At 74.6% G+C, this 226,880-nt stretch carries 213 protein-coding genes and 2 pseudogenes (1 of these 215 running past the window's edge); 70 read left to right on the top strand and 145 right to left on the bottom strand.

Annotation, left to right across the window (positions count from 1 at the left end; translation table 11 throughout):
• The 7 genes and pseudogenes from egtC to ACR9E3_RS01045 form a co-directional block, all read right to left on the bottom strand.
• Positions 1-570: the 5' portion of an ergothioneine biosynthesis protein EgtC gene (gene egtC, locus ACR9E3_RS01075; RefSeq protein WP_460377768.1), read on the bottom strand. 231 nt of this gene lie to the left of the window's left edge; 570 of the gene's 801 nt are visible here — the first part of the coding sequence; the start codon lies at positions 568-570; its stop codon lies off the left edge, out of view.
• A 5-nt stretch (positions 571-575) separates the two neighbouring features.
• Positions 576-1,946 carry an ergothioneine biosynthesis protein EgtB gene (egtB, locus tag ACR9E3_RS01070; protein ID WP_460377767.1) on the bottom strand — a complete coding sequence of 457 codons (1,371 nt, stop codon included), beginning with the start codon at positions 1,944-1,946 and terminating at the stop codon, positions 576-578.
• Positions 1,943-3,448 (bottom strand): ergothioneine biosynthesis glutamate--cysteine ligase EgtA, encoded by a 1,506-nt coding sequence (gene egtA / locus ACR9E3_RS01065; protein WP_460377765.1) that lies wholly within the window; start codon positions 3,446-3,448, stop codon positions 1,943-1,945. The genes egtB and egtA overlap by 4 nt, the downstream gene beginning before the upstream one ends.
• Before the next feature lie 148 nt (positions 3,449-3,596).
• Positions 3,597-5,459: an ABC transporter ATP-binding protein gene (locus tag ACR9E3_RS01060; RefSeq protein ID WP_460377763.1), complete on the bottom strand. Its 1,863-nt coding sequence runs from the start codon at positions 5,457-5,459 to the stop codon at positions 3,597-3,599.
• Between the two features lie 153 nt (positions 5,460-5,612).
• Positions 5,613-5,822, bottom strand: a complete 210-nt coding sequence (locus ACR9E3_RS01055) for a helix-turn-helix domain-containing protein (protein ID WP_116707459.1) — start codon at positions 5,820-5,822, stop codon at positions 5,613-5,615.
• A 175-nt stretch (positions 5,823-5,997) separates the two neighbouring features.
• Positions 5,998-6,969: an ABC-F family ATP-binding cassette domain-containing protein gene (locus ACR9E3_RS01050; protein ID WP_460378365.1), complete on the bottom strand. Its 972-nt coding sequence runs from the start codon at positions 6,967-6,969 to the stop codon at positions 5,998-6,000.
• A gap of 78 nt (positions 6,970-7,047) precedes the next feature.
• Positions 7,048-7,593 (bottom strand): annotated as a pseudogene (locus ACR9E3_RS01045) (ATP-binding cassette domain-containing protein); the annotation flags it as partial.
• A gap of 135 nt (positions 7,594-7,728) precedes the next feature.
• Here ACR9E3_RS01045 and ACR9E3_RS01040 point away from each other — a divergent pair.
• The 5 genes from ACR9E3_RS01040 to ACR9E3_RS01020 all read left to right on the top strand — a co-directional run bounded on the left by ACR9E3_RS01040 (position 7,729) and on the right by ACR9E3_RS01020 (position 11,735).
• Positions 7,729-8,502, top strand: a complete 774-nt coding sequence (locus ACR9E3_RS01040) for an SDR family oxidoreductase (RefSeq protein WP_460377761.1) — start codon at positions 7,729-7,731, stop codon at positions 8,500-8,502.
• Positions 8,503-8,562: 60 nt separating this feature from the next.
• Positions 8,563-8,970 (top strand): hypothetical protein, encoded by a 408-nt coding sequence (locus ACR9E3_RS01035; RefSeq protein WP_460377759.1) that lies wholly within the window; start codon positions 8,563-8,565, stop codon positions 8,968-8,970.
• Entirely contained in the window at positions 8,967-10,208 is a 1,242-nt protein-coding gene (locus ACR9E3_RS01030; protein ID WP_460377757.1) for a lycopene cyclase family protein, read from the top strand. The genes ACR9E3_RS01035 and ACR9E3_RS01030 overlap by 4 nt, the downstream gene beginning before the upstream one ends.
• Positions 10,209-10,275: 67 nt before the next feature.
• Positions 10,276-10,722: a universal stress protein gene (locus ACR9E3_RS01025; RefSeq protein WP_460377755.1), complete on the top strand. Its 447-nt coding sequence runs from the start codon at positions 10,276-10,278 to the stop codon at positions 10,720-10,722.
• Positions 10,719-11,735 carry an adenylate/guanylate cyclase domain-containing protein gene (locus ACR9E3_RS01020; protein ID WP_460377753.1) on the top strand — a complete coding sequence of 339 codons (1,017 nt, stop codon included), beginning with the start codon at positions 10,719-10,721 and terminating at the stop codon, positions 11,733-11,735. Before ACR9E3_RS01025 ends, ACR9E3_RS01020 begins: the two co-directional genes overlap by 4 nt.
• A 203-nt stretch (positions 11,736-11,938) precedes the next feature.
• Here the strand turns inward: ACR9E3_RS01020 and ACR9E3_RS01015 are convergent, their stop codons facing one another.
• From ACR9E3_RS01015 to ACR9E3_RS00975, 9 genes are all read right to left on the bottom strand, one after another.
• Positions 11,939-12,973 carry a hypothetical protein gene (locus ACR9E3_RS01015; RefSeq protein WP_460377751.1) on the bottom strand — a complete coding sequence of 345 codons (1,035 nt, stop codon included), beginning with the start codon at positions 12,971-12,973 and terminating at the stop codon, positions 11,939-11,941.
• Positions 12,970-13,320 (bottom strand): PadR family transcriptional regulator, encoded by a 351-nt coding sequence (locus ACR9E3_RS01010; RefSeq protein WP_460377749.1) that lies wholly within the window; start codon positions 13,318-13,320, stop codon positions 12,970-12,972. Before ACR9E3_RS01010 ends, ACR9E3_RS01015 begins: the two co-directional genes overlap by 4 nt.
• A 108-nt stretch (positions 13,321-13,428) precedes the next feature.
• On the bottom strand, positions 13,429-13,836 hold the full coding sequence (locus ACR9E3_RS01005; RefSeq protein ID WP_460377747.1) for a metal-sulfur cluster assembly factor: 408 nt from the start codon (positions 13,834-13,836) through the stop codon (positions 13,429-13,431).
• Positions 13,833-14,297, bottom strand: coding sequence for a Fe-S cluster assembly sulfur transfer protein SufU (gene sufU / locus ACR9E3_RS01000; RefSeq protein WP_460377745.1), 465 nt, complete (start codon positions 14,295-14,297; stop codon positions 13,833-13,835). The genes ACR9E3_RS01005 and sufU overlap by 4 nt, the downstream gene beginning before the upstream one ends.
• Positions 14,294-15,607, bottom strand: coding sequence for a cysteine desulfurase (locus tag ACR9E3_RS00995; protein ID WP_460377743.1), 1,314 nt, complete (start codon positions 15,605-15,607; stop codon positions 14,294-14,296). Before ACR9E3_RS00995 ends, sufU begins: the two co-directional genes overlap by 4 nt.
• Positions 15,604-16,383 carry a Fe-S cluster assembly ATPase SufC gene (sufC, locus tag ACR9E3_RS00990; protein ID WP_460377741.1) on the bottom strand — a complete coding sequence of 260 codons (780 nt, stop codon included), beginning with the start codon at positions 16,381-16,383 and terminating at the stop codon, positions 15,604-15,606. Before sufC ends, ACR9E3_RS00995 begins: the two co-directional genes overlap by 4 nt.
• 47 nt (positions 16,384-16,430) lie before the next feature.
• Complete coding sequence (sufD, locus tag ACR9E3_RS00985) at positions 16,431-17,690, bottom strand: Fe-S cluster assembly protein SufD (protein WP_460377739.1); 1,260 nt, start codon at positions 17,688-17,690, stop codon at positions 16,431-16,433.
• Positions 17,687-19,141, bottom strand: coding sequence for a Fe-S cluster assembly protein SufB (gene sufB / locus ACR9E3_RS00980; RefSeq protein WP_285648126.1), 1,455 nt, complete (start codon positions 19,139-19,141; stop codon positions 17,687-17,689). The genes sufD and sufB overlap by 4 nt, the downstream gene beginning before the upstream one ends.
• On the bottom strand, positions 19,138-19,845 hold the full coding sequence (locus tag ACR9E3_RS00975) for a helix-turn-helix transcriptional regulator (protein WP_460377736.1): 708 nt from the start codon (positions 19,843-19,845) through the stop codon (positions 19,138-19,140). Before ACR9E3_RS00975 ends, sufB begins: the two co-directional genes overlap by 4 nt.
• Positions 19,846-20,060: 215 nt before the next feature.
• Between ACR9E3_RS00975 and mptB the strand changes: the two genes are divergently transcribed.
• The 6 genes from mptB to ACR9E3_RS00945 all read left to right on the top strand — a co-directional run bounded on the left by mptB (position 20,061) and on the right by ACR9E3_RS00945 (position 26,397).
• The gene (gene mptB, locus ACR9E3_RS00970; RefSeq protein WP_460377734.1) at positions 20,061-21,593 is read left to right on the top strand and encodes a polyprenol phosphomannose-dependent alpha 1,6 mannosyltransferase MptB; all 1,533 of its coding nucleotides are present in this window, start codon (positions 20,061-20,063) and stop codon (positions 21,591-21,593) included.
• Between the two features lie 10 nt (positions 21,594-21,603).
• The gene (locus ACR9E3_RS00965) at positions 21,604-22,533 is read left to right on the top strand and encodes an ABC transporter ATP-binding protein (RefSeq protein ID WP_460377732.1); all 930 of its coding nucleotides are present in this window, start codon (positions 21,604-21,606) and stop codon (positions 22,531-22,533) included.
• A gap of 53 nt (positions 22,534-22,586) precedes the next feature.
• Positions 22,587-23,300: an ABC transporter permease gene (locus ACR9E3_RS00960; RefSeq protein ID WP_460378363.1), complete on the top strand. Its 714-nt coding sequence runs from the start codon at positions 22,587-22,589 to the stop codon at positions 23,298-23,300.
• Between the two features lie 29 nt (positions 23,301-23,329).
• Positions 23,330-24,301 carry a COX15/CtaA family protein gene (locus ACR9E3_RS00955; protein ID WP_460377730.1) on the top strand — a complete coding sequence of 324 codons (972 nt, stop codon included), beginning with the start codon at positions 23,330-23,332 and terminating at the stop codon, positions 24,299-24,301.
• 1 nt (position 24,302) lies between these two features.
• On the top strand, positions 24,303-25,268 hold the full coding sequence (locus tag ACR9E3_RS00950) for a quinone oxidoreductase family protein (protein ID WP_460377728.1): 966 nt from the start codon (positions 24,303-24,305) through the stop codon (positions 25,266-25,268).
• 172 nt (positions 25,269-25,440) lie between these two features.
• Positions 25,441-26,397, top strand: coding sequence for a hypothetical protein (locus ACR9E3_RS00945; RefSeq protein WP_460377726.1), 957 nt, complete (start codon positions 25,441-25,443; stop codon positions 26,395-26,397).
• Here ACR9E3_RS00945 and ACR9E3_RS00940 read toward each other — a convergent pair.
• The gene (locus ACR9E3_RS00940) at positions 26,394-27,329 is read right to left on the bottom strand and encodes a heme o synthase (RefSeq protein ID WP_460377724.1); all 936 of its coding nucleotides are present in this window, start codon (positions 27,327-27,329) and stop codon (positions 26,394-26,396) included. The genes ACR9E3_RS00945 and ACR9E3_RS00940 overlap by 4 nt on opposite strands.
• A gap of 405 nt (positions 27,330-27,734) precedes the next feature.
• On the opposite strand from ACR9E3_RS00940, the gene tkt reads away from it, so the two are divergent.
• From tkt to pgl, 6 genes are read left to right on the top strand one after another with little or no spacing between them, the layout of a single operon-like run.
• Positions 27,735-29,876, top strand: coding sequence for a transketolase (tkt, locus tag ACR9E3_RS00935; RefSeq protein ID WP_460377723.1), 2,142 nt, complete (start codon positions 27,735-27,737; stop codon positions 29,874-29,876).
• Between the two features lie 18 nt (positions 29,877-29,894).
• Complete coding sequence (tal, locus tag ACR9E3_RS00930) at positions 29,895-31,019, top strand: transaldolase (RefSeq protein WP_460377721.1); 1,125 nt, start codon at positions 29,895-29,897, stop codon at positions 31,017-31,019.
• Positions 31,016-32,701 (top strand): glucose-6-phosphate isomerase, encoded by a 1,686-nt coding sequence (locus ACR9E3_RS00925; protein ID WP_460377719.1) that lies wholly within the window; start codon positions 31,016-31,018, stop codon positions 32,699-32,701. Before tal ends, ACR9E3_RS00925 begins: the two co-directional genes overlap by 4 nt.
• On the top strand, positions 32,698-34,260 hold the full coding sequence (gene zwf / locus ACR9E3_RS00920; RefSeq protein ID WP_460377717.1) for a glucose-6-phosphate dehydrogenase: 1,563 nt from the start codon (positions 32,698-32,700) through the stop codon (positions 34,258-34,260). Before ACR9E3_RS00925 ends, zwf begins: the two co-directional genes overlap by 4 nt.
• Before the next feature lie 22 nt (positions 34,261-34,282).
• The gene (locus ACR9E3_RS00915; protein ID WP_460377715.1) at positions 34,283-35,236 is read left to right on the top strand and encodes a glucose-6-phosphate dehydrogenase assembly protein OpcA; all 954 of its coding nucleotides are present in this window, start codon (positions 34,283-34,285) and stop codon (positions 35,234-35,236) included.
• Positions 35,233-36,006: a 6-phosphogluconolactonase gene (pgl, locus tag ACR9E3_RS00910; RefSeq protein WP_460377713.1), complete on the top strand. Its 774-nt coding sequence runs from the start codon at positions 35,233-35,235 to the stop codon at positions 36,004-36,006. The genes ACR9E3_RS00915 and pgl overlap by 4 nt, the downstream gene beginning before the upstream one ends.
• Here pgl and ACR9E3_RS00905 read toward each other — a convergent pair whose 3' ends face one another.
• Complete coding sequence (locus ACR9E3_RS00905; RefSeq protein ID WP_460377711.1) at positions 36,007-36,279, bottom strand: hypothetical protein; 273 nt, start codon at positions 36,277-36,279, stop codon at positions 36,007-36,009.
• Positions 36,280-36,401: 122 nt separating this feature from the next.
• Between ACR9E3_RS00905 and yczR the strand changes: the two genes are divergently transcribed.
• Positions 36,402-37,937, top strand: a complete 1,536-nt coding sequence (yczR, locus tag ACR9E3_RS00900; RefSeq protein ID WP_460377709.1) for a MocR-like transcription factor YczR — start codon at positions 36,402-36,404, stop codon at positions 37,935-37,937.
• Here the strand turns inward: yczR and ACR9E3_RS00895 are convergent.
• Positions 37,921-38,184: a hypothetical protein gene (locus tag ACR9E3_RS00895; RefSeq protein ID WP_460377707.1), complete on the bottom strand. Its 264-nt coding sequence runs from the start codon at positions 38,182-38,184 to the stop codon at positions 37,921-37,923. The two genes, yczR and ACR9E3_RS00895, sit on opposite strands and share 17 nt — an antisense overlap.
• An 85-nt stretch (positions 38,185-38,269) precedes the next feature.
• Here ACR9E3_RS00895 and ACR9E3_RS00890 point away from each other — a divergent pair, with 85 nt between their 5' ends.
• Together ACR9E3_RS00890 and ACR9E3_RS00885 are read left to right on the top strand one after the other, a co-directional pair.
• Positions 38,270-38,794, top strand: coding sequence for an Lrp/AsnC family transcriptional regulator (locus tag ACR9E3_RS00890; RefSeq protein ID WP_460377705.1), 525 nt, complete (start codon positions 38,270-38,272; stop codon positions 38,792-38,794).
• A gap of 22 nt (positions 38,795-38,816) precedes the next feature.
• A complete protein-coding gene (locus ACR9E3_RS00885) occupies positions 38,817-39,269 on the top strand; it encodes a universal stress protein (protein WP_460377704.1) in 453 nt (150 codons plus the stop codon).
• Between the two features lie 9 nt (positions 39,270-39,278).
• Here the strand turns inward: ACR9E3_RS00885 and mdlC are convergent, their stop codons facing one another.
• The 14 genes from mdlC to ACR9E3_RS00815 form a co-directional block, all read right to left on the bottom strand.
• Positions 39,279-40,847, bottom strand: coding sequence for a benzoylformate decarboxylase (mdlC, locus tag ACR9E3_RS00880; RefSeq protein WP_460377702.1), 1,569 nt, complete (start codon positions 40,845-40,847; stop codon positions 39,279-39,281).
• A gap of 60 nt (positions 40,848-40,907) precedes the next feature.
• Positions 40,908-42,188: a TrpB-like pyridoxal phosphate-dependent enzyme gene (locus tag ACR9E3_RS00875; protein WP_460377700.1), complete on the bottom strand. Its 1,281-nt coding sequence runs from the start codon at positions 42,186-42,188 to the stop codon at positions 40,908-40,910.
• Between the two features lie 39 nt (positions 42,189-42,227).
• Complete coding sequence (locus ACR9E3_RS00870) at positions 42,228-42,572, bottom strand: RNA polymerase-binding protein RbpA (RefSeq protein ID WP_285648147.1); 345 nt, start codon at positions 42,570-42,572, stop codon at positions 42,228-42,230.
• Positions 42,573-42,628: 56 nt separating this feature from the next.
• Positions 42,629-42,865, bottom strand: coding sequence for a preprotein translocase subunit SecG (secG, locus tag ACR9E3_RS00865; RefSeq protein WP_116707491.1), 237 nt, complete (start codon positions 42,863-42,865; stop codon positions 42,629-42,631).
• A gap of 155 nt (positions 42,866-43,020) precedes the next feature.
• Entirely contained in the window at positions 43,021-43,806 is a 786-nt protein-coding gene (tpiA, locus tag ACR9E3_RS00860) for a triose-phosphate isomerase (RefSeq protein WP_460377697.1), read from the bottom strand.
• Complete coding sequence (locus tag ACR9E3_RS00855; RefSeq protein WP_460377695.1) at positions 43,806-45,014, bottom strand: phosphoglycerate kinase; 1,209 nt, start codon at positions 45,012-45,014, stop codon at positions 43,806-43,808. The genes tpiA and ACR9E3_RS00855 overlap by 1 nt, the downstream gene beginning before the upstream one ends.
• The gene (gene gap / locus ACR9E3_RS00850) at positions 45,014-46,030 is read right to left on the bottom strand and encodes a type I glyceraldehyde-3-phosphate dehydrogenase (RefSeq protein WP_460377693.1); all 1,017 of its coding nucleotides are present in this window, start codon (positions 46,028-46,030) and stop codon (positions 45,014-45,016) included. Before gap ends, ACR9E3_RS00855 begins: the two co-directional genes overlap by 1 nt.
• A 149-nt stretch (positions 46,031-46,179) precedes the next feature.
• A complete protein-coding gene (gene whiA / locus ACR9E3_RS00845; RefSeq protein ID WP_285648151.1) occupies positions 46,180-47,169 on the bottom strand; it encodes a DNA-binding protein WhiA in 990 nt (329 codons plus the stop codon).
• Entirely contained in the window at positions 47,160-48,227 is a 1,068-nt protein-coding gene (locus ACR9E3_RS00840; RefSeq protein WP_460378362.1) for a gluconeogenesis factor YvcK family protein, read from the bottom strand. Before ACR9E3_RS00840 ends, whiA begins: the two co-directional genes overlap by 10 nt.
• A 17-nt stretch (positions 48,228-48,244) precedes the next feature.
• On the bottom strand, positions 48,245-49,153 hold the full coding sequence (gene rapZ, locus ACR9E3_RS00835) for an RNase adapter RapZ (RefSeq protein WP_460377691.1): 909 nt from the start codon (positions 49,151-49,153) through the stop codon (positions 48,245-48,247).
• Positions 49,150-51,198 (bottom strand): excinuclease ABC subunit UvrC, encoded by a 2,049-nt coding sequence (gene uvrC, locus ACR9E3_RS00830; protein WP_460377689.1) that lies wholly within the window; start codon positions 51,196-51,198, stop codon positions 49,150-49,152. The genes rapZ and uvrC overlap by 4 nt, the downstream gene beginning before the upstream one ends.
• Positions 51,199-51,317: 119 nt before the next feature.
• Complete coding sequence (locus ACR9E3_RS00825; protein ID WP_460377687.1) at positions 51,318-52,451, bottom strand: cobalamin-independent methionine synthase II family protein; 1,134 nt, start codon at positions 52,449-52,451, stop codon at positions 51,318-51,320.
• 18 nt (positions 52,452-52,469) lie between these two features.
• Positions 52,470-53,444 carry an MBL fold metallo-hydrolase gene (locus ACR9E3_RS00820; RefSeq protein ID WP_460377685.1) on the bottom strand — a complete coding sequence of 325 codons (975 nt, stop codon included), beginning with the start codon at positions 53,442-53,444 and terminating at the stop codon, positions 52,470-52,472.
• Positions 53,445-53,460: 16 nt separating this feature from the next.
• Positions 53,461-54,405 (bottom strand): fumarylacetoacetate hydrolase family protein, encoded by a 945-nt coding sequence (locus ACR9E3_RS00815; RefSeq protein ID WP_460377683.1) that lies wholly within the window; start codon positions 54,403-54,405, stop codon positions 53,461-53,463.
• Positions 54,406-54,539: 134 nt separating this feature from the next.
• On the opposite strand from ACR9E3_RS00815, the gene ACR9E3_RS00810 reads away from it, so the two are divergent.
• Positions 54,540-55,130 (top strand): TetR/AcrR family transcriptional regulator, encoded by a 591-nt coding sequence (locus ACR9E3_RS00810; RefSeq protein WP_460377682.1) that lies wholly within the window; start codon positions 54,540-54,542, stop codon positions 55,128-55,130.
• A gap of 3 nt (positions 55,131-55,133) precedes the next feature.
• On the opposite strand, the gene ACR9E3_RS00805 is transcribed toward ACR9E3_RS00810, so the two are convergent.
• The 29 genes from ACR9E3_RS00805 to pyrR form a co-directional block, all read right to left on the bottom strand.
• Positions 55,134-55,646, bottom strand: coding sequence for a MarR family winged helix-turn-helix transcriptional regulator (locus ACR9E3_RS00805; protein WP_460377680.1), 513 nt, complete (start codon positions 55,644-55,646; stop codon positions 55,134-55,136).
• 213 nt (positions 55,647-55,859) lie between these two features.
• Positions 55,860-56,159, bottom strand: coding sequence for a hypothetical protein (locus tag ACR9E3_RS00800; protein WP_460377678.1), 300 nt, complete (start codon positions 56,157-56,159; stop codon positions 55,860-55,862).
• 201 nt (positions 56,160-56,360) lie between these two features.
• On the bottom strand, positions 56,361-57,092 hold the full coding sequence (locus tag ACR9E3_RS00795) for a PIG-L deacetylase family protein (RefSeq protein WP_460377676.1): 732 nt from the start codon (positions 57,090-57,092) through the stop codon (positions 56,361-56,363).
• Positions 57,093-57,101: 9 nt separating this feature from the next.
• Entirely contained in the window at positions 57,102-57,944 is an 843-nt protein-coding gene (locus ACR9E3_RS00790) for an SWIM zinc finger family protein (protein WP_460377674.1), read from the bottom strand.
• Positions 57,934-60,954: a DEAD/DEAH box helicase gene (locus ACR9E3_RS00785; RefSeq protein ID WP_460377672.1), complete on the bottom strand. Its 3,021-nt coding sequence runs from the start codon at positions 60,952-60,954 to the stop codon at positions 57,934-57,936. The genes ACR9E3_RS00790 and ACR9E3_RS00785 overlap by 11 nt, the downstream gene beginning before the upstream one ends.
• A 4-nt stretch (positions 60,955-60,958) precedes the next feature.
• On the bottom strand, positions 60,959-61,399 hold the full coding sequence (locus ACR9E3_RS00780; protein ID WP_460377670.1) for a Rieske (2Fe-2S) protein: 441 nt from the start codon (positions 61,397-61,399) through the stop codon (positions 60,959-60,961).
• A gap of 124 nt (positions 61,400-61,523) precedes the next feature.
• Positions 61,524-62,216 carry an HAD-IA family hydrolase gene (locus ACR9E3_RS00775; RefSeq protein ID WP_460377668.1) on the bottom strand — a complete coding sequence of 231 codons (693 nt, stop codon included), beginning with the start codon at positions 62,214-62,216 and terminating at the stop codon, positions 61,524-61,526.
• Positions 62,217-62,252: 36 nt separating this feature from the next.
• Positions 62,253-63,251 carry a quinone-dependent dihydroorotate dehydrogenase gene (locus ACR9E3_RS00770; protein ID WP_460377666.1) on the bottom strand — a complete coding sequence of 333 codons (999 nt, stop codon included), beginning with the start codon at positions 63,249-63,251 and terminating at the stop codon, positions 62,253-62,255.
• A complete protein-coding gene (locus ACR9E3_RS00765; RefSeq protein ID WP_460377665.1) occupies positions 63,248-63,727 on the bottom strand; it encodes a PH domain-containing protein in 480 nt (159 codons plus the stop codon). The genes ACR9E3_RS00770 and ACR9E3_RS00765 overlap by 4 nt, the downstream gene beginning before the upstream one ends.
• On the bottom strand, positions 63,724-64,254 hold the full coding sequence (gene ribH, locus ACR9E3_RS00760) for a 6,7-dimethyl-8-ribityllumazine synthase (RefSeq protein ID WP_460377664.1): 531 nt from the start codon (positions 64,252-64,254) through the stop codon (positions 63,724-63,726). Before ribH ends, ACR9E3_RS00765 begins: the two co-directional genes overlap by 4 nt.
• Positions 64,251-65,549 carry a bifunctional 3,4-dihydroxy-2-butanone-4-phosphate synthase/GTP cyclohydrolase II gene (locus tag ACR9E3_RS00755; protein ID WP_460377663.1) on the bottom strand — a complete coding sequence of 433 codons (1,299 nt, stop codon included), beginning with the start codon at positions 65,547-65,549 and terminating at the stop codon, positions 64,251-64,253. Before ACR9E3_RS00755 ends, ribH begins: the two co-directional genes overlap by 4 nt.
• A 4-nt stretch (positions 65,550-65,553) precedes the next feature.
• Positions 65,554-66,165: a riboflavin synthase gene (locus tag ACR9E3_RS00750; RefSeq protein ID WP_460377662.1), complete on the bottom strand. Its 612-nt coding sequence runs from the start codon at positions 66,163-66,165 to the stop codon at positions 65,554-65,556.
• A gap of 91 nt (positions 66,166-66,256) precedes the next feature.
• A complete protein-coding gene (gene rpe / locus ACR9E3_RS00745; protein WP_460378360.1) occupies positions 66,257-66,925 on the bottom strand; it encodes a ribulose-phosphate 3-epimerase in 669 nt (222 codons plus the stop codon).
• Between the two features lie 65 nt (positions 66,926-66,990).
• Positions 66,991-68,481 (bottom strand): RsmB/NOP family class I SAM-dependent RNA methyltransferase, encoded by a 1,491-nt coding sequence (locus ACR9E3_RS00740; RefSeq protein ID WP_460377661.1) that lies wholly within the window; start codon positions 68,479-68,481, stop codon positions 66,991-66,993.
• A 16-nt stretch (positions 68,482-68,497) separates the two neighbouring features.
• Complete coding sequence (gene fmt, locus ACR9E3_RS00735) at positions 68,498-69,424, bottom strand: methionyl-tRNA formyltransferase (protein WP_460377660.1); 927 nt, start codon at positions 69,422-69,424, stop codon at positions 68,498-68,500.
• A 3-nt stretch (positions 69,425-69,427) separates the two neighbouring features.
• Positions 69,428-69,979 carry a peptide deformylase gene (gene def, locus ACR9E3_RS00730; protein WP_460377659.1) on the bottom strand — a complete coding sequence of 184 codons (552 nt, stop codon included), beginning with the start codon at positions 69,977-69,979 and terminating at the stop codon, positions 69,428-69,430.
• A gap of 91 nt (positions 69,980-70,070) precedes the next feature.
• Positions 70,071-70,634 carry a TIGR03086 family metal-binding protein gene (locus tag ACR9E3_RS00725; RefSeq protein ID WP_460377657.1) on the bottom strand — a complete coding sequence of 188 codons (564 nt, stop codon included), beginning with the start codon at positions 70,632-70,634 and terminating at the stop codon, positions 70,071-70,073.
• 49 nt (positions 70,635-70,683) lie between these two features.
• The gene (locus ACR9E3_RS00720; protein WP_460377656.1) at positions 70,684-72,795 is read right to left on the bottom strand and encodes a primosomal protein N'; all 2,112 of its coding nucleotides are present in this window, start codon (positions 72,793-72,795) and stop codon (positions 70,684-70,686) included.
• Between the two features lie 453 nt (positions 72,796-73,248).
• A complete protein-coding gene (gene metK, locus ACR9E3_RS00715) occupies positions 73,249-74,445 on the bottom strand; it encodes a methionine adenosyltransferase (RefSeq protein WP_460378359.1) in 1,197 nt (398 codons plus the stop codon).
• 134 nt (positions 74,446-74,579) lie between these two features.
• Positions 74,580-75,821, bottom strand: coding sequence for a bifunctional phosphopantothenoylcysteine decarboxylase/phosphopantothenate--cysteine ligase CoaBC (gene coaBC, locus ACR9E3_RS00710; protein ID WP_460377655.1), 1,242 nt, complete (start codon positions 75,819-75,821; stop codon positions 74,580-74,582).
• A 2-nt stretch (positions 75,822-75,823) separates the two neighbouring features.
• Positions 75,824-76,105 carry a DNA-directed RNA polymerase subunit omega gene (gene rpoZ, locus ACR9E3_RS00705; RefSeq protein WP_285648178.1) on the bottom strand — a complete coding sequence of 94 codons (282 nt, stop codon included), beginning with the start codon at positions 76,103-76,105 and terminating at the stop codon, positions 75,824-75,826.
• Complete coding sequence (gene gmk / locus ACR9E3_RS00700) at positions 76,102-76,740, bottom strand: guanylate kinase (protein WP_460378357.1); 639 nt, start codon at positions 76,738-76,740, stop codon at positions 76,102-76,104. Before gmk ends, rpoZ begins: the two co-directional genes overlap by 4 nt.
• Before the next feature lie 40 nt (positions 76,741-76,780).
• Positions 76,781-77,098, bottom strand: a complete 318-nt coding sequence (gene mihF, locus ACR9E3_RS00695) for an integration host factor, actinobacterial type (protein WP_133830239.1) — start codon at positions 77,096-77,098, stop codon at positions 76,781-76,783.
• Positions 77,099-77,297: 199 nt separating this feature from the next.
• Positions 77,298-78,242, bottom strand: a complete 945-nt coding sequence (gene pyrF, locus ACR9E3_RS00690; protein ID WP_460377654.1) for an orotidine-5'-phosphate decarboxylase — start codon at positions 78,240-78,242, stop codon at positions 77,298-77,300.
• A complete protein-coding gene (gene carB, locus ACR9E3_RS00685; RefSeq protein ID WP_460377653.1) occupies positions 78,239-81,625 on the bottom strand; it encodes a carbamoyl-phosphate synthase large subunit in 3,387 nt (1,128 codons plus the stop codon). Before carB ends, pyrF begins: the two co-directional genes overlap by 4 nt.
• A gap of 3 nt (positions 81,626-81,628) precedes the next feature.
• A complete protein-coding gene (gene carA, locus ACR9E3_RS00680; protein WP_460377651.1) occupies positions 81,629-82,741 on the bottom strand; it encodes a glutamine-hydrolyzing carbamoyl-phosphate synthase small subunit in 1,113 nt (370 codons plus the stop codon).
• Positions 82,738-84,060, bottom strand: a complete 1,323-nt coding sequence (locus tag ACR9E3_RS00675; protein ID WP_460377649.1) for a dihydroorotase — start codon at positions 84,058-84,060, stop codon at positions 82,738-82,740. Before ACR9E3_RS00675 ends, carA begins: the two co-directional genes overlap by 4 nt.
• Positions 84,061-84,092: 32 nt before the next feature.
• Positions 84,093-85,052 carry an aspartate carbamoyltransferase catalytic subunit gene (locus tag ACR9E3_RS00670; protein WP_460378355.1) on the bottom strand — a complete coding sequence of 320 codons (960 nt, stop codon included), beginning with the start codon at positions 85,050-85,052 and terminating at the stop codon, positions 84,093-84,095.
• 26 nt (positions 85,053-85,078) lie between these two features.
• Positions 85,079-85,663 (bottom strand): bifunctional pyr operon transcriptional regulator/uracil phosphoribosyltransferase PyrR, encoded by a 585-nt coding sequence (gene pyrR / locus ACR9E3_RS00665; protein WP_460377647.1) that lies wholly within the window; start codon positions 85,661-85,663, stop codon positions 85,079-85,081.
• A 315-nt stretch (positions 85,664-85,978) separates the two neighbouring features.
• Here pyrR and bldD point away from each other — a divergent pair, with 315 nt between their 5' ends.
• Complete coding sequence (gene bldD, locus ACR9E3_RS00660) at positions 85,979-86,473, top strand: transcriptional regulator BldD (RefSeq protein WP_285648184.1); 495 nt, start codon at positions 85,979-85,981, stop codon at positions 86,471-86,473.
• Positions 86,474-86,653: 180 nt separating this feature from the next.
• On the opposite strand, the pseudogene nusB reads toward bldD, so the two are convergent.
• The 3 genes and pseudogenes from nusB to ACR9E3_RS00645 form a co-directional block, all read right to left on the bottom strand.
• A pseudogene (nusB, locus tag ACR9E3_RS00655) lies at positions 86,654-87,109 on the bottom strand (transcription antitermination factor NusB); the annotation flags it as partial.
• A gap of 1 nt (position 87,110) precedes the next feature.
• Positions 87,111-87,674 carry an elongation factor P gene (gene efp, locus ACR9E3_RS00650; protein ID WP_460377644.1) on the bottom strand — a complete coding sequence of 188 codons (564 nt, stop codon included), beginning with the start codon at positions 87,672-87,674 and terminating at the stop codon, positions 87,111-87,113.
• A 25-nt stretch (positions 87,675-87,699) separates the two neighbouring features.
• The gene (locus ACR9E3_RS00645; RefSeq protein WP_460377642.1) at positions 87,700-88,830 is read right to left on the bottom strand and encodes a M24 family metallopeptidase; all 1,131 of its coding nucleotides are present in this window, start codon (positions 88,828-88,830) and stop codon (positions 87,700-87,702) included.
• A 40-nt stretch (positions 88,831-88,870) separates the two neighbouring features.
• Here ACR9E3_RS00645 and ACR9E3_RS00640 point away from each other — a divergent pair, with 40 nt between their 5' ends.
• Positions 88,871-89,857 (top strand): hypothetical protein, encoded by a 987-nt coding sequence (locus tag ACR9E3_RS00640; protein WP_460377640.1) that lies wholly within the window; start codon positions 88,871-88,873, stop codon positions 89,855-89,857.
• Between the two features lie 488 nt (positions 89,858-90,345).
• Here ACR9E3_RS00640 and aroB read toward each other — a convergent pair whose 3' ends face one another.
• The 18 genes from aroB to ACR9E3_RS00550 all read right to left on the bottom strand — a co-directional run bounded on the left by aroB (position 90,346) and on the right by ACR9E3_RS00550 (position 108,688).
• Positions 90,346-91,434: a 3-dehydroquinate synthase gene (gene aroB, locus ACR9E3_RS00635; protein WP_460377638.1), complete on the bottom strand. Its 1,089-nt coding sequence runs from the start codon at positions 91,432-91,434 to the stop codon at positions 90,346-90,348.
• Positions 91,421-91,951, bottom strand: a complete 531-nt coding sequence (locus ACR9E3_RS00630; RefSeq protein WP_460377637.1) for a shikimate kinase — start codon at positions 91,949-91,951, stop codon at positions 91,421-91,423. Before ACR9E3_RS00630 ends, aroB begins: the two co-directional genes overlap by 14 nt.
• Positions 91,948-93,144, bottom strand: coding sequence for a chorismate synthase (gene aroC, locus ACR9E3_RS00625; protein WP_460377635.1), 1,197 nt, complete (start codon positions 93,142-93,144; stop codon positions 91,948-91,950). Before aroC ends, ACR9E3_RS00630 begins: the two co-directional genes overlap by 4 nt.
• Before the next feature lie 28 nt (positions 93,145-93,172).
• Complete coding sequence (locus ACR9E3_RS00620) at positions 93,173-93,808, bottom strand: prepilin peptidase (protein WP_460377633.1); 636 nt, start codon at positions 93,806-93,808, stop codon at positions 93,173-93,175.
• 360 nt (positions 93,809-94,168) lie between these two features.
• Entirely contained in the window at positions 94,169-95,029 is an 861-nt protein-coding gene (locus ACR9E3_RS00615; RefSeq protein WP_460377631.1) for a shikimate dehydrogenase, read from the bottom strand.
• A 2-nt stretch (positions 95,030-95,031) separates the two neighbouring features.
• Positions 95,032-97,053, bottom strand: a complete 2,022-nt coding sequence (locus tag ACR9E3_RS00610) for an endolytic transglycosylase MltG (protein ID WP_460377629.1) — start codon at positions 97,051-97,053, stop codon at positions 95,032-95,034.
• A gap of 86 nt (positions 97,054-97,139) precedes the next feature.
• A complete protein-coding gene (gene ruvX, locus ACR9E3_RS00605) occupies positions 97,140-97,610 on the bottom strand; it encodes a Holliday junction resolvase RuvX (RefSeq protein ID WP_460378353.1) in 471 nt (156 codons plus the stop codon).
• Positions 97,600-100,269 (bottom strand): alanine--tRNA ligase, encoded by a 2,670-nt coding sequence (gene alaS / locus ACR9E3_RS00600; RefSeq protein ID WP_460377627.1) that lies wholly within the window; start codon positions 100,267-100,269, stop codon positions 97,600-97,602. The genes ruvX and alaS overlap by 11 nt, the downstream gene beginning before the upstream one ends.
• 54 nt (positions 100,270-100,323) lie before the next feature.
• A complete protein-coding gene (locus tag ACR9E3_RS00595; RefSeq protein WP_460377626.1) occupies positions 100,324-100,626 on the bottom strand; it encodes a hypothetical protein in 303 nt (100 codons plus the stop codon).
• Entirely contained in the window at positions 100,623-101,021 is a 399-nt protein-coding gene (locus tag ACR9E3_RS00590; protein WP_285648195.1) for a DUF948 domain-containing protein, read from the bottom strand. Before ACR9E3_RS00590 ends, ACR9E3_RS00595 begins: the two co-directional genes overlap by 4 nt.
• A 167-nt stretch (positions 101,022-101,188) precedes the next feature.
• Positions 101,189-101,947 carry a hypothetical protein gene (locus tag ACR9E3_RS00585; protein ID WP_460377624.1) on the bottom strand — a complete coding sequence of 253 codons (759 nt, stop codon included), beginning with the start codon at positions 101,945-101,947 and terminating at the stop codon, positions 101,189-101,191.
• A gap of 231 nt (positions 101,948-102,178) precedes the next feature.
• Positions 102,179-103,579, bottom strand: a complete 1,401-nt coding sequence (locus tag ACR9E3_RS00580) for a replication-associated recombination protein A (RefSeq protein WP_460377622.1) — start codon at positions 103,577-103,579, stop codon at positions 102,179-102,181.
• Positions 103,576-103,989, bottom strand: a complete 414-nt coding sequence (locus ACR9E3_RS00575) for a hypothetical protein (RefSeq protein ID WP_460377620.1) — start codon at positions 103,987-103,989, stop codon at positions 103,576-103,578. Before ACR9E3_RS00575 ends, ACR9E3_RS00580 begins: the two co-directional genes overlap by 4 nt.
• Before the next feature lie 50 nt (positions 103,990-104,039).
• The gene (locus tag ACR9E3_RS00570) at positions 104,040-104,729 is read right to left on the bottom strand and encodes an SDR family NAD(P)-dependent oxidoreductase (RefSeq protein WP_460377618.1); all 690 of its coding nucleotides are present in this window, start codon (positions 104,727-104,729) and stop codon (positions 104,040-104,042) included.
• Positions 104,726-105,517, bottom strand: a complete 792-nt coding sequence (locus tag ACR9E3_RS00565) for an SDR family NAD(P)-dependent oxidoreductase (RefSeq protein WP_460377616.1) — start codon at positions 105,515-105,517, stop codon at positions 104,726-104,728. Before ACR9E3_RS00565 ends, ACR9E3_RS00570 begins: the two co-directional genes overlap by 4 nt.
• The gene (locus ACR9E3_RS00560) at positions 105,514-106,830 is read right to left on the bottom strand and encodes an MFS transporter (protein WP_460377614.1); all 1,317 of its coding nucleotides are present in this window, start codon (positions 106,828-106,830) and stop codon (positions 105,514-105,516) included. The genes ACR9E3_RS00565 and ACR9E3_RS00560 overlap by 4 nt, the downstream gene beginning before the upstream one ends.
• A complete protein-coding gene (locus ACR9E3_RS00555) occupies positions 106,827-107,711 on the bottom strand; it encodes a polysaccharide deacetylase family protein (protein ID WP_460377612.1) in 885 nt (294 codons plus the stop codon). The genes ACR9E3_RS00560 and ACR9E3_RS00555 overlap by 4 nt, the downstream gene beginning before the upstream one ends.
• 17 nt (positions 107,712-107,728) lie before the next feature.
• Positions 107,729-108,688: an asparaginase domain-containing protein gene (locus tag ACR9E3_RS00550; RefSeq protein ID WP_460377610.1), complete on the bottom strand. Its 960-nt coding sequence runs from the start codon at positions 108,686-108,688 to the stop codon at positions 107,729-107,731.
• Between the two features lie 134 nt (positions 108,689-108,822).
• Between ACR9E3_RS00550 and ACR9E3_RS00545 the strand changes: the two genes are divergently transcribed.
• The 14 genes from ACR9E3_RS00545 to hypE all read left to right on the top strand — a co-directional run bounded on the left by ACR9E3_RS00545 (position 108,823) and on the right by hypE (position 121,236).
• Positions 108,823-109,866, top strand: coding sequence for a LacI family DNA-binding transcriptional regulator (locus tag ACR9E3_RS00545; protein ID WP_460377608.1), 1,044 nt, complete (start codon positions 108,823-108,825; stop codon positions 109,864-109,866).
• An 11-nt stretch (positions 109,867-109,877) separates the two neighbouring features.
• Positions 109,878-110,357: an Lrp/AsnC family transcriptional regulator gene (locus tag ACR9E3_RS00540; protein WP_285648206.1), complete on the top strand. Its 480-nt coding sequence runs from the start codon at positions 109,878-109,880 to the stop codon at positions 110,355-110,357.
• Complete coding sequence (locus tag ACR9E3_RS00535) at positions 110,354-111,520, top strand: aminotransferase class I/II-fold pyridoxal phosphate-dependent enzyme (protein ID WP_460377606.1); 1,167 nt, start codon at positions 110,354-110,356, stop codon at positions 111,518-111,520. The genes ACR9E3_RS00540 and ACR9E3_RS00535 overlap by 4 nt, the downstream gene beginning before the upstream one ends.
• 174 nt (positions 111,521-111,694) lie before the next feature.
• Positions 111,695-112,750, top strand: a complete 1,056-nt coding sequence (locus ACR9E3_RS00530) for an NADH-quinone oxidoreductase subunit B family protein (protein WP_460377604.1) — start codon at positions 111,695-111,697, stop codon at positions 112,748-112,750.
• Positions 112,751-112,761: 11 nt separating this feature from the next.
• The gene (locus ACR9E3_RS00525) at positions 112,762-114,564 is read left to right on the top strand and encodes a nickel-dependent hydrogenase large subunit (RefSeq protein WP_460377603.1); all 1,803 of its coding nucleotides are present in this window, start codon (positions 112,762-112,764) and stop codon (positions 114,562-114,564) included.
• A gap of 1 nt (position 114,565) precedes the next feature.
• Positions 114,566-115,102, top strand: coding sequence for a NifU family protein (locus tag ACR9E3_RS00520; RefSeq protein ID WP_460377601.1), 537 nt, complete (start codon positions 114,566-114,568; stop codon positions 115,100-115,102).
• The gene (locus tag ACR9E3_RS00515; protein ID WP_460377600.1) at positions 115,099-115,710 is read left to right on the top strand and encodes a DUF5947 family protein; all 612 of its coding nucleotides are present in this window, start codon (positions 115,099-115,101) and stop codon (positions 115,708-115,710) included. Before ACR9E3_RS00520 ends, ACR9E3_RS00515 begins: the two co-directional genes overlap by 4 nt.
• The gene (locus ACR9E3_RS00510) at positions 115,707-116,366 is read left to right on the top strand and encodes a DUF6084 family protein (protein WP_460377598.1); all 660 of its coding nucleotides are present in this window, start codon (positions 115,707-115,709) and stop codon (positions 116,364-116,366) included. The genes ACR9E3_RS00515 and ACR9E3_RS00510 overlap by 4 nt, the downstream gene beginning before the upstream one ends.
• Positions 116,363-117,754, top strand: a complete 1,392-nt coding sequence (locus tag ACR9E3_RS00505) for a hypothetical protein (protein ID WP_460377596.1) — start codon at positions 116,363-116,365, stop codon at positions 117,752-117,754. The genes ACR9E3_RS00510 and ACR9E3_RS00505 overlap by 4 nt, the downstream gene beginning before the upstream one ends.
• Positions 117,751-118,272: a hydrogenase maturation protease gene (locus ACR9E3_RS00500; RefSeq protein ID WP_460377594.1), complete on the top strand. Its 522-nt coding sequence runs from the start codon at positions 117,751-117,753 to the stop codon at positions 118,270-118,272. The genes ACR9E3_RS00505 and ACR9E3_RS00500 overlap by 4 nt, the downstream gene beginning before the upstream one ends.
• A 105-nt stretch (positions 118,273-118,377) precedes the next feature.
• Positions 118,378-118,731, top strand: a complete 354-nt coding sequence (locus ACR9E3_RS00495) for a hydrogenase maturation nickel metallochaperone HypA/HybF (protein WP_460377592.1) — start codon at positions 118,378-118,380, stop codon at positions 118,729-118,731.
• On the top strand, positions 118,731-119,018 hold the full coding sequence (locus ACR9E3_RS00490; protein WP_460377590.1) for a HypC/HybG/HupF family hydrogenase formation chaperone: 288 nt from the start codon (positions 118,731-118,733) through the stop codon (positions 119,016-119,018). The genes ACR9E3_RS00495 and ACR9E3_RS00490 overlap by 1 nt, the downstream gene beginning before the upstream one ends.
• Positions 119,015-120,154 (top strand): hydrogenase formation protein HypD, encoded by a 1,140-nt coding sequence (hypD, locus tag ACR9E3_RS00485; RefSeq protein WP_460377588.1) that lies wholly within the window; start codon positions 119,015-119,017, stop codon positions 120,152-120,154. The genes ACR9E3_RS00490 and hypD overlap by 4 nt, the downstream gene beginning before the upstream one ends.
• A complete protein-coding gene (gene hypE / locus ACR9E3_RS00480) occupies positions 120,151-121,236 on the top strand; it encodes a hydrogenase expression/formation protein HypE (RefSeq protein WP_460377586.1) in 1,086 nt (361 codons plus the stop codon). The genes hypD and hypE overlap by 4 nt, the downstream gene beginning before the upstream one ends.
• Here the strand turns inward: hypE and hypF are convergent.
• The 3 genes from hypF to ACR9E3_RS00465 are packed head-to-tail and all read right to left on the bottom strand — an operon-like array spanning position 121,233 to position 124,020.
• Complete coding sequence (gene hypF, locus ACR9E3_RS00475) at positions 121,233-123,482, bottom strand: carbamoyltransferase HypF (RefSeq protein ID WP_460377584.1); 2,250 nt, start codon at positions 123,480-123,482, stop codon at positions 121,233-121,235. The two genes, hypE and hypF, sit on opposite strands and share 4 nt — an antisense overlap.
• A complete protein-coding gene (locus ACR9E3_RS00470; protein ID WP_460377582.1) occupies positions 123,479-123,682 on the bottom strand; it encodes a HypC/HybG/HupF family hydrogenase formation chaperone in 204 nt (67 codons plus the stop codon). The genes hypF and ACR9E3_RS00470 overlap by 4 nt, the downstream gene beginning before the upstream one ends.
• Entirely contained in the window at positions 123,679-124,020 is a 342-nt protein-coding gene (locus ACR9E3_RS00465) for a helix-turn-helix transcriptional regulator (protein WP_460377580.1), read from the bottom strand. Before ACR9E3_RS00465 ends, ACR9E3_RS00470 begins: the two co-directional genes overlap by 4 nt.
• Positions 124,021-124,147: 127 nt before the next feature.
• Here ACR9E3_RS00465 and ACR9E3_RS00460 point away from each other — a divergent pair, with 127 nt between their 5' ends.
• Positions 124,148-124,831, top strand: coding sequence for a hypothetical protein (locus ACR9E3_RS00460; protein ID WP_460377578.1), 684 nt, complete (start codon positions 124,148-124,150; stop codon positions 124,829-124,831).
• An 18-nt stretch (positions 124,832-124,849) separates the two neighbouring features.
• Here ACR9E3_RS00460 and ACR9E3_RS00455 read toward each other — a convergent pair whose 3' ends face one another.
• From ACR9E3_RS00455 to ACR9E3_RS00435, 5 genes are all read right to left on the bottom strand, one after another.
• Positions 124,850-126,100, bottom strand: a complete 1,251-nt coding sequence (locus tag ACR9E3_RS00455) for a hypothetical protein (protein WP_460377576.1) — start codon at positions 126,098-126,100, stop codon at positions 124,850-124,852.
• A 13-nt stretch (positions 126,101-126,113) separates the two neighbouring features.
• Positions 126,114-127,079 carry a DUF389 domain-containing protein gene (locus tag ACR9E3_RS00450; protein WP_460377574.1) on the bottom strand — a complete coding sequence of 322 codons (966 nt, stop codon included), beginning with the start codon at positions 127,077-127,079 and terminating at the stop codon, positions 126,114-126,116.
• Between the two features lie 10 nt (positions 127,080-127,089).
• On the bottom strand, positions 127,090-128,901 hold the full coding sequence (aspS, locus tag ACR9E3_RS00445; RefSeq protein WP_460377572.1) for an aspartate--tRNA ligase: 1,812 nt from the start codon (positions 128,899-128,901) through the stop codon (positions 127,090-127,092).
• Positions 128,902-128,971: 70 nt separating this feature from the next.
• Positions 128,972-129,382, bottom strand: a complete 411-nt coding sequence (locus ACR9E3_RS00440) for a PPOX class F420-dependent oxidoreductase (RefSeq protein ID WP_460377570.1) — start codon at positions 129,380-129,382, stop codon at positions 128,972-128,974.
• A gap of 24 nt (positions 129,383-129,406) precedes the next feature.
• The gene (locus tag ACR9E3_RS00435; RefSeq protein WP_460377568.1) at positions 129,407-130,996 is read right to left on the bottom strand and encodes an Rv2578c family radical SAM protein; all 1,590 of its coding nucleotides are present in this window, start codon (positions 130,994-130,996) and stop codon (positions 129,407-129,409) included.
• A 57-nt stretch (positions 130,997-131,053) separates the two neighbouring features.
• Between ACR9E3_RS00435 and ACR9E3_RS00430 the strand changes: the two genes are divergently transcribed.
• From ACR9E3_RS00430 to ACR9E3_RS00415, 4 genes are all read left to right on the top strand, one after another.
• Positions 131,054-131,908 carry an SCO6745 family protein gene (locus tag ACR9E3_RS00430; RefSeq protein WP_460377566.1) on the top strand — a complete coding sequence of 285 codons (855 nt, stop codon included), beginning with the start codon at positions 131,054-131,056 and terminating at the stop codon, positions 131,906-131,908.
• A gap of 74 nt (positions 131,909-131,982) precedes the next feature.
• Positions 131,983-133,353, top strand: a complete 1,371-nt coding sequence (locus ACR9E3_RS00425) for an acyl-CoA dehydrogenase family protein (RefSeq protein WP_460377564.1) — start codon at positions 131,983-131,985, stop codon at positions 133,351-133,353.
• Positions 133,354-133,871: 518 nt separating this feature from the next.
• The gene (locus tag ACR9E3_RS00420) at positions 133,872-135,023 is read left to right on the top strand and encodes a YibE/F family protein (RefSeq protein WP_460377562.1); all 1,152 of its coding nucleotides are present in this window, start codon (positions 133,872-133,874) and stop codon (positions 135,021-135,023) included.
• The gene (locus ACR9E3_RS00415; protein ID WP_460377560.1) at positions 135,020-136,336 is read left to right on the top strand and encodes a hypothetical protein; all 1,317 of its coding nucleotides are present in this window, start codon (positions 135,020-135,022) and stop codon (positions 136,334-136,336) included. Before ACR9E3_RS00420 ends, ACR9E3_RS00415 begins: the two co-directional genes overlap by 4 nt.
• A 179-nt stretch (positions 136,337-136,515) precedes the next feature.
• On the opposite strand, the gene ACR9E3_RS00410 is transcribed toward ACR9E3_RS00415, so the two are convergent.
• The 5 genes from ACR9E3_RS00410 to ACR9E3_RS00390 form a co-directional block, all read right to left on the bottom strand.
• On the bottom strand, positions 136,516-137,544 hold the full coding sequence (locus ACR9E3_RS00410) for a hypothetical protein (protein ID WP_460377558.1): 1,029 nt from the start codon (positions 137,542-137,544) through the stop codon (positions 136,516-136,518).
• Between the two features lie 287 nt (positions 137,545-137,831).
• Entirely contained in the window at positions 137,832-138,557 is a 726-nt protein-coding gene (gene eutC, locus ACR9E3_RS00405; protein WP_460377556.1) for an ethanolamine ammonia-lyase subunit EutC, read from the bottom strand.
• Positions 138,554-139,927 carry an ethanolamine ammonia-lyase subunit EutB gene (locus ACR9E3_RS00400; protein ID WP_460377554.1) on the bottom strand — a complete coding sequence of 458 codons (1,374 nt, stop codon included), beginning with the start codon at positions 139,925-139,927 and terminating at the stop codon, positions 138,554-138,556. Before ACR9E3_RS00400 ends, eutC begins: the two co-directional genes overlap by 4 nt.
• Positions 139,924-141,360: an ethanolamine permease gene (gene eat / locus ACR9E3_RS00395; protein WP_460377553.1), complete on the bottom strand. Its 1,437-nt coding sequence runs from the start codon at positions 141,358-141,360 to the stop codon at positions 139,924-139,926. The genes ACR9E3_RS00400 and eat overlap by 4 nt, the downstream gene beginning before the upstream one ends.
• 143 nt (positions 141,361-141,503) lie before the next feature.
• Positions 141,504-141,929: a MarR family winged helix-turn-helix transcriptional regulator gene (locus ACR9E3_RS00390; protein WP_460377552.1), complete on the bottom strand. Its 426-nt coding sequence runs from the start codon at positions 141,927-141,929 to the stop codon at positions 141,504-141,506.
• A 75-nt stretch (positions 141,930-142,004) separates the two neighbouring features.
• On the opposite strand from ACR9E3_RS00390, the gene ACR9E3_RS00385 reads away from it, so the two are divergent.
• From ACR9E3_RS00385 to ACR9E3_RS00365, 5 genes are all read left to right on the top strand, one after another.
• Positions 142,005-142,850, top strand: a complete 846-nt coding sequence (locus ACR9E3_RS00385) for a crotonase/enoyl-CoA hydratase family protein (RefSeq protein WP_460377551.1) — start codon at positions 142,005-142,007, stop codon at positions 142,848-142,850.
• Positions 142,850-144,763: an acetoacetate--CoA ligase gene (locus tag ACR9E3_RS00380; RefSeq protein WP_460377550.1), complete on the top strand. Its 1,914-nt coding sequence runs from the start codon at positions 142,850-142,852 to the stop codon at positions 144,761-144,763. The genes ACR9E3_RS00385 and ACR9E3_RS00380 overlap by 1 nt, the downstream gene beginning before the upstream one ends.
• A complete protein-coding gene (locus ACR9E3_RS00375; RefSeq protein WP_460377549.1) occupies positions 144,760-145,602 on the top strand; it encodes a 3-hydroxyacyl-CoA dehydrogenase NAD-binding domain-containing protein in 843 nt (280 codons plus the stop codon). The genes ACR9E3_RS00380 and ACR9E3_RS00375 overlap by 4 nt, the downstream gene beginning before the upstream one ends.
• The gene (locus ACR9E3_RS00370) at positions 145,602-146,465 is read left to right on the top strand and encodes an amidohydrolase family protein (RefSeq protein ID WP_460377548.1); all 864 of its coding nucleotides are present in this window, start codon (positions 145,602-145,604) and stop codon (positions 146,463-146,465) included. The genes ACR9E3_RS00375 and ACR9E3_RS00370 overlap by 1 nt, the downstream gene beginning before the upstream one ends.
• Before the next feature lie 63 nt (positions 146,466-146,528).
• Positions 146,529-146,927, top strand: a complete 399-nt coding sequence (locus ACR9E3_RS00365; RefSeq protein ID WP_460377547.1) for a DoxX family protein — start codon at positions 146,529-146,531, stop codon at positions 146,925-146,927.
• Here the strand turns inward: ACR9E3_RS00365 and hisS are convergent.
• Both hisS and ACR9E3_RS00355 read right to left on the bottom strand, forming a co-directional pair.
• Positions 146,924-148,195, bottom strand: coding sequence for a histidine--tRNA ligase (hisS, locus tag ACR9E3_RS00360; protein WP_460377545.1), 1,272 nt, complete (start codon positions 148,193-148,195; stop codon positions 146,924-146,926). The genes ACR9E3_RS00365 and hisS overlap by 4 nt on opposite strands.
• Entirely contained in the window at positions 148,192-148,884 is a 693-nt protein-coding gene (locus ACR9E3_RS00355; protein WP_460377543.1) for an MBL fold metallo-hydrolase, read from the bottom strand. The genes hisS and ACR9E3_RS00355 overlap by 4 nt, the downstream gene beginning before the upstream one ends.
• Before the next feature lie 92 nt (positions 148,885-148,976).
• Between ACR9E3_RS00355 and ACR9E3_RS00350 the strand changes: the two genes are divergently transcribed.
• Complete coding sequence (locus ACR9E3_RS00350; protein ID WP_460377542.1) at positions 148,977-149,789, top strand: peptidylprolyl isomerase; 813 nt, start codon at positions 148,977-148,979, stop codon at positions 149,787-149,789.
• Positions 149,790-149,792: 3 nt separating this feature from the next.
• On the opposite strand, the gene ACR9E3_RS00345 is transcribed toward ACR9E3_RS00350, so the two are convergent.
• Positions 149,793-150,527 carry an SDR family oxidoreductase gene (locus ACR9E3_RS00345; RefSeq protein WP_460377541.1) on the bottom strand — a complete coding sequence of 245 codons (735 nt, stop codon included), beginning with the start codon at positions 150,525-150,527 and terminating at the stop codon, positions 149,793-149,795.
• 62 nt (positions 150,528-150,589) lie between these two features.
• On the opposite strand from ACR9E3_RS00345, the gene ACR9E3_RS00340 reads away from it, so the two are divergent.
• Positions 150,590-152,506: an alpha/beta fold hydrolase gene (locus ACR9E3_RS00340; RefSeq protein ID WP_460377540.1), complete on the top strand. Its 1,917-nt coding sequence runs from the start codon at positions 150,590-150,592 to the stop codon at positions 152,504-152,506.
• A gap of 9 nt (positions 152,507-152,515) precedes the next feature.
• The gene (locus ACR9E3_RS00335) at positions 152,516-152,887 is read left to right on the top strand and encodes a nuclear transport factor 2 family protein (protein WP_460377539.1); all 372 of its coding nucleotides are present in this window, start codon (positions 152,516-152,518) and stop codon (positions 152,885-152,887) included.
• 96 nt (positions 152,888-152,983) lie between these two features.
• Here the strand turns inward: ACR9E3_RS00335 and ACR9E3_RS00330 are convergent, their stop codons facing one another.
• The 3 genes from ACR9E3_RS00330 to lgt all read right to left on the bottom strand — a co-directional run bounded on the left by ACR9E3_RS00330 (position 152,984) and on the right by lgt (position 160,474).
• A complete protein-coding gene (locus ACR9E3_RS00330) occupies positions 152,984-154,498 on the bottom strand; it encodes a glutamate synthase subunit beta (protein ID WP_460377538.1) in 1,515 nt (504 codons plus the stop codon).
• Positions 154,491-159,074: a glutamate synthase large subunit gene (gene gltB, locus ACR9E3_RS00325; RefSeq protein ID WP_460377537.1), complete on the bottom strand. Its 4,584-nt coding sequence runs from the start codon at positions 159,072-159,074 to the stop codon at positions 154,491-154,493. Before gltB ends, ACR9E3_RS00330 begins: the two co-directional genes overlap by 8 nt.
• 281 nt (positions 159,075-159,355) lie before the next feature.
• Complete coding sequence (gene lgt, locus ACR9E3_RS00320) at positions 159,356-160,474, bottom strand: prolipoprotein diacylglyceryl transferase (protein WP_460378351.1); 1,119 nt, start codon at positions 160,472-160,474, stop codon at positions 159,356-159,358.
• A gap of 152 nt (positions 160,475-160,626) precedes the next feature.
• Here lgt and ACR9E3_RS00315 point away from each other — a divergent pair, with 152 nt between their 5' ends.
• Positions 160,627-161,745, top strand: coding sequence for a glycosyltransferase (locus ACR9E3_RS00315; protein WP_460377536.1), 1,119 nt, complete (start codon positions 160,627-160,629; stop codon positions 161,743-161,745).
• Positions 161,746-161,939: 194 nt separating this feature from the next.
• On the opposite strand, the gene trpA is transcribed toward ACR9E3_RS00315, so the two are convergent.
• The 6 genes from trpA to ACR9E3_RS00285 form a co-directional block, all read right to left on the bottom strand.
• Entirely contained in the window at positions 161,940-162,731 is a 792-nt protein-coding gene (gene trpA / locus ACR9E3_RS00310; RefSeq protein WP_460378349.1) for a tryptophan synthase subunit alpha, read from the bottom strand.
• A 17-nt stretch (positions 162,732-162,748) separates the two neighbouring features.
• Positions 162,749-164,050, bottom strand: coding sequence for a tryptophan synthase subunit beta (gene trpB / locus ACR9E3_RS00305; RefSeq protein ID WP_460377534.1), 1,302 nt, complete (start codon positions 164,048-164,050; stop codon positions 162,749-162,751).
• 68 nt (positions 164,051-164,118) lie between these two features.
• Positions 164,119-164,928, bottom strand: a complete 810-nt coding sequence (gene trpC, locus ACR9E3_RS00300; protein ID WP_460377532.1) for an indole-3-glycerol phosphate synthase TrpC — start codon at positions 164,926-164,928, stop codon at positions 164,119-164,121.
• Between the two features lie 40 nt (positions 164,929-164,968).
• Positions 164,969-165,682 (bottom strand): TIGR02234 family membrane protein, encoded by a 714-nt coding sequence (locus ACR9E3_RS00295; protein WP_460377530.1) that lies wholly within the window; start codon positions 165,680-165,682, stop codon positions 164,969-164,971.
• Positions 165,679-167,313 (bottom strand): anthranilate synthase component I, encoded by a 1,635-nt coding sequence (locus tag ACR9E3_RS00290; RefSeq protein WP_460377528.1) that lies wholly within the window; start codon positions 167,311-167,313, stop codon positions 165,679-165,681. The genes ACR9E3_RS00295 and ACR9E3_RS00290 overlap by 4 nt, the downstream gene beginning before the upstream one ends.
• A 50-nt stretch (positions 167,314-167,363) precedes the next feature.
• Positions 167,364-168,371 carry a DMT family transporter gene (locus ACR9E3_RS00285; RefSeq protein WP_460377526.1) on the bottom strand — a complete coding sequence of 336 codons (1,008 nt, stop codon included), beginning with the start codon at positions 168,369-168,371 and terminating at the stop codon, positions 167,364-167,366.
• 74 nt (positions 168,372-168,445) lie between these two features.
• On the opposite strand from ACR9E3_RS00285, the gene ACR9E3_RS00280 reads away from it, so the two are divergent.
• Complete coding sequence (locus ACR9E3_RS00280) at positions 168,446-169,420, top strand: LysR family transcriptional regulator (protein WP_460377525.1); 975 nt, start codon at positions 168,446-168,448, stop codon at positions 169,418-169,420.
• Here ACR9E3_RS00280 and hisI read toward each other — a convergent pair.
• The 10 genes from hisI to hisB form a co-directional block, all read right to left on the bottom strand.
• Positions 169,375-169,728, bottom strand: coding sequence for a phosphoribosyl-AMP cyclohydrolase (gene hisI, locus ACR9E3_RS00275; protein ID WP_460377523.1), 354 nt, complete (start codon positions 169,726-169,728; stop codon positions 169,375-169,377). The two genes, ACR9E3_RS00280 and hisI, sit on opposite strands and share 46 nt — an antisense overlap.
• Positions 169,725-170,498 (bottom strand): imidazole glycerol phosphate synthase subunit HisF, encoded by a 774-nt coding sequence (hisF, locus tag ACR9E3_RS00270; protein WP_460377521.1) that lies wholly within the window; start codon positions 170,496-170,498, stop codon positions 169,725-169,727. The genes hisI and hisF overlap by 4 nt, the downstream gene beginning before the upstream one ends.
• An 84-nt stretch (positions 170,499-170,582) precedes the next feature.
• Positions 170,583-171,317: a bifunctional 1-(5-phosphoribosyl)-5-((5-phosphoribosylamino)methylideneamino)imidazole-4-carboxamide isomerase/phosphoribosylanthranilate isomerase PriA gene (gene priA, locus ACR9E3_RS00265; RefSeq protein ID WP_460377518.1), complete on the bottom strand. Its 735-nt coding sequence runs from the start codon at positions 171,315-171,317 to the stop codon at positions 170,583-170,585.
• Entirely contained in the window at positions 171,314-172,555 is a 1,242-nt protein-coding gene (locus ACR9E3_RS00260; RefSeq protein ID WP_460378347.1) for an RNA polymerase sigma factor, read from the bottom strand. Before ACR9E3_RS00260 ends, priA begins: the two co-directional genes overlap by 4 nt.
• 35 nt (positions 172,556-172,590) lie before the next feature.
• Positions 172,591-173,016, bottom strand: a complete 426-nt coding sequence (locus ACR9E3_RS00255) for a YciI family protein (protein WP_460377516.1) — start codon at positions 173,014-173,016, stop codon at positions 172,591-172,593.
• A 32-nt stretch (positions 173,017-173,048) separates the two neighbouring features.
• Positions 173,049-173,474: a YciI family protein gene (locus ACR9E3_RS00250; RefSeq protein ID WP_460378346.1), complete on the bottom strand. Its 426-nt coding sequence runs from the start codon at positions 173,472-173,474 to the stop codon at positions 173,049-173,051.
• A 122-nt stretch (positions 173,475-173,596) separates the two neighbouring features.
• Positions 173,597-174,271, bottom strand: a complete 675-nt coding sequence (gene hisH / locus ACR9E3_RS00245) for an imidazole glycerol phosphate synthase subunit HisH (RefSeq protein WP_460377514.1) — start codon at positions 174,269-174,271, stop codon at positions 173,597-173,599.
• The gene (locus ACR9E3_RS00240; RefSeq protein WP_460377512.1) at positions 174,268-174,924 is read right to left on the bottom strand and encodes a class I SAM-dependent DNA methyltransferase; all 657 of its coding nucleotides are present in this window, start codon (positions 174,922-174,924) and stop codon (positions 174,268-174,270) included. Before ACR9E3_RS00240 ends, hisH begins: the two co-directional genes overlap by 4 nt.
• A gap of 70 nt (positions 174,925-174,994) precedes the next feature.
• The gene (locus tag ACR9E3_RS00235) at positions 174,995-175,159 is read right to left on the bottom strand and encodes a hypothetical protein (RefSeq protein WP_460377510.1); all 165 of its coding nucleotides are present in this window, start codon (positions 175,157-175,159) and stop codon (positions 174,995-174,997) included.
• Between the two features lie 34 nt (positions 175,160-175,193).
• Complete coding sequence (hisB, locus tag ACR9E3_RS00230; protein ID WP_460377508.1) at positions 175,194-175,799, bottom strand: imidazoleglycerol-phosphate dehydratase HisB; 606 nt, start codon at positions 175,797-175,799, stop codon at positions 175,194-175,196.
• Positions 175,800-176,003: 204 nt separating this feature from the next.
• Between hisB and ACR9E3_RS00225 the strand changes: the two genes are divergently transcribed.
• On the top strand, positions 176,004-176,252 hold the full coding sequence (locus tag ACR9E3_RS00225) for a hypothetical protein (RefSeq protein ID WP_460377506.1): 249 nt from the start codon (positions 176,004-176,006) through the stop codon (positions 176,250-176,252).
• A 3-nt stretch (positions 176,253-176,255) separates the two neighbouring features.
• Here the strand turns inward: ACR9E3_RS00225 and ACR9E3_RS00220 are convergent, their stop codons facing one another.
• Positions 176,256-176,879, bottom strand: coding sequence for a dihydrofolate reductase family protein (locus ACR9E3_RS00220; RefSeq protein WP_460377504.1), 624 nt, complete (start codon positions 176,877-176,879; stop codon positions 176,256-176,258).
• A gap of 100 nt (positions 176,880-176,979) precedes the next feature.
• Here ACR9E3_RS00220 and ACR9E3_RS00215 point away from each other — a divergent pair, with 100 nt between their 5' ends.
• On the top strand, positions 176,980-177,480 hold the full coding sequence (locus tag ACR9E3_RS00215; protein WP_460377502.1) for a winged helix-turn-helix transcriptional regulator: 501 nt from the start codon (positions 176,980-176,982) through the stop codon (positions 177,478-177,480).
• 13 nt (positions 177,481-177,493) lie between these two features.
• Here the strand turns inward: ACR9E3_RS00215 and ACR9E3_RS00210 are convergent, their stop codons facing one another.
• The 4 genes from ACR9E3_RS00210 to ACR9E3_RS00195 form a co-directional block, all read right to left on the bottom strand.
• Positions 177,494-178,615, bottom strand: a complete 1,122-nt coding sequence (locus ACR9E3_RS00210; protein WP_460377500.1) for a histidinol-phosphate transaminase — start codon at positions 178,613-178,615, stop codon at positions 177,494-177,496.
• Positions 178,615-179,943, bottom strand: a complete 1,329-nt coding sequence (gene hisD / locus ACR9E3_RS00205) for a histidinol dehydrogenase (protein WP_460377498.1) — start codon at positions 179,941-179,943, stop codon at positions 178,615-178,617. The genes ACR9E3_RS00210 and hisD overlap by 1 nt, the downstream gene beginning before the upstream one ends.
• 62 nt (positions 179,944-180,005) lie before the next feature.
• Positions 180,006-180,467, bottom strand: coding sequence for a GtrA family protein (locus ACR9E3_RS00200; RefSeq protein ID WP_460377496.1), 462 nt, complete (start codon positions 180,465-180,467; stop codon positions 180,006-180,008).
• Positions 180,468-180,541: 74 nt separating this feature from the next.
• Entirely contained in the window at positions 180,542-181,330 is a 789-nt protein-coding gene (locus tag ACR9E3_RS00195; RefSeq protein ID WP_460377495.1) for a GH12 family glycosyl hydrolase domain-containing protein, read from the bottom strand.
• Positions 181,331-181,513: 183 nt separating this feature from the next.
• Here ACR9E3_RS00195 and gndA point away from each other — a divergent pair, with 183 nt between their 5' ends.
• Complete coding sequence (gene gndA / locus ACR9E3_RS00190; protein ID WP_460377494.1) at positions 181,514-182,953, top strand: NADP-dependent phosphogluconate dehydrogenase; 1,440 nt, start codon at positions 181,514-181,516, stop codon at positions 182,951-182,953.
• Positions 182,954-182,963: 10 nt separating this feature from the next.
• Here the strand turns inward: gndA and ACR9E3_RS00185 are convergent, their stop codons facing one another.
• Positions 182,964-186,497 carry a hypothetical protein gene (locus tag ACR9E3_RS00185; protein WP_460377493.1) on the bottom strand — a complete coding sequence of 1,178 codons (3,534 nt, stop codon included), beginning with the start codon at positions 186,495-186,497 and terminating at the stop codon, positions 182,964-182,966.
• Between the two features lie 257 nt (positions 186,498-186,754).
• Here ACR9E3_RS00185 and ACR9E3_RS00180 point away from each other — a divergent pair, with 257 nt between their 5' ends.
• Positions 186,755-187,435, top strand: coding sequence for a DedA family protein (locus tag ACR9E3_RS00180; RefSeq protein WP_460377492.1), 681 nt, complete (start codon positions 186,755-186,757; stop codon positions 187,433-187,435).
• Here the strand turns inward: ACR9E3_RS00180 and typA are convergent, their stop codons facing one another.
• Positions 187,436-189,352 (bottom strand): translational GTPase TypA, encoded by a 1,917-nt coding sequence (gene typA / locus ACR9E3_RS00175; protein ID WP_460377491.1) that lies wholly within the window; start codon positions 189,350-189,352, stop codon positions 187,436-187,438.
• Positions 189,353-189,392: 40 nt separating this feature from the next.
• Positions 189,393-190,379 carry an FAD-dependent oxidoreductase gene (locus tag ACR9E3_RS00170; protein ID WP_460377490.1) on the bottom strand — a complete coding sequence of 329 codons (987 nt, stop codon included), beginning with the start codon at positions 190,377-190,379 and terminating at the stop codon, positions 189,393-189,395.
• Positions 190,380-190,458: 79 nt separating this feature from the next.
• Between ACR9E3_RS00170 and ACR9E3_RS00165 the strand changes: the two genes are divergently transcribed.
• Complete coding sequence (locus tag ACR9E3_RS00165; protein ID WP_460377489.1) at positions 190,459-190,665, top strand: hypothetical protein; 207 nt, start codon at positions 190,459-190,461, stop codon at positions 190,663-190,665.
• 83 nt (positions 190,666-190,748) lie between these two features.
• Here the strand turns inward: ACR9E3_RS00165 and ACR9E3_RS00160 are convergent, their stop codons facing one another.
• Positions 190,749-191,651, bottom strand: a complete 903-nt coding sequence (locus ACR9E3_RS00160; protein WP_460377488.1) for an SCO6745 family protein — start codon at positions 191,649-191,651, stop codon at positions 190,749-190,751.
• 50 nt (positions 191,652-191,701) lie between these two features.
• On the opposite strand from ACR9E3_RS00160, the gene ACR9E3_RS00155 reads away from it, so the two are divergent.
• Together ACR9E3_RS00155 and ACR9E3_RS00150 are read left to right on the top strand one after the other, a co-directional pair.
• Positions 191,702-192,532 carry an esterase/lipase family protein gene (locus ACR9E3_RS00155; protein WP_460377487.1) on the top strand — a complete coding sequence of 277 codons (831 nt, stop codon included), beginning with the start codon at positions 191,702-191,704 and terminating at the stop codon, positions 192,530-192,532.
• Positions 192,533-192,608: 76 nt separating this feature from the next.
• Positions 192,609-194,285, top strand: coding sequence for a sensor histidine kinase (locus tag ACR9E3_RS00150; RefSeq protein ID WP_460377486.1), 1,677 nt, complete (start codon positions 192,609-192,611; stop codon positions 194,283-194,285).
• Here ACR9E3_RS00150 and ACR9E3_RS00145 read toward each other — a convergent pair.
• From ACR9E3_RS00145 to ACR9E3_RS00125, 5 genes are all read right to left on the bottom strand, one after another.
• Positions 194,228-194,671 carry a response regulator gene (locus tag ACR9E3_RS00145; protein ID WP_460377485.1) on the bottom strand — a complete coding sequence of 148 codons (444 nt, stop codon included), beginning with the start codon at positions 194,669-194,671 and terminating at the stop codon, positions 194,228-194,230. The two genes, ACR9E3_RS00150 and ACR9E3_RS00145, sit on opposite strands and share 58 nt — an antisense overlap.
• A gap of 88 nt (positions 194,672-194,759) precedes the next feature.
• Positions 194,760-195,776 carry an ABC transporter permease gene (locus ACR9E3_RS00140; protein WP_460377484.1) on the bottom strand — a complete coding sequence of 339 codons (1,017 nt, stop codon included), beginning with the start codon at positions 195,774-195,776 and terminating at the stop codon, positions 194,760-194,762.
• On the bottom strand, positions 195,773-196,729 hold the full coding sequence (locus tag ACR9E3_RS00135; protein WP_460377483.1) for an ABC transporter ATP-binding protein: 957 nt from the start codon (positions 196,727-196,729) through the stop codon (positions 195,773-195,775). Before ACR9E3_RS00135 ends, ACR9E3_RS00140 begins: the two co-directional genes overlap by 4 nt.
• A complete protein-coding gene (locus ACR9E3_RS00130) occupies positions 196,726-197,805 on the bottom strand; it encodes a hypothetical protein (protein WP_460377482.1) in 1,080 nt (359 codons plus the stop codon). Before ACR9E3_RS00130 ends, ACR9E3_RS00135 begins: the two co-directional genes overlap by 4 nt.
• Before the next feature lie 160 nt (positions 197,806-197,965).
• Entirely contained in the window at positions 197,966-199,042 is a 1,077-nt protein-coding gene (locus ACR9E3_RS00125) for a TerC family protein (RefSeq protein WP_460377481.1), read from the bottom strand.
• A gap of 280 nt (positions 199,043-199,322) precedes the next feature.
• On the opposite strand from ACR9E3_RS00125, the gene ACR9E3_RS00120 reads away from it, so the two are divergent.
• From ACR9E3_RS00120 to ACR9E3_RS00110, 3 genes are all read left to right on the top strand, one after another.
• Complete coding sequence (locus ACR9E3_RS00120) at positions 199,323-202,307, top strand: alpha/beta fold hydrolase (RefSeq protein WP_460377480.1); 2,985 nt, start codon at positions 199,323-199,325, stop codon at positions 202,305-202,307.
• A complete protein-coding gene (locus ACR9E3_RS00115) occupies positions 202,304-203,143 on the top strand; it encodes an ABC transporter permease (RefSeq protein ID WP_460377479.1) in 840 nt (279 codons plus the stop codon). The genes ACR9E3_RS00120 and ACR9E3_RS00115 overlap by 4 nt, the downstream gene beginning before the upstream one ends.
• A 132-nt stretch (positions 203,144-203,275) precedes the next feature.
• Positions 203,276-203,635 carry a DUF1761 family protein gene (locus tag ACR9E3_RS00110; RefSeq protein WP_460377478.1) on the top strand — a complete coding sequence of 120 codons (360 nt, stop codon included), beginning with the start codon at positions 203,276-203,278 and terminating at the stop codon, positions 203,633-203,635.
• Here the strand turns inward: ACR9E3_RS00110 and ACR9E3_RS00105 are convergent, their stop codons facing one another.
• Positions 203,636-204,136 (bottom strand): hypothetical protein, encoded by a 501-nt coding sequence (locus tag ACR9E3_RS00105; RefSeq protein ID WP_460377477.1) that lies wholly within the window; start codon positions 204,134-204,136, stop codon positions 203,636-203,638. It lies immediately after the preceding gene.
• Positions 204,137-204,275: 139 nt separating this feature from the next.
• Here ACR9E3_RS00105 and ACR9E3_RS00100 point away from each other — a divergent pair, with 139 nt between their 5' ends.
• Both ACR9E3_RS00100 and glmS read left to right on the top strand, forming a co-directional pair.
• Complete coding sequence (locus ACR9E3_RS00100) at positions 204,276-204,533, top strand: hypothetical protein (protein WP_460377476.1); 258 nt, start codon at positions 204,276-204,278, stop codon at positions 204,531-204,533.
• Positions 204,534-204,547: 14 nt separating this feature from the next.
• On the top strand, positions 204,548-206,359 hold the full coding sequence (gene glmS, locus ACR9E3_RS00095; protein WP_460377475.1) for a glutamine--fructose-6-phosphate transaminase (isomerizing): 1,812 nt from the start codon (positions 204,548-204,550) through the stop codon (positions 206,357-206,359).
• A 41-nt stretch (positions 206,360-206,400) separates the two neighbouring features.
• On the opposite strand, the gene ACR9E3_RS00090 is transcribed toward glmS, so the two are convergent.
• On the bottom strand, positions 206,401-208,329 hold the full coding sequence (locus tag ACR9E3_RS00090; RefSeq protein WP_460377474.1) for an ATP-dependent Clp protease ATP-binding subunit: 1,929 nt from the start codon (positions 208,327-208,329) through the stop codon (positions 206,401-206,403).
• Between the two features lie 53 nt (positions 208,330-208,382).
• On the bottom strand, positions 208,383-208,670 hold the full coding sequence (locus ACR9E3_RS00085) for a hypothetical protein (protein WP_460377473.1): 288 nt from the start codon (positions 208,668-208,670) through the stop codon (positions 208,383-208,385).
• Between the two features lie 359 nt (positions 208,671-209,029).
• Between ACR9E3_RS00085 and ACR9E3_RS00080 the strand changes: the two genes are divergently transcribed.
• Positions 209,030-211,015 carry a protein kinase domain-containing protein gene (locus tag ACR9E3_RS00080; protein ID WP_460377472.1) on the top strand — a complete coding sequence of 662 codons (1,986 nt, stop codon included), beginning with the start codon at positions 209,030-209,032 and terminating at the stop codon, positions 211,013-211,015.
• Positions 211,016-211,019: 4 nt separating this feature from the next.
• On the opposite strand, the gene ACR9E3_RS00075 is transcribed toward ACR9E3_RS00080, so the two are convergent.
• From ACR9E3_RS00075 to ACR9E3_RS00055, 5 genes are all read right to left on the bottom strand, one after another.
• Positions 211,020-211,772, bottom strand: a complete 753-nt coding sequence (locus tag ACR9E3_RS00075; RefSeq protein WP_460377471.1) for an acetoin reductase — start codon at positions 211,770-211,772, stop codon at positions 211,020-211,022.
• A gap of 26 nt (positions 211,773-211,798) precedes the next feature.
• Positions 211,799-212,854: a 2,3-butanediol dehydrogenase gene (locus ACR9E3_RS00070; RefSeq protein WP_460377470.1), complete on the bottom strand. Its 1,056-nt coding sequence runs from the start codon at positions 212,852-212,854 to the stop codon at positions 211,799-211,801.
• An 85-nt stretch (positions 212,855-212,939) separates the two neighbouring features.
• The gene (locus ACR9E3_RS00065) at positions 212,940-214,205 is read right to left on the bottom strand and encodes a GAF domain-containing protein (RefSeq protein ID WP_460377469.1); all 1,266 of its coding nucleotides are present in this window, start codon (positions 214,203-214,205) and stop codon (positions 212,940-212,942) included.
• 92 nt (positions 214,206-214,297) lie between these two features.
• Positions 214,298-214,720 carry a VOC family protein gene (locus ACR9E3_RS00060; RefSeq protein WP_460377467.1) on the bottom strand — a complete coding sequence of 141 codons (423 nt, stop codon included), beginning with the start codon at positions 214,718-214,720 and terminating at the stop codon, positions 214,298-214,300.
• Between the two features lie 43 nt (positions 214,721-214,763).
• Positions 214,764-215,405, bottom strand: a complete 642-nt coding sequence (locus ACR9E3_RS00055; protein WP_460377465.1) for an NAD(P)H-binding protein — start codon at positions 215,403-215,405, stop codon at positions 214,764-214,766.
• Between the two features lie 52 nt (positions 215,406-215,457).
• Here ACR9E3_RS00055 and ACR9E3_RS00050 point away from each other — a divergent pair, with 52 nt between their 5' ends.
• Entirely contained in the window at positions 215,458-216,090 is a 633-nt protein-coding gene (locus ACR9E3_RS00050) for a UdgX family uracil-DNA binding protein (protein ID WP_460377464.1), read from the top strand.
• On the opposite strand, the gene ACR9E3_RS00045 is transcribed toward ACR9E3_RS00050, so the two are convergent.
• The 4 genes from ACR9E3_RS00045 to uvrB form a co-directional block, all read right to left on the bottom strand.
• Positions 216,079-217,308 carry an acyl-CoA dehydrogenase family protein gene (locus tag ACR9E3_RS00045; protein ID WP_460377462.1) on the bottom strand — a complete coding sequence of 410 codons (1,230 nt, stop codon included), beginning with the start codon at positions 217,306-217,308 and terminating at the stop codon, positions 216,079-216,081. The two genes, ACR9E3_RS00050 and ACR9E3_RS00045, sit on opposite strands and share 12 nt — an antisense overlap.
• Positions 217,305-218,843 carry a class I adenylate-forming enzyme family protein gene (locus ACR9E3_RS00040; RefSeq protein WP_460377461.1) on the bottom strand — a complete coding sequence of 513 codons (1,539 nt, stop codon included), beginning with the start codon at positions 218,841-218,843 and terminating at the stop codon, positions 217,305-217,307. Before ACR9E3_RS00040 ends, ACR9E3_RS00045 begins: the two co-directional genes overlap by 4 nt.
• 92 nt (positions 218,844-218,935) lie before the next feature.
• Positions 218,936-219,757 (bottom strand): helix-turn-helix transcriptional regulator, encoded by an 822-nt coding sequence (locus tag ACR9E3_RS00035; RefSeq protein WP_460377460.1) that lies wholly within the window; start codon positions 219,755-219,757, stop codon positions 218,936-218,938.
• 84 nt (positions 219,758-219,841) lie between these two features.
• Positions 219,842-222,049, bottom strand: a complete 2,208-nt coding sequence (uvrB, locus tag ACR9E3_RS00030; RefSeq protein WP_460377459.1) for an excinuclease ABC subunit UvrB — start codon at positions 222,047-222,049, stop codon at positions 219,842-219,844.
• A gap of 103 nt (positions 222,050-222,152) precedes the next feature.
• Between uvrB and ACR9E3_RS00025 the strand changes: the two genes are divergently transcribed.
• From ACR9E3_RS00025 to ACR9E3_RS00015, 3 genes are all read left to right on the top strand, one after another.
• Entirely contained in the window at positions 222,153-222,659 is a 507-nt protein-coding gene (locus tag ACR9E3_RS00025) for a ribonuclease FAU-1 family protein (protein WP_460377458.1), read from the top strand.
• Positions 222,660-222,746: 87 nt separating this feature from the next.
• Positions 222,747-223,274, top strand: a complete 528-nt coding sequence (locus ACR9E3_RS00020) for a DUF402 domain-containing protein (protein ID WP_460377457.1) — start codon at positions 222,747-222,749, stop codon at positions 223,272-223,274.
• A gap of 59 nt (positions 223,275-223,333) precedes the next feature.
• A complete protein-coding gene (locus tag ACR9E3_RS00015; RefSeq protein WP_460377456.1) occupies positions 223,334-225,025 on the top strand; it encodes a cation:proton antiporter in 1,692 nt (563 codons plus the stop codon).
• A gap of 23 nt (positions 225,026-225,048) precedes the next feature.
• Here ACR9E3_RS00015 and coaE read toward each other — a convergent pair whose 3' ends face one another.
• Complete coding sequence (gene coaE / locus ACR9E3_RS00010) at positions 225,049-226,086, bottom strand: dephospho-CoA kinase (protein ID WP_460377455.1); 1,038 nt, start codon at positions 226,084-226,086, stop codon at positions 225,049-225,051.
• A gap of 147 nt (positions 226,087-226,233) precedes the next feature.
• Here coaE and ACR9E3_RS00005 point away from each other — a divergent pair, with 147 nt between their 5' ends.
• Positions 226,234-226,428, top strand: a complete 195-nt coding sequence (locus tag ACR9E3_RS00005) for a hypothetical protein (protein ID WP_285648316.1) — start codon at positions 226,234-226,236, stop codon at positions 226,426-226,428.
• Positions 226,429-226,880 lie beyond the last annotated feature (452 nt).

The raw sequence follows: 226,880 nt of genomic DNA, 5'->3' as shown, positions 1-226,880 counted from the left end.
GGCGAGGGCGTCGGAGGCGACCCCGGCGACGGCGTCGGCGGGGTCCTTGCCGGCGGCGATCCGCGCCCGCACCAGGGCCCACAACAGCGCCGAGTCGGTGGCGGCCTCGAGGGTCAGCAGGTCGACGGGCGGGAGCGTCGCGGCGAGACCGGCCATGCTGTGCGGCCACCCGCGGACGACGCCGTTGTGGCTGAACAGCCACGTCGACCCGGCCGCCTCGCCGCGGAAGGGTGCGCACGCCGCGGTCGACACCGGCATCCCCACCGTCGCCGAGCGCACCGCGGCGACGAGCGCCGTGGTCTCGACCGCCCGTGCAACGTCCAGGAACGACGCGTCGGTCCACATCGGGTCGTCGCGGCGGTACAGCGCCGTACGTGAGCGAACTTCGGTGCTATGGCCCGGAAGTTCGCTCACGTACCAGCCCACGCCGAACCCGTCGGCGTTGACGGTGCCGCCGCCGCGCATGTCGGCGGGCGCGTAGCTCTGCACCAGCAGCGAGTGCGGCGGCTCGGTCACGACCGAGGCGAGCGTGACCGGCGTGGGGCCCAGGTGGGCCAGGTGTCGGCACACGTCGGTCAGGCGTCCCGCGCGCAGCGGAAGCCGGAGAAGATCTGACGGCGGATCGGCAGGTCCCAGTTGCGGAACGTCGTGCGGGCGTTGGGGGTCCCGACGCCGAACGACGACCCGCGCAGCATCCGGAAGTCGCCGCCGAAGAAGACCTCGGAGTACTCCTTGTACGGGAACGGCTCGAAGCCCGGGTAGCCCGCGAAGCCGGAGTCGCACCACTCCCAGACGTCGCCGATCAGCTGGTGCACGCCGAGCGGCGACGCGCCCGTGGGGTAGGCCCCGACCGGGGCCGGCTGCAGGTGGCGCTGGTCGAGGTTGGCGCGCTCGGGCGTCGGGTCCTCGTCGCCCCAGGGGAAGCGGCGGGTCGTGCCGGAGGCGTGGTCGTAGCGCGCCGCGAACTCCCACTCCACCTCGGTGGGCAGGCGCTTGCCCGCCCACGTCGCGTACGCCGCGGCCTCGTGGAAGGACACGTGCACCACGGGCTGGTCGGCGACGTCGCCGATCGCCTCGCGGACACCGAACGACGTCCGGTACCAGCGGCCGTCGACCCGCTCCCAGGTCATCGGTGCCGTCCAGCCCTCGGCCGTGATGTGCTCCCAGCCGCGGTCGGACCAGGACGAGCGGTCGGCGTAGCCGCCGGCCTCGACGAACCGGGCGAACTCGCCGTTGGTCACCGGGGCGGCGTCGAGCCGGAACGGCTCGACGCGCACGGGGTGCGCGGGCTTCTCGTTGTCCAGCGCGAACGGCTCCCGGGAGGTCCCCATGAGGAACTCCGCGCCCTCGTGGAACACCTCCGTGCCGGCGAGCCCGGGGACGACCGCGGGCGGCGGCGGGGCCGCGTGCAGCACCGGCGCACCGGAGCGCAGCTGGTGGGTGGCGAGCATCGTCTCCACGTGCTGCTGCTCGTGCTGGACGATCATCCCGAACAGGAAGCCGTCGGCGAGCGTGCGGCGCTCGTCGAGCCGGCCGGCCTCGAGGTGCGCCAGGGCCAGCTCGCGCACGCGGTCGCCGTAGACGCGCGCCTCGGCCGGGTCGAGCAAGGGCAGGTCGGGGCGCCCGGAGCGCGGGTTGGTGAACGCGTCGTAGAGGTGGTCGACGTCCTCGCGGACACCGGCGACGACGTCGGCGTCCGGCGCCGCGCGCCGCACCAGCCAGAAGTCCTCCATGTTCGCGATGTGCGCGACGTCCCAGTGCAGGGGCGACATCAGCGGGGAGTGCTGACGGGTCAGGTCGGGGTCGTCCGCGGCGAACACATCGTGGGTCAGGGCGCGCGTGCGGGCCCGGGCGTCGGCGAGCTCGGCGGCCAGGCGGCGCCGCAGGGCGGCGCGGTCCGGGCCGGTCTCGCCGGGGGCACCGGGGGCGGGGCTGGTGGTGGTCACGGTCGTTCACCTCCGAGGAGGGTTCGGCGTCCCGACGACGGGAGGTCGTCCACGTCGGGTGGGTCCGCGTCCGGGTCGGGACGCAGACGGGTCTCGGCGTCGTCGAGCGGCTCGTCGGCCGGGCAGCGACCCCGCAGGATCCGTTCGGTGACGACGCGGTCGACCACCTCGCGGACGTCGGGGTCGACGTCGTCGAAGTCCGGGCCGGCGAGGGTCCGCAGGGCCTGGGAGAAGACGTCGCCGGCGGCCCGGCGGATCACGCGGTCCGCGAGGCCGTGCCGGGCCGCGGCGGTCCAGCGGTCGGCGGCGGGCTCGGCCGCGGCCCTGGCCCGCGCGACGGTGCGCGGGTCGTGCAGGAGCGCGGCGACCACCACCAGCGGCACCACCCACTCGTCGCCGGGCTGCTCGTCGAGGTAGCGCACCTCGAGGTGGCCCTGGGGGCGCACCGGCGGGAACAGCGTCGTCAGGTGGTAGTCGAGGTCCGACCGGGTCGGCGGCGTGTCCAGGCGCCCGTCGATCCACTCGGCGAACGTGACGTCGGGGGCCGCCCACGACGTGTCGGGGTCGTCGTCGCGGCGCACGCACAGCAGGCGCGTGTCGAGCACCCGCCGCGCGTACTCCCGGGCCGGGTCGTCGCCGAGCTCCGCGGGCGGGCTGGTGCGCTGCGGGTCGAGGGCCATCCACGCCGCCCACCGCGACGACTTCCAGCCGGTGCGCCGGCCGTGCACGACCGGGGAGTTGGCGAACGCGGCGAGCAGCACCGGGCCCAGCTCGTGCAGCGCCGCCCACCGCGCGGCGACGTCCTCGCCCTCGCCGGCGTCGAGACAGACCTGCACGGCCGTCGTCGAGCACATCATCGTGCGCCCGTGCGGGCCGATGCGGTCGAACGCCGCCTCCATCGCGGCGTACCGGGGCACCTGGAGCAGACGCCGCGGGGGTCGGAGCGGGTCGCTGGCCCGCGGCACGGGCACCAGGCCCTCGTTCGCGAGCAGCGTGCGCAGGGCGGCCACGTCGGTGCGCACACCGCGGATCAGGGCGCCGACGCCGGGCAGCGGTGGGCTGGCGATCTCCACCTGCCCGCCGGGCTCGACGGTGAGGGTGCCGCCCGCCGGCAGCGCGAGGGGCGCAGTGCGGGGAAGAGGTGGGCCGGAGGCCGGATCGCGGGCCAGGGAGTTGACCGGATCGACGGCCGCTGCGGCGGAGAGCGTGAGGGTGTCGGGAGCGTGCGGGCCGAGAGCACGGGCCAGCACGGCCGGGTCGAGGGGGCGGGCGGGGTCGTCGACGTGGCGCACGAGCCACTCGAGCTCGGTGCCGAGGAGACGCGGCGGCCCGTGCTTGAAGCACACCGAGGCCACGTACGCCTCGGCCGTCGCCCGGTCGGGCAGGGGTGCGTTCGGATCGAGGGCCACCCGGCGCCGCGCGGACGGGACGGCGGGACCGGCCGGGTCGCGGGACACATCGGCGGGGTCGTCGTGGCGCGCCGACGGTGTCGGAACCGGCACGAAGCCTCCCAGGTCGACCGACTCCGGCGACCGCCGTCGGGTCTCGACGGCCGCACACGGACGCTCAGCGACGCTACACGCGCGTTCGGCGCCTCGCAGGGGTCTCGCGCCGACCGGCCCCGCCGCGAAGATCACCGTGCGTGATGGCTCACGCGGCGGAGCGGGACGTGGCGAACTGGGTGTGGTAGAGGTCCGCGTAGCGGCCGCCCCGCTCCAGCAGGGCGTCGTGGGTCCCCGACTCGACCACGCGCCCGTGCTCGACCACCGCGATGACGTCGGCCGCCCGCACGGTCGAGAGCCGGTGGGCGATCACGACCGCGGTCCGGCCGACCAGCGCCTCGCTCAGTGCCTCCTGGACCGCGTGCTCCGACTCGGAGTCCAGGTGCGCGGTGGCCTCGTCGAGGATGACCACGCGCGGCGAGGCCAGGAGCAGGCGCGCGATCGTCAGGCGCTGGCGCTCACCGCCCGAGAGCCGGTGCCCCCGCTCCCCCACCACCGTGTCGAGGCCCGCGGGCAGCTCGTCGAGCAGCTCACCGAGCCGGGCGCGGACCATCGCGTCGCGCAGCTGCTCGTCGGTCGCGTCCGGCGCGGCGTAGCGCAGGTTCTCCCGCACCGTGTCGTGGAACAGGTGCCCGTCCTGCGTGACGACGCCCACGGCGCCGCGGAGGTCGGCGAACGCCAGCGCGCGCACGTCGACGCCGCCGATCTCGATCGCGCCCGAGTCGACGTCGTAGAGCCGCGGCAGCAGCGAGGCGATCGTCGACTTCCCCGCCCCCGACGGCCCCACGAGGGCGAGCATGCGCCCGGGTCCGACCGTGAGGTCGACGCCGTGCAGGATCTCGTGCCCCGCCCGGTCGTCGAGTCGCGAGACCTCCTCGAGCGAGGCGAGGGACACCGCGGACGCCGCGGGGTAGGTGAACCGCACGTCGCGGACCGCGATCCCCACCGGGCCGGCCGGCAGCGGGGTGGGGTCCTCCGGCTCGGTGAGGGCGGGCTGCAGGTCGAGGACCTCGAAGACCCGCTCGAAGCTCACGAGGGCGCTCATCACGTCGATGCGGGCGTTCGCCAGCGAGGTCAGGGGCGAGTACAGGCGGGTGAGCAGCAGCGCCAGGCTCACGACGATGCCGGCGTCGAGCGTGCCGGTGACCGCGAGCCAGCCCCCGAGGCCGTAGACCAGCGCCTGGGCCAGCGCGGCCACGAGCGTCAGGCAGGTGAGGAAGACCCGGTTGACCATGGCCGTCCGGACCCCGACCGCGCGCACCCGGTCGGCCCGCGCACCGAACTCGTCGGCCTCCGCCCCGGGGCGGCCGAACAGCTTGACCAGCGTCGCGCCGCCCGCGGAGAACCGTTCGGTCATCTGCCCGGTCATCGCCGCGTTGAGGTCCGCGGACTCGCGCTGCAGGGCCGCGATCCGCCGTCCCATCCGCCGGGCGGGCAGCACGAAGATCGGCAACAGGATCAGCGCGAGCAGCGTGACCTGCCAGGCGAGCGCGACCATGACGACGACGGCGAGGACCAGCTGGATCACGTTGGTGACGAGGCCCGAGAGCGTCGACGTGAACGCGCGCTGGGCCCCGATCACGTCGTTGTTGAGTCGGCTGACCAGCGAGCCGGTGCGGGTGCGCGTGAAGAACGCGAGCGGCATCCGCTGGACGTGGGAGAACACGGCCAGGCGCAGGTCGTAGATCAGGCCCTCGCCGATCCGGGAGGAGAGCCACCGCTCGCCGAGGGTGAGGCCCGCGTCGAGCACGGCCAGGCCGGCGATGACCAGCGCGATGCCGACGACGACCGACCCCGGCTCGCGATCCGTGATCGCGGTGACCACGCGCCCGGCCAGCACGGGCACGGCGACGCCGACCACGGCCGACGCCGTGGCCAGCGTGAGGAACACCGCCAGGGCGCGGTGATGTCGGCGCGCGAAACGCCAGATGCGCGGCAGCGTGCCCTTCGGCACCGACCGCGGCAGGCTGTCCGCCCGGGCTGCGGACTGCATCAACGACCAGGCGTCCATGGCTGCCCGCTCCCGTCGTCCGTGAGGTTCGTGTACTCCGAGCGTGCGACCTCGACCATGGTCGAGGTCAAGCGGACGCCACGGAGCCGGCTGGTGGTGTCAACCGGGGCCTCCGGGAGCGGGGATACCCCTCGTGGGCGAGGGGCCCTCCCGCTACTTCTTCTTCGTGCGCGTGGCGCCTCCGCGCCCGCGCAGCGTGACACCGGACTCCGACAGCACGCGGTGCACGAATCCGTACGACCGGCCGGTGGACTCGGCCAGGGAACGGATGCTCGCGCCCTTCTCGTACTTCTTCTTCAGATCCGTGGCGAGCTTGTCCCGCTGGGTGCCGGTGATCCGCGCACCCTTCTTCAGATCGGCCATCTCGATCTCACCCCTCGTCCGACCGCAGGTCCGGTCGACCCATGATGATCGCCGAGTGGGGTGTGCGCCACGGCACATTTCCCGTGATCGGTAAGCGGTTGGGCCGATCGGAGTGATCGACGTCCGTTCGCAGGACAGCCTTGGTTAGCTGCGATAACGAGCCCACGGGCCGTGGTCAGGCGAGCTCGACCAGTTCCAGGTGCTCGGCCGAGAAATGGTCCTCCGTGCCGTCGGGCAGCAGGATCACGCGCTCGGGCTCGAGTGCCTCGACCGCACCCGGGTCGTGGGTGACGAGCACGACCGCGCCCTCGAAACGCCGCAGGGCGTCGAGCACCTTCTCGCGGCTGGCCGGGTCGAGGTTGTTGGTCGGCTCGTCGAGCAGCAGGACGTTGGCCGCACTCGACACGAGGCCCGCGAGCGCGAGACGGGTGCGTTCGCCGCCCGAGAGCGTCCCGGCGGGCTGCTCGAGCTGCTCGCCCGAGAACATGAACGCCCCCAGCAGCGTGCGCAGCTGCTGCTCCGGGGTGTCCGGGGCGGCGCTGCGGGCGTTCTCCCAGACGGTGCGGTCCATGTCGAGGGTGTCGTGCTCCTGGGCGAAGTAGCCGGTGCGCAGGCCGTGGCCGGCCTGCACGTCGCCCGTGTCGGGTGTCTCGGCGCCCGCGAGGATGCGCAGCAGCGTGGTCTTGCCGGCGCCGTTGAGCCCGAGGATCACGACGCGCGACCCGCGGTCGACGGCCAGGTCGACGCCGGTGAACACCTCGAGCGACCCGTAGGTCTTCGACAGGCCCTCGGCGGTCATCGGCACCCGACCGCACGGGGCCGGGGCCGGGAAGCGGATGTGCGCCACCTTGTCGTCGACGCGCTCCTCGTCGAGCCCGTCGAGCATCGCCTGCGCGCGGCGGGCCATCTGCTTCGCGGCGACGGCCTTCGTGGCCTTGGCGCCCATCTTCGCGGCCTGGGCCTGCAGCGCGCCCGCCTTCTTCTCGGCGTTCGCCCGCTCGCGGCGGCGGCGGGCCTCGTCGTCGGCGCGTGCCTGCTGGTACTTCTTCCAGCCCATGTTGTAGACGTCGAGCTCGCCGCGCGTGGCGTCGAGGAACCAGACCTTGTTGACGACGTCGCCGATGAGCTCGGTGTCGTGGCTGATCACCACCAGCCCGCCCTCGTGGGCCTGCAGGAACGAGCGCAGCCAGCCGATCGAGTCGGCGTCGAGGTGGTTGGTCGGCTCGTCGAGCAGCAGCGTCGTGCCGGCGTTGCCCCCGGTGTCGCCGCTGGCGGCGAACAGGATGCGGGCCAGCTCCACACGCCGGCGCTGGCCGCCGGAGAGCGTGCCCAGCGGCTGGGCGAGGACCCGGCCGGGCAGCCCGAGGTTCGAGCAGATCCGCCCGGCCTCGCTCTCGGCCGCGTAGCCGCCGAGGTCGGCGAAACGCTCCTCGAGGCGCCCGTAGCGGGCGATCGCGCGGTCGCGCGCCGCGTCGTCGGCCATCTCGGCCATCGCGGTCTGCGTCTTCTCCATGTCGCGCAGCAGCTCGTCGAGCCCGCGGGCCGAGAGCACGCGGTCGCGCGCCAGCACGGTGAGGTCGCCCTCGCGCGGGTCCTGCGGCAGGTAGCCGACGGGCCCGGTGGAGCGGACGGTGCCGCCGTAGGGCTCGCCGACCCCGGCGAGGGAGCGCAGCGTCGTCGTCTTGCCCGCGCCGTTGCGGCCGACCAGTCCGATCCGGTCGCCCGGTTGGACGCGCAGCGTCGCCCCGGCGAGCAGGACGCGGGAGCCGGCGCGCAGCTCGAGATCGGACGCGGTGATCACGGGGAGGGGTCTCCGAGGAGGGTCGTGGCGGGCGGACGGGGCGCCCCGCGGACCCCTCCAGTGTAGGCGACGGCCTCCGCCGACCCGCCGCTCTAGGGTGCGGCCATGACCGAGCCCACTGCCCCCGCCCCGGATCTCGCCGGACGCTCCGCGCTCGTCACCGGCGCCAGCCGGGGCATCGGCCTGGGCGTCGCCCGCCACCTGCTCGACCGCGGTGCCACCGTGACCATCACCGCCCGCAAGCAGGAGGCGCTCGACGACGCGGCCGCGTCGCTGGGGGCGCCGGACCGGGTCCTCGCCGTCGCCGGCAACTCGGGCGACGCGGGCCACCGGAGCGCCGCCGTCGACGCCGCCGTCGAGCGCTTCGGCTCGCTGGACGTGCTGGTCAACAACACCGGCATCAACCCGCAGTACGGGCCGCTGGTGCACGCCGACCTCGCCGCGGTCTCGAAGATCTTCGATGTCAACGTCGTCGCGGCGCTCGGCTTCGTGCAGGAGGCCCACCGGGCGTGGATGGGCGACCACGGGGGCGCGGTGGTGAACATGGCCTCGGTCGGCGGCCTGCGCTCGAGCGGCGTGATCGGCGCCTACGGCGCCTCGAAGGCCGCGCTGATCCGGCTCACCGAGGAGCTCGCCTGGGAACTGGGGCCCGCGATCCGCGTCAACGCCGTGGCCCCCGCTGTGGTGAAGACGCGGTTCGCCGAGGCGCTCTACGCGCACGGCGAGGAGGAGGTCGCGTCGCGGTACCCCATGAAGCGCCTCGGGACCCCCGAGGACGTCGCGGCGCTCGTCGGGTTCCTGGTCTCGGACGCCGCGTCGTGGATCACCGGGGAGACCGTGCGGGTCGACGGCGGGATGCTCGCCACCGGCCACACGTGAACACAACGGCCACCTCAACCGGACACGGGCACAATGAAGGTGATCGGGAGGTGATCTCGCATGGGGCTCTTCGACAGGTTCCGCCGCGGCGGGGGCGCGAGCGGTGTGGGCGGTGGCGGCTTCCGCCAGGTGCTCGACCGTGAGGGCGGGCCGGCCGACCTCGAGCACCTCCGGGCCTTCGCGAAGACCCGCGAGGGCGTCGCCTTCTACATCGAGCCCGAGACGACGGCCACCGACACCACGGTGGTCGCGGTCGCGTTCGACGGCGAGTGGACGCGGCGTCGGGTCGGCACGCCCCGGGCGGCGGAGAAGCTCGCGCGCTCGGTGAAGGTGGCCTGCCACGACGTCACCGTCACCGGCTACCCGCCGGAGATGCGCGCGTGGAACGCCCGGGCGAAGGCCGACCGCGCCGCGCTCGAGGAGATGGCCCGCGCGGAGTCCGATCTCCGGGACGACCGCGAGCGGTGAACCCCGCACCGGTCGCCGACGTCGTGATCGCCGGGGCCGGACCGGCCGGGCGGTCGCTCGCCCGCGCCTGCGTCGCGCTCGACCTGCGCACGCTGCTGGTCGACCCGCGCCCGCACCGCGCCTGGACGCACACCTACGGCGCGTGGGCCCACGAGCTGCCCGCCGACCTGCCCGTCGACGTCGTCGCCGCCCGCGGGCGCGGGGTCGCCATCGCCCGGCGCACCCACGAGCTCGACGACGAGTACGCCGTGCTCGACACCGCCGCGCTCCAGGAGCACCTCACCGACCCGGCCGTGGCGGTGCGGCGGGGCCGCGCCGTCGCGGCCGTCCCCGTCGGGCCCGGGCGCCACCCGGCGGTCCTGCTCGACGACGGGACCGTGGCGGCCGGCCGGGTGGTGGTCGACGCGACCGGCGCGCGCCAGGCCCTGGCCCGCCGCGGCGCGGCGCGCGGGCTCGACGGCGGCCGGCCGCGCGCCGAGCAGACGGCCTACGGCGTGGTGGTGCCGCGCGCGGTCGCCGCCCGGGTCAGCGGCGACCGCCTGCTGTTCATGGACTGGCGCCCGGCGCACGGCCGTCCGGGCTGGCCGACGTTCCTCTACGCCGTCCCGCTGGACGCCGAGCGGGTGCTGCTCGAGGAGACCTCGCTCGCCCGCCGTCCCGGGCTCGCGATGCCGGAGCTGCGCGACCGGCTGCGGGCCCGGCTCCGCGCCGCGGGCCTGGCCGACGCCGAGATCCCCGAGGGTCCCGCCGACGTCGAGAAGGTCCGCTTCCCCGTGGACTCGCCGCGGCACCGCTCGCCGGCGGGGGTGGTCGCGATCGGGGCGGCCGACCCCGTCGTGCACCCGGCCTCGGGCTTCAGCCTCGCGACCTCGTTGCGGATGGCGCCGCGCCTGGCCGCGGTGCTCGGCGACGCGCTGCGCGGCGGCCACGACCCGGCCGACGTCGCCCGCGCGGCCCGCACGGTCGTCCGCTCCCCCGCTGCCCGCACCGTCCACGCGCTGCGCCTGCGCGGGCTGGAGACGTTGCTCGCCCTGCCGCCCGGCGAGGTGCCGGCGTTCTTCGACCGCTTCTTCGCGCTGCCGCCCGTCCACCGCCGGGCGTATCTCGACGCCCGCGAGGACGTCGCCGCATCGTTGGCGGCGATGACCTCGTTGTTCGGTCGACTGTCGCCCCGCCTCCGGCTCCACCTGATCAGGGGAACCGTGCTCGGGGCCCGGAGCGTCCGAACGGAGCAGTAGCGGTACGCTCGTGAACCGAAATCGTGACGGGTTCGTGACCCGCCACCGACGGAGGGAGTACTCCGCGATGGGTGCCTACCAGATCGTGGCCGTCGGCACGGACGGCTCCGAGTCGTCGTTCCGCGCGGTCGACCGCGCCGCCGGGATCGCGGCGGACAGCAAGGCGACGCTGCTCATCATCTGCGCCTACAAGCCGAGCAGGGACACCGGCGGCGCCGAGCAGGCGCTCGGCGAGGACGCCGCGTTCCACGTCGTCGGCTCCACGCCGGCCGAGGAGACGCTGCGCGACGCCCGCGAGCGGGCCGCGGCCAAGGGCTCGGTCGACATCGACACCGTCGCGGTCGAGGGCGACCCGATCGAGCGCGTGATCGAGGTCGTCACCGACCGCAAGGCCGACGTCGTCGTCGTCGGCAACCGCGGTCTGAACAGCCTGGCCGGGCGCCTGCTCGGCTCCGTGCCCCAGGGCATCTCGCGGCGCGCCGGCAGCGACGTCCTCATCGTCCACACCACGTGACGGGCGGCCCGGATCCGGACCGGGCCGACCCGGAGCGGTGGGGCCGGGCCCGGGAGCAGATCGAGGAGCTGCTCCTGGGCGGGCCGCGGAGCATGACGCGCGGCGAGGTCCACGAGCGCACCGGGCTCTCGCCGGAGCACACCTCGCGGCTGTGGAGCGCGCTCGGCTTCCCGAGCACGCCCGACGACGTCCGCGCGTTCGCCGAGGCCGACCTGGACGCCCTCGCGCTGTCCGGCCGCCTCCTCGACGAGGACACGTTCGACGAGGCCGAGGAGCTCGCCGTCGCCCGCGCCCTCGGGCAGGGCCTCGGCCGGCTCGCGGAGTGGCAGGCGACCCTCGTGCGCCGCACGATCGCCGACACCGGCCACGCCGACGACCCGGACGCCGTCGTCGCCGCCGTCGAACGGCTCGTGCCCTCGCTGGAGCGGCTGCAGACCTACGTCTGGCGCCGCCACCTCGCCGTCACCGCCGGCCGCATGATGTCGAGCCTCGCCCGGCCCGAGGACGAGGACTACTCCGAGAACCGCGTCGTCGTGGGCTTCGCCGACATCGTCGGCTTCACCAGCCTGAGCCGGAAGATCGACGAGGTCGAGCTGCGCGCCCTGCTCGAACGCTTCGAGACCGTGTGCACCGAGGTCGTCGCCCGCCGCCGCGGGCGGATCGTCAAGACCCTCGGCGACGAGATCCTCTTCGTCTGCGAGCGCGTCGAGGACGCCGTCGACATCGCCTTCCGCCTCCACGAGGACGTGCCCGGCGACGACGAGCGCCTCTCCCTGCGCGTGGGCCTCGCGCTCGGCGACGTCCTCCCCCGCTACGGCGACGTCTACGGCCCCGTCGTGAACATCGCCAGCCGCCTGACCTCCGAGGCCCGCCCCGGCACGGTCCTCGTGGACGAGGACCTCACCGACGCCCTGCGGAGGACGGACCTCGACCTCGACATCCGCGCGGTCCCCCAGCTCTCCGTGCGCGGCTACCGCCACCTGCGCCCCCACGTCGTCCGCGAGAAGACGTAGCAGCGTGCCTCCCGGTTCGCAGCGAACGCCCTATCGGCGTGCTCAACCGGGACGTTCGCTGCTTCTGGGCGAGCAAAGTCCCCGTTGATCACCAGCCTCGACGGCGAGGCGAGCCGGCGTCGACGGCGAGATCAGGAGCGCGTCACGTACCCGACGTGACGTGCCGACGTGGAGGGAGCGCCCCTGATCTCGCCGAGGGCGGGTCAGGTGGTGACGACCTCGCGGAACCGCGCGCCCGCCAGGTGCTCGGGCACGTAGCGGTCGGCGGCGAGGAACCAGGCGACGGCGGCCAGCGCGACGGCGATGCCCGCCGCGATCATCCCCACGACGATCGAGGCCCCGTCGCGCTCGGGCGTGACGGACGGTCCGTCGGGCAACGGCCCCGCCACGACCGCGACGATCGCCAGAGTCATGACCGCCGCGGGCCAGGCCGGATCCAGTCGCCGGCACGCGACGAGCACCGCCACCGCCACGACCGCCAGACCGGCGGTGATCGGCGACCAGTAGGTCAGGTCGCCCCAGGACCCGACCAGCCCCGGCGCGTACAGCACGACCCCCATGAGCACCGCGAGCGCGGCGGCGACGGACCCCGCGGCCACGAGGCGCGACCACACCCTCGGGACCGGCCCGGCCGATCCCTGCGCCAGCATCAGCGCGGCGACCACGACGACGGGGAGCACCGCGGTGCGGGCGTCGACGAGGTCGAACGGCATCGGCAGGTAGCGCGCGTCGCGGCCGACGAGCGGGCCGAGCCCGGCGCTCACGTCGAGGATCCCGATCGGGACCGCGAGGCTCAGCGCCACACGCCGCCACCCGGCGAGGAGCAGGACGAGCGCCCCGAGCCACAGCAGCTCGTGGAACCCGAAGGGGAGGATGTCGTCCGAACCCCAGGTCGGCGAGCTGTCGACCAGGTGCCCGCTCGCGTCCAGGTCCCACCTCGGCTCGGCCGCGAGCCGGACCTCGATGGCGGACCCCGCCCTCCACACGGCCTTCGAGGCGAGCACCGTCAACCCGGCGATCGCGACGAGCCACAGGGTCGCCGCCGACGGACGTCCCGCGGCGCCGAGGCGGGTGACGACGGCCAGGCGCACGGTGGCGGCGACCTCGCCCGCACCGGGGCGGACGTCGGATCCGGACCGGCCGGCGAGGTACACCTCGACCATCTCGTCCCCGTAGCGCTCCCGGTACCAGGCCGGGAGCAGACGCAGCAGCCGCCGGTAGCGGTCCTCGGTGCTCATGCGCTCGCCTCCCCCGCGAGACCGGCGGCGGGCACGTGCCCGCGCTCCAGGGCGACCTGCGCCATGCGCGCGCGTCGGCCGGCGTCGCGGACCAGCGACGCCATCCCGGCGTCGGTGATCCGGTAGTAGCGCCGCGCACGACCCTGGTGGATCTCCTCGCGGTCCGGCTCGACGAGGCCGTCCGCGCAGAGCCTGTCCAATGCCCCGTAGAGGGTGCCGACCTTGAGCGTCACCTCGCCGTCGGAGAGCCGGCTCGCGGCCTGGACGATGCCGTAGCCGTGCATCGGCTCCTGCGCGAGCGCGGTGAGGACGAGGAACGTCTGTTCCGAGAGTGATCGCCGTGCCATGGGCGAATATATATCGCAGTGCGAACCATCGAAGCAAGCGCTGGTAGTCCGGAAAGACGACAGCGCCCCCACCGCTGGGAGGCGGCGGGGGCGCTGTCCGGGCGAACGTCAGACGGTGAAGCCGAGCGCGCGGAGCTGCTCGCGCCCGTCGTCAGTGATCTTGTCCGGGCCCCACGGGGGCATCCAGACCCAGTTGATGCGGACGTCCTTGGCCAGACCCCCGCCCGGACCCTGGGTCAGCGCCGCACGGGCCTGGTCCTCGATGACGTCGGTCAGCGGGCAGGCCGCGGACGTCAGCGTCATGTCGAGGGTGACGACCGGGCCGGCCTGGCCGTCGGAGCCGTCGTGGACGTCGATGCCGTAGAGCAGGCCGAGGTCGACGACGTTGATCCCCAGCTCGGGGTCGACGACGTCGCGCATGGCCTCCTCGAGGTCGTCGATCGAGGGCAGGTCGTCGGTGGTGGCGGGGGCCTCGGGCATCCCGGCCGCACCGCGCTGCACGGTCTCTTCGGTCATGAGCTACCTCCAGAGGCTTGAGCCTGGGCGACCGCGTCCTTGAACGCCAGCCAGCCCAGCAGCGCGCACTTCACGCGCGCCGGGTAGGCGGCCACGCCGGCGAAGGCGACCGCGTCGTCGAGCACGTCCTCGTCGGGCTCCACCTTGCCGCGCCCCTGCACCATCGCCTGGTAGGCGTCGAGCGTGTCGAAGGCCTCGCCGACGGTGTGCCCGACCAGCAGGTCGTGGGCCACCGAGGTCGCCGCCTGGCTGATCGAGCAGCCCAGCGCGTCGTAGGAGAGGTCCTCGACCTTCGCGTCGCGACCCTCCCCGCCGGAGAGGTGCACGCGCACGGTCACCTCGTCGCCGCAGGTCGGGTTCACGTGGTGGACCTCGGCCTCGAACGGGTCGCGCAGCCCGCGGCCGTGCGGGTTGCGGTAGTGGTCCAGGATGATCTCCTGGTACATCGAGTCGAGCTTCACGCCTGCACCGTCCCGAAGAACTCTTGCGCCCGGCGGACACCCGCCACGAGCGCGTCGACCTCGTCGAGCGTGTTGTACACGTGGAAGCTCGCGCGGATCGACGACTGGACGCCGAAGGCGCGGTGCAGCGGCCACGCGCAGTGGTGCCCGACGCGCACGGCGATGCCGGAGTCGTCGAGCACCTGCGAGGCGTCGTGCGGGTGGATGCCCTCGATCTCGAAGGCGACCGCTCCCCCGCGGGCCTCGGTGGTGCGCGGGCCGATGATCGTGACGCCGGGCAGGTCCTGGAGCTTGAGCAGCGCGGCGCCGGTCAGCTCGTTCTCGTGGGCCTTCACCGCGTCCATGCCGATCGCCGAGAGGTAGTCGACGGCCGCGCCGAGGCCGATGGCCTGCGACGTCATCGGCACGCCGGCCTCGAAGCGGGCCGGCGGCGGAGCGTAGGTCGAGCCCTCCATGCGGACCAGCTCGATCATCGAGCCGCCGGTGAGGAAGGGCGGGAGCGCCTCGAGCAGCTCGGCGCGCCCGTAGAGCACGCCGATGCCCGACGGACCGAGCATCTTGTGCCCGGAGAAGGACGCGAAGTCGACGCCGAGCGCGTGGAGGTCGACCGGCGCGTGCGGCACCGACTGGCAGGCGTCGAGCACCGTGTAGGCACCGACCTCGCGGGCCCGGCGGACGAGCTCCTCGACCGGCGGCACGGTGCCGAGCACGTTCGACTGGTGCGTGAACGCGACGACCTTCGTCCGCTCGTTGATCACCGTCCGCGCCTCGTCGGAGTCGAGGTCGAGACGCCCGTCGCGCGTGACGGAGAACCAGCGCAGCGTCGCCCCCGTGCGCCGGCAGAGCTCCTGCCACGGCACGAGGTTGGCGTGGTGCTCCATCTCGGTGGTGACGATCTCGTCGCCCGGGCCGAGCCGGAAGCGCTCCGCCGCCGGGTCGACGCGCTCGCCGACCGAGGCGTTGCCCATCGCGTACGCCACGAGGTTGATGCCCTCGGTGGCGTTCTTGGTGAGCACGATCTCGCCGACGTCCGCGCCGACGAACGCCGCGATCCGCTCGCGCGCGGACTCGTAGGCGTCGGTGGCCTCCTCCGCCAGGGCGTGCGCCCCGCGGTGCACGGCGGCGTTGGACGTCTCGAGGAAGTGCCGCTCCGCGTCGAGTACCTGGCGCGGGCGCTGCGACGTGGCGCCGGAGTCGAGGTAGACCAGCGGCTTCCCGTCGCGGACGGTGCGGCTCAGGATGGGGAAGTCCGCGCGGAGCTTCTCGACATCGAGGGTCGCACCCGTGGCGGAGGGTGCGAGAGCTGTCATGCCGGCTGCTCCTCCTTGTCGGCCGCAGCGCCCGTGAACCGCACGTAGCCGTTCTCCTCGAGCTCCTCGGCGAGCTCGGGGCCGCCGGACTCGGCGACCCGGCCGTTCACGAACACGTGGACCTTGTCCGGCGCGATGTAGCGCAGGATGCGGGTGTAGTGGGTGATCAACAGGATCCCCACGTCCGAGTCCGCCTTGTAGTCGTTGACGCCCTTGCTCACGACGCGCAGCGCGTCGACGTCGAGGCCCGAGTCGGTCTCGTCGAGGATCGCGATCCTCGGCTTGAGCAGCGCCATCTGCAGGACCTCGTGGCGCTTCTTCTCGCCGCCGGAGAAGCCCTCGTTGACGCTGCGCTCGGCGAACGCCGGGTCGATCTCGAGGTCGGACATCGCGCCCTTGACCTCCTTGACCCAGTGCCGCACCTTCGGCGCCTCGCCACGCGTGGCGGTGGCGGCCGAGCGCAGGAAGTTCGACATCGAGACGCCGGGCACCTCGACGGGGTACTGCATCGCGAGGAACAGCCCGGCGCGGGCGCGCTCGTCGACGGCCATCTCCAGGACGTCCTCGCCGTCGAGGAGGACCTGGCCCTTCGTGACCGTGTACTTCGGGTGGCCCGCGATGGAGTAGGCCAGCGTGGACTTGCCGGAGCCGTTGGGACCCATGATCGCGTGGGTCTCGTTCGAGCTCACGGTCAGGTCGACGCCGCGCAGGATCTCCTTGGGACCGGACTCGGTCTCGACCTCGACGTGCAGGTCGCGGATCTCGAGGGTGGACATCAAGCCTCTTTCACTACGTGGTGGAAGTGTTCTAGTTGCCAGCCAGATCAGGAGCCGATGGCCTCGAGCTCGGCCTCGATGGCCGCCTCGAGCCGGTCGCGCAGCGCGGGGACGCGGATCTTCTGGATGACCTCGCCGAAGAAGCCGCGGACCACCAGCCGGCGCGCCGCGGCCTCGGGGATGCCGCGCGCCATCAGGTAGAACAGCTGCTCGTCGTCGAACCTTCCGGTCGCGCTCGCGTGGCCGGCGCCGACGATCTCGCCCGTCTCGATCTCGAGGTTCGGCACCGAGTCGGCGCGGGCGTTGTCGGTGAGCAGCAGGTTGCGGTTGAGCTCGTAGGTGTCGGTGCCCTCCGCCGCCTTGCGGATCAGGACGTCGCCGATCCAGACGGTGTGGGCGGCCGTGCCACCCTCGGCGCCCTGCAGCGCGCCCTTGTACATGACGCGCGAGCGGCAGTGGGCCACCGAGTGGTCGGCGAGCAGGCGCTGCTCGAAGTGCTGCCCGCCGTCGGCGAAGTACAGCCCGTCGAGCTCGACGTCGCCGCCGGGCGCCCGGTAGTTGATGACCGGCGAGAGGCGCACGAGGTCGCCGCCGAGGGTCACCGAGGTGTGCCGGATCGTCGCGTCGCGACCGACCGAGAGGTGCTGGGCGCCGACGTACACGGCGTCGTCGGCCCAGTCGTGCACCTCGACGACCTCGAGCTTCGCGCCGTCGGCGACGACGAGCTCGGTGTTCGCCGCCACGGTGCCCGACCCGCGGTGGTCGAGGACCACCACGGCCTCGGCGTGGTGCTCGAGACGCAACTGCAGGTGGGTGTACGCCACCTGGCCCTCACCGGGCCCGGTGATCGTGACCGTGAGCGGCGCGTCGTCGGAGCGGGCCTCGTTCACCGAGACCACGTGGGCCTCGGTGAACGCCGACCACGCCTGCGCCGCGACACGGTCGGCGGGGATGCCGCCGTCGCCGAGACGGGCGTCGTCGCGGCCGACGACCTCGTGGCGGGTGCCGGACCCGGTCAGGTCGTCGGCGCTGTCACCGAACCCGGTGCGCACCGCGACCTCGACCCGACCGGTGGCCGACGCCGAGCCGTCGTGGAGCCCGCGCAGGCGGCGCAGCGGCGTGAAGCGCCACTGCTCCTCGCGCCCGCGCGGGACCTCGAAGGCCTCGACGTCGTACGACGTGTGCCGCTCCTCCCAGGGAGCGATCTTCGGCGAGGACGCCGTCCTGATGCCCGGGTCCACGTCGAGGACCGGGGCGTCGGGGGCGTCGATCACGCCGCCCCCGGACTGAGCCACGGGCTCACTCATCCGACAGCGCCCTCCATCTGCAGCTCGATCAGGCGGTTGAGCTCGAGCGCGTACTCCATGGGCAGCTCGCGCGCGATGGGCTCGACGAACCCGCGCACGATCATCGCCATGGCCTCGTCCTCGGTGAGGCCGCGGGACATCAGGTAGAAGAGCTGGTCCTCGCTGACCTTCGAGACGGTCGCCTCGTGGCCCATCGTCACGTCGTCCTCGCGGACGTCGACGTACGGGTAGGTGTCGCTGCGGCTGATCGTGTCGACCAGCAGCGCGTCGCACTTCACCGTCGACCGCGAGTGGTGGGCGCCCTTGTTGACGCGCACGAGCCCGCGGTACGAGGTGCGCCCGCCGCCGCGAGCCACCGACTTCGAGATGATCGTCGACGACGTGTGCGGCGCGAGGTGCACCATCTTGGCGCCCGCGTCCTGGTGCTGGCCCTCGCCGGAGAACGCCACCGAGAGCACCTCGCCCTTGGCGTGCGGGCCGGTGAGCCAGACGGCCGGGTACTTCATGGTCACCTTGGAGCCGATGTTGCCGTCGACCCACTCCATGGTCGCGCCCTCGTCGGCCTTGGCGCGCTTGGTGACCAGGTTGTAGACGTTGTTCGACCAGTTCTGGATGGTCGTGTAGCGGCAGCGGCCGCCCTTCTTCACGACGATCTCGACGACCGCGGAGTGCAGGGAGTCCGACGAGTAGATCGGCGCCGTGCAGCCCTCGACGTAGTGCACGTACGCGTCCTCGTCGACGATGATCAGCGTCCGCTCGAACTGGCCCATGTTCTCGGTGTTGATCCGGAAGTAGGCCTGCAGCGGGATGTCGACGTGGACGCCCTTGGGCACGTAGATGAACGAGCCGCCGGACCAGACCGCGGAGTTCAGCGCGGAGAACTTGTTGTCGCCGGCCGGGATCACCGAGCCGAAGTACTCCTCGAACAGCTCCGGGTGCTCACGGAGACCGGTGTCGGTGTCCATGAAGATGACGCCCTGCGCCTCCAGGTCCTCACGGATCTGGTGGTAGACGACCTCGGACTCGTACTGCGCCGCGACGCCCGCGACCAGGCGATCCTTCTCGGCCTCGGGGATCCCGAGCTTGTCGTAGGTCGCCTTGATGTCCTCGGGGAGGTCGTCCCAGGTGGCGGCCTGCTTCTCCGTGGAGCGCACGAAGTACTTGATGTTGTCGAAGTCGATGCCCGAGAGGTCGGAGCCCCACTGCGGCATCGGCTTCTTCTCGAAGGTGTTCAGCGCCTTGAGACGCGACTGGAGCATCCAGTCCGGCTCGCTCTTCTTCTCCGAGATGTCGCGCACGACCGCCTCGTTCAGGCCGCGCTGCGCGCTCGCCCCGGCGACGTCGCTGTCGTGCCACCCGAACTGGTACTGCCCGAGCGACGCGAGGGTCTCCTCCTGGGTGAGCTCGGTGCTCGGGGCGGCGGGGGTGGTCCGCTCCGCGGAGGTGGTCATACGACCTGCCTTCCCTTGACGTCGGTGGTGGTGGGGTCCTGCGGTCCCGGCTGTCGGGGCACGTGGGTGGTGCACGCGGCGTCGCCCCGCGCGATCGTGGACAGCCGCTGGACGTGGGTGCCCAGGAGCTCGGCGAAGACCTCGGTCTCCGCCTCGCACAGCTGTGGGAACTCGGCGGCCACGCCGGCCACCGGGCAGTGGTGCTGGCACAGGGCCTCTCCCGCCGAGGTGGCGCGCGTGGAGGCCGCATAGCCCTCCCGGGACAGGGCGCCCGCGAGCGCCTCGACCCGGGCCGACCGGTCGGCGTGCGTGCCGATCCGGTCGCCGTCCTCGGCGAGCATGCCCAGCACGCGGCGGCGGGCGAACGCGCGGACCGCGTCCTCCCCCACCACGTCGGACAGCTCGCGCAGCGCCGCCACGGCCAGCCCGGCGACGTCGTCCTCACCCGCCCCCGCCCGGCGGCGGCCCTGCTCGGTGAGGAGGTGCTCGCGGGCCGGTCGGCCGCGCCCCCGCCCGGCGGCGCGGGGTGCGTCGCGGGTGGAGACGGTGCCGTCGGCGACGAGGGCGTCGATGTGGCGGCGCACCGCGGCCCCCGACAGGCCCAGCATCCCGGCGAGATCCCTCGCCGTGGTGGGCCCGTGCTCGAGGAGCCGCCGGACGATGAGGTCCCGCGTGCGGCCGTCGTGCCCGTCGGCAGCGACCATGGTCCTCACCTCCTGAACGCTCGACTGAGGGCAGCCTTCTTTTTGACAACACCAGTCTTGCGTATTTGTCGGCGACGGGCAAAGCGGGCCCCCGGATCGGGACGGTGATCGCCCTCACGAAGGGTCACCTCACCTGACGGCCGCCCCCCGGAGCCCCGGCCGGGCACCGGGTACGGCGACGGGGGCGTCGGTGCGCCTCGGTATCGTCCCGACCCGTGACCGGGACGGCGCAGGCCCCGCGAGCGGACGCGGTCGCGGTGACGCCCCCCGGGGCGACGCCGCCCCCGCCGACGCCCGACGAGCGCCGCCGCCTGCGCACGGTGCGCCGCTTCGGCACCACCGGCTCGCTGCTCATGGCCGTCGGCGCGCTCGGGTGCGGCGCCACGCCGGCGCCCGCCTACAACCCCCTGCTCGGCACGCGGGTCCTCGGGCTCTGGGGCCGGATGCCGACGGTGTCGCTCACGCTCGCCTACATCGGCATGGGCATGCTCGTGCTCGCCTGGCTGTGGCTGGGGCGGCTCGCGTGGCCGGGCCGCGTGCGGCTCTCGGTCCGCCAGCTCACCCGCATCCTCGTCATGTGGATGGCGCCGCTGGCCGTCGCGCCGCCGCTCTTCTCCACCGACGTCTACGGCTACCTCTCGCAGGCCGAGGTCGTCTCGCGCGGGTTCGACCCGTACGTCTACGGCGCGGCACAGGCCCTCGGGCTGTCCGATCCGCTGGTCGCGAGCATCCCGACGATCTGGCGCACGACGCCGTCGCCGTACGGCCCGGGCTTCCTGACGTTCGGGCGCCTGATCACGGGGATCGCCGGCGACGACATCGTCCTCGGCGTCTACCTGCACCGGGCCCTCGCGCTGGCGGCGCTCGGCCTCGTCATCTGGGCGGTGCCCCACCTGGCCCGTCGCGCCGGGGTCGAGCCGATCGCCGCGCTGTGGCTCGCGATCAGCCCCCTCGTGCTGTTCCACCTGGTCAGCGGCATCCACAACGACGCGATCATGCTCGGGGTCGTCCTCGCCGGCATGGAGATCGGCATGCGGCGCTCGTGGGTGCTCGGCGCGATGCTCATCGGGCTCGGCGCCTCCGGGAAGATCCCGGCGGTCGTCGCCCTGGGCTTCCTCGCCGCCTACGTCGCGCACCAGCGCGGCGGCGGCTACGCGCGGCTGATCCGCTACGGGGCGGGGTGCGCCGGTATCGGGCTCGGGATGGTCGTGGCCGTCTCGGTCGGCAGCGGGCTGGGCTTCGGGTGGATCCCGGCCCTCGCCGTGCCCAACCTCCTGCGCAGCTGGCTGTCGGTCACCACGGATCTCGGGGTGCTGGGCGGCTGGCTCGGCGGGATCCTCGGCCTGGGCGACCACACCGACGCCGTGCTCGACCTCACGCGCGCCGCGGGCCTCGGGGTGGCCGGCATCGTCTGCGTGGTCCTCGTGGTCATGGTGCTGAACGGACGCCTGCACGCCGTGGCGGGCATGGGCTACGGCTTCGGCGCCGTGTTCCTCGCCGGGCCCGTGCTGCACCCCTGGTACCTGCTGTGGGCGGTGGTGCCGCTCGCGGCGTCGGTGCGCAACCCCCGCATCCGCGGGTTCGCGGTCGCCGTGTGCGCGATCGTGGCGCTGCTCGTGCCGCCGACGGGCGCGGACTTCTCGTTCCGCACCTACCAGCTGCCCATGGCGATCACCGCCGCGGCGCTGCTCGCCCTGGTCCCGCTGTGGGCCGTGCACGGGCGCGTGCCGCGGACACCCGCCACCTAGGCTGGCGGGCGTGTCGGGACAGGCGGGGGCGCTGGAGACGCGCGGCCTCGTCGTGCGCTACGGGGGGCAGGCGGCGGTCGACGGCCTCGATCTGTCGCTCGACCCCGGCTCCGTGCTCGCCCTGCTCGGGCCCAACGGAGCCGGCAAGACCACCACCGTCGAGGTGTGCGAAGGGCTGCGCGACCGCGACGAGGGCGAGGTACGGGTGCTCGGCGTCGACCCCGCCGGCGCGCCGGACGCCCTGCGGGCCCGCGTCGGCGTGATGCTCCAGGGCGGCGGCGCCTACCCGGGCGTGCGGGTCCGGGAGATGGTCGGCCTGGTCGCGTCCTGCGCGGCCGACCCGCTCGACCCGGACTGGCTCGTCGACACCCTCGGGCTCACGTCGTGCGCCCGGAAGCCCTACAAGCGGCTGTCGGTGGGGCAGCAGCAGCGGCTCGCCCTCGCGTGCGCGGTCGTCGGACGCCCCGAGCTGGTGTTCCTCGACGAGCCCACCGCGAGCCTCGACCCGCAGGGCCGCCGCCTCGTGTGGGACCTCGTGCGGGCGCTGCGCGCCGACGGCGTCGCGGTGCTGCTGACCACCCACCTCATGCAGGAGGCCGAGACGCTCGCCGACCACATCGTGATCGTCGACCACGGCCGCGTCGTCGCCGAGGGCAGCCCGGACGAGCTCACGGCGGCGGGCGCCGACCGCGAGCTGCGGTTCCGGGCGGCCGCGGGCATGGACCTGCGCCTGCTCGCCGCCGCCCTGCCCGAGGGCTGCACGGCCTCGGAGCCGACGGCCGGCAGCTACCTCGTGGAGGGCGCCATCGACCCGCAGGTGCTCTCCACCGTGACGTCGTGGTGCGCGCGCCAGGGCGTGCTCGCCGACGACCTGCGCGTGGCGCGCCGCAGTCTCGAGGACGTGTTCCTCGAGCTCACCGGGCGGGAGCTGCGTTCGTGACGTTCGAAGCAGGCACCTTCCGACCGGCACCGGGCCGGGGGCCGCTGGGGCGGATGCTCGCCACGCAGGTCGGGCTCGAGACCCGACTCGCGCTGCGCCAGGGCGAGCAGGTGCTGCTCACCCTGATCATCCCGCTGGCCCTGCTCGTCGGCCTGTCGCTGCTGCGCGTGGTGCCGCTCCCGGAGCCGCGGCCCGCGGCCGCGCTCGGCACCGTGCTGGCGCTCGCGGTGATGTCGACGGCGTTCACCAGCCAGGCGATCTCCCTGGGCTTCGACCGCCGCTACGGCGTGATGCGCCGCCTCGCGGCGACCGCGATCCCCCGCTGGCTCATCGTCCTCGGCAGGCTCGGCGGGATGGCCGCGGTGGTGCTGGTCCAGCTCGTGGTGCTCGGCGCGGTGGCGCTCGCGCTGGGCTGGCGCCCCGATCCGGGCTCGCTCGGGGCCGTGCTGCTGCTCGTGGTGCTCGGCACGGCGGCGTTCGGCGCCGTCGGGGTGCTGCTCGGCGGGAGCCTGCGCGCGGAGCTGGTGCTGGCCGTCGCCAACATCGTCTGGTTCGTGCTGCTCTTCGCCGGCGGGGTCCTCGTGCCCGCGGCCGCGCTGCCCGGCCCGCTCGCGGCCGTCGTCGTCCTCCTGCCCTCGGGCGCGCTCGCGGAGGGGCTGCGCGCCACGCTGCTCGGCGGCGGGCCGACGCCCGGCCAGCTCGTCGTCCTGCTGCTGTGGGCGCTGATCGCCGGGGCGGTCGCCACCCGGACCGTGCGCTGGAGCTGACCCCCTACGGCCCGTCGTAGGATCGCGGCGTGCTGGAGCGTCTCCCCGCCACCCCGCCCCGGCTGATGCGCGGCCTGGCGATGGCCGCCGTCGTCGGGCAGGCCGGGATCGCCGTGACGGGCGCCGTGGTCCGCGTGACCGGGTCCGGGCTCGGCTGCCCGACCTGGCCGCAGTGCTTCCCCGGCAGCCTGGTCCCGGTCCCGCACCCCGAGGTCGCCGTGCTGCACCAGTGGGTCGAGTTCGGCAACCGCCTGCTCGGGATCGCGCTCGTCGTCATCACCGGGGCCTGCCTGCTCGCCGCGCTGAACGTGCGCCCGCACCGTCGCCGGCTCGTGTGGCTCGCGGCGACCATGCCCCTCGGCGTGGTCGCGCAGGCCGTCATCGGCGGCATCACCGTGCTCGCCGGGCTCGCCTGGTACACGGTCGCCCCGCACTTCCTCGTCACGATCCCGCTGATCTGGCTCGCCGTGCTCCTCGTGCGCGAGTCCTCACCCGCCGCGATGGCCGCCCCGCCCGGCACGCCGTGGCGCCCCGCCGTCCCGCACGCGCTGCGCGGGCTGCTCGCCGTCACGTCGGTGGTGCTGGTCGCCCTCGTCGTCGCGGGCACCCTCGTCACGGCGGCGGGCCCGCACGGCGGCGACGCGGCCACCCCGCGCCTCGCCGCCGTCCCGCTCCCCTCGCTGGCGACCGCCCACGCGCACCTGCTCTTCGCCTTCCTCGGCCTGCTCGTCGGCGTCGGGTTCCTGGCGCACGCGGTGACGGTGCCGCGGGCGGTGATCCTGCGCCTGCGGGTCCTCGTGGTGGTGACCCTCGCCCAGGGGGCGCTCGGCGGGATCCAGTACGCGCTCGGTGTCCCCGAGGTGCTCGTCGCGTTCCACGTGCTCGGCGCCGCCGTCACCGTCGCCGCGATGGCCTGGCTGTGGGCGGCGACGGCGGAACCCGACCCCGTGGCGCCGACGCCCGACGACGTGCCCGCGCCCGCGATGGCCGGGAGGTCCTGACGTGCACGCCGTCCGCATCCCGCGCCACGGCGGGCCCGAGGTCCTCGAGCCCGTCGACCTGCCCGATCCCGAGCCGGGCGAGGGCCAGGCCCTCGTGGAGCTCGCCGCCGTGGGCGTCAACTTCATCGACACCTACTTCCGCGAGGGCATCTACCCCGCCCCGCTCCCCCTCGTGCCCGGCCTCGAGGGCGCGGGGACGGTGCGCGCGGTGGGCCCGGGTGTCACGACCGTCGCGCCCGGCGACCGCGTCGCGTGGACGAACGTGCTCGGCAGCTACGCGACGCTCGTCGTCGCGCCCGCCGCGGAGCTGGTCGTCGTCCCCGACGCGATCGACCTCGAGACCGCCACCGCCGTCTCGCTGCAGGGCATGACCGCGCACTACCTCGTCCACGACACCCACCCCGTCGCCGCGGGCGAGGACGTGCTCGTGCACGCCGCCGCCGGCGGGATGGGGCTGCTGCTGTGCCAGATGCTGCGCGCGAAGGGCGCCCGCGTCATCGCCACGACCTCCTCGCAGGAGAAGGACGCGCTCGCCCGGGAGGCCGGCGCCCACGAGACGCTGCGCTACGGCGACGACCTCGCCGATCGGGTCCGGGCGCTGACCGACGGCGAGGGCGTCGCGGTCGTGTACGACGGGGTCGGCGCGTCGACCTTCGACGCGTCGCTGGCGAGCCTGCGCGTGCGCGGCGTGCTGGCCCTCTACGGCGCCGCCAGCGGTCCGGTGCCGCCCGTCGACCCCCAGCGCCTCAACAGCGCCGGCTCCGTGTACCTCACGCGCCCGTCCCTGGCGTGGCACGTCCGCACCCCCGAGGAGCTCGGTCGGCGCGCCGCCGCCGTGTTCGCGGCGGTGGCCGCCGGCGACCTGGCGGTGCGGATCGGCGGGCGCTACGCCCTCGACGACGCCGCCGACGCCCAGCGCGACCTCCAGTCCCGCCGCACGACGGGGAAGCTCCTGCTGCTGCCCTGAGCGCCTCGATGTGGAGCCGGCCTTCCGAGCCTGGGTCGATCCCGGGCAGCTCTCCATCTCGATCTCACGAGGGTGACGTGGGTGCACTGCACTCGTGACACTCTCGCGAGATCGAACTGGCGAGCACCGCAAGGGCCGGAACCAGCCGGGCTCGGGCGGCGTCGAACCCGGCATGGACCTCGATCGACCGTTCCGTGGGTCGGCGGCGATCACCCGCGGTGAGATCACCAAGGGACAGCTGCGCGGGCCCCGATTCGTCCCCCTGGGCCATGACGTCTACGTGACGGCCGGCGTGCCCGTGGACCAGGTGACGTTGGCGCGTGCCGCGATGCTGCGCCATCCCGACGGCGCCGTGACGGGGCTGGCCGCCGCGGTGCTCTGGGGCGCCGGGACGGCCGTCGCCGACGTCGACGCCACGCTTCCCGAGGATCTCGGCACGACCGAGGTGCTCGTTCCCGGCGCCGGGGTTCGCGGGCGAGGAAGCCTCGATGTCCGGCGCGCCGAGCTCGCCGACGACGAGGTCGTCACCTGGCGGGACGGTGCCGACGGCGATGTCCTGCGGCTCACCTCGCCGGCGCGCACGGTGCTCGAGGTCGCCCGGCGGGTGCCGACGATCGAGGCCGTGGTCGTCGCCGACGCCCTGGCCCGCCGCACCGGCATCACGCCCACCGACGTCGTCGCGCTGGCCGACCGGCATGCCCGCGAGCGGGGTATGGCGAGGGTGCGGGCGACCGCGGCGCTCATGGACCCGCGCAGCGACACCCCGCGGCGCACGCGGGTGCGTCTCGGCGTCCTGCTCGCCCGGCTACCGGCCCCGTCCGTCGACGCGCTCGTGACGCACACCGCGAGCGGTCGGACCGTCGGCGCGCTCGACCTCGGGTGGCCCGACACCTGCAGCGGCGTGCTCCTCGACCGCCACCCCGCCCAGGCCCGCCTGTGCGCGGAGGAGATGCTCGCGCACGGCTGGGAGGTGGCGTCGCTCGGCCGCCAGGGTGAGCAGCCCGTGGCCGAGGTGGTGGCGGACGTCGTCACGTTCCTGGTGCGCGTCGACCGGCTGCGGTGGCGGGACCTGCCGAACCTCCGCGGGCGGTACCCGCGCCGACCGACGCGTCCGAAGGTCTGGGACTAGAACGGCCAGCCGAAGGCCGGCCACCCGAAGGCGGAGTCCACGGCGACGGCGACGAACAGGCCCGTCAGGTAGGTGTTCGACAGGTGGAACAGGCGCATCGACTGCACGACCTCGTCGCGCTTCACCGCGGCGTCGAGGCGGTGGGCGGCGACGAGGAACCAGGTGCCGCCGAGGGCCGCGGCGCCGAGGTAGATCCAGGACGTCGCCGGGATCAGCAGCGCCGACCACGCCACCATCGCCCACGAGTAGGCGACGATCTGGCGGCTCACCCGCCGGGGTGAGGCGACGACGGGGAGCATCGGGATGCCGGCGGCGGCGTAGTCGTCGCGGTAGCGCATCGCGAGCGCCCAGAAGTGCGGCGGCGTCCAGAAAAAGATGATCGCGAAGAGGACGAGGGCCGGCCAGCCGACGTTCCCCGTCACCGCGGCCCAGCCGATCACGACGGGCATGCAGCCCGCGGCGCCGCCCCAGACGATGTTCTGGGAGGTCCGCCGCTTGAGCAGCAGGGTGTAGACGAGGATGTAGAACGCGATCGCGGCGACGGCGAGGCCGGCCGCGACCCAGTTCGCCGTGAGCCCGAGCCAGACGGCGGACGCGGCCCCGAGGAGGAGCCCGAACACCAGGGCGTGCGAGCGCGGGACGGCGTCGCGGGCCAGCGGGCGCTTGCTGGTGCGGGCCATCTTCGCGTCGATGTCCGCGTCGACGACGCAGTTCAGCGCGTGGGCGCTCGCCGCCGCGCCGGCACCGCCGACGAGGACCGCGAGCACCAGCCACAGGGACGGGACCGACCGCTGGGCGAGCATCATCGCCGGCACCGTGACCACGAGCAGCTGCTCGATGATCCGTGCCTTGGTCAGCGCCAGGTAGGCCCGCAGGGTGGCGAGGAGACCGCCCCGCCGCGTCGCGGAGACCGGGCCGACCGCCGTGCTCACTGAAGTGGCACCTCGCTGTGGTGGACGGAACTGCTTCGGGCGGGACCGGCGTCTCCTACACGCTGTCGTCGGGGAAGTCTGCACCCCCGTGGCCCCGCCCGCGCGCGGGGGGCGTCCTCCGGGTGGTGCGGTGTCCGCCACGTCACGGCCGGGTGACACCCCGACGGCTCGACGCGGACGGTCCGCCGAACGACGCGAGGATGATAGGTGGCCGGTGTCCGTGATGGGGCCGGAGGGTATCCGTCGAGGCGGGTGATGCCCGAGGATCAGCGCAGGTCCGGCGGGACCGGAATCGATCCCGTGGGAGCATCGCCCGGGCCGGGCGACACCGGCACCCGGGCAGGAGGAGAGACGCGCCGTGGCCTCGCGCTCACGGCGTCCGAGACGCGAAGGAAGGCAGCGTTCGTGACCGCCACCGATGTGAGCAGCACGCAGCCCGCGAGCGAGGACCCCGACGAGATCCAGGCGCTGCTGACCCCCCACCGACCCGACGACTGGTCGGATCTCGACCAGAAGGCGGTCGACACCATCCGTGTGCTCGCGGCCGACGCGGTGCAGAAGGTCGGCAACGGCCACCCCGGCACGGCGATGTCGCTCGCGCCGCTGGCGTACACGCTCTTCCAGCACACGATGCGCCACGACCCCTCGGACCCGGGCTGGCAGGGCCGCGACCGCTTCGTGCTGTCGTGCGGGCACTCGAGCCTCACGCTCTACCTGCAGCTGTTCCTCGCCGGCTACGGCCTCGAGATGCGCGACCTCGAGGAGCTGCGCACCTGGGACTCGGCGACGCCGGGCCACCCCGAGTACAGCCACACCCCCGGGGTCGAGATCACCACCGGCCCGCTGGGCCAGGGCCTCGCGTCCGCCGTGGGCATGGCGATGGCCGCCCGGCGTGAGCGCGGGCTGTTCGACCCGGACGCCCCGCGGGGCGAGAGCCCGTTCGACCACTTCGTCTACGTCGTCGCCTCCGACGGCGACATCGAGGAGGGCGTGACGGCCGAGGCGAGCTCGATCGCCGGCCGCCAGCAGCTCGGCAACCTCGTGGTGATCTACGACGACAACCACATCTCGATCGAGGACGACACCACCGTCGCCCTCTCCGAGGACGTGGTGAAGCGCTACGAGGCCTACGGCTGGCACACCCAGGTGGTCCGCGGCGGCGAGAACGTCGTCGGCATCCGCGAGGCGCTGGCCAACGCGAAGGCCGAGACCGGGCGCCCCAGCTTCATCGCCCTGCGCACGATCATCGGCTATCCCGCGCCCGACAAGATGAACACCGGTGCCGCACACGGCGCCGCGCTGGGCGAGGACGAGGTCCGGAAGGTCAAGGAGGCCCTCGGCTTCGACCCGGACGTCCACTTCCACATCGACGCCGACGTCCTCCAGCACGCCCGCGCGGTCGGCGAACGCGGCAAGGCCGAGCACGAGTCGTGGGACAAGCAGTTCGCCGACTGGGCGGCGGCCAACCCCGAGCGCCGCGCGCTCCTGGAGCGCATGGCGCGCCGCCAGCTCCCCGACGGGTGGCACGACGAGCTGCCGAGCTGGGAGGTCGGTGGCGACGCCGTCGCCACCCGCAAGGCGCTGCAGAAGATCCTCGGCGAGATCGGCCCGGTGCTCCCCGAGCTGTGGGGCGGGTCGGCCGACCTCGCGGAGAGCAACAACACGACGATCAAGGGCGCCGACTCGTTCGGCCCGTCGACGGTCTCCACGAACATGTGGGGCCAGATGAGCCCGTACGGCCGCACGCTGCACTTCGGCGTCCGCGAGCACGCGATGGGCTCAATCCTGAACGGGATCGCGCTGCACGGCGGCACCCGCGTCTACGGCGGCACGTTCCTGATCTTCTCCGACTACATGCGGCCCGCCGTCCGGCTCGCCGCGCTGATGAAGCTGCCGACCACCTACGTCTGGACCCACGACTCGATCGGGCTCGGCGAGGACGGGCCCACCCACCAGCCGATCGAGCAGCTGGCCTCGCTGCGCGCGGTGCCCGGTCTGTCGATCGTGCGGCCCGCGGACGCCAACGAGACGTCGGCGGCGGTCCGCACGGTCCTCGACAACCCGACCGGCCCGGCGGGGCTCGCGCTCACGCGCCAGAACCTGCCGATCCTCGAGGGCACCGACGCCGACGGCGTCGCCCGCGGCGGCTACGTCCTCCAGGACGCCACCGGCGGGCAGCCGCAGCTGATCCTCATCGCCACCGGCTCCGAGGTGCAGCTCGCGGTGGAGGCCCGGAAGGTCTTCGAGGCCGAGGGCGTTCCCACCCGGGTGGTGAGCATGCCGTGCGTCGAGTGGTTCCAGGCGCAGGACCGGTCGTACACCCGCCACGTGCTCCCGCCCGAGGTCAAGGCCCGGGTCTCCGTCGAGGCCGCCGTGGCCCTGACCTGGCACCAGTTCGTCGGCGACGACGGCGAGTGCGTCTCGATCGAGCACTTCGGCGCCAGCGCCGACTACAAGACGCTGTTCCAGCAGTTCGGCTTCACCACCGACCACGTGGTGGAAGCCGGACGCCGTTCGCTCGCCCGCGCCGCCGAGCACTCCGCCTGAGTTCCGAGGAGGACCCTCATGGCCACCAACACCCCCCTCGCCGACCTCTCCGCCGCCGGCGTCTCGATCTGGCTCGACGACCTGTCGCGCCAGCGCATCGAGTCCGGCAACCTCGCCTCCCTCATCGAGGAGGACGAGGTCGTCGGCGTCACCAGCAACCCGACGATCTTCGCGAGCGCCTTCGCCGACGCGGACCACTACGCCGAGGACCTCGACGGGCTCGCCGCCCGCGGCACCTCGGTCGAGGACGCGATCCGCGAGCTCACCACCGGTGACGTGCGCCGCGCCTGCGACGTGTTCCGCAGCGTCTGGCAGCGCACCGACGGCGTCGACGGGCGCGTGTCCCTCGAGGTCGACCCGGGCAAGGCCCACGACACCGAGGCCACGGTCGCCGAGGCCATCGACCTCTGGAAGACGGTCGACCGGCCCAACCTGATGATCAAGATTCCGGCGACACGGGAGGGCATCCCGGCGATCACGCGGACGCTCGCGGAGGGCATCAGCGTCAACGTCACGCTGATCTTCTCGGTCGACCGCTACCGCCAGGTCATGGACGCGTTCCTCGCCGGCCTCGAGCAGGCCCGCGCGAACGGGCACGACCTCGCCCCGATGGCCTCGGTCGCGTCGTTCTTCGTGTCCCGGGTGGACAGCGAGGTCGACAAGCGGCTCGAGAAGATCGGCACCGACGCCGCGCTGAACCTGCGCGGCACCGCGGCGATCGCCAACGCGCGACTGGCCTACGCCGCGTTCCTCGAGGTGTTCGGCACCGAGCGCTGGGCGGCCCTCAAGGGCGCGGGCGCCAAGCCGCAGCGCCCGCTGTGGGCCTCGACCGGCGTGAAGAACAAGGCCTACCCGGACACGCTCTACGTCACCGAGCTGGCCGCGCCGAACACCGTCAACACGATGCCGGAGGCGACGCTGCGGGCCTTCGCCGACCACGGCACGCTGCACGGCGACGCGGTCACCGGCACCGAGGACGCCGCCCGCGAGGTGTTCGCCGGGCTCGCCCACGTCGGTGTCGACGTCGACGACGTCTACCAGGTGCTCGAGGACGAGGGCGTGAAGAAGTTCGACGACTCCTGGTCCGAGCTGACCACGACCGTCTCCGACCAGCTCTCGCGCCGCAGCCCGGAGCAGCAGTGAGCGCCGCCGGTGGTGACCCCATCGGGGTCCGCGTCGTCGACCGGGGCCTCGCCGACGCGTCGGAGGCCCTGGTCGAGAAGCTCGTCGGCGACGGCGCCGCCTCCAAGCTCGCCGCGAAGGACGCCACCCTGTGGGGCCCGGACGCCGAGCCGGAGGCGAGCAAGCGCCTGAACTGGGTGAACCTGCACGACACCTCGCGGCCGCTGGTCGACGAGCTCGCGTCGCTGCGGCGGTCGCTGCACGACGACGGCGTCGACCGCGTCGTCCTCGCCGGCATGGGCGGCTCCTCGCTGGCCCCCGAGGTCATCTGCGCGACGCGCTCGGGTGGGGCGGTCGGCGGCGAGTTCCCGCTCGTCGTGCTCGACACGACCGACCCGATGCAGGTCTCGGACGCGCTCGCGGGCGACCTGACCCGCACCGTGCTCGTCGTGTCGTCGAAGTCCGGCGGCACCGTCGAGACCGACAGCCAGCGCCGGGTGTTCGCCCAGGTCTTCGAGGCCAACGGCATCGACGCGGCGTCCCGCATGGTCGTCGTGACCGACCCGGGCACGAAGCTCGGCGACCTCGCCCGCGACGAGGGCTACCGCGCCCTCGTCGAGGCCGACCCGGGTGTCGGCGGGCGGTACTCGGCGCTCACGGCGTTCGGGCTCGTGCCCTCCGCCCTGGCGGGCGTCGACATCGCGGGGCTGCTCGACGAGGCCGCCGCCGCGGCCCCGGAGCTCGCGCGCGACAGCGCGGACAACCCCGCCGTCGTGCTGGCGGCCGCGATGGCCGCCGCCCACAACGCGGGCGCCGAGAAGGTGGTGCTCGCCGACACCGGCTCCGGGCTCGTCGGCTTCGGGAACTGGGCCGAGCAGCTGATCGCGGAGTCCACCGGCAAGCAGGGCACCGGCCTGCTCCCGGTGGTCGTCGAGGGTCCCGACGCGCCGGGCTTCGCCGACCACGGGACCGACGCCACGGCCGTCGCGATCGGCCCGGAGGGCTCGGGCTCGCAGATCGCGGTCTCCGGCACGCTGGGCGGCCAGTTCCTGCTGTGGGAGACCGCGGTCGCGCTGGCCGGGCGCCTCATCGGGATCAACCCGTTCGACCAGCCCGACGTCGAGTCCGCGAAGCAGGCGACCCGCGACCTGCTCGCGTCGGCGTCCGACGGGTCCTCCGACGCCGCGGCCGACGACGCCCCGATCGTCACCGACGGCGTCATCGAGATCCGCGCCGCGGGCGACGCGAGCTGGCTCGGCCGGCCGGACACGGTGATCGACGCGATCCAGGCGCTGGTGACCGCGGCCCCGGACGGCGGCTACATCGCGGTGCAGGCCTACCTCGACCGGCTCGACGACGCGTCGTTCGCGACCCTGCGCCCGGAGCTCGCCACGGCCACCGGGCTGCAGACGACCTTCGGCTGGGGGCCGCGCTTCCTGCACTCGACGGGCCAGTACCACAAGGGCGGGCACCAGAACGGGGTGTTCCTGCAGATCACGGGCTCGGTGGCCGACGACCTGGCGATCCCGGGGCAGCCGTTCTCGTTCGGCACCCTCGAGCACGCGCAGGCGCGCGGCGACGCGGGCGTGCTGGCCGCGCCCAAGAACGGCGGCACCGCACGTCCCGTGCTGCGCCTGCACCTGGCCGACAGGGCGGCGGGGCTGGTGGCGCTCGCCAACGCGGTCCGGGAGGTGAGTCGGTGACCCCATCGTCGGGGCACACGCACAGCGACACCTACGGGGACTGGACCAACCCGCTGCGCGACGCGCGCGACAAGCGCCTGCCGCGCATCGCCGGGCCCTCGGGCCTCGTGCTCTTCGGCGTCACGGGCGACCTGGCGCGCAAGAAGCTCATGCCCGCGATCTACGACCTGGCCAACCGGGGGCTCCTGCCGCCGGGCTTCGCGCTGGTCGGGTTCGCGCGGCGCGACTGGGCGGACGAGGACTTCGCCGAGGTCGTCCACGACGCCGTGCGCGAGCACTCCCGGACCCCGTTCCGGCAGGAGGTCTGGGACCGCCTCGCCGAGGGACTGCGCTTCGTACAGGGCACCTTCGACGACGACGAGGCGTTCGACCGGCTGGCCACGTGCGTCGCCGAGCTGGACGCCGAGCGCGGCACGAACGGCAACCACGCCTTCTACCTGTCGATCCCGCCCTCGGCGTTCCCGACGGTCTGCAAGCAGCTCTCCCGGTCGGGTCTCGCCGACGACGAGGGCGACGTGTGGCGCCGCGTCGTCATCGAGAAGCCGTTCGGCCACGACCTGCGCTCGGCGCGCGAGCTCAACGGCATCGTCAACGACGTCTTCCCCGAGGACGCGGTCTTCCGCATCGACCACTACCTCGGCAAGGAGACCGTCCAGAACCTGCTCGCGCTGCGGTTCGCCAACGAGCTCTTCGAGCCGATCTGGAACGCCCACCACGTCGACCACGTGCAGATCACGATGGCCGAGGACATCGGCGTGGGCGGGCGCGCGGGCTATTACGACGGGATCGGCGCCGCCCGCGACGTCATCCAGAACCACCTGCTGCAGCTGCTCGCGCTGACGGCGATGGAGGAGCCGGTCTCCTTCTCGCCGCACGACCTGCGCGAGGAGAAGATCAAGGTCCTGTCGGCGACGACGCTCGCCGAGCCGCTCGACGAGACCACCGCCCGCGGGCAGTACGGCGCCGGCTGGCAGGGCTCGAGCGAGGTCAAGGGCCTCCAGCAGGAGGAGGGCTTCCCGCCCGACTCGGTCACCGAGACCTACGCGGCGATCACCTGCGACGTCAACACCCGCCGGTGGGCCGGGGTGCCGTTCTACCTGCGGACCGGCAAGCGGCTGGGTCGCCGCGTCACCGAGATCGCGGTGGTGTTCAAGCGCGCCCCGCACCTGCCGTTCGACCAGACCATGACCGAGGAGCTCGGCCAGAACGCGCTGGTCGTACGGGTGCAGCCGGACGAGGGCGTCACCCTGCGGTTCGGGTCGAAGGTGCCCGGCTCGGGCATGGAGGTCCGCGACGTCACGATGGACTTCGGCTACGGCACGGCGTTCACCGAGGCCTCCCCCGAGGCCTACGAGCGCCTGCTGCTCGACGTCCTGCTCGGCGAGCCGTCGCTCTTCCCCACCAACACCGAGGTCGAGCTGTCGTGGAAGATCCTCGACCCGGTGATCGACAAGTGGCACCGCGAGGGCTCGCCCGACAGCTACCCGGCCGGGACGTGGGGCCCGCGCTCGGCCGACGTGCTCCTCGAGCGCACCGGCCGCCAGTGGCGTCGGCCCTGATCCCCCGAGAAAGGGCTTCACCGTGATCGTGGACCTGCCGTCGACGGATACTTCGGCGGTCAACCGGACGATGGTCGACCTGCGCGAGAGCGCCGGGGCCGTGGCGCTCGGACGCGTGCTCACGCTGCTGATCATCACCGAGGACGGGCCGGAGGCCGAGGCCGCCATCCAGGCCGCCAACGATGCCAGCCGCGAGCACCCGTGCCGCGTGCTCGTCCTCGCGCGCGGGGTGAAGCGGGCGGCGTCGCGCCTCGACGCGCAGATCCGCATCGGCGGCGACGCCGGGGCCAGCGAGGTCATCGTGCTGCGCATGTACGGCCCGCTCGCCGACCAGGGAGGGGCGATCGTGGTGCCGCTGCTGCTGCCCGACGCGCCGATCGTGGCGTGGTGGCCCGGCGAGGCACCCGCGAGCCCGGCCGAGGACCCGGTGGGCAGCGTGGCCGGGCGACGGATCACCGACGCCTCGTCGGCGAAGTCGCCGTCGAAGGCGATCGCCAAGCTGCGCCAGCGCTACCACCCGGGCGACACCGATCTCGCGTGGAGCCGCATCACCAGCTGGCGGGCGCTGCTCACGGCGGCGCTCGACCAGCCGCCGCACGAGCGCATCACCGCGGCGTCGGTGTCGGGCGCGGCCGACTCCGCGTCGACCGACCTGCTCGCCGGCTGGCTGTCGTCGCGCCTGCACTGCCCGGTCACCCGCAAGAGCGCCGACGTGCCCGGCGGCGAGGGCGGGCAGATCGCCGCGGTGCGCCTCGACCGTCCGGGCGGGCCGGTGGAGCTGCGCCGCGTCGACGCGAAGAGCGCCGTGCTCTCGCAGCCCGGGCAGCCGGACCGGCGCGTCGCGCTGTCCCGGCGGACCACCCGGGAGTGCCTCGCCGAGGAGTTGCGCCGGCTGGACCCGGACGACATCTTCGCCGAGGCGCTCGACGCGATGCCGACGGGCCGCGGGCGCGCGACGAAGAAGGTGAGCGCATGAGCACGGGCCCGGACGTGGTCGTCCACCCCGACACCGACACCACCGCCACCGACGCGGGCGAGCGGCTGCTCACCGCGCTGGCCGCGGCGCAGGCCGCGCGGGGCTCGGCGTCGGTGGTGCTGACCGGCGGCGGGGTCGGCATCGCGATGCTGCGTGCCGTCGCGTCGTCCGCGCGGCGCGACGCCGTGGCCTGGGGAACGGTCGAGGTCTTCTGGGGCGACGAGCGCTTCGTCCCCGCCGGCGACGCCGAACGCAACGACGCCCAGGCCCGCGAGGCCCTGCTGGACGCGCTGCCGCTCGACCCCGCCCGCGTGCACCCCATGGCGTCGTCCGACGCGCCCGAGGACGCCGGTGGCGGCGATCCCGACCTCGCGGCCGACGCCTACGCCAAGATCCTCTCGGCGGCGGCGTCGCGGGCCGGTTCGGGCGGGGCGATCCCCGCGTTCGACGTGCTGCTGGCCGGCTGCGGGCCCGAGGGCCACGTGCTGTCGGTCTTCCCCGACTCCCCCGCGGTCCACGCGGCCGACGCCGGCGTCGTCGGGGTGCGCGACTGCCCGAAGCCGCCGCCGACCCGCGTGAGCCTGACGCTCCCGGCGGCCCGCGCCGCCCGCGAGGTGTGGCTGGTGGCCACCGGCGCGGGCAAGGCCGAGGTGCTCGCCCGCGCCCACGCCGGGGCCTCCGAGGTCGACGTCCCCCTCGCCGGTCTGCGCGGCACCGAGCGCACGCTGTGGCTGCTCGACGAGGAGGCCGCCGGGGGGCTCGAGCGCTAGTCAGGCTCCCCGCACCCGCTGGGGCGTCGGCGCGTCCCAGGGACGCAGCGAGCTCTCGAACAGCTGCCAGCACCGGACCTGGGCGGCCGCGCGGCCGAGCACGGCGCGGACGAGGGCGACGTCCTCGCGGGGCGTGTGCTCGCGGGTCGGGGTCGAGGGCCAGGCGGCGTCGCGGCCCGTGGGGTCGCCGGTGCTGCGAGAGTCCGCGCCGTAGCGGACGACGAGGGCGAGGCCGGCGGCGAGGGCGCCGAGCAGGACGATGGTGAGGGTCATCGGACTCTCCTTCCGGGAGTGGCTGGTTGCTGTCCTCCACAGTGGCCCCCGGTGGCAGGCCCTGCCAGGGCCACTTCACCAGAAGTGGCACCCGAACTGGCAGAAGTGGCAGAATGCCGGGCATGGACGAGCACCTCGGCGCCGGGAGCCTCGCGCGCCTGCTCCGCGGCTGGCGCGAGGGCGCCGGCGCGGGCACCAGCGCCCAGACGGCGCTGGCCGCCCGCATCTCCTCGCTGCTGGCCGACGGCCGTCTGGCCGTGGGCACCCGGGTCCCGAGCGAGCGCGAGCTCGCGACCGCCCTGGACGTCGGCCGCGGCACGGTGGCGGCGGCGTACGAGGAGCTCCGCGAGGACGGCTACCTGCTCCGCCGGCGCGGGTCGGGCACCTGGACCTCCCAGCCCGCCGTCCCGGTGAGCAGGACCGACGCGGCGCCGGCGCCGCTGGACGGCGTCCTGCACGTCGGGCCCACCGGGTTCGCGCCCTTCGCCCCGATCGGGGCCATGGGCGCACCGCCCGCGCAGGCCTGGGGCCGCGAGGTCATCGACCTCGCCCACGCCGCCCCCTGGGCACCGATGGAGGCGATGGCCGAGGCCGGCGCCCGCGCGCTCGCCGAGCTGCCGATGCACCTCGCCGGCAGCGGCTACGACGTCCTCGGCCTGCCCGCCCTGCGCGAGGCCGTCGCCGCCCGCCTGAGCGCCCAGGGCCTGCGCACCACCGCCGACGAGATCATGATCACCGCCGGGGCGCAGCACGCGCACGCGCTCGTCGCGCGCGCCCTCGTCCGGCCGGGCGACCGGGTCCTGCTCGAGCAGCCGACCTACCCCGGCGCCATCGACCTCGTGCGCCACACCTCGGCCCGGCCCGTGCCCGTGGCGATGACGGAGCACGACGGCACGCCGGGCTGGGACGTCGAGGCGATCGCCGCGGCGATGCGGGCGTCGACCCCCGCGGTCGGCTACCTGGTGCCCGACCACCAGAACCCCACCGGCGCCGTCATGAGCGCCGAGACCCGTGCGGCCGTCGTCGCCGCGGCGGCCCGGCACGGCGTGCCCCTCGTCGTCGACGACTGCCTGCGCGAGATGTGGCTCGACGCTCCCACCCCGCCGCCGCTCGGGGCGTGGTCGGTGGGAGGCGGCACGCCCGTCATCACCACCGGGTCGCTGTCGAAGACCGTGTGGGGCGGCCTGCGCATCGGCTGGATGCGCGCCCCGCGGACGCTCCTGCGGCGCATCGCGGGGGTCCGGGCCTCGGACGACATCTCCACCCCGGTGCTCGAGCAGCTCGTCGCCGTCGCCCTGTTCGACCGTCTCGACGAGATCATCGCCGAGAGCCGGCGCGTGCTGGTCCACCGCCGGGAGCACCTCCGCGACGCCCTCGCCCGCGCCCTGCCCGAGTGGCGGACACCGCGGCCCCCGGGCGGCTTCAGCCTCTGGATCGACCTCGGGGTGCCGCGCTCCAGCGCTCTCGTCGAGGCCGCGGGGCGGGCCGGCATCCACCTGGCCGCCGGCCCCCGCTTCGGCACCGGCGGGGCGTTCGAGCAGTACCTGCGCCTGCCCTACACCCTCTCCCCCGACGCGCTGGACGACGCCGTCGCCCGGCTCGCCGAGGCGTGGGACGCCCTCGGCGCGGGCGCCCCCACCCTCACGACCGTCGTGTGAGGTCCTTCTCCCACGGGCGCAGGCTCGCGTCGTACGCCGCCCACAGCCGGCCGTGCGCCGCCGCCCGGTGCGCCAGCTCCGCGAACAGCACCGCGTCGCCGCGCAGCGTGTGCGGGCGGCGGGTCACCGGCCAGGCGGGGTCACGCCCGGTCGGATCCGCCTCGCTGCGCGAGTCGACGCCGTAGCGCGCGACCGCCAGGAACCCCACGACCAGCAGCACTCCCCAGAACGTCACCATCTCGACCATCTCCTCGGCCCGTTGTCCGTCTGAGGACAATTCTCGAAGGCGCAGGCCCTGGACTCCATGACGTTCTCACGGGGATAGTGGCGACATGACTGCAGTATCGGAACCCCGGGGCGCCTCTCGCCTGGAGAACGACAAGCTGCTCGACGAGACCAACCAGCGCATCCTCGCGGAGCTCGCCGAGGACCCCCGGCAGAGCATGTCGGCGCTGGGCCGGCGGATCGGGATGTCCGCGCCGGCGGTCACCGAGCGGGTGCAGCGTCTCGAGCGCACGGGCGTCATCCGCGGGTACCGCCTCGACGTCGACCCGGGCGCGCTGGGCTACCCGATCGCCGCGTGGGTGCGGGTCCGCCCCGCCCTCGGGCACGGGAAGATCGCCGAGCAGATCGCCGCCCGCCAGCCCGAGGTCGTCGAGTGCCACAAGATCACCGGCGAGGACTGCCTGCTCATGCGCGTGCAGGTGCGCGACGTCGCCGACCTCGACCGCGTCCTCGAGGGCTGGCAGGAGCACGCGTCGACCGTCACGTCGGTCATCAAGTCCACGCCCGTCGAACCCCGGAACATGCTCACGGTGGATCGAGAGTCCCCCGCGCGGCATGATCGCGGTGTCTGATCAGCGGCGGGAGGAGCGCGAGATGTCCCAGCCCACGCCGGGCGCCGTGGTCGTCGGGGTCGACGGCAGCGACGGTTCGAAGGCCGCCCTCGGGTACGCCATGGACGAGGCCGTCCGCCGGGGCGCGCCCGTCACGGCGCTGCTGGCCTACGGCGGTCCGGACGTCTGGACCACCGCCGAGGGCGTCGTGCCCCCGGACGCCCGGGTGCTGCACGACGCCGCGGCGCGCGAGGTGGCCGCGGTGGTCGAGGAGGTCGCGTCCGCGCGACGCGCCCGGGGCGAGGCCGTCCCGGAGGTCACCACCGAGATCGCCATGGGGCCGGCGTCGACCGTCCTGCTCCACCACTCGCGGGGTGCCGCCGTCCTCGTGGTCGGCCACCGCGGGCGGGGCGGGCTCGCCAGCCGGGTCATCGGCTCGGTCGGCCTCAGCGCCGTGATCCACGCCGACTGCACCGTGGTCGTCGTCCGGGAGTGACCGGTCGGGTCAGCGCACGAGGACGTCGAGCAGCACCGGGCCGGGCGACGCCAGCGCCTCGGACAGCGCCGTCCCCAGCTCGCCCGGGTGCTCGACCCGCGTGCCCGGGACGCCCTGCCCCGCGGCGAGGGCGACGAAGTCGAGGCCGGGCAGGGCGGTCCCCACGGGCTTGGTGATGCCGAAGTGCTCGGCGAACTGGTCGAGGGCGCGGTAGCGGGCGTTGTGCACGATCACCACGGTCAGCGGCACGCCGAGCTGCGCGGCCGACCACAGGGCCTGGATCCCGTACATCGCCGACCCGTCCCCGATCAGCGCCACCACGCGCTCCGAGCGCGCCAGCGCCATGCCCACCGCCGCGGGCAGGCCGTGGCCCAGGCCGCCGCTGGCGCACGTGTAGAAGCTCGCCGGCCGGTCGAACGGCAGGTGGTCGTGCATCGGGCCGCGGGTGGCCGGGGCCTCCTCGACGACCACCGAGTCGGCCGCCCGCAGGTCGGCGAGCGTCTGGAGCAGGAGCTCCTCGGTGATGACGTCCCCGTCGACGCCCACGCGCGGGGTCGGCTGCCGCGGCTCCGGTGCGACGCGGTCGGCGGGTGCAGGGCCGGCGAGCAGCGCCCGCACCCCGTGTCGCAGGCCGGTGACCACCGAGGTCCCGACCGGCGTCCACGCGGCGTGGGCAGGGTCCTCGGTGAGCTGGACGAGCTCCGTGTCCTCGGGCACGGCGGTGTCGCCGGGTGCCGCGCCCTCGGTGTGGAACGGGAAGACCGGCGAGCCCAGGACGAGCGCGAGGTCGTGGCCGTCGAGGGCCGTCCGGATGCCGTCGTGGGCGGCGGGCAGGAAGCCGCCGAAGAGCGGGTGGGTCTCGGGGAAGCCGCAGCGCGGGGACATCGGCGCGACGTACACGCGGGCGCGGTGGCGCTCGGCGAGTGCGACGACGTCGCCGAAGGCCCCGTCGCGGTCGACCTCGCCGCCGACGACGAGCGCGGGCGCGCGGGCGGCGGCCAGGCGGCCCGCGATCTCGGCGAGCACGTCCGGGTCGCCGGCGACCGACCCGGCCACGCGGTGCGGCGGCACCGGCGCGGCCGGGCGGTCCCAGTCGTCCACCGGTACCGAGAGCAGCACCGGACCGCAGGGTGGCGTCGTGGCGACGTGGATCGCGCGGGCCAGCGCCGCGGGCACGTCCTCGGCGCGGGCGGGCTCCCGGCTGAACTTCACGTACGGCTCGGGGAACTCGGCGGGGCGCTCGGCGAAGAGGAACGGCTCGCCGGTGAGCAGCGAGCGCGCCTGTTGCCCCGCCACGAGCACCAGCGGCGTGCGGTTGCGGAAGGCCGTGAACACGTTGCCCAGGCCGTGCCCGACCCCGGCCGCGGAGTGCAGGTTGACCAGCGCCGCCCGGCCCGTGCCCTGCGCGTACCCGTCGGCCATCCCGACGGCGGCGCCCTCCTGCAGCCCCAGCACGTAGCGGAAGTCGTCGGGGAAGTCGCGGAACATCGGCAGCTCGGTGGACCCGGGGTTGCCGAAGATCGTCGTGATGCCGTGCGAGCGCAGCACGGCCAGGGACGCCTCGCGCACGGTGGTCATGCCGCCGAGCCCACCACGGCCGCCGACGGCACGCGAGGCGTCTCCCGCTGCCCGGAACCCCTACGGCTCGTCGACGAGGTCGCCCGCGAGGTACTCCTCGTACGCGGAGAGGTCGAGCAGGCCGTGGCCGCAGTAGTTGAAGAGGATCACGCGGTCCTCGCCCTTGGCCGTGGCGTCGTTCGCCTCCTGGATCACCGAGGCGATGGCGTGCCCGGCCTCGGGGGCCGGGACCTTGCCCTCGACGCGGGCGAACAGCACGTTCGCCTCGAAGACCGCGCGCTGGCGGTGCGCGACCGCCTCCATCCGGCCTTCGTGCACCAGCTTGGAGATGATCGGCGAGTCGCCGTGGTAGCGGAGCCCGCCCGCGTGGATGCCGGGCGGCACGAAGTCGTGGCCGAGCGTGTACATGTTCATCAGGGGCGTGAAGCCCGCGGTGTCGCCGAAGTCGTACTCGTACCGGCCCTGGGTCAGGGTCGGGCAGGACGCCGGCTCGGCGGCGAGCAGGCGCACCGAGGCGTCGGGCAGGAACGGCAGCGCCACGCCGCCGAGGTTCGAGCCGCCGCCGCACGGGGCGACGACCACGTCGGGCCGGGTCTCCCCCGCGGCCGCGAGCTGCTGCTGGGCCTCGAGGCCGATCACCGTCTGGTGCAGGAGCACGTGGTTGAGCACCGAGCCGAGCGCGTAGTGGGTGTCGTCGCGGCCCACCGCGTCGCGGACCGCGTCGGAGATCGCGGCGCCGAGCGACCCGGGGTGGCCGGGCTCGTCGATCGGCGACGGCACGACGGTGCCGCCCCACGTCTCCATGATCACCTTGCGGTAGGGCTTCTGCTCGAAGCTCTTGCGCACCATGTAGACCGCGCACTCGAGGTCGTACTGGGCGCAGGCGAACGCCAGCGCCGTCCCCCACTGGCCCGCGCCGGTCTCGGTGGACAGGCGCGTCATGCCCTCCTTGGCGTTGTAGAACGCCTGGGGCACCGCCGAGTTCGGCTTGTGCGACCCGGCCGGCGACACCGACTCGTCCTTGAAGTAGATGCGCGCCGTGGTGCCGAGCGCGGCCTCGAGGCGCCGGGCCCGCACGAGCGGGGTCGGCCTCCAGAGACGCAGGACGTCGAGGACCTCACCGGGGATGTCGATCCACGGGTCGGCCGACATCTCCTGGCCGATCAGCTCCTGGGCGAAGAGCGGGGCCAGGTCATCGGGTCCGACGGGCTCCCGCGTCGCGGGGTGCAACGGGGGGTCCAGCGGCGACGCGAGATGGGGCGCCACGTTGAACCACGCCGTCGGCAGCGCGGACTGCGGGAGGGAGAAGCGGGTGTCGGTGACTTCGGTGGGGGCCGCCATGCCGGGGATCGTCCCAGCGTCGGCGCCGCGGGTGAAGTGTCAGCTCTCGCCGCGGCGCGCGCGCAGCTTGGCCAGGGCCTCGTCGAGCAGCGCCTCGCCGTCGGCGTCGGAGCGGCGCTCCTTCACGTACGCGAGGTGGGTCTTGTAGGGCTCGGTGCGCTTCGCCGGCGGCGGGTTCTTCTCGTCGGTGTTGGCCGGCAGGCCGCAGCGGGGGCAGTCCCACGACGTGGGGATCTCGGCGTCCATCGCGAACGACGGGCGGGTCTCGTGCCCGTTGGAGCACCAGAAGGAGACCACGGTGCGCGCCGCGCTCTCACCGCGCTCGGACTCCCCCATGGGGCCCGATCCCACCCGGGTGCCGCGGATCGCGTTGCCAGTCGCCATCGCCGGAGTACCTCCGTGTCCAGGGGCGGCCGGGCGCACGGCACCCGGGCCACCCGTCAACCTTCGATCTTGACGAGCAGCCCCGTACCGACGATCGAGATCAGCCAGATGGCACCCACGAACAGGGTGAGCCGGTCGAGGTTCTTCTCCACGACGCTCGACCCGGCGAGGCTCGACTGGACACCGCCGCCGAACAGCGACGACAGCCCGCCGCCCCGCCCGCGGTGCAGCAGCACCAGCAGCACCAGCAGGACGCTGGACGCGATGAGCAGGATGTCGAGGAACAGTCGCATGTCGGTGTCCGTGACCTCCGGGTGCCGACCCCGCCCGGGCGGGCAGGGCTCTGACCGTCCCGGCGTGCGGGATCGGTGCGTGGGAGGAACGATACCCGTCCCTCGTCACAGCCCTGCCACGACCCGGCGGTGCGGCGGGTCGCGACGGCGACCGGCTACGGCAGCGGCCCCCCGGCGGCCAGCGCGCACAGCTCCGCGAACCCCTCGGGATCGAGGCTCGCCCCGCCGACGAGCGCCCCGTCGATGTCGTCGGACCGGACCAGGTCGGCGACGTTGTTCGCCTTCACCGAGCCGCCGTAGAGGATGCGGACGCCGTCGGCGACGTCGCCGCCGTGCACCTCGCGGAGGCGCTCGCGCAGCGCGTGGCACACCTCCTGGGCGTCGGCGACGCCCGCGGTCTTGCCGGTGCCGATCGCCCAGACGGGCTCGTACGCGATGACGATCTTGGCGACGTCGTCGGCCGCGAGGCCCTTGAGCGCGCCGTCGAGCTGCCCGGTGCAGTGCGGCACGTGGTTGCCCTCGTCGCGGACCTCCTCGCCCTCCCCCAGGCACAGGATCGGCGTGAGGCCGTGGCGCAGGGCGGCGTGCACCTTGCGGTTGACCAGCGCGTCGTCCTCGCCGTGGATGGTGCGGCGCTCGGAGTGCCCGACCACCACCCAGGTGCAGCCGAGCTTGGCCAGCATCACCCCGGACACGTCGCCGGTGAACGCCCCGGAGTCCTCCGGGGACAGGTCCTGGCCGCCGTACGTGATCGGCATCGAGTCCGCGTCGACCAGCGTCTGGACGCTGCGCAGGTCGGTGAACGGCGGGAGCACCGCGACGTCGACCTTGTCGTAGTACTTGCCGGGCAGCGCGAAGGCGAGCTTCTGGGTCACCCCGATGGCCTCGAGGTGGGTGAGGTTCATCTTCCAGTTGCCGGCGATCAGCGGCTTGCGGGCCATCAGGAGGACTCCTCGAGAACGGCGATGCCGGGCAGGACGTGGCCTTCGAGGAACTCCAGCGAGGCCCCACCACCGGTCGAGATGTGGCCGAAGCGGTCCTCGTCGAGGCCCGCCGAGCGGATGGCGGCCGCCGAGTCGCCGCCGCCGATGACGCTGAACGCCGGGGAGTCCGCGACGGCCTCGGCCACCCCGGTGGTGCCGGCGGCGAACGGGGCCATCTCGAAGACGCCCATCGGGCCGTTCCAGAACACGGTCGCCGCGTCGGCCAGCACGGCGCCGAACGCCGACACCGTCTCGGGGCCGACGTCGAGGCCGAGCCAGCCCTCGGGCATGTCCGACACCGGCACGGTCCGCGTCACCGCGGTCTCGGCGAACTCGCTCGCCACCACCACGTCGGACGGGAGCACGAGGGTGTCCGCGTACTTGCTCAACAGCTCGGAGCAGGTGTCGATCTGGTCGGACTCGAGCTTCGAGCCGCCGACGTCGTGGCCCTGGGCGGCGAGGAACGTGAAGCACATGGCCCCGCCGACCAGCAGCTTGTCCACCTTGGGCAGCAGGTTGGACAGGACGCCGAGCTTGTCGGAGACCTTCGACCCGCCGAGGATCACGACGTACGGGCGGTCGGGATCGCCGACCAGCCGGCGCAGCACCTCGGTCTCGCGGGCGACGAGGTCCCCGCCGTAGGCCGGCAGCCTGCGGGCCACCTCGACCACCGACGCCTGCTCGCGGTGCACCACGCCGAACCCGTCCGAGACGAACGCGCCACCCGGGACGAGCGCCGCGAGCTCGCCGGCGAGCTCCTCGCGCTCCTGCGCCGAGCCGGTCTCGCGCGCGTCGCAGCGCACGTTGGCGAGCATGGCGACGCCGCCGGGCCCGAGGCGCCCGACCATGGCCTCGGCCGAGTCGCCGACGACGTCCTTGGCGAGCTGGACCCGCTCGTCGAGCACCTGGCCGAGCCGCCCCGCGACCGCCGTCAGGCTCTCCAGCTTGTCCCGCCCGGGGGGCGGGCCGCCCTCCGGCCGCCCGAGGTGCGCCATGACGACGATCTTCGCCCCGGCCTCGCGGAGGCGCCGGATCGTCGGCAGCGCGGCCTGGATCCGGCCGTCGTCGGTGATCGTGTAGCCGTCGTGGGGGACGTTGAGGTCGGCCCGGAGCAGGACGAAGCGGTCCTGCACTCCGTCGGCGATGAGGTCGTCGAGCGTCCGCATCAGAGCTTGGAGCCCACGAGCGTGGTCAGGTCGACGACGCGGTTCGAGTAGCCCCACTCGTTGTCGTACCAGCCGACGATCTTGACGGTGCGGGTGCCGAGCACCTTCGTCATGCCGGCGTCGAACGTGCACGACGCGGGCGCGCCGACGATGTCGGTCGAGACGATGGGGTCCTCGGTGTAGACCAGCACGCCGGACAGCTCGCCGTCCGCAGCCCTCTTGAAGGCGGCGTTGATCGACTCGACGGTCGCGTCGCTGCTCAGCGTGGCGGTGAGGTCGGTGACGGAGCCGTCGCTGACCGGCACCCGGTACGCCATGCCGGTGACCTTGCCGTCCAGCGCCGGCAGCGCCAGCGCGGTGGCCTCGGCGGCGCCGCTGGTGGTCGGGATGATGTTGACCGCGGCGGCGCGGGCCCGGCGCAGGTCCTTGTGCGGGGCGTCGTGGACGCGCTGGTCGCCGGTGTAGGCGTGGATCGTCGACATGAAGCCGGCCTCGACGCCGAAGGTGTCGTCGAGCACCTTGAGCATCGGCGCCACGCAGTTGGTGGTGCACGAGGCGTTGGACAGGATGTTCTGGCTGCCGTCGTAGGACGCGTCGTTGATGCCCATGACGACCGTCAGGTCCTCGCCCTTGGCCGGGGCGGAGATGACGACCTTCTTGGCCCCGGCCTTGAGGTGCTTGCCGGCCGAGTCGGCGTCGGTGAAGATCCCGGACGACTCGATGACCACGTCGACGCCGAGGTCGCCCCACGGCAGCGAGGCCGGGTCCTTCTCCGCGTACGCCTTCACCGTGGCGCCGTTGACGATCAGCGCGTCGTCGGTGTGCTCGACGGTGCCGTCGAAGCGACCGTGCACGGAGTCGTAGCGCAGCAGGTGCGCCAGCGTCTTGTTGTCGGTGATGTCGTTGACCGCGAGCACCTCGATGTCCGCGGTGCCCGCCGCGCGCTGCTTCTCCAGCGCCCGGAACACGTTGCGTCCGATGCGACCGAACCCGTTGATCCCGATGCGGATCGTCACTGCGCCTCGCCCTGCCTTCCCGGTTCCACGGATCGTCGCCACGCTGCGCGTGAGCGGCAGCGTTCCCACTCGGGGCGCCACCCTAACGAATCCGGCCCCGCTGTCCGGGTGCCGCGAACGAGGTCACGTCCCCTGCTCGCGGACGGGGATCAGTGGTCGGCCATCTCCGCCATCTCCTCGGTGACCACCGAGGACGTGTCCGGGACGCGCATGTCCTTGGCCTTCTTGTCGGCCATCGCCAGCAGGCGGCGGATGCGCCCGGCCACCGCGTCCTTCGTCATGGGCGGGTCGGCGAGCTGGCCGAGCTCCTCCAGCGACGCCTGCTCGTGCTCCACCCGCAGGCGCCCGGCCTGCACCAGGTGGTCGGGGACCTCGTCGCCCAGCAGCTCCAGGGCGCGGTTCACCCGGGCCGACGCCGTCACGGCTGCCTTCACCGATCGGCGCAGGTTCGCGTCGTCGAAGTTCGCGAGCCGGTTGGCCGTCGCGCGCACCTCGCGGCGCATGCGGCGCTCCTCCCAGGCCAGCACCGAGGTGTGCGCGCCGAGGCGCGTCAGCAGCGCGCCGATCGCGTCGCCGTCGCGCACCACGACGCGGTCGGCGCCGCGGACCTCGCGGGCCTTGGCGACGACGCCGAGCCGGCGGGCGGCGCCGACCAGCGCCATCGCCGCCTCCATGCCGGGGCACGTGATCTCCAGCGCGGAGCTGCGCCCCGGCTCGGTGAGCGAGCCGTGGGCGAGGAACGCCCCGCGCCACGCGGCCTCCGCGTCGCACACGCCACCGGAGACGACCTGGGGCGGCAGCCCGCGCACGGGCCGGCCCCGGGGGTCGAGCAGCCCGGTCTGGCGCGCCAGGGAGTCGCCGTCGGTCGCGACGCGCACGACGTAGCGGGTGCCCTTGCGCAGCCCGCCCTGGGAGAGGACGTGGACCTCCGGGTTGTGCCCGTAGAGATCGTGGATCTCCCCGCGCAGGCGGCGCGCCCCGGCGCCGGTGTCGAGCTCGGCCTCGACGACGACGCGGCCGCCGACGATGTGGAGGCCGCCGCCGAAGCGCAGCAGCGCGGCGACCTCGGCGCGTCGACAGCACGTCTTCGTCACCGCGAGCCGGCTCAGCTCGTCCTTGACCGCTGCGGTCATGGCCACCTTCGGTCCTCCTCATGGTGCGGGCGGGCGGGGTCGGCTCCCGCGGCGGACACGCCGTTGCCGGCCGGGCCGTGCAGGGCCGCGGCGTCGCGCCGCGGGACACGGTGGTGGGCGGCCTCGGCGAGCGCCTCGGCGAGAGCCTCGGGGTCGTGCCGGGGGCTGCCGTCGGGGGCCCCGACGGCGCTGAGCAGGGTCTCCGCGCCGAACGCCTCGGCGCCGCGGCGCAGGAGGTCGGGCTCGGGGACGGCGGCGGTGTCGGCCACGACGGTGTCGAGGCGCAGCCGCGGGGCGTGGGCGGCGAGCACCTCGAGGTGCTGCTCGGGCGAGAAGCCCGCGGTCTCGCCGGGCTGCGGCTCGAGGTTGAGCACGAGCACCTTGCGCGCCTCGCTCTCGACGAGCGCCGCGAACAGCTCGGGGACGAGCAGGTGGGGCAGGACGCTGGAGAACCACGAGCCGGGTCCGAGGGTGATGACGTCGGCGGCCCGCAGCGCCTCGCACGCCTCGGGACACGCCTTGGGACGGCGCGGGTCGAGGCGCACCTGCTGCACGCGTCCCGGCGTCGTCGCCACGGCGACCTGCCCGCGGATGCGGTGGGCGACGTCGCGGTCCTGATCGCCGCCCGACGGGCCCCGGATGCCCGTGACGTCGGCCTCGATGTCGACGGGGTGCGGGCTCATCGGGAGCACCCGCCCCCGCACGCCGAGCAGGCCGCACGCCTGGTCGAGGGCGGCCACCGGGTCGTCGAGGACCTCGAGCAGGCCGGCGAGCAGCAGGTTCCCGACGGCGTGGCCCGCCAGGGCGCCGTGACCGCCGTAGCGGTGCTCGAAGACCCGCTGCCACAGGGTGTTCTCCGGGCCGGGGTGCTCCTGGCCCGCGAGCGCGCCGAGCGCCATGCGCAGGTCACCGGGCGGCAGGATGTCGAGCTCGCGGCGGATCCGGCCCGACGACCCGCCGTCGTCGGCGACCACGACGATCGCGGTGATGTCGTCGGTCAGCCGGCGCAGCGCCGAGAGCGTCGCGTGCAGCCCGTGGCCCCCGCCGAGGGCCACGGCCCGCAGCGGCCGCTCCGGCCCCGTCACTCGCGCCCCACGTCGCGGTGGGACACGGTGACCTGCACGTCGTCCTCGCCGGACATGCGGCGGGCGAGCTCCTCGGCGACGGCCACGCTGCGGTGCTTGCCGCCGGTGCACCCCACGGCGACGGTCAGGTAGCGCTTGCCCTCACGGCGGTAGCCCGCGCCCACGAGGCGCAGCAGGCCCATGTAGCGGTCGAGGAACTCCTCGGCGCCCTCCTGGGAGAGCACGTAGTCGCGGACCTCGGCCTCGCGCCCGTCGTGCTCGCGCAGCTCGGGGATCCAGTGCGGGTTGGGCAGGAACCGCATGTCGACCACCAGGTCGGCGTCGGGCGGCAGGCCGTGCTTGTAGCCGAACGACACGACCGTGACGTTGTGGGCGACGTCGGAGACGGAGTCGGCGAACGCGCTCTCGATCGCCCCCCGCAGCTGGTGCACCGACCGGTTCGAGGTGTCGACGACGAGGTCGGCCTGGTCGTGCAGCGGGGCCAGCAGCTCGCGCTCGGCGGCGATCCCGTCGGAGAGCCGGCCGTCGCCCTGCAGCGGGTGCGAGCGCCGGTTCGCCTCGAAGCGGCGGATCAGCACGGCGTCGGACGCGTCGAGGAACAGCACCCGCGGGCGGTGGCCGCGCGCGTCCAGCTCCTTGATCACCGCGCCGAGGTCGGCGGTGAACGCGCGGCTGCGCACGTCCATGACCACGGCGATCCTGGTGATCTGCCCGGACGACCGCGCGCCCAGGTCGACCATCGTCTCGATCAGCTCGGGCGGCAGGTTGTCGACCACGAACCAGCCGAGGTCCTCGAGCACCTTGGCCGCCGTGCTGCGCCCCGCCCCGGAGAGGCCGGAGACGATCGCGACCTCGATCCCGCCCGGGTGCGGGGCCACGTGGGGCACCTCCGCACGTCCCGTCATGAGCTCCCCCCGTCTGCCATGGTCGAGCTCCGCTTCGCTGCGTCTCCGTCGTCCAGGGCGTCCAGCACGGCCTCCGCGGTGCGCCGGCCCACCCCGGGCACCTCGGTGATCTGCTCGATCGTGGCCGCCCGCAGCTTCTTCACCGAGCCGAAGTGCTTGATCAACGCGGTGCGGCGGGCCTCGCCCAGCCCGGGCACCCCGTCGAGCGCGGACGTCGTCATCCGCGTCGAGCGCTTCTGGCGGTGGTAGGTGATGGCGAAGCGGTGCGCCTCGTCGCGCACGCGCTGGAGCAGGTAGAGCGCCTCGCTCTGGCGCGGCAGGATCGCCGGGTCCTCCTCGCCGGGGAGCCACACCTCCTCGAGGCGCTTGGCGAGACCGACGACGGCGACGTCGGTGATCCCCAGCTCGCCGAGCACCTCGGCCGCCGCGGCCACCTGGGGCGCGCCGCCGTCGACCACGAGCAGGTTCGGCGGGTACGCGAACTTCCGCGGGCGCCCGGTGGTCGGGTCGATGCCGGGCAGCGGCCCGTCGTCGGCGGGGTCGACCTCGCCCGAGGCCGGCGCACCGTCACTGGTCTCCCCCGCGCACGCCGTGTCGGTGTGGCCGGGGGCGTCCTGCTCGGTCTCCTTGAGGTACCGCGCGAACCGCCGCCGGACCACCTCGGCGATCGCCGCGACGTCGCCGCCCTCGGCGCCGCCCCGGATCGAGTAGCGCCGGTAGTCGGCCTTCTTCGCCAGCCCGTCCTCGAACACGACGAGGCTCGCGACCACGTCGGAACCCTGGACGTGCGAGACGTCGGTGCACTCGATGCGCAGCGGCGCGGTGTCGAGCCCGAGCTGCTCCTGGAGCTCCTCGAGCGCCGCGCTGCGGGCGGTGAGGTCACCGGCGCGCCGGAGCTTGTGCCGGGTCAGCTCCTCGCGGGCGTTGCGCTCGACGGTCTCGGCGAGCGTGCGCTTGTCGCCGCGCTGGGCCACGCGCAGCGAGACCCGTGAGCCGCGCAGCGCTGTGAGCCACTGCGTCAGCGCCGACGCGTCCTCGGGCATGGCCGGGACCAGCACCTCGCGCGGCACCGGCTGCACGGCGTCGTCGGCGGAACCGGCGAGCGCGGCCTGCTCGCCGTAGAACTGGGCGAGGAACTGGCCGACCAGCGCGGGCACGTCGCTGTCCGCCTCGGTCTCGACCACCCAGCCGCGCTGGCCCCGCACGCGCCCGCCGCGGACGTGGAACACCTGGACCGCGGCCTCGAGCTCGTCGGTGGCGAAGGCGACGACGTCGGCGTCGGTGCCGTCGCCGAGCACGACCGCCTGCTTCTCGACCACCCGCTTGAGCGCGCCGGCGTCGTCGCGCAGGCGGGCCGCCTTCTCGAAGTCCATGTCGGCCGCCGCGACCTGCATGTCCTTCTCGATGCGACCGATGAGCTGGTCGGTGTGGCCGGCGAGGAAGTCGCAGAAGTCGAGCACGATCTGGCGGTGCTCGTCGGCGCTGACCCGCCCGACGCAGGGCGCCGCGCACTTGTCGATGTAGCCGAGCATGCAGGGGCGCCCGATCTGGCCGTGGCGCTTGAACACCCCGCTCGAGCACTGGCGCGCCGGGAACACCCGCGTCAGCAGCTTCACCGTCTCGCGGATCGCCCAGGCGTGGGCGTAGGGCCCGAAGTACCGGACGCCCTTGCGGCGCGGCCCCCGGTAGACCCGCAGCTGCGGGTACTCCTCGTTCAGCGTCACCGCGAGGACGGGGTAGGTCTTGTCGTCGCGGTAGCGGACGTTGAACCGCGGGTCGTACTCCTTGATCCAGTTGTACTCGAGCTGGAGGGCCTCGACCTCGGTGTGGACGACCGTCCACTGCACCGCCGCCGCGGACGTCACCATCCGCCGCGTCCGCGGGTGCAGCCCGGCGATGTCGGCGAAGTAGGAGTTGAGCCTGCTCCGCAGGCTCTTGGCCTTGCCGACGTAGATGACCCGTCCGTTCTCGTCGGAGAACCGGTACACGCCGGGCGCCTCCGGGATGCTCCCCGGAGCGGGTCGGTACGTCTGCGGGTCGGCCATGGTGACCCCCAGCGTAGGCGCGTCCGTCCGGCGACCCGGCGTGCACCCGGATGGGTGGAATCGGCGTGTCGCGCGGCGTGTCCCGGCGTGTCGGCGTCACGCCGCGCCGTGGCGAGGCGTTAGGCCCCGACCAGCCGTGCGCCCTCCGCGATCGCGCGCAGCTTCATCTCCGCGACCGTCGGGCCGACCCGGCCGAACCCCACGAACGTCCCGAAGCCGCAGTCGGTGCCGGCCATGACGCGGTCGGGGCCGACGACGCGGGTGAACCGCTCCAGGCGCTGGGCGATGAGGCGCGGGTGCTCGACGATGTTGTTCAGGGTGTCGACCACGCCGGGCAGCAGGACCTTGTCGTCGGGGATCGCCATCTCGGCGACGTCGGCCCACTCGTGCTCGTGGCGGGGGTTGGCCGCCTCGAACGAGATCGTCCGCGGTCGGCCGGCCAGCACGGGCGGCAGGAGCTCCGCGAGCGGGGCGTCGAGGTGGTGCGGGCCCTCGTAGTTGCCCCAGCACAGGTGCAGCCGCACCCGCGAGGGGTCGATGCCCTCGAGGGCCCGGTCGATCGCCGCCATGTGGCGCTCGGCGAACCCGACGATGCCGCGTCGCTCCACCTCGTCGCCGCACCAGAACCGGGTGTGGCCGGCCATGGGGATGTCCGGGCAGTCCAGCTGCAGGATCAGGCCCGCGTCCACGATCGCCCGGTACTCGTGCGCCATCGCGTCGGCGAGCGCGTCGAGGTAGCTGTCGTAGTCCGGGTAGTGGAGGTTCGGGCTGCACGTGGAGATGCAGCCCGGCGAGGCGGCCGGGACGAACGCGCCGCCGTCGGCGGTGTGGCCGGTCTTGTCGAGGGCCAGCTTCAGGGTGTCGATGTCGCGCTGGACGGCCGCGGCGCCGACGTAGCTCACGGGGCCCTCGCAGTTCGCCGGCATGATGTGCGCGCCGGCCTCGCCGCCGTACTGCGCGATCGCGAGCTCGGGCGCGGCCTCGAGGTCGTCGATGCTCCACGCCCCGGCCTGCCCGCCGAAGCCGTCAAGACGCTCGCGGACGTAGTTGACGAATCCGGGCTTGCCCATCTCCCCGTCGGAGACCACGTCGATTCCCGCGCCGTGCTGCATGGCGACCACGTCGTGCACGGCGTCGGTGACCGCGGCCTCGAGCTCGGCGGCGTCACCCTGGCCCTCCTGGTGGAGGTACATCAGCCGGGTCAGCGCCTCGGGGCGGGGCAGGCTGCCCACGTGGGTGGTGCGGACGGTCATGGCGGGGGTCCTGTTCTGTCAGGGGTTGACGAACGACTCGGCCTGCGCGGGCGCGAAGCCCTCGAGCGCGGCGATCTTCGTGAGGACGGTGAGCCGGTCCGGGCGCGGGATGGACGGGTCGAGCTGCTGGTAGACGTTGAGCACGTTCTGCGCGAGGCGGCCGTGCTCGGGGAGGTCGGCGAACCTGCCGAGCTCGATCGAGGCGATGGCGTCGTCCACGTCGAGGCCGTCCTCGAAGCGCTTGACCGCCTGCGCCTCGACCGACGCGAGGTACTCGCGCATCACGGAGACCTCGGGCTTGCCGCTCACCGGGCCGTGGCCGGGGACGATCACGTCGACGTCCATGTCGAGGATCCGGTCCAGCGCGGCGATCCAGCGGTCGATGGGGCCGGCCCACGCGATCGGGGTGCCGCCGACGAAGAGGATGTCGCCGGCGTAGAGCAGGCGGGCGTCGGGCACGTGGACGATCGCGTCGCCCGGGGTGTGCGCGGGCCCGACCTGGATCAGCCGGACCTCGCGGCCGCCGACGTCGACGCTCTCCTCGCCGGTGAAGGTCCGGTCGGGCCCGGTCGCCGTGATCCCCTCGAGCTCGAACGGCCCGAAGATGTGGCGCGCGAACTCCCCGAGCACGCCGTCGAGGTGCTTGACCTTCGCGACGGTGTCGAGGGCCTCCTGCGTCATCAGCTCGGCGGCCGCCGCGGACGCGAGGATCTCGACGTCGCGGGAGGCGACCAGCTCGTTGCCGTTGACGTGGTCGGGGTCGGAGTGCGTGTTGACCAGCGTCCCGAGCGGGTGGGCGTCGGTGACCGGACGGAGTCCGTCGAGCATCTCCCGGGTCAGCTTCAGGTCGAACAGCGTGTCGACCAGCAGCGAGGTCCCCGAACCGGTGATCAGACCGGCGTTGCTCCAGCCCCAGCTCCCGTCGGGCTGCAGCCAGGCGTGGCAGCCCTGCCCGAGGTCGTGGAGCCCCTTGCGGTAGTCCAGCGTGCTCATGCGGGTCCTCTCGGAGTCAGTAGCCGGTGCGCAGGGGGATCATCGGCGGGGCCTCGCGCACGACCTGGCGGGTCGCGCCGAGCGCCGGGGACGACAGCGCGACCACGTCGCCGGGCGCGAGCCAGCCCGCCCACGCGAACGGGTCCGGGGTGTCGACGTGCTCGAGCAGGCAGCCGCCGGGGACGGTGCCGGAGCCGATGACGTCGCCCGGGCGCAGGTCGGTGCCGCGGGACATGTAGGCGAGCTGCTCGCCCCAGGTCCAGTCCATGCCCGCGAGCGAGCCCTTCGCGATCTCGCGGCCGTTGACCGTCGCCGCGACCTCGAACGAGTAGCCATCGGGGGTGCGGTAGGGCGCGAGCTCGTCGACCGTCACCAGCGCGGGGCCGAGGGTGATCGCCATGTCCTTGGCCTTGCCCATGCCGATGCCCTGGGCCATGTCGCGCATCTGGTGGTCGCGGGCGGTCCAGTCGTTGAAGAAGGTGAAGCCGATGATGTGGTCGGCGGCGGTCTCCGGGTCGAGGTCGCGCCCGCCCCGCCCGACGACGGCGCCCACCTCGAGCTCGAGGTCGAACATGCGGGACCCCGGGGCGATCGCCACGTCGTCGTGCGGCCCGACCACGGCCGCCGGGTTGCCGAAGTAGAACGCGGGCGCCTGCGACCACGCCGGGTGCAGCTCCGGCGGCCGACCGAGGGCGCGGTAGCAGCCGCGGAGGTGGTCGAGGAACGACAGCCCGTCGCGGATCGACGGCGGGGTCGGGATCGGGGCGAGGAGTCGCACCTCGTCGACGGGGCGGACCTCGGCCGGGTCGTTCCGCGCCGTCTCCGCCGCCGCGGCGAGCCGCCCCCCGTCGTCACCGAGCAGGGACAGGACCGTCACGCCCGCGGCGAGCCCGCGGACGCTGTCGTCCTCCCAGAGCCCGGCCCGCGGGCCGGAGCCCCCGTCGTAGGTCACCCAGCGCACGAGCCACCTCCACACCGTCGTGATCCGAATCCGTACTCGGGTACAGGTTCGATGCCCGGAACCTAGCGCTCCGGTGTGACGTGAATCAATACTGGAGTACAGGTTCGTGATCGTCGTGTGTTCTACTGACGGCGATGGAGACGGTCGAGATCGCCGCGCGGACCCGCAAACGCCTCGAGCGCCGCGACCGCGTCTACGCCGCGGCGATCGAGCTGTTCGTCGAGCAGGGGTTCGACGAGACCTCGATGGACGACATCGCGGCGCGCGCCGGGCTGGCGCGCACCACGGTGTTCAACCACTTCTCCCGCAAGGCGCTCTTCCTCGAGGAGTGGGCGCTGCGGCGACGTCAGCGGGCCGCCCGGGCGCTCGGCGAGACCGACCCGGCCGGCCGCTCCCTGCGCGAGCTGCTGGGGCGCTACTTCGCCGCGCTGGCGGAGGTGAACGCCGAGATGCGCGCCGAGACCACGGCGATGATGCGGCTGTCGCTCAACAACAGCGACGTGTTCCTCGGCCACGTCCTCGCCGGCGACCTGGCCGACCTCGTGCTCGCGAGCGGCGCCCGTCTGCGCCCCTCGACCGACCCGGCGCAGATCGGCCGTCTCCTGGCGCTCGGCTACTACTCGGCCGTCGTGCGGTGGATCCACCTCGAGCCGGCGCCGTTCGCGCTCGACGCCGAGCTCTCCGCGATCCTCGACACCGTGCTGTCCGGGGCGCTGGCGGAGTAGTCGTCAGCGCCGGGCCAACGCCTCCCGGCCCGCCCGCTCCACCGCCAGGTCGCTCGCCCGCTGGTGGAGCTCGTCGCACATCGCCGCGATCCACCGCCCGACGACGCGCAGCTCGTCGTCACTGAACCCGGCCTGCCGCGCCGCCAGAGCCTGCTGGAGCCACCGCCACACCGGCGTCTCCCCCGCCGGCGCGACCGTCGCCACGAGCATCCTGCGCCGGTCGAGGGGGTCGGACCACCGCTCCACCTTCTCCGCGGCCACGAGTCGGTCGACGACGGCCGTCGTCGCCGCACGCGAGAGGCCGAGCCGCTCGGCGAGCGCCGTCATCGCCATCCCCCGCGGCCGGTCGACGAGCTGCAGGCACGCCAGCTCGACCTCCCGCAGCCCGAGCAGCCGTGTCAGCTCGTGCTGGTGGCGCCGCAGCGCGACCGCGAGCCGGTCGACAAGCGCCTCGGCCGGCCACCGCCGCTCGGCGTTCCGCCAGTCCCTCAGCGCCCGCCGCTCCCGCTCGTCCACCGTGCCCTCCCCGTGCTGCGAAGCGGACGCTACGGACGGACGCCGTCAGCCGGGGTCGGTTCGGGAGAACTGCCGCTGGTGACCGGGGAGGAGGCGGCGACCCGGCTGGAGATGCTTCGAAAACCGAAGCATCCCCACCACCGACCACGGTCTCCCGCCGGAAGACGACGACCCGCGAGCCGGGAGCTCGCGGGCCGTGGTCGGGTCGAGGCGTCAGCTGAAGGGTGTGGCGTCGATCGGCTGGGCCGGGTCGCCCGGGCGCCGGCCGAGGACGTCGGCGAGGAAGGTCTCGAGGTCGGTCGGCTGACCGGCGGCGTCGACGCGGGGGTGCTCACGGCGTCCGGCTTCGGCGTCCGCGATCGCCGCCTCGACGAGCGCGCGCTCCTCGGAGCTGACGACCAGGTAGCCGCGCAGGGAGCCGTGCCACGGCCGGCGCCACTGCAGGTAGGTCAGATCGGTGCCCTCGATCTCCTGGACCTGGACACGATTGCCGAGCCACGGGATGTCGCTCATGGGGGTTCTCCTTCGCGCCGGGGAGCGCGCCGGCGGAGGGACGTCCACCCTCGGAGTCGAGCGGAACGGACCCGGCCGGCGCCGGGGGCGTCGTCGTCCCCATCTGACGCCTTCCAGGATCGGTACCCGGGCACGGCGAGTAAACCCTCGGCAGCGTTGTGTGAGTCACCCGGTGGCCACGGTCACCCGCACGGATGAGCCCTAACGGGTGTCGAGGACGAGGTAGCCCTCGGCCAGGCGTTCCGGCCCGAAGTCGGCGGACTTGGCCTGGGAGCGGCCCCAGGCCCACATCCGGCCTGCGAGATCGTCCATGTGCGCGGTCTGGCTCTTGTGCGCGCGCAGGGCCTCGACCTTGCGCTCGTAGGCGTCGGTGGTGTCGACGTAGAGGTCAGCCCCCTCCCCCATCTGGCTGATCCACACCTCGGAGACGGTGTGGGCCTCCAGCCCCTCGTCGGCGAGGAGCTCGGGGTGGGCGAACGGGTTGCGCGCATCCGGGTAGACCGCGCACATCACGGCCTCGCCGGCCGCCGTGTGGTCGGGGTGGCTGCCGTACATCGAGCGCACGTTGCGCGTCGGCGACTGCGTCACGACCCGGTCCGGCTTGACCTGCCGGATGACGCGGGCGAGGTCGCGACGCAGCTCGTGGGTGACGTAGAGGCGACCGTCGGGCCAGCCGAGGAAGTGCAGCTCGTCCACACCGAGGATCGCGGCCGCGGCCCGCTGCTCCTCGCGGCGGATCGTCGCCATGTCGGTGCGGCTGACCTCCTCGTCGAACCCGCCGGCGTCGCCGTCGGTGATGAGGCAGTACACGACCCGGTGGCCCTCCGTGGTCCAGGTCGCCACCGAGCCGCCGTTGCCGAAGTCGATGTCGTCGGGGTGCGCGACCATGATCAGGATCGTCCGGGACGTGCCGTCGGACTGCTCTTCCGCCACGAGGTCAACTTACTCCGGCGGGCCCTCGGCCAGCCGGACGTAGAGCGGGCGCAGCACCTCGCGGACGTCCTCGCCGGCCACGCGCAGCGGCGGCAGGTCGTCGAGCAGCGCGTCGGCGCCCGGACGCGTCCGGGCGGCCGTGGCGTCCCGCGCGGGCGTCTCCGGGATCGGCACGCCGGGGCGGTGGAAGCGGTCGAGCAGGTCCTCGAGCGCGGTGGGCGAGCCGGCGCCGGCGTCGCGGCGGTCGCGCAGGGCGGCCAGCAGCGTCGCGCGGTCGCGGCCGCGCCAGCGCAGCAGCGCGAAGGGGTCGACGTCGAACTCCTCGGCGGCCAGGTAGGCCACGGCGGCGAGGTGCTTGCAGGGCACCGACCAGTCGGGACACGAGCAGTCCATCGGCAGCTCGCCCGACCCCTGCGGGAACAGCGACAGGCCGACGCGCCCGAGGAGGTCCTCGAGGTCGTCGGGCACCTCGCCCGCGAGCAGCGCCGCGGCGAACCACGAGTCGGCGGCGAGGGCGTCGAGCACGGCGTCCCAGGCCTCGTCGGCGAACGGCCGCAGCCCGATGCGGGCGCGGTAGGGCTCGTCGCGGCTGCCCTGGACGGTCGCGGTGATGGCGCCGGGCTCGATGGCGAGGTCGACGACCTGTCCCGCGCGGGCGTAGGTCTTGCCGCGGTCGAGGCGTCCGCCGACGCCGAGCTGCGTCAGCACGGCCAGGAAGCGGCCGGACCACCACGACTCGCCGATGGCTCCACGCCGGCTGCGGGCGACGACGCCGTCCTCGACGGGCTTGCGCTTGCCGAACTCCTCGAAGCGTTCGTGGAAGCGAGGACCCGAGCGCGTCTCACGCACCATCGTCGTCCTCCTCGGGCTCCTCGGATTCTTCGGGCTCGGCGTCGAGACGCAGCACCGTGGCCAGCTCGTCGGTGGACAGCTCCGAGAGCCAGTCCTCGCCGTCGCGCACCGCGAGGTCGGCGAGCGCGCGCTTGTCGTTGACGAGATCGTCGATGCGCTCCTCGAGCGTGCCCGCGCAGACGAGCTTGCGGACCCCCACCGTGCGCCGCTGCCCGATGCGGAACGCGCGGTCGGTGGCCTGGTCCTCGACCGCCGGGTTCCACCAGCGGTCGAGGTGCACGACGTGCTGCGCCGCGGTCAGCGTGATGCCGGTGCCGCCCGCGCGCAGCGACAGCAGGAAGAGCGAGGGGCCGTCGCCCGACTGGAACCGCTCGACCATCGTGTCGCGGGCCTTCCGGGAGACCCCGCCGTGCAGCCAGGCGACCTCGGTGTCGAATCGGGCCTCGAGGTGCGGGGCGAGCATGTCGCCGAACGCCGCGAACTGCGTGAACAGCAGCGCCCGGTCGCCCGCGGCGAGGACCTCGGCGAGGATCTCCTCGAGCCGCCCGATCTTGCCCGAGCGCCGCCCGATCGGGGACCCGTCGTGCAGGAGCAGGGCGGGGTGGTCGCAGACCTGCTTGAGCTTCGTCATCGCGGCGAGCACCCGCCCGCGGCGCTCCATGCCCGGCTTCACGTCGTCGATGCGGTCGAGCATCTGGTCGACGACCGTGCGGTACAGCGACGCCTGCTCGCTGGTCAGTCCGCAGCGCTCGACGGTCTCGATCTTCTCGGGCAGGTCGTCGACGACCGTCGGGTCGGTCTTGAGCCTGCGGAGCAGGAACGGGCGGGTGCGGCGGCGGAGGTCCTCGGCGACGTCCGTGCGGCCGTGGCGCTCGACGGGGACCGCGTAGCGCTCGCGGAAGGCGGTGGCCGAGCCCAGCAGGCCCGGGTTCACCGCGTCCATGATCGACCAGAGCTCGGCGAGCCGGTTCTCGACCGGCGTGCCGGTGAGCGCGAGGCGGTGCTCCGCATCGAGGCGCCGGACGGCCTTCGCGCCCCGCGACCGGTTGTTCTTGACCATCTGGGCCTCGTCGAGCACGACGCGGTGCCAGGCGATGTCCGACAGCGCGTCGGTGTCGCGGACGAGGGTGCCGTAGGAGGTGACGACGAGGTCGGCCCCCTGCGCGGCCGCCGCGGGGTCGGAGCGTGCGGCCCCGTGGTGGACCGCGACGCGCAGGTCGGGGACGAACCGCTCGGCCTCGCGGCGCCAGGTGGACACGACCGACGTGGGGCAGACGAGCAGGGTGGGACCGCGCTGTTCCTCGGCCCGTTCGTGCGACTCCAGCGCCAGGACCTGCAGCGTCTTGCCCAGGCCCATGTCGTCGGCGAGCACGCCCCCGAGCCTCAGCCGCGCGAGGAACGCCAGCCAGGACAGGCCGCGGCGCTGGTAGGGCCGCAGGGTCGCGGCGACCCCGGGCGGGGTGTCGAGGGGTTCGAGGGTGCTGCCGCCGGCCAGCAGGTCGCCCAGCGCGCCGTCGAGGCGCAGTTCCTCCACCGGCAGGGGCGCGGGCACGTCGTCGGGGTGGGTGACGGCGAGGTGCAGGACGTCGCCGACGCTGCTCTGCTCGCTGCGTCGCTCGAGGAACGCGAGGCCGTCCCGGAGACGATCGGCGTCGACGGCCACCCAGCGCCCGCGCAGGCGCACCAGCGGGGCCTTGGCGCGCACGAGCGCGTCCATCTCGTCGTCGGTGAGCGTCTCCCCGTCGACGGCGAGGCGCCAGGAGAAGTCGACGAGGTCGTCGCGGCGGATCTTCGCGCCGGTGTCGACGACGCCCTCGGGCCCCTGGCGCTGCCCGCCGGCGCCGACCAGGCCCAGCCGCGCCGGCCCGCCGTGCCAGCCCGACGGCAGGAGGACGCCGAAGCCCGCGCGATCGAGGTCGGCCGCGACGTGGGCGAGGAAGTGGTGGGTGCCCTCGAGATCGAGGTCCAGGCCGCTCGGGCGCGGGACGCGCAGCGCGTCGCCGATCTCGGGGTAGACCCGCGCGGCGCGGCCGAGCTCGCCGAGCAACAGCTCCGCGGGGTCGTCGAGCCACCGGCGCAGGGCGGTGGGGTCACGCCAGACCGTCGCGGCGTCGACGGTGAGGCTGGGGTCCTGCGCGGACTGCACGGCGAACGTCAGGCGGAACACCGGCTCGGGGTCGTCGAGCGCGTGGTGGAACTCGTCGGCGACCACCTCGTCGAGGCGGAAGCAGGCCCGCGCCGGCCCGGCGTGCGGGGCGCCGACGACGGCCCAGCGGCGCAGGCCGGCGGCGAGGTCGTCCGGCGGGGCCGCCTCCCCCAGCACCGGTGCGTCGCCGAGGGCGTGCGCCCAGTCCGGCGCCGCGGCGAGCTCCGTGGACCCGGTGAGCCGGGAACGGACCCGGGCGTCGACCGCGGCGGCCAGCGCGGCCTCGACGACCGCCGTGGCCGAGGGCATCTCCTCGCCGGGCACCCGCTCGCACCGGACCACCGGCGGCAGCGCGGCGGCGAGCGTGTCGGCGGCGACGAGGTCGGGCCCCTGGAGCACCGGCCGCCACACCAGGCCGGGACCGTCCTCGTCCGGCGCGGGCAGCACCCGGCCGCGGCCCACGAGGTCGGCGGCGAGGGCGTCGACGGCGCGGAGGTGCTCGACGGAGGCGCTCACCGTCGTCCCCGGCGGCGCAGGGGGTGGCGCGGCGCCGGGGGCGAGCTCGAGGACGGGGACGCTCCAGTCGGCGAGGACGGGGTCGCCCTCGTCCGGGCCGTGCTCGCCGCGGTCGAGCGCGTCGGAGTCCCGCGGTCCGTCGGCGTCGGAGGGCAGCGCGAGCACGGCGGCGCCCGCCGTGGGCGTGCTCGTGCCCCACACCCGGGCCAGGCGCTCGGCCGGCACCGCGAACGGGTGCGGCCGGGCGCCCCGACGGGCGCGGCTGGTGCTGCGGGCCGGGAGCTCGGAGTCCTCGGCCCACAGGCAGACGCCGCGGCCGGGCGACCAGAGGGCGTGGAGCGCGAGCACGCGCTCAGGAGACCTGGACGGTGCCGTTCGTGACGCTGACCGGCACCTCGGTGAGCCCGCGGTCGGCAGGGCCCTTCCGCAGGGCGCCGGTGGCGGCGTCGAACTGGCTGAAGTGGTTGGGGCAGGTGATGACGCCGCCCTGCGGCGGGTCGACGGTGGTGCCCGCGTGGGGGCACTTGGCGTCGAACCCGCGGACCGTCCCGGCCGTGGGCTGCACGAGCAGCACCGACCGGTTGCCGGAGCGCACGACCGTGCCGCCGCCGACCGGGATCTGCGCCAGCGGTGTGCCGCCGGACGGGCCTGCGGGTGCGGAGGTCGTGGTGGTCGCGCCCGGCTCGTACTCGCCGGGCTCGGACGACGAGCACGCGGCGAGGGCGCCCGGCGCGGCGAGCGCGGCCGCGACCCCGCAGAGGACCGTACGGCGGGAGGGAGCGGTGGGTGGCACGGAACCTCCGCGAGAGACGACGTGGTGGTCCACCCCAGTCTGCCCGCGCCCCCCGACACCGGCCGGTGAGGCCCCATGTGAGCGAACTTTGGTGCTATAGCCCGGAAGTTCGCTCACGTAGGGGTCACGGCGTGGGTTCGGCGGGGAGGGCGAGGAGGCCCTCGACGACGTCGTCGAGGTCCGGGCCGGTGACGTGGGGGCGGACGACGGCGTCGGGGATCCGGCCCTCGAGGCGCTCGCAGAAGCCGCCGACGAGCCCCGCGGACACGGCGCCGTGCACGTCCCAGGAGTGCACGGCGACGAGCGCGGTGCGGGCGGGCGGCGTCGCGACCCGGTCGCAGGCCCAGTGGTAGACGGCGGGCGGCGGCTTGAACATCTTCAGCTCGGCGCACGACATGACGTCGGTGAACAGGTCGCGCACCCCGCCGGCGTCCAGGGCCGCGCCCGCGACCTCCGCGCTGCCGTGGGTGAACCCGTACGCGGGCACCCCGGCCTCCGCGAGACGGCGCAGCGCCGGCGCGACGTCGGGGTGCACCGGCAGCGCCCGGAACCCGTCGAGCACCGAGGCGACCTGGTCGTCGGTGAGGTCACGGCCGCAGGTGCGGCGCAGCATGTCGGCGGCCACCACCGCGAACGGCGGGGCCTCGCCCGCGAGCGTCATCGCCATGCCCTGGTGCAGCAGCCGGGCGAAGAAGAGCTCCAGCTCGTGGCCGGGACGCCCGAGCGTCTCGATCCGCGGGCGCAGGCCCTCCAGCTGCAGGCACGTCTCGAAGAGGTCGAAGAGCACGACCTGCGGGCGGCGTTCCGGGGCGACCATGGGAGCGGTGTTCCCGGCTATCACCGTGACTATCACTCACGTGAGGTCGCGGAGCACCTGCCGGGGCCACGCCGGGCCGCCGTAGACGAAGCCGGTGTAGGCCTGCACCAGCGTCGCGCCGGCGTCGAGGCGGGCGCGGGCCTCGGCGCCCGAGTCGATGCCGCCGACCGAGACGAGGGTCAGCCGGTCGGACACGCGGTCCCGCAGCCGTGCCAGCACCGCCCGCGCCGGGCCCACCAGCGGCGCGCCGGACAACCCCCCGGCGCCGGCGGCCTCGACCTCGTCGGCCGGCGACGCCAGACCGGTGCGGGCGACCGTGGTGTTCGTGGCGACGATCCCGTCGAGGCCCTGGGCCACCGCGAGGTCGGCGACCGCGTCGATGCCCTCGTCGTCGAGGTCGGCGGTGATCTTCACGAGCAGCGGGGTGGCGCCGACCTCCGCGCGCACCGCCGCGAGCAGCGGTTCCAGCGCGTCGACGCCCTGGAGGTCACGCAGCCCCGGGGTGTTCGGCGAGCTGACGTTGACCACGACGTAGTCGGCGTACGGGCCGAGCACGCGCGCCGAGTAGCGGTAGTCGGCGACGGCGTCGGTGGCGGTCTTCGAGCGCCCGATGTTGACCCCGACGACGGTGCCGGCGCCCCGGCCGCCGCGCAGCGCCGCGAGCCGGGCGGCCACGACGTCCGCGCCCGCGTTGTTGAAGCCCATCCGGTTGACCAGCGCCCGGTCGGCGGGCAGCCGGAACAGCCGCGGGCGCGGGTTGCCGGGCTGCGGGCGGGCGGTCACCGTGCCGACCTCGACCGCCCCGAAGCCCAGCCGGGCGAGGCCGCGCACGCCCTCGGCGTCCTTGTCGTAGCCGGCCGCGACGCCCAGGGGGTTCGCGAACCGCAGCCCCATCGCCTCGACCGGCCGCTCCGCGACGGGGTCCGACGGCAGCAACGGCGTGGCCGCGCGCAGGGCCGTCACGCCGGCACGGTGGGTCAGCTCCGCCGGCACGCGCGTCGCGACGTGACGGAAGAGCAGGTCGTAGGGGTTCACGAGTCGTGGTGGTACCGCGCGTGCAGGCGCCGCAGGGCCGACACGCCCCGCGCGGCGTGACCGCGGTCGACGGCCTGCAGCGCCGAGATCGTCAGGTACTCGTCGTCAGGCAGGTCGAGCCGCGCGAACTGCGTGCCGTCGGGGAAGCTCACGGCGAGGATCTCCGCCCACGGCACCCGGCGGGTGAGGATCGCCGCCCGCACCTCGACCCCGCCCGGCCCGGCCCGCAGCCGCGGCCGCGCGAACAGCAGCGCCCCGGCGGCCAGCAGCGCGCCCAGCACCACCATCGCCACCTGGTCCGCCGGCCGGAAGACGAACCCCGACGAGCCGACGTAGACCAGCAGCGCGCCGGTGCCGAAGAACGCGAACAGGAAGATCGCGACGATCCACGCCACCCAGCGGATCCGCACCGGGCGGACCTCGAGCTCGATCTCGCCGAGGTCGAGGGCCTCCGGCGGGACGACGGGGCCGGTCACCGGTCCACCCGGGTCGAGCTCCGCTCCCCTATCGGCGTGCTCCCCTCATTCCCGTCTCCCACCAGGGCCTGCAGGGTGAGGGCCGCGTCCAGCGCCGCCACGGTCGCCTCGAAGCCCTTGTCCTCAGTGGACGTCGGGGTGCCGGCGCGCTCCCAGGCCTGGGCCTCCTCGTTGACCGTCAGCACGCCGTTGCCGACCGGCGTGCGGGCGTCGAGCCCCACCCGCAGCAGCCCGTGGGTGACGGTGTCGCACACGTAGTCGAAGTGCGGCGTCGATCCCCGGACGACGACGCCGAGCCCGACGACCGCGTCGTGGCCGTCGGCCAGCGCCTGGCACACGACCGGCAGCTCCATCGCGCCCGCGACGCGCACGACCGTCGGGTGCGCGACCCCGGCCTTGGCGGCGGCGTCGAGGGCGCGCTCGAGCAGGACGTCGGTGATCTCGGAGTTCCACCGCGTCACGGCGACGCCCAGCCGCAGGCCGGCCGCGTCCGGGACGGTCGCGTCGGGGCGGCCGGTGCCGCTCATGCCCGGGTCCCGCCCACGGCGGGCCTGCTGGACTCCGAGCCGTCGGACGACGGCTGCGCCACGACACCGTCGCCGTCGGCGTCGAGTCCCTCGAGGTCGTGGCCCATGCGGTCGCGCTTGGTGCGCAGGTAGCGCAGGTTCTCGGGGGTCGCGCGCGCCGGGAGGGACACGCGGCCGAGGATCTCGAGCCCGTAGCCCTCGAGCCCGGCCCGCTTCTCGGGGTTGTTGGTGAGCAGGCGCATCGACTTGATGCCGAGGTCGGCGAGGATCTGCGCGCCGGTGCCGTAGTCGCGGGCGTCGGCGGGCATGCCGAGCGCGAGGTTGGCGTCGACGGTGTCCGCCCCGGCGTCCTGCAGCTGGTAGGCCTGCAGCTTGTGGATCAGCCCGATGCCGCGGCCCTCGTGGCCGCGGACGTAGAGCACCACGCCCCGGCCCTCGGCGACGACCGCGGCCATCGCGGCGTCGAGCTGGGGGCCGCAGTCGCAGCGCCGGGAGCGCAGGACGTCGCCGGTGAGGCACTCAGAGTGGACGCGGACGAGCACGTCCTCGCCGTCGCCGAGGTCCCCGTGGACGAGCGCGACGTGCTCGATGCCGTCGAGCAGCGAGTCGTAGCCGTAGGCGACGAACGTGCCGTGGTCGGTCGGGATGTTCGCGTGCGCGACCTGCACGACCTGCTTCTCCGAACGACGCCGGTACGCGATGAGGTCCTTGATCGTGATCAGCGAGAGCTCGTGCTCGTCGGCGAAGATCTGGAGCTCCTCGAAGCGGGCCATGTCCCCGTCGTCCTTCTGGGACACGATCTCGCAGATCGCGCCGGCCGGGGACAGCCCGGCGAGGCGGGCGAGGTCGACCGCGGCCTCGGTGTGCCCGGGCCGGCGCAGCACGCCCCCGTCGCGGGCCCGCAGCGGCACGACGTGCCCGGGCCGCGAGAGGTCGGTGGGAGCAGACCCCGGGTCGGCCAGCACCCGGATCGTGTGCGCCCGGTCGGTGCCGGAGATGCCGGTGCCGATGCCCTCGCGGGCGTCCACCGACACCGTGTAGGCGGTGCCGTGCCGGTCCTGGTTGATCGAGTGGGCGGGCGGGAGGTCGAGGCGCTCGCAGGCCTCGCCCGTCAGCGGGACGCAGATGTAGCCCGACGTGTAGCGCACCATGAACGACACGAGCTCCGGCGTGGCGTGCTCGGCGGCGAAGACGAGGTCGCCCTCGTTCTCGCGGTCCTCGTCGTCGACGACGACCACGGCCTTGCCCGCCGCGATGTCGGCGATCGCCCGCTCGATGTGCTCGAAGCCGTCCATGCTCCTACTTCCCCTGCGCCGACCCGCTGTGGGCCCCGACCAACCGTTCGACGTACTTGGCGACCACGTCGACCTCGAGGTTGACCGTGGATCCCACGGTCCGCTCCCCCAGGGTCGTCTCGCGCAGCGTGGTCGGGATGAGGCCGACGGCGAACGACACGTCGTCGACCTCGGTGACGGTGAGGCTGACGCCGTCGACGGCGATCGAGCCCTTCTCGACGACGTAACGGGTCAGCCCATCGCCGACCCGGAAACGGACCGTCGTCCAGTCCTCGTGCTCGACGCGCTCGGCCACGGTCGCGGTGCCGTCGACGTGGCCCTGCACGATGTGCCCGCCGAGCCGGTCGCCGGCGGCGACGGCCCGCTCGAGGTTGACCCGGGTCCCGGCCGTGGCGCCCGCCAGGCTGGAGCGGCGCAGCGTCTCGCCCATGACGTCGACGCCGAACACGCCGTCGGCGGGGTCGACGACCGTCAGGCACACGCCGTTGACCGCGATGGAGTCGCCCGGGCGGGCGTCCGACGTCACGACGGGACCGCGCACGCGGAGCCGTGCGGCGTCGTCCTGCGCGACGACGTCGACGATCTCGCCGATCTCCTCGACGATCCCCGTGAACACTGCACACTCCTCGTCGGTGGCGGGCCCGGACCCGACAGCCATCATCCTCACGACGCGCTGACCCGGCAGCACCGCCGCCGTGATCCGGCTCTCATCCCGTCCCGAGGTGCGCCGACGCCCGCGCCGCCTGGTCGCGCAGCGCCTCCACCGCGCGCTCCGGGTCGTCGGCGCCGTACACCGCCGAGCCCGCCACGAAGCAGTCGACGCCGGCCTCCGCGGCCTGCTCGACGGTGTCCCGGCTGATCCCGCCGTCGATCTCGACGATGACGTGGAGGTGGCCGGTGTCGACGAGCCGGCGGGCGGTGCGGACCTTGTCGAGCACCTCGGGCATGAAGCTCTGGCCGCCGAAGCCCGGCTCGACGCTCATGACGAGCAGGGTGTCGTAGTCCCGCAGGACCTCGAGCCAGTCCTCGAGCGGGGTCTTCGGCTTGATCGACAGGCCGGCCAGCGCGCCGGCCGCGCGGATGTCCCGGGCGCAGCCGCGGGGGTCGTGCGCGGCCTCCGCGTGCACGGTGACGTTGCGCGACCCCGCCTCGGCGTAGCCGGGGGCCCAGCGGTCCGGATCGTTGATCATCAGGTGGCAGTCGAGCGGGATGCTCGTCGCCCGCTCCAGGGCCTCGACCACCGGGAGCCCGAGGGTGAGGTTGGGGACGAAGTGCCCGTCCATGACGTCGACGTGCAGCCAGTCGGCCCCGGGGACGGCGTCGGCCTCCTCCGCGAGGCGCGCGAAGTCCGCGGACAGGATGCTCGGAGCGATCATCGGGGCGCGGGCCACGTGACGCATGGTAGTGGTTTCGGCACGCCGGCTGCGCCGGGCGGGGGCCGCTACGGCGCGCGCAGCACGGCCGCGTACATCGCGTCCGTGCCGTGGCGGTGGGGCCAGAGCTGGACGCCGGGACCGCCCGCGGGAGACGGAGCGGAGCGGAGCTCGACCACGGGGACAGCCTCCGCGTCGGGCACCTCCGGCAGCAGCGCCGGGGTGTCGACCAGCTCGGCGCCGGTCTCGGCGGCGACGGCCGCGACGACCGCCGTGGTCTCCTCGGGGTGCGGCGAGCAGGTGGCGTAGGTGACGACGCCGCCCGAGCGCGTTCGGGTCAGCGCGGCACGCAGGAGGGAGCGCTGCAGCTCGGCGAGCTCGGCGACGTCCTCGGGCTGCCGGCGCCAGCGGGCCTCGGGGCGGCGGCGCAGCGCGCCCAGCCCCGTGCAGGGGGCGTCGACGAGCACGCGGTCGTACTGCGTCTCCGGCAGCGTGATCTCCCGCGCGTCGCCGGTGTGCACGCGCACCGGCAGGCCCTCGGTCGCCTGCTCGACCAGGCGCGCGCGGTGCGGGGCACGGTCGACGGCGTCGAGCGTCGCGCCCTCGATCGCGGCGAGCGCCCCCAGCATCACCGCCTTGCCCCCGGGACCGGCGCAGAGGTCGAGCCAGCGGGTGTCCTCGCCCGTGACGGTCGCCCGGGCGGCGACGAGCGCCACGAGCTGGCTGCCCTTGTCCTGGACGACCGCGAGCCCCTCCTTGATCGGCGGGAGATCGCCGGGGTCGCCGCCCTCGGTGAGCAGGACGCCGTACGGCGAGTACGGGGACTCCTCGCCGCCGGTGATCGCGGCCAGCTCCTCGGCGGAGATCTCCCCGGGGCGCGCGGCCAGGTGCACCGCGGGGCGGGCGTCGTCGGCGGCGAGGGCGGCGGCGAGCTCGTCGTCGGAACCCAGTGCCGCGGCGAAGACCTCCGCGATCCAGCGCGGGTGGGCGTGCGCCAGGGCGAGCCTGCCGACGGCGTCGGGCGGCGCGAGCCGGTCGACCCACTCGGGTTCGGTGTGCTCGCCCACGCGGCGCAGGACGGCGTTGACGAACCCCGTGGGACGCGACCCCGCCCGGGACCGGACCAGCTCGACGACGGCGCTCACGGCCGCGTGCGGGGGGATGCGCGTGCGCAGCAGCTGCTGGGCACCGAGCCGCAGGCTGTCCAGGACGACGCCGTCGAGGCCGTCCAGCGGGCGGTCGCAGCAGGCGGCCAGGACCGCGTCGAGGAGGCCCTGCGCGCGGCACGCGCCGTAGGCGAGGTCGGTGGCCAGGGCCGCGTCGCGCCCGGAGATCCGGCGCTCGCGCAGCAGCGAGGGCAGGACGAGGTTCGCGTACGCGGCGTCCTCGCGGACCGCGCGCAGCGTGTCGAGGGCGGCCTCCCGGGCGGGATCGCCGCTCGGCGGGCGCGCCGGGCCCTGACGACCGCGGGGCGGCCCGCTGCGGCGCTTCCGGTCGTCCTTACGGCGCGGACCCCGGCCGGAACGGTGGCCGCCGGGCGGGACGGAGCTGTCGGTCATGCGCACCCCGTCCCGCTCACGTGAACCGCTCCCCCGGCTCCGGCCGCACGCCGCGCGCCCAGTCGACCGCGGGCATCGCCTTCTTGCCCTGGGGCTGGACGTCGCCGAGGGCGACGTCGGCGGTGGCCGTCCCGACCAGGACCCGTTGGCGCTCGACGCGGATCGCGCCCGGGTCGAGCCCGCCCTCGCCGGTGGTCAGCACGGGGCCCAGTTTGACGCGGGCGTCGCGGAACGTCGTCCACGCACCGGGTGCGGGCGTCACCGAGCGCACGAGACGGTCGACGCCCGGGGCCGGGTGGGTCCACGGCACGCGGGCGTCGTCGACGGTGACCTTCGGGGCGTACGAGACGCCGTCGGCGGGCTGGGGCACCGCGACGAGCTCGCCGTCCTCGATGCCGTCGAGCGTGCTGGCGAGCAGGCCCGCACCCGACGTCGCGAGCCGCTCGAGCAGGGCGCCGGCGGTGTCGTGGCGCCCGATCTCCTCGGTGACCGTGCCGTACACCGGGCCGGTGTCCATGCCCTCCTCGAGCGCGAACGTGCTGGCCCCGGTGATCTCGTCGCCCGCCCGGATCGCCGCCTGCACGGGCGCGGCGCCGCGCCAGGCCGGCAGCAGCGAGAAGTGCAGGTTGACCCAGCCGTGCCGCGGGACGTCGAGCGCCTCGCGGCGCAGCAGGTTGCCGTAGGCGACCACCGGGCAGCAGTCCGGGGCCAGGTCGGTCAGCTGCCTCAGGAAGTCCGGCTCCGAGGCCTTCTGGGGCGTGAGGACCGCGACGCCCGCCTCGTCGGCGAGCGCGCCGACCGGGCTGCGCTGCGTGCGCCGCGACCGCCCGGCGGGCGCGTCGGGGCGGGTGACGACGGCGACGACCTCGTGGCGCTCGCTGTCGAGCAGGCGCCGGAGCGACGGCACGGCGGGCTCGGGGGTGCCCGCGAAGACGATGCGCACGGCCTACAGGGCTCGCCCGAAGAGCGGGTGCGGGCTCGTCTTGACGGTCGGCGGGGCAGCGGCGTCGAACCACGGCGCCTGGCGGATCGCCTTCATCGCCTCGCGCCGCGTCTCCGGGTCCAGCTTGTCGAGGAAGAGCACGCCGTCGAGATGGTCGGTCTCGTGCTGGATGGCGCGGGCCACCAGTGCCGTGCCCTCGACGGTCTGCGGCTCGCCGTGCATGTCCCACCCGGTGGCCACGACGTGCTCGAAGCGCCGGCAGTCGAACCGCAGCCCCGGGATCGACAGGCACCCCTCGGGACCGAACTGCTCGGTGCCGTCGACGGCGTTCCACGTCGGGTTCACCATGTGCCCCTCGACGCCGTCGGCGCGGAAGGTGAACACGCGCAGCCCGACGCCGATCTGGGGGGCCGCGAGGCCGGCGCCGCCCTGCTCGCGCATCGTCTCGTGGAGGTCGGCCACGAGGGTGCGGAGCTCGCGGTCGAAGTCGACCACGGGGTCGGCCTGCGTCCGCAGGACGGGGTCGCCGAACAGGCGCAGGGGCTGGACGGTCATGGGTCTCTCTCTGGGCGGGAGACGGAGCGGAGCGGAGCTCGACCCATCGGGATGGGAGCGCTCGACCATCCAGTCTAGGAGCCCGCCGGGATCACGGCTTCCAGTCGGGGTCGCGGCCGATGAAGCCGAGCAGGCGGGCCTGGTCGTCGGCGTCGTCGGGCACCGGCACGCGTGGCCCGAACTGCCCGGACGAGCGGATGACCTCCTCCATCGGCTCCATCCCCTCGACGAGCACGGCGCAGAAGCCGGGGTCGAGGCGGTCGTCCTGGCCGGTCGCGCGGGCCAGGTCCCAGGTGTGCATGAAGACGTCGTTCGTGTAGATCATGTCGGCCGCCGCGGCGACGGTCATGGCGCCGATGTGCGGGTTCTCGATCGACTGCTGCGCCTGCTCCGGGTCGTCCAGCAGCGCCTGGACCGCGTCGGCCTGGTGCACCCAGGCGGCGACGGGGTCGTCCGCGGCGGCCGGGCCGTCCGGCAGCGCGACGCCCGAGCCGGCCAGGAAGCCCGGGAACCAGGTGGTCAGGTGCTCGACGACGTCGCGCGCGGTCCAGTCGGGCACCGGCGTCGGGGCGTCCCAGTCGGTGGTGCCCCGCACCCGGTCGGTGAAGGTGGCCGCGATCCGCCGGTGGCGGTCCGCGGGGGTCTCGTCGGTCATCGCCGCCTCCTCGCTGTTCAACCTATGAGTTGAATAGTGGCACGGGCGTCTACAGCGGGTCCAGGGGGTCGAGCAGGACGCGCACCGTCTCGCGCTCCTTGCGCGCCGAGCGCACCGCCTGGGCGGCGTGCAGTTCCTTCGCGAGCGTGCGGCCCTCGGTGCGGGGCACGCGGACGAGGCAGCGCTCGGCGCCCTCGGTGCGTTCCTCGGCCCCCGGGAGCTTCGTCCCCGGCGGGAGCTCGACCGGTCCCAGCACCTCCGCGGTGTCGGGCAGTGCGGCGAGGAGGTCGGCGACGGCGGCCGGCGCGCCGTCGACCGCGGCCAGCCGCACGGCCGGCGGGAGGGCCAGCTCCTCGCGGGCGGCGAGCTCGGTGGCGGCGTGCCCGGCGGGGTCCCAGCGCACGAGGGCCTGGACCGCCGCGTTCGACGACTCGGCCACGACGACGACGCGCCCGCCGTCACCCGCCGGCCGGACGAGGGAGGCGGCGCCGAACCAGCGGCGCAGGGTCTCCTCCCCCGCCCGCAGCTCGGGCCGGGCGAGGAGCACGGCGCCGTCGAGGAGCAGCGCGGCGCCGTACCCGTGCGGCGCGACGGGCTCGGCACCCGGGGTGGCGACGACGAGGGCGGGTCCGTCGTCGACCGTGTCGAGGACCGTGGACCCGCCTCCCGAGGTGCGCACGACCGTCTGCGGGAAGGCGCGGCCCAGCTCCTCGGCGGTGCGGGCGGACCCGACGGCGAGGGCACGCAGCTTCGACGACCCGCAGGCCGCGCACCGGTAGGCGGCGTCGGGGTGGCCGCACCAGCGGCAGGTCGGGACGGCGTCGCCGTCGTGCGGAAGGGCGAGCGGGCCCGCGCAGCGACGGCACCGGGCGGGCTCGCGGCAGGTCGCGCACGCCACGGCGGGCAGGTAGCCCCGGCGCGGGACCTGGACGAGGACGGGGGCGTCGTTCCGCAGCGCCTGCCGAGCCGCCTCGAAGGCGACCGCGGGCATGCGGGCGGCCCGGGCGGCGGGGTCGCGCAGGAGCTGGCGGTCGTCCTCGCCGATGGACGTCACGCGGGGACCGCGGGCGCGCACGGTGGCGCGGTCGGCGACGACGTCGTGCGCCCACCCGCTCGCCACCAGCAGCGCCGCCTCCGCCGTGCGGGCGAAGCCGCCGACGAGCAGGGCCGCGCCGTCGCGGTGCGCGCGGGTGATCGCGACGTCGCGGGCGTGCGGGTACGGCGCGCGGGGCTCGGCGTGGGAGTCGTCGCCGTCGTCCCACACCACGATCAGCCCGGGATCGGTGATCGGGGCGAACGCCGTGGCCCGGGTGCCGACGACGATGCGGACGTCGCCGCGCGCGACCGCCAGCCAGCGGCGGTAGCGCTCGGCGGGGCCGAGGTCCGCGGCGAGGGCGACGACGGCCTCCGCGCCCGCCACGGCCTCGCAGGCGGCCTGGACGCGGTCGAGGTCGCGGCGGTCGGGCACCACGAGCACCGCGCCCCGGCCAGCGGCGGCGGTCGTCGCGGCGGCCTCCGCGAGCCGCGCGGGCCAGTCCTCGCCGGGCAGGGCCTGCCAGACCGCGTGGGCGGGCCGGCGCTGCTCGAGGGCCTCGAGCAGCGCGGGTCCGCGGGGGTAGACGTGCCAGCCGTGCTTCGTGGGCGCCGTCGGTGCGGGGCGCTCGGGTGGGGTCTCGGCCTCGACGCGGGCGTGACGCGGGGGCACCGCGAGGCGCAGCACGTCGGCGAGCGTGCCCGCGTAGCGGTCGGCGATCGCGCGGCACAGCCCGGCCAGCTCGGGGCTCAGCACCGGCTCGGGCGAGACGACCTTCTCCAGCCAGCCGAGCCGTCCGGTGTGCTCGCTGGTGTCCTCGCGCGCGAGCACGAACCCGTCGACCAACCGGCCGGCGAACCGCACCCGCACCCGCGCGCCGGGCACCGCCTCGGCCGCGAGCTGCTCGGGGACCTGGTAGTCGAAGGCGCGGTCGAGGTGGGCGAGGTTGACGTCGACGGCGACCCGGGCCACGGGGTGCTCGGCGGCCGGCAGGCGCTCGTTGCGGCGGGCCTTCTTCTCGGCCGGCTTCTTCTCGGGGGTCGGCTTCTTCTCGGGCTTCTCGGGCTTCTCCGGCTTCTCCGGGACGGGCGGGGCCGCGAACAGCGCGTCGCCCGTCTCGCCCGTCACGCCGCCACGTCTACCAGAGCGGTCGGACGTCCCCGGTCACGCCCGCGCGAGCGGCACATTCCGCAGCTGGATCATGCGCGAGGTGCCGCTCGCCGCGACCGGGGGTGGCCGCCGGAGATCAGCAGTGCACCACGCACCTCGCGCCGGCGGTGCAGGTGTGTAGCGCACTGGTGATCTTCCCGATGCGGCCGGCGACGTCGCCGCAGTTCCCAGGGCAGCCGTCGACGCGGCACTGAGCTGGTGGCTTTTCTGACGTCCAACGTCAGCGTGGACGCCAGGCTGGCACGACCCCGGACGACGCTAGACCGCGGACACACGCCGGCCCGGCCCACCGCGAGGGTGAGCCGGGCCGGCGTGTCGTGCTGGCGAGGATGTGGTCCTATCGGCGTGCTGCTCCCGATCTGGCGTCAGACACGCCAGGAAAGCCGCATCGCTCGAACACCGCGAGCCTCGTCAGCTGGCGATCGACTTCAGGGCGTCCGCGCGGTCCGTGCGCTCCCAGGGGAGGTCGATGTCGTCGCGGCCGAAGTGGCCGTACGCCGCGGTCGGCTGGTAGATCGGGCGCAGCAGCTGCAGGTCGCGCACGATCGCGCCGGGGCGCAGGTCGAAGACCTCGTGGATGGCCTTCTCGATCTTGGCCGGGTCGACGTTGGCGGTGCCGAAGGTCTCGAGGAAGACGCCCACGGGCTCGGCCTTGCCGATCGCGTAGGCGACCTGGACCTCGGCGCGCTTGGCCAGGCCGGCGGCGACGACGTTCTTCGCCACCCAGCGCATCGCGTAGCAGGCCGAGCGGTCGACCTTCGACGGGTCCTTGCCCGAGAAGGCGCCGCCGCCGTGGCGGGCGTAGCCGCCGTAGGTGTCGACGATGATCTTGCGACCGGTCAGGCCGGCGTCGCCCATGGGGCCGCCGGTGACGAAGCGGCCGGTCGGGTTGACCAGCACGCGGGTGTTCGACGAGTCGAGGTCGATCCCCTCGAGCACCGGGTTGATGACCTTGGACCGGATGTCCGGCGCCAGCAGGTTGTCCAGGTCGATGTCGGCGGCGTGCTGCGTCGACAGGACCACGGTCTCGACGCCGACGGGCTTGTCGTCGTCGTAGGCGATGGTGACCTGGGTCTTCCCGTCCGGACGCAGGTACGGCAGCGTGCCGTCGCGCCGGACCGCGGTCAGCTTGCGGGCGAGCCGGTGCGCGAGCCCGATGGGCAGCGGCATCAGCTCGGGGGTGTCGGCGTCGGCGTAGCCGAACATGAGGCCCTGGTCGCCGGCACCCTGCTTGGCGATCTCGTCCTCGGAGCCCTCGACGCGGGTCTCGTAGCCCTCGTCGACGCCCTGCGCGATGTCCTTGGACTGCGCGCCGATGGAGATCGAGACGCCGCAGCTCTCGCCGTCGAAGCCCTTGGCCGACGAGTCGTAGCCGATGTCCAGGATCGTCTTGCGGACGACGTCCACGTAGTTGACCTGGGCGTTGGTGGTCACCTCGCCGGCGACGTGCACCTGGCCCGTCGTGACCATCGTCTCGACCGCCACGCGCGACTTGGGGTCCTGCGCCAGCAGGGCGTCCAGGATGCCGTCGCTGACTGCGTCGCAGATCTTGTCCGGGTGGCCCTCGGTGACGGATTCGCTGGTGAACAAACGCCTAGCGGGCACAATCTCTCCCTGCCTCGACAATGGGACCCGTCCACACTAACGGCTCCCCCGGGGAACGCGAGCGGCCTGACCTGGGTGAATGCCACGCCTGTCACAGAACGGTTGTGTTCATGGACGGGTTCGTGAGATTGGCCCGTTCAGCGCAGCCGTTCGGCGACGGCGTCCCACACCCGTGCGGCGAGCGCGGCTTTCGAGCCCATCGGGAGAGGGAGCGACGACCCGTCGGCCCCCAGCAGCCAGCCCTCGTTGTCCTCGACCTCGAAGGCCTTCCCGGCGCCCACGGCGTTGACGACCAGCAGGTCGCAGCCCTTGCGCTCGAGCTTGGCGCGGGCGTACTCGAGCACCGAGCCGTGGTCGTCGCCGGTCTCCGCGGCGAAACCCACGACGAGGCGCCGCGGGACGTCCTCGGTGACGAGCTCGCGGAGGATGTCGGGGTTGAACTCGAGGGGGATGGAGGGCGCCTCCTCCCCCTTCTTGATCTTGCCGGTGGACGTCGACGCGGGCCGGAAATCCGAGACCGCGGCGGCCATCACGACGACGTCGGCGGCCTTCGCGGCGTCCAGCACGGCGTCGCGCATCTCCCGGGTGGTCTGCACGCGCCGGACGTCGACCGCGGCGGGCGGCTCGAGGTCGGCGATGGTGCCCGCGACGAGCGTCACCTCGGCGCCGCGCTGGGCCGCGACGCGGGCGAGCGCGTAGCCCTGGCGCCCCGACGAGCGGTTGCCCAGGGTGCGCACCGGGTCGAGCGGCTCGGCCGTGCCGCCCGCCGAGACGACGACGCGGCGTCCCTCGAGGTCGCGCGGCAGCGGGAAGGGCTCGCCGGTCGCGCCCTGCGTCGAGCCCCACTCGAGCAGGAGGCGGGCGAACTCGGCGATCTCGGCCGGTTCGGGCAGGCGGCCCGGCCCGGTGTCGGCGCCGGTGAGGCGTCCCGAGGCGGGCTCGAGGACGACGGTGCCCCGGCGGCGCAGGGTGGCGACGTTGTCGACCGTCGCGGGGTGCTCCCACATCTCGGTGTGCATGGCGGGCACGGCGAGCACCGGACATCGCGCGGTGAGCAGCGTCGAGGTCAGCAGGTCGTCCGCGCGTCCCTGGGCCGCGCGGGCCAGCAGGTCCGCCGTGGCGGGGACCAGCACGACGAGGTCGGCACGCCGCCCCAGGGCGACGTGCTCGACCTCGGGCACGTTCTCGAACACCCCGGAGAGCACAGGGCGGCCCGAGAGGGCCTCGAAGGTGGCGGCACCGATGAACTCCAGCGCCGCCCGGGTGGCGACCACCTGGACGTGGTTGCCGGCCTCGCGCAGGCGCCGCAGCACCTCGCAGGCCTTGTAGGCGGCGATGCCGCCCGAGACCCCGAGGACGATCTCCCGGGGGTCGGCCACCGCTACTCGCCCTCGGTGTGCTCGAGCAGGCCGGAGTGGATCTCGCGCATGGCCACCGAGAGCGGCTTCTCGCGCGGGCCGGGCTCGACGAGCGGGCCCACGTACTCGAGCAGGCCCTCGCCCAGCTGGGCGTAGTAGTCGTTGATCTGACGGGCGCGCTTGGCCGCGTAGATGACCAGCGCGTACTTGGAGCTCACCGTCTCCAGCAGCTCGTCGATCGGAGGGTTGGTGATGCCCTCCGGGCCCTCGAGGATGCTGCCGGGCCGTCCGGTGGAAATGCTCACTCGCTCGCTCCTGCAGGGGTCGCGCCGGACGGTGAACGGTCCGACGGTGCTGATGACGCCGTCGGCACGGCCTCCCGGCCGGCGCGGCTCACGGGAGGACCAGCGCTCAACTCTACCAACCGCCGCGCGGTCTCCCCGACGTCGTGGTTGACGACGGTGACGTCGAACTCGGTGCTCGCGGCCAGTTCCTCGCGCGCGGTGGCCAGACGGCGGTCGACGACCTCGGTCGCCTCGGTGCCCCGGCCGATGAGGCGGCCGACGAGCACCTCCCACGAGGGGGGCTCGAGGAAGACGAACAGCGCGTCCGGGCGCTGGGACCGGACGGCGCGCGCGCCCGCGAGATCCAGCTCGAGCAGCACCGGCTCACCGCGGGCCAGGTGCGCGTCCACCGGCGCCCGCGGTGTGCCCGAGCGGTGCATGCCGCCGTGGATCTCGGCCCACTCGAGCAGCTCGCCCTCGGTGATCATGCGGTCGAACTCCGCCGCGTCGACGAAGTGGTAGTCGCGCCCGTCGACCTCCCCGGGCCGGGCGGCCCGGGTGGTCGCGGACACGCTGAACCACAACGGCGCACGGATGCGGCGGAGCTCGGCCACCACCGTGCTCTTGCCGACCCCCGAGGGCCCGGCCAGCACCATCAGCCGGCCGGGCCCGTGGTCCGGGGGTGCGGTCACCGGCTCACTCGCCGGAGAACTCGTCGAGCAGCGCCTTGCGCTGGCGCTCGCCCAGGCCGCGCAGGCGGCGGCTCGGGGCGATCTCCAGGCGCTCCATGATCTGCTGCGCGCGGACCTTGCCCACGCCCGGCATGGCCTCCAGCAGCGCCGAGACCTTCATCTTGCCGAGCACCTCGTCCGAGTCGGCCTGCTCGAGCACCTCCGAGAGGCTGGTGCCTCCACGCTTGAGCCGCTCCTTGAGCTCGGCCCGGGCACGGCGAGCGGCGGCGGCCTTCTCCAGCGCCGCAGCCCGCTGCTCCTCGGTCAGCTCGGGTAATGCCACGTTCTCCTCCGGGGGTCGTGACGACGGATTCCGGCCCTCGCGGACCGGGCGCCGTGGTGGCGAATGGCTTGACCAGTGATGGCGAACGTACCGCGCGCGGCCGACGCCGACAGTCCGTGGGGCCGGAGTGTCCGCAGGTCGGACGGCCGTCGCGCCCACCGGCCGTGATCGTCGGACGGAGGGCCCCCACGCGGACGGTCTACCCGGTGAGCGACCCGTTCAGCGCGCCGACCGCGGCTCTCAGCGCTCCGTGGTCGGGGCCGGCGGTGAGCACCTCCCGGGCGCTCACCGGGACGACCGGTCCACCGGCCTCCCCGAGCGCGCCGGACGGACCCGACGCGCCGAACACCGCGGCCACGTCGGCGGGCGTGCCCCCCTGGGCACCCAGCCCGGGCACGAGCACCGGGCCGCCGAGCGCGGCGAGGTCCAGGCCGTGGTCGCGGCCGGTGGTGCCGCGGGTGAGCCCCACGACCGCGCCGGCCGACCCGTCGCCGAGCCCGCCCGCGTGCGCGGCGTTGTGGTCGGCGAGGGCGTCCACGACCGACTGGGCGACCTCCCGCATGCGGCGATGTCCAGCTCCGCTGCGCTGCGTGTCAGGCGGGGAGCCGCCCGCTCCCGCCACCCACGCCTGGGCCGACTGGACGCCCGACGCCTCCGGGTTCGAGGTCCGGGCCAGGACGAACACGCCGCGCCCCGTGGCCACGGCGAGGTCGAGCGCCGGGGCCAGCGCCCCGACCCCCAGGTAGGGCGAGAGCGTCACCGCGTCGGCGGCCAGCGGCGCACCGTCACCGAGCCAGGCGCGGGCGTAGCCGGCCATCGTCGAGCCGATGTCGCCGCGCTTGGCGTCGGCGAGGGTGAGAGCCCCCGCGTCCCGGGCGTCGGCCAGCGCGCGCTCGAGGGCGCCGAGGCCGGCGGACCCGTACACCTCGAACAGCGCGACCTGCGGCTTGAACAGCGCCACGTGCCCGGCGAGCGCCTCGACGACGCCGCGGGCGAACCGCTCGACCCCCGCCGCGTCGGCGTCGAGACCCCACGCCGACAGCAGGCCGGGGTGCGGGTCGATCCCGACGCACAGCGGCCCGTGGGCCTCGACGGCCTCGCGCAGCCGAGCCCGGAAGGGCGCCCTCGGCCCGGCGGAGCTCACGAGCCCGCCACCGTCACCCGCGACGGCGCCGGCCCGACGCCGTTCGAGGCGACCCGCTGCGCCCGGGCCTTGGCCAGCCGCTCGTGGAAGGTCTGGAGCGGCGTCACCGCGACCTCGCCCCGGATCGCCGCCTCGACGGCCTGCACGGCGGCCGCCGCACCCTGGACGGTGGTGACGCACGGGATGCCGAGGTCGAGGCACGCGGCGCGGATCTCGTACCCGTCGATGCGCGGCCCGGAGTGCCCGACCGGGGTGTTGACCACGAGGTCGACCTCGCCGGCAGCGATCTTGTCGAGGATCGTCGACTGCCCCTCGGCGCCCTCGAAGTGCTTGCGCACCACCTCGCACGGGATGCCGTTGCGCTCGAGCACGCTCGCGGTTCCCGCGGTCGCGAGGATGGCGAACCCGAGGTCGGCGAGGCGCTTGACCGGGAAGATCAGCGAGCGCTTGTCCCGGTTGGCCACCGAGACGAACACCGTGCCGCGCACCGGCAGCGGGCCCGACGCCGCGGCCTGCGACTTCGCGAACGCCGTCGCGAAGGCGTGGTCGATGCCCATGACCTCGCCCGTGGACTTCATCTCGGGGCCCAGCAGCGAGTCCACCCCGCGCCCGTCGGGGCGACGGAAGCGGTGGAACGGCAGCACGGCCTCCTTGACCGCCACGGGGTGCTCGCGGGGCAGGTCCGCCCCGTCGCCCTCCGCGGGCAGGACGCCCTCCGCGCGCAGCCCCGCGACGGTCGCCCCGAGCATGATCCGCGAGGCGGCGCCGGCCAGGGGGACGCCGGTGGCCTTGGAGACGAACGGGACGGTGCGCGAGGCCCGCGGGTTGGCCTCGAGCACGAACAGGACGTCGTCCTTGAGCGCGTACTGGACGTTCATGAGACCCAGCACGCCCAGGCGGCGCGCCAGGGCGACCGTCGAGGCCCGGACCGTCTCGAGCTCCGCGACGCCGAGCGTGATCGGCGGCAGGGCGCACGAGGAGTCGCCGGAGTGGACCCCGGCCTCCTCGATGTGCTCCATGACCCCGCCGAGGTAGACCTCCCCGTCGGCGTCGCAGAGCGCGTCGACGTCGATCTCGATCGCGTCGTCGAGGAAGCGGTCGACCAGCACCGGGTGGTCGGGGGTGACCTCGGTGGCGCGGGCGATGTAGTCGCGGAGGGTCTCGTCGTCGTAGACGATCTCCATGCCGCGCCCGCCGAGCACGTAGGACGGGCGGACGAGCACGGGGTAGCCGATCGACGCGGCGATCTCGCGGGCCCCGTCGAAGCTGGTGGCCGTGCCGTAGGGCGGGGCGGGCAGCTCGGCGTCGTCGAGCACCCGGCCGAACGCGCCGCGCTCCTCGGCGAGGTCGATCGCCGCGGGCGGCGTGCCGACCACCGGCACCCCGGCGGCCTCCAGGCCGGCGGCGAGCTTGAGCGGGGTCTGGCCGCCGAGCTGCACGACGACCCCGACCAGGCCCGGGCCGCCCTCCCCGGAGACCTGCTCGGCGTGCACCACCTCGAGCACGTCCTCCTCGGTGAGGGGCTCGAAGTAGAGGCGGTCGGAGGTGTCGTAGTCGGTGGAGACCGTCTCGGGGTTGCAGTTGAGCATCACGGTCTCGAAGCCCGCCGCGCGCAGCGAGGTCGCGGCGTGCACGCAGGAGTAGTCGAACTCGATGCCCTGCCCGATCCGGTTCGGCCCCGAGCCGAGGATGATCACCTTGGGCTTCACCGTCTGCGGCACGACCTCGGTCTCGGCCGCGGGGTCGGACTCGTAGGCCGAGTAGTGGTACGGCGTGCGCGCGGCGAACTCGGCGGCGCAGGTGTCGACGGTCTTGTACACCGGTCGCACCCCGAGGCGGTGGCGCAGGGCCCGCACGCCCTCCTCGCCGGCGAGCTCCGGGCGCACGGCGGCGATCTGGGCGTCGGAGAGCCCGGAGCGCTTGGCCCGGCGCAGCAGCGCCTGGTCGAGCACGGGGGCCTCGGCGATCTCGGCGCGCAGCACCACCAGCCCCTCGATCTGCTCGACGAACCAGGCGTCGATGCCCGAGGCCTCGCTGACCTGGTCGACGCTCGCCCCGAGCCGCAGCGCGCGCTCGACGGCGTAGAGGCGCCCGTCGCGGGGCAGGGACGCCTGGTGCAGCGCCTCCTCCGGCGTCGCGTCGGGGTCCGGCGTCGTCCAGAACCCGAGGGCCTTGGTCTCCGCCGAGCGCAGCGCCTTGTTCAGGGCCTCGCCGAAGCTGCGGCCCAGCGCCATCGCCTCGCCGACCGACTTCATCGTGGTGGTCAGCGTCGGGTCCGCGCCGGGGAACTTCTCGAACGCGAACCGCGGCACCTTGACCACGACGTAGTCGAGCGTCGGCTCGAAGCTCGCCGGGGTCTCGCCGGTGATGTCGTTGGTGATCTCGTCGAGCGTGTAGCCGACGGCGAGCCGCGCGGCGATCTTCGCGATCGGGAACCCGGTGGCCTTGGAGGCCAGCGCGCTCGAGCGGCTGACCCGGGGGTTCATCTCGATCACGACGAGGCGTCCGGTGGTCGGGTGCACCGCGAACTGGATGTTGCAGCCGCCGGTCTCGACGCCCACCGCGCGCAGCACGGCGATCCCCGTGTCGCGCATGACCTGGTACTCGCGGTCGGTCAGCGTCAGCGCGGGCGCGACGGTCACCGAGTCGCCGGTGTGCACGCCCATCGGGTCGACGTTCTCGATCGAGCAGACGACGACGACGTTGTCCGCGCCGTCGCGCATGAGCTCGAGCTCGAACTCCTTCCACCCGAGCACCGACTCCTCGATGAGGACCTCGTGCACCGGGCTCGCGGCCAGGCCGCTGCCGGCGAGGCGCTCGAGCTCGTCGTGGGTGTAGGCCAGGCCCGACCCGAGCCCGCCCATGGTGAAGCTGGGGCGGATGACGACGGGGAGCCCGACCTCCTCGACGGTGGCCCGGACCTCGGCCATCGAGTGGCAGACCTCCGAGCGCGGCACGTCGCCGCCGATCTGCCGGACGATGTCCTTGAACTTGAGGCGGTCCTCGCCGCGCTGGATCGCGTCGATGTCGGCGCCGATCAGCTCGACGCCGTAGCGCTCGAGCACCCCGGCGTCGTGCAGGGCGATCGCCGTGTTGAGCGCGGTCTGGCCGCCGAGAGTGGCGAGCAGCGCGTCCGGCCGCTCGGCCTCGATGACCTTGGTGACGTGCTCGACGGTGATCGGCTCGACGTAGGTGGCGTCGGCGTACTCCGGGTCCGTCATGATCGTCGCCGGGTTCGAGTTGACCAGCGAGACGCGCAGGCCCTCCTCCCGCAGGACGCGGCAGGCCTGGGTGCCCGAGTAGTCGAACTCGCAGGCCTGACCGATGACGATCGGGCCGGAGCCGATGACCAGGACGTGGTGGATGTCCTCGCGGCGCGGCATGCGTTACTTCCCCATCAGATCCGCGAATCGGTCGAAGAGGTCGGCCGCGTCGTGCGGACCGGCCGCGGCCTCCGGGTGGTACTGGACGCTGAAGGCCGGGACGCCCTCGCAGGTCACGCCCTCGACGGTGCCGTCGTTCGGGCACGAATGGCTCAGGTGGACGGTGCCGAACGGCGAGTCCACCCGGGCCCCCGGCTCGCCGGCGACGGCGAACCCGTGGTTCTGGCTCGTGATGGCCACCGCGCCGGTCGTGTGGTCGACGACCGGGATGTTGATCCCGCGGTGCCCGTAGCGCATCTTGTAGGTCCCCAGCCCGAGCGCGCGGGAGAGGATCTGGTTGCCGAAGCAGATGCCGAACAGCGGCACCTCGCGGCGCAGCACCTCGGCGGTCAGCGCGACGGCGTGGTCGGCCGTCGCGGGGTCGCCGGGGCCGTTGGAGAGGAACACGCCGTCCGGCGACCCCTCCAGGAGCTGGTCGATCGTCGCCGACGACGGCAGCACCCGGGTCTCGATACCGCGCTCGGCGAGCATCCGCGGGGTGTTGGCCTTGATGCCGAGGTCGAGCGCCGCGACGCGGAAGCGGGTCTCCCCCGCCGCCGGCACGGTGTAGGGCTCGCGGGTGGTGACCGCGCCCGCGAGGTCCGCGCCGGCCATCGGCGGGCTGTCGAGCACCTCGGCGCGCATCGTCGTCGCGTCCCCGAGGGCGTCGCCGGAGAAGATCCCGGCGCGCATCGAGCCCGCCTCGCGCAGGCGCCGCGTGATCGCGCGGGTGTCGACCCCGGCCAGCCCGACGACGCCCTGGCGGGCGAGCTCCTCGGGCAGGCCGCGCCGGGAGCGCCAGTTCGAGGGGCGGCGGGCGGGGTCGCGCACCACGTAGCCCGCGACCTGGATCGCGCCCGACTCGTCGTCCTCGTCGTTCCACCCGGTGTTGCCGATGTGCGGCGCGGTCGCCACGACGATCTGCCGGTGGTAGCTGGGGTCGGTCAGCGTCTCCTGGTAGCCCGTCATCCCCGTGGCGAACACCGCCTCACCCAGCGTGCGCCCGCGGGCCCCGAACGCCTCGCCGCGGTGGAGGCTGCCGTCCTCGAGGACGAGCACCGCCTCGTCAGCGGTCAACGGTCCAGCTCCCGCTTCGCTTCGTGTCCCTCATGGCCCTCTACCTTCCCGTCCCGCACCGTCCACCGGCCCCGCAGCATGGTGTGCACCACCGAGACCGGCATCTCCATCCCCTCGTACGGGGTGTTCGCCGCCCGGCTCGCCAGCGTGGCGCCCCGGACCGTCCAGGCGGCGTCCGGGTCGACCAGTGTCAGCGTCGCCGGTTCGCCCGCCGTCAGGGGGCGGCCCTGGTCGCCCAGTCCCGCAATGCGCGCGGGGGCCTCGCTGCACACCCGCGCCACGCCGCGCCAGTCGAGCAGGCCGGTGGCCACCATCGTCGTCGCCACCACCGGCAGCGCCGTCTGCAGCCCCAGCATGCCGGGTCGGGCCGCGGACCACTCACAGTCCTTGGCCTCCACCGCGTGCGGGGCGTGGTCGGTGGCCACGCAGTCGACCGTCCCGTCGGCCAGTGCGCGGCGCAGGGCCTGCGTGTCCGCGTCCGGGCGCAGCGGCGGGTTGACCTTGTGCACGGGGTCGTAGTCCTGCGCCGCGGTGTCGGTGAGCAGCAGGTGGTGCGGGGTGACCTCGGCCGACACGCGGACGTCGTACCGCTCGCGGGCCCACCGCAGGATCTCCGCGGAGCGTGCCGTCGAGAGATGGCAGACGTGCAGGCGCGCTCCCGCCGCCGCGGCGAGCATCACGTCGCGGGCGACGATCGACTCCTCGGCCGCCGGGTCCCAGCCGGCGAGCCCCAGCCGCGCCGCGACGGGGCCTTCGTGCGCCTGTGCCCCGACCGTGAGCCGATGGTCCTCGGCGTGCTGGGCCACGACGGCGTCCAGGGCGCGGGCGTACTCGAGGGCCCGGCGCATCACCAGCGGGTCGTTCACGCAGCGGCCGTCGTCGGAGAACATCCGCACCCGGGCGGGCGACGCGGCCATCATGCCCATCTCGGCGAGCTTGGCGCCCTCGAGCCCGACGGTGACGGCGCCGACCGGGTGCACGTCGACCAGCCCGACCTCGCGTCCGCGGCGCCAGACGTGCTCGACGACCACCGGCGAGTCGGCGACCGGGTCGGTGTTCGGCATCGCGAAGACCGCGGTGTAGCCGCCCAGTGCGGCGGCGGCCGAGCCGGTCGCGACGGTCTCGGCCTCCTCGCCCCCGGGCTCGCGCAGGTGGGTGTGGAGGTCGACGAGACCCGGGAGGGCGATGAGGCCGTCGGCGTCGACGGTCTCGTCGGGGTCTGAGACCTCCCCGGCCTCCACGAGCAGCCCGTCGCGGACGTACAGATCGGTGGGGTCCTCACCGTAGGGACGGACGTTCCTGATCACGGTGGTCGTCATCCGGGTCGAGCTCCGCTCCGCTTCGTCTCCTGTCACGCCACGTCCTCCCCGGCGAGCAGGTGATAGAGGATCGCCATCCGCACGTGCACCCCGGCGGTGACCTGCTCGGCGATCGCCGCGCGGCTCGAGTCGGCCACCGAGCTGGCGATCTCCATGCCGCGCACGGCCGGGCCCGGGTGCAGGACGACGGCGTGGTCGGGCAGGCGGTCGGCGCGCGGCTGGGAGAGCCCGAAGCGCACCGCGTACTCGCGGGCGGAGGGGAAGAAGCCGCCGTGCATCCGCTCGGCCTGGACGCGCAGCATCATCACGGCGTCCGGCCCGTGGTCCAGGACGGCGTCGAGATCGTGCGCGATCGTCACGGGCCAGTCGGCCACCCCGACCGGGAGCAGGGTCGGCGGCGCCACGAGCGTCACCCGCGCGCCGAGCGTCGCCAGCAGGTGGGCGTTGGAGCGGGCGACGCGGCTGTGCAGCACGTCGCCGACGATCGCGACGTGCGCGCCGTCGACCTGCCCGAGCCGCTTGCGCAGGGTGGCCGCGTCGAGCAGTGCCTGGCTGGGGTGCTCGTGGGTGCCGTCGCCGGCGTTGATCACAGCGACGTGGCCCTCGCGGCCGAGGTGGGAGTGCCCGACCTGGTCCAGCCAGGCCGCGATGCGGTGCGGGGCGCCGGAGGCGGGGTGGCGCACGACGAGGCAGTCGGCGCCCGCCGCGCCGAGCGTCGCGGCGGTGTCGCGCAGCGACTCCCCCTTGCTGACCGAGGAGGCGCTCGCCGACACGTTGATCGTGTCCGCGCTCATCCACTTGCCGGCGACCTCGAAGGAGACCCGGGTGCGGGTCGAGTTCTCGTAGAACAGCGTGACGACCGTGCGCCCGCGCAGCGTGGGCAGCTTGCGCACCGCGCGGCCGGTGAGCGCCTGCTCCATGCCCGCGGCGGTGTCCAGCAGCGCCTCGGCCTGGGCGCGTCGCAGTCCCTCGGTGGACAGGAGGTGGCGCAGGCCGATGCCGGTCCGGGTGGGCTCGCTCATCGCAGGCTCACCCCGTCCTCGCCGTCGACCTCGACCAGGCGCACCGCGACGTCCTCGGTGCGGCTGGTCGGCACGTTCTTGCCGACGTAGTCCGCGCGGATCGGCAGCTCGCGGTGGCCGCGGTCGACGAGGACGGCGAGCTGCACCGCGCGGGGGCGACCGTGGTCGCGCAGCGCGTCGAGGGCCGCGCGGACGGTCCGCCCGGAGAACAGGACGTCGTCGACCAGCACGACGACCGCCTCGTCGATGCCGCCCGGGGGCAGCTCGGTCTCCGCGAGCGCGCGCGTCGGGCGCAGGCGGAGGTCGTCGCGGTAGAGCGTGGGATCGAGGGTGCCGACCGGTACGCGGGCGCCGGTGATCTCGGAGATCCGGTCGGCGAGCCGGCGGGCGAGGTACGTCCCGCGCGTCGGCAGACCCAGCAGGACGACGGGATCGGTACCGCCATCGGGGGCGGTGCGCTCGATGATCTCGTGGGCGACCCGGGCCACGGTGCGCGCGAGATCGGCCGCCGAGAGGAGCTCGCGCTCACCCTCGGCACTCGCGTCACCCGACCCGGATGCGCCCCGGCGCCGTGACGGCACGCGGGCGACCCTCCTTCTCCGCCTCGCCGGACGGCTCTTAAAGGATGTCGGTCAGGACTGCTTGCACACTATCAGCGACGACGGAGCCGCCCGCCGGGGCGTGTCACCCGGTTCGCCGCCGGGCGTGCCCGTTCGGGCGCTACGCGCCGTGGTCCGTGTCCGGACGAGGTGCCACGAGCCACACCGGCGACGATCCACACGGTCCCCGGCTTGACCATGTGAGCACCGGGGGCGCATCATCACTCTCCGTATCGACTTCGCTGGGTGCACGGGCGGGGCGACACGGGCGACGCGAAAGGACGGGGTGTCCGCCAGATGGGTGACTATGCGAAGGCGCTGGGGTCGAAGCTCCGGGGCATCCGCCAGCAGCAGGGGCTGTCGCTGCACGGGGTCGAGCAGAAGTCCGGTGGCCGCTGGAAGGCCGTCGTCGTCGGCTCGTACGAACGTGGCGACCGCGCCGTGACCGTCCAGAAGCTCGCCGAGCTCGCCGACTTCTACGGCGTGCCCGTGGCCGAGCTGCTCCCCGAGGGCCGCGTGCCCTCCGGCTCGGAGCCCGCCGCCAAGATCGTGATCAACCTCGAGCGGCTCCAGCAGCTGCCCGCCGAGAAGGCCGGCCCGCTGGCCCGCTACGCCGCGGCCATCCAGAGCCAGCGCGGCGACTACAACGGCAAGGTCCTCTCCATCCGCAACGAGGACCTGCGCTCGCTCGCGATCATCTACGACATGAGCCCGGGCGAGCTGTCCGACCAGCTCGTCGACTGGGGCGTCCTCCCGCCCGAGGCGCGCGTCGCGCGGGCGATGGAGGACTAGGACTGTTGCAGCGAACGCCCTATCGGCGTGCTCAGCTGGACGTTCGCTGCTTCTCTGCGCGTGAACTCCCCGTTCGCGCGCCGGGTCAGCCCGTCGTCAGCCTCCGGTGGGCTCGTCGTCCGCCGGCGGGTCGTCGTCCGCCGGCGCCAGCTCGACACCGGCCGGGACGTCCACGCGGTCCGGTGAGGGCGGCGCCACCGTGCCCGGCTGCCCCGAGGACACCCCGGCGAGCACCCCGTTGACGAAGCGCGGCGAGTCGTCGGTCGAGAGCTCGCGCGCGAGGTCGATGGCCTCGTCGATGGCGACCGGGTCCGGCACGTCGTCGGAGTAGCGGATCTCGAAGACCCCGATGCGCAGGATCATGCGGTCGACCGCCGGCATGCGCGCCATCGTCCAGCCGCGCGCGTAGGACGAGATCACCGCGTCGATCTCGTCGCGGTGCTCGATCACCCCCTCCACGAGGGAGGCGGCGAAGTCCGAGACCGGCGGTGCGTCGGCACCGGCGATGCGGCGGGCGAGCACCTCCTGCGCGTCCTCGGCGCGGGCCTCGGACTCGAAGAGGATGTCCAGGGCCCGCTTGCGGGCCTTGGAACGGGAGCCCTTGCGGGGAGTGGGGGGTGAGGCTGGTCCGGACACCTCAGCCGCTCACGCGACCCAGGTAGCGCCCGTCGCGGGTGTCGACCTTGACCTTGGTGCCGGTCTCGAGGAACAGCGGGACCTGGATCTCCGCGCCGGTCGAGACCGTGGCCGGCTTCGTGCCTCCGGTCGAGCGGTCGCCCTGCAGGCCCGGGTCGGTCTGCGTGATCTCCAGCTCGACCGAGGCCGGCAGCTCGATGTAGAGCGGCACGCCGTCGTTGAACGAGACCTGGACCTCCTGGTTCTCCAGGAGGAACCGCGCCTGGTCGCCCACGGTCGCGGCGTTCACCGGGACCTGCTCGTAGTCGGCGGCGTCCATGAAGATGAAGTCGTCGCCGTCGCGGTACAGGTAGGTCATGTCGCGCCGGTCGACGTTGGCGGTCTCGACCTTGGTGCCGGCGTTGAAGGTCTTGTCGACGACCTTGCCGGTCATGACGTTCTTCAGCGTCGTGCGGACGAAGGCGCCGCCCTTGCCCGGCTTGACGTGCTGGAACTCGGTGACCGACCACAGGTTGCCGTCGATCCGCAGCACCATGCCGTTCTTCAGGTCGTTCGTCGTCGCCACGGGAGCGCTCTCTCCTACGGGTCGTCTACTCGGGCACGAGGTCCCGGGGGCTCTGCGTGAGGGGCACGGCACCGTCGTCGGTGACGACGAGCGTGTCCTCGATCCGGACCCCGCCCCGCCCGGCCAGGTACACCCCCGGCTCGACGGTGACCGTCATCCCCGCATCCAGGGTAGCGGTCGCGGTCGCGGACACCGCCGGAGCCTCGTGGATGACCAGCCCGACGCCGTGCCCGAGGCCGTGCACGAACTGCTCGCCGAACCCCGCCGCGGTGATCACGTCGCGGGCGGCGGCGTCGACGTCGCGGGTGGCGGCACCTGGCGCGAGCGCCGCCCGCCCGGCCGCGGCGGCCTCGGCGACGAGGGCGTGCAGGTCCCGCTGCCAGCCGGCCGGGGTCCCGACGACCACCGTGCGCGTCATGTCCGAGTGGTAGCCGTCGACGAGCGCGCCGAAGTCCATGGTCAACAGATCACCGTCGGCCAGGGGTGCGTCGGTCGGCTCGTGGTGCGGGATCGCGGCGTGCGCCCCGGCGGCGACGATCGTGTCGAACGACGGGCCCTCGGCGCCGGCCTCGCGCATGCGCTCCTCGAGGTCGCGGGCCACCTCACGCTCGGTGCGCCCGTCCTGCAGACCCCCGGCCGCGATCATGCCGGCCAGCGCGGCGTCGGCGGCGGCGCAGGCCTGGCGCAGCGCGTCGACCTCGCCGGCGTCCTTGATCGCGCGCAGTGTCTCGACGAGGCCCGGCGACCTCGTGAGCTCGCCGTCCTCCAGCGCGGCGACGAGCGCGGCGTGCCCGTCGATGGTGACGTGGGCGCTGTCGAACCCGATCCGCCCTGCTCGGTCGTGCAGCAGTGCCGGTGCGCAGGCGCGCTCGACGAGCACCGGGAGGTCGGGGGTCTGGGCGGCCGCCTGAGTCGTGTAGCGGCCGTCGGTCGCGAGCACCGTGTGCTCCTCGCCGCGGTCGGCCTCGTCACCGGCGTCGACGAGCAGCGCGGCGTTGGAGCCCGTGAACCCCGACAGGTAGCGGACGTTCACGAGGTCGGTGACGAGCAGCGCGTCGAGTCCCGCCTCCCGCAGGGCCGCGCGCAGGGCGTCGCGACGCCGGGCGTGACCGCCGGGGGCACGCTCCGGACGGGTCGGGACCCCCGGAGTCAGCATGCCCGTCAGCCTAGGTGAGGGCGGGTCGTACGGTGTCGGGGTGCTTCCCGTGCCGACGGTCCGGCTGCAGCCCTGGGTCCTGCGAACACTCGTGCTCACCGTGGTGTTCGGTGTCGCGGAGGCGTTGTTCGTCGCCCTGCGGTCGTGGTCGCCCGACCTGCTGCGGCTCTGGAGCATCGTCCTGCTGCTGGTCGTGTCGGTCGTGGTGATCGGCTGGGTGGGCGCGGAGATCGTGCTCGGCCGCCGGCCCCCGGAGTGGACCTGGTTCATCACCGCGCTGGTCACGGCGCCCGCGGCGGGCCTGCTGAGCTGGATCCTGCTCGCGGCGTTCGTCGACGAGACCGGCGTCGCCGACCTCCAGACCGCCCTCGTCGGCCGCGCGTCGTTCGTCGCGCTGCTCATCCTCGCGGCGGTGTTCGTCGGGTCCCGTCTCGGCTGGCTGTCGATGCGCCGCCACGGCGAGGGCACCGAGGACCCGTTCCTCGACGCCGACGACGAGGCCGTGGCACGCCAGGCGGCCATCGACCGCGGCGACGTCGACCCCCTGGCCGAGGAGCGCGCCGCGGCCGCCGCCCGTGCCGCGGCGCGAGCCGGAGTCCGCCCGGCCGCGGCGACCGCGGTGGCACCGTCCGTGGCGGGCGTCCGCACCCCCGGCCGCCGGACCCCCGAGGTCGCCGAACGTGAGCGGATGCCCGAGGCGCCGCGCCTCGCGCAGCAGCGCCGGGTCTCCACGGTGCGGGCGGCAGGAGAGCCGTCGCCGGGGTCGTCGTCGGGGTCGTCCACACCGGTGTCCTCCCCGTTCGGGCAGCCGGACGTCACGACGCCCCGGCCGGCGCACCCCGACGCGCCGGAGCCCGTCGACCCTCCGGTCGTCGCGGTCCTGCCGTCGTTCCCGATGCCGGGCGGGCGCCTCGACCCGACGGGCTCGCAGCCCGTGGTCCGCAGCGAGGACGCGCAGCCGTCCGACTCCGAGGAGCCGGAGCGGGGCCCGCGTCGCAAGTTCGGTCTGCGGCGCCCGAAGTCCTGACGTCGGTCCGGCCGGTCGGCGCGCGGGGTGCCCGTGGAGTGAGGGAGCGAGGGCGTCCCTCGCTGCCCCGGACGCAGCGAGGGGACGCGAGGCGTGCCCGTGGAGTGAAGGAGCGAAGGCGTCCCTCGCTGCGTGGGAGGCAGCGGAGGTGACCCTCGCTCCGTCCCGCCTGGGTGGGGGCCGGGCGTCGAGCGACGCGAGCGGCACCGTGCGCATGATCAACAGGCTTCGCGGCATGCGGAACGTGCTGATCGCAAACGCGTCCGACGCCGTGACGCGGCGCCTGTGATCAGCAGCGCGCTGTGCACCGCGCCGAGCCGGCGGAGGTGCACCAGGCGCCCGTGATCATGCGAGCACGCGGAGCGGGGTCGGCGTGCTCGGCGTCGGGACGGGAGCGAGGGCGTCCCTCGCTGCCCTGGACGCAGCGAGGGTGACCCTCGCTCCGCCCGTCCGGGCGGGGAACGCGGTGCGGGGGATTACGGCGGAGGTCAGCCCGCGAGCGCGGCGTAGGCGGCGGCGAGGTCCGCCGGGTCGGGGCCTTCGAGGCGCCCGGGGTTCGCGAGGCCGTCGAGCACGACGAAGCGCAGGAGCGCGCCGCGGGACTTCTTGTCCAGCCGCATGGTGGCGGCGAGCTCGTCGAACGCCTCGGCGGGATAGCTCGTGGGCAGCCCGACGGAGCGGAGCACGGCCGCGTGGCGGTCGGCCGTCGCGTCGTCCAGGCGCCCGACACGGCGGGCCAGCTCCGCGGCGAACACCAGGCCCACGGAGACGGCCTCGCCGTGACGCCAGCGGTACTGCTCGCGGCGCTCGACGGCGTGGCCCAGGGTGTGCCCGTAGTTGAGGATCTCGCGCAGGTGCGACTCGCGCAGGTCGGCGGCGACGACATCGCCCTTGACCCGCACGGAACGGACGACGAGCTCGCCGAGGACGTCGCCGTCCGGGTCGAGCGCGGCCCCGGGATCGGCCTCGACGAGGTCGAGGATCACCGGGTCGACGATGAAGCCGGTCTTGATCACCTCGGCGAGGCCAGCGGCCAGCTCGGCGCGGCTCACGGTCCGCAGGGCGTCCAGGTCCGCGACGACGGCGGTGGGCTCGTGGAACGCACCGACGAGGTTCTTGCCGGCCGCGGTGTTGATCCCGGTCTTGCCGCCGACCGCCGCGTCGACCATGGCGAGCAGCGTCGTGGGCACCTGCACCACCCGCACCCCGCGCATCCAGCCCGCCGCGACGAACCCCGCGAGGTCGGTGGCCGCCCCGCCCCCGACGGCGACGACCGCGTCGGACCGCGTGAGCCCCAGCCGACCGAACTCGTCCCAGCACGCCCCCGCGGTGGCGAGGTCCTTGCCGTCCTCGCTCTCGGGCAGCGCCCACAGGAAGGCCCGAGTGCCCGCGGCGTCGAGGGCGTCGCGGATCGTCGTGGCGATGCCGGCGACCGCGGGCTGGTGGCAGACCACGACGGTCGCGGTGCCAGCGAGGGTCTCGGCGACGGCGCCGGTGACCCCGCGGCCGATCACGACGTCGTAGGGGGAAGCGGTGGCGACGTGCAGCCGCTGTCCCGTGGAGCTATCCGTGGGCACGGTCGGCGGCCTCCGGGCTCAGGGCGGCGAGGATCGCGTCGACGACGGCCGAGGGCTCCACGTCGTCGGTGGCGATCTCGTGGCGGGCGACGGCGCGGTAGACGGGCAGGCGCTCCTGGAGGAGCGCCGAGAACGTCGCGCGCGGGTTGACCCCGGCGAGGAGCGGGCGCGCCGTCGAGAGCCCGACGCGGCGGACACCGGCCGCGAGCCCGACCCCGAGGAAGATCACGGGATGGCCGTCGAGCAGGTCGCGGACGGCCTCGGTCATGACGGCGCCGCCGCCGAGGGCGAGCACCCCGTCGTGCTCGCTCAGCGCCGCGGCGACGGCGTCGCGCTCCATCGCGCGGAAAGCGGGCTCGCCGTCGGTGAGGAAGATGTCGCTGATGGCGCGACCGGCCGTGGTCTCGACGATCGTGTCGGTGTCGGTGAACACCGTCCCGAGCCGCTCGGCGAGGAGGGCGCCGACCGTCGACTTGCCCGCCCCGGGAGGCCCGACGAGCACGGCGACCGGACTCACTCCGCGCTCCGCAGCAGGGTCGGGTCGATCGCCTCGAGGTAGGTCGCGACGTTGCGGCGGGTCTCGCCGAGCGAGTCGCCGCCGAACTTCTCCAGCGCGGCGTCCGCGAGCACCAGGGCCACCAGCGCCTCGGCCACGACGCCGGCTGCGGGGACGGCGCACACGTCGGAGCGCTGGTGGTGGGCGACCGCGGCCTCGCCGGTGGCCGTGTCGACGGTCGCGAGCGCGCGGGGCACCGTCGAGATCGGCTTCATGGCCACCCGGGCGCGCAGCGGCTCGCCGTTGGTCATGCCGCCCTCGATGCCCCCGGCGCGGTTGGACGCCCGGCTGATCCCCGGCGCCGCGACGTGCATCTCGTCGTGCGCCGCCGACCCTCGCCGGCGCGCCGTGGTGAACCCGTCGCCGATCTCCACGCCCTTCATCGCCTGGATGCCCATGAGCGCCCCGGCGAGGCGGGCGTCGAGCCGGCGGTCCGCCTGGACGTACGAGCCGAGGCCGACGGGCAGGCCGTGCGCGACGACCTCGACCACCCCGCCGAGGGTGTCGCCGTCCTCCTTGGCGGCGTCGACCTCGGCCACCATCGCCGCGGTGGAGGCATCGTCGACCGCGCGCACCGGGCTCGCGTCGATCCGCTCGCCGTCACCCGGCATCGGGATCGCGTCGGGGGTCGCGTCGGCCGTGCCGAGGCTGACCACGTGGGAGAGCACCTCGACGCCCAGGGCCTGCGCGAGGAACGCCTTGGCTACCGCGCCGAGGGCGACCTTCGCGGCGGTCTCGCGGGCGCTCGCGCGCTCGAGCACCGGGCGGGCCTCGTCGAAGTCGTACTTCGTCATGCCGGCGAGGTCGGCATGGCCGGGCCGGGGCCGGGTGAGTGGCGCGTTGCGGGCGCGGCCCTCGAGCAGCGCCGGGTCGACGGGATCGGCCGCCATGACCGTCTCCCACTTCGGCCACTCGGAGTTGGCGATCCGGATCGCCACCGGGCTGCCGAGCGTCACGCCGTGCCGCAGCCCCCCGGAGATCTCGATCTCGTCGGCCTCGAAGCTCATCCGCGCGCCGCGGCCGTAGCCGAGACGGCGCCGCGCGAGCTCCGCCGACACCTCCTTCGAGCTCACCGAGACACCCGCGACCATGCCTTCGAGCAGGGCCGTGAGCGCCGCACCGTGCGACTCTCCCGCCGTCAACCATCGCAACACGCCGCCCATCGTTCCACGTCACCACCGCTCACCCGCCCGACAGGGACACCGTGAGGACCGACCACGCCGCGACCAGCAGCGGCGGGCCGTAGGGCACGGCGCGAACGGGGCCGTCGCGGGTGAGCGACGAGGCCACGAGCAGGGCGAGGACCCCGGCGGCCGCGATCATCGGGACGGCCGCGAGCGCACCCCACGACGCCGCGGCCAGCGGCGCGCCGACGGCCGGGGCGAGCTTCACGTCCCCGGCCCCGAGGGCCCGCGGCGCGGCGAGGTGCACGGCCGCGAACGTCCCGCCGAGCAGCAGCGCCCCGAGCACACCAGCGACCAGCGCGGCCGAACCGAGCGGGACGACGGACGCGCAGGCGAGCCCCGCCGCGGGCAGGGTCAGCGAGTCCGGCACGCGGTGGGCAGCGAGGTCGGTGGCGCTGCCGGCCACCCCGAGCGCACCGAGCGCCAGCCAGGCCGGGAGCCAGAGCGTCGACACCACGCCGGCCCCGACGAGCCCGCACGACGCGGCCCAGAGCACGGCCAGCGCGACGGCACACGCCGGTCCGGATACCAGCACCCCGCGCCGCATCCGCGCCAGCCACGTCCGCAGGCCGTAGCCCGCCAGCGCGCCCGCTCCCCCGCCGGCCGCCGCCGCGAGGAGCACCGTCGTCGTCACACCGACGAGCGTGGGGCGAGAGCGGCATCGGCGTCACGGATGAGCCTCGAACCCTGGGGACGCATCCGGCGGATGGGGACGGCGGACGGAGCACCAGGGGAGCCTCGGAGGATCGACTCGGCGTGTCGCGCCGGCGAGTGTGTGGCGATCCTGGCGTCACACGCCAGCAAAGCCGCATAGCTCGAACACACCTCGCCGACCCCGCGACCTCGCCGACCCTGCCGAACCCTGCCGCCCCTCCACAGCCGGCACCACGGCGCTCGAGATGGGGGATTTCCTGACGTTGGACGCCAGCGTGGACGCCAGGCTGACAACCACGCCGACCACGGGCCCCGCCGGCCGCCGGGGACGTCCGGGGCGTCAGGGCAGGGGCAGGAGGGTGACGTCGGTCGTGGCGGCGAGGGCGGCGTGCATGGCCTCCCGCGGCGCCGCCGAGCCCGTGAACTGCTCGACCTGCCCGAACGCCTGGTGCAGGAGCATGTCGAGGCCCGTGGCGACGGCGAGGCCGCGGTCGGCGGCCGCGGCGGCCAGGGGCGTGGGCCAGGGGTGGTAGACGGCGTCGAGGACGACCGACCAGGCGGGCAGGGCCGCGACGAGACGCTCCGCGAGCGCCGGGTCGATCGCGCCCGCCGGCGTCGTGTTGATCAGCGCCGTGGCCGAGGACAGGTCGCCCGGCACCAGGTCCTCCCACGTCACGGCCCGCCGGGCGAAGCCGAAGCTGCGCGCGACGTCGAGAGTCCCGGCCGCCCGCTCGGGGTCGCGCGCCACGAGGGTCACGCCCTGGGCGCCGACGTCGTACACGCCGCCGAGCGCCGCGCTCGCGGTCGCCCCGCTGCCCAGCACGACGACGTCGGTGGCGAACACCGTCGGCGGGACGTCCCGGACCCCGGCGGCCCGCAGCGCGCCCGCGACACCGTCGACGTCGGTGCAGTCGGCCGCCCACCCGTCGCCGCGGTGCACGAGGGTGTTCGCGGCGCCGACGCGGCGGGCGCGCAGGCTGGCCGTGGTCGCGATCTCGAGCGCTGCCCGCTTCCCCGGCATCGTCACCGAGAACCCGGCCCAGGACCCGTCGCGGCCGCGGACGTAGGCGGGCAGCTCCTCGGCGGTGCACTCGACGGCCTCGTACGTCCAGTCGTCGAGCCCGAGCGCCGCGTAGGCCGCCCGGTGCAGCGCGGGCGAGCGGGAGTGGGCGACGGGCGAGCCCAGGACGGCGGCCCGCAAGGTCAGTAGACCCCCCGCGTCTGCGCGAGCCGCCGGTTGGCGTCGTGCTCGGCGGGCGTCACGGCGAAGCAGGAGATCCCGTCGGTCTGGCACTTCACGAAGTACACCCACGGGCCCGGCTCGGGCTCGAGCGCGGCGCGCAGCGCCTCGGGGCTCACGGCGCCGATGGGGGTCGGGGTCAACCCGAGGTTGAGGTACGTGTTGTACGGCCCGGGCCGCGCGCGGTCGAACGGGCTGGTCAGGAGCGTCTGGCGATCGAGGGGATAGTTCACCGTCGAGTCGAACTGGAGGCGCATCGGGACGGCCAGCCGGTTGTAGATGACCCGGGCGACCTTGCCGAAGTCCGCCGCGACGCCCTCGCGCTCGGCCAGCGACGCGACGACGAGCACGTCGTAGGGCTTGACCCCGCGGGCGTCGGCCTCGCGCACCAGCCCGCCCGCCTCGAGGCGCGGCACCGACGTCCGGACCACCTGGGTCAGCGCGTCTTTCGCGTTCGTGCCCGGAGCGATGTCGTAGGTCCCGGGGGTGAGCAGGCCCTCGAGGCGGCGGTTCGGGTCCGCGAGGCGGACGGCGTCGAGCGCCCACGACGGGACCCCGAGCTCGGCGGGGTCGGTGGTGGCCATGGCCGTGCGCAGGTCCGCGACGGAGGCGCAGCGCTCGGCGCCCGCGTCGTCGACGGTGCACGTGGCCCGCGAGATCTGCGAGAGGACGCCGGGGACGACCGCGTCGCCGACGCCGACGGTGTCGTCGAGCTGGGTGCCGCTGCGGATGTCGAGGCGACCCACCCGGCTGGCGGGGTCGAGCAGCTCCGCGACCGCGCCGGCCGCCGACATCTGCTTGCGCAGCTCGTAGAAGCCGGGCTGGATGCCGCGACCGTCCGGGTTCTCCTCGGCGGCGTCGCCGAAGGCGCGGGCCGAGGCCACGACGTCGGCGGCCGCGAGCTCCTCGCCGATCTCCCGGGTGGACGAGCCGTCGGAGACCTCGACGACCACGCGCCCGGAGCCCGGGCCGTCGTAGTCGGGCGGGAACAGGACGGGCCAGAGGTCGCGCGCGAGGAACACGCCGCCGACCAGGGCCAGCACGAGCACCGCCGCGACCCCGGGCCACAGCAACCGCCGTCGGCGTGGGGGGCGTCCCTGGGGCAGGGCCTCGGTCCGGGCATCGCCGCCGGGCGGGTCGTCGCCGAGCAGCCACCCGGCGTCGGCGCCGTCGGTCCCGCCGGGCGGCTCGGCATCGTCGCCTCCGTCGGTCCACCCGACTCCGCCCGCCCGTTCGACCCCGCCGGCCCGCTCGCTCCCGTCTGCCGGCGAGGCCTCGTCGTCCCGCCCGGACTCGTCGTCCCGCCCGGACTCGTCGTGCCACCCGGACCGGTCGGCCCACCCGGACGCGTCGGCCTGCTCGGCCCGTTCGTCACCGTCGGCGCCCGCGGCAGCGCCGGCGGCTCCGGGCTCGGGATCCGTCCCTGCGGCCGCGGGCTCCTGCGGCCGTCGCCACGCCGCCGCGTAGTGCCGGTCGGTCTCGGCGTCGGGGTGGACGCCCGGGCGCTCGCGTGGGACCGAGCGGCCGCCGGGCGGCGGCGCGACGGCACGGCGCCCGGCGACGACCCGCCGCGCCGGGGCGGGTGCGCCGTGCGACCGCACGACCGGGAGCGGCGGCCGGGCCGACCCGGGCGGCGCGGCGGGCCCCGGCCGCCCGGACGGTGAGGACGGCCCGGAGGGCGAGGACGGCCCGGCCGGCGCGCGCGACCCGCTCCGTCCCGTCGACGACGACGCCCCCGGCGACCCGACCTGTCCCGCGGGCGCGGCCGGGCCCGACGACGCCGACGACCCGGCCGACCCCCACGACCGCGGCGACCCGGCCGGGCCCGACGACGCCGACGACCCGGCCCGCCCCGGCGGCGAGGCCGCCCCCGGCGGCGAGGCCGCCCCCGGAGCCGAGGCCGCCCCCGGAGCCGAGGACGGTCCGGACGTCGCGGCCGACTCCGCGGCCCGCCCCGCGCCACCGCCACGGACCACGGGCTGCATCTGCACCAGCTTGGGACGGCTCGGCGTCCCTCCCGATCCCCCCGACCCGCCTGACGAGGCCTCCCCCGGGCCGCCGCGACGTCCGGTCACGAGTCCACCGAGGGATCGGGGTCACGGGGTGCACGGCGTGCGTCGAGGTAGCCCTGGAGGATCCCGACGGCCGCGGCCTGGTCGATCACGCGGCGCTGCTTGCGGCCCTTGACGCCCCTGTCGGACAGCGTGCGGGTGGCGGCGACGGTGGTCAGGCGCTCGTCGGAGAGCACGACCGGCACCTCGCGCGGCGCGAGCTTCTCGGCGAGCGCGGCCGCGTAGGCCTGCGCGGTCTGCGCCGCCGGGCCGTCCCGGCCGGCGAGCGTGCGGGGAAGGCCCACGACCACCTCGACCACCTCGTGCTCGTCGACGAGCGCCACGAGCCGGTCCAGGTCGGCGCCGGCCGTTGTGTCGTGATCGAGGGTAACGAGGGGCATGGCGAGGACCCCGCCGGGATCCGACAGGGCCACGCCCACCCGCACGCTGCCGACGTCGACGCCCAGGCGCCGGCCGGTCTCACCCGCCAGCGCGGGCCACCTCCGCCCGCAGCGCGGCGACGGCGTCGTCGATGCCGGCGACCCCGCTGCCGCCGCCCTGGGCCAGGTCGGGCTTGCCGCCGCCGCGGCCGTTCACCGCGGGGGCGAAGGCCTTCACCAGGTCGCCGGCCGCGAAGCCGCGGTCGCGGGCCCCCTCGGTGGTGGCGACGACGAAGGACACCTTGTCGCCGTCGGGGGCGAAGAGCGCGACGACCCCCGGGCGGGCCTGGAGACGACCGCGGACGTCGAGGGCCAGCGAGCGCAGGTCTCCCCCGCCGACGCCCTCGGGTGTGCGGGCGGCGACGACCGCGACGCCGCCGACGTCCTCGGCGCCCTCGGCGAGCGAGCCGGCCGAGGACAGCACCTCGCGGGCCCGCACGGACTCGAGCTCCTTCTCCGCGGCGCGCAGCCGGTCGACGATCCCGGAGATGCGCTCGGGCAGCTCCTCGGGCTGGGCGCGGAACTGCTCGGCGAGCTGGTTGACGAGCACGTGCTCACGGGCGAGGAACCGGAAGGCGTCGATCCCGACGAGGGCCTCGACGCGCCGCACCCCCGAGCCGACCGAACCCTCGGAGAGCAGCTTGACCAGCCCGAGCTGCCCGGTGCGGCCCACGTGCGTGCCGCCGCAGAGCTCGCGCGAGTAGTCGCCGATGTCGACGATGCGGACGTTGTCGCCGTAGCGCTCGCCGAACAGGGCGATGGCCCCGAGCTTGCGGGCCTCGTCCATCGACGTGACGTACGGGCGCACCTCGTCGTCGCCGAGCAGCACCGCGTTGACCTCGTCCTCGACGTCGGTGAGCACCGACGCGGGCACGGCCCCGCCCGGCGAGGTGAAGTCGAAGCGCAGGCGCCCCGGGGCGTTGAGCGATCCGGCCTGGGCGGCGGCGTCGCCCAGGGCGCGGCGCATGCCGGCGTGGACGAGGTGGGTGGCGGTGTGCGAGCGCGAGATGGCGTGCCGGCGCTCGATGTCGACCTCGGGGTGCACCGTCGCGTCGCGCAGCGCCTCGCCGGACACCACGCGGCCGCGGTGCACCTCGAGCCCGGGCACCGGGGTCTGGACGTCCTCGACCGCGATGACGAAGCCGTCGCCGACGATGCGCCCGGTGTCGGCCTGCTGGCCGCCGCCCTCGGCGTAGAACGGGGTGCGGTCGAGGATCACCTCGACCTCGCTGCCCTCGCCGGCCGCGAACACCGGCTCGCCGCCCACGATCAGCCCGACGATCGTGGCGTCCGCGTGGAGCAGCTCGTAGCCCAGGAACTCGGTGAGCCCCGAGCGCTCCAGGATGTCCCTGTAGGCGTGGGTGTCGCCCCCGCCGGTCTTGCGGGCCGCGGCGTCGGCCTTGGCCCGGGAGCGCTGCTCCTCCATCAGCGAGCGGAAGGCGCCCTCGTCGACGTCGAGGCCCTGCTCGGCGGCCATCTCCAGCGTCAGGTCGATGGGGAAGCCGTAGGTGTCGTGCAGGGCGAAGGCGCTGCTGCCCGGGATCGTCGTGCCGCCCCCGGACCGCGTGTCGGCCACGGCGCTGTCGAAGATCTTCGACCCGGTGGCGAGCGTGGCGAGGAAGCTCTCCTCCTCGGCGCGCACGGCGGCGGCGATCCGCTCGTAGGAGGTGTAGAGCTCCGGGTACGACGGGCCCATCGCGTCGCGGACGACGCCGACGAGGTCGACGAGCAGCGGGTCGGTGCAGCCGAGGATCCGGGCGTTGCGGATGACGCGGCGCAGCAGCCGGCGCAGCACGTAGCCGCGGCCCTCGTTGCCCGGCGTGGCCCCGTCGCCGATGATCATGGCGGCGGTGCGGACGTGGTCGGCGATGACGCGGAAGCGGACGTCGTCGGCCTCCGAGACGCCGTAGCGCCGGCCCGTGAGCTCCTCGGTCCGGTCGATCACCGGACGCAGCAGGTCGGTCTCGTAGACGTTGTCGACGCCCTGGAGCAGGAAGGCGACGCGCTCGACGCCCAGCCCGGTGTCGATGTTCTTCTGCGGGAGCTCGCCGATCGGCGCGGCCCCGTACTTCGGACTGGCCTCGCCGCGGACGTCCTGCATGAAGACGAGGTTCCAGATCTCGACGTACCGGTCCTCGTCGGCGACCGGGCCGCCCTCCAGGCCGTGCTCCGGCCCGCGGTCGTAGTAGATCTCCGAGCACGGCCCGCCGGGACCGGGCACGCCCATGTCCCAGTAGTTGTCGCGGCCGTCGCGGCGCTGGATCCGCTCGGGCGGCAGCCCGGCGACCTCCTGCCACAGGCGCTCGGCCTCGTCGTCGTTCTCGTAGACCGTGACCCAGATGCGGTCGGGGTCGAAGCCGAAGCCGCCGTCGTCCAGGCTCCCCGTCACGAGCGACCAGGCGTGGCGGATCGCGCCTTCCTTGAAGTAGTCGCCGAAGGAGAAGTTGCCCGCCATCTGGAAGAACGTGTTGTGGCGGGTGGTGTGGCCGACGTTCTCGATGTCGCCGGTGCGCACGCACTTCTGGATCGACGTGGCGGTGTGCCACGGGGCGGGCGCGTCGCCGAGGAAGTACGGCTTGAACTGCACCATCCCGGCGTTGACGAACAGCAGCGTCGGGTCGTCGAGGATCAGCGAGGCGCTGGGGACGGGGGTGTGGCCGGCGTTCTCGAAGTGGGCGAGGAAGCGTCGGCGGATCTCGTGGGTCTGCACGGTGTCCTGCTCGGAAAGAGGTACGGATAGGGGCGCAGAACGCGGGGGCAGGCCTCAGCGGGCGTGCGAGGCTCCCCGCCGGGGCGCTCGCGCGTGACGGGCCGACGACGGCGGGTCGGGCCGCACGGGGATCTCGGTCGTGTCCTCCACCATCGCGTACAGCTCCTCGGAGCGTTCGTTCATTCCGGCGCGCACCTCCGCGCCGAACGCGCCGAGACCGGCCCCCAGCTCGCGCAGGCCCTCGCCGAGGCTGGTGCCGATGCCCGCCGGGGTGGCCTTCTGCGTCACCTCGTTGACCTTGCGGGTGGCGGTGACGCCGACGGCCACGCCCACGCCGACCCAGAACAGACGCCTCATGCGCGCACACTCCGCTTCGACTTCTTCTTCGCCGGCGGCCCGTTCTTCAGCTTGCGGGCCTGCTGGGCCTTGCGCAGCCCGTACGACAGGGCGGCCACCTTCACCAGCGGGCCGCCGAGCGTGGCGGTGAACAACGTGCTCAGCGCCTTGGTGTTGGCCGCGACGGCCTGGGCGCTGGCGGTGACCCCGTCGACCCGCTCGAGCTGGGTGTTCACCGAGGTCAGCGTGACGTTGGCGTCCGAGAGCAGCGGCTCGGTGCCCTCGTGGGCCTTGCGGATGGCGATGGTGGCCTCGTCGAGCGTGCGCCCGAGCTTGACCAGCGGGATGGCGAGCAGCACCACCAGGATCACGAACGCCACCGCGGCGACGATCGCCGCGATCTGGCCGACCGACACGGGCTCCTCCTCGGGTGCTGGGTGCGATACAGGTCCCCGGACCGCCGCCCGCCGACACCCCCCGTGGGAGGTGTCCGGGACGACACCTGGCGCAGGTGGCGGCAGGTTACCGTGCGGCCCCGACGCCCACTCCGGCCCCGGCGATCAGGAGGAATCCGGCCGCGTGATCAGCAGGCGGGCAGTCCGAGCCCGCCGCGATAGGCCGGCGCGAGGTACACCTCGGAGATGTAGCCGACCCGCCCGTCGGGGGCCCGCGCGCCGAGCCAGACCTCCGAGACCGCGGCGTTCGGGTTCCGCCCGATGTTCGTGGACGTGAGGTCGGCGTTGGTGATGACCTCGCCGGTCAGCTGGCACACGGCGACGAACGTGGCGCCGCTCCACACCTCGGTCCCGGCGATCTTGCAGTCGGGCATGTTCGCGCAGTGCGCGACGGGGCGGACGGCGAGGTACGAGGGCGTCCGGTCCTCGACGAGCATGCCGTCGCCGATGGCGACGCGGTTCTGCACCACGACGGTCCGGGCCGGGGGTGCGGGCCGGGCGGCCAGCACCACGACCAGGGCAGCCGCCAGGGCGACGACGAGCACGACCAGGGCGGCGAACACCGCGATCTCGGCCCGGCGGCGGGGCGAGCGACGCGGGAGCGGCGGGTCGTGCGGAGGGTCGGGGACGGGCGCGGCGGTCGGGACCTCGCGCAGGCGCACGTGCCGCTCGCGCCACCGGGCGACCTCCTCCGGAGCGAGCCCGATCGCGCCCAGCACGTCGCCGACGAGATCCGCGTTGGGCAGCCCCGGGCCCCGGGTGGCGGCGGCGATCGTCGACTTGCCCCACCCCGAGAGCTCCTCGGCGCGGCGGAACGACACGTCCCGCTCGCGCAGGACGTCACGGAAGTCCGCGCAGTACCGCGCCGCGGAGTCGCCGTCCTCCACGACCCCGCCCTGCCGACCTGCACCGTCGCCGTCGATGGCTCCCCCTCGGTCCCCTCGTGTCCCCCCGGACCCGGCACCGACCGATCGTCCGGCACGGCGGCGCGCGACGCACCCCTGCGTCCGGCCGGTGTCCCGGACGGCTCCAGGACGCGCCGGACCCGCCCCGCGGTGATCGTTCCCCGACACTGGTCCGGTGCCGCGGGCGGCCGGGGGGCGCGCCCGCGGCACCCCTCACGCCTGGTGTCCCCGCACCACGTCGCGCAGCCGGGCCACGCGCTCGGCGCGCTCGCGCTCGTCGCCGCGCCCCGACGGGCGGTAGTAGTCGCGGCCCACGAGCTCGTCGGGCGGGTACTGCTGCGCGACGACGCCGGCGCGCTCGCCGTGCGGGTACACGTAGCCGACCGCGTTGCCCAGGGCCTCGGCACCCGCGTAGTGCCCGTCGCGCAGGTGCGGGGGCACGGGACCGGCGGCGCCGGAGCGGACGTCGCCCATCGCCTCGTCGATCGCCGTGATGACCGCGTTGGACTTCGGCGCCGTCGCGAGATGGATGGTGACCTGCGCCAGGTTGATCCGCGCCTCGGGCAGCCCGATGAGCTGCACGGCCTGCGCGGCGGCGACGGCGGCGGGCAGCGCGGTGGGGTCGGCGAGCCCGACGTCCTCGCTGGCGTGCACGACGAGGCGGCGGGCGATGAACCGCGGGTCCTCCCCCGCGACGATCATGCGGGCGAGGTAGTGGAGCGCGGCGTCCGGGTCGGAGCCGCGGATGGACTTGATGAACGCCGAGATGACGTCGTAGTGCTGGTCCCCGGCGCGGTCGTAGCGGACGGCGACCTCGTCGACCACCCGCTCGACGTCGTCGAGCCCCACCTCCCCGGAGCCGCCCACCGCGTCCGCCGCGGCCTCCAGGGCGGTCAGCGAGCGCCGTCCGTCGCCCGCGGCCAGCCGGACGAGGTGCGCGCGGGCGTCCGGGTGCAGCGTCACCGCGCCCCCGAGCCCGCGCGGGTCGGCCACGGCACGGTCGAGCAGCGTGCCGACCGCCTCGTCGTCGAGGGCGTGCAGGCCGAGCACCAGCGACCGCGACAGCAGGGGCGCCACGACGGAGAACGACGGGTTCTCGGTGGTGGCGCCGACCAGCAGCACGACACGGTCCTCCACCGCGGCGAGCAGCGCGTCCTGCTGGGTGCGCGAGAACCGGTGGATCTCGTCGATGAACAGCACCGTGCGCCGGGGCTCGCTGGCCGCGAGGCGCCGCCGGGCGACCTCGATGACCCCGCGCACCTCCTTCACCCCGGCGTTGAGGGCGCTCAGGGCCTCGAACGCGCGGCCGGTGGCCTGGGAGATGAGGCGCGCGAGCGTGGTCTTGCCCGTGCCGGGCGGGCCGTGCAGGAGCACCGACGCCGGCGCGGCCCCCTCCACGAGACGCCGCAGCGGCGCCCCGGGCGCGAGCAGGTGGTCCTGGCCGACGACCTCGTCGAGGCTCGCCGGGCGCATCCGGACCGCCAGGGGCGCCGCCACCCCGCTGGTGGGCGCGGGGCGGTCCTCGACGACCCCACGCGTGACGGGCCGATCCGGATCGGGGCCCGGGGCGGGGGCCTCCGGCACCTCGACGTCGAACAGCCCCTCCTCGCTCATGCCCCGAACGGTACTGACGCCCCCGACACGCTCCAGCCCGCGCCGTCGCGCGGGACGACCTCGACGGGCACGTGGCCGTGGGCCAGCAGCCGGCGCGGTCCCCCGGGGTCGGGACCGGCGAGGACGACGCCGTCGCCGCCGAGCGTCGCGACGCTGGCGCGGACGAGGGCGTCGGCGAGGTCGAGATCGTCGGTCGACACCGCGTCGCACCCCCGCCCGAGCACCCCGGGACGCGCCGCCCGGGCCCGTTCCACGACCTCGTCGACCGAGCCCGCGGGCGCGAGGGCACCGGTCGGCCCGGTGACCGTGTAGCCGCCCGACCAGGCCGCGACCGTCCACCGCCACGGCACGAGCAGGCGGGTCAGCGCCGCGGCACGGCGGGCGGGGCCGCGCGGTCCCGGAACGCCCACGAGGTCCTCCCAGGGCGCGCGGACGCGCCCCGAGCCGCAGGCGCCGCACATCAGGGCATCACGTCCCCGGAGTTCGGGCCGAGCGTCTGCCCGACGTAGAGGTCGCCGTCGGGGCTCGCGGCCAGCATGACGATCGTGGGCGCCACCTCGCCCGCGACCCCGAACCGGCCCAGCGGCAGCTCCGCGCGCTTCGCGACCTTCCAAGCGTCGGAGAGCCCGGCCACCATCGGCGTCTCGATCGGGCCCGGGGCCACGGCGTTGACCAGCACGCCGTGCGGCGCGAGCTCGCGGGCCATCGCCTTGGTCAGTCCCAGGACCCCGGCCTTGGCCGCGCAGTAGTGCGCGAGGCCCTCGCCGCCCTTGAGCCCCAGCTGGGAGGCGATGTTGACGATCCGCCCGTCGCCGCGCGCGACCATGGCCGGGGCGAACGCCCGGCTCACGAGGAACACCCCGCGCAGGTCGACCGCGACGGTGCGGTCGAAGGTCGCCGCGTCCATCGCCAGGAACGGCGTCTCGTCGAGGATCCCGGCGGCGTTGACGACGACGTCGACGACGGGGTGCTCGGCCAGGACCGACGTCGCCAGCGCCTCGACCGACGCCGCGTCGGCGACGTCCACCTCGGCGCGGTCGACGCCCACCACCGTCGCGCCCTCGGCCGTGAACGCCGCCGCGGTCGCCGCCCCGATCCCGCTCGCCGCCCCGGTGACCAGCGCGGTCCGTCCCGCCAGGCGCCCCGTCACGCCGGCCAGCCCACGGTGAGCCCGCCGTCGACCACCAGCTGGGCGCCGGTGACGTAGGCGGCGTCGTCCGAGGTGAGGAACCGGATGGCCCGCGCCGCCTCGTCGACGGTGCCGGGCCGGCCGGCGGGGATCACCCGCGAGGCGGCGGCGAGCCCGTCCGGGCCCAGCGAGTTGACGGGGTCCAGCGACTGGGGGCTCTCGATCAGCCCCGGGATGACGGCGTTGACGCGGATCCCGCGGGGCGCCAGCTCGACGCCCAGCGACCGGCACAGCCCGAGCACCCCGGCCTTGGCCGCGGCGTAGTGGGCGTGGTCGTCCCAGCCGTAGACGCCGCCCGAGATCGAGGAGGTCGCGACGAAGGCCCCGGGCCCGTCCATCACCGCGGCGGCCGCCCGGAAGGTGCGCATGACCCCGGTCAGGTCGACCTCGAGCATGGTGTTCCACGACGCGTCGTCGAGCTCGGCGAGCGGCGAGACCCGCAGGATGCCGGCCGCGGCGACGGCGATGTCGAGACGGCCGAACTCGGTGACCGCGCGCCGGGCGAGCGCGTCGACCTGGGCGGTGTCGGCGACGTCGACGTCCACCGGCACGCAGCGGGCCCCGGTGCCGACAGCCTCGACGGCCGCCACGGTCTCGCCCACGTCGTGCGGGTCGCCGGGAAAGCTGCCGACGACGGTGTGGGTGCCGGCGCGGGCGTAGGCCACGGCCAGGGCGCGCCCGATGCCGCTCGCCCCGCCGGTGACCAGGGCGACGCGCCCCTCCAGGCCGTCGTCGCGGGCCGGGCTCACGCCGGGCCCCCGACCGGCTCGACCGCCGCCGCCACCGGGGCCGGGACGTGGCGCGTCCCGAGCATGACCACCGCCGAGAGCAGCAGGAACGCCGAGCCGGCGATCGCCGCGGCCGGTCCGGCGGTCATCCCCGCGGCCAGCAGGGCGCTGAGCACCCCGGAGCCGGCGATGCCGCCGACCGGGCCCATGACGTGCGCGACGTTCGTGCCGACCCCGCGCACCTCGGCCGGGAACGACTCGCCCATGTAGAACAGCAGCGCCGCGTACGGGCCGGTGAGGAAGAACAGCGTGAGCGCGTAGGTGACGATGACGAAGCCCGCCGAGGACGGGCCGAAGAGCATCACCAGGCTGACCGCGCCGCCGAGCAGCCAGCCGCCGATGATCGTGCGCCGCCGCCCGACCCGGTCGCCGATCGCCCCGTGCACGAGGTAGCCGCAGAAGCCGACGGCGTTGGCGAGCACGAGGATCAGCAGCGAGTTGTCGAAGCTGATGCCCTTGGCGTCGGTGAGCACGGTCGTGCCGAGCACCGAGAAGACCTGGATCGCCATCCAGTTGAACAGCCACGCCGCGGCGAGGCAGACCGTGTGCCGGCGCAGCGCCGGGGTGAACACGTCGCGGACCCCGGCGCGCGTCGCGCCCTCGTCGAGGCCCTGGGACCGGGCGAGCTCGCCCGCGCCGGCCTCGTCGCCGGACTCACGGCGGCGCCGGACCTCCTTCAGCGCCAGGAACGCCGGCGACTCCGGCAGGCGCGAGGCGACGATCGCGACGAGGACCGCCGGCACCATCGCGACGACGAACGTCCAGCGCCACCCCAGCAGCGGCAGCAGGATCGCGGTGAGCCCGGCCGCGACCAGGGCGCCGACCGGCCAGCCGGACTGCACGAGGCTGTAGAGGAACCCGCGCCGCCTGGCCTTCGCGTACATCTCGTTGAGGTAGACCGCGTTGACGACCTCCTCGGAGAACCCGAAGCCCGACAGCGACCGGATGAGCACCAGGGACACCGCGCCGACGGCGAGGCCCGTGAGCCCGCTGCTCAGCGCGGCGCCGAGCACCGTGATGATCAGCGCCCGGCGCCGGCCCTGGCGGTCGAGCAGCGTCCCGACCACCAGCGAGACCACGAAGACGCCGACCGAGACCCAGGTGTTGACCGCGGTCGAGAACGCGGTGCTCCAGCCGAAGTCCTCGGCGATGACCGGGAGCAGGGTCCCGAACAGGGTGAAGTCGTAGACCGAGAACACCCAGGCGGCGAAGCACACCGCCGACACGAACGCGATCGTGCGGCCGGTGACGGGCCGCTCCCACGGCGCGGTCACGAGCTGCTCCGCGGGTGGCGCGCGACGAAGTCCTGCGCGATCTCGTCCAAGGTCGCCCAGCGCACGCCGTCGTGGCCGTTGATGTGCTCGATGAGCCGTTCCAGGGCGAGCAGCACCTGCGGGCGTCCCGAGACGTCGGGGTGGATCGTCATCGTGAAGGCCGCGTAGTCGCACTCGCGGTAGGTCCAGTCGAACTGGTCGCGCCACATCGACTCGATGTCGCGCGGGTTCACGAAGCCGTGGCTGTTCGGGCTGGTCTTGATGAACATCATCGGCGGCAGGTCGTCGAGGTACCAGTTCGCGGGGATCTCGACGAGGTCGGTCTCGTGGCCGCGGACCAGGGGCTTCATCCAGGTCTCGGCGGGCTGGTCGTAGTCGATCGGGGTCCACGAGTCGCCGACCCGCACGTAGTAGGGCGTGACGTCGCGGTGCATCAGCGAGTGGTCGTAGCGGATGCCGCGGTCGAGCAGGATCTCGTTGGTCACCGGGCTGAACTCCCACCACGGCGCCACGTAACCGGTGGGCCGGCGCCCGCTGCGGCGCTCGATGAGCTCGACGCAGTAGTCGAGGATCGTCTCCTCCTGCCGGCGGGTCATCGCGATCGGGTTCTCGTGGCTGTAGCCGTGGACGCCGATCTCGTGCCCGGCGGCGACGCAGGCGTCGAACTCGTCCGGGAACGTCTCGATCGAGTGGCCGGGCCAGAACCAGGTCTGGCGCAGGCCGAAGCGGCGCTGGAGCTCGAGCAGGCGGGGCACGCCGACCTCACCGGCGAACACGCCGCGCGAGATGTCGTCGGGCGAGTCCTGCCCGCCGTACGAGCCGAGCCAGCCGCCGACCGCGTCGACGTCGGTCCCGAGGGCGACGAGGATGTCCTTGGGCATGCGGGTTCTCCTCCTGGTCACAGGTGGGGGTCGAGGAACCGGCCGGGATCGTCGGGATCGGCGGCCAGGGCGAGGGCGAGCAGCACCCGGGCCTGCCAGGGGCCGAGGTCGCCGGCGAAGCGCGCGCCGCGTGCGGCCAGGGCGGCGCCCCCGCCGGCGTAGCGCGGCGAGACGGGGCCCTCGGCGACGCGGCTGGCCACGAGCACGGTGACGCCGGCGTCGACCGCCGCGCCGACCGCGTCGACGACCGCGGGTGTCGCGTTGCCGGCCCCGGTGGCGGCCAGCACGATCCCCCGGGCCCCGGCCGCGACGGCGGCGTGCACGAACGTCCCGTCGGCGCCGAGGTGGCAGGCGACGACGTCGACGCGCGGCGGCGCGTGCGCCGGGACGGGCAGGGGCGGACGCCGCACCGGGCGGGCCAGCCGGTGGACCGTGCCGTCGACGACACGGTGCAGCGCGAGCGGTGACGCGAACGCCCCGGTCGCGAGGGTGTGGCGCTTCGCGACGCCGCGGGCGGCGTGCGCCCGCCCGTCGAAGCAGAGCAGCACGCCGTCGTCGCGGACACCGGGGTCGGCGGCGAGGGTGAGGGCGTCGCGCAGGTTGGCCGGCCCGTCGGCACCGGGTTCGTCGGCGGCCCGCTGCGCGCCGGTCAGGACCACCGGGCGCGGGTCGTCGAGCAGGAGGTCCAGCCCGTAGGCGGTCTCCTCCATCGTGTCGGTGCCGTGGGTGACGACGACGCCGCCCGCACCGGCCGCGAGGGCGTCCGCGACGGTCGCGCGCAGCCGCAGCACGTCGTCCATCCCGAGCGCGAAGCTCGGCGCGGTCGCGAGGTCGAGGACCTCCACCGACCCGGCTCCGACCGGCGCTCCCCCCGCCGCCGCGAGCAGCCGGGCGCCGTCGAGGCGGGCCGCGAGCCCGGCGCCGCCGTCGGCCGTGCTCGCGATCGTGCCGCCCGTGGCGACGAGGAGGACGGACATCGCACCTCACGTTCGAGGGTTGCAATCGATTTCGTCAGACATTAAGCAAACGATTGCGATGAGCACAAGAGAGCGACGAACCCGTGACGTGGCGTGACCAACCCCGGGCCGCGGCATCCGGTAGAACCGAGCCCGTGGTCCCCCGCAGCGTCCCCCGCCGGCACCCGACGATCGCCGAGGTCGCCCGGGTCGCCGGGGTGCACCCGTCGACGGTCTCGCGGGCGCTGCGCGGCGAGAGCGGCATCGCCGCCGACACCGTCGGACGGGTACGCCGCGTGGCCGACGAGCTCGGCTACCGCCCCGACCCGGCGGCGGTCGGGCTGCGCACGAGGCGCAGCGGGCTCATCGGCGTCCTGGTCCCCCGCCTGACCGACGTGGTGCTCGCGACGATCTACGAGGGACTGGACGCGGCCGCGGCGGAGGCCGGCTTCCAGACGTTCGTGGCGAACACCGGCGACGACCCCGAGACCCGCCGGCGCCGCCTCGCCACCCTGCGCGACCGGCGCGTCGACGGCGTCGTCCTCGGCGACGCGCGGCTGACCGACGACGACCTGCTCGCCGCGCTCGCGGCCGACGGCCTGCCCTACGTGCTGGTCTCGCGGCGCTCGCGCGGGCACCTGTCGGTGACCACCGACGACCTGCGCGGCGGCCGCCTGGTCGCCGAACACCTGCTCGCCCTCGGCCACGAGCGCGTCGGGGTGGTCGCCGGGCGGACCTACTCCAGCACCGGCGTCGAACGCACCCGCGGGTTCTGCGAGCGCTACGCCGAGGCCGGCCTCCCGGTGCCCGAGGAGCTGGTGCTGCCCAGCCGCTACGACGTGTCCGGGGGCCGCGAGGTCGCCGACGCGCTGCTCGCCGTGCGGCCGCGCCCGACCGCGCTGTTCGCGGTGAACGACTTCACCGCCATCGGCGTCATGGGCGCCGTGCGCTCGGCCGGGCTGCGCATCGGCGACGACGTCGCGGTGGTCGGCTACAACGACGTCCCGCTCGCCGCCGAGCTGCCGATCCCGCTGACCACCGTCGCGTCCCCGATGACCGAGATGGGCCGCGTCGGGATGGCGCGCCTGCTCGACCGCGCCGCGGGCCGGACGGTGCGCTCGGTCCGGCTGCGGCCACGCCTGATGGCCCGCGAGTCGTCCGGGCCCGGCCGTCCCGCGGGCTCCCCGGACGCCGACTAGGGTCGGTGGCCATGCGCGAGATCCTCAGCGTGCTCGAGTCCGACGCCCGTGCGACACCCGACCGCATCGCGGCGCTCACCGGGATCGCGGAGGACGAGGTCCGCGCGCAGATCGCGGCGTGGGAGGCCGAGGGGGTCATCCGCCGGTACAAGACGGTGATCGACCGGGACCGGCTCGGCGAGGACCGCGTCACCGCGTTCGTCGACGTCACCGTCGCCCCCGAGCGCGGCCGCGGGTTCGACGACGTCGCGGAGCGGATCGCGAAGTTCCGCGAGATCCGCGCGGTGCACCTGGTGAGCGGGGCGCAGGACCTGAGGGTCGAGGTCGAGGGCGCCTCGATGAAGGAGGTCGCCGACTTCGTGGCCCAGAAGCTCTCCGGGGTGGAGCGCGTGACCGCCACCAGCACCCACTTCCTGCTGCGGCGCTACAAGGACGACGGCCAGCTGCTCACCGAGCCCGAGCCCGACCAGCGTCTGTCGGTGATGCCGTGAAGCCGCAGAAGCCGTTCTCGAAGGTCGTCGAGGCCTGCCCGCCGTCGGGCATCCGCAAGTTCTTCGACCTGGCGCAGACGATGAAGGGCGTCATCACCCTCGGCGTCGGCGAGCCGGACTTCCCGACGCCGTGGGGTGTGCGGGAGTCGGCGATCCACGCGCTGAGCCGCGGTGCCACGACCTACACCGGCAACTCCGGGCTGCTGGAGCTGCGCGAGCTGATCTGCGCCGAGCTCGCCGCGCGGAACGGCACGACCTACCGGCCCGAGGACGAGTGCCTGGTGACCTCGGGGGTGTCCGAGGGGCTCGACCTCACGCTGCGGGCGCTGCTCAACCCCGGCGACGAGGTGATCGTCCCGGAGCCGTCGTACGTGGCCTACCAGCCGTGCGTGTCGTTCGCGGGCGGCGTGCCGGTGCCCGTGGCCGCCGACCCGGCGCAGGGCTACCGGATCGACGCCGAGCGCATCGCGGCGGCCGTGACCCCGCGGACCAAGGCCGTGCTGTTCGGCTCGCCGTCGAACCCGACGGGCGCGGCCCAGTCGGCCGCGGACCTCACCGCGCTCGCCGCGCTGGCGCAGCGCGAGGACTTCTGGCTGATCAGCGACGAGATCTACGACCGGCTGACCTACACCGGCACGCACACGAGCACCGCGGCCGTCGACGGGGCGTGGGACCGCACGGTGGTGCTCAACGGCTTCTCGAAGGCGTACGCGATGACCGGCTGGCGCGTGGGCTACGTGTGCGCGCCGGAGCCGCTGGCGGCGCTGATGCACCGCATCCACCAGTACACGATGCTGTGCGCCCCGCACGTCAGCCAGGTCGCGGCCATCGAGGCGCTGAAGAGCGCCGACCCCGACGTCACCGAGATGGTCGCCGACTACGACCGGCGTCGGCGGCTGTTCGTCAAGGGGCTCGACGAGCTCGGGCTGACGTGCCCGGAGCCGGGCGGGGCGTTCTACGCGTTCCCCTCGATCCGGGCCAGCGGGCTGTCGTCGCAGGACTTCGCCGAGCAGCTGCTCTCCGAGCAGAAGGTGGCGGTCGTGCCCGGCGACGTCTTCGGCCCGTCGGGCGAGGGGCACGTGCGCTGCTCCTACGCCACCGCCCTCCCCCTGCTCGAGGAGGCCCTCGACCGCATGGGCCGCTTCCTCGCCTCCCGTATGTGAGCGAACTTTGGGGCTATAGCCCCAAAGTTCGCTCACGTGCACTGAGGCGACCCACACTGCGTCCGGTCCCTACGTGATCCGGTCACTTACCGGGTCCGGGGGCCGCTGGCAGCCTGGCTGACCTCGGCGGACCACCACCTGCCTCACCGCCGTGGACCGGCCGGGGGAAACGCCGTGACCTCATTCGCCTCGCACGACGACACCACGGTCCACATCCTCTGGATCAACGCCGGTCTCAGTTGCGACGGCGACTCGGTCGCCCTCACGGCCGCCACCCAGCCCAGCATCGAGGAGATCGCGCTCGGCGCCCTGCCCGGCCTGCCGAAGGTCGCCGTGCACTGGCCGCTGATCGACTTCGAATCGGGGCCGGACAAGGGCGCGGACACGTTCATCGAGTGGTTCTTCCGGGCCGAGCGCGGGGAGCTCGACGGCCCCTTCGTCCTCGTGATCGAGGGCTCGATCCCCAACGAGGCGATCAAGCCCGAGGGCTACTGGTGCGGGTTCGGCAACAACCCCGAGACCGGGCAGCCGATGACCACCAGCGAGTGGATCGACCGGCTCGCCCCGAAGGCGCTCGGCATCCTCGCCGTCGGCACCTGCGCCACCTACGGCGGCATCCACGCGATGGCGGGCAACCCGACGGGCGCGATGGGCGTCGCCGACTACCTCGGCCACAACTGGACGTCCGCCGCCGGCCTGCCGATCGTCAACGTGCCCGGCTGCCCCGTGCACCCGGACAACCTCTCCGAGACGATCCTCTACCTGCTCTACCAGGCGGTGGGCTCGGCGCCGATGATCCCGCTCGACGAGGCGGGCCGGCCGACGTGGTTGTTCGGCAAGACCGTCCACGAGGGCTGCGACCGCGGCGGCTACTACGAGCAGGGGCAGTTCGCGACGGAGTACGGCTCGCCGGAGTGCCTGGTCAAGCTCGGCTGCTGGGGCCCGGTCGTGAAGTGCAACGTGCCCAAGCGCGGCTGGATCAACGGGGTCGGCGGCTGCCCCAACGTCGGCGGCATCTGCATCGGCTGCACGATGCCCGGCTTCCCCGACAAGTTCATGCCGTTCATGGACGCCCCGCCCGGCAGCAAGGTCTCCGGCGCCGCCAGCGGCGCCTACGGCGTGGCGATCCGCAAGCTGCGTGACATCACCGCCAAGAAGGTCGACCAGGAACCGCGCTGGCGGGCCCCCGGGCGTTCGCTGCGCACCGGCTACCAGCCCGTCGCGTTCTGAGGAGGCCCGCCATGACCGCCACCGCACCGAAGAGCAGCACCGGCCAGAAGACCGACCTCGTCGAGATGGCGTGGGACCCGATCACCCGGATCGTCGGCAGCCTGGGCATCTACACGAAGATCGATTTCGCGGCGAAGCGCGTCGCGGAGTGCCACTCCACGTCGTCGATCTTCCGCGGCTACTCCATCTTCATGAAGGGCAAGGACCCGCGCGACGCGCACTTCATCACGAGCCGGATCTGCGGGATCTGCGGCGACAACCACGCGACCTGCTCGGTCTACAACCAGAACATGGCCTACGGGGTGCGCCCGCCGCACCTCGGGGAATGGATCATCAACCTCGGCGAGGCCGCCGAGTACATGTTCGACCACAACCTCTACCAGGACAATCTGGTCGGCGTGGACTTCTGCGAGAAGATGATCGCGGAGACCAACCCCGGGGTGCTGGAGCTCGCGAACCGCACCGAGGCCCGCGGCGCGGCCGAGCACGGCTACCGGACCATCGGCGACATCATGCGGGCGCTCAACCCGTTCACCGGCGAGTTCTATCGCGAGACCCTCAAGGTCAGCCGGTACACGCGCGAGATGTTCTGCCTCATGGAGGGGCGCCACGTCCACCCGTCGACGCTCTACCCGGGCGGCGTCGGCACGGTCGCCACGATCCAGCTGTTCACCGACTACATGACCCGGCTCATGTGGTACGTCGAGTTCATGAAGCGCGTCGTGCCGATGCACGACGACCTGTTCGACTTCATGTACGAGGCACTGCCCGGCTACGAGGAAGTAGGCCGTCGCCGCGTTCTCCTCGGCTGCTGGGGCTCGCTGAACGACCCCGAGCACTGCGACTTCGACTACCGCACGATGACGAACTGGGGACGCAAGATGTTCGTCACCCCGGGCGTCGTCGTCGACGGGAAGCTGGTCACCACCGACCTCGTCGAGATCAACCTGGGGATCCGGATCCTCCTGGGCAGCTCGTTCTACCGCGGCTGGGAGGACCAGCCGGTGTTCGTGCGGCAGGACCCCCTCGGCAACCCGGTCTCGCAGGACCATCCCTGGAACCAGCACACGATCCCGGCGCCGCAGAAGCGCGACTTCGACGACAAGTACTCCTGGACGATGTCGCCGCGCTGGTTCGACGGCACCGACCACCTCCCGCTCGACACCGGCGGCGGCCCGATCGCCCGGCTCTGGGCCACGGCGCTCGCCGGCCTGGTCGACATCGGCTACATCCGGGCCACCGGCCACAGCGTCGACATCAACCTCCCGCGGACGGTGAACCGCCCGGAGCGCACGTTCACCTGGCGACCGCCCACGGACACCCAGGGCCGCCCGCTGTCGAACGCCATCGAGCGCGACCGCGCCCGCACCTACTTCCAGGCCTACGCCGCGGCGGCCGCGATGCACTTCCTCGAGAAGGCGCTGGCCGAGGTCCGCGGCGGGCACACGAAGACCTGGGAGTCGTTCGTCGTCCCCGACGAGTCCGTGAGCTGCGGGTTCACCGAGGCCGTGCGGGGCGTGCTGTCCCACCACATGGTCGTGCGCGACGGCAAGATCGCGAACTACCACCCCTACCCGCCGACACCGTGGAACGGCAGCGTCCGCGACAAGTTCGGCACGCCGGGGCCATACGAGGACGCGGTGCAGAACACCCCGATCTTCGAGGAGAACAGCCCGGACAACTTCAAGGGCATCGACATCATGCGGGCCGTCCGCAGCTTCGACCCGTGCCTGCCCTGCGGCGTGCACATGTACCTCGGCGGCGGGAAGCAGCTGCACCGCGAGACCTCCCCCACCCAGCTCAACCTGCCCTGAGATGGAGAGCCCCGACCCCGGGGCCGTCGCCGAGCAGATCGCCGCGCTGCTCGACGAGCTGTCGGCCCAGCCCGCCGCCCGCGGGATCGGCGACGACCTCGTGCGCGTGCTGATGGAGTTCTACGGGGCGGGGCTCGAGCGGGTCGTCGCGATCGCGCGCCTCGGGGCCGGGGACGCGCTGGTGCACCGGCTGGCCGCCGACCCGCTCGTCGCCGCGCTGCTGGCGCTGCACGACCTGCACCCCGTCGAGCTCACCGACCGCGTCGGCCATGCCCTCGACACGGCGCGCCGGCGGCTCGGCAGCCACGGCAGCGGGGTCGCCCTCGACCGCGTCGACACCCACACCGGCACGGTCCACGTCGTCCTCGCCGCCGGGTGCGGGGCGTCGTCGGAGACCGTGCGCGACGTGGTGCGGACCGCGGTCGCGGAGCTCGCGCCCGAGATCGCGGCCGTCGATTTCACGGCCGGGGAACCGGGGCCCGCCCTGCTCCAGATCGGGCTGCGGCCGCCCGACAGCACCGCGGCGGCCGGCTCGTGACCGCCGGCGTGGACGAGGTGCGCGGGCTGCGCCGCTTCCTCACGCCGCGGGCGTCGGCGCCCCCGGTGGAGCGCTGCGAGCTGTGCGCCGACGAGGTCCCCGCCGAGCACCCCCACCTCGTCCACCCCGCCGAGCGCTCGCTGCGCTGCGCGTGCCGGGCCTGCGCGCTGTTGTTCGACCGCGGCGCGAGCGGTTACCGCCGCGTCCCCGACCGGTACCTCGTCGACCCAGGCTTCGTCCTCACCGACGCCCAGTGGGACGCCCTGCAGATCCCGGTGGGCCTGGCGTTCTTCCTGCGCACCGACGACCGGATCCTCGCCTGCTACCCGAGCCCGGCGGGGGCCACGGAGAGCGAGCTGGACCTCGCGTCCTGGGCCGACGGCGTCGGTGCCGGTGCGCTCGCCGGGCTCCTCGAGCCCGACGTCGAGGCCCTGCTCGTGCGCCGCGGACCGCCCGCCTGCCTGCTGGTCCCGATCGACGCCTGCTACCGGCTCGTCGGGCTCGTGCGCCGGCACTGGCGCGGCTTCGACGGCGGCGCGGAGGCCTGGGGCCACATCGACGGCTTCTTCGACGACGCCCTCGCCCGCGCCCGCGAGGTGCCGCCGTGACCCTGCCCTTCCCCCGCCCCGATCCCGGTCCGGAGCTGCGCTTCGCGGTCACCGGCGCCGACCACGACGCGAGCGCGCTCACCCCGACCCTGCGCCTGCACCTCACCGTCACCGAGACCACCGGCACCCGGGTCCACGCCCTGGCCCTGCGCACCCAGATCCGCATCGAGCCCGCGCGTCGCCGGTACGCCGCCGAGGAGCAGGCCCGGCTGGTCGAGGTGTTCGGCGAGCCCGAGCGGTGGGGCCGCACGCTCAACCCGATGCAGCTCGCGACGGTCGCGACGGTGACCCCGGGGTTCGCCGGCGAGCACACGGCCGTGCTCGAGGTGCCGCTGACCAGCGACGCCGACATCGCCTCGACCCGCTACCTGCGCGGCCTCGACGCCGGCGAGATCCCCCTGCTGCTGCTGTTCAGCGGCACCGTGTTCTACGCGGCTGACGCCGGGGTCCAGGTGGGTCTCGTGCCGTGGAGCAGCGAGGCGGCGTTCCGGCTCCCGGTGGCCGTGTGGACCGCGATGATGACCGCGCACTACGGCGGCACGACGTGGCTGCCGCTGCCCGCGCGCACGTTCGACGCGCTGGCCGCGTGGCGGGCGGCCCGGGCGCTGCCGAGCTGGGAGCAGACGGTCGAGGCGCTGCTGGAGCGTGACCCGTGAGCGCGCCCGCCGACCCCCGCGACCCGCTGGCCGAGGTCGCGGCCGTGGCCGACGCCGTGCTCCTCGAGGGCTACCTGCTCTACCCGTACCGGGCGTCGGCGCAGAAGAACGCGCTGCGCTGGCAGTTCGGCGTGCTCGTGCCGCCCGCGACCTCCGAGCGCCTCGCCGAACCCTCCCGGAGCCGGACCGAGCTGCTCCTCGAGCCGCGCGCCGGCGCGGTGCTGCGCGTGCGGGTGCGGTTCCTGCAGGTGCAGGAGCGGGTGGTCGTCGACCGTGCGGACCGGGTGCGCGACCGGCTCACCGTCGACGACGTCCCCCACTTCGGCTGGGACGAGGGCCTGACCCGCGAGCTGCACGCGGCGGTGCCCGTCGACGCGCTCGGGCAGCGACCGATCACGATGCCGATCACGGGGCAGGCCACCGAGGTCCGCACCCCGATCCGCGACGCCCGCGGGGTCGAGCCGGGCGCCTACGTGCGGCGGACACGGGCGATCGCGGGGCACGCCCGGCTCACCGCCACGTCCGTGCCCGGCCCGTACCGCGTCCTGCGCCTGCGGCTCGACGTCGTCAACGACACCGTGGCCGACCCGGACCTGCCCCGCGACGAGGCCCTGCGGTGCTCGCTCGTCGCGGCGCACACCGTGCTGGGCCTCGACGCCGGCGCGTTCGTCTCCAGCGCCGACCCGCCGGAGTGGGCGGCGCCCGCCGTGGCCGACTGCGTCAACGAGCACAGCTGGCCGGTGCTCGCCGGTGCGCCCGGCACCGCCCGCCTCGTCCTCGCCTCGCCGATCATCCTGTCCGACCACCCGCAGCTCGCGCCCGAGAGCCCCACCGACCTCTTCGACGGCACCGAGAACGACGAGATCCTCAGCCTGCGGACCCTGGCGCTCACCGACGCCGAGAAGCGCGAGGCGCGGGCCACCGATCCGCGCGCCGCCGACCTGCTCGACGCGCTCGACGCCATGGGCCCGGAGATGTTCGAGCGGCTGCACGGGACGTTCCGCCCGGGCGGCCGCGCCGACCCGGTCCCGACGATCACCACGCCGGGAACCACCCCCTGGTGGGACCCGGGCGCCGACGCCTCCGTCGATCCCGGGTCCGACACCGCCCTGGTCGGCGGCACCCCGGTCGCCCGCGGCAGCACCGTGGTCCTGCGCCCCGGACCCGGCGGCGACGCCCAGGACGCGTTCCTCGCCGGCGCCGTCGCCACCGTCGAGGCCGTGCTCCACGACGTCGACGGCGGCGTCCACGTCGCCGTGTCGCTCGTCGACGACCCCGGCGCCGACCTGCAGGCCGCCCACGGCCGCCACCGGTACTTCCGGCCCGAGGAGCTGGAGCTGCGACGCGAAGCGCAGCGGAGCCGGAGCGATCGGAGGGGCCACTCATGAGGATCCTGGCGGCGGGCGTCGGCAACGTCTTCTTCTCCGACGACGGATTCGGCTCGGAGGTCGCCCGGCGCCTCCTCGCGGCCGGTGGCCTGCCCGCGGGCGTCGAGGTCGTCGACGTCGGCATCCGCGGCATGCACCTCGCCTACCAGGTGCTCGAGGGCTACGACGTGCTCGTCGTCGTCGACGCCCACCCGGGCGGCCGGGCGCCGGGGACGCTGAGCCTGCACGAGCACGACCTCGCGGGCGCCGGTGCCGACGCCGCCTTCGATCCGCACGGCATGGAGCCCGACGCCGTCCTCGACCTCGTCGGCGCCCTGGCCCGCGGGGTCGAGGCCTCGGAGCTGCGGCGCGTCCTGGTGCTCGGCTGCGAGCCCGCGACCACGGGCGCCGGCATGGGACTGACCCCGGCCGTGGCCGCCGCGGTCGACGACGCCGTCGACGTCCTCGGACGGATCGTCGCCCGCCTGCGCGCGGGCGAGCCCTTCACCGCCACCACCGACACGGGAGCCATCCGATGATCAAGATTCTGTTCCTCGCGCTGGTCGGCGCCACGGCGTGGGCCGTGTACCGCAACCGCGAGGACGTCGAGCGCTACCGCCGCCTCCGGGACATGTGAGCGCCCGGTGCACGAGTTCGGGGTGGCCGCCGCGCTGCTCGAGGCCGTCGAGGTCCGGGCGCGCGGGCGGCCCGTGCGCGCGCTGCGGGTGCAGGTCGGGGTGCTGCAGCGCGTCGACCGCCCCGTCTTCGACCAGGCCTTCGCGCTCGTCGCCGACGGCGGCGTCGCGGACGGGGCGAGCGTCGAGATCGTCGAGGTGCCCGTCGAGGTCCGCTGCCGCGACTGCGGGGCGGCGACGCGCGCGGACGAGCTCGTCGTCACCTGCGACGGCTGCGGCGGCCACGACCTCGAGCTCGTGACCGGCGACGACCTGGTCCTGGAATCGATCACTGTCGCTCCGACACCGCAGGAGGTGGGCTGATGTGCCTCGGCATCCCGGGTGAGCTGGTGGAGATGCCCGTCGACGAGACCGACCTGGCGCTGGTGTCGGTCGCCGGGGTCCGGCGGCGGGTGAACGTCGGGCTGATCACCGAGGACGAGGACCTCGCCGTCGGCGACTGGGTCCTCATCCACGTCGGCTTCGCGCTGGCGCGGATCGACGAGGCGGAGGCCCAGGCGGCGCTGGAGATGCTCCACGGCCTCGGGCCGGCCTACGACCAGGAGCTCGCCGAGTTCACGACGTCCGCCGTGGGGAGGGAGGGGCTGTGAGGTTCGTCGACGAGTTCCGCGACGCCGGGACAGCGCGGGCGCTGGCCGCGCGCATCGCGCAGGAGTGCGTGCCGGGCCGGGAGTACGCCTTCATGGAGGTGTGCGGGGGGCACACGCACACGATCTACAAGCACGGTCTCGAGGACCACCTGCCGCCGGCGATCCGCCTCGTCCACGGCCCCGGCTGCCCGGTGTGCGTGCTGCCGATGGGCCGGGTCGACGACGCGATCGCGATCGCGCAGGACCCGGACGTGATCATGACCGCGTTCGGCGACATGATGCGCGTCCCCGGCGGTGACGGCTCGTTCTTCGACGCCAAGGCCGCGGGCGCGGACATCCGGATGGTCTACTCGCCGCTCGACGCGCTCAAGATCGCCCGTGCGCATCCCGACCGGCAGGTGGTCTTCATGGCCATCGGCTTCGAGACCACGACACCGTCCACGGCGATGACCGTGCTGCGCGCCGAGCGCGAGGGCCTCGAGAACTTCTCGGTGTTCTGCAACCACGTCGTCGTCATCCCGCCGATGACCGCGATCCTCGACTCGCCCGACCTCGCGCTCGACGGCTTCATCGGCCCCGGGCACGTCTCGACGATCATCGGCTGCGAGCCCTACCGCTTCATCGCCGCCGAGCGCGGCAAGCCGCTCGTCGTCGCCGGGTTCGAGCCCCTCGACATCCTCGAGGCGGTGTACCGACTGGTGCGCCAGCTCCGCGAGGGCCGGTGCGAGGTCGAGAACCAGTACACCCGGGTCGTGCCCTGGGAGGGCAACCGCCGCGCGCTGGACGTGGTCGAGCGCGTGATGGAGCTGCGGCCGAGCTTCGAGTGGCGGGGCCTCGGCGAGATCCCGCTCTCGGCGATGCGGCTGCGCGAGTCGTACGCCGCGTTCGACGCCGAGCGGCGCTTCACCATCCCGGGCCGCCGGGTCGCCGACCCGACGGCGTGCCAGTGCGGCGAGGTGCTGCGCGGCACGCTCGAGCCCTGGGAGTGCGGGGTGTTCGGCACGGCGTGCACGCCCGAGACCCCGATCGGCACGTGCATGGTGTCGTCGGAGGGCGCCTGCGCCGCGTACTACAACTTCGGCCGCTTCAGCCGGACCCGCGTGACGACCCTGCCCGACCCGGTCGTGACGCGGTGAGCGGCCCGCCGCGCACCGAGGAGGCGGTGCTCGAGCGCATCGAGCGGGTCCGGCGGCGCCGCCCCGTGCTGCGCGAGGAGCGGGTGACGCTCGCGCACGGTGCCGGGGGCAAGGCCACGAGCACGCTGATCGACGCCGTGTTCCTCGAGGCGTTCCGCAACCCGGAGCTCGAGCGGCTCGAGGACGGGGCGTCGCTGCAGGTCGACGGCGCGCGGCTGGCGTTCACCACCGACGCGTTCGTGGTCTCGCCGCTGTTCTTCCCGGGCGGCGACATCGGCGACCTCGCGGTGAACGGCACCGTCAACGACCTCGCGATGTGCGGGGCCCGTCCGCTGCACCTCTCGGCCGGCTTCGTGCTCGAGGAGGGCTTCCCGATCGCCGACCTGCGCCGGATCACGGCCTCCATGGCGGCCGCGGCGGCCGCGGCCGGGGTCACGATCGTCACCGGCGACACCAAGGTCGTCGAGCGCGGCAAGGCCGACGGTTGCTTCGTCACCACCGCCGGGATCGGGGTGCGGGACCGGCCGGTGCCCCTCGGCGCTGACGCCGCCCGTCCCGGCGACGTCGTGCTGGTCTCCGGCCCGATCGGCGACCACGGCGTGACGATCATGCTCGCCCGCGGCGAGCTCGACATCGAGGCCGACGTCGTCTCGGACACGGCGCCGCTGCACGATCTCGCCGCCACCCTGCTCGACGCCGCCGGCGACGGGGCGCGCGTGCTGCGGGACGCCACCCGCGGCGGGGTCGCCACGATCCTCAACGAGCTGGCCGTGGCGTCCGGGGTGGCGGTGGTGGTCGACGAGGACGCGGTCCCGGTCCGCCCCGAGGTCACCGGCGCGGCGGAGCTGCTCGGGATCGACCCGCTCTACGTCGCGTGCGAGGGCCGGCTGGTCGCGGTCGTCGCCCCGGACCGGTCCGACGCCGCGCTGGCCGCGCTGCGCGCGCACCCGGCGGGCGCCGACGCGGTGGCGATCGGGCGGATCGCCGAGGACCCGCCGGGGCTCGTGCTGCTCAACACGGCGTTCGGGGGGCACCGCATCGTCGACCTGCTGGTCGGCGACCCGCTCCCCCGGATCTGCTAGGTCACCGAGGCCGCCACCGCCGCCTGCCCGAGGCTGATCCCGCCGTCGGTGCACGGCACGCGCTCGTGGACGAGCACGCGCAGCCCGGCGGCCTCGAGCCCGGTGCGGACGCGCTCGAGCAGCACGAGGTTGACGAACACGCCGCCGGACAGCGCGGCCGTGCCGACGCCGTGCTCCCCGGCCGCGGCGACCGTCGCCGCCACCGTCGCGTCGGCGAGCCCGTGGTGGAACCGGGCCGCGACGCGCCCGGTGTCGACCCCGGCGCGGACGTCCTCGACCACCGCCGCGACGAGGGCCTCGGCCGCGAGCACCCCGTCGCGGGCCGCCGGCACCGGGTAGGCGCCGCGCTCGCCGGGGTCGACCCACTGCTCGAGCTCCACCGCGGCCTGGCCCTCGTAGGTGGTGGTGTCCCGCACGCCCGCGAGGGCGGCGACGGCGTCGCAGAGCCGGCCCGCGCTCGACGTCGCCAGGGTCGACGGCGCCCGGGCGAGGGAGACGACGGCGTCCCACCGGTCGGCGTGCCGGCGGGCGACGTCGCCGGGATCGAGATCCAGCGCCGCCGCCCAGGCGGCGGCCATCCGCCACGGTTCCCGCACCGCCGCGGCACCGCCCGGCAGGGCGACCGGGCGCAGGTGCCCGACGCGCCGCGCCGCGCGCAGCGAGGCGAGCAGCAGCTCGCCGCCCCACACGGTGCCGTCGAGCCCCCAGCCGGTGCCGTCGAAGGCGACGCCGAGCACCGGCGGGTCGTCCGGCCCCCACCCGTGCTCGGCGAGGCACGCCGCGACGTGGGCGTGGTGGTGCTGGACGCCGACCGCGACGAGGTCGTCCCTGTCCAGCGCGTACGTGGTCGACCGGTACTGGGGGTGGAGGTCGTGGGCCACGACCTCGGGGGTGATCGCGAAGAGCCGCGCCAGGTGCTCGACCGCGTCGAGGTAGGCGCGATGGACCGCGAGGGAGTCGAGGTCCCCGACGTGCGACGAGACGAAGGCGCGACGCCCCGAGGCGAGCGTGATCGTGACCTTCTGCTCGGCGCCGCAGGCGAGCACCGGGCGTCCGACGGCGAACCCGAGCGGCACCGGCTCCGGGGCGTACCCGCGGGCCCGGCGCACCGGGACGACCCGGCCGCGGGCGGTGCGCACCACCGCGTCGTCCACGCGCGTACGGATGCCGCGGTCGTGGGTGAGGAAGCCGTCGGCGAGCGGGGCGAGGCGCACCCGCGCGTCGTCGTCGCGGTGGGCGATCGGCTCGTCGGAGACGTTGCCGCTGGTCAGGACGAGCGGGAGGCCGAGGTCGGCGGCGAGCAGGTGGTGCAGGGGCGTCGCGGGCAGCATCACCCCGAGCTCGCGGGTGTGCGGCGCCACCGACGGCGCGACGCGGGCCGCGCTCCGCCGGGGGCGCAGCACGATCGGGCGCCGGCGTCCGACGAGCACCTCCCGGGCGGCGTCGTCGGTGTCCACCAGCTCGTCCGCCGCCGCCAGGTCCGCGGCGAGCAGGGCGAACGGCTTGTCCTCGCGGTGCTTCGCCGCCCGCAGCCGCGCCACCGCGCGCTCGTCGTCGGCGCGCACCGCGAGGTGGTAGCCGCCGAGGCCCTTCACCGCGAGGATCTCCCCCGCCGCCAGGCGCACGACGGCGCGCTCGAGGGCGTCCTCGGGGGTCTCGTCGAGGGACAGCGTCGGACCGCACGCCGGGCAGCAGACGGGCTGGGCGTGGAACCGGCGGTCCGCAGGGTCGTGGTACTCCGCCGCGCACGCGGGGCACATCGGGAAGGCGGCCATGGTCGTCGCGGCCCGGTCGTAGGGCACGTCGACGACGATCGACAGGCGCGGCCCGCAGTTCGTGCAGTTGACGAAGGGGTGCCGGTAGCGCCGGTCGGCCGGGTCGGTGAGCTCGGCGAGGCAGTCGGCGCAGGGCGCGGTGTCGGGCGAGACGAGGGTGCGCGGACCCGTGGCGCCACCGTCGCTGGCGGCGATCGTGAAGCCCGCACGGCCCGTCGGGGCGAGGTCCTCGCGCACCACCGTCTCGACCACCGCGAGGGCGGGGGCACGCTCCCGCACCGCCGCGGCGACGGCGTCCACGTCCTCCGGCGGGCCCTCGACCTCGATCACCACCCCGGACGCGTCGTTGCCGACGAAGCCCGCCAGCCCCCGCGACGTCGCCAGCCCGTGGACGAACGGCCGGAAGCCGACGCCCTGGACGATGCCGGTGACCGCCAGGCGGGCCCGCACGGTCCCGGCGACGAGGGTCACGGGGGTGTCGGGACGGTGGCGATCGCCTCCCCGGCGTGCACGAGCACGACGTCGCCGACCGCGGCGTCGACGAGCGCGATGCTGATCTCCTCGGTCCCGGTTCCGGTGTCGACGCGGGCGAGGTCGCCGTCGACGGCCACCACCGGGAAGGGCAGCGCCTCGTCCGAGCAGGTCAGGCAGACCTCCCCCTCGCAGTTCATCGGGCACCCGCCGGCAACGACCCGCACCGCTCCAGGAACGCGTGGACGAGGTGGTGGGTCGCCTCGAGCGTCTCGACCTGGTGACGCAGGGCCTCCTTGCCCTCGGCGGTCAGCGCGTACGTGCGCCGCGCCGGGCCGGACTCCGAGAGACACCAGGACGACGAGACCAGGCCCTCGCGCTCGAACGCGCGCAGGGTCCGGTACACGCCGCCCGCGTCGGTGTCGTCGATGAACGAGGTGTGCAGGCGCTCGACGAGGTCGTAGCCGTGAGCAGGCCGTTCCTGGAGCAACAGGAGGAGACAGGGTCGGAGGAAGTTCCGCGGTTCGCACTCGCCCATGGCGTACTCCGCCCCGGTCCCCGGGTGGTGGAGGGACCGTTGCTCGTGTGGTGGCGATCACATAGTGTCCTCTCCAGCGAGCGGTCCGACAAGCAGTGCGGTAGGCGATCGACGGGCGGCGAAAGCCATGGACGACGCGACACAGGCGGTGCTCGACCTGTGGGACGTCGCCGAGGACGCCGTCGCGGGCCTGGACTCGACCGACTGGTCGCGTCCCGCGCCGGGCCCGGAGCCGACCGTCGGTGACCTCGTCGGGCACCTCGCCGGCATGCACGCGGGGGTCCACTTCGCGGGGCCCGACCGACTGGCCGCCTCGCTCGCCGTGGCCCGTCGCCGCACCGTCCTGCGGCTCGACGGCCGTCCCGCCGGCGACCGCGTGCGCGGGGCCGACTGCCTGGATCTCTGCCTGCACACCCACGACCTGACGACGGCCCTGTCGGCGCCGGTGGACCTCGCCGACCACGCCACCGCGGCGCTCGAGGCCTGCCGACTGATCATCGACGTCGCGCCCCGCCTGATCGTCGCGGCGCTCGGGCCGACCGACGCGACGGTGCGGCTGGTGGTGCGCCGGCCGGGGAGCACCGTGGCCGACCGGTCGACGGCGCTCGAGCGCACCGTGCACATCGTCGGCGGGCGGTGCAGCGACACCGCGCCCGACGCCGAGCCCGACGTCGTCGAGATCGACGCGGACGCCCTGCTGCTGCTGCTCGCGGGTCGGCGCCGGGCCGAGGCCCTCGCCGCCGACGGCACGGCCGCGTGGTGTGGCGAGGCCGCCGACGCGTTCGTGCACCGGGCGCGGCTCGTCGGCTGACGGGTGCCGCGTCCCGCGTCAGCGACCCGCGGGCGAGAACGCCGGGTACGGCGGCAGCGGGACGTCGCCGCCGTGGCGCCCGAGGGCTCCGACGACCGCGGCCGCCATCTCGGCGGTGGCGACGTGGCCGGCGCGCTCGGCGTCGACGCCGAGACGGCGCCACAGCGCGGTGAGCACGGCCGGGGCGTCCTCGCCCGGATCGGCCACGACGACCCGGGCCGCGCGCTCCCGGTCGGTGCGCCCGACGACGCCGGGCACCAGGGCGCGGGTCGAGAGCCAGACCCAGAGCACCTCGGCGTGCAGCAGGCGTTCCCGGAGCAGCTCGACGTCGGCCAGGTCCGGCCACACCGGGGTGATCTCGGCGTGCCAGGCGGCCACCATCGCCTCGGCCATCCCGGGCGGCTGCGCGTGGGCGGGCCCGCCGCAGGGCAGCGGCAGCCGCAGCGACGCCCCGGTGAGCGCGACGTCGCGGAAGCACGCCCACTCGAAGTCGAGGAACCGCGAGCCGCTGCCGGTGATGAGGCAGTTGTCGGGACGGACCTCGGCGGGGCTGAACGCCCGGTAGCCCGAGCCGCCGAGCAGCCGGGCCGCCGTGCGGGCCTCGGCGACGGCCGCGGGCGCCGTCTCGACCCGCAGGAGCTGGGCGAGCTGGTCGGGCACCTCGGCGAGGGCGGCACGCGCGTCGTCGGCCAGCGGGTCGCGCCACGTGCGCTCGCCGAAGCGGCGCAGCAGGGCCCCGAAGTCGTCCTCGCGGCCCGCCGTGGCGGCCTGCATGCGCCCGAGCGCCCGCGCCCACCCCAGCAGCGCCCGTTCGGCACCCTTCGGGTCGCGCTCGTCGAGGCGGTCGGCGAGCGTCGCGCAGCGTCCGAGGTCCTCGAGCACGAGCAGCCGGTGCTCCGGGTCGTTCGCGACGAGCATGGGGCTCGAGCGCTCCTCGGCGGGCATCGCCGTGAGCAGCTGGCAGGAGGCGGCCTCGTAGCGGAACCGGTCGGCGCTCTGCTCGCCGCCCCCCGCCTCGTCGAGGTAGTGCTTCACCACGAGCGTCCGGGGCAGCGAGAACGGGTTCTCGGCGACGCGCACGCGCACCACGAGGGAGCGGGAGCTCCCGCCCAGATCCTCCGGGTCGGCGAGACGCACGGTGGCCCCGTGGCGCCGCGTCAGCAGCTCCTCGGCCAGCGCGACCACCCGCGCGACGCCGTCGCCGTCCCCTCCCGCCCGGGCCGTGTGACCGTCGGAGGTGCCTGCGTCGTCCGTCGTCAGGGGAGCCATCAGCCGGTGAACTCTACCCGCCCCGACGGCTCGTCGGGAGGGATTCGGGCAAGCCGCGGCGTCGGCGGGTGACGCGGACGAGCAGCAGGACCAGCATGCCGGCCACCACGATGCCGACGACGTTGACCACCAGCTGGAGCAGCGAGCTCCCCGCGCCGGGCCAGTCCCCGAGCACCACGGCGACCGCCGCGAACCCCGCCGCCGGCACCGTCGTCACGGAGATGAACACCCCGACCAGCACGCCCGAGCCCTCCCCCGCGACCAGCGCGACCATGCCGGCGACGCCGGCCAGCAGCGCGATGACGAGCGAGAACGGCCCGACCTGGTAGACGAACGCGACCCCGGACAGGTCGGTCAGCGCGTCGTCCGGGATGGCGCCCATCCCCCGCAGCGCGGCCGCCGCCGCGGCCGTCACGAGCAGCGCGATCCCGAACCCGACGCCGAGGGCGAGCCCGGCCTCGCGCGCGAGCGGGCCGTCGCGCCGCACCGCGGCCACGGCGAGCGCCGCCAGCGGCCCGAACTCCGGGCCGAGCACCATCGCGCCGACCACGGTGACCGGCGAGTTGGTGACGACGCCGATCGCGCCCAGCAGGCACGCGATCGTCAGCATGACGACGAACGTGATCGACAGGCGGGCGCCCTGCCCGGTCCGGGCCAGCAGCTCCGCCCACACGACGGCGTCGACGCCCTCCCCCGGGGCGGCCGCCTCGGCGTGGTCGGCGGCGTCGGAGACGACGGTGTCCAGCGTCTCCAGCACGATGCCGCCCCGCTGCGCGCAGCCCAGCCCGCGCAGGGCGTCGACAACGTCGTCGACCGACTCACGGGCGAGGTCGGCCTCGACGACGTCGCCCGGTGGGTCGACCGCGGCGCCGCGCAGCCGGACGACGTGCACGGCGCCGGGCTCGGCGGCCAGGACGCCGAGCACGCGGTCGGTGAGCCCCGTGTCGGCGTCCGGGCACAGCACCCGCAGGCGGTTCACGGGACCGGCGTCACTGGACGGGGCGCTCCGGCGGCTTCACCGGCGCCGCCGGCTTCGCCGGGGCGTCGACGCCCGCCTCCTTGCGCTGCAGGGCCGTGATCGGCGCCGGGGCGGCCGTCAGCGGGTCGTACCCGCCGCCGGTCTTGGGGAAGGCGATGACCTCGCGGATGGAGTCGACGCCGGCGAGCAGGGCGCAGATCCGGTCCCAGCCGAACGCGATGCCGCCGTGGGGCGGGGGGCCGTAGGCGAACGCGTCGAGCAGGAAGCCGAACTTCTCCTCCTGCTGCTCGGGGGTGAGCCCCATGAGGGCGAACACCCGCTGCTGGACGCCCCTGTCGTGGATACGGACGGACCCCCCGCCGATCTCGTTGCCGTTGCAGACGAGGTCGTAGGCGTAGGCCAGGGCGTGCTCGGGGTCGTCCTCGAACGAGTCGATCCAGTCCGGGTTCGGCGAGGTGAACGCGTGGTGCACCGCGGTCCACTGCCCCGAGCCGACGGCGACGTCGTCGGTGCTGCCGGCCGCCTCGAACAGCGGCGCGTCGACGACCCAGACGAACGACCAGGAACCCTCGGGGATCAGGTCGAGGCGCCGGGCGATCTCGCCCCGGGTCGCGCCGAGCAGCGCGCGCCCCTCGGCGGGCGTGCCGGCGCCGAAGAAGATGCAGTCGCCGGGGCCCGCGCCAGCGGCCTTGGCCAGGCCCTCGCGCTCGGCCTCGCTGATGTTCTTCGCGACGGGCCCGCTCAGGGTGCCGTCCTCGCCGACCAGCACGTAGGCGAGGCCCTTGGCGCCGCGCTGCTTGGCCCAGTCCTGCCAGCCGTCGAGGGTGCGCCGCGGCTGCGACGCGCCTCCGGGCATGACCACCGCGCCCACGTACGGCGCCTGGAACACCCGGAACGGGGTGTCGGCGAAGTAGTCGGTGAGCTCGACCAGCTCGAGGTCGAAGCGCAGGTCGGGCTTGTCCGAGCCGTAGCGGGCCATCGCCTCGAGGTAGGGGATCCGCGGGATCGGGGTCTCGATCGTGTACCCGCCGAGCTCGGACCACAGCGCGGCGATCACGGCCTCGCCGAGCGCGATGACGTCGTCCTGGTCGACGAAGCTCGCCTCGATGTCGAGCTGGGTGAACTCGGGCTGGCGGTCGGCGCGGAAGTCCTCGTCGCGGTAGCAGCGCGCGATCTGGAAGTAGCGCTCGAGGCCCGACACCATGAGCAGCTGCTTGAACAGCTGCGGCGACTGCGGCAGGGCGTACCAGCTGCCGGGCTTCAGGCGGGCCGGGACGAGGAAGTCGCGGGCGCCCTCGGGCGTCGACCGGGTCAGCGTCGGGGTCTCGATCTCGACGAAGTCGCGGTCGGAGAGCACGTCGCGGGCGATCTTGTTGGCGCGGCTGCGGAGCCGGATCGCCGACGCCGGGCCCTCGCGGCGCAGGTCGAGGTAGCGGTAGCGGAAGCGGGCGTCCTCGCCGACGCTCCCCGACTCGGAACCGTGCTCGTCGAGCTGGAACGGCAGGGGCGCCGACTCGGAGAGCACGGTGAGCGCCGTGGCGCTGACCTCGACGGCCCCCGTCGCCAGCTCGGCGTTCTCGCTGCCCGCGGGGCGCTGCTCGACGACGCCGGTGATCTGGACGCAGAACTCGGAGCGCAGGCGGTGCGACTCGGCGGCGACGTCGCCGAGGCGGAACACCACCTGGACGACGCCGGACGCGTCGCGCAGGTCGATGAACACCACGCCGCCGTGATCGCGGCGGCGGGCCACCCATCCGGCGAGGGTGACCGTGGCGCCGACGTTCTCGGCGCGCAGCGTGCCGGCGGGGTGCGTGCGCATCATCTGGGGTGGTGCTCCTGGGTCGGGCCGTGGGACGTCCCCGTCAGGTTATCGACCGCCGACCAGCACGATCTCAGCCGCTCACGGTCGGGCCCGCGCGGTCGAGGTGCACCCGCAGGAGCACGCGCTGCTCGCGGCGCATGGCGTCGTCGTACTCGGCCCAGTCGGGGTGCTCCCCCGCCACCTGGCGGTAGTACGCGCGCAGGCCCTCGAGGGCGTCCGGGAGCGTGACGATCTCGACGTCGCCCTCGACCTGGATCCAGCGGCCGAAGAACCCGTCGGGCAGCACGCACAGCCACGCGCGGCCCTCGCGGCGCAGGTTCTTGGTCTTGATCGCCGTCTCGCGCGTGCTGATCGTCGCCGCGCCCGCGTCGTCCACCCCCACCGCCACGGGCGAGAGCTGGGGTGCGCCGTCGGAGCGCCGAGTGGCCAGTACCGCGTGGTGCTGCTCGCGCAGCACCTGTCGTGCCTCGTCGAGGTCCATGGCCCGAGGCTAGGCCGCCGCGGCTCACAGCAGGGACAGCTGCTCGGGCGGGGTGTGGACGACCGGTGCCGGGACGTCGGGGACCGCGCCGGCGGGCCAGGAGCGCTCGGTCTCGCGGCCGTCGTCCTCCGGCGACGGCCCCTGGCGTCCGCCCATGGCGTGCCCGCCGCCGGTGAGCCCGTGGCGCTTGATCAACGGGGCCACCCGGGCGGCGAGGTCCCGCCGGTAGGCGGCGTCGACGTAGGCGCCGCGGCGGTAGAGCGCGGCGTAGCGCTCGAGCAGCTCGGGGTGCTCGCGGGTGAGCCAGGTGTGGAACCACTCGCGCGTGCCCGGCCGCAGGTGCAGCGCCAGCACGCTCGCCCCGCTCGCCCCGGCCCCGGCGATCTCCCCGAGCAGGGCGTCGAGCGCGTCGTCGGTGTCGGTGAGCCCGGGCAGCACCGGGGCGACGAACACCCCGCACGGCAGCCCGGCATCGCGGATGCGGCGCACGAGGTCGAGCCGCGCGCGTGGGGTCGGCGTGCCCGGTTCGACGCGCCGGTGCAGCTCCGGGTCGAGCAGCGCCAGCGACACCCCGACGCCCACCGGCACGTCGCGCGCCGCCGCCGTCAGCTCCGGCAGGTCGCGGGCCAGCAGCGTCCCCTTGGTGAGGATCGAGAACGGCGTGCCGCTGCCGCCGAGCGCCCGGATGATGCCCGGCATCAGGGCGTACCGGCCCTCCGCGCGCTGGTAAGGGTCGGTGTTGGTGCCCATCGCGACGTGCTCGCGGCCCCACCGCCGCGACCGGAGCTCGCGCGCGAGCACCTCCGGGGCGTTGAGCTTGACCACCACCTGACGGTCGAAGTCGTCGCCCGCGTCGAGATCGAGGTAGGTGTGGGTGTTGCGGGCGAAGCAGTTGTGGCTGACGACGCCGTCGGCCACGAAGTCGCCGGTGCCGGTGGTGAGGTCGACCAGCGGGTGCTCGCCGGGCACCTCCTCGATCGTCACGACGACCCGCCCGCCCGGCACGTCGTCCGGCGGGGCCGGCGCCACCGGCGGCGAGCCCGGCCGCCGGAACGCCTCGTCGGCCAGCGACTCCGCGCCGATCAGCGCGTCGCCGCGGCGCAGGTGCGGACGCTCGGTGCCGGCGCAGCCCTCCGGGCGCACGTGCACCCAGCCGCGCGGCGTGAGGAACCGGTGCTCGGCGCTCGCCACCAGGGTCGTGCCGTCGACGAGCCGCACCCGCCACGCGGGCTTCGTGGTGCTCCAGACGGCGTGCACGGGCGTGGGCACGAGGCTGCGGGTGTCGCCGCGGAACTCGGTGCCGACCACGAGGTCGCCGACGCGGACGTCGGCCAGCCGCACGCTCGTGCCGTCGACCATGAGCACCGGGGTGTCCGGACCCAGGCAGTAGGTACAGGCGTGGGAGCAGCCCCGGTACGGGTTGACCGTCCACGAGAACGGCATCGGCGAGGCGCCCGGCACGCGGTTGAGCACCGAGCGGGCCCGCACCTCGTGGAACGTGATGCCGGCGAACTCGGGCGTGCGGACACTGCGGACCAGCCCCTTGAGCGCCGGCATCCCCGGCAGCTCCTCGGGCCCCCCGGCCACCTTCTGCTCGTCCCACCGCACACTCATCATTCGAACACGTGTTCGATGGTGCGGCAAGCGCTCCGACGGAGCACGATTCTGCTCGTGGACGACGCGCGCCGCCTCTGGAGCCTGTACGAGCCGCTGCACGCGGTCACCTACTTCACCGCGGAGGCGCGCACGGCGTCCGACGCCGCCGGCCTGCAGGGGTTCTGGGTGGCGTACGTCGCCCAGCGCGTCGCGCCGCTCGGGGCGGTCGGGCCCGAGGTCGCGCACGCCTGCTTCCACGGGTTCCACCGGGCCCGGCTCACGCGCGCGCTGCCCGACGCGTGGTCGTTCGCCGAGCCGGCGGCCTGCCTGAACGCCCGCGTGGTCGGCGCCGACGCCGCCCTGCGCCGCCTGCTCGGCGAGGACGTCGTGACGGGCACCGAGGTCGCGGAGGCCGCGGCGCTCGCCGGGGCGGCCGCGGACGCCGCCGACACCGAGGGCCGAGTGCTCGGCGCCGGGAACCAGGCGCTCCCCCGCTCGTCCGAGCCGCTGCGGGCCCTCTGGCAGGCGACGACGACGCTGCGGGAGCACCGGGGCGACGGGCACGTCGCGGTGCTCGTCGCGTCCGGGCTCGGGCCGGTCGCGGCCCACCGGCTCAAGACGGCCGCGGGCGAGCTCAGCGGCTCCACGACCCGCCAGGCGCGCCGGTTCGGCGAGGAGGAGTGGGCCGCCGGTGCCGCCGAGCTGCGCGAACGCGGGTGGCTCGACGCCGACGGTGGACTGACCGAGGCGGGCCACGCCGGTCACGAGCAGATCGAGACGGCCACCGACCGGGCCGCGGCGCGCCCGTGGGTGGTGCTGGGCCCCGAGCGGACCGACCGGCTCGCCCAGCTCCTCGAGCCGCTGTCCGCCGCCGTCGTCGCCGGTCACGCGTTCCCGCCCGGCAACCCGATCGGGCTGCCGCGCCACTGACCTCGTCATGGATCGTTCTGGTTTCGGTACCGTCGGTACGCGGTACCAGGTGATGACACCAGAACGGAGTACCGATGACCGCCTTCACCCTCGAGCTGACGCCGGCCCACCACGAGCTCGTGCGTCGGGCGCACGCCTTCGCCGAGGACGTCATCCGCCCCGCCGCGCCGAAGTACGACGCGGCCGAGGAGTGCCCCTGGGAGATCGTCGACCGGGCCGCGCAGGAGGGGTTCTACAACGCGCTCTTCTACGCCGACCTCATCGCCGACCCCACCGGTCTCTCGCTGCCGCTGTTCCTCGAAGAGATCTTCTGGGGCTGCGCCGGCATCGGGCTGACCGTCGTCCTGCCCGCCCTCGCGCTCTCGGCGCTCAACCAGGCCGGGACGCCCGAGCAGGTCGCGCGCTGGGCGCCGGAGATGTTCGGCGAGCCCGGCGACATCAAGCTCGCGGCGCTCGCGGTCTCCGAGCCGCAGGGCGGCAGCGACGTCGCCAACCTGCAGACCCGCGCCCGTCGCGAGGGTGACGGCTGGGTGCTCGACGGCGAGAAGATCTGGATCGGCAACGGCGGGATCGCCGACGTGACCATCGTCAACGCCGTGGTCGACCCGTCGCTCGGCACCAAGGGCCAGGCGATGTTCGTCGTGCCGAAGGGCACGCCGGGCATGGAGCAGGTCCGGCGCCTGAACAAGCTCGGGCACCGCGCGTCGCACACCGCCGAGCTCTCCTTCACCGACTGCCGCATCCCCGCCGACCACCTGCTCGGCGGCGAGGACAAGCTCGAGCACAAGCTGGAGAAGGCGCGCCGGGGCGAGGGCAAGCCCGCCGCGCTCGGCACCTTCGAGCAGACCCGCCCGATGGTCGCGGCGATGGCGCTGGGCGTGGCGCGGGCGTCGTTCGAGTACGCGTGCTCCTACGCCCGCGAGCGCGAGGCGTTCGGCGGCCCGATCCTCGACAACCAGGGCGTCTCGTTCCCGCTCGCCGACCTCGCCGCCGACATCGACGCCGCCCGGCTGCTGTGCTGGCGCGCGTCGTGGATGGCCGCGAACGGCGTGCCGTTCCAGCTGGGCGAGGGCTCGATGTCGAAGCTCAAGGCCTCGGAGGTCGCCGTCCGGGCCGCGGAGCAGGCCGTCCAGACCTGCGGCGGGTGGGGCTACGTCGACGACCTGCCGGTGGAGAAGTGGTACCGCGACGCGAAGCTCTACACGATCTTCGAGGGCACCAGCGAGATCCAGCGCCTCGTCATGAGCCGGGCGCTCGCGGACCCGGAGGCCACCGCGACGCCGCTGCACCACCATCTCCCCGGCGACCACGGCGGCGTCAGCCGGAAGTTCGGGCACGGCTCGCTCGCCCGCGCCCGCGCCGGCGAGGCGTTCCTCAAGCTGGCGAAGAAGGCCCCCGACTCGGTGCTGCGCCTCGGCGGCCGCCTGGCCTCGCCGGGTGCCTGAGAGGCTCGCGAGGTGGTGTCAGCCTGGCGTCCACGCTGATGCTCAATATCAGGAAATCCACCAGCTCGTCTCCGGTGGCGGTCCGTGTCCGGTTGGTCCCCCGTGCCGGGGATCGCTCGGCGTCCGGCGATGATGGCCGCGTGACCTCCCCGCGGCCGTCGGCGCGCCCTGCGCGGTCCCGGGTGGTCGCGGAGCCGGACGCCGACGACCCGGACGCGGCCACCGGCCCGGTCCGCGTACCCGGTGGCGACGGGTCGCGCACCCGACGGGCGTCCCCGGATCGAGCGGGTGGCTTTCCTGACGCTGAACGCCGGCGTGGACGCCAGGCTGACACTCCAGGGCGGCCACGGCGGCGGCGCGCGGCCGAGGGTCGCGACGGTCGCGGGGCAGGCGGGCCGCCCGAGGCGCCCGCGGGGCACGGCCACGGTCACGGGCACGGGCACGGGCACGGGCACGGCGGCGGGGCGCTCGACGGAGCCTCGGCCCAGCGGGTCCGTCGGCTGCTCGTCGTCCTGCTGGTGCCCTGCGCGCTCGCCGTCCTCGCCGGGCTCGTGCTGCTGACGCCGTCGCCCGCCGAGTACCGGCAGGTCGCCGAGCAGGGCCGCGCCGGGCAGGCGCAGGGCGCGGGGCTGGGCGCGCAGACCCCGGTGGACGCCGAGGTCGTGCGCGCCGCGGGCGAGTCCGACTGCACCGACCCGAACCTGCCCTCCCCCGGCCCGGGCGAGGGCTGCCTCGCGGTCACCGCCCGCCTCCAGGACGGCCCCGCCGCCGGCACCACGGTCACCACCCTGAGCCCCGCCACCCCGGGCTCACCGCGGTTCGCCGTCGGCGACCCGATCGTCCTGGGCTGGGCGGGCGGCGACCCCGCCGACCCGCTGACCTACACGATCGTCGACTTCCAGCGCGGCCCGCCGCTGCTCCTGCTCGGTGGCGTCTTCGCGCTGGCCGTGCTGCTGCTCGGTCGCTGGCAGGGCCTCGCCGCGCTCGCCGCGCTCGGGATCACGCTCGGGGTCCTCGCGCTCTTCGTGCTGCCGGCGCTCGCCACCGGGGCGTCCCCGGTCCCGGTCGCCCTCACGGCCTCGGGGCTGATCGTCGGTGTGGTGCTGCCGCTGACCCACGGGCTCTCCGCCCGGACGGCCACCGCGGCGCTCGGCACGCTCGCGAGCCTCGCCCTGATCGGCGTCCTCGCGCTGCTCTTCGCCGCGCTGTCGCGGCTCACCGGGCTCGGCGAGGAGGCCTCGGAGCTCGCCGGGGTGCTCCCCGGGCTGGACGTGCGCGGCCTGCTGCTCGCGGGCGTCGTCATCGGCGCGCTCGGCGTGCTCGACGACGTCACCGTCACCCAGACCAGCGCGGTGTGGGAGCTGCACCGTGCGAACCCGGCCGCCCGCCTCGCGGACCTCTATGGTGCCGCCATGCGTGTCGGTCGGGACCACGTCGCCTCTGCGGTGAACACGTTGGTGCTCGCCTACGCCGGGGCGGCGCTGCCCCTGCTGTTGCTCTTCGCGCTCGCGGGGCGGGGTCTCGGTGATCTGCTCACGGCGGAGGACGTGGCGCAGGAGGTCGTGCGCACCCTGGTCGGCAGCATCGGGCTCGTCGCGTCGGTGCCGCTGACGACGCTGCTGGCCGCCGTCGTCGTCCGTGCGGTCAGACCCCGGGACGCGACCGCATGAGCCGCCCCGCCCCGCGCGCGCTGCCGCGGGCCTCCGAGCCGGCCCCGAGCGGGATCCTCGACACCGCCCGCGCCCTCGTCGTCGCGTCGACGCGCACGGCCGTGGAGCTGACGCTCCAGGGGCCGTCGATCGTGCGCGGCATCGCCGACATCGCCTCGCACGGGGCCCGCACCACCGCCGAGCTCAGCCCGCTCGTCACCGACGCCCTGCGCGCCGTGCCGCGACTGGTCTCGATGCTCGAGCAGCTCCTGCCCGTGGCCTCCGGGCTGCAGCACACGCTCTCCGAGCTCGGCCCCGATCTCACGCGCCTGTCCTACGCGACCGACGCCCTCGACCGCCTCGCCGGCGCCGTCGACGACCTCCACACCCTCGCCCGCGCCGTCCCGGCCCTCCAGGAGATCGGGAAGGCCCGGGGCGACATCGCCCGGCTCGCGGAGGCCGTCCCCGCGCTGCAGGAGATCGGGAAGGCGCGCGACGACATCGCCGCCCTCGCCGAGGCCGTTCCCGCGCTCCAGCGCATCGGCGAGGCCCGGGGCGACATCGCCGCCCTGGCCGAGGCCGTTCCCGCGCTCCAGCGCATCGGCGAGGCCCGGGGCGACATCGCCCGGCTCGCCGAGGCCGTGCCCGCTCTGCAGAAGATCGGCGCAGCGCGCGACGACATCGCCGCGTTGGCCCGCGCCGTGCCCGCCCTGGAGCAGCTCGGGGCGGCGGCCCCGACGCTCGAGCGGCTCGCCGAGGCCGCCCCCGCGCTGCAGCAGCTCGGTGACGCGGCACCGCACCTCACCGAGATCGCGGCCGCGGTCCCGACGCTGCAGGAGATCGCCGCCGCCACCGGCGACGTGCACACGATCGCGGGCGCCACCGGCACCGTCGAGCGGATCGCGGCCGGGGTCCCGACGGTCGAGGTCCTCGCGGATGCCGTGCCGACGATCGAGGCGCTCGCCGCGGCCGTCGACGACGTGCGGCGCCTCGCGGCCGCCGCCCCGGCCCTGGAGCAGATGGCCGGCGCGATCGGCGAGGTCGAGAAGCTGACCGGGGCGATCGGCCACGTCGAGGTCCTCGCCCGCCACGCCGACTCCACGTTCCCCGACGTCCCGCCGCGCCTGGCGAACCTGGACGCCGCGCTGGCGACCGCCGCCGGCGAGCTGCAGAAGGTCAGCCCCGACCTGCGCACCCTCGCCGGACGCATCGACAACCTCGACGAGCAGATCAAGGTGCTCGCCGACGCCCTGGCGCCTCTGCAGGGCACCACCGAGCGCCTCGGGCGCGTCGTCGACCGGTTGCCGGGCCGGAAGCGTTCGGGCGAGGGCTGACCGGAGATCACCAGGTCGAGAGGCACTTCCCGACGACGCTCGGCGGTGTCTTTCGACCTGCTGGTCGCCCCAGGCGCCCACCCGAGACACGAACGGCGCCCCCGCTGCTTCGGTAGCAGCGAAGGCGCCGTTCGTTCGTCTCGCGGACGCTCGACCGTCAGGTCGGAGCCGAGCGGGTCCTAGGAGCCGGGGCAGTGCGGCGGCTCGTGGCCACCCTCGCCGGGCTGCTCTTGCCCGCCGTTGTCCGGCTGCGGGTGCTCGTCGCCGTGGGACGGTTCGTGACCCCCGTTGTCCGGCTTCTCGTGCCCGCTGTCGCCACCCTCGGGGTGATCACCGTTGCCGTTGCCGCCGCCCTGGGGGTGGTCGTCGCCGTTCCCGTGGTCGTCACCGGGGTGCGCGGGGGGCATGGTCGGCTCCTCGCACGGGTTTCCGGGCATCTCGGGGACCATCGGCTTCGTGAGCTCGAAGTCGTAGGTCGTGGAGGGCGTGGAGACCAGGTCGACCCCTGCGTCGAGCCCGGGGTTCCCGCGGCCCTGGTTGATCACCAGACCGGTCACCCTGATGCCGGGCTGAGCGGCGATGAACTCGCTGAGGAGCTTGGTGCCGCCGTTCGAGCACGACCGTTGGGACTCGTCGATCACGCCGGGGATGGCACGCGTGGAGCACCACCGGCCCATCCCCGCCTCGTATCGGTGCCACGCGTTCGGCGTCCGGCTGTCGGTGGCGTTGTAGATCGGCTCGTAGGTGAGGGTCGAGAAGCCCGCCGGCGAGTCGGGGTCGTAGTCGATGACGAGCTGCATGCTCGGGAACTGGTCGGCGTTCTCCGCCGCGTTCTGGTACGCGGAGTAGGCCGCGGTCGCGATCCAGTCCCCCAGCGCGGAATCCTCCGCCTTCGCGATGGCTGCCTTCCCGTCGCCGTCCGGCGTGTCGAGTCGGAGCGCGGCGTCGCCACCGCCCGTGGGAGCCGGCGGCGTGAGGTCGTCGTCGACCCCGACCGTCCCGCCCTTCGGGTCGTCGTCGGTCTGCGCGAACGGCGCCAGGTCCGGCAGCACGTACGTCGTCCCGACGACCGGCGCCGGGACCGGCAGCAGCGGGTCCGCGCTGCCCGTCCCGACCATCGCGGCGGCCCCGCCGCCGACGATCAGGGCCCCGGTGGCCGCCAGCGCGACCATCCCCCGCCGCCCGAGTTTCGCCCTGTGAAGACCCATACGTGTGGTGTCCTTCCGCCCCTTGATGGATGTGGTCCGTGTGAGCCACAACTCAGAGGTAACGAAGAGGACACAGACGAGTGACGAGACAATTCATCCGAACGGGCGCTCAAGATCAGCCGTTGGTACGTAGCGCGCACTCCACTAGCAGCCCTCCGACGGCATGACGCACGCCGAACCTGAGATCAACAGCGCACCACGCACCTCACCGCGCCGGCGGAGGTGCGTGACGCGCTCCTGATCTCCGCGGCGCCCCGGGCGCGACCCCGGGAGGCCCGCCGGACCGCTCAGCCCGCCGCCGACGGCAGGGCCGCGCCCGTGTCCTTGAGCTCGACGCCGGAGAGCTGCCGGCGGAAGGATTCCGTCATCAGCGCCGCGAGGACCTCCGCGGCCGCGTCGTAGGTCAGCCCGTCGGGCGGGCGGATGTTCGAGACGCAGTTGCGCTCGGAGTCGACGCGCCCGCGCCGGGGCTCCCAGGTCAGGTACGCACCGAGGGAGTCGGGCGCGGACATCCCGGGACGCTCGCCGATGAGCACGAGCACCATCCGGGCGCCCACCGCCACCGCGATCTCGTCGCCGAGGGCCACGCGCGCCTGCTCCGCCACCACCACCGGCGCCACGGACCACCCCTCCAGCCGCGCCAGCAGCGCCTCGAGCAGCCCGACCGCGTGCTCGGCCACCGCGGTCGCGGAGAGCCCGTCGGCGACGACGACGGCGAGGTCGTGGTCGCCGCTCTCGAGCGAGTGCTCCGCGGAGAGTCGACGCCCGAGATCCGGGCGCTGCAGGTACTCGGTGCGATCGGCCGCCTGCGAGTGCACGACGGGCCCGGCCCGCTCCCCCAGCGCCGCGACGACGGCGTCGGTGTCGAGTGCCGTGTGCACCGCGTCGCGGGCCTGGGCGTGGGCGGCGGCCAGGCGCAGGTTCTCCGCGGTGGTGAGTCCGTCGCCGGCCCGGCCGAGGCCGACACGGGCCCGCGTGGCGGCGCGGAGGGTCTCCCAGGGGTCGGTGCTCATGCCATCAGCGCCCGGATCGGCTCGGGCACCAGCTGCGGCACGCGGCCCGCGTCGTCCAGCAGCCCGACCGAACCGAGCCACGTCTCGAACTCCGGCGCCGGCCGCAGCCCGAGCGTCTGGCGCACCTGGAGCACGTCCTGGAACGACAGCGACTGGTAGTTGAGCATGATGTCGTCGCCGCCCGGCACGGTGATCACGAAGCCGCAGCCCGCGGCGCCGAGGGTGAGCAGCAGGGTGTCGGTGTCGTCGCTGTCGGCCTCGGCATGGTTGGTGTAGCAGACGTCGACGCCCATGGGGACGCCGAGCAGCTTCCCGCAGAGGTGGTCCTCCAGCCCGGCACGCAGGATCTGCTTGCCGTCGTAGAGGTACTCCGGGCCGATGAAGCCGACGACCGTGTTGACGATCAACGGGTCGAAGCGCCGGCACACCGCGTACGCGCGGGCCTCGAGCGTCTGCTGGTCGACGTCGTGGTGGGCGTCGGCCGAGAGCGCGGAGCCCTGGCCGGTCTCGAAGTAGGTGACGTTGTCGCCCACCGTTCCCCGCCGCAGTTCCGACGCCGCCCCGTGCGCCTCCGCGAGCTGGTGCAGCGTCACCCCGAAGCCGCGGTTGGCGGCCTGGGTGCCCGCCACCGACTGGAAGACGAGATCCACCGGCGCGCCCTGCTCGAGGAGCTCCAGGGTCGTGGTGACGTGGGTGAGCACGCAGGACTGGATCGGCGCCGCGAGCCGCAGCCGCGCGTCGTCGATGAGGTCGAGCAGCGCGCGCACCGTCGAGGGCCGGTCGGTGGCCGGGTTGATGCCGACCACCGCGTCGCCCGCCCCGTGCAGCAGCCCGTCGACCAGCGACGCGGTGATGCCGACGGCGTCGTCGGTCGGGTGGTTGGGCTGCAGCCGCGTCGCGAGGCGCCCCGCGAGCCCGATCGTGGTCCGCAGGCCCGTGACGACGCGGGTCTTGCGGGCGACCGCGACGAGGTCGCCGATCCGCATGAGCTTGCTGACGGCGGCCACCATCTCCGGGGTCAGTCCCGGGGCGAGCGCACTCAACGTCGTCGTGTCGGCCTCCCACGACAGCAGCCAGTCGCGGAACCCGCCGACGGTCAGCGACCGCACCGGGCGGAACGCGGCGGCGTCGTGGGTGTCCATGATCAGCCGGGTGACGTCGTCGTCCTCGTAGGGCACGACGGCCTCGTCGAGGAAGTGCGACAGCGGCAGGTCGGCCAGCACCGTCTGCGCCGCGACCCGCTCCGCCGCCGATGCCGCGGCGACGCCGGCCAGCACGTCGCCGGAGCGCAGCGGCGTGGCCTTCGCGAGCAGCTCGCGCAGGTCCGCGAAGGAGTAGGAGTGCCCGCCGAGCGTCGTCGTCCAGCTCACTCGAGCTCCTCCTCCGCCTTCGCCAGCGCCGCGAACTCCTCGTCGGGGGCGGCGGCGACGAGGTGGTGTCGCGAGTAGAACCCGAAGTAGGCCATGAACACGGCGAAGGCCGCCAGCGCACAGAGCGCCGCGACGACGTCGACGAGGAACGTCGCCACGACGGCGGCGAGGGCGAGGACGAGGGCGACGCCGGTGGTGATGCGTCCGCCCGGCGTGCGGTACGGCCGGGGCAGGTCGGGGTTGCGGACGCGCAGGACCTGGTGCGCCACCATCATCAGCACGTACGACAGCGTCGCCCCGAACACGGCGAGGTTGATGAGGATGTCGCCGTTGCCGGTGGCCGCGAGCACGAAGCCGATCGCGGCGGGGATGACGAGCGCGAGCGTCGGCGCCTTGCGGGCGTTGGTCTTCGACAGCGCGCGTGGCAGGTAGCCCGCGCGCGAGAGGGCGAAGGTCTGCCGCGAGTAGGCGTAGATGATCGAGAAGAAGCTCGCGATGAGGCCGAGCAGGCCGATGTAGTTCACGACCGTCGACAGCCACGTCGATCCGCCTGCGCCGGCCTCGAGGGCGCTGACCAGCGGGTTGTCGCTCTCCGAGAGCCCCTGCGCACCCTGGGACCCGGGGCCGAGCAGCAGTACGGCCGCCGCGGACACGACCAGCACGGCCATCGCGACGATGATCCCGCGCGGCACCGCGCGCACCGGGTCGCGCGCCTCCTCGGCGGCGAGCGGGACGCCCTCGACCGCGAGGAAGAACCAGATCGCGAACGGGAAGCTCGCCCACACCCCGACCAGGCCGAACGGCAGCAGCGGCGACGCGCCGGCCGCGTCGGTGACCGGGATGTCGGTGAGGTTGGCGGCGTCGAAGGACCCGATGGCGCCGACCGCGAACAGGATGAGGCCGACCAGCGCGATCGCCGTGATGACGAACGTCGCCTTGAGCGCCTCGCCCACGCCGAGAAGGTGGATGCCGACGAAGACGACGTAACAGGTCAGGTAGACCCACCAGCCGTCGGTGATCCCGAACAGCCCGAGCGACTCGACGTAGCCCCCGATGAACGTCGCGATGGCGGCCGGGGCGACGGCGTACTCGAGCAGGATCGCCGCGCCCGTCGCGAAGCCGCCCCACGGGCCCATCGCCACCCGGGCGAACGTGTACCCGCCGCCCGCCGCCGGCAGGGCCGACGACATCTCGGCGAGCCCGAGCACCATGCAGGCGTACATGACGCCCATGAGGACGGCGGCGACCGCGAGGCCGCCCCAGCCGCCCTGCGCGAGCCCGAAGTGCCAGCCCGCGTAGTCACCGGAGATGACGTAGGCGACGCCGAGCCCCGCGAGCAGCACCCAGCTGGCCGATCCGGCCTTCAGCTGGCGCGCGGCGAGATAGTCGCTCGACGTTCCCGTCCCGGAGGACGATTCGACATGCTCCGCCATCCCCGTCCCCTTTCGCCCACCGGTGGACGCACAGCGTGAAACACGTGTGAAGCCCGTGGGTGACGAACGAGTTGCGATCGCCGACCGCCGCCATGTGAGCAGTGGCGGCCCCTATCGGGGGCCCAACTGCTCACGTGGGCCGATCAGACGCTCAGGTTGGTGCGGCAGCGGTTGAGCATCGCCCGCAGGGCCGTCTGCTCGTCGGGGCCGAAGCCCGCGATCATGCGTTCCTCGACGGCGTCGGCGCCCGGCCCGACGCGGGCCAGCAGCGCGCGGCCCTCGTCCGAGAGGCCGATGAGCACCCGGCGGCCGTGGGACGGGTCGGGGGTGCGGGTGATCCAGTGCCCGCGGTCCAGCGCCGCGAGCAGGTCGCCCATCGCCTGGGGGCTGACGAACGCGTTGCGGGCGAGCTCGGCGCCGGTCTGGCCCTCGCGACGGGACAGGACCGTCAGGGCCGTCCACTGCGGCACGGTGCACCCCGTCGGCCGCAGCAGGTCGTCGAGCGCGGCACGGACGGCGAGCTCCACCTGCTTGACCGCGTACAGCAGCGTGGGTCCCGGTGGCGTCACCGCGCTCCCCCCTCTTCCCCGTCGACGTGCCACAGCTTAATATCAGGCTCCCTGATATACGCCGTGAGGAACGCCATGCCCGCCACCGGAGGGAGCGCGATGGGCGAGCCGGCCGCACAGGAACCGGTCGAGGCCGTCGACGACGCGGCGGCGCTGCTGCCCCGCTCGCTCTCGCTGCACCGCGACGGGCCGGTCGCCGTGCTGCGCCTCGCCCGTCCCGACAAGCGCAACGCCCTCGACGACGCGACCGTCCTGGGGCTCGAGACCTTCTTCGGCGCGCCCCCGGGGGACGTCCGCGCCGTGGTGCTCGACGCCGAGGGCGACCATTTCTCCTCCGGGCTCGACCTCGCCGAGCTCGGCGACACCGACGCGGTCGCCGGCGTCGAGCACTCCCGGTTCTGGCACCGAGTCTTCGAGCGCATCGAGCGCGGGCGGCTGCCCGTCGTCGCCGCGCTGAAGGGCGCGGTCGTCGGCGGCGGGCTCGAGCTCGCCGCGGCCACCCACATCCGCGTCGCCGAACCGAGCGCGTTCTACGCCCTGCCCGAGGGCCGCCACGGCCTGTTCGTCGGCGGCGGCGGGTCGGTGCGCATCCCGCGGCTCATCGGCGTCGCCCGGATGACCGACATGATGCTGACCGGGCGGGTCCTCGACGCCGAGGAAGGCCAGCAGCTCGGGATCTCCACCTACCTCACCGAGGCCGGTGGCGCCGCGGCGAAGGCCCTCGAGCTGGCGCACCGAGTCGCCGCGAACCCGCCGAGCAGCACCTACGCCGTCCTCCAGGCGCTGCCGCGCATCGCGGCCGCCCGCGAGGACGAGGGCTTCCTCCTCGAGTCCCTCATGGCGGCGATCACCTCGAGCAGCGCCGAGGCCCAGGGCCGCATGTCCGCGTTCCTCGACGGGCGCGCCGGGAAGGTCCGCTGATGGCCGCCCCCGCCGGCACGGTGATCGGGCGGTTCGTCGACTGGCTCGCCCGCGAGCGCGGCCTGGCGTTCGACGACTACGACGCCCTGCAGCGCTGGTCGGTCACCGACCTCGACGGCTTCTGGTCCGCGGTCGCCGCGTTCTTCGCCGTGCGCTTCCACGACGCGCCGCGAGCCGTGCTCGAGAACCCCGTCATGCCGGGCGCGGTGTGGTTCCCGGGCGGGACGCTGAACTACGCCGAGCGGGCGGTCGAGGGCCCGTCCGGCACGAGCGCCGACGACGACACCGTCATCCTCGCGTTCTCCCAGACCCGCGACGACCAGACATGGACCCGCGCCGAGCTCCGCGACGCCGTCGCCCGGGCGCGAGCGGGCCTGCAGCGCCTCGGGGTCCGCGCAGGCGACCGCGTGGTCGCCTACGCCCCGAACATCCCCGAGACCGTGGTCGCGCACCTCGCCGCGGCGAGCCTCGGCGCGGTGTGGGCGTCGTGCGCGCCGGAGTTCGGGGCGCGCAGCGTCGTCGACCGCTTCGCCCAGATCGAGCCGACCGTCCTGCTCGCCGTGGGCGGGTACGTCTACGGCGACAAGCCCGTCGACCGCACCGCCGAGGTGGCGGCCCTGCGCTCCGCCCTGCCGACCGTGCGCCACGTCGTCGAGATCCCCTACGGCCCGGGCACGGTGGCCGACGCGACGCCGTGGTCGGAGCTGGTCGGCACGGCGGCGGCTCCCGCCTACGACCCCGTCCCGTTCGACCATCCGCTGATGGTGCTGTTCTCCTCGGGCACCACCGGGCCGCCGAAGGCGATCGTCCACGGCCACGGCGGGATCACCGTCGAGCACCTCAAGAACCACGGCCTCGCCTGGGACGTCCAGCCCGGCGACCGCCTGCTCTGGTTCACGACCACGGCCTGGATGATGTGGAACGCCCTGCTCTCGGGGCTGATCCACGGCGCCGCGCTGATCCTCGTGGACGGCAACCCCCTGCACCCCGACCTCGCCTGGCAGTGGCGCCTGGCCGCGCAGGCCCGCGCGACACATTTCGGCACCTCGCCGGGGTTCCTCATGACCTGCCGGGGCGAGGGCGTGCACCCGGCCCGCGACCACGACCTCACGGCGCTGCGCCAGATCTGCGTCGCCGGGAGCCCGCTGCCGCCCGAGGGCTACCGGTGGGTGGCCGCGGAGTTCGGCCCGGAGGTCCTGCTGCTCGTCGGCAGCGGCGGGACCGACGTCTGCAGCGGCATCGTGCAGGGCGGACCGTGGCAGGACGTGGTGGAGGGCGAGATCTCCGGCCGCGAGCTGGGCGTCGACACCGCCGCCTTCGACGCGGCCGGGAACGAGGTGGTCGGCGAGCGCGGCGAGCTCGTCATCCGCTCCCCCATGCCGTCGATGCCGCTGTTCTTCTGGGGCGACGACGACGGCTCGCGGCGGCACGCCGCCTACTTCGACACCTACCCGGGCATCTGGCGCCACGGCGACTGGGTGCGGTTCTCCCCCACCGGCTCGGTCGTCGTCTCGGGCCGCTCGGACGCCACGCTCAACCGCGGCGGGGTCCGGCTCGGGACCGCGGAGTTCTACGCCGTGGTCGAGGAGATGCCCGAGGTCACCGACAGCCTCGTGGTGCACCTCGAGGACCCGGACGGCGGTCCCGGCGAGCTGCTGCTGTTCGTCGTGCCGGCCGCCGGTCGCACGGTCGACGAGGCCCGTGTCCGCGCCGAGCTCCGCGCCGCGCTCTCCCCGCGCCACGTCCCCGACCGCATCCACGCGATCGCGGCCGTGCCCCGGACCCGCACCGGCAAGAAGCTCGAGGTCCCCGCCAAACGGATCCTGCTCGGCGCCGACCCCGACGCGGTGGCCTCACGGGACTCCCTCGTCGACCCGGACGCCCTGACGGCGTTCGTGGGGTTCGCGCGGTGAGGGTGGCGGTCGTGGGCCTCGGCGTCATCGGCGCCAGCTGGGCCCGCCTGTTCGCCGAGCACGGGCATGCCGTCGTCGCCACGGACCCGGCACCGGGCGCCCGCGAACGCGTCGGAGGGGGTGTCGCGTTCGTCGACGACCCGGCCGAGGCCGTCGCCGGCGCGGACTTCGTCCAGGAGAACGGCCCGGAGCGTCTCGAGGTCAAGCACGAGCTCCTCGCGGTGCTCGACGCCGCCGCCCGCCCCGACGCCGTCATCGCGAGCAGTTCGTCGATGCTGCGACCCACCGACCTCGCCCGCGGAGCCCCGCACCACCCCGAGCGCGTGCTCGTCGGGCACCCGTTCAACCCGCCCCACCTGGTCCCGCTGGTCGAGGTCGTGCCCGGGGAGGCGACGTCGGAGGCGGCCGTGGACGCCGCGATGGCGTTCTACGCGGGCGTCGGCCGCAGGCCCCTGCGCCTGCGCGCCGAGCTCCCGGGCCACCTCGCCAACCGCCTGCAGGCCGCCCTGTGGCGCGAGGCGTACTCCCTGGTCGAGCGGGGTGTCGCGACCGTCGCCGACGTCGACACCGCGATCACCGAGGGCCCCGGGCTCCGGTGGGCCGCGCTCGGCCCGATCACCGGGCAGCACCTCTCCGGCGGCGCGGGCGGGCTCGCGCACGTCCTGGAGCACCTGCACCCCGGCACCGAGGCCCTCTGGGCCGACCTCGGATCGCCCACGATGACCCCGGAGCTGGCTGCCCGCCTCGTCGACCAGGTCGCCGAGGTGGCCGAGGACCCCGACGACCTCATCGCTCGCCGCGACGCGGTGATCCGCGCGGCCCTGGAGGCACGCACCTGATGGATCTCGACGCCCTCACCGCCATCGACGTCCACACCCACGTCGAACAGGACGCCCGCGGGTGCTTCGCGCTGACCGACGAGCTGCTCGACGCCTCGGCGCAGTACTTCCGCAGCGACCAGGACCGGACGCCGACGGTGGAGGCGATCGCCGCGCACTACCGCGAGCGGTCGATGGCCGCGGTCGTGTTCACCGTCGACGCGCCGGCCGCGACCGGGCACCCGCCGCTGTCCAGCGAGGAGATCGTCGAGCGGGCGGCCGGGTTCCCCGACGTGCTCATCCCGTTCGGCTCGGTCGACCCGCACGGCGGGCGGGCCTCGGTCGCACGGGTGCGCCGGCTGGTGGCACAGGGGGCGCGGGGCTTCAAGTTCCACCCCACGCTGCAGGGCTTCGAGCCCCACGACCGCACGTACTACCCGCTCTACGAGGCGATCGCCGAGGCCGGCGTCCCGGCGCTGTTCCACACCGGCCAGACCGGGATCGGGGCGGGCCTGCCGGGCGGGGCGGGGCTGAAGCTGCGCTACTCCGACCCGATGCTGCTCGACGACGTCGCGGCTGACCACCCCGACCTGACGATGATCTTCGCGCACCCCTCCGTGCCGTGGCAGGACGCGGCGATCTCGATCGCGACGCACAAGGCGAACGTGTTCATCGACCTCTCGGGCTGGTCCCCGAAGTACTTCCCGCCCCAGCTCGTCCGCGCCGCGTCCCGCCAGCTCCGGGACAAGGTCCTCTTCGGCTCGGACTTCCCGGTGATCACCCCGGACCGGTGGTTGCGGGACTTCGCGGCCCTCGACATCCCCGACGACGTCCGACCGCAGATCCTCAAGGACAACGCGGTGCGGGTGCTCGGGCTGGCCTGAGTCACATCGGCCGTCCCGCGCGGGTCTCCCCCTCGACACCGGTGAACGACCGAGGAGCCCGCCATGACCACGCGCATCTACTGGATCTCGACCGCGATCACCGTGCTCGTCCTGCTCTCCGGCGGGCTGGCCGACCTGCTCGGCGCGGACTGGGCCGTCGCCGGCATCGCGGCGCTGGGCTATCCCGCCTACCTCGCGGCGATCCTCGGCGTGTGGAAGCTCCTGGGCGCCGTGGCGATCACCGTGCCTGGCTACCCGCGGCTCAAGGAGTGGGCCTACGCCGGCGTCGTGTTCGACCTCAGCGGCGCGGCCGTGTCCCACCTGGTCGTGGGCAGCCCGGTGTTCCACCCGGTGGTGACGACGACGCTGGCCGTCGTCGCCGGGTTCTCCTGGGCGACCCGGCCCGCGTCGCGCCGCCTCGCCGCGCCCACGTCCCCGGAGCGCGCCCTCGTGTCGGCCTAACCGTCGTGCAGCGCCCGGTCGACGGCCGCCGCCGCGCCGTCCAGCGCGATCGCGGTCTGGCTGCCGTCGGCGAGGTCCTTGAGCTGGATCTCGCCGGCCTCCAGGTCGCGGTCGCCGAGCACGAGCGCGAACCGGGCTCCGGAGCGGTCGGCGGCCTTCATCGCGCCCTTGAGCCCGCGGTTGCCGTAGGCGAGGTCGGCGCGGATGCCGGCGCGCCGCAGGGCCCCGACGATGTCGACGATCCGGTCCTTGGCCTTCTCGCCCAGCGGGACGCCGAACACCTCGACGCGCGCGGCGGCGTCGTGCCCCGCCTCCTCGACCCGGCAGGCGAGCAGGGCCCGGTCGACGCCGAGACCGAAGCCGACGCCCGAGAGGTCCTGCCCGCCCAGCTCGGCCATGAGCCCGTCGTAGCGCCCGCCGCCGCCGATGCCCGACTGCGAGCCGAGCCCGTCGTGGACGAACTCGAACGTCGTCTTCGTGTAGTAGTCGAGCCCGCGCACCATCCGCGGGTTCTCGACGTAGGCCACGCCGAGGTCGTCGAGGTGGCGCTTGACCGCCGCGTGGTGCGCCGCCGCGGCGTCCGAGAGGTGGTCGACCATCAGTGGCGCGCCCTCGAGCTGGGCGCGGACCTCGGGGCGCTTGTCGTCGAGCACGCGCAGCGGGTTGATCCGCGCCCGCTCGCGGGTCGCCTCGTCGAGGTCGAGCTTCTCGAGGAACCGGGTCAGTTCGGCGCGGTACTGCGGGCGGGTCGTCGCGTCACCGAGGCTCGTGATCTCCAGCCGGTAGCCGCGCAGGCCGAGCGCACGGAAGCCGGCGTCGGCGACGGCGAGCACCTCGGCGTCGAGCGCCGGGTCGTCGACCCCGATGGCCTCGACACCCACCTGCTGGAGCTGGCGGAACCGTCCGGCCTGGGGCCGCTCGTAGCGGAAGAACGGCCCGTCGTAGCGCAGCTTGACCGGGAGCCCGCCCTTGTCGAGGCCGTGCTCGATCACCGACCGGACGACTCCGGCGGTGCCCTCGGGCCGCAGGGTCACCGACCGGCCGCCACGGTCGTCGAACGAGTACATCTCCTTCGACACGACGTCGGTCGACTCGCCCACACCGCGGGCATAGAGCGCGGTGTCCTCGAACACCGGTAGCTCGATGTGCGCGTAGCCGGCGCGGTCGGCCTCGCGGATCAGCGTGTCCCGGACCGCGGTGAACTCCGGCCCGACGTACTCGGGGATGCCCTTGGGCGCCGCGAAGCCCCCGGGCGGCACGCCCGTCACAGGTGGCGTCCGGGCGCGCTCGTCAGGCCCTGCACGAACGGGTTGGTCTGACGCTCCTGGCCGACCGTGGTCATCGGCCCGTGACCGGGCAGCACGGCCGTCTCGTCGGCCAAGCTGAGGATCTTGTCGCGCAGCGACGCCATCATCTCGTCGGTCGACCCGCCGGGCAGGTCGGTGCGCCCGATGCCGCCCTGGAACAGGGTGTCGCCGGCGAGCAGGAAAGGCCGGCCGTCCTCGGTGGCCGACCGGAAGACCACCGACCCGCGCGTGTGGCCCGGGGTGTGGTCGACGGTCAGGTGCAGGCCGGCGAGGTCGAGCTCCGCGCCCTCGGCGAGCAGCTCGACCGAGCGCGGCTCGCGGAACTCGAGACCCGGGTACATCGCGGCGAGCTGCTGGCCCATCGGGCCGACGGACCCGAACGGGTCGGCGAGCATGCTGCGGTCCTCGGGGTGGATCCAGGCCGGGATGTCGTCGCCGTCGCACACCGGCGTCACCGACCACATGTGGTCCATGTGGCCGTGGGTGAGCAGCACCGCCACCGGCGAGAGCTTGTGGCGCGCGATCACCTCGCGCAGCCCCTCCTCGGCGTCCTGCCCGGGGTCGACCACGACACAGGACTCCCCGGGGCCGGGCGCGACCACGTAGCAGTTGGTCTGGAACACCCCGGCCGCGAAGGCCTCGACCAGCACGTTCTCGTCCTCCTCGCGCGTCGTCCTGCACCGTCCACCCTAGTCGAGACCCTCACGGGGACCGGTCGGCGCGGTTCGGCACGATGTCCGCCGTGCCGACGAACGAGCAGCGCCGGAAAGCCGCCAAGCGCAAGCTGGAACGCCAGATCGAACGGCGGGCCGAGCGCGCCAAGCGCCGCCGGCAGCGGCTCACGGTGATCTCCGTGGTGGCCGTGGTCGCGGTCGTCGCGGTCGCCGCGGGGATCTACTTCCTCGTCTCCGACTCCGGCGAGCCCGCGCCCGAGGCCGCGCCGCCCTCGACGTGCCAGTACAACCCGTCGGAGCAGGCGGCCAAGCCCAACAACCCACCCGAGTCGAACCCACCGACGACCGGCACCGTGGACGTCACCCTGCAGACCTCGCAGGGTGCGATCCCGATGACCCTCGACCGCGCGTCGGCGCCGTGTGCCGTCAACGCCGTGGTCAGCCTCGCGCAGCAGGGCTTCTACGACGACACCCCGTGCCCGCGCCTCGTCACCAGCAAGGGCAGCCTCGAGGTGCTCCAGTGCGGCGACCCGACCGGCTCCGGGGCGGGCGGGCCGGGCTACCAGTACGCCGAGGAGCCCCCGCAGGGCCTCGCGCCCTTCCCGGGCGCGGGCGGCCAGGCCTCGACGTACTCCCGCGGGCTGATCGCGATGGCCAAGAGCTCGCAGCCCGGCTCCACGGGCAGCCAGTTCTTCCTCGTCTACGGCGACTCGGCCCTGCCGCCGGAGTACTCGGTGATCGGGCGGATCTCCACCGACGGGCTGGCCGTGCTCGACAAGGTCGGCGCCGGCGGCGACGACGGCTCCAACCAGGCCGGCGGCGGCGCGCCGCGCATCCCGGTGCAGATCCAGCGCGCCGTCGTGGCCCAGCCCGCGCCGTAGGGCTCAGGTCAGCCCGCCGTCCGCGCGCAGCGTCGCGCCCGTGAGCCAGCCGGCGTCCGGGCGGCACAACAGGGCGACCAGGTCGGCGATGTCGTCCGGACGGCCGATCCGGCCGAGGGCGGTCATCGCGGCGGCGCCCGCGAGCGCCTCCGGCGGGGCACCCGCACGCAGGAGGTCGGTGTCGGTCGGCCCGGCCGCGACGGTGTTGACGGTGATGCCCCGCGGCCCGAGCTCGCGGGAGGCGACCCGCGCGATCTGCTCGACCGCCGCCTTGCTCGCCGCGTAGACCGTCTCGCCCGGGCTGGGCCAGTGCGTGCCGATGGTCGACACGACGACGATCCGGCCGCCCTCGGGCATCCGCGCGGCGGCGTGCTGCACCGCGAGCAGGACCCCGCGGGCGTTGACGGCCATCACCCGGTCCCAGTCCTCGAGCGTGGTGTCGGCGAGCGGGGCGTGGTGGGCGATGCCGGCGTTCGCGACGAGGACGTCGGGGGCGGCCTCGTCGACCACCGGTCCGACCCGCGCGGGATCGGCGACGTCGAGCGGCACCGCGCGGGCCGTGCCGCCGTCGGCCTCGATCCCGGCGACGACCTCGGCGGCGGCGTCCTCCCGGGTGGCGTAGGTCAGGGTCACCGCGGCGCCGTCGCGCGCGAGACGGCGGGCGATCGCGGCCCCGATGCCGCGCGAGCCGCCGGCGACGAGGGCGCAGCGGCCGTGGAGTGGCTGGTGCTCGGTCATGCGGGCGACGGTCCCGGGTCTCGCGGAACGGGTGCTTCCGCGAGAACCGCCATGCTGGGCGCGTGCCCGACACCGCCGCTCGCCTGCTGCGTCTGCTGACCCTGCTCCCGAGCCGGCCGCAGTGGTCGGCGACCGCCCTGGCCGCGGAGCTCGGGGTCACCACCCGGACCGTGCGTGCCGACGTGGAGCGGGTCCGGGCGCTGGGCTACGACGTCGACGCGCGCGGCGGCACCGGGGGCGGCTACCGCCTGCGCGCCGGCGCGGCGCTGCCCCCGGTGACGTTCGGCGACGACGAGGCCCTCGCCGTCGCGGTCGCCCTCCGGACGGCCACGACGTCAGGGGTCGCCTCGGCGGGGGCGGCGACCGCGGCCGCTGCCGCGAAGCTCGACCGGCTGCTGCCCTCCCGCCTGCGCCGGGAGGTCGCCACGCTCACCGCCGTCGCCGACAGCGTCGACGTCCCGCGCGACACCGTCGCGCCCGGGACGTTCGCCGCCGTGGCCCGGGCCTGCCGTGAGTCCGAGCAGCTCCGCTTCACCTACACCGACCGCCACCAGGCGCCGAGCGAGCGCCGCGTCGAGCCCCACCGCCTGGTCCACGTCAGCGGGCGCTGGTACCTCGTCGCGCACGACCTCGAGCGCGACGACTGGCGCAGCTTCCGCCTCGACCGCGTCGCGCCGCGCGTCCCGACCGGGCCGCGGTTCGTCCCGCGCGAGCCCCCGGAGGACGGCTGGGAGAGCCTGGTCGTCCGCGGGCGGATGCGCGCGCTGTGGAACCACCGCGCCCGGGTCGTCGTCCACGCCGACGCCGCGACGGTCGCCGCCCGCGTCCCGGTCGGGACCTGGTGCGTGACACCGCGCACCGACGACACCTGCTGGCTCGACGCCGGCGCCCAGACCGCGCCGCTGCTCGCCGTGTACCTCGGTGCCCTCGACCTCGGCTTCACCGTCGACCCCGACGCCTCGCCCGAGCTGTCCCGCGCCGTCCGCGACCTCGCGGCCCGCTACGCCGACGCCGTGACGCCCGTCGACAGCGCTCCGGCAGCGCTCCGGCAGCCACCTGACAGCGCGGCCCGCGACCGTCGGGCGACCGCGCCGGGACGTCGGCGCGGACCGACGAGAGGACCCGCCATGCCCACGTTCCCCGGTGCCGCCGGTCGCGTCGTCCACGACAGCTGGCTGCCGCGCGGTGGCGCCCGCGCCGTCGTCGTGCTCCTGCACGGCTACGGCGAACACCTCGGTCTGTACGACGCGCTCGCCCGCCGCCTCACCGCCGCCGGGGTCGCCGTGCACGCCCTCGACGCCGTCGGCCACGGCCGCAGCGACGGCGAGCGTGCCCTGATCCCGTCGTGGGACCTGCTGGTCGACGACGCCCGCACGCTCGCCGGCATCGCCCGCGCGCAGCACCCCGGCGTCCCGCTGACCGTCGTCGGCCACTCCGGCGGCGCGGTGGCCGCGACGCTGCTCGCGCTGCGGTCGCCGGAGATCGTCGACGCCGTCGTCCTGTCCGGGGCGCCCGTGCGGGCCCAGGAGTGGATCCACGAGTGGCTCGCGCTCGGGGAGCCGGAGCTCCCGATGGACGACCCTCGCGAGGGCCTGAGCACGCATCCCGACTACGTCGACGCCCTGCTCCACGACCCGCTCACCCACCACGGCGGCTTCCGTCGCGAGACGCTGGCCGCGGTGGCGGCGACCTGGCCGGAGATCGCCGAGGGTCTCGCCGGCGGACGCCCGGCCGTGCCGGTGCTGCTCGTGCACGGTGAGGCCGACCCCCTCGTGCCGGTGGAGCACGCGCAGCTCACCGCGGCCCAGCTCCCGGACGCCCGGGTGGCGACCTTCCCTGGCGACCAGCACGACGTCCTCAACGAGCACGACCGCGACGCCGTGCACGACGTCGTCGCCGGGTTCGTCGCGTCGGTGGTGGCGACGACGGTGTCGCGGACCTCCGATTCGTCCAAGTCACCGGCCACGTCGGCGCCCTAGCGTCGTCGCATGGACGAGGACGAGATCGTCGCGCTGACCGACGCCTGGAGCGAGGCGATCGTCAGCGACGACGCCGACCGCATCGCCGAGTACATGGACGACGACTGGGTCATCGTGTCGTGGTCGGGGATCACGACCCGTGACGACTTCCTGTCCTTCGTCCGCTCCGGGGCGCTCGGGCACACGCGGATGGAGGGCGTGGGTGAGCGCCGGGTGCGGGTGCACGGGGACACGGCGCTGCTCAGCGTCCGTGTCCTGAGCACCGCGCAATACGGCGGCGCGGACATCGACGCCGACGAGTGGACCACGGACGTCTTCGTCCGCCGGGACGGGCGCTGGCGGTGCACCCTCACCCACATCACCCCGGTGTCGAGTGGTTGACGCCGCTGTGCACCGCGGGTGCGTCCCGGCGCGCCGGTGATCGAAGTACCGATACGGACGCTGAGTGTCTGCGACGGCACTTCGCTGACAACCGCCTCAGCCGGCGGGGCTCAGGGGCAGGGCGCCGGGGTGCAGGGGGGCGGGGAGGTCGGTGGTCCCGTCGGGGTCGAGGTAGCGGTCGACGGCGGCGGCGGCCGAGCGGCCCTCGGCGATCGCCCAGACGATCAGCGAGGCGCCACGGTGGGCGTCGCCGCACACGAAGACGCCGGGGGCGTCGGTCTGCCAGTCCGATCCGCACGGGACGGAGCCCTTCGGGGATCGCTCGATGCCCAGCGCGGGCAGCAGGGCCGTGTCGTCCGGCCCCGTGAACCCGATGGAGAACAGCACGAGGTCGGCCGGCATCTCGTGCACCTCCTCGCTCGTCGGCACGACCTCCCGCGAGCCGTCCTCGCCCCGGCGCACCTCCACCGACGAGAGCTCGACCGCCCGGACGTGGCCACGGTCGTCGCCGACGAAGCGGCGTACCGCGGTGGCGAACAGCCGCTCGCCGCCCTCCTCCAGCGCCGGGGGCGTCCGGAAGACGTAGGGCCAGGTCGGCCACGGCGACGCGGACTCCTCGCGGGTCTGGGGCGGCGGGGGGTACTGGTCGAGCTGGTGCACCCCGATCGCGCCCTGGCGGGTGGCGGTGCCGTAGCAGTCCGCGCCGGTGTCGCCGCCGCCGATGATCACGACGTTGCCGCCGCGCGCGTTGATCGGCGACGGCCCGTCGCCCTCCTGCTCGCGGTTGGCGGGCACGAGGTACTCCATCGCGAGGTGGATGCCGTCGAGGTCGCGGCCCTCGACGGTCCGGTCGTCGCGGCCGGCGAGGGCGCCGACGGCGAGGACGACGGCGTCGTGCTCGGCGCGCAGCCGCTCGACCGGCAGCGCCGTCCCGCCGACCTCGCAGTTCACGACGAACCGGGTGCCCTCGGCGCGCATCTGCTCGAGGCGCCGGTCGACCTCCCACTTCTCGAACTTGTACTCCGGGATGCCGTAGCGCATCAGCCCGCCGAGGCGGTCGTCGCGCTCGTAGACCGTGACGTCGTGGCCGGCCCGCGTGAGCTGCTGGGCGGCGGCGAGCCCCGCGGGCCCGGAGCCCACCACGGCGACCCGCCGTCCGGTGCGGATCGCCGGCGGCTGGGGCTCGATGTGGCCGTCGGCCCAGCCGTTCTCGGCGATCGACCACTCGACGCGCTTGATCGCCACCGGCCCGGGCTGGCTGGTGATCGACAGGACGCACGCCGCCTCGCACGGGGCGGGGCAGAGCGCGCCGGTGAACTCGGGGAAGTTGTTCGTCGCGTGCAGCCGGCCGGTCGCCCGGGCCCACTCGCCGCGCCGGACGTGGTCGTTCCACTCCGGGATGAGGTTGCCCAGCGGGCAGCCCGCGCCGCCGGAGTGGCAGAACGGGATGCCGCAGTCCATGCACCGGGAGGCCTGGACCTCCGTGCCCGCGCGGACCGCCGGGTCGGTCAGCGGCGCGTAGAGCTCGTGCCAGTCGGTGCGCCGCTCCTCGATCGGGCGCTTCGGGTTGTCCTCGCGGGCGTGCTTGAGGAAACCGCGCGGGTCAGCCACCGGCCGCCACCTCCATGATCACCTCGTCGGGGTCGCGTCCCTCGGCCTGAGCGCGCTGCGTCGCGTCGAGCACGCGCCGGAAGTCGTCGGGCATGACCTTGGTGAACCGGCGGACGGCGTCGTCCCACCGGTCGAGCAGGGCCGCCGCGCGCGGCGAGCCGGTGAGCTGTCGATGGCGCAGGACGGTCTCGTGCAGCCAGTCCGCGTCCTCGTCGTCGACCTCGAGCAGCGAGACCATCTCGGGGTTCACGCGGGTCTCGGGGAGGTCGAGCACGAACGCGATGCCCCCGGACATCCCCGCCCCGAGGTTGCGGCCGGTGGCGCCGAGCACCACGACGCGGCCGCCGGTCATGTACTCGCAGGCGTGGTCACCGGTGCCCTCGACGACGGCCAGCGCACCGGAGTTGCGCACGCAGAAGCGCTCGCCGACCTGCCCGCGCAGGAACACCTCGCCCGCGGTGGCGCCGTAGGCGATGACGTTGCCGGCGATGACGTGCTGCTCGTCGGGCGCCCCGGCGAACGGCGCGTCGTCCGGCGGCCGCACGATCACCCGCCCGCCCGAGAGGCCTTTGGCCAGGTAGTCGTTGGCGTCGCCGACGAGGTCGAGCGTCATCCCGGGCGGCAGGAACGCGCCGAACGACTGTCCCGCCGAGCCGTGGAACTCGACGTGGATCGTGTCGTCGGGCAGCCCGTCCCGGCCGTGGCGGCGGGTGACCTCCGCACCGGTGAGGGTGCCGACCGTGCGGTTGACGTTGCGGACCGGCATCTCCAGGCGCACCGGGCTCGCGTCGGCCAGCGCCCCTTCCGCGAGCTGCATCAGGGTGCGGTCCAGTGCCCGGTCGAGCCCGTGGTCCTGGGCCTTCGTCCGGATGCGGTCGGTGGCCGCGCCCGTCGGGACGTCGGGGACGGTGAACAGCGGCGTCAGGTCGATGCCGCGGGCCTTCCAGTTCTCGACCGCCTCGCGGCCGTCGATCAGCTCGGCGTGCCCGATCGCCTCGTCCAGGGTGCGGAAGCCGAGCTCGGCGAGGTGCTCGCGGACCTCCTCGGCGACGAACCAGAAGAAGTTCTCGACGAACTCCGGGCGGCCCGTGTAGCGCTTGCGGAGCTCCGGGTTCTGGGTGGCGACCCCGACGGGACAGGTGTCGAGGTGGCAGACGCGCATCATGATGCAGCCGTTGACCACCAGCGGTGCGGTGGAGAAGCCGTACTCCTCGGCGCCCAGCAGCGCTCCGATGATCACGTCGCGGCCGGTCTTCATCTGGCCGTCGACCTGCACGGTGATCCGGTCGCGCAGGCCGTTGAGCATCAACGTCTGCTGGGTGTCGGCCAGGCCGATCTCCCAGGGCGCCCCGGCGTGCTTGAGCGACGTCAGCGGCGCCGCCCCCGTGCCGCCCTCGTAACCGGAGATCAGCACGACGTCGCTGTGCGCCTTCGCCACGCCGGCGGCGACCGTGCCCACGCCCACCGACGACACGAGCTTGACGTGGATGCGGGCGTGCTCGTTCGCGTTCTTCAGGTCGTGGATGAGCTGTTTGAGGTCCTCGATCGAGTAGATGTCGTGGTGCGGCGGCGGTGAGATCAGCCCGACGCCCGGCGTCGAGTACCGCACCTCGGCGATCCACGGGTAGACCTTCTGGCCGGCGAGCTGGCCGCCCTCCCCCGGCTTCGCGCCCTGCGCCATCTTGATCTGGATGTCGGTGGCGTTGACCAGGTACTCGCTGGTCACGCCGAAGCGCCCGGAGGCAACCTGCTTGATCGACGAGCGCTTGGACGGGTCGTGGAGCCGCACCGGGTCCTCGCCGCCCTCGCCGGTGTTCGACTTGCCGCCGATGTTGTTCATGGCGATCGCGAGGTCGGTGTGCGCCTCGGCGGAGATCGACCCGTAGGACATCGCCCCGGTGGCGAACCGCTTGACGATCTCGGTGGCGGGCTCGACCTCCTCGAGCGGGACCGGCGTGCGTTCCTCGGTGCGCAGCCGGAACATGCCGCGCAGGGCACCGCCGGAGGAGATGAGCCGGTTCGCCTCGGCGGTGTAGCGCTTGAACACGTCCCACTGCTTCGTCCGCGAGGAGTGCTGCAGCAGGAACACCGTCTCGGGGCTGAACAGGTGCAGCTCGCCCTCGCGGCGGTAGGCGTACTCGCCGCCGACCTCGAGCTTGCGGTGCGTGCGCTCCCCCGGGTTGTCCGGGTAGGCGCGGCGGTGGCGCTCGGCGGTCTCCCGCGCCACGAGGTCCAGGCCGCCGCCCCCGAGCTTCGACGACGTCCCCCAGAAGAACTCGTCGATGAACTCCTGCGACAGGCCGAGCGCCTCGAACGCCTGGGCCGCCGTGTAGCCGGAGATCGTCGAGATCCCCATCTTCGACATGACCTTGCGGACGCCCTTGACCAGGGCGCCGATGTAGTTCCGGATCGCCTGGTCGCACGCGACGCCCTGCAACCACCCGTTGTTGATCATGTCTTCGATCGACTCGAAGGCGAGGTACGGGTTGACCGCGGCGGCACCGTAGGCGAGCAGCAGGGCCACGTGGTGGACCTCGCGCGCGTCGCCGCACTCCGCGACGAGGGCGACCTGGGTGCGCTCACGGGTGGCGACCAGGTGGTGGTGCACCGCCGAGACCAGCAGCAGCGCCGGGATCGGCGCCCACTGCGCGTCCGAGTCGCGGTCGGAGAGCACGAGGATGCGCTTGCCGGCCGCGATGGCCTCGGACGACTCGCGGCGCACCCGGTCCAGCGCGGCGCGCAGGGCCTCCTCGCCGGCGCCGACCTCGTAGAGCCCGCCGATGACCGTGGCGGCGAAGCCGGGCATGTCGCCGTCGTCGTCGATGTGGATGAGCTTGGCCAGTTCGTCGTTGTCGATCACCGGGTCCGGGAGCACGACCTGACGGCACGACGCGGGACCGGGGTGGAACAGGTTCTGCTCGGGCCCGATCGCCCGCGCCATGCAGGTGACGAGCTCCTCGCGGATCGCGTCCAGCGGCGGGTTCGTGACCTGCGCGAACAGCTGGACGAAGTAGTCGTAGAGCATGCGGGCCCGCGACGAGAGGGCCGCGGTGGGCGTGTCGGTGCCCATCGAGCCGAGCGGCTCGGCGCCCGTGCTCGCCATCGGGACCAGCAGGATCCGCTGCTCCTCCTCGGTGTAGCCGAACGTCTGCTGGCGGCGCATCACCGATTCGTGGGTGTGCACCACGTGCTCGCGGGCCGGCAGCTCGTCGAGCCGGATCAGCCCCGCGCGCAGCCAGTCGTCGTAGGGCTCCTCGGCGGCCAGCTCGCTCTTGTAGGCGTCGTCGTCGACGATCTCCCCTGCCCGGGTGTCGACCAGGAACATCCGGCCCGGACGCAGCCGGCCCTTCGCCAGCACCCGGGCGGGCTCCACGTCGAGGACGCCGGACTCGCTGGCCAGCACCACGCGGTCGTCGTCGAGGTGCCACCAGCGCGAGGGCCGCAGGCCGTTGCGGTCGAGCGTCGCCCCCATGACCGTGCCGTCGGTGAACGTGACGCACGCCGGCCCGTCCCACGGCTCCATGAGGCTCGCGTGGAACCGGTAGAACGCCCGCTGGTCGGCGGGCATCTCGTCGTGGTTCTCCCAGGCCTCGGGCATCATCATCATGACGGCGTGCGGGACCGGGCGGCCGCCGAGCGTGAGCAGCTCGAGGACCTCGTCGAAGCTCGCCGAGTCCGACACGTCCTCGGGGCACACCGGCATCGCCCGCTGCAGGTCGCCGGGGAACAGATCGGTCGCGAGCAGCGCCTCGCGGGCCCGCATGCGGTTGCGGTTGCCCCGGATCGTGTTGATCTCGCCGTTGTGCGCCATGACGCGGTAGGGGTGGGCCAGCGGCCAGCTCGGGAACGTGTTGGTCGAGAACCGGCTGTGCACCACGGCGATGGCGCTGACCAGGCGTTCGTCGCGCAGATCCGGGAAGAACAGCGGCAGCTGGTCGGTGGTCAGCATGCCCTTGTAGGTCATGGTCCGGCTGGAGAGCGACGCGATGTAGAGACCGCAGCCCTCCTCCTGCGACTGGCGCTCCGCGCGCTTGCGCACGATCCAGGCGAGACGGTCGAGCGCGATCCCGGTCACCGACCGGTCGGGCGCCGCGACGACCACCTGGCCGAAGTACGGCATCGCCCCGCGCGCCACGGAGCCGACGTCGGCGCCGTCCGGGTCGACGGGCACCTCGCGCCAGCCGAGGACGTCCAGACCCTCCTCGGCGGCGATCCGCTCGAGCAGCGAGACCGCCTTGGCGCGGTCGTCGGGGTCGGCCGGCAGGAACGCGAGGCCCGTCGCGTAGGCCAGCAAGGGCGCGCCGCCGTCGGGGGACGGCTGGGGCTCGGGGAGCTCGACGTCGACCGTGGCGCGCAGGAGCGCGTCGGGGACCTGCAGCATGATGCCGGCGCCGTCGCCGCTGGTCGGCTCGCTGCCGGCCGCTCCGCGGTGGTCGAGGTTGTGCAGCACGACCAGCGCGTCCCGCACGATCGCGTGGCTGGGCTCGCCCCGGACGTGCGCGACCGCGCCGACGCCGCAGGCGTCGTGCTCGTAGGCGGGGTCGTAGAGCCCCTGGCGTGCGCTCGGTGCCGGCATCCGGCGCCTCCTCGTCGTCGCGCGGGCGGGTGGTGCGGAGGAACCCGGGGACGGCGGTGGCCCTGGATGGGGTGCGGCGGTCGGCAGCCGCCAGCGCGGCCTCTCGGCCCTCGTGGCGGCGCGTGTTCGGTCCCGGACGACGGGGACGACACACCGACGGCGGCGCCGGACCCCGACGTCCCGCGCGGTGCGGGTCCGATCCTAGACGGTCGTGCCGCCGCGGGCAGGCCGGTGCGCCCGGCGTCGTCCGTACCCGGCCGACCCGTGCGGTCAGGCTCGGATCAGCTCGTGGTGCGCGACGGCGGCTCTGCCGTCACGTCCTCCTCGTTCTCCTGCGCCGGGTCGGCGGGAGCGGCGTCGACGCTGGTGGCGTTGGACGCCCCGCCCGTGCCGCCCGGCTCCGCCGCCGACGACTTCTCGACGCGGCGACCCTCGACCTCGTTGCGGGCGCGCTCGTCCTCCGTGCTGTCGTTCGTCGTCACAGGCGCGGGCGTACCCGAGGCCTCGTCGGCCGAACCGGCCGCGCCGCCGTCGGTGTCGGGGGTCTCGGCGTCGCGGCCGAACACCTCGCGGGGGCGACCGCGGAACCAGATCATGTAGGCGACCGCGCCGACGAACACCACGGCCGCGACGACCACGTTGATGCGGACGTCGCCGAACACCCGCGTGGCCGGATCGGTGCGCATCAGCTCGATGACGAACCGCCCGGCGGTGTAGCCCGCGACGTAGAGCGCGAACGCGCGGCCGTGGGACAGGCGGAAGCGCCGGTCGGCCCACACCACGAGCGCCGCGACCAGGAGGTTCCACACCAGCTCGTAGAGGAAGGTGGGCTGCACGACCGCGACCGGTGTGCTGTCGACCGCGACGCCCGTGAGGTTGTCCGGGATACCGGTCGAGGGATCGACGCGGCGGTAGATCTCCAGGCCCCACGGCAGCGTCGTCGGGGCCCCGTAGAGCTCCTGGTTGAACCAGTTGCCCAGCCGGCCGATCGCCTGCGCGGTGACGATGCCGGGCGCGGCGGCGTCGGCGAACGCCGTCAGCGGCACTCCACGGCGCCGGCAGGCGATCCACGCCCCGACGCCGCCGAGCGCGATCGCGCCCCAGATCCCCAGCCCGCCCTGCCAGATGTAGAGCGCCGCGAGCGGGTTGCCGCCCGGCCCGAAGTAGGTCCGCCAGTCGGTGGCCACGTGGTAGAGCCGCCCGCCGATGAGGCCGAACGGCACCGCGAACACCGCGATGTCGGTGACGGTGCCCGGCTCGCCACCGCGCGCGACGAAGCGCCGCTCGGTCCACAGGATCGCCACGACGATCCCGGCGATGATGCAGAGGGCGTACGCCCGCAGCGGGATCGGCCCGAGCTCCCAGACCCCCTGGGGCGGGCTGGGCAGGTAGGTGGGCAGGGCGAGCACGGCGGCCACGCTATCGCCCGCACGTCGTGGCTCCGTGTGGCGGCCCGGGCACGCGGCGGGGTTCGTGCGAACGGCGCCTTGCCCGCGGTGACGGGGAGAGGAGCCAATGACCTCGGCCGGTTCCGGCGTCCGGGGGGGAAGCGATGGCACGGGTACTCGCGGTGACGTGGGACGGCGGCGGCAACGTCCCGCCGCTGCTGGGCGTGGCGACGGAGCTGGTCCGGCGGGGTCACGAGGTGCGGGTGCTCGGCCACGCGGGTCAGCGCGACGAGGTCGAGGCCGCCGGCCTCGCGTTCGTGGCCTACCGGCACGCCCGCCCCTGGGCGGCGACCGACCGGCTCTCGGGGCCGCGTCACGGGCTCGCGTACCTCGCCCTGTTCGGTGACCGGGGGCCGGGGCGCGACGTCGCCGCGGAGGTCGGTGACGTGGACCTGGTGCTGGCCGACGCCATGAGCCTCGCGGCCCTGCAGGCGGCGCAGCGGGCCGGCGTGCCGACCGTCGTGCTCGTCCACCTCTTCCGCCGGTACCTGACCCGGGTCTGGGCGCGCGGCCCGATGGGGCTCGCGGCCAGGCTGCGCGGGATGCCGCCGACCCGGCTGTGGAACGCGGCGCGGCGGGTACTGGTCACGAGCGATCCCGTGCTCGACCCGGGCGCACCGGGCTCCCTGTCCGGCAACGTCCGCTACGTCGGCCGGGTCGGGCCGCCGGTCGTGCCGGTCGCGGCGCACTCCGAGCCCCTCGTGCTCGTCAGCCTCAGCACGATCTTCTACCCGGGCCAGGAGGAGCTCCTCGCGCGCCTGCTCGACGCGCTCGCGCCCCTGCCGCTGCGGGTGGTGGTGACGACCGGCCCGGCCGTCGACCCCGACGCCTTCGACGCCCCGGCGAACGCCGAGATCGTCCGGTACCGCCCGCACGGCGAGCTGATGCCGCGGGCGTCCCTCGTCGTCAGCCACGGCGGGCACTCGACGGCGATGCTCGCGCTCGCCCACGACCTGCCGGTGCTCGTGCTGCCCCTGCACCCCCAGCTCGACCACCCGCTGGTGGGGGCGGCGATCGCCGACGCCGGCGCCGGGCGGGTCCTGCCGGCCGCGAGCGGCCCGCCCGCGATCCGCGACGCCGTGCGGGAGCTCGTCGCCGACGGCCCGCACCGCCCGGCCGCGGCCGCGATCGGCGCGCGGCTGCGGGCGCGGGACGGCGCGGCGGTGGCCGCCGACGAGATCGAGATCGTGCTGCGGGGCCGGGACCGGGCGCGCGTCCGCTGAGCCCCGGCCGACGACCCCTGGGGATGCTTCGGAAACCGAAGCGTCGTGCTCGGGTCATGGGGGTGCTGCCGGCCCCGGTCGGGTCGCCGAGGCGCGCCCACCGCAGAGCAACGCCCGACGTCGCTGGAGATGCTTCGGAAACCGAAGCGTCGTGCTCGAGTCATGGGGTGCGCCCCGCTGCCCGCCGGCCGACGTCAGCGCCCCGTGTGCTGGCCCCGCACGCCCGCGGCGAGCTCCGTGGTCAGGCGGGCGACGGCCGCGCGGCCGTGCTCGGCGGCGCTCACGAGCGCCGAGCCGACGATGACACCGTCGGCGAAGCCCGCCACCTCGCCGGCCTGGGCGCCGTTGCGCACCCCGAGACCGACGCCGAGCGGGAGGTCGGTGTGGGTGCGCGTCCGGGACACGAGCCCGGCGGCCGCGTCGGAGACGGCGTCGCGAGCGCCCGTGACGCCCATGGTCGAGGCCACGTAGAGGAACCCGCGGGTGGCGGCGGCCGTGGCGGCGATGCGCTCGTCGGTGGACGACGGCGCGACGAGGAAGATCGGCGCGATGCCCTCGCGGTCGGCGGCGGCGAGCCAGCCCGCGGCCTCGTCGGGCACGAGGTCCGGGGTGATGGCCCCCAGCCCGCCGGCGTTCGCCAGGTCGCGCGCGAAGGCGTCGACGCCGTAGCGCAGCACCGGGTTCCAGTACGTCATGACGACCGCGCGGCCACCCCGGGCGGACAGCTGCTCGACGACCTCGAGGGTGTCGCGCACCCGGACACCGGCCTTGAGCGCCGCGTCGACCGCGTGCTGGATGACCGGCCCGTCGAGCACGGGGTCGGAGTACGGCAGCCCGACCTCGACGAGGTCCGCGCCCGCGTCGAGGGTCTGGGTGAGCAGGCCCAGCGAGCCCTTGACCGTCGGGTAGCCCGCGGGCAGGTAGCCGATGAGCGCCGCCCTGTCCTCGGCCTTCGCGGTGGTGAAGAGCTCGCCGAGGCGGTCCACGCCGGTGGTCGACGTCGTCACAGCTCCCGCTCCCCACTCGCCACGGCCCCGTCGGCGTCGGCCGCCGGGAGCGGGTCCTCGGTCGGCAGCGACTCCGGGTCGACGACGCCGAACCAGCGGGCGGCGGTGTCGACGTCCTTGTCGCCGCGCCCGGAGAGGTTGACCAGGATCGTCGCGTCCGGCCCCAGCTCGCGCCCCAGCCGCAGCGCGCCCGCGATCGCGTGGGCGGACTCGATCGCCGGGATGATCCCCTCGGTGCGGCACAGCAGCCGGAACGCCTCCATCGCCTCGGCGTCGGTGACCGGCTCGTAGGTCGCGCGCCCCGTGTCGGCGAGGAAGGCGTGCTCAGGACCGACGCCCGGGTAGTCGAGCCCGGCCGAGATCGAGTGGGTCTCGAGCGTCTGCCCGTCGGCGTCCTGCAGGAGGTAGGACATCGCGCCGTGCAGCGCCCCCGGGGACCCGCCCGTGATCGACGCGGCGTGCCGGCCGGTGTCGACGCCGTCGCCGGCGGCCTCGAAGCCGACGAGGCGCACCCCGGCGTCGTCGAGGAACGGGTGGAAGATCCCGATGGCGTTCGAGCCGCCGCCGACGCACGCGGTGACCACGTCGGGCAGGCGGCCGTAGGCCTCGAGCACCTGCTCGCGGGCCTCGAGCCCGATCACCCGGTGGAAGTCGCGGACCATCATCGGGAACGGGTGCGGGCCCGCCGCCGTCCCGAGGATGTAGTGGGTGTGCCCGACGGTGGAGACCCAGTCGCGGTAGGCCTCGTTGAGGGCGTCCTTGAGCGTGCGCGAGCCGGTGGTGACGGGCACGACCTCGGCACCCAGCAACCGCATCCGTGCGACGTTGAGCGCCTGCCGCTCGGTGTCGACCTCGCCCATGTAGACCATGCACTCGAGGCCCATGAGCGCGGCGGCGGTGGCGGTCGCGACGCCGTGCTGGCCCGCACCGGTCTCGGCGATCACCCGCGTCTTGCCCATGCGGCGCGTCAGCAGCGCCTGGCCGAGCACATTGTTGATCTTGTGTGAGCCCGTGTGGTTGAGGTCCTCGCGCTTGAGCAGGATGCGGGCGCCGCCGGCGTGCTCGGACAGCCGGCGGGCGTCGGTGACCGGCGAGGGCCGCCCCGCGTAGTCGCGCTGGAGCCGGTCGAGCTCGGCGAGGAACGCCGGGTCGTGGCGGGCCTTGTCGTACTCGGCCGCGACCTCGTCGACGGCGGCGATGAGGGCCTCGGGCATGAAGCGCCCGCCGTAGGGCCCGAAGTGTCCGCGGTCGTCGGGTTCGTGGGCGGTCCCGGCGAGGCCCTGGCTGGCCGACGTCATCTCGAGCACTTCTTCCTGCGCGGGGTCGGGCGTACGTCGGCGATGCTACGAGGCGGAGCCAGGGGGAATCAGCGCGCGGGCTTGGGGCACGCCGGGTGCGACCCGGCCGTGACCAGCTGGCGCACCGCGGCCCGCGGGTCCTCCGCCGTCGCCATCGCCTCGCCGACGAGCACGGCGTCGGCGCCGTGGCCCGCGTAGGTCATGAGGTCGCCGGGGCCACGCACTCCGGAGGCGGCCACGCGGATCACCTCGCCGGGCAGCCCGGCCGCGATCTGGCCGAAGACCCCGCGGTCGACGTCGAGGGTGTGGAGGTTGCGGGCGTTGACCCCGACGAGCTTGGCCCCGGCGCGCAGCGCCATGTCGGCCTCCTCCTCGTTGATCACCTCGACCAGCGCGGTCATGCCCAGCGACTCGACCCTGTCGACGAGCGCGTCGAGGGCGTTCTGCTCGAGCACCGAGCACATGAGCAGCACGAGGTCCGCGCCGTGCGCCCGCGCCTCGTGGACCTGGTAGGTGCCGACCACGAAGTCCTTGCGCAGCACCGGCACGTCGACGGCCGAGCGCACCGCGTCGAGGTCGTCGAGGGAGCCCTCGAAGTACCGCCCCTCGGTGAGCACGCTGATGATCCGCGCGCCGCCGTCGACGTAGCGGCCGGCCAGCCACCCGGGATCGGGGATGTCGACCATGTGGCCCTTCGAGGGGCTGGCCCGCTTGACCTCGGCGATGACACCGATGCCGGGACCCTGCAGGGCCGCCAGGGCGTCGCGCGCCGGCGGCGCGGCGGCCGCGCGGTCCTTGATGACGTCGAAGGGGACGGCGGCTTCCCGGGCGGCGAGGTCGGCCCGGACCCCTTCGAGGATCTGCTCCAGGACGCTCACGCCGGGTCTGCCCCTTTCCCCCGTCCGAGTTCGTTCCATGTTAACCCGCTCCCCCTCGCGCGCCGTCCACCCCGTCGGGCGGTCCGGACCGTGGCCCCGACGAGGGTCCGTCCTCCGACGGGCGCTCGACGGGATCGCGCGTGGGGTCCTCACCCTCGTCCAACGCCTCCCAGAAGGCGCGGTCGGGGTCGGTCGGCCGGGGTCGGCGCCCGTCCGCGCCCGCGGCCCCCGGGGCGTCGTACCGGGCGCCCATCCGCGGCAGCACGGCCGCCCACCGGACCGCGAGCAGCCCCGCCGCGACCATGAGCAGGCCGCCGAGCACCCCGAGCAGCGGCCCCGCCACGAGGGCCTCGGGAGGCAGCGGGCGGTCGCCGGGACGCAGACCGTCGGGCAGGGCGTCCGCGGTGGGCGCCACCAGCCCGGCCGCGCCGCGCAGCACCGCCCACAGCCCCGCGACGGCGACGAGCGTGCCGACGACCCGGCGCCCCCAACCGGCGGTGGCCACCAGGCCGCCGACCGCCGCGAGGCACAGCAGCGCCCACGGGACGAGGATCGGCTCCGCGCTCGCACCGTCCGCCGTGGTCGTGCGCTGACCCGTCACGCCGTCGACGACCTGGCTGACCCACGCCAGCCGCGAGGCCCCCCACAGCACGCCCGCCGCGACCACGAGCAGCAGCGCCAGCAGCCCGAGCAACCGGCCCGGCGGGTGCGCGGGAGCGCGGCCGCCGGCGGGGCGGTGGGGCGCGGCGGTCATCGCGCGGCCGGCTGGGGATCGGAGCGGTGCACGTGCTCGTCGGGGGCCGTCGTCGGCGTCGGTGTCGCGACCGTGCCGGCGACCGCGACGGCGGCGAGCACGGCCCGGGCCTTGTTGACGCACTCGGCGTCCTCGGCGACGGGGTCGGAGTCGGCGACGATGCCGCCGCCGGACTGCACGTAGGCGACACCGTCGCGCAGCAGCCCGGTGCGGATCGCGATGGCGGTGTCGGCGTCGCCGGCGAAGTCGAGGTAGCCGACGATGCCGCCGTAGAGCCCGCGGCGCGTCGGCTCGAGCTCCTCGATGATCTCCAGCGCCTTCGGCTTCGGGGCGCCCGAGAGCGTGCCCGCCGGGAAGCAGGCCGCGACGGCGTCGAACGCGGTGCGCCCCGCCGCCAGCCGGCCGCTCACCGTGCTCACCAGGTGCATCACGTGGCTGTAGCGCTCGATCTCGAAGAACCGCCGCACCGACACCGTCCCCGGCACGCAGACGCGCCCGAGGTCGTTGCGCCCCAGGTCGACGAGCATGAGGTGCTCGGCGCGCTCCTTCTCGTCGGCGAGGAGGTCCTTCGCGAGGAGGGTGTCCTCCTCCTCGTCGGCGCCCCGCCAGCGCGTGCCCGCGATCGGGTGGGTGGTCGCGACCCCGTCCCGGACCGTCACCAGCGCCTCGGGGCTCGACCCGACGATCTCGAACGGCCGGCCCTGCGCGTCGGCGAGCCGCAGCAGGTACATGTACGGGCTGGGGTTGGTCATCCGCAGCACGCGGTAGATCTCCAGGGCGTCGGCCGACGTCTCGGCCTCGAAGCGCTGCGACACGACGACCTGGAACGCGTCGCCCGCGCGGATGCGCTCCTTGGCGACCTCGATGGCCGCGTGGTGCTCCTCGGGCGACCGGCGCCGCCGCACGGCGTCCGAACCGCCGGACGCGCCGCCCGTCGACACGGTGGCCACCGTCGACGGCGCCGGGGCGGCGAGCTCGGCGGTCATCCGGTCGAGCCGGGCGAGCGCGTCGTCGTAGGCGGCGTCGGCGCGTTCCGGGCTGTCGTCCCAGTTCACGGCGTTGGCGATGAGCGTGACCGTGCCCTCGTGGTGGTCGAGCGCGGCCACGTCGGTGGCGAGCAGCATGACCGTCTCGGGAATCCGGAGATCGTCGACGGCGTGCTCGGGCACCCGCTCGAGCCGGCGCACCGCGTCGTACCCGACGTAGCCCACCAGCCCGCCGGTGAGCGGCGGCAGGCCGGGCAGCGGGTCGGTGCGCAGGCGCTGCAGCGTCTCGCGCAGGACCGCCAGCGGGTCGTCCCACTCCTGCTCGTCGTCCGGCCCGCCGGGCAGCCCCACCGGCACCTGGCCAGTCCACGTCGCCCGGCCGCCGGACTCGGTGAGCGTCGCCGCGCTGCGCGCGCCGACGAAGCTCCACCGCGACCACGACTCGCCGTGCGCCGCCGACTCCAGCAGGAACGTGCCCGGACGCTGCCCCGCGAGCTTGCGGTAGAGCCCCACCGGCGTCTCGCCGTCGGCCAGCAGCCGCCGCGTCACCGGGATGACCCGGTGGTGCGCCGCGAGCGCGTGGAACCCCGCGCGGTCGGGCACCACCTCGCCGAGCGGGGAGGAGGCGTGGCTGGATCCGGACACGGACCCATTCTGGCCCCCGCCCCCGACAGCCTCGGTCGCCCGGGGTGGCGTCAACCACGCTCCGGTGCGGGGTCGGCCGGGGTGGTCGGGCCGGCCGGCTCCCCCGCGGGCTCCGGCGGCGCCGCGCGCGTCCGGGCGGCCACGGCGACGGCGCCGAGGACGACCGCGCAGCCGACCAGCTGGAGCACGCCCGGGATCTCGCCGAGCACCAGCGCGCCGAGCAGCACCGCGCCCACGGGCTGGAGCAGCAGGATCGAGGCGCCGGTGGAGGACGCGAGCCGCGGGAGCGCCGAGGCGATCAGCACCCAGCCGATCACCTGCCCGACGACCGCGAGCGTGATCAGCCAGCCCAGCGCGGGCCAGCCGGGCGCGAGGTCGACGCCCTGCCAGAGCGAGCCGACGGCGAACGACGTCGCCGCCGCGCCGACAGTGGCGATGGCGACGGGCGTGAAGCGCTGGCCGGGGCCGGCCCCGAGCCGTACGAAGAGCAGGTAGCCGGCGTACGCGACCGCGGCGATCAGGGCCGTGACCGTCCCGCGCACCGGGGCGGGCGCCGTGACGGCGTCGGTGCCGCCGACGAGCCCGCCCGCCAGCGCGACACCGACGAGCATCACCGGCACCGCGAGCACGAACGTCCGCCGCACGCGCTCGCCGAGCACCAGGAACGCCAGCAGCGGCAGGATGACGACCTGGGCGTTGACCACGACCGTCGACACCCCGGCGCCGACCGCCCGGACCGACTCCGCCCACAGCGTCATGTCGAGCCCGAGCAGCGCGCCGCCCACGAGGAGCACCACCGGGCGGTTGCCCGCGGAGGCGGCGACCCGGCGCCGGCGGCGCCACTCGAGCAGCGCGAGCGGCACGAGCAGTGGCAGCGCCAGCGCGCAGCGGAAGAACGTGGCGGTCCCCGGGCTCACGTCCGCGAGCGCGATGAAGATCGGCGAGAACGCGATGCACAGGCTGCCCGCGACGGCGACGAGGCGCGGGTCGAGCCGGGAGCGCGAGGTGGGGTCGGTCGGGGCGGCTGCCGGCGCGCGGCGGTCGAGGGAGCGCGTCACGCCCATGATGTTGCGTTCCGCAACCGTCAAGGACCAGCGATCATTTCTGGGCCCGACCCGTTAGGTTCCCTACCGTGTTCGCGCTGGACCACCTCCGTGCCCTCGACGCGCTCGCCGCGCAGGGCTCGGTGGCCGGCGCGGCCACGTCGCTGCACCTCACGCCGTCCGCGGTGTCCCAGCAGCTGGCCAAGCTCGAGCGCGAGGCCGGGGCGCCGCTCACCGAGCCGGCCGGGCGCGGCCTGCGTCTGACCCCGGCCGGGCGGATGCTCGCCGAGCACGCGACGGAGATCCTCGCCCGGGTGGCGGCGGCGCGGCTCGACCTCGACCGGCTCCGCGACGAGGTGGTGGGCGAGCTGCGGATCGGCGCGATCCCGACCTCGGTGCACGCGCTCGCGCCCACCACGCTGGCCCGCCTGCGCACCGCGCACCCCGACCTGCGGGTCGCGCTCGCCGACGGGGAGGCCGAGGAGACCCTCCCGGCGGTCCTCGCCGGTGACCTCGACCTCGCGGTGGTCGAGAACTGGGAGGGCTCCCCCGCGCCGATCCCGCCCGGCACCTCGCGCGCGCGGCTCTGCGAGGACGTCATCGATCTCCTGCTCCCCGCGCACCACCGCCTCGCCGGTCCCGGTCCGGTCGACCTCGCCGCGGTGGACGACCTGGACTGGGTCGCCGACGGCGTGGAGAACCGCGCGGGGGTGTGGCTCGTGCAGACGCTGCGCGGCCTCGGTCTCCAGCCGCGCGTGACGTGCCAGGTGCGGGGCTTCGGGATGCACGTCGAGCTGGTCGCGGGGGTGGGGGTCGCGGCGCTGGTCCCGCGCCTGGCCCGTCCCCCGTTGCCGCCGGGCGTGGTCGCGGCGACCACCGTCCCGGCGATGCGCCGGAGCATCGACGCCGTGTGGCGCACCGACCGCGGGACGGCGGCGGTCCGGGCCGCGGTCGAGGAGTTCACCGCCGTCGCGGCCGAGCGGGACGCGGGTCCGGTGGGTCCGTCGTCCCCGGACCCTCAGGCCTCCGGCGCGAGCAGCTGGTCGGCGTCGAAGCAGGTGTGATCGCCGGTGTGGCACGCGGCGCCGGACTGGTCGACGAGCACGAGCACGGTGTCGCCGTCGCAGTCCAGGCGGACCTCGACGACCTTCTGCACGTGCCCCGAGGTCGCGCCCTTGATCCACAGCTCGCCGCGGGAGCGCGACCAGTAGGTGCCCTCCCGGGTGGCGAGCGTGCGGGCCAGCGCCTCGTCGCTCATCCACGCGACCATGAGGACCTCGCGGGTGTCGTACTGCTGCACCACCGCGCACACGAGGCCGTCGGGCGTGCGCTTGAGCCGCGACGCGACGGCCGGATCCAGCGAGGAGGTCATCGGACCTCCACCCCGTCGGCGCGCAGCGCGTCCTTCACCTCACCGATCCGCATGATCCCGAAGTGGAACACGCTCGCCGCGAGCACCGCGTCCGCCCCCGCCGCCACGGCCGGGGGGAAGTGGTCGACCTCGCCCGCTCCCCCGCTGGCGATCACCGGCACGTCGACCAGCGCGCGCACCTTCGTGATCATGTCGAGGTCGAAGCCCGCCTTGGTGCCGTCGGCGTCCATGGAGTTCAGCAGGATCTCCCCGACGCCGAGCTCCTGGCCGCGCTGCGCCCACTCGAGCGCGTCGATGCCGGTGCCGCGCCGCCCGCCGTGGGTGGTGACCTCGAACCCCGACGGCGTCGGCTGTCCGTCCGCCGGCACGCGCCGGGCGTCGACCGACAGCACGATGCACTGCGAGCCGTAGCGGCGGCTCGCCTCGCCCAGGAACTCGGGCCGGGCGATGGCGGCGGTGTTGATGCCGACCTTGTCCGCGCCGGCGCGCAGCAGTTTGTCGATGTCGTCGTTGGTGCGGACGCCGCCGCCGACCGTCAGCGGGATGAACACCTGCTCGGCCGTGCGCCGCACGACGTCGTAGGTGGTCTCGCGCTCGCCCGAGGAGGCGCTGACGTCGAGGAACGTCAGCTCGTCGGCGCCCTCGGCGTCGTAGAGCCGCGCCATCTCCACGGGGTCGCCGGCGTCGCGCAGGTCGACGAAGTTGACGCCCTTGACCACCCTGCCGGCGTCCACGTCCAGACAGGGGATCACGCGCACCGCGACACCCATGCCACTCAGCCTAACCGCGCGGGCGAGGCGCGAAGATCGCCGGCCTCCGTGAGCAGTTGGCGCCCTCATGGGGGCGCCAACTGCTCACGTACGGGTCGCGGCGAGGGCGTCGGCGAGGGTGAAGTTGCCGGCGTAGAGCGCCTTGCCGACGATGGCGCCCTCGACGCCCCGGGGTGCCAGGTCGTTGAGCACCCGCAGGTCGTCGAGCGACGACACGCCGCCCGAGGCCACCACGGGACGGTCGGTGCGGGCGCAGACGGCCTCGAGGAGCTCGGTGTTCGGGCCCGTCAGCGTGCCGTCGCGCCCGACGTCGGTGACGACGTAGCGCGCGCAGCCCTCGGCGTCGAGGCGGGCGAGCACGCTCCACAGGTCGCCGCCATCTGACACCCAGCCCCGCGCCGCGAGCCGGTGCCGCCCCTCGGTGATCTTGACGTCGAGCCCGACCGCCACCCGGTCGCCGAACTCGGCGATGGCCGCCGCGCACCACGCCGGGTCCTCGAGGGCGGCGGTGCCGATGTTCACCCGCGCGCAGCCGGTGTCGAGCGCCCGGCGCAGGGAGGCGTCGTCGCGGATGCCGCCGGAGAGCTCGACCTTGATGTCGATCTTCTCGACCACGGCGGCGAGCAGCGGGGCGTTGGAGCCGCGGCCGAACGCCGCATCGAGGTCGACCAGGTGCAGCCACGCGGCGCCGTCCGCGGCCCAGGCCTGCGCCGCCTCGAGGGGATCGCCGTAGCCGGTCTCGGTGCCGGCCCGGCCCTGGACGAGACGGACCGCCTGGCCGTCGACGACGTCCACGGCGGGGAGCAGGTCGATGGTCACGGGGCGCGATCGTAGCCAGCGGGCTCCCGCGCCCCGAGCAGGTCCGCCCGGCGCCGTTCCAGCAGCTCCCGCTCGGCGACGGTGCGCACGAGCTCCAACGCGCGGTCCAGCTCGGCGACGGCCTCGTCCACGCGGCCGAGCGTGACGAGCATGTCGGCGCGGACGGCCGGCAGCAGGTGGTAGCCGGCCATCGCCGGTTCCCCGCGCAGCGGCTCGAGGACGGCCAGCCCGGCCTCGGGCCCCTCGGCGCGCGACACCGCCACCGCGCGGTTCAGCTCGATCACGGGCGACGGGGTCAGCGCCGCGAGCTCGGCGTAGGTCGCGGCGATCGCCGCCCAGTCCGTGTCGTCGGTGGAGCGCGCGCGGGCGTGGCACGCGGCGATGGCCGCCTGCAGCGTGTACCGCCCGCGCGGCCCGCCCTGCTCGGCCCGCGCGAGCGCGGCGAGCCCGCGCTGCAGCAGCACGCGGTCCCATCGGGCCCGGTCCTGGTCGCCGAGGAGCACCGGCTCCCCCGACGGCCCGATCCGCGCCCGCAACCGCGATCCCTGCAGCTCCATGAGGGCGACGAGGCCGTGCACCTCGGGCTCGTCGGGGCAGAGCGCGGCGAGGACGCGCCCGAGCCGCATCGCCTCGACGCACAGCGTCGGGCGGGTCCAGTCGACGCCGGTGGTGGCCGCGTACCCCTCGTTGAACACGAGGTAGACCACCTCGAGGACCGCACCGACGCGCGCGGTGAGCTCCTCGCCGACCGGGACGACGAGCGCCTCGGGGCCGACCCCGGCCAGGCGCTTCTTCGCGCGCGAGATCCGCTGGCCGATCGTCGGCGACGGCACGAGGAACGCGTGGGCGATCTCGTCGGTGGTCAGGCCGCCGAACAGCCGCAGGGTCAGCGCGACCCGGGACTCGCGGGCCACCGCCGGGTGGCACGTGGCGAACAGCAGCGCGAGGACGTCGTCGCCCACCACCGCCGCCCCGTCGCCGACCGCCTCGTCGGCCGCCGGGGCCACACCGGGGTCGTCGAGCATCTCCGTCTTGCGCGCGAGGGTCTGCTCCCGCCGGATGGCGTCGATCGCCCGGCGCCGCGCCGTCGCCGACAGCCACGCCGCCGGGTTGTCCGGCACGCCCTCGCGGGGCCACTGCTCCATCGCCGCGACGAGCGCGTCGTGGGCGAGCTCCTCGGCCCGGCCCACGTCGCGCACCACCCGCGCGACGCCGGCCACGATCCGGGCGGACTCCATCCGCCAGACCGTCTCGAGGACGGCGTAGGGATCGGTCACCGCCGGTTCTGCGCCGCCGAGCGGGCCCGCAGCTCCTCCTCCGCCTCGAGCACCTCGGGCGGGGCGATGCCCTCGAAGTCCTCGGCCTCGGTCACGCGGCGCACCTCGATGCGCTCGCCGTCGCGGAACGGCGCCCGGCGCGCCCAGGAGACGGCCTCCTCCAGGGAGTCGACCTGCAGGATCCAGAACCCGCCGACGAGCTCCTTGGCCTCGGCGAACGGGCCGTCGGTGACGGTCGGCTCCTCGCCGTCGAACGCGACGAGCGCACCCTTGGCGCTGGGCAGCAGGCCCTCGCCGGCGAGCAGCACCTCGGCGTCGACCATCGCGGTGTTGAAGGTCGCCATCTCCTCGAAGAGGGCGGGGTCGGGCGGCGTGGCCATCTGCGCGGCCTCGTCGTACTTGAGCAGCAGCATGAAGCGCACGGGATCTCCTCGGGGAACGACGGTGGACGGGGTCAGGCCTGCTCGCGCTCGGCGATCCGCCGACGCAGGGTGGCCTCGGCGTCGAGCACCTCGGCCGGGGCGACGTCCTCGAACTCGCTCATCTCGGCGATGCGACGCACCGACAGGCGCACGCCCGGGCCGATCGGGCAGCGCTTCGCCCACTGCACGGCCTCCTCGCGGGAGCCGACCTCGAGGATCCAGAACCCGGCGACGAGCTCCTTGGCCTCGGCGAACGGGCCGTCGGTCACGCTCGCGGTCTCGCCGTCGTGCGTGACCGCGAAGCCCTCGGCGCTGGGGGCGAGACCCTCGGCAGCCAGCAGCACGCCGGCCTCCACGAGATCGTGGTTGTAGCGGCCCATGGCCTCGAAGGTGTCCTCCGGGCGCGGCGCGTCGGCTCCCCCGACGGCCATCGACTCCGGGGCCTCCATGATCAGCATGTAGCGCACGGCACTGCTCCTCGCGAGGTCGTCGGCGAGGCCCTCCCCCGCCGCTCACCCCGTGCGTCGAACGAGTCGGGCGTTCTTCGACACCGATCGGGACGACTTCCTGCCGCGACTTTCTACCGCAGCGCGTCGAGCCAGTTCGACAGCAGTGCCGCGCCCGCTTCGCCCGATTTCTCCGGGTGGAACTGGGTGGCCGACAACGGGCCGTTCTCGACGGCGGCGACGAAGTCCTCGCCGTGGTGGGCCCAGGTGACCGAGGCCGGCCGGAACCGCTCGGAGGTCTGCTGCTCCCAGCGCCGCACCGCGAACGAGTGCACGAAGTAGAACCGTGTGCCGGGGTCCATCCCGGCGAACAGCACGCTGTCGGCGGGAGCGTCGACGGTGTTCCACCCCATGTGGGGCAGGACGTCGGCGTGCAGCTTCTCGACGGTGCCGGGCCACTGGCCCGCGCCGGTGGCCTCCTCGCCGAACTCGACCCCGCGCTCGAAGAGCACCTGCATGCCCACGCAGATGCCCAGCACCGGACGGCCGCCGGCCAGGCGCTGGTCGATCAGCCGCTCGCCGTGCACCGAGCGCAGACCCGCCGCGCAGGCGGCGAACGCGCCCACGCCGGGCACGACGAGCCCGTCGGCCTCGAGCGCGGCCTTCCCGTCGGCGGTGACCTCGACGTCGGCGCCGACGTGCTCGAGCGCGCGCTCGGCGGAGCGCAGGTTGCCCGAGCCGTAGTCGAGGACGACGACGCGCGGGGTCCGGGTCCGGGGTGCGGGGGCCGTGGCCGACGGCGAGGTCACGACCGCCAGGCTACCGAGCGTCCCGGACCCGGGACCTCCCGCGCCTCGAGCACCAGCAGCCGGCCGCGGCCGTCCGGCGCCCGGGGCGCGTCGTCGATCGGGCGGGCGTAGCCGCCGGCGACGAGCCGCTCGACCGCGAGCTCGTAGCCGAGCGCCCAGGTCTCGTCCGCCAGCCCCGCGACGAGCACCCCGCCGGGGCGCAGCACCCGGAGGAACCCGACCAGCGCGCGGGGGCCGAGGTGGCCCGGCGCCAGCCCGCCGGCACACGTCACGGCGCCGAACTTCTCGCCCGCCCCCGGCACGCCGTCGCGCAGGTCGGCGGGGCCGAGGTCGGTGTAGACGCGCCGGCGGCGGGCCCGCCGCACCATCACCGGCGAGAGGTCGAGGCCGTCCACCGACCGGAACCCGCGCTCGGCCAGCGCCGCGCCCACGAGGCCGGTCCCGCAGGCCGCGTCGAGGACCTCGGTGCGGGGGTCGACGAGCGCCGCGAGGTGCTCGGCCACCGTCGCGGGGGCCGGGCTGCCCATGAGGGCGGCGACGTCGGCGTCGTCGTAGGTGGGCGCCCAGGCGTCGTACAGCGCCCGGAGGTCGTCGACGCTCGTCGTCGCGGTGACGAGCGCGAGCCGCTCCGCCACGTCCGTGGCGCCGTCCACGCTGCCTCCCGGTTCGGTCGTGCCCGACCGGAAAGTGCCCGACCGTGCGTCCGCCGAACCGTGAGGTGGGTCAAGCAGGGAGCAGGCGCAGGACCGCCCCGCCCAGGGCCAGCACGGCGAGCACGGCGAGGACGACGGCGGCGACCCGGTTGCGCGACCAGAAGCTCACCACGCCGCCGACGAGGAACCCGGCGACCGCGAGGAGCCCGACGATCAGGAGGTCGGAGCCGTTCATCGGATGGTCCCGCTCCGCTGCGCCGCGTGTCCCGTCACGACTCCAGGACGCCCTTGGTGGACGCCGGGCCCTCCAGCCGCGGGTCGGGCTCGGTGGCGGCGCGCAGCGCGCGGGCCATCGCCTTGTACTCGGCCTCGGTGATGTGGTGCGGGTCGCGACCGCCGGTGACCCGCACGTGCAGGGCGATGCCGGCGTGGAACGCGATCGACTCGAACACGTGGCGGTTGAGCACCGTCGGGTAGTTGCCGCCGACGACGAAGCCGGTCATCGCGTCGGGCTCGCCGGTGTGCACGCAGTACGGCCGCCCGGAGACGTCCACGACGGCCTGGGCGAGCGCCTCGTCCATCGGGATCCAGGCGTCGCCGAAGCGGCGGATGCCCGACTTGTCGCCGAGCGCCTGCTTGAGCGCCTGGCCGAACACGATCGCGACGTCCTCGACGGTGTGGTGCGCGTCGATCTCGACGTCGCCACTGGCCCGCACCACGAGATCGAGCGCCCCGTGCTTGCCCACCGCGTCGAGCATGTGGTCGAAGAACGGCACCCCGGTGGCGACCTCGGTGCGGCCCGTGCCGTCGAGGTCGATCTCGACGAGCACGCTCGACTCCTTGGTCACGCGCTCCACGCGTCCCGTCCGTCCCACGGGGTCCAGGTTACGCACCGCTCCGGCGCGCCACGGGAGCTGCCCGTTCGGCCGATCGCTCTGGCCCGCTCCGTCACCTAGCGTCGGAGACGTCCGCATCACGGGGGAACGGGATGCTCGGACGTGAGGGGCGCCGCGGATCGCGGTCGCTCCGCGTGACCCGGGGGGAGCTCTCATGGTGCTGCGCGCGTGCGGGGTGGCGGCGTGACGTGGTTGATCGTCGCCGCGGTCCTCGCCGGAGGGATCTACCTCTGGTCGGTGTTCCACTGGCCGCGGCAGCGCTGCCGGAAGTGCCAGGCCTTCTCGGGCCGGGACCACGCCCCGTTCCCGCTGGGGCGGCTGGTCTACCGGCGCTGCCGGCGCTGCAACGGCACGGGGTGGCACGTCCGCCGGATGCGTCGCATCCTCGGCGGCCCGCTGGACGACGGCACCGGGGTCTGGCAGGGCCCGTGAGCCCTATCGCCGGACGACGCGGACGTGGACCGCGCCGCTCTCGCCGGGCGTGAACCCGTCGACGCGGTAGCCGGCCGGCAGCGCCGCGAGACCGTCGAAGAGACGCTCCCCCGCGCCCGCGAGGATCGGCGCGATCACGAGGGACAGCTCGTCCACCAGGCCCTCGGCGAGGAACGCCCGCACCGTGGCGACCCCGCCGCCGAGGCGGACGTCGCGACCCTCCGCGGCCTCCGTCGCCCGGGCCAGGATCTCCGTGGGCGGGCCCTCGACGAAGTGGAAGGTCGTCCCGCCCGCCATGGGCAGCGCAGGCCGCGGGAAGTGCGTCATGACGAAGACGGGGTGGTGGTACGGCGGCTCCTCGCCCCACCAGCCCCGCCAGCTCTCGTCGGGCCAGTCGCCGCGCACCGGGCCGAACATGTTCCGGCCCATGATCGTGGCGCCGACGTTCTCCTCGCCGGCCAGGAAGGCGGCGTGGTCCGCCCCGCTCCCCTCGCCCCGGAAACCGGCCTCCATCCAGTCGTGCAGCCCCTCGACGCCGTCACCGAACGGTGCGTCAGCCCGCTGGCCGGTGCCCGTGCCGAACCCGTCGAGCGTGAGCGTGAAGGCGTGGACGCGGAGCCGGGCCATGGTGCCCCCTCGAGCGAGTGATGGCGTTTCACAACTGGTCACCCGGAGAATAGGGACATCCAGTGGTAAAGTGCAACCACTCGGCGTTCACGGAGGTGCCATGCGGCAGGACGGACGGTCGGGCTGCCCGATCAACCGGGCGGTCGAGGCCCTCGGCGACCACTGGACCCTGCTGGTCCTGCGCGACATCACCTTCGGCGGCCGGCGGCACTTCCGCGAGCTGCTGGCCGGCTCCGAGGAGGGGATCGCCTCGAACATCCTCGCCGACCGGCTCCACCGCCTCGTCGACGACGGGATGCTCACCCGGGACGACCCCGGCCGGGGACGCCGCGCGACCTACAGCCTCACCGAGGCGTCGATCCAGCTGATCCCGGTGTTCGTCGCCCTCGGCTCGTGGGGCCTGCGGCACCGGGAGACCACTGACGAGCTGCGGGTGCGGGCGGAGCTGCTCGAGGAGGGTGGCCCCGCGATGTGGGACGACTTCATGGCCGAGCTGCGCGTGACCCACCTCGGCGCCCCGGAGCCCGCGCACCCCCGCGAGCCGGTGGTCGCGCGCCTGCGCGCCGCGCGTGACGCCGCCCGGGAGCCCGCCGCCGGGTGACGTCCGACGGTGGTCAGGGCCGCAGGACGTCCGCACTGACCTCGAGGAACCGGTCGTTCTCCTCCGGCGTCCCCACGGTCACCCGCAGCATCCCCGGGATGCCGACGTCGCGGACGAGCACACCCGCGTCGAGGTAGGCCTGCCAGGCGGCGTGCGCGTCGGCGTGACGGGCGGGGAAGCCGCCGTAGAGCAGGAAGTTCGCGGTGCTCGGCACGACCCGCGCGCCCAGGTCGGCGAGGGCGGCGGCGATCCGGTCGCGTTCGCGGGACAGCGTCGCCACCAGCGCGAGCGTGTCCTCGGCGTGCTCGAGGGCGGCGAGCGCGGCGGCCTGGGTGAGCGCCGAGAGGTGGTAGGGCAGCCGGACGAGCATCAGCGCCTCGATCATCGCGGGCGCCGCGGCGAGATAGCCCAGCCGCCCGCCGGCGAAGGCGAACGCCTTCGACATCGTGCGGCTCACGACGAGCTTGTGCCCGAGCGGCTCGAGCAGCTCCACCGCGCTCGGCCCGGAGGAGAACTCGACGTACGCCTCGTCGACCACGACGAGCCCCGGCGCCGCCTCCGCGATGGCGCGCAGCTCGTCGAGCTCGATCGACTGGCCGGTGGGGTTGTTGGGCGTGGTCACGAAGAGCACGTCCGGCTGCTTCTCGGTGACGACGCCGACGGCCTGGTCGGCGTCGAGGGAGAAGTCGTCGCGGCGCGGCGCCGGGACCCACTCGGTGCGCGTGCCCGCGGCGAGGATCGGGTGCATAGAGTAGCTCGGCTCGAAGCCCAGGGCGCGTCGCCCGGGCCCGCCGAAGGCCTGCAGCAGCTGCTGCAGCACCTCGTTCGAGCCGTTGGCGGCCCACAGGTTCTCGGTGGCGAGCCGGACGCCGGTGGCCCGCGTCAGGTACGCGGCGAGCGCCCCGCGCAGCGCCGTGTGGTCGCGGTCCGGGTAGCGGTGCAGCGTCGCGGCGGCCTCGCGCGTCGCCACGGCCACGCTCTCGACCAGCGCCGGGGGCGGCGGGAACGGGTTCTCGTTGGTGTTGAGCGCGACGGGGACCTCGAGCTGCGGCGCGCCGTAGGGGCTGCGGCCCCGCAGGTCGTCGCGCAGCGGCAGGTCGTCGAGGGTGACCCCGGCGCCGACGACGTCGGACATCAGATCGACTTCCGCGTGCCGAAGCGCGCCGTCACGGCCTGGCCGTGCGCCGGCAGGTCCTCGGCGTCGGCGAGCGCGACGACGCGGTCGGCCACCTCCGCCAGCGCATCGGCGGAGTAGTCCACGACGTGGATGCCGCGCAGGAACGTCTGCACCGAGAGCCCGCTGGAGTGCCGCGCGCAGCCGCCGGTGGGCAGGACGTGGTTCGAGCCCGCGCAGTAGTCGCCGAGCGAGACCGGGCTGTGCGGGCCCACGAACACCGCGCCGGCGTTGCGCACCCGGGCGGCCACGTCGCGGGCGTCCGCCGTCTGGATCTCGAGGTGCTCGGCGGCGTAGGCGTCGACCACCCGCAGGCCGTCGTCGACGGAGGACACGAGGATCGTGCCCGACTGCGGACCGGAGAGCGCCGTGGTGATGCGCTCGGTGTGCTTGGTGGTGGCCACCTGCGCGGCGACCTCCTCGTCGACCGCCTCGGCGAGCTCCGGCGAGGTCGTGACCAGGACCGACGCCGCCGCCGGGTCGTGCTCGGCCTGGCTGATCAGGTCGGCGGCGACGTGCACCGGGTCGGCCGTGGCGTCGGCGAGGATCGCGATCTCGGTGGTGCCGGCCTCGGAGTCGATGCCGATGCGCCCGCGCAGCACCCGCTTGGCCGCGGTGACGTAGATGTTGCCCGGGCCGGTGACCATGTCGACGGGCTCGAGCGCGCCGCCGTCGGTGTCGGTGCCGCCGTACGCGAGCAGCGCGACTGCCTGGGCGCCGCCGACGGCCCACACCTCGTCGACGCCGAGCAGCGCCGCCGCGGCGAGGATCAGCGGGTGCGGCCGGCCACCGAACTCGGCCTGGGGCGGCGAGCAGACGACCAGCCCCTCGACGCCCGCCTCCTGGGCGGGCACGACGTTCATGACGACGCTGGAGGGGTAGACCGCCAGGCCGCCGGGCGCGTACAGCCCGACGCGGGACACCGGCACCCAGCGCTCGGTGACGGTGCCGCCGGGCACGACCTGGGTGGTGGTGTCGGTGCGGCGCTGGTCGGCGTGGACCGTGCGCGCCCGCTCGATCGAGGTCTCCAGCGCCGCGCGCACGTCCGGGTCGACGCCGTCGAGCGCCGCCCGCAGCGCCGCGGCGGGCACGCGCACGGACTCCGGTCGCACCCGGTCGAACTGCTCGGCGTACTCGAGGGCGGCATCGGCCCCGCGCTCACGCACCGCGTCGATCACCGGGCGGACCCGCTCGACCACGGCGTCGACGTCCACCGCGGCCCGCGGCAGCATCGCCCGCAGCTCGGCGGGGGCGGGGACGGCGGCGCGCAGGTCGATCCGGGACAGCACGCACCCAGCCTAGGTGCCTTCGGCATGTGAGCAGTTCGGCGGGCGATGGCACGCCGAACTGCTCACGTGCGCGCAGCGCACCTCCCGAACACGAACCACCGCATCGCGGCGTACATGAACACGGCCTCGCACAGCCCGGCGCCGAGGCGGGCGAGCTGGACCGGCGCGCCGGCCGCGACGACCCCGTGCGTCACGCCGAGCACGACGGCGGCGTAGTTGACGGCGATCACCGCGAGGTAGCGCCCGATCTGGGTCCCGACGGGGCGCTCGGGATCGAAGTTCAGCCACCGGTTCAGCACGAAGCTCAGCGCGAACGCCGTGCCGTAGGCGACCGTCACGCCCGCCGACAGCGGAAGCCGCAGGCCGTCGATCAGCAGCGACAGCAGGAGCAGGTCGACACCGAAGGTGAACCCGTTGACCACGGCGAAGCCGACGACGCTCGGGGCGACGACGCGCCGCAGACGCCCCGGCAGGACGGCGACCGCCGCGTCACAGGCCCGCCGGAAGCGCTCGCGGGCCGTCACCGCTCCATCAGACCGGTCGGGACACCCGGTCCGCAGGGGATCCGACGACCACCGGGCGAACGTCGGGTGAACCTCTACAGCCCGTTGCGGGTCACCGAGAACGTCGACGTCCGCAGGCCCGTGCCGCCCGTCCACGGCTCGAAGCCGGCCTGGACGCTGGTGAGGAACCAGGTCGACTTCACGACGCCCGCCCGGGTCGCCTCGCGGACGAAGTCGGTCAGCGGCAGGTTCGTCACCGACGTCACCGGGGTCTTGCGGACGAACGAGATCACCGGCAGGTCGATCCGGCCGTACCAGACCTCCCAGCGCGTGCCGGCGATCGTGATCTCGTAGTACTTGCGACCGATCGGCTGCACCCACGAGGTCCGGTTCAGCCAGACCATCATCTCGGCGCCGGTGTTGCGTCCGGCCTGGGTCGCGCTGGGGTCGAACCACACGTCGTAGGCGGTGTTGTACTGCTGCGTGCCGCCCGCGGTGGGCCGCGACGTCGCCCACGTCGAGCGCAGCGTGCCGAGGTCGGAGACGCGGCGCGGGAACGGGCTCTTCGCCGTGCAGTAGCCGTAGACGCAGCCGCGGTACACCGAGGGGTAGCCCGCGGGCCCGGTGTTGTTGACGTGCTTCGCCGTGTCGACGGTGAAGCCGACGCCGGCGGCGGCCGCGGTGATGCACTGCTCGGTGCTCGCGCCCCAGCGGTTGTTCTGCACGACGTAGGTCGCGCCGGCCAGCGGGAACGACCCGAACTGGTCGCAGGTCCGCGCCGGGGCCGCGACGCCCGACCCGGAGCCGACGAGCAGCCCGGTCCCGATCAGCCCCGCGATCACCACCCCCGCGAGCCATCGCGTCGAGCACCGCACCCGTCGCACCACGTCGTCCCCCCGAGACCGTGCCGATCGTTCGGCGACACAACGACCCGGGCCCCGGGAGGGTGGTCACCCGTTCGGGTGTGCCGACGGGCCGGTGACCACCGGCGACGGTCCGGTGACGCGCGGCGTTGATCACCGATCGGTACTGGTGTGACGGGCAGTCGGGTGGGCACTCTGCACCGCGTGAGTGCGAAAGCCGAGATCGGCGTCAGCGGCCTGGCCACCATGGGGCGCAACCTCGCCCGCAACCTCGCCCGGCACGGGCACGTCGTGGCGGTGCACAACCGCAGCGCGCAGCGCATGCGTGAGCTCGTGGAGAACTTCTCCGACGAGGGCACGTTCGTCGGGGCCGAGTCGGCGCAGGAGTTCGTCGACGCCCTCGAGCGGCCCCGGCGGATCGTGCTGATGGTGCCCGCGGGCGCGGCCACCGACGCGGTGATCGACGAGTTCACCCCGCTGCTCGAGCAGGGCGACGTGATCATCGACGCCGGCAACGCCCACTTCCTCGACACCCGCCGTCGGGAGAAGGTTCTCTCCGAGAAGGGCCTCAACTTCGTCGGGATGGGCGTCTCGGGCGGCGAGGAGGGCGCCCTCAACGGCCCGTCGATCATGCCGGGCGGGCCGAAGGAGGCCTACGACGCGCTCGGCCCGCTGCTCGAGGACATCGCGGCGAAGGTCGACGGGGAGCCCTGCTGCACCCACATCGGCGCGGACGGCGCGGGCCACTTCGTGAAGATGGTCCACAACGGCATCGAGTACGCCGACATGCAGCTCATCGCCGAGGCGTACGACCTGCTGCGCAAGGGCCTCGGCCTCGACCCCGCGGCGATCGCGGACACGTTCCGCTCGTGGAACGAGGGCCGCCTCGACTCCTACCTCATCGAGATCACCACCGAGGTCCTCGCCCACGTCGACGCCGACACCGGCAAGCCGTTCGTCGACGTCGTCGCCGACGAGGCCGAGCAGAAGGGCACCGGCCGCTGGACGGTCCAGGGCGCCCTCGAGCTGGGCGTGCCGGTCACCGGCATCGGCGAGGCCGTCTTCTCCCGCTCGCTCTCGGGCCACCGCGACCTGCGCGACGCCGCCCGCGGGCTGCCCGGCACGTCCGGCGCAGTGCTCGAGGGCGCCGCCGCCGAGGGCTTCGCCGACGACATCGAGCAGGCGCTCTACGCCTCGAAGATCGTCGCCTACGCCCAGGGCTTCAACCAGATCCAGGCCGGCGCCGAGGAGTACGACTGGTCGATCGACCTCGGCGCGGTCGCCTCGATCTGGCGCGGCGGCTGCATCATCCGGGCGCGGTTCCTCGACGAGATCACCGCCGCCTACCGCCGCGACCCCGCCCTGCCGACGCTGCTCACCGACCAGTCGTTCAGCGAGGCGCTCGCCGGCGCCCAGGACGCCTGGCGGCGCGTCGTCGCCGTGGCCGCCCAGCTCGGCATCCCGGCGCCCGGGTTCTCGACGGCGCTCGCGTACTACGACGCCCTGCGCGCCGAGCGCCTGCCGGCCGCGCTGATCCAGGGCCAGCGCGACTTCTTCGGCGCGCACACCTACCGGCGCACCGACCGCGAGGGCACGTTCCACACCCGCTGGGCCGAGGAGGGCCGTCCGCAGGAAGAGCGCTGAGTGCCGGCGCTCAGCCCTCGAACAACCGGGTGACCGGGGAGACGACCTCGGCGAACCGCACGTCGCCGACCCGCGCGACCAGGCACATGACCTCCTCACCGAGTTCGACCCGGTTCCGCAGGTCGTCCGACAGCGGCAGGTAGGCGTCGCCGTCGTGGGCGATGGCGGCAGCGGAGCGCCACTGGTCCGTCGGTGCCTCCGTCCACCAGGCCACGAGACGGGCGTCACCGCTGTCGACGGGGTCGGGAGCCTGCGACGAACCCCATCGGAAGCTCGCCCGCACTCCGTCGGAGGTCAGCACGACGTCCGAGACCCAGCATCGCCGGCCGGCGAACAGCCTGATCGTGCCGCCGAAATGCGGGCGCGGGGTGCGACACCGGGTGCCCGGACCCGGGTCGGCCCAGCTCGACACGGACACGGTGCTCGTCGGGACGACCTCGGACGCCGCCGCGTCGAACGCCTCTCCGTGGACCGGGTCGCCGGCCAGCGATTCGTACGACAGTCCGACGGACGCGTTCTCGCCCACGTCGAGCCGACGCCACGCGGCGTCGAGGTACACACGGAAGAGCTCGCTGGTCTGGTGGAGCCCGAACCGGTAGCGCGTCGGGCGTGAGCGCGTATTGGTCGCCGCGACGACTGTGCCGGAGCGCTCCGACGGCGACCCGTGGGGAAGCCACTTCGTCGAGAAGTTGGACTGGGCCCAGTTGTCGTCGACCACGATCTCCTTCGTCATGTGGATCGGGTCCACGTAGTGGTCGACCTGGACCTGGAAGCAGAAATGATCGATCTCGATTCCCGTGGCCGGATCGGGCACGGAGGCATCGACCTCCCACTCGACGATCACTTCGTGCGAACCCGGGGCACCATTGACGTCGCGTGCCGGGACGGCGAACGGTTCCGGATCCTTCAGCTTCCGCACGGCACCCGCCGTCGTCGTGAACGGGAGCCACCCTGCATGGATCTGCACCTTGTCCGCGGCGAGCGTCCCCGTGTTCCACACCCGGACGCGCACCCTGTTGGTCGCTCCCTTGACGACACGGGGCGCGACCTTCTCGGTGACCGGGAGCAGCTCGATGTCCTTGCTGAGGTAGTCCCCGCGCCCGGGCGCGGGGTGGATGACCAGCTGCGGCCGGTTCGCCTCCAGGTACTCGATCGTCATCGTCGCGGTATCCGCTCCGCCGGCTCCGGGAACGGCTGTCGCGGTGGCGACGAAGTCGTACATCCGCTGCGGGTTGGTGACGTCGCTGTCGCGGTAGTCCTGGCCGGCGTGCAGGCCCGGTCCGTCCCCGTCGACGTCGAGAGGTAGCCGGAGGATCGGCGGGCGCGCCACCCCGCCGAGAAAAGGCAGCTCGTCGCGCGGTTCCGTTCCGGGGGGCGGGACGCGGACATCGGTGCCCATGACCAATCTCGATCTCGCCGGATGGTGGAACTCCCCGTCGAGTGCCTTGATGTCTTGATCGCCCACCTGACCGGTCTGTCGCCTGCGGTACTCGAAGAAGTAGCTCCAACCGTCGTCGATCGGGATCTCGATCGCCGCCTTCTCCGTGCCGGGCGGCCCCGAGGCCGTCAGGTCCTCGATCGCGTGCAGAGCGACCTCGCCGCCCTCCTGCCGGACCCGGAAATCGAAGACCTTCACCCAGCTCCGCGGCAGCCATCCGAGCCGCATCCGGTTGGCCACCGAGAAGTGCGGTCCGCGGGCGTTCTCGTCCATGAGGTCACCACGACCGACCAGCCTGGGTGCGATCTCGGCCGGGATGTCGAACCCGCCGTCGTAGAGATCGTCCAGTCCGAGGGTGTGTCCGAGCTCGTGGCAGAGGTCGAACGTGTTGGTCTCCGGGAACCGGAACGGCAGATCAGGGTTCGCGACGAGGTACGCCGGATAGGCGTTCGGCATCAGGACCGTCGGGATGCGTCGCCGGTCGTCCAGGACCAGCAACGAGTTCATGTTCCAGTAGTCGAAGGCCGAGTCCTGGATGGCATGGATGTACCGGGTCGGCAGCTGTTTCCCGGGGCCCACCGGCACCGGCCCGTCCGGCGCCGGCGTCCGCACGACGAGGACGACCGCGTCGGCGTCCCGCAGGATCGCGGCGCCGTCGGGCTGGCCGCGGAGGTAGAGGCTCACGGCGACGCCCAGGAAGCCGATCGCGTCGTCGCGGTGGATCCAGCCGTCGTCGAGGTCCCCCGGGGTGCTCTGCTCGAACAGCGTGCCCCAGCCGCTGGCGAGGTCGATCGGGCCGAGGACCCGGTTGCCGAGCAGCTCCATCGTCGTGCCGTGGCTGCCGGCCGCGAAGTACGAGACCTCCTCGTAAAAGGCGCGGGCCGACACCGGCGAGCCGCGCAGGCGCCCGTCCCACTCGGTGGCGGCCGCCGCGGCCTCCGCCGCGGTGAACGCTCCCTCCGCGGTGCTGAGGAGGACGACCGCGACCTTCCAGGTCCTCGGCGCCGTCTGGTGAGCCTTCGTGTAGTTCGGGATCGCGCCGGTGCCGCCCCAGTTGAACAGGGTCGCGGGGCCGGTGAGGGCGACGGGCGGCCCGACCTCGTCGTCCGGCCAGCCGGCGCTCACCCGATAGCGGTGGGTGGCGAGGAGGTCGCCGGTGGAGCGCTCGAACGCCTGCAGGTGGTATTCGCCCGGGACCGCTCCCGCCAGCACGACGACACCGTCGGTCCCGTCGTCCGCACGCGGCTCCCGGCCGGCCGACACCGACCCGCCGTCGAGGCCCTCGGCCACGGCGAAGTCGACATCGTCGAAAGACCGCCCGCCGAGATCGACCCGCAGACGCACCCATCCGCCGACGGCCAGGAGCGCGATCGCAGGCATGATCGCCAGCGCGCCCGCGTCGAGCTGCCATTCGTGGAGGACGAGATCGCCGCCGGCTGTCGCGAGCAGGATCGCCGAACCCCAATGGCTCATGCACGTCACTGACCCTGCGCCCGCTTCGGTCGACTGCGAGCCGTCGTCGTACAGGAGGTGCAACTCCCCGCCGGCGTCGACCACGAGCGCGTCGCAGTAGCCCCACGGGACCGCGATCGCCGCAACGATGCCGGTCAGCGAGTGCGGCAGCACGGTCGCCGTGCCTGCATCGTCGACGACGACCAGCACCTGATCATCGTCGGACGGCCCCCGCAGGAGCAGCGTGCGTGCCCGAGCCCGGTCGATCGACATCGCCCGGACGTCGCCGAGGTCGGTAGCGAGCGTGCGGACGTCGTTCGTATCCGGATCGAGGGACACCAGGTCGGCGCTCCCGCCGCGGTCCACCAGCAGACGGACCAGCATTCCGTCGACGTCAGCCGCGAGGATCGGGCCGGACATCGTGGCCAGCGACAGGGCGCCGACCCGGTCGACGTCATCGCGGGAGGTCAGCCAGATCGCGCCGTCGCGCTCGGCCACCACGAGCCGCAGCCCGTCAGCGAGCGGCAATGCGGACACCGGGTCGGCGTAGCCCCCTCCTCGACGGCGGACGGCCCCGTCGAGGAGCCGCACCGTCCTGATGGTCCCGTCGACGCCCGTCAGCCAGGCCAGGTTCGCCGGATCGTCGTACGTCATCGCGACAGTCGCGACATCGGATGCCACCGTCAGCGCCACCACACCCACCTCCTGATGGAGCACGGACGCCACACCAGGCGTAGTAGTTGACGGAAGGTACTCAACGCCGGTGATCTCTCGGCGTGAGATCACCCATCAAGCCCAGTCTTGATGACGGTTCGTAGTAGAGACACCGGACGCACGCCGCGAATCCGACGGCTGGGCAGGATCATGGCGCTTCCGGGGAGAACCGAACGCGTCGCGAACGTTGACCGGTCATGCTCGTCGCCGCTCCCCCGACCGACGGCGGTCTCGCCGGCTGGGCCACCGACCTCATGGCGTCCTTCGGCGCGCCCGGGGCCGGCCTCATCGTCGCGCTGGAGAACCTCTTCCCGCCGATCCCCAGCGAGATCGTGCTGCCGCTCGCGGGGTTCGCGGCCGGGCGTGGAGAGTTCTCGCTCGCCGCGGCGGTCGCGTGGACCACCGGCGGGTCGGTGGTCGGCGCCGTGGCGCTCTACCTGATCGGGATGCTCGCCTCCGACTCCTGGCTGCGCCGGACGCTGGCACGCATGCCGCTGGTGCACGAGCGCGACGTCGTCAAGGCCGAGCAGTGGTTCGACCGCAACGGGCGCGCGGCGGTGTTCGTCGGGCGGATGATCCCCGGGGTCCGCTCGTTCGTCTCGATCCCGGCCGGGCAACGCCGGATGCCCTGGTGGGAGTTCATCGGGCTGACCGCTCTGGGCAGCCTGATCTGGAACACCGTGTTCGTCGCGGGCGGCTTCGCGCTCGGCTCGCGGTGGCACCTCGTCGAGCGCTACGCCGGCGTCTTCCAGACGGTCGTGCTGGTCGTCCTCGTCGCGCTCGTCGTGCTGATGCTGGCGCGCCGCTACCGGCGCCACCGCGAGGTCAAGCGGATGGAGGCCCCGACCCAGGTGATCGAGCGCCCGACGTTCTGGTGATCAGGCGAGGCCCTGCTTCGAGCGGTTGCGCGCCTTGTGCCGCTCCTGGGCGTCGAGGATGACCTTGCGGATGCGCACCGCGCCGGGCGTGATCTCGACGCACTCGTCCTCGGAGCAGAACTCCAGCGACTGCTCGAGGGAGAGGATGCGCGGCGGGGTAAGGCGCTCGAGGACGTCCTGCGAGGACTGGCGCATGTTGGTCAGCTTCTTCTCGCGGACGATGTTGACCTCCATGTCCTCCGAGCGCGAGTTCTCGCCCACGACCATGCCGGCGTACACCGGGGTGGTCGGCCCGACGAACAGGTCGCCGCGGTCCGCGAGCAGGCCGACGGCGTGGCCGGTGACCGCGCCGGCGCGGTCGGCGATCAGCGAGCCGGAGATGCGGGCGCGCAGCTCGCCGACCCACGGGCCGTAGCCGTCGAAGAGCTGGTTGGCGATGCCGGTGCCGCGGGTCTCGGTGAGGAACTCGGTCCGGAAGCCGATGAGCCCCCGCGAGGGGACCCGGAACTCCATCCGGACCTGTCCGGAGGCCGAGTGGGCCATCTCGAGCATTTCGCCCTTGCGGGCCGCGAGGAGCTGGGTCACCGCGCCGAGGTGCTCGTCCGGGACGTCGACCGACAAGCGCTCGAACGGCTCGTGCACCTTGCCGTCGACCACCCGGGTGACCACCTCGGGCTTCCCGACGGTGAGCTCGAAGCCCTCGCGGCGCATCTGCTCGACCAGGATCGCCAGCGCCAGCTCGCCCCGGCCCTGGACCTCCCAGGCGTCGGGCCGCTCGGTCGGCAGCACGCGCATCGACACGTTGCCGACCAGCTCCGCGTCCAGGCGGTTCTTCACCAGGCGGGCGGTGAGCTTGGTGCCCGGCTTGGGATCGCGCCCGGCCAGCGGCGAGGTGTTGATGCCGATGGTCATCGCGATCGCCGGCTCGTCGACGGTGATCCGCGGCAGCGGGCGCGGGTCCTCGGGGTCGGCGAGGGTGTCGCCGATGGTGACGTCCGCGATCCCGGCGACGGCGACGATGTCGCCGGCGTCGGCGTACTCGGTGGACACGCGCTCGAGCGCCTCGGTGCGCAGCAGCTCGGTGACCTTGACCCGCGTCACCGACCCGTCCGCGCGGCACCAGCCGACCTGCTGGCCGCGGCGGATCCGCCCGGAGCGCACGCGGCACAGGGCGATGCGCCCGAGGTAGGACGACGCGTCGAGGTTGGTGACGTGGGCCTGCAGCGGGCCGTCGAGGTCGTCGGTCGGGGCCGGGACCTGCCGGTCGAGGATCGCGAAGAGCGGCGCGAGGTCCGGGGAGTCGGGCACCTCGCCGTCCGCCGGGCGCTCGGTGGACGCCTTCCCGGCGCGCGCGCTGGCGTAGACGACGGGCAGGTCGAGCAGGTTCGCGACGACGTCGTCGTCCAGCCCGAGGTCGGTGGCGAGCTCGAGGAGCAGCTCGAGCGACTCGTCGACGACCTCGGCGCAGCGCGCGTCCGCGCGGTCGGTCTTGTTCACCACGAGGATCACCGGCAGGTGCGCGGAAAGCGCCTTGCGCAGCACGAAGCGCGTCTGCGGCAGCGGGCCCTCGCTGGCGTCGACCAGCAGGACGACCCCGTCGACCATCGACAGGCCGCGCTCGACCTCGCCGCCGAAGTCGGCGTGGCCGGGGGTGTCGATGATGTTGTAGGTGATCCCCTCACGGTGGATCGCGGTGTTCTTCGCGAGGATCGTGATGCCCTTCTCGCGCTCCAGGTCGCCGGAGTCCATGACCCGGTCGACCGGCTCGGTACGCGCGGAGAAGGCACCGGACTGGCGCAGCATCGCGTCCACGAGCGTCGTCTTGCCGTGGTCGACGTGCGCCACGATCGCGACGTTGCGCAGGTCAGAGCGTCCCGTCGTGGCGGGCTCGGAACGCTCGGGGGCGGTGACGGACACGCGAGAACTCCAGTCGGGACGCGGATGCGACCCCTCCAGGTTACGGGGCGTGATCTCGCCCACCGGCGGCGACCGGCGTGTCCCCCACCACGTCCCCGGCGATCAGCTCGCCGATCCGGGGCGCGAGCTTCGCCAGGTTGTCGCCCCAGACGGTGTGGACGGCGCCCGCCCGGGCCCGGTGCACGCCGTCGCCGGCGCCGCGCATCGGGGTGCAGCGCAGCTCGGCGACCGGGTCCGGGTCGAGGGACGGCAGGTGACGCCGGACGTGGTCGACGACCGCGGCGCGTGACCGGCGGGCGACCTCGTCGGCCCCCAGCTCCCAGGCGGTGTCGGCGTCCGGCAGGTGCCCCCCGATCGCCCAGTGGCCGGCGGCCGTGCGGTGCTGGTACGTGCTGGCGAGCGGCCCGTCCGGGCGTCCGTCGAGGTGGCAGGGCTGGTCGGCGGGCCCGGCGAACGTGAAACGGGCGTGGTGCTCGAGCTCCGCCGGGACCGTGACGCCGAGCGGCGCGACGAGCGCCGGGGTGCCCGCACCGGCCGCGACGACGACGGCGTCGGCCTGCTCGGTGCGCCCGTCGGCGTGGTGCACCGTGCCGTCGGCGTCGACACCGCTCACCTCGGCGCGCCGAGGATCCACCGCGGCGGCCAGGAAGGCCCCCGCCCCGGCGAGGTCGAGGACGCCGCCCGCCGGGTCGTGCAGGGCCCCCTGCGACACCCGGTGGATCGCCCCGGCCGCCGTCATCGCCGCCGACCACGCCGGCACGCGCGGTCCGCTGACCACCAGGCGCTCGCCGCCGACGAACGTCCGGCCCGCGGCGAGCGACCAGTCGTCCCACAGCTCCGAGCTGCGCCGGGCCTCGGCCACCAGCCCCGGGTCGCCGTGCGCGACGCGGAAGATGCGCGTGTCCCCCGCCGAGCGCGCGCCCATCGGCTCGCCCGCGTCGAGGCAGCGCACATCGGCCCCCGCCGCACGCAGGGCGTACGCCGTCGCCAGGCCGACGATGCCCGCGCCGACCACGACCACCCGCATGCGCACCCCTCCCGACCCCGAGACGGTTCAGGGTGCACCCCGATCCCCCGGGGCGCTGACCGGCGGAGCATCTCCTGACATGAAGGTCGTGCTCTGGATTCTGGCGGGGATCGGCGCGGTGGTGCTGATCGGCGGTGTCGTGCTCCCGGTGGTGCACTGGCTGCTCGGGGCCGCGCTGTGGCTCCTACCGGCCGCGCTGATCGTCGGTGGCGGGATCTGGCTCGCCCGGCGGGCGAAGGACCCGCAGCGGGTCAGCGCGCCGGACAAGCCCCAGCAGCTGGGCTGAGCGGCCCCGAGGCGCCGCCGCGAACGGGGACTTCGCGCGCCTAGAAGCAGCGAACGCCACGTTCGCTGCAACGACCCCGGGCCTCAGCCCTTCGCGGCGCGGGGCGAGCCCGGGGCGAAGACGCCGTCGACGGCGAAGGCGGCCAGGACGGCCTTCGACAGCGGGCGGGAGACCTCGCCGAGCCGGGCCATCCCCTCGGCGCCGAGGTGGCGCCACGGCGCCAGCGACATGCGCGTCGTGTGGTCCTCGATCTCCGCGCGCACGGCGGCGCCGGCGTCGGTGAGGCCGCCGGCGTCGTCGAGCAGACCGCGGTCGACGAGGCCCGCCGACGCGTCGGCCCACTGCGCCTCCGACCAGCCGCGGCTCTGCTGGGCGAACCCGACGGTGAAGCCCTTGCCGGTGGCGACGTGGGTGACCAGCGCCTCGATGCCGGACAGGCCCGCCGAGGTCAGCGCGTGCAGGTGGGCGTCGCCGCGGTGCTCGCGCAGCAGGGTGACCGCGTGCCACAGCATGAGGTGCGGCTCGTCGGGCCAGGGCAGGTCGGCGTGGGCGGCGTAGAGCGGGCGGTCCTCGCCCGTGGCGCCCTCGCAGGCACGCCGGGCGAGGGTGGCGGACTCGGTCACGGCGGCCGACGACACCTCGTCGCCGAGCAGGCGGCGCAGCGCGGCGTCGGCGGCACGCAGCCGGGCGTTGACGACGTCGCCCGGCGACGCGGACGACCACACCGCCGGCACCGACCGGGCGATCAGGGCCGGGTTGAAGTTGAAGAACGTCGCCGCGACGACGCCGGGCCCGACCGCGCCCATGGGCGCCGCGCGCTGGGCGAAGTACTGCGCGCTGGAGCGGGTGATGCCCAGTGCGGAGAGCTCCTCGCCCACCTCGGGGACGAAGTAGATCATCGAGTGCACGGGCTCGAGGCGTCCGGCGGTGCGGGCCGCCTCGGTCGGGTCGACGGCGCTGTCGGTGGTGTCGGTGGGTGTGGCCACGGCCGCACCGTCCCACGAGGAGGCAACGCTCGCCCGGCACACTGGGCGGTATGGCGACCTGGCCCCCGCGGGCACCGCTCGGCGGCCTGGCCCCGCGCCGGCGCGCCTTCGTGCTCGCGCTGGTCGCGCTCGCCGCCGTCCTGGTCGTGCTGGTCGGGCTCGGGGTCGCGCGCCAGTACCGCGTCCCGCCGCCGGCCGATCCCGCCGTGCCCGGCGCGGTGGTCCTGGTGCCCGGCTACGGCGGCAACCGGGCGGCGTTCATCGCGCTGACCGACCGCCTGCGCGCCGACGGCCGCCGCGCGGTGATCGTCGAACTGCCCTCCGGGGGCACCGGCGACCTGGTGGCGCAGGCGGCGACGATCGACGACACCGTCCGCGGGCTCCTCGACGAGGGCGCGCCGTCGGTCGACGTCGTCGGCTACTCCGCCGGCGGCGTGGCGACGCGCGTCTATCTCGACCGCGAGCGCACCGCCCCCGCCGTGCGCCGCGTGGTCACCCTCGGCTCGCCGCTGCGGGGTGCCGAGCTCGCCGCCGCCGGCGGTGCCCTGGTGCCCGGCGCCTGCCCCCGCGCCTGCCAGCAGCTCGCCCCCGGCAGCTCGCTGCTGCGCGGGCTCGCCACCGCGCCGCCCGGCCTGCCGTGGCTGTCGCTGTGGAGCGCCGACGACGAGACGGTCACTCCGCCCGACTCGGCGGATCTCCCCGGCACCGACGCCGTCCGGCTCCAGGACGTCTGCAGCGACGCGACCGTCCCCCACTCCCGGCTGCCGGTGGATCCGCTGTCGGTCGGCCTCGTCCTGCGCGCCCTGGGGACCGGTCCCCTGCCGACCGCCGACGCGACCCAGTGCGACGCGCTGCGCACGGAGGGTTCCGAGGGCTCCTGAGGCTGCGCCCGGCGGGCGCACGAATGGCGACGAAAGGCGGCTTCGGGGCTCCCGATCGGCCGCCCACGATGAGGGGATGCCCGGCGCGCTGGTCCCCCTCGAGCGTGCCGCGAGCCACCTGCCGCTCCCGGTCCGCCACCTCGTGGTGCTCGCGGTCGCCGGCGTCGGGTACACGGCCGCCGGGTTCACGGCCATGTCCTGGTTCGACCCGAACGGCCTCGGCCCGTCGTTCTTCCCCGCGGCCGGCTGGACGGTGGCGCTGCTGTGCGTCCTCGGGCGGCGGTGGTGGCCCGCGGTGCTGCTCGGGGCCGCCGTCGCCGAGGTCGCCATCGACCTCGCCACCGGGCTGAGCCTCGTCGCCGCCCTCGGGTACGCCGTCGCCAACACCGTCGAGCCCGCCCTCGGCGCGACCCTGGCCCGCGCCGTCGCCCGCGGCCGCCCGGACCTGAGCCGGCAGCGGGACCTCGCCGGGTTCCTCGGCGGCGCCGTCGTCGTCGCCCCGCTGGCCGGCGGGTTCGTCGGCGCGCTGGTCGCGGAGATCGCCGGCCCCACCCGGCCCTGGTACGCGTTCGTGGCGCGCTGGTGGCTGGGCGACGGGCTGGCCGTGCTCGTGGTCGGCACGGCGGTCGTGGCGGTCCTGACCCTGCCGTGGACCCGCCGCACCGCGCTGTCCACCGCGGCGGCGACCGTCGTGGCCGTCGGCACCACCGCCGCCCTGTTCTGGTCGCAGACGCTCGTGCTGGTCTACCTGCCGACCCTGGTGCTGATCTGGGTCGCGCTGCGTCTGGGTGTCGGCGCCGTCGCGGTCGTCGGGCTCGCCACCGCGCTGACCGCCGCGCAGGGCGAGGCCGACGGTCTCGGGTTCTCCGCGACCCTCGGCGTCGCGCCGGGGGTCAGCCACATCTACCTGCAGATGCTGCTCGCGGTGCTGCTGCTGACGATGCTGCTGCTCGCGGTGCGCGTGGACGAGCAGCTGCGGGCGACGGTCGCGGCCGAGGTCGCCGCGCGCCGCGGCGACGACCTCGCCGCGTGGAACGCCGAGCTGGCGCGGAGCAACGCGGAGCTGGACACGTTCGCCTACGCGGCCTCGCACGACCTGCGGGAGCCGCTGCGTGCGGTGGCCCAGACCGCGGGCTTCGTCCTCGAGGACGCGCCGCACCTCGACGCGGAGTCGATGCGGCGCCTGCGCACGATCGGCCTGCTCGCGGTGCGCATGGACGACCTGCTCGACTCCCTGCTGCGCTACTCCCAGGCCGGCCGGGGCGAGCTGGACCCGGTGCTGGTGGACCTCGACGGCGTCCTCGACGAGGTCGCCGAGGTGGTCGCCGAACGCTGCCGCGACGCGGGGGTGGAGCTCCGGCGCGACGGCCGGCTCCCGGCGGTGCGCGGGGACCGCGTCCAGCTGGGCGAGGTGCTCACCAACCTCGTGGTCAACGCCGTCAAGTACGCCGCCGACGAGCCCCGCTGGGTCGAGGTCGGCCTCGGTCCACTGCCGGCGGGGTCCCGCGCGACCGACTGCGCGGTCTACGTGCGCGACAACGGCATCGGCATCCCCGACGAGCGCCGCGACCAGGTCTTCGCCCCGTTCCAGCGCCTGCACCCGGGACGGGCCGACGGCCTCGGGATGGGCCTCGCGATCAGCCGCAAGATCGTCGAGCGGCACGGCGGCCGGATCGGGGTCGACTCACAGCCGGGTCAGGGCAGCTCGTTCTGGTTCACGGTGCCCAGCTCCGGGGCGGTGCCGAGCCAGTAGGCGAAGACCCCGCGCAGGATCGCCTGGAACGCGGCGAGCTCGACCGGCTTGACCACGTAGCTGTTGGCGCCCGCCCGGTAGCAGGCCTCGATGTCCTGGGGGCGCGTCGACGACGTCAGCACCACCACCGGGAGCCCGTCGAGCGGCGCCCGCCGGCGCACGGTCGAGAGCACCCCGTGGCCGTCGAGCCCGGGCACGTTGAGGTCGAGCAGGACGAGGTCGGGGAGCTCGGCCTCGGTGTCGGCGAGACGCTCGAGCGCGGACGTCCCGTCACCCAGGGCCTCGAGCCGCGCGCGCGGGTGCGCCGCCGCCAGGGTGCGCCCGACGGCCTCGACGTCCTGCGGGGAGTCCTCGACGAACAGCACGAGGGCGTCGGGTCCTGGCACGTCGACGGTCCTTGCTCTCCGTGGCCGGCTGCGGGCCTGAACACCGTAACCACGGCTTGTGATTCCCTCTATCGGCCGACCGGTCGTATCAGCTCGTGACGTCCTTGGTCGCGAAGTTGGCCCACGCCGCCAGCATGAGGACGACCACGTAGCCCGCCTGGAGCCACAGGCCGGCCGTGATGTCCCGCAGGAAGATCGGATCGCGGAAGAAGTCGATCCACGCGAGCCAGTAGCGCGTCGGCAGGTAGGGCGTGACGGACGACGCCGCGTCGAGGCTGACCAGCACCTGGCTCGTGATCAGGGCGGCGAGGGCGCCCAGGGTGGCGCCGAGGGACGAGGTCGTGACCGTCGAGAGGAACAGCGCGATCGCCGCGACACCGAGCATCGAGACGGTCACGTAGACCATCGCGCCGAGCATGCGGGCGGCGAGGTCGGCGGGACCGAGGGCGTCGCCCGACAGCGACGAGACCGACGACTGGGCGCGCTCGCGGGCCGCCTGGTCGTCGGCCGCGGTGGTGTCGCCGGTGTCCGCGCCGGGGCGGGCCTGGGGGGCGCCCTGACCTCCGACCTGCCCGCCCGCGGCGGGCTGCTGCTGCGGCTGGCCGCCGCCGGACGGGCCGGTGCCCGCGACGGCGTCGTCGCCCCCGGTGACCTCGGGCAGCGCCTGGACCACCGCGACCGGGTCGCCCGCGCCGAACAGCGACACCCCGACGACGTAGGACGTGCCCGCGACCGCCAGCACGGTCCCGACCACGAACACCACGACCGCGACCAGCTTGGCCAGCAGCAGCGACGTCCGGCGCACGGGCCGCACGAGCAGGTAGCGCAGCGTGCCCTGCGAGGACTCGCCGGCCACGGAGTCGCCGGCGACGACCGCCACCGCCACCGGCAGGAAGATCGGCAGCACCAGCGCCAGCGCCGCGGCCGGGTAGAGCGAGCCCGACTGCAGCACCGCGGACAGGAACGCCGCCCCCTGCCCGGGCGGCGGGGAGATCCGGGTGGTCGCGAGGAACACGGCGACGATCGCCGGCAGCAGGCACAGCAGGCCCACCGCCACCCACGTCCGGGGCCGGCGCACCAGCTTCTGGAGCTCGACGCGGATCACGGGCGGGCCCCGTTCCGGCGCGCCCTCGCCGTGTCGGACCCGGGCCCGGTGAGGTCGACGACGACGTCCTCGAGGCTGCGGCGCTGCTCGACCAGCCCGTCGAGGGGCACGCCGTGCTCGACGAGGTGCCGGGCGAGCGCCGGCGGGCCGCCGGGGGCGCCGTCGACGACGAGGGTGTGGTCGTACCGCTCGGCCACCGCCCGCCCGAGCACCCGCGCGGCCGCGTCCGGGTCGGGGGTCCGCACGACGAGCCGGCCGGTGGGCCCGCGCACGGCGTCGAGGTCGTCCTCGAGCACGAGCCGGCCCCGGTCGACGACGCCGACGGTGGTGCACAGCGCCTCGATCTCGGCGAGCAGGTGGCTCGACAGGAAGACCGTGGTGCCAGCGGCGTTGAGGTCGCCCAGCAGGTCGCGCACCTCCCGGATGCCGTGCGGGTCGAGGCCGTTGGTGGGTTCGTCGAGCACGAGCAGGCGCGGCCGGTTGAGCAGCGCGCCGGCGAGCCCGAGGCGCTGGCGCATGCCGAGCGAGTACGCGCGGACGGGACGGCGGTCGACAGCGCCGAGCCCGACACGCTCGAGGACCTCCTCGACCCGGTCACGCCGGCGTCGCCCGTCGCGGGACCGGCGGGGACCGGAGGCGTCGAGCAGGGCGAGGTTCGCCCGCCCCGACAGGTGCGGGTACGCCGCCGGGCCCTCGACCATCGCGCCGATCTCGGGCAGCACCTCGGCCACCTTCGCGGGCACCGGCCGGCCCAGCACCGTGATCTCGCCGCGCGTGGCGTAGACCAGCCCGAGCAGCATCCGCACCATGGTCGTCTTGCCCGACCCGTTGGGGCCGAGGAACCCGTAGCGGTCGCCCTCGGCGACGTGCAGGTCGACGTCGTCGACGGCGACGTGCGCCCCGAAGCGCTTGGTCAGGCCCCGCGTCTCGATGACCAGCCGGTCGCCCCTCACGTCTGTCCCCCCGCCAGCAGGTCGGCCGCGCCGGTGTCGATCGTCGCCCGCGGCACCAGACCGGACAGCGCCCAGGCCCGCGTCCCGTCCTGGCTGCGCACCACCGCGAGCGTGAGCAGCGGGGTCTCCAGCGCCGAACCCTGGCCGTCGACGGTCAGCGTCCGGCCTGCCCCGGCACGATCGATCCCGGACAGGAGGTTCCCGGCGAGGTCCGGGGGCAGCGGCACGGCGATGAGCTGGCCGAGCGTCGTGCCGTACTGGCCCAGGGCGGGGAAGCGGCGCTCGGGCGGCTCGCGGTCCCGGCCGGCGAGGCGGTCGGGCAGCGTCGACCCGTCGCCGCGACCGAGGACGCCGAAGAGGTCCGACGTGGGGCTGCGCGTGACACCCGCGCCCGGCCCGCGGCGGGGGACGAGGGCGCCGGGATCGGGCGGGCCCTGCGCCAGCTCGGCGAAGGCGGTGCTGATGAGGGGGTCGGGGGCGCCCTTCGCCCGCACCTCCACCGCGACCGGGAGCCCGGTGGACGGGTCGGCCCACACGTCGAGCGCCCCGACGGTCGTCTCGGGATCGGCGACGGTGACCCGCACGCCGGCGGCGTCCACCCCCGCCACGCGCCGTGCCGGGAGCGCGGTCGCCGGGTCGCTCGGCGACGTCCCGGCCAGCAACCGGCGGGCGAGGTCGGGGGGCAGCAGGTCCTCGGGACGGGGCAGCCGGACCCGCGGATCGCGGGCGACGAGCGTGAGCAGCTCGGCGCCGTAGTCCCACACCGCCTGGCCGCGGGGGGTGACGTAGCGGTCGCGCTCCCCCACCGGCGTCAGCACGTCGGTGCGCACCTGGTCCGGGGCGGCGTACCAGCCGCGCATGCGCGTCACGCCCGAGAGCAGGGTGCTCACGTCGGACAGGGCGGCGATGCGGGGCACGCCGAGACCGGCCCGCGCCTCGGCGTAGCCGGTCCAGGGCTTGTCGGCCGACGCGGTGACGAGATCGCGCAGCTGCGCCGGGTCGGCCGTCGCGTCGCCGGGGCGAGTCGAGAGCACCGCGGGCACGCCGACGAGCAGCGCGCCCACGACGGCCACCACGGCCCACCGCCACGGGCTCCGCGGACCCGTCCAGGAGCTGCGCCACGCGCGCCACGTCGCCGTCCCCGACCGTCCCGCCACCGAGCTACCGACTCCCCTCGACCGATCCCCGTCGAGGGTGCCACCGAACCGGCCGGACGGTGGCGACCCGGTGAGGTCGTCAGGAGCCCGAGGACCGCGATGTGCCGGCCGGGTGGGCCTCCCGGCCCAGCGCCGTGGGCTGGTCGGAGTCCTGCTCGGAGGGTTGCGCAGACCGGTCCGGGAAGAACCGGACCTTGACGAGGCTCGCCACCGTGGTGATGGCCAGCACACCCACGATGACGGCGAGGGAGAGCTCGATGCCGATGACCCAGACGTCCACCGGCCGGCCGCCGTTGAGGAACGGAAGCGTGTTGGTGTGGAGCGCCTCGAGCACGAGCTTGACGCCGATGAACGCGAGGATGATCCCGAGGCCGTACTGGAGGTACACGAGCTTGCGCAGCAGGCCGCCGAGCAGGAAGTAGAGCTGGCGCAGCCCCATCAGCGCGAACATGTTGGCGGCGAACACGATGTAGGGATCGCGGGTCAGCCCGAAGATCGCGGGGATCGAGTCCAGCGCGAACAGCAGGTCGGTCGTGCCGATCGCGACCATCACGAACAGCATCGGCGTGACCAGCCACCGCATCCGGCCCGCGGCCGAGCGCCGCCGGACGACCGAGCGGGTGCCGACGTAGTCGTCGGTCATGGGCAGGACGCGCCGCAGCAGGCGCAGCACGGCGTTCTCGCGGTACTCCTCGTCGTCGTCGGACTCCGTGACGACCTTGAGCGCGGTGAGCACGAGGAACGCGCCGAACAGGTAGAACAGCCAGCTGAAGCGCTCGATCGCCGCCGCGCCGGCCAGGATGAACGCGCCGCGCAGCACGAGCGCGATGAGGATCCCGAACAGCAGCACGCGGTGCTGGTAGGCGCGCGGGACCGCGAACGCGCTCATGATCAGCAGGAAGACGAACAGGTTGTCGACCGAGAGCGAGTACTCCAGGACGTAGCCGGCGACGAACTCCGTCGCCTTGTCCTGCCCCGCCAGCAGGGCCAGCCCGCCCGCGAACAGCGCCGCGAGACCGACGTAGACGCCGACCCAGCGGGCCGCCTCGCGCACCCCGACCTCGTGGGGGCGGCGGCCGACGATGGCCAGGTCCAGGGCGAGCACGGCCAGCAGACCCACGATGGTCAGGGCCCACACCCAGAACGGCACGTACATCCGACGGTCTCCGATCCCTCCGGGGTGCCGTCAGGGCAGACGGCTCCGCCGGAGGTCTCTCCCGTCGTCCGTTCGGACGACCGGCGGCCCCGGGCACCGACACCGGTCCTCCGACCGGTGCGGCGGCCGTGCTGACGAGGCCGACGCGCAGGGATACTCCCCTCCGCCACGCAGTGTGTCACCTCCGTGAGCGCAGCGCGACGGGGCCCCGGGTGGCGCGTCCCACCCCGGGAGGGGCGCTCACGACCAGCACAGACGCCGCTGGGTTAGCGTGGATTTCGTGATCAGCCGCCCGCTGCGGGTCCTCGGCGTCGTGCTCACCGTCGGCCTGCTCGGGCTCGTGACGGCGGCCGCGGGGTCGGCGGCGCCCGCGCCCGGCGCCGGGACCGGGGTGCGGAGCGAGAACCTGCGCATCGACGTGCGCGACGGCCCGGCCCGCGACCAGCCGCAGAGCCTCGACGCCACCCTGTGGCTGCCCGCGACGACTGGTCCCGCGCCGGCGGTGCTCGTCGCGCACGGCTTCGGGGGCAGCAAGGACTCGGTCGCGGCGGACGCCCGCGCCTGGGCCGAGCGCGGCTACGTGGCGCTGGCGTGGTCGGCCCGCGGGTTCGGCGCCAGCACCGGGCAGATCGCCCTGAACTCCCCCGACTACGAGGTCGCCGACGCCCAGCAGCTCGTCGACTGGCTCGCCGCGCGCCCGGAGGTCCGTCAGGACGCGCCGGGCGACCCGCGGGTCGGCGTCACCGGCGAGTCCTACGGCGGGGCGCTCGCGCTGCTGCTGGCCGGGACCGACCGCCGGGTCGACGCGACCATCCCCGTCATCACCTGGAACGACCTCGGCCAGGCGCTCTTCCCGAACCGCGCGGGCGCCGACCCGGCCTCGACCCCGGCCGCGAGCGCCGCCGCCCCCGACGGAGTGTTCAAGCGCGCCTGGGCTGCGCTGTTCTTCGGCAGCGGCTCGCGCCCGGCGCCCGGGCAGGAGGCCGCGGCGCCCCAGGTGTGCGGACGGTTCCTGCCCGAGGTGTGCGCCGGGTACGTCGCGGCGATCACCACCGGGCGCGAGCCCGCCGACCTCGCGGGCTTCTTCGCGCAGGCCTCGCCGGCGAGCGTCGCCGAGCGCATCGCCGCGCCGACCCTGCTCGTCCAGGGCGAGCGGGACACCCTCTTCGGCCTCGACCAGGCGGACGCCACCGCCCGCGAGATCGCCGCGGGCGGCGGGACCGTCGCGGTGAGCTGGTTCGCCGGCGGCCACGACGGCGGCGGCCCCGACCAGCGCACCACCGCCCGCATGCAGGCGTGGTTCGACCACCACCTCGCCGGCACCGCACCCGACCCGGGCACGGCGTTCACCTACGTCGTGCCGTCCGGGGTCCAGGCGCGCAGCGCCCCGACCCAGCGGACGATCACGGCGAGCACCTACCCCGGCCTCGACGGCGGCGCGGGCACCCCGCGGACGGCGCTGCCGTTGCGCGGCGAGGCGCAGGACGTCGTCGCCCCCGCGGGCGGTGCGCCGTCCGCGATCTCCTCCGTGCCGGGACTGGCCGGGCTCGCCGGCGCGGCGGGCGGCGGCTCGGGAGGGGGATCGGGCGGTGGCTCGGGTGGCGGCTCGGGGGACGACGAGGACGACGGCGGCTCCGGGGGCGGCTCGGGCGGGGGCTCCGGGGGCGGCGGGGGCGGCTCCGGGGGCGGCGGCTCCGGCGGGGCGTCGGCGCTGCTGGGTCGCCTGGCGTCGGACCTGCCCGGCCAGGCGGCGACGTTCTCGACCGACCCGCTGGCCGCCCGCACGGTCGTCGCCGGCGCGCCGCGGGTGCGGCTCTCGGTGTCGGCGGTGCCGGGACGCCCGTCGGGCGAGCCGGTGCTGTTCGCCAAGGTCTACGACGTGGCGGCCGGCGACGGCGGCCCGGGCACCCGGACCCTGCTCGGCAACGCCGTCTCGCCGCTGCGCCTGCCCGCCCCCGGTGCGACACCCACCGAGGTCGAGGTCAGCCTCCCGGCCGTCGTCGCGACGCTGCCGGCGGGGCACCGGCTCGAGGTCGCCGTCGCGACCACCGACCAGGCGTACTCCGCAGCGACCGCACCGGCGGTGTACCGGATCGGGCTCGCCGGGGACTCCGCGCTGTCGGTGCCGTCGGTGCCCGGCGACGTCCGCAGCGGGACCTCGGTGCCGCTCGCCCCGCTGATCGCGGCCGGGGTGCTGCTGCTCGGGGTGCTCGTCGCCTGGCTCACCGCCCGGGTGCTCGCCGCCCGCCGACGGCGCCGCGACCTCGAGCCCGGCGGCGTCCTGGCCCTCGAGGAGGAGCTCGCCGACACGCCGCTGGTCGTGCGGGGGCTGTCGAAGTCGTGGCCCAGCGGGCTCGTGGCGGTCGACGACGTCTCGTTCACCGTCGAGCGCGGGCAGGTGCTGGGCCTGCTCGGGCCCAACGGCGCCGGGAAGACGACGACCCTGCGGATGCTGCTCGGCCTCATCGCCCCGAGCGCAGGCGAGCTGCGCATCTTCGGCCGCCGCGTGGTCGCCGGCGCGCCGGTGCTCGCGCGCGTCGGCGCGTTCGTCGAGGGCGCCGGGTTCCTGCCGCACCTGTCGGGGCGCGACAACCTCGAGCTCTTCTGGGCCGCCACCGGCCGCCCGCCGGAGGAGGCGCACCTCGACGAGGCGCTGGAGATCGCCGGGCTCGGGACGGCGGTCGAGCGCGCCGTGCGGACCTACAGCCAGGGCATGCGCCAGCGCCTGGCCATCGCCCAGGCGATGCTCGGCCTGCCCGACCTGCTCGTGCTCGACGAACCCACCAACGGCCTCGACCCGCCCCAGATCCACGCGATGCGCGAGGTGCTGCGCTCGTACGCGCGCGGCGGTCCGGGAGACGCAGCGGAGCGGAGCTCGACCCGTGACGGGCGCACGGTCCTCGTGTCGAGCCACCTGCTCGCCGAGGTCGAGCAGACGTGCGACCACGTCGTCGTCATGCACCACGGCCGTGTCGTCGCCACCGGCGAGGTCGCCGAGCTGGTCGCCGGCGGCCAGGTCGCGGTGACGGTCTCCGGGCGCCGCGACGAGGCGGTGTCGGTGCTGCGCGGCCGCAACGGCGTGCGTGACGTCGAGCCCGACCCGTCCGCCACCGACGTCGTCCTCGTCGACCTCGGCGGCGTCGACCGCGCCGAGGTCGTGCGCACCCTGGTGGAGGCCGGCTTCGAGGTGCGCGGCGTCGGACCCCGGCGCCGCCTCGAGGACGCCTTCCTGGCGCTGATCGGGGAGGAGGCCCCCCGCCCGTGAGCACGACGTCGCTCGGTGAACCCCGCACGCTGCCCGTCCGCGTCGAGCTGGCCCGGCAGTGGCGCCGGCGCCGGACCCAGGTGACGCTCGGCCTGTTCGCCCTGCTGCCGGTGATCCTCTGGATCGCGTTCTCGGTCGGCGACGCCCCCCAGCGGGGCACCGCGGCCACGAGCCTCACCGACCTCGCCCAGGCCTCCGGGCCGAACTTCGCGGTGTTCGCGCTGTTCTCGTCGGCGAGCTTCCTGTTCGTCGTGGTCGTGGCGCTCTTCTTCGGCGACACGGTCGCGAGCGAGGCGTCGTGGTCGTCACTGCGCTACCTGCTCGCGATCCCGGTGCCGCGCGTGCGGCTGCTGCGGCAGAAGACGATCGTCGCGGCGCTGCTGTCGCTGGCGACGCTCGTGGTGCTGCCCGTCGTGGCGATCGTGCTCGGGACGCTGGTGTACGGAGCGGGCGACTACCTCTCCCCCACCGGCGAGTCCCTGCCCTACGGCACGGCGATCGTGCGGATCCTGCTCGCGGTGGCGTACCTGGCGGTCCACCTGCTGTGGGTGGCGGGCGTCGCGACGCTGTTCTCGGTGCTCACCGACGCCCCGCTCGGCGCGGTCGGCGGCGCCGTGCTCGTGTCGATCCTGTCGCAGATCCTCGACACGGTCGACGCGCTCGGCTCGCTGCGCAACGTCCTGCCGACCCACGACGTGTTCGCCTTCGCCGACCTGCTCACCCTCGACGTCGACGGCACCGACCTCGCCCGCGGCGTCCTCTCGGCCCTGGTCTGGTGCATCGCCTTCGGCGCCACGGCGGTCTGGTACTTCCGCCGCAAGGACATCACCAGCTAGCGAGGTCCGGGGAGTTGTCAGCCTGGCGTCCACGCTGGCGTCAGACGTCAGGAAATCCACCCGCTCGACCTGTCGATCGGTCCGGCTCCGTCCGTGGTGGGGGTGACACCCGCACACGCCGAGGAGCTCGCCATGGTCACCACCGCCACGCTGATCGCCGTCCCCGCCGCGGCGCTCGCCGCGCTCGTCGCGAGCGGGACCTACTACTGCGCCCTCGGCGTCGTGCTCGCCCGAGCCCGGCCGGCCGGCGCCCCGGAGCGTTCGGGCGGGGCCACCGCAGTGGTGGAGCTCGCCCGCAACGTCGTGCTCGCCGCCGGGGCCGCCGTGCTGCTCGCCGCCGTCGGCGTCGCCGGCGTCGGGGCGGCGCTGCTGCTCGCGGCCGGGCTGTGGGTGGCGTTCCCCGTCGTCCTGCTCGCCGGCTCGGTGTTCCACGAGAGCGTGCCGACCGCGGTCGCCGCCCTGCACGCCGGCGACTGGCTGATCAAGCCCTGATCAGCGCGTGAGGTCCCGCTCGCGCACCAACCGGCGCAGCGTCCGGGCGATCTCCTCCGCCTCCGCGCCGGGGACCCGCCCGACGACCACCGTCGAGCGGTGGCCCGCGCTGAGGACGACGTCGGCGCTGCCGTAGCGGTCGCGGGCCGCGGTGGTGTGGACGATCGGCGGTCGGCCGAACGACCGCCGCCGCGGGATGCCGGCGCCGGCGGCGCTCCACGCGACGCAGTCGAGACGGACCGCGGGCGTGCGGAGGCGCTGCCCGAGCAGCCAGCAGCCCGCGACGCCGAACAGCACCACGAAGGGCGCCAGCACCACCGTCGCGACCGAGAACGGCGCCGACAGCAGACCGGCGACGCCGACGACGGCCACGAGCAGCAGCCCGCCGATCGCCACCTCGTCCCGACCACCCGGACGTTGCCGGATCTCGATCACCGCCGGCCGGGCGCCCACCGTGACGTGCGCCGTCGCGAGGACGTCGACGAACCCGTCGGTGTCCACCGCGGCGACGGTAGTGCACCCTCGTCGGCGACCGCCCGACGCTGCGGACGCTGTCGCTCAGCGCACAAGAAGGCCGTTCCTGCCCGGAATCGGGCAGGAAACTGGCACCGACGCGTCCCTCGACGGCAGTGTGGCCGGAATGGACCCCGAGCTCGTGCGCCACGTGGCGACGTCGACGGGTCTGTCCGGGGAGGTCGCCGCCCGCGTGGTGGCCGACGTCGTCGCCTACTACTCCGAGACCACCGAGGAGTACGTGCGGCGGCGACACCGGGAGCTGCAGGCCCGAGACCGTCGCAACGCGGAGATCTGGACGCTGATCGCCGACGAGCTCGCGCACCGTCCGGTCGCGCCGGGCACGGTCACCGAACGGCGCCTGCGGCGCATCGTCTACGGCTGAAGGGGGAGGCACCCATGTGCGGCATCGTGGGGTACGTCGGCAACCGTCCGGCGACCAAGATCCTGGTCGAAGGGCTCGCGCGGCTGGAGTACCGCGGCTACGACTCGGCCGGGCTGGCCGTGGTGCACCGCAAGGCGCTGCGGACGACGCGCGCCGTGGGCCGGGTCGACGACCTGCGCGCGGCGGTCGGCGACGACGAGTCCCCCGGACGCACGGGCATCGCCCACACCCGCTGGGCCACACACGGCGAGCCCAGCGAGCGCAACGCGCACCCCCACACCGACGCGGCCGGCCGGATCGCCGTCGTGCACAACGGCATCCTCGAGAACGCCGACGAGCTGCGCGCGAAGCTGGCCGCCGAGGGCGTCGCCCTGCGCTCGGACACCGACACCGAGGTCCTCCCCCACCTCGTCGCGCGCGCCCTCGACGGCGGGTCGCCCTCGCTCGAGGAGGCCGTCCGCGAGGCACTGCGCAGCGTCGAGGGCACCTACGGGCTGGTCGTGCTCGACGCGCGCCACCCCGAGGAGCTCGTCGTCGCCCGCAACGGCAGCCCGATCGTGCTCGGGCTGGGCGACGGCGAGATGTTCGTCGCCTCCGACGTCGCGGCGCTCGTGCGCCACACCCGCCAGGTGGTGTTCCTCGCCGACGGGGAGATCGCGACGCTGACCGCCGCCGGCTACGAGGGCTCGCGCCTCGGCCCGCCCACGACCGTCGACGTCGACGACGCCGACTTCGACCTCGACGGCCACCCCGACTTCCTGTCCAAGGAGATCTACGAGCAGCCCGCGGCGCTGCAGCGGATGCTCGCGGGCCGGCTCGACGCCCGCTTCGCGACCGCCCGGCTCGACGGCCTGCACCTCGATCCCCGCGAGCTGCGCGGCATCCGGCGCGTGACGTTCCTGGGCTGCGGGTCCGCGCTCTACGCCGGGCAGATCGGCGCCGGGCTGGTCGAGGAGCTCGCCCGCATCCCGTCGGACGCCGAGCAGGCCAGCGAGTTCCGCTACCGCAACCCGCTCGTCGACCCCGAGACGCTCTACGTCGCCGTGAGCCAGTCCGGCGAGACGATCGACACCCTCGCCGCCGTCGAGGAGCTGCAGCGCAAGGGCGGCCGCGTCGTGGGCGTCGTCAACGTCATCGGCTCGGCGATCGCCCGCCAGTGCGGCGCGGGGACGTTCCTGCACGCCGGGCCCGAGGTGTCGGTGGCCTCGACGAAGGCGTTCAGCTCGATGGTCACGTCGTTCGCGCTGCTCGCACTGCTGCTCGGGCGGGTGCGCGACCTGTCCTCGGCGCACGGCTCGCGCCTGGTCGAGGGGCTGCGCCGGCTGCCGGACGCGGTCGAGACGGCGCTGGAGTCGGCCGACGAGGTCGAGGCGGTGGCCCGGCGCTACGCCGACGCGCGCTCGATGTTCTACCTGGGCCGGGTGCGGGGCGCCGCGGTCGCCCGCGAGGGCGCGCAGAAGCTCAAGGAGATCTCCTACGTGCACGCCGAGGCCTACGCGGCCGCGGAGCTCAAGCACGGCCCCCTCGCCCTGATCGACGCGGCGATGCCCTCGGTGGTCGTGATCCCCGACGACGAGCTGCTGAGCAAGAACATCAGCACCGTCGAGCAGATCAAGGCCCGCGGCGGCCCGGTGATCGCCGTGACCAACGCGGAGATCCCCGACGGGCTCGCCGACGCCGTCCTGCGCGTCCCGCGCCTGGAGCCCGAGCTCGACCCGATCCTGCTGGGCGTGCCGCTGCAGCTGCTCGCCTACCACTGCGCGCGGGCGCTGGGCCGCGACATCGACAAGCCCCGCAACCTCGCCAAGAGCGTCACGGTCGAATAGCCCTCGTGAGCAGTTGGCGCCCTCGGAGGGGCGCCAACTGCTCACGTACCGGGGACGCCCACCTCGATCGTCAGCGGGCCGTCCGGGTCGGGGGCGTCGACACAGGCGTGCCCGCCCGGGCGCAGCGCGCCGGCCACGATCCGGCGGGACAGGGCGCGGTCGACCTCGCGGGTGACGACGCGGCGCATCGGCCGGGCGCCGAGGGCCGGGTCGTGGCCGCGGGCCACGAGGGCGTCGACGGCCGCCGGCGTCACCGTCAGCCCGACCTCCTGGGCCGCGAGACGCTCGCGGGTGCCGTCGAGCATCAGCTCGACCACGGCGCGCCGGGCGTCCGGGTCGAGCGGCGTGAACAGCACGACCTCGTCGATCCGCCCGAGGAACTCCGGGCGCAGCGCGCGGGCCAGCGCCGTGACGACGCTCGCCCGGGCCGCGTCGGGGTCGCCGCCCTCGGTCAGCGACGCGGCGCCGAGGTTGCTCGTCATGATCACGACGGCGTCGGCGAACGACACCGTCCGCCCGCGCCCGTCGGTGAGCCGACCGGCGTCGAGCACCCCGAGCAGCAGCGCGAGCACGTCCGGGTGCGCCTTCTCGATCTCGTCGAGCAGCACCACGCACGACGGCGTGCGCCGGATCGCCTCGGTGAGCTCGCCGGGCCGGTCGTGCCCGACGTAGCCGGGCGGGGCGCCGGTGAGGCGGCTGACCGTGTGGGCCTCGCGGAACTCGCCGAGGTCGAGACGCACGAGGCGCTCGTCGGAGCCGTGCAGGGCCTCGGCCAGGGCACGTGCCAGCTCCGTCTTCCCGACGCCGGTCGGGCCCGCAAAGAGGAACGACGCGACGGGCCGCCCGGGCTGGCCCATCCCCGCCCGGCCCGCGAGCACCGCGTCGGTGACCGCCTCGAGCGCGTGGTCCTGGCCCACCACCCGCCGGCGCAGGTGGTCGGCGAGCCCGAGCAGGCGGCTGCGCTCGGAGTCGGTGAGGTGCGCGACGGGCAGGCCGGTGCGGTCGGCGACCACCTGGGCGACGTCGGCGACGGTCACCGTCCCCGACGCGCTCGGGTCCTCCCCCCGCCGCAGCCGCACCCGTGCCGCGGCGGTGTCGAGCGCGTCGATCGCCTTGTCGGGGAGGAAACGGTCGCGGACGTGGCGGGCGGTGAGCTCCACCGCGGCCCGGCGCACGTCCTCGGGCAGCCGTACGCGGTGGTGCTCCTCGTAGCGGGCGCGCAGCCCGTCGAGGATGGCCACGGTCTCCTCGACGGTGGGCTCGTCGACGGTGATCGGCGCGAACCGGCGCTCGAGCGCGGGGTCGGACTCGACGTGGCGGCGGTACTCCTCGAGCGTCGTCGCCCCGACCACCTGCAGGTCGCCGCGCGCCAGGGCCGGCTTGAGGATGTCCGCGGCGTCCATCGTCCCCTCGACGCCCGCGCCCGCCCCGACGACGGTGTGCAGCTCGTCGAGGAAGAGCACGACGCCCCGCTCGGTCGCGGTGACCTCGTCGACCAGGCGCCGCAACCGCTCCTCGAACTCGCCGCGGTACTTCGTGCCCGCGACGAGGCCGGCCAGGTCGATCGCCACGACGCGCCGCCCCGACGGGCCGGGGACCGTCCCCGCGGCGATCCGCGCGGCGATCCCCTCGACGATCGCGGTCTTGCCGACGCCCGGGTCGCCGACGAGCACCGGGTTGTTCTTGGTGCGCCGTCCGAGGATCTCCAGCACCGCGGCGACCTCGCGCTCGCGGCCGACGACGGGGTCGAGGCGCCCGGCGCGCGCGGCCGCCGTGAGGTCGCGCCCGAAGCGGTCCAGCACCGGCGTGCGGGTGTCCCCGCGCGGACGTCCGGTCGGGCGCTCGTCCGCGCCCGGCTCGGGCCGGCCGAGGTCGCCGAAGCCCTCGACGAGCCGGCCGATCAGCTCCTCGATCGGGTTGGAGAAGTCCCCCGGGCCGTCCCGGGGATCACGGCGGGCGTCATCGCTCACGAGTCCATCATGCGCGCGTCATCGACGGTCCAGCGCGGCTGCGCTCCGTGTCCTCAGCAGGACGGCTCGACCGAGAGGACGCCGGGCAGGGTGCGGACGCGGTCGGCGAACTCGGCGCACTCGGTGCTGGTGAGCGCGACGGTGCACTGGACGCACGAGCAGCTGACGCCCTCGTGGACGTCGACCGAGAAGTCCGGGATGCGGTAGCCGAACGAGCGCAGCGCGGACGCGAGGTCCATGACGCCGGGCATGCCGCCGGTGGTGAGGATCGTGAACGGGCGGGGCAGCCGCGAGGCGCGTCGCGGGGCGGGGGCGGTGCGGGGCTGCTCGATGGTCGTCACGACTGGGCTCCCGAGGATCCGGTGGTGGAAGTGGATCCGAGCCAGGTCTCGGCGGACCGCTACGAGCCCCTGAGGGGCGAGCGGTGGTGCGCGCCGGGGCCCTGGCTCACCCGGCGCGCCGAAGTACTACCTCTCGACGGAGCGCTGCCTGCATGACGAGCATGTTACCCCCGCCACTCCGATGGTCAACTCGGCACCCCGGCGCGTCCGGCCCGATCGGGTGATCGTCGCCCGTGATCACGGCACGCCGTCGCGCTCCGATCACCACGCGTCATCAGCCCGACCGGAGACTGGTCCCGACGCGGCGTCATCGGGAAAACTGGTGACGATATGTGACCGATCGCGGGGCAGGGGCGGGATTGAGCGAGTCCACCATCGGGTCCGTCGTGGGCGGGGTGCGCCTGGACGCCGAGATCGGCCGCGGTGGCATGGGCGTCGTCTACCGGGGCTTCCAGACCGCCCTCAACCGCACGGTGGCGGTGAAGGTCGTCCGCGGCGCGTTCGCCGACGACGAGGACTACCGCGCCCGGTTCCGGCGGGAGTGCGAGCTCGCCGCCTCCCTCGAGCACCCGCACGTCGTCCCGATCTACTCCGCCGACGTCGACGAGGGCCGGCTGTCGGTCGTCATGCGGTTCGTGGACGGCCTCGACCTCGCCGCGGTCCTCGGGCGTCACGGCCGGCTCTCCCCGTCCTACGCCGTCGAGCTGATCGGCCAGATCGGCTCCGCGCTCGACGCCGCGCACCGCCAGGGCCTGGTCCACCGCGACGTGAAGCCCGCCAACATCCTCGTGAGCAGTGCCGACGGCCGGCCGCACGCCTACCTCACCGACTTCGGGCTGAGCCGCGCCGGCACCGACCCCCGGGGGATCACCGGCAGCGGCGTGCTCATGGGCACGCCCGAGTACATGGCCCCGGAGCAGTACGAGGCGTCCCGTGGCCCCGACCCGCGCAGCGACGCCTACGCCCTCGGCTGCGTGCTCTACCAGTGCCTCACCGGACGCGCGCCGTTCCGTCAGGACTCGGCCGCCGGCCTGATGTGGGCGCACCTCTCCGCGCCGCCCCCGTCGCCCCGCGCGGAGGTCCCGACGCTGCCGCCGGCGGTCGACGCCGTCGTGGCGCGGGCGATGGCCAAGCGGCCCGAGGAGCGCTACGGCTCGGCCGGCGAGATGGTCCGCGCGTTCCGCGACGCGGTCACCGGTCCGGTCGGATCGTGGACGCCGACGCAGTCCAGCCCATCCGTCGTGCGGACGGCGACCATCCCCCGGCCCGCCACCGCACCGGCACCGTGGACGCCCGGTCCACCACCACCCCAGCAGCAGCCACCCCCACAGCCGCCACCCCCGTCGCAGCCACCGGAACCGGTCGCCGGGACGCCGCGCCGGTCCCGGTGGCTCACCGTGGGTGTGCCGGTCGCCGCCGTGCTGCTGGTGGCGGCGGTGGTCGCGGCCGTCGCGCTCGTGCCCTGGAACCGGGCCGGCTCGATCGCCGGGGCCGCCATCAGCATCGGGCGCAAGCCGCTCGACGTCGAGGTCGGTGCCGGGTCGGTGTGGACGGCCAACGCCGACGACGGCTCCGTGTCCCGGGTCGACCCGGCCACCGGCGCCGCCACGACGATCCCGGTCGGCGGCTATCCGTCCCAGCTCGTCGTCACCCCGGAGGCCCTCTGGGTGCTCGATCTCTACACGTCGGTGAACCGTGTCGACCTGGCCACGGGCACCCAGACGGAGGTGGCCGGGCCGGGCGCGGGGATCACCGCGATCGAGGGCGGCGGCGGCTACCTGTGGATGGCCCACGGCGACACGAACACGGTCTCGCGCATCGACATGGCCACGCGGCGCCTCGACCCGCTGCCGCCGGTCCCGGTGGGCCGCCGCCCGAGCACCCTGGCGTGGGTCGGCGACACGCTGTTCGTCGGGAACGCCGACGACCGCACGATCTCGCTGATCGACCGCAGCGGCCAGCAGTTCTTCCCGCCGATCGTCTTCTCCACCGACGTCGGCGGGATGGAGGTCGAGGGCGGGACGGTCTACGTCGTCTTCGGGGACGCGAACGCGCCCGCCGACCAGGCGCGCTTCCTCACCCGCCCCGTCGAGGCCGCGTCCCACGTCGTCGGCGACCCGATCGACCTCGGGCCCGCCTCGTGGTTCGAGGTCGGGCACGGCGCCGGCTGGGCCGCCTACCCGTTCGCCGACGAGATCCGGCGGATCGACCTGCAGACCGGCACCGCGAGCGGCGACCCGATCGAGGGTGTGGGCCGCGACGTCGGCGCGATGCGCGCCGACGGCACCGACCTGTGGGTCACCGACATCCGCGAGAACACCCTGACCCGGGTGGCGCTCGAGTAGGTCGTCAGACCATCACGATCCCGCCGTCGATCATCACCGCCTGCCCGGTCATGTAGTCGGCGTCGCGGCTCGCGAGGTAGGAGACGAACGACGCGACGTCCTCGGGCGTCTGGACCCGGCCGAGCGCGATGAGCTGCGAGTACTGCTGCAGCGCCTCGCCCTTGCCGGTGCCGAGATAGCCGCCGAGGCCCTCGTCGATCTCGTCCCACATGGTCGTGCCGACGATGCCCGGGCAGTAGGCGTTGACGGTGATCTGGTGGCTCGCGAGCTCCTTGGCGGCGGCCTGGGTCAGCGCCCGCACCGCGAACTTCGACGCCGAGTAGTGCCCGAGGTGGTCGAAGCCCTGGTGCCCGGCGATCGAGGCGGCGTTGATGATCTTCCCACCGCGCCCCTGCTCGATCATCGCCTCGGCCGCGGCCTGCAGGCACCAGAGCACGCCGCCGACGTTGATCCCGAGCATGCGCTGCAGGTCCTCGGGCGTGACCTCGAGCAGCGTCTTGACCTGGGCGATGCCCGCGTTGGCGACCATGACGTCGATCGACCCGAAGCGCTCGCGCGCCGCGGCGACCAGCGCCGTGCAGGCATCCTTGTCCGCGACGTCGGTGGCGGTCGCCGCCGCCTGCCCGCCGGCGTCGGTGATCTCCTTCGCGACGCCCTGAGCGGTGGTCCCGTCGATGTCGGAGACCATCACGGCCAGCCCGTCACCCGCGAGCCGGCGGGCGATGGCCGCACCGATCCCCCGCCCGGCGCCGGTCACGACGGCTGTTCTCGTCCCTGCGGCGGTCACGGGTGCACCAGGATCTTCACGTTGGTCTCCTTGTGGTCGATGAGCTCGCGGAAGCCCTGCTCGACGATGTCCTCGAGCGGGATGCGGCCGGTGATGAACTGGTCGACGTCGACGACGCCGGAACGGATGAGGTCGATGACCTCGGGGTGCCGGCCCGCGTAGGCCAGCGAGCCGATCAGCCGGATCTCGGAGAACACGAGGGTGTTCACGTCGAAGGTCGCGGGGTGGCCCCAGATCGAGACGTTGATGCAGGTGCCGCCGGGGCGGGTGGACGCGACGGCCTGGGCGAGGACGGGGTCGAGGCCGGCGCACTCGAACGTCACGTCCGCGCCCGCCCCGTCGGTCAGCTCGCGGATGCGCTCCGGCACGTCCTCCTGCGTGGGGTCGAGGACGACGTCGGCGCCCGCGCCGGGGGCCTTCGCCTTGCGCGCGTCGGCGGGCTCGACGACGACGATCTGACCGGCGCCCGCCGCGCGCAGCGCCGCGGCCGTGACCAGCCCGATCGGGCCGGACCCGAACACCGCGGCGGTCTGGCCCTTCTCGATCCCCGACAGCTTGGTGGCGTGGTAGCCGACGGCGAGCGGCTCGACGAGCGCGCCCTGCTCGGCGGACAGACCGTCGATGGGGTGCACCCAGCGCTGGTCGACGACCATCCTCTCGGCGAACCCGCCCTGGTCCCCGTCGAGGCCGATGAACCCCAGCTGGCGGCAGACGTTGTAGCGCCCGGCCCGGCAGGCCACGCACGTCCCGCACACGTCGTAGGGCTCGACGACGACGCGGTCGCCCTCGGACACGCCCGTGACGCCCGAGCCCACCCCGGCCACCACGCCCGAGAACTCGTGCCCGAGCGTGATCGGGATGGCGCCGCCGGTCAGCGGGTGCGGTGCCTGCGGGGTGGGCGTGAAGATCGGGCCGTCGAGGAACTCGTGGAGGTCGGTGCCGCAGATGCCGCACCACTCGACGGCGACCTGGACCTGGCCGGCGGCCGGCGTGGGTTCGGGCACGTCCTCGACGCGCACGTCACCCCGGCCGTGGAAGCGAGCAGCCTTCATGGGTCCTCCTGCGGGAGACGGAGCGGAGCGGAGCTCGACCCGTCGGGTCGGATGGTCTCGCGCCATCCCACGGGAGTGACCGGTGTCACGGCCAGGGTTGCAGCGGTGTTGCAGACCCGTCCGGTCCGAACAGACGCGCCAGCTCCCCCGCGGACGGCGCAGCGACCTCGACGCCCGGGGCGATCCGGTACGGGCGCGCGGCGAGCAGCCCGCCGAGCACGCGGCGCAGACGGGACAGCTCGGCCCGCACGGTGACGAGGTGGTCGGCGTCGTCGTAGAGCGCGCGGCTGATGGCGGCCGCGTCGAGCCCGGTGCTGCCCGCCTGCATGAGCAGGGCGAGGATCTGCAGGTGGCGGCGACCGAGGGTGTGCCGCCACCGCTCGTTGCCCTCCACCACCGCGCCGGGCGGGTCCCCGTCGAGGTCGAGGCACAGCCGCGTCGCCCCCGGTCCGGCGCCGTCGGACGGGCGCAACAGCCACCCACCGGGGACGCGGTCGGGCAGGCAGGCGCCGAGACCGTGGATGAGCATCGCCTCGCCCGCGCGGGGCACACCGACGCGGTCGCGCGGGGCGAGCCCCGTCGACGCCGCGACCCAGCCGTGCTCGTCGACGACGAGCGCCGGGCCGCTCTGGCGGGCGAGGACCGGCGCGGCCACCGCCCGCAGCTCCCCGAGCCGGGTCTCGTGCGCCGCCCACAGGCCGGTCTCGGCGAGCCGGACCGCGGTGTGCACGAGCGCCACCGTCGTGGGATGCACGGTCGGCGCCGGTCCGGACAGGTCGACGACGCCGAGCATCTCGCCGGTGCGCGGGTCGTGGATCGGGCTGGCGGTGCAGGTCCACGGGTGCTGGGCGCGGACGAAGTGCTCGGCGGAGAACAGCTGGACCGAGGCGTGCTCGGCGAGCGCCGTGCCGATGGCGTTGGTGCCGACCGAGGCCTCGGTCCAGTCCGCGCCCGGCAGGAAGCCGAGGTCGTCGGCGAGCCGCCCGACCCGGACCGCGCCCTCGCGCCACAGCACGAGCCCGTCGGCTGCCGTGATCACCATGATGTGCTCGGCGTCCTCGGCCACGGCCGTGAGGCTCGCCCGCAGCTGCGGCAGCACGTGCGCGATCGGCGACTCGGCCCGGCGCCGCTCGACCATCTCCGGCGGCGCGGGATCGTCCAGCGACCGGCCGTCGGGCGCGACCCCGTAGGAGAGGACGCGGTCCCACGAGCGGCTGACGACCCGCCGCAGCGGCGTCGTGGGCCGGCTGCCGGACAGCCGCGCGTCGTGCGCCTGGTGGAGCATCCGGGCGTGCCGCCGCAGATCGGTGCTCCGCGTCACCGCGCAGATGCCGTCGTCCGCGTGGGGCATGGGGACACCTCCCTCGGCGTCGACGGGCCCAGCCGCAGCCTAAGCAGCGCCCGTGACCGGCGCCATACGCCGAGGGCTCGCGCGTCGGCCCCTCACTGCACGCAGAACTCGTTGCCCTCCGGGTCGGCCATGACCAGGCACCAGCCCGACGGCTCGTCGACCTCGCGCAGGAACGTCGCCCCGGCCGCTTCGAGCTTCTCGCGGTGGGCCTGCGCCGCCGCCTTGCGGTCGTCGGCCCCCGCGCCGACGTTGAGGTCGAGGTGGACGCGGTTCTTCACCGTCTTGCCCTCGGGCACCTTCTGGAACAGCACCCGGGGACCGGCGCCGTCCGGGTCGATCACGGCGTCGAGGCGGTCCCACTCGTCCTCCGGAATCCCGACCTGCGCGCCGAACTCCTCCCACGACGGGAACCCGGGCGGCGGGGGCTGGCGGACGTAGTCGAGCGCGAGCGCCCAGAACGCGGCCTGCTGCGCCGGGTCGTGGGCGTCGAACGTGATCTGCACTCCGATGGCCATGGGGGGAGTCTGGCGCAGGAGGCGGACGGCTCGCGTCCTCCTCTCACGGGCGACCCAGGCGTCGCAGGGCGGCGTGGGAGACGGTCGGCGGTACGGCGCCCGGGTCGAGGGCGCACCGCACGAGGGCCGCGGCGAGGCGGTCGACGGGTAGCGCGATCGGCGCGAGCAACCGGGCCACCAGCGGCGACGTCCCCGCCGGCAGCACACCGCCCGGGCGCAGGCAGCGGACGGAGAGCTCCGCGCCGGTGAGCGCCTGCAGGTCCCGCTCGGTGCGTCCTTTCAGCACACGGGTCCGGCGCTCCCACGGCAGCCGGGCGCTCCCGGTGGGATCGGCGCCCATCCCGCTGAGGTAGACGAAGACGAGCGGCCGGCGCCGCGCCGCGAGCCCCCGCGCCAGGGTCAGCGTCGTGGTGTGGGTCAGCCGCTCGTGGGCCACGGGGTCGGGCACGTCCGCGGCCGTCGCCCCGATCGTCCAGATGACGGCGTCGTGGTCGGCGAGGCGGTCGAGCAGCTCGCCGGGCCAGACCGTGAAGTCCTCGTGGAGGACGGTCGTCAGGCGCGGTGACGTGACGCCGAGCGGGCGGCGGGTCGGCGCCGTGACCTCGTCCATCCGCGGGTGGGCGAGCAGCCGCCCGAGCACCGCCGACCCCACGAACCCGGTGGCCCCGGTGAGCACCACGCGCACGCCGCCATCCTGCTCCGGGTTGGCGGGGGCGACGGTCCGGGCACCCCGCCGGGTGACCGAACCGCTCGATCTCTTCGCCGAGGCCGGACCACCCCCGGACCTCGAGGCCGTCCGCGCCGAGGCCGCCGCGTGCACGCGCTGCGAGCTGTACCGGGACACCCACGGCACCGTGTTCGGCACCGGACCGACGCAGGCGCGCCTCGTGATGGTCGGCGAGCAGCCGGGAGACCAGGAGGACCGGCAGGGCGCCCCGTTCGTCGGACCCGCCGGACGCCTGCTCGACGAGGCCCTCGACGAGGCCGGGATCGCCCGCGACGACGCCTACGTCACCAACGCGGTCAAGCACTTCAACTTCCGCTACCAGGGCAAGCGGCGCATCCACGAGACCCCGAAGGCCGGGCACATCCGCGCCTGCCGGCCCTGGCTCGACGCGGAGCTGGCGCTGGTGAAGCCGCAGGTACTGCTCACCCTCGGGGCGACGGCGGGCAAGGCGCTGCTCGGGTCGTCGTTCCGGATCACCGCGGAGCGGGGCGAGCCGCGGACCTGGAACGACCTGACCCTCGTCCCCACGATCCACCCGTCGGCGATCCTGCGGGCCGACCCGGATCGCGGGCAGGACCGCGACGAGATGTTCGCCGGCTTCGTGACGGATCTGCGCACGGCAGGCGAGCTGCTACACGGGTAGCCCCAGGCCGCGGGCGATCAGCAGGCGCTGGACCTCCGAGGTGCCCTCGCCGATCGTGAGGATGCGTGCGTCCTGGTAGTGCCGGGTCACCGCCGTGTCCTGCATGAACCCGTAGCCGCCGGCGAGCTCGGTCGCGAGGTACGCCGCCTTGTTCGCCGCCTCCGACGCGACGAGCTTGGCGGTGGCCGCCTCCCGCGCGATCGGACGGCCGTGGTCGTACTTCCACGCGCCGTCGTAGGTCATCACCCGCGCCGTCGCGGCCAGCGCGGCGATGTCGGCGACCCCGAACGCCACCCCCTGGTGGGCGCCGAGCGGGGCGCCGAAGGAGGTCCGGTCGCCGACGAAGCGCCGGACGTCGTCGAGGCAGCCCAGCGCGAGGCCCGTGCTCATCGCGGCGATCGGGAACCGCGCCCAGGTCAGGAACCCGAGCGCCTCGCGGTACCCGCGGCCCTCCTCCCCCAGCAGCGCGCTGCCGGGCACCCGGACCTCGTCGAAGAACAGCGGGTGGGTGTCGGACGCGCGCCAGCCGAGCTTCGCGTAGGGCCCGCCGACCGTGACACCGGGCGCCCGCAGCGGGACGAGGAACGCCGAGACCGGTCGCCGGCTCCGGCCGTTCGCCCCGGCCGCCGCCTCACCGGTCGCCGCGAACAGGATGACGTAGCGCGAGAACGGGGTGCCGGAGTTGGTGATGAACTGCTTCGACCCGGAGATCACCCAGTCGTCGCCGTCCCGCCGCGCCGTGGTGGAGATGTTGCCCGCGTCGGAGCCGCCCGTGGGCTCGGTGAGACCGAACGACACGAAGGTCTCCCCGGTGCACGCGTCGGGCAGCACCTCGGCGAGCAGGTCGTCGCGCCCGGCGGCCAGGTGCGCGAGCAGCGCGACGCTGATGGCCTGGACGTGGACGGTGACGGCCAGCGACGAGTCGACGCGCGCCATCTCCTCGGCGGTCACGCACAGCGTGCGCAGGTCGGCGCCGCCGCCGCCGAACCGTTCCTCGGCGAGCAGGCCGTAGGCGCCGAGCAGGCCGGCCGCGCGGGCCAGGTCGGCGTCGAAGGTGCCGTCGATGCTGCGCTGCGCCGCGCCCGGCGCGACCTCGCGCTCGCAGAATGCCCGCACCGTGCGCTGCCAGTCCCGGTGGTGGTCGTCGAGCGCCCACGGCACGCCGTAGTCGGCGTCGTCGAGCGTGCCGTCGAGGGGCGTCTCCGAGGTGCGGGTCATGCGCCGGCCACCCTCCGGTCCTGGCCGGCCCAGTGCGGCTCGCGCAGGGCCTTGCGCAGCAGCTTGCCGACGACGTTCTTGGGCAGCGGCTCGTGGACGAACTCGACGGCCCCGGGCTTCTTGTAGGAGCCGAGGTTCTGGCGGACCAGCTCCACGATCTCCTCGGCGGTCACCGTCGCCCCGGGCTCCACCCGGCACACGGCCATCGGTGTCTCGCCCCAGCGCTCGTGCGGCACGGAGAAGACGGCGACCTCGACGACCTCGGGGTGGTCGGCGATCGCCGACTCGAGCTCGGCGGGCCAGATGTTGAAGCCGCCCGAGACGATCATGTCGTCGGCGCGGTCGAGGACGTAGACGTAGCCGTTGGTGTCGATGCGCCCGATGTCGCGGGTGCGGACCCAGCCGTCGACGAGCCGGGTCGCGGTCAGCTCCTCGTCGTCCCAGAAGCCCCGCATCTGGCCCTCGACCTGGGCCCACAGCTCGCCGTCGGCACCGAGCGGCAGCGCCACCCCGTCCTCGTCACGGATCTCGATCCGCGCGAACGGCAGGACCTTGCCCGCGGCCCGCAGCGGCGACGAGCCCGGGACGTCGCCGAACCACTCCTGCGGGGTCATCACGGTCAGCGGGACGGCCTCGGTCTGCCCGAACACCTGGTGCAGGACGTCGCCGAACGCCGCGCGCCCGGCCAGCGCGGTCGCGTCGGTGATCGGCGCGCCGCCGACCAGCAGACACTGCAGCGCCGAGGTGTCGCGGTCGGCCCGCGAGGGATCGGCGGTGAGCATCTGCACCATCGACGGCGGCGCGAACATGTGCGTGACGCGGTGGCGCTCCATCAGCGCGAGCACCTTGGCGGGGTCGAACGCCCCGAAGAGCAGGTTGACGCTCCCGTGGAGCCACGCCGGCAGGAACAGGTAGCCCGACGCGTGCGAGATCGGGCCCGCGTGGCCGACGACGCTGTCGGTCTGCAGGTTCGGCAGGCGGTAGTACCAGTTGCGGCAGTTCACGAGCCAGTCGTGCTGGGTGTACCCGACGCCTTTGGGACGGCCGGTGGTGCCCGCCGAGTGCCGGATGACGTACCAGTCGTCGGCCCCGACCGGCAGCTGCGGATCGACGTCCGACTGCGCGTCCAGCCACTGCTCGTAGCCCGCATCGCGCACGAGGACGTGCTCGAGGCCGGCCGCTTCCTCCTCGAGACCCTTCACCTCGTCGACGTGCGCGGCGTCCACCACCAGCACGCGCACCTGCGTCTGCTCGATCATCTGCCGGTGGGCCCGCCGGGCGTTGCGGGCGTAGAGCGGGACGCGCACGGCGCCGGCGATCGCCGCGCCCAGGAACAGGTCCGCGGCCCCGAGGTCGTTCTCCTCGAGGCTCGCGACCCGGTCGCCGGGGCGGACGCCGAGCGCGATGAGGCCGTTGGCGGTGCGGACGCCGCGGTCCCACGCCTCGCCGAAGGTCAGGCTGCGGTGCTCGGTGACGAGCGCGGGCCGGTCGCGGTGCAGGGTCATGGCCTGGCGCATCAGGCTGGGCACGTCCATGGGGCGCTCCTCGTCCGGCCGGCTCCACCCGGTCTCCCGCGCGGACGCTAGGGCCGACGTGACCCGGGTCACCACCCTCGAACGAGGGGGCGTCAGGGCAGGAGGCCGCCCGCCCGGGCGCGGTGGACGGCCTCGCCGCGGGTGCGGCTGCCGAGCTTGGCCATCGCGGACTTGAGGTAGGACTTGACGGTCTCGACGCGCAGGCCGAGGTGCGCGGCGATCTCGCCGTTCGCGCGTCCGACCGCGACGAGGGCGAGCACGTCCTGCTCGCGGGCGGAGAGGTGGATCCCCGCCGCCACGGCAGTGGCGTCCGGGTGGTGGAGTCGGTCCGCGAGGATGTCGAGGCGGGCCCGGGTGGCCGCGTCGGTGGTGCCCGCCCGGGCCGCGCGGAGAACGGCGTGCAGCTCCCGGGCCTCCTCGCGGGAGAGCAGGACGTCGGGTGCCGGATCCCCGACCGCCGCGGGCGGACGGGGCGCGTGCCGGACCGCCGCCCGCACCGTGTCGATCATGCGGCTGAGGAACCGCTCGCCGAACTCGAGGGGGCGCCGCACCGCTCCGTACACGGCGCCCTGGAGGGCGCCGTCCACCCGGACCGGCAGCGCGAACACCGCCCGCAGCCCCTCCGCGCCCACGGCCTGGTCGAACTGGTGGGTGATGCCGGGCGCCCGCGCGTAGTCGGCGACGGCGAGCGGGCGCTCGAGGGCGAGGACCTTGCCGCCGAGCCCCTGCCCGACGCCCGTGACGAGTCCGTCCATGCTGCCGGCGCGCGCGCCGTGCATGTGCCCGAGCCGGAACACGGCCGCGCGGGCGTCGAGCGAGGCGGCGAAGGCCATGTCGAGGACCTCGACCTCGCCGAGCGCCCGGACCGCCCGCTCGAGCGGCGTGGGCTCGCCAGGGCCGGGGACAGCGCCCACCGCCACCTCCCCGCACCGGGACCGGGCTCCCGATGCTAGGCCACAGGTGTGGCCCGGGTCACGGCCGCGACGTGGGCCCGCCGATCAGCTGACCCCGGCGGCGTCCATCCCCCGCATCTCCTTCTTCAGGTCGGCGATCTCGTCGCGCAGGCGACCGGCGAGCTCGAACTGGAGGTCTCGCGCCGCCGCCATCATCTGGTCGGTGAGCTGCTGGATGAGGTCCGCGAGCTCCGCACGCGCCATGCCCGAGGTGTCGCGGTGCTCGACGATGCCCGAGCTGCCCCGCCCGCCGGCCTCGCCCGCCGCGCGGCGGCCGCGGGAGCTGTTGCGCGCGGACCCGCCGACCTCGACGGACTCCTCGGTGTCCTCGGCCTCGCGGTAGACGCGGTCGAGGATGTCGGCGATGTTCTTGCGCAGCGGCTGGGGGTCGACCCCGCGCTCGGTGTTGTAGGCGATCTGCTTCTCGCGGCGCCGGTTCGTCTCGTCGATGGCGTACTGCATCGACTCGGTGACCGTGTCCGCGTACATGTGCACCTGGCCCGACACGTTGCGCGCCGCGCGCCCGATCGTCTGGATCAGCGAGCGCTCGCTGCGCAGGAAGCCCTCCTTGTCGGCGTCGAGGATCGCGACGAGCGAGACCTCGGGCAGGTCGAGACCCTCGCGCAGGAGGTTGATGCCGACCAGCACGTCGTACTCGCCCGAGCGCAGCTGCCGGAGCAGCTCGACCCGGCGCAGGGTGTCGACCTCGGAGTGCAGGTAACGGACCTTGATGCCGAGCTCGAGCAGGTAGTCGGTGAGGTCCTCGGCCATCTTCTTGGTCAGCGTCGTGACCAGCACGCGCTCGTCCTTGTCGACCCGCGTGCGGATCTCGCCCACGAGGTCGTCGATCTGGCCCTTGGTCGGCTTGACGACCACCTCGGGGTCGACCAGGCCGGTGGGGCGGATGACCTGCTCGACGAACTCGCCGCCGGCCATCCGCATCTCGTAGTCGCCCGGCGTGGCCGACAGGTACACCGTCTGCCCGATGCGGTCGGCGAACTCCTCCCAGGTCAGCGGCCGGTTGTCGGTCGCGCTCGGCAGCCGGAAGCCGTACTCGACGAGGTTGCGCTTGCGCGACATGTCGCCCTCGTACATGCCGCCGATCTGCGGCACCGTCACGTGCGACTCGTCGATGACGAGCAGGAAGTCCTGCGGGAAGTAGTCGATCAGCGTGGCCGGCGCCGTGCCCGGGCCGCGGCCGTCGATGTGGCGCGAGTAGTTCTCGATGCCCGAGCAGAACCCGACCTGGCGGATCATCTCGATGTCGTAGCTGGTGCGCATGCGCAGCCGCTGGGCCTCGAGCATCTTGTTCTGGCGCTCGAGCTCGGCCAGCCGCTCCTCGAGCTCGGCCTCGATGGCCTTGACCGCCTTCTCCATCCGCTCGGGCCCGGCGACGTAGTGGGTGGCCGGGAAGATCCGCACGTCGTCGACCTGCTTGACGACGTCGCCGGTGAGCGGGTTGAGGTAGTAGAGCGACTCGATCTCGTCGCCGAAGAACTCGATGCGGACCGCGAGCTCCTCGTACGCCGGGATGATCTCCACGGTGTCGCCGCGCACCCGGAACGTGCCGCGGGCGAAGGCCATGTCGTTGCGGGTGTACTGCACGTCGACCAGGGCGCGGAGCAGCTGGTCGCGGTCGAGCTCGTCGCCCACGTTCAGCTGCACCGAGCGGTCGAGGTAGGACTGCGGCGTGCCGAGGCCGTAGATGCACGACACCGACGCGACCACCACGACGTCGCGGCGGCTCAGGAGGTTCGACGTGGCCGAGTGCCGGAGGCGCTCGACGTCCTCGTTGATCGAGGAGTCCTTCTCGATGTAGGTGTCGGTCTGCGCGATGTACGCCTCGGGCTGGTAGTAGTCGTAGTACGAGACGAAGTACTCGACCGCGTTGTTGGGCAGCAGCTCGCGCAGCTCGTTGGCCAGCTGGGCGGCCAGCGTCTTGTTGGGCGCCATCACCAGCGTCGGGCGCTGCACCCGCTCGATGAGCCAGGCCGCCGTGGCCGACTTGCCGGTGCCGGTGGCGCCGAGCAGGACGATGTCGTGCTCGCCCTCCTTGACCCGGTGCTCCAGCTCCTCGATGGCGGCCGGCTGGTCGCCCGCCGGGTCGTACGGGCTGACGACCTCGAACTGGCCCCCGGTGCGCTCGATCTCGCCCACCGGCCGGAACTCGGAGTGGGCGAGGGCGTCCTCGGGCAGCCCCTCGGGGTTCTCCCCGTCGCGGGCCGAACCCGGAACCTCTGTCGCGAAGGCCATGGGATCGAGGTTAACCGCGACCCCCGACAGCGACGCGGGAGACGGAGCGCAGCGGAGCTCGACCCGGCACGGACGCGGCGGGTCGCCGCTAGGGTCGCGGCCCGTGGGGATCCACGCGCCGAAGATCGAGACGTTCGACGTCACCGCCGGGACCAACACCGACCCGAAGGGTTTCGTCCGCGCCGTCGACGTCTACCGCGAGGCGCCGTTCGGGCTCTACCTCAGCCGACCCATGCCCGACCACCCGACGCTGACGCACCTGCGCTCGTGGCTGCTGCCCGCGCTCGGCATCCGGGTCACCGACTTCTCCTGGAAGCCCGGCCACGCACGGCTCCAGGACCACTACCTCGACATCGTCGACATCACCCGCGAGGGGGCGACCTGGCGGACCGAGGACCACTACGTCGACCTCGTCGTCCACACCGGCGAGCGGACCGAGGTGCTCGACCTCGACGAGCTCGCGGAGGCCGTCGCGGCCGGGCTGCTCGACCCCGGGCGCGCGGAACGGGCGCTCATGACGAGCCACGCCACCCTCGCCGCGCTCGCCGAGCACGGCCACGACCTGGAGCGATGGCTCGCGACGCGGGACGTCACCCTCACGTGGTCGTGATCCACCTCACGAGGAGAATGACAGCGGTGGGATTCGGGTAGGGGTCGCCGCACGGTCCCCCCGACGGGTGGCTTAGGGTCCTGCGCCGTGAGCCCGGTCGTCTCCCGCCAGCTGGTCGAGGTCGTCGACACCCGCTGCGCGACCCGCACCCTCCCCCTCACCGCGGACCAGGCCCTGGAGCAGGGCCTCGACCGATGGCACGAGGCCTCCTGGGGCCTGCGCACGACGGTCCTCGGCCCGGAGGACCCCTTCGTCCTCGCCGAGACGTGCTGGTACGTGCCCGACCACGGCCTGCGCCTGCGGCGCCGCACCCCGCGGGAGGGCGCCGGCGCCGGCGTCACCACCGAGATCGGCGCGGTGCGGATCGCCGTCGACGGTGACCGGTGGCGGTGCACCGACCTCCTGCTCGGCCTGGAGATCGTGCCCGGGCGCCCGGCCCGCGTCGTGCGGGACGCCGATTTCGCGGCGGCGGTGGCCGGCGGGGTGCTCACGGGCGCCGACGCCGACGAGGCCATGAGCACCGTGCACCGCGTGCTCGGCGAGCTCGTCGACGCCCGTCACGACCTCGACACCTGGACCCGCTCGCTGGGCGTCGGGGCGCTCACCGGGTCCTGACCGCCGTCCCGGCACGGCTGATCTAGCGTTCCCCCCGGTCACCGGAGGGGAGACGGGGCATGGGCAGCCTGATCGTGGTCGTCCTCGGACTGCTGGCCATCGCGGGGGTGCGCGTCCTCGCCGACCGGATCGGCGTCGGGGCCCCGCTCCTGCTGGTGGTCGCCGGTGTGGGCGTCTCGCTGCTGCCGGGAGTCCCCCTCGTGGAGATCGAGCCGGAGTGGATCCTCGCCGGCATCCTGCCCCCGCTGCTGTTCTCCTCGGCGGTGGCGATGCCGTCGATGGACTTCCGGCGGGCGTTCGGCGCGGTCAGCGGCCTGTCGGTGCTGCTCGTCGTGATCTCGTCGGTGGCGATCGGGCTGGTCGCGAACCTGCTCGTGCCCGGGCTGGGTCTCGCCGGCGGCATCGCGCTCGGCGCGATCCTGAGCCCGACCGACGCCGCGGCGACCGCCATCGTGCGCCGGGTCGGGGTGACGTCGCGGGTCACCACCGTGCTCGAGGGCGAGGGCCTGCTCAACGACGCCACCGCACTCGTGCTGCTGCGCGCCGCGATCGCCGCGTCCGCCGCCACGGTGTCGATCGGCGGCGTCGTCGGCCGGTTCGCGCTCGCCGTCGTCGTGGCCGTCGCCATCGGGCTCGTCGTCGGGGGTCTCGGCCTGCTCGCGCGGCGCCACGTGACGGGCCCCGCCGTGAACACCCTCCTGTCCTTCGCGACGCCGTTCGTCGCCTCGATCCCGGCCGAGGAGCTCGGCGCGTCCGGCCTCGTCGCGGCGGTGACGGCCGGGCTCGTCACCGGTCACGGGGCGACGCGGTGGCTGCCGGTGCGGCACCGTCTCTCCGACACCGAGACCTGGCGCATCGTCGAGCTCGTCCTCGAGGGAACGATCTTCCTGCTCATGGGTCTCCAGCTGACCGCGGTGCTCGAGGACCTGCACCGGTCCGGCGCCGCCGGGAGCCTCGGGCTCCTCGTGGCGGCGGTCGCGCTCGTCGCGACGGTCGTCGTGCGCGCCGGGTACGTGTCCGTCCTGGTGCTGTGGCTGCGGTCCTCGGCGCGGCGCGGCTCGGACATGCAGTCGCAACTGCAGGACATGGACGCGCAGCTGCAGGCCGGGGAGGAGGTCACCATCCGCGGGCGTCCGGTGTCGCTGACGACCCCGCAGCGCATCGCCCGGTTCCAGGAGCGGGTCCGTCTCAAGATCGCCGACATCGACTACTTCCGCGCCGCGCCCCTCGGCCCGCGCGAGGGCGTGGTGGTCGTGTGGGCGGGCATGCGGGGCGCGGTCACCCTCGCCGCCGCCCAGACCCTGCCGATCGGGTTCCCGCAGCGCTCCCTGCTCGTCTTCGTGGCGTTCGCCGTCGCGGCCGGCTCACTGCTCCTGCAGGGCGGGACGCTGGCCCTGCTCGTCCGGTGGGTGGCACCCGCTCCCGCCGAGGTCCCCTCCACCGCCGAGCAGGAAGCCCTCACCGAACGCCTGACGGCCGCCAACCTCGCGGTCCTCGACCGGCACGCCGGCGAGCCGGAGGTGGCGGCCTACCGCGAGCGCCTCGCCGCGCAGGGCGGCCGGCCCGACCCCGCGACGTCCACCGACACCCGCATCCGCGTCCGCCTGGAGATGATCGAGGCGCAACGGACGGCTCTCCTGGCCGCCCGCGACGAGGGCCGGTTCACCTCGGCGGCGCTCACGGCGGCCCTCGAGAACCTCGACGCCGAGCAGATCAGCCTCGAGCTGCGGGGCAACTCCGCCTGGACCTGACCGGCCGCTGCTGGACCCCGGTCTCAGGGCAGCGCGACCTCGGCCCGGACGGCCGCGGGGTCGGCGGCGACCCGGCGCGCGTCGCGGGCGGCGCGGTCGCGGGCCTGCACGACGGCCTTCGCCTGCTTCGCCTGCTTCCGGTCCTTGCCGTCGAGCACCAGCAGCCGGGCGGGACGGCCGGGGTCGGCCGACGCGTGACGTCCGGGGCCGACGGCCGGGAACCCCGCGACGGCCAGGGCCTCGGCGAGCTCGACGCCCGGCCGGTCGGCCTCGACGAGCAACTCGACGACGTCGGGGGCAGGCAGGCCGGGGACGGCGCCGGGCCCGACGTGCTCGACCCGGCGGACGTGCTCGCCACCGGCGACCGCCACGCGCGCGGCCAGGCGGCGTCCGGTGACCTCGCGGTCCTCCGCCGGCGCGACGACCTCGGTGGGCAGCGGGACCGCGGCGCCGTGCTCGACGTTCTCGGCGAACGGCACGAGGCGCTCGTGCCAGACGCGCTCGACCTGCTCGCGCAGGGCGCCCGCCACCCCGGCGTTCTCGAGCCACACGTCGGCCGCGGCGCGCCGGGCGCCGTCGTCGGCCTGCGCGGCCATCCGCGCGCGGGCGTCCTCGGCGGTCATGTCCCGGGTCTCCACGAGGCGCCGGACGCGCACGTCCACCGGTGCGTCGACCACGAGCACCAGGGCGAACGCGGCGCCCATCCCGTTCTCGACGAGCAGCGGGATGTCGTGGACGACGACAGCGTCGTCCTCGGCGTCGGCGACCATCTCGGCGGTCCGCGCGCCGATCCGCGGGTGCAGGATGCCGTTGAGCTCCTGCCGCTTGGCGTCGTCGCCGAAGACGATCCGGCCGAGGGCCGGGCGGTCGAGCGCCCCGTCCGCGTCCAGCACGTCCTCGCCGAACGCCGCGACGACCTCCGCGAGGCCCTCGGTGCCGGGTTCGACCACCTCGCGGGCGATCCGGTCGGCGTCGATCACCACCGCGCCCAGTTCGGTCAGCGTCGCCGCGACCGTCGACTTCCCCGCCCCGATCCCTCCGGTGAGCCCGAGCCTCAGCACGCCCGCAGTCTGCCCGAGGGGGCGGGGTGCTCACTCGACACGGGGTCGAGACTCGCCCACGGGAACCACTCGTGTCCCTGGCGTCACATCGCTATGGTGACGCCTCACGTGCACCACACGACCCGCTCACGACCCCGAGGAGCTCGCGTGTTCCTGTCACGCCGCCCCCGTGGCCGGCACCGCCTCGGCGCTCCCGGTCTGGTCTGGTGCCGCGCCCTGCCCCAGGTCGCCGCGGCCCTGTCCGTGCCCCACATCGCCCGCCGCGGGCTCGTGGAGCGCTTCCTCGCGGGACCGCGCCACCTGCGCCCGGCGCTCGTGACGCCGCCGCCCGCCTTCGGCTGAATCCCGGCGCCGGCGCTCACGTCCGGGCATCGCATGATCAGGGGCGACGTCATGCCCCCCGTCAGGCCTCGCCAGGTGTCTGACGCGCTCCTGATCCTTCCCGGGTGTCCTGGCACCGTCGGGGTTTCGCAGCGCCGTCGGGGTGCGCGGCGCCCGGCGGGGTTCGCAGCGACGGCGTCCCTCGCTGCGTCCAACGCACCGAAGGCGCCCCTCGGTCCGCGGCGGCCCCGTGGTCGCACCGCGGCGCGGGTGGAGCGAGGGCGTCCCTCGCTGCGTCCAGCGCACCGAAGGCGTCCCTCGGTCCGCGCCCGGCGCCACCCGCACAACGAGGCGCGGCAGACGCCCGCGCCTCGTCCGCTACGCGAGAGGCATCTTGGGCAGGGCGCGAGCCCTTCTGATCATGCGCAACGTGCCCCTCGCGGCAACCGCCGGCACCCCGGCGCACCCGGACC

The sequence above is a fragment of the Actinomycetospora sp. C-140 genome, from assembly GCF_054796175.1.
Note: the sequence above shows the minus strand (reverse complement) of the source record. Positions and strands in the feature narration are given on the sequence as shown.

What these genes read in the sequence shown, in the direction of transcription:
- ACR9E3_RS00540 (WP_285648206.1), top strand. Translation starts at nt 109,878, where the DNA reads ATGCGCGAGATCCTCAGCGTGCTCGAGTCCGACGCCCGTGCGACACCC.
- ACR9E3_RS00045 (WP_460377462.1), bottom strand. Translation starts at nt 217,308, where the DNA reads ATGACCCGCACCTCGGAGACGCCCCTCGACGGCACGCTCGACGACGCC.
- ACR9E3_RS00180 (WP_460377492.1), top strand. Translation starts at nt 186,755, where the DNA reads ATGCTCGTCGCCGCTCCCCCGACCGACGGCGGTCTCGCCGGCTGGGCC.
- ACR9E3_RS00580 (WP_460377622.1), bottom strand. Translation starts at nt 103,579, where the DNA reads ATGAGCGAGGAGGGGCTGTTCGACGTCGAGGTGCCGGAGGCCCCCGCC.
- ACR9E3_RS00740 (WP_460377661.1), bottom strand. Translation starts at nt 68,481, where the DNA reads ATGACCGACAGCTCCGTCCCGCCCGGCGGCCACCGTTCCGGCCGGGGT.
- ACR9E3_RS00380 (WP_460377550.1), top strand. Translation starts at nt 142,850, where the DNA reads ATGGCCGCCCCCGCCGGCACGGTGATCGGGCGGTTCGTCGACTGGCTC.
- sufC (WP_460377741.1), bottom strand. Translation starts at nt 16,383, where the DNA reads ATGTCCACCCTCGAGATCCGCGACCTGCACGTCGAGGTCGAGACCGAG.
- ACR9E3_RS00060 (WP_460377467.1), bottom strand. Translation starts at nt 214,720, where the DNA reads ATGGCCATCGGAGTGCAGATCACGTTCGACGCCCACGACCCGGCGCAG.
- ACR9E3_RS00470 (WP_460377582.1), bottom strand. Translation starts at nt 123,682, where the DNA reads ATGAACTGCGAGGGGGAGGTCTGCCTGACCTGCTCGGACGAGGCGCTG.
- hisI (WP_460377523.1), bottom strand. Translation starts at nt 169,728, where the DNA reads ATGACCTCCTCGCTGGATCCGGCCGTCGCGTCGCGGCTCAAGCGCACG.
- sufB (WP_285648126.1), bottom strand. Translation starts at nt 19,141, where the DNA reads ATGACCACCTCCGCGGAGCGGACCACCCCCGCCGCCCCGAGCACCGAG.
- ACR9E3_RS01015 (WP_460377751.1), bottom strand. Translation starts at nt 12,973, where the DNA reads ATGAGCACCGAGGACCGCTACCGGCGGCTGCTGCGTCTGCTCCCGGCC.
- ACR9E3_RS01010 (WP_460377749.1), bottom strand. Translation starts at nt 13,320, where the DNA reads ATGGCACGGCGATCACTCTCGGAACAGACGTTCCTCGTCCTCACCGCG.
- ACR9E3_RS00170 (WP_460377490.1), bottom strand. Translation starts at nt 190,379, where the DNA reads ATGCGGGTGGTCGTGGTCGGCGCGGGCATCGTCGGCCTGGCGACGGCG.
- rpe (WP_460378360.1), bottom strand. Translation starts at nt 66,925, where the DNA reads ATGATCGCTCCGAGCATCCTGTCCGCGGACTTCGCGCGCCTCGCGGAG.
- ACR9E3_RS00335 (WP_460377539.1), top strand. Translation starts at nt 152,516, where the DNA reads ATGGACGAGGACGAGATCGTCGCGCTGACCGACGCCTGGAGCGAGGCG.
- ACR9E3_RS01035 (WP_460377759.1), top strand. Translation starts at nt 8,563, where the DNA reads ATGGGGCTCTTCGACAGGTTCCGCCGCGGCGGGGGCGCGAGCGGTGTG.
- ACR9E3_RS00235 (WP_460377510.1), bottom strand. Translation starts at nt 175,159, where the DNA reads ATGAACGGCTCCGACCTCCTGATCGTCGGGCTCCTCGCGGTCGCCGGG.
- carB (WP_460377653.1), bottom strand. Translation starts at nt 81,625, where the DNA reads ATGCCGCGCCGCGAGGACATCCACCACGTCCTGGTCATCGGCTCCGGC.
- ACR9E3_RS00890 (WP_460377705.1), top strand. Translation starts at nt 38,270, where the DNA reads ATGACTGCAGTATCGGAACCCCGGGGCGCCTCTCGCCTGGAGAACGAC.
- ACR9E3_RS00220 (WP_460377504.1), bottom strand. Translation starts at nt 176,879, where the DNA reads ATGGCCCGGCTCCGCGTCCACGCCTTCACGCTCACGCTCGACGGGTTC.
- ACR9E3_RS00150 (WP_460377486.1), top strand. Translation starts at nt 192,609, where the DNA reads ATGCCCGGCGCGCTGGTCCCCCTCGAGCGTGCCGCGAGCCACCTGCCG.
- eat (WP_460377553.1), bottom strand. Translation starts at nt 141,360, where the DNA reads ATGGCGGAGCATGTCGAATCGTCCTCCGGGACGGGAACGTCGAGCGAC.
- ACR9E3_RS00960 (WP_460378363.1), top strand. Translation starts at nt 22,587, where the DNA reads ATGCTCGCCACGCAGGTCGGGCTCGAGACCCGACTCGCGCTGCGCCAG.
- ACR9E3_RS01055 (WP_116707459.1), bottom strand. Translation starts at nt 5,822, where the DNA reads ATGGCCGATCTGAAGAAGGGTGCGCGGATCACCGGCACCCAGCGGGAC.
- ACR9E3_RS00345 (WP_460377541.1), bottom strand. Translation starts at nt 150,527, where the DNA reads ATGACCGAGCACCAGCCACTCCACGGCCGCTGCGCCCTCGTCGCCGGC.
- ACR9E3_RS00100 (WP_460377476.1), top strand. Translation starts at nt 204,276, where the DNA reads ATGGACCCCGAGCTCGTGCGCCACGTGGCGACGTCGACGGGTCTGTCC.
- ACR9E3_RS01060 (WP_460377763.1), bottom strand. Translation starts at nt 5,459, where the DNA reads ATGGACGCCTGGTCGTTGATGCAGTCCGCAGCCCGGGCGGACAGCCTG.
- ACR9E3_RS00065 (WP_460377469.1), bottom strand. Translation starts at nt 214,205, where the DNA reads ATGCCCCACGCGGACGACGGCATCTGCGCGGTGACGCGGAGCACCGAT.
- ACR9E3_RS00155 (WP_460377487.1), top strand. Translation starts at nt 191,702, where the DNA reads ATGGCGACCTGGCCCCCGCGGGCACCGCTCGGCGGCCTGGCCCCGCGC.
- yczR (WP_460377709.1), top strand. Translation starts at nt 36,402, where the DNA reads ATGGACGAGCACCTCGGCGCCGGGAGCCTCGCGCGCCTGCTCCGCGGC.
- ACR9E3_RS00110 (WP_460377478.1), top strand. Translation starts at nt 203,276, where the DNA reads ATGGTCACCACCGCCACGCTGATCGCCGTCCCCGCCGCGGCGCTCGCC.
- ribH (WP_460377664.1), bottom strand. Translation starts at nt 64,254, where the DNA reads ATGAGCGGCACCGGCCGCCCCGACGCGACCGTCCCGGACGCGGCCGGC.
- ACR9E3_RS00975 (WP_460377736.1), bottom strand. Translation starts at nt 19,845, where the DNA reads ATGGTCGCTGCCGACGGGCACGACGGCCGCACGCGGGACCTCATCGTC.
- ACR9E3_RS00825 (WP_460377687.1), bottom strand. Translation starts at nt 52,451, where the DNA reads ATGACCGTCCGCACCACCCACGTGGGCAGCCTGCCCCGCCCCGAGGCG.
- ACR9E3_RS01005 (WP_460377747.1), bottom strand. Translation starts at nt 13,836, where the DNA reads ATGACCGAAGAGACCGTGCAGCGCGGTGCGGCCGGGATGCCCGAGGCC.
- ACR9E3_RS00435 (WP_460377568.1), bottom strand. Translation starts at nt 130,996, where the DNA reads ATGAGTGTGCGGTGGGACGAGCAGAAGGTGGCCGGGGGGCCCGAGGAG.
- hisF (WP_460377521.1), bottom strand. Translation starts at nt 170,498, where the DNA reads ATGGGTGTCGCGGTGCGCGTGATCCCCTGTCTGGACGTGGACGCCGGC.
- ACR9E3_RS00500 (WP_460377594.1), top strand. Translation starts at nt 117,751, where the DNA reads ATGAGGATCCTGGCGGCGGGCGTCGGCAACGTCTTCTTCTCCGACGAC.
- glmS (WP_460377475.1), top strand. Translation starts at nt 204,548, where the DNA reads ATGTGCGGCATCGTGGGGTACGTCGGCAACCGTCCGGCGACCAAGATC.
- eutC (WP_460377556.1), bottom strand. Translation starts at nt 138,557, where the DNA reads ATGAGCACCGACCCCTGGGAGACCCTCCGCGCCGCCACGCGGGCCCGT.
- ACR9E3_RS01040 (WP_460377761.1), top strand. Translation starts at nt 7,729, where the DNA reads ATGACCGAGCCCACTGCCCCCGCCCCGGATCTCGCCGGACGCTCCGCG.
- ACR9E3_RS00440 (WP_460377570.1), bottom strand. Translation starts at nt 129,382, where the DNA reads ATGGACCTCGACGAGGCACGACAGGTGCTGCGCGAGCAGCACCACGCG.
- ACR9E3_RS00870 (WP_285648147.1), bottom strand. Translation starts at nt 42,572, where the DNA reads ATGGCGACTGGCAACGCGATCCGCGGCACCCGGGTGGGATCGGGCCCC.
- ACR9E3_RS00015 (WP_460377456.1), top strand. Translation starts at nt 223,334, where the DNA reads ATGGGCAGCCTGATCGTGGTCGTCCTCGGACTGCTGGCCATCGCGGGG.
- ACR9E3_RS00250 (WP_460378346.1), bottom strand. Translation starts at nt 173,474, where the DNA reads ATGCTGATCATGGAGGCCCCGGAGTCGATGGCCGTCGGGGGAGCCGAC.
- pgl (WP_460377713.1), top strand. Translation starts at nt 35,233, where the DNA reads ATGAGCACGGGCCCGGACGTGGTCGTCCACCCCGACACCGACACCACC.
- ACR9E3_RS01025 (WP_460377755.1), top strand. Translation starts at nt 10,276, where the DNA reads ATGGGTGCCTACCAGATCGTGGCCGTCGGCACGGACGGCTCCGAGTCG.
- ACR9E3_RS00070 (WP_460377470.1), bottom strand. Translation starts at nt 212,854, where the DNA reads ATGAAGGCTGCTCGCTTCCACGGCCGGGGTGACGTGCGCGTCGAGGAC.
- trpB (WP_460377534.1), bottom strand. Translation starts at nt 164,050, where the DNA reads ATGACGTCGGCCAGCCAGGGCCTCGCCGGGACCGCCCACGAACCCGAC.
- ACR9E3_RS00725 (WP_460377657.1), bottom strand. Translation starts at nt 70,634, where the DNA reads ATGACCGACGAGACCCCCGCGGACCGCCACCGGCGGATCGCGGCCACC.
- mdlC (WP_460377702.1), bottom strand. Translation starts at nt 40,847, where the DNA reads ATGACCACCGTGCGCGAGGCGTCCCTGGCCGTGCTGCGCTCGCACGGC.
- ACR9E3_RS00875 (WP_460377700.1), bottom strand. Translation starts at nt 42,188, where the DNA reads ATGGCGGCCCCCACCGAAGTCACCGACACCCGCTTCTCCCTCCCGCAG.
- ACR9E3_RS00820 (WP_460377685.1), bottom strand. Translation starts at nt 53,444, where the DNA reads ATGAGCACGCTGGACTACCGCAAGGGGCTCCACGACCTCGGGCAGGGC.
- ACR9E3_RS00415 (WP_460377560.1), top strand. Translation starts at nt 135,020, where the DNA reads ATGAGCCGCCCCGCCCCGCGCGCGCTGCCGCGGGCCTCCGAGCCGGCC.
- ACR9E3_RS00490 (WP_460377590.1), top strand. Translation starts at nt 118,731, where the DNA reads ATGTGCCTCGGCATCCCGGGTGAGCTGGTGGAGATGCCCGTCGACGAG.
- ACR9E3_RS00210 (WP_460377500.1), bottom strand. Translation starts at nt 178,615, where the DNA reads ATGTCCGACGTCGTCGGCGCCGGGGTCACCCTCGACGACCTGCCGCTG.
- ACR9E3_RS00885 (WP_460377704.1), top strand. Translation starts at nt 38,817, where the DNA reads ATGTCCCAGCCCACGCCGGGCGCCGTGGTCGTCGGGGTCGACGGCAGC.
- ACR9E3_RS00945 (WP_460377726.1), top strand. Translation starts at nt 25,441, where the DNA reads ATGGACCTCGATCGACCGTTCCGTGGGTCGGCGGCGATCACCCGCGGT.
- uvrB (WP_460377459.1), bottom strand. Translation starts at nt 222,049, where the DNA reads ATGGCCTTCGCGACAGAGGTTCCGGGTTCGGCCCGCGACGGGGAGAAC.
- ACR9E3_RS00410 (WP_460377558.1), bottom strand. Translation starts at nt 137,544, where the DNA reads ATGGGTCTTCACAGGGCGAAACTCGGGCGGCGGGGGATGGTCGCGCTG.
- uvrC (WP_460377689.1), bottom strand. Translation starts at nt 51,198, where the DNA reads ATGGCCGACCCGCAGACGTACCGACCCGCTCCGGGGAGCATCCCGGAG.
- ACR9E3_RS00775 (WP_460377668.1), bottom strand. Translation starts at nt 62,216, where the DNA reads ATGGTCGCCCCGGAACGCCGCCCGCAGGTCGTGCTCTTCGACCTCTTC.
- gmk (WP_460378357.1), bottom strand. Translation starts at nt 76,740, where the DNA reads ATGGTGCTGGCCGGGCCCTCGGGGGTCGGCAAGAGCACGGTGGTGGCC.
- ACR9E3_RS00790 (WP_460377674.1), bottom strand. Translation starts at nt 57,944, where the DNA reads ATGGTGCGTGAGACGCGCTCGGGTCCTCGCTTCCACGAACGCTTCGAG.
- ACR9E3_RS00315 (WP_460377536.1), top strand. Translation starts at nt 160,627, where the DNA reads ATGGCACGGGTACTCGCGGTGACGTGGGACGGCGGCGGCAACGTCCCG.
- ACR9E3_RS00895 (WP_460377707.1), bottom strand. Translation starts at nt 38,184, where the DNA reads ATGGTCGAGATGGTGACGTTCTGGGGAGTGCTGCTGGTCGTGGGGTTC.
- ACR9E3_RS00455 (WP_460377576.1), bottom strand. Translation starts at nt 126,100, where the DNA reads ATGGCTCCCCTGACGACGGACGACGCAGGCACCTCCGACGGTCACACG.
- ACR9E3_RS00995 (WP_460377743.1), bottom strand. Translation starts at nt 15,607, where the DNA reads ATGACAGCTCTCGCACCCTCCGCCACGGGTGCGACCCTCGATGTCGAG.
- ACR9E3_RS00555 (WP_460377612.1), bottom strand. Translation starts at nt 107,711, where the DNA reads ATGCCCAAGGACATCCTCGTCGCCCTCGGGACCGACGTCGACGCGGTC.
- rapZ (WP_460377691.1), bottom strand. Translation starts at nt 49,153, where the DNA reads ATGACGGGACGTGCGGAGGTGCCCCACGTGGCCCCGCACCCGGGCGGG.
- ACR9E3_RS00385 (WP_460377551.1), top strand. Translation starts at nt 142,005, where the DNA reads ATGCCCGCCACCGGAGGGAGCGCGATGGGCGAGCCGGCCGCACAGGAA.
- tpiA (WP_460377697.1), bottom strand. Translation starts at nt 43,806, where the DNA reads ATGGCCCGCAAGCCGCTGATCGCCGGCAACTGGAAGATGAACCTCACC.
- ACR9E3_RS00460 (WP_460377578.1), top strand. Translation starts at nt 124,148, where the DNA reads ATGGACGACGCGACACAGGCGGTGCTCGACCTGTGGGACGTCGCCGAG.
- aspS (WP_460377572.1), bottom strand. Translation starts at nt 128,901, where the DNA reads ATGATGCGCACGCACCCCGCCGGCACGCTGCGCGCCGAGAACGTCGGC.
- ACR9E3_RS00295 (WP_460377530.1), bottom strand. Translation starts at nt 165,682, where the DNA reads ATGACCGCCGCGCCCCACCGCCCCGCCGGCGGCCGCGCTCCCGCGCAC.
- gltB (WP_460377537.1), bottom strand. Translation starts at nt 159,074, where the DNA reads ATGCCGGCACCGAGCGCACGCCAGGGGCTCTACGACCCCGCCTACGAG.
- secG (WP_116707491.1), bottom strand. Translation starts at nt 42,865, where the DNA reads ATGCGACTGTTCCTCGACATCCTGCTCATCGCGTCCAGCGTCCTGCTG.
- ACR9E3_RS00810 (WP_460377682.1), top strand. Translation starts at nt 54,540, where the DNA reads ATGGAGACGGTCGAGATCGCCGCGCGGACCCGCAAACGCCTCGAGCGC.
- ACR9E3_RS00465 (WP_460377580.1), bottom strand. Translation starts at nt 124,020, where the DNA reads ATGGGCGAGTGCGAACCGCGGAACTTCCTCCGACCCTGTCTCCTCCTG.
- ACR9E3_RS00365 (WP_460377547.1), top strand. Translation starts at nt 146,529, where the DNA reads ATGACCACGCGCATCTACTGGATCTCGACCGCGATCACCGTGCTCGTC.
- ACR9E3_RS00260 (WP_460378347.1), bottom strand. Translation starts at nt 172,555, where the DNA reads ATGGAGTCCGCCCGGATCGTGGCCGGCGTCGCGCGGGTGGTGCGCGAC.
- ACR9E3_RS00550 (WP_460377610.1), bottom strand. Translation starts at nt 108,688, where the DNA reads ATGTCCGTCCTCCTCGTCGCCACGGGCGGCACGATCGCGAGCACGGCC.
- ACR9E3_RS00755 (WP_460377663.1), bottom strand. Translation starts at nt 65,549, where the DNA reads ATGGACGGCTTCGAGCACATCGAGCGGGCGATCGCCGACATCGCGGCG.
- sufD (WP_460377739.1), bottom strand. Translation starts at nt 17,690, where the DNA reads ATGAGTGAGCCCGTGGCTCAGTCCGGGGGCGGCGTGATCGACGCCCCC.
- ACR9E3_RS00165 (WP_460377489.1), top strand. Translation starts at nt 190,459, where the DNA reads ATGAAGGTCGTGCTCTGGATTCTGGCGGGGATCGGCGCGGTGGTGCTG.
- ACR9E3_RS00610 (WP_460377629.1), bottom strand. Translation starts at nt 97,053, where the DNA reads ATGCAGCCCGTGGTCCGTGGCGGTGGCGCGGGGCGGGCCGCGGAGTCG.
- ACR9E3_RS00185 (WP_460377493.1), bottom strand. Translation starts at nt 186,497, where the DNA reads ATGACGTACGACGATCCGGCGAACCTGGCCTGGCTGACGGGCGTCGAC.
- ACR9E3_RS00525 (WP_460377603.1), top strand. Translation starts at nt 112,762, where the DNA reads ATGACCGCCACCGCACCGAAGAGCAGCACCGGCCAGAAGACCGACCTC.
- def (WP_460377659.1), bottom strand. Translation starts at nt 69,979, where the DNA reads ATGACCGTCCAGCCCCTGCGCCTGTTCGGCGACCCCGTCCTGCGGACG.
- ACR9E3_RS00425 (WP_460377564.1), top strand. Translation starts at nt 131,983, where the DNA reads ATGACCGCCTTCACCCTCGAGCTGACGCCGGCCCACCACGAGCTCGTG.
- ACR9E3_RS00645 (WP_460377642.1), bottom strand. Translation starts at nt 88,830, where the DNA reads ATGCTGACTCCGGGGGTCCCGACCCGTCCGGAGCGTGCCCCCGGCGGT.
- ACR9E3_RS00800 (WP_460377678.1), bottom strand. Translation starts at nt 56,159, where the DNA reads ATGAGCGACATCCCGTGGCTCGGCAATCGTGTCCAGGTCCAGGAGATC.
- tal (WP_460377721.1), top strand. Translation starts at nt 29,895, where the DNA reads ATGGCCACCAACACCCCCCTCGCCGACCTCTCCGCCGCCGGCGTCTCG.
- ACR9E3_RS00125 (WP_460377481.1), bottom strand. Translation starts at nt 199,042, where the DNA reads ATGTACGTGCCGTTCTGGGTGTGGGCCCTGACCATCGTGGGTCTGCTG.
- ACR9E3_RS00370 (WP_460377548.1), top strand. Translation starts at nt 145,602, where the DNA reads ATGGATCTCGACGCCCTCACCGCCATCGACGTCCACACCCACGTCGAA.
- ACR9E3_RS00595 (WP_460377626.1), bottom strand. Translation starts at nt 100,626, where the DNA reads ATGAGGCGTCTGTTCTGGGTCGGCGTGGGCGTGGCCGTCGGCGTCACC.
- bldD (WP_285648184.1), top strand. Translation starts at nt 85,979, where the DNA reads ATGGGTGACTATGCGAAGGCGCTGGGGTCGAAGCTCCGGGGCATCCGC.
- ACR9E3_RS00905 (WP_460377711.1), bottom strand. Translation starts at nt 36,279, where the DNA reads ATGACCCTCACCATCGTCCTGCTCGGCGCCCTCGCCGCCGGCCTCGCC.
- ACR9E3_RS00855 (WP_460377695.1), bottom strand. Translation starts at nt 45,014, where the DNA reads ATGCGGACGCTCGACGACCTCATCGCCGACGGAGTGCAGGACCGCTTC.
- ACR9E3_RS00215 (WP_460377502.1), top strand. Translation starts at nt 176,980, where the DNA reads ATGCGGCAGGACGGACGGTCGGGCTGCCCGATCAACCGGGCGGTCGAG.
- ACR9E3_RS00675 (WP_460377649.1), bottom strand. Translation starts at nt 84,060, where the DNA reads ATGACGACCACCGTGATCAGGAACGTCCGTCCCTACGGTGAGGACCCC.
- ACR9E3_RS00520 (WP_460377601.1), top strand. Translation starts at nt 114,566, where the DNA reads ATGGAGAGCCCCGACCCCGGGGCCGTCGCCGAGCAGATCGCCGCGCTG.
- ACR9E3_RS00040 (WP_460377461.1), bottom strand. Translation starts at nt 218,843, where the DNA reads ATGGACGTGCCCAGCCTGATGCGCCAGGCCATGACCCTGCACCGCGAC.